Genomic DNA, 226870 nt, shown 5'->3' with positions numbered 1-226870 from the left:
CCGCGCGGGTTGCGGCCGACCCGTCCCTTATCAAAAAGGAACGGCGCAGGGTCAAGGGGCAGGTGCCAGAAGCTGGCGGGCCTGAAGCGCATCGAGCGCGATCTGGGCCTTGAGTTCATCCAGGCTGGCAAAGCGCATTTCGGGCCGCAGCAGGCGGTGCAGCGCCACGGAAAGCTGCTGGCCGTACAGATCGCCCTCGAAATCGAACAGATGCACTTCCAGCCGGCTTTCCTGCCCGTCATCGATTGTGGGACGGCGCCCGACATTGGCCACACCCATGCGCGTATGCCCGCCCGGCAGGCGGATGGTCACGGCATAAACGCCGCGCGCGGGCTCAAGATGCCGCCCCAGGGCAATATTGGCGGTGGGAAAGCCCAGCAGGCGACCACGCTTGTCGCCGTGCTGGACCTCGCCCCGGATAAACCACGGGCGGCCCAGTTCCTCGGCCGCGCGTTCGGGGTAGCCATCCTGCAACAGCCGCCTGATGCGGGTGGAGGAAAACGGCCCGCCCGCATCGGCCAGAGCCGGCACCTGTGTCAGCCCGATATCGAGCGCCTGCGTCCGTTCGGCCAGGAAATTGATATCGCCCCCGCGCCGGTGGCCGAAGGCGAAATCCGGCCCGCAGCCCACATGCAGCAGGCCCAGCGCGTCATGCAGCACGTCCTGGACGAACTGCTCCGCACTCAGGTTGGAAAAAGCCCGGTCGAACGGGATTTCGAACACATGCTCGACCCCCAGCGCCTCCAGTGCCGCAAGCCGTTCCTCGGACAGGGTCAGCCGGAACGGCGGGTCCTGCGGGCGGAACAATTCGCGCGGATGCGGCTCGAACGTCACCACCGCGCGGGGCAGGTCGGGCCGGGCGGCATGGACGGAACGGATCAGATGGGCATGACCCAGATGCACGCCATCGAAATTGCCAAGGGCTGCGGCACATCCCCGCGCAGAAGGGGGTATGGAATGCCAGTCCTTGTAGAGCCGGGCATGCGTCAGCACCTTATGCGCCCCTCTCCAACCCGCCCGGCTGCCCTGCCGGCAGGCCCGTTGGCAGCCCGAACAGGCGTGCGGCATCCGGCAGCGATACCGCGACAGGGTGGTGCGTGCCCGCCACCGTGCCGTCTTCTGGCCGGGCGATCTGGCAGACCTGCAACCCCGCCTGGGCCGCGGCATCAAGCTCGGCCACGACATCGGACAGGAACACGACGTCGGCGGCCTGCCAGCCGGTTTCATCAAGAATAGTGCGGTAGCTGGCCGCCTCTTTCTTGCCGCCCACACGCAGGTCGAAAAACGCGCTGAACAGATCGGTCACGTCGCCCTGGCGCGTATAGCCGTAAATCAGCTTCTGGGCAGGTTCGGAACCGGAGGAATAGACCGCCAGCACCAGCCCCGCCGCCTTGAGCGCGCGCAGGCAGGGCACGACATCGGGGTAGAGTTCCGCCACCAGATCGCCCTGCCTGTAGCCCTGTTCCCAGCACAGGCCCTGAAGGGATTTGAGCGGGGCCACCTTGGCGTCTTCCGCCATCCAGCGTTCAAGCTGTTCAAGCGGGTCTACACCCGGGGCCATCTGCCGCGTCTGGGCCAGGGCTTCCTTTACCGCCGGGTCGGTGGCGCGCTGTTGCAGCAGCGTGGGCAGGCATTGCCGCGCGTAGGGGAACAGAACCTTGTGGACAAAGGCCACAGGCAGGGTCGTGCCTTCGATATCGAGCAGGACGACTCGCGGCGTGTGGCTTGGAATTTCGCGCATCGATCCCTCGTTCACGCGGCGTAGGCGGGGAACTGCCCGGCAATGTCGCTGCCGGTATACTGCGCCACCCAGCCTTCCTTGTGGGTGAAGATCCGCAGGGCCACCACGTCGGGCGCGGGGCCCGCATCGAACCAGTGCCTCACCCCTTCGGGCACGGAAATCAGGTCGCCCTGGGTGCAGTGCACGTCATACACCTGCCCGTCCAGATGCAGGATGAAATGCCCGCCGCCATGGACGAAAAAGCGTACCTCGTCCTCGCTATGCGTGTGTTCGGACAGGAATTTCTCGCGCAGGGCGGGGTAGTTCGGGGTCTGCGCGCTTACGCGCAGCACATCGGCCGAGCCAGCTCCCGTCTCGCCCATCAGGCGGTCCAGCCAGGGGCGGTAGGTTTGCAGCACCACATCTTCGGGCGCGTCACGTTCGGGAATGGCCGGGCCTTCCCACCGTTCGAAACGCACGCCATGGGCCGCCAGCACATGTGCGATTTCCGCCACGTCCTGCGTGCGCAGGGTGGGGCTGTCGGGCTGGCCATCATTGTAAACGACCAAGGTGCTCATGCCCCCAGTGTCCTTCCTTCGAGTGTCCTTCTTTGCAGCAGGCAGGCCAGCAGGAATTCCAGCCCTTCGAGCCGGGCCAGGGCCTGGTCCATATCACGCCCCCAGACATACACGCCGTGCCCGCGAATGATATAGCCCGCGGGCATGGCGCCGAAATAGGGCTCCACCTCGCCGGCCAGCCGCGCGATATCCTGGTCGTTGGCAAAAAGCGGCACCGTAATGGCGGCGTCATGCGTGGTCTGCCCGTCAAAGACCTTCTGCACCTCGTAATCGCGCAGGGTCAGGGCGTTGGTCTTCTCGATCATGGACAGCACGGTGGAGGCGACGGAATGCCCGTGCAGCACCGCCCCCACGTCGGGCATGCGGCGATAGACCTGGCAATGCAGCAGGGTTTCCGCACTGGGGCGATGACCCGGGTCATGCGGGCGGCCTGCCCCATCGACCGTTATCACGTCCTGCTCGCGCAGAAAGCCCTTGTGGCAGCCCGAACGTGTGATGGCGATACGCCCGTCGGGCAGCCGGCAGCTGATATTGCCAGCCGTCGCGGGCACCCAGGCGCGCGCATCCATTCTCTGGCCTGCCCGCACGATATCGTGGGCAGCCTGTTCCAGCGGGCCAGACCGCCGGTCCAGCACCGGATTATCCATTGTCATGCCGTGCGTTTATCCGAAATCCGCTGACTTACTGCCTGCCCGCCTGGTCGGCAGGCGCGGTCGCGCGCTGTTCGGCAACCGGGGTCACGGGCGGGGCGATATGCCCGCCGCCGTTACGGCCGGCGGTATCTTCCATCGTCTCGTCATCGGCCATGTGTTTCTTGAAGGACTTGATGCCCTTGGCCACGTCCCCCATCAGCGTGCTGATCTTGCCGCCGCCGCCAAACACCACCAGCACGACCACAAGCACGATCAGCCAGTGCCAGATGCTCAAGCTACCCATTTCATACTTCCTTACCTGTGCCGCGAAACCGCGACCCGTCTTCCAACCTTGAAGCAGCCAGCAGTACATGAGGGCGAATGCCCGTTCATGCAAGTTTTTCCTTCATGCACGCCTGCGCGAGCAAACCCGCCCCCGCCCGACACCCCGCCACCGGGCCGACAGGCGCTGCAAAACCGCCCTGCCCCGCCGCCCGCATGGGTCACCCGGCCCCGAATACCCTCCCCCCGGATTACCGGGGGACCTGATTGACCAGCCGCAGTGAACGGCCCCGCGTGCCAGCCCGCCAGACAGCCTGCCGGGGAGAGGCGGAATGCAAGATGCCTGGCCCGTCCGGCAGGCTCTCCTGCCCCCCCATATATGCCGTCCACCGGCCACTCCCGGCTGTCGTACAAGGGGGTTTTCCTTCAACTCCCTTCAGGCGGGGCGGGTTCGATGAACCCGAAGGCGGGATATACCGTCTTGCCCATACCCTCCACCGGGGTCCACCACACCCGCACGCGTGTCCAGTCATTGGCGGGGGAGACATCCTCCACCGGGGCGCGGCGGGTGACACGCCCGGGTTCCCAGTTGGCGTGATCGACCAGCACCAGACGGGTGTTACGCACCTGCCGCACCACCGATACATGCCCCGAAGGCAGGCGCCGCGTGGGGCAGAAGACCAGCACATCCCCCGCCCGCGGCACGGATGAGCGCGCATATTGCCCCCGCGCCTGCGTCCACCAGCTTGCCGCACTGCCGCGCAGGTTGATCTGCGAATGCTCACGCGCATAGGGCGCGCACTGCACCGCCCCGTTCCAGCCCCCGCCAGCACAGGCGGGCAGCAGCAATAACAGGGCCAGCACAAGCCCACGCACCATGCCGCCATTGAGGCCGCCATGGGTGATGCGGGACCACGCTCCCCCGCCCAGGGGCTGGCCCCAATATAAAGCGGAACAGGGACCATGGCGGTCGCCCGTACCCCCGTCCGTGTGGCGCCCGGCGGCCCGGGCCTTGCCCGCAATGCTGCGGCTGCTGCCACAAGCCCCCCTGTTCCGGCCCACGCGCCACACGGTCATGCCCGGCACCTCATGGCTCTCCTTTCAGGCGTTCAAGCCAGTCCTGTGCTTCCTCTGGGTCCATATCCAGCACGCGCTCGGCCGTATCGCGCGCGAAGCCGGCCCGCGCCAGCACACCCAGCGCCTTGGCGCGGGCGTTGGCCCGTGGGGCATTGCCGCCGCCATCGGTATCGTCATCGAAGGGGTCTTGCGTATCTTCCCCCGCTGCCGGGTTGAAAGGGCCGAGCCTGCGCTTGCGGGCCAGCACCACGGCGGCGCACAGATCCCGTTCGGTGGCATTCAGCGGGGTATGACCAGGGATCGAGAGGGCGCTTTCGGGCGTGCTGTCCGCATCGCCTGAAAGGGCTTGGGCACTGACCTGTGCTTCCACCCCCCGGGCGGCCAGATGGGCGGCAATGGCCCGGCCCGAACGGCCCGAACGGGTCAGCCTGCGCACGCGCGAGCGGGCAAAGGCGGAGTCGTCCACCGCACCGGCGGCCACCATTTCGGCCACGACCTGGGCTACCGTGCCGCCAAGCTGGCGGGCCGTGGCGTCGGCCTGGTCGGGTTCGGCCCCGGCAGCCACGGCCTGGCGCTGCCAGCGGGCCACCCGGCGCAGCAACACCTGCCCCAGCCCGTGCCGCGTCGTGCCGAACCGGGCCAGATGCGCCAGAGCCGCCTGCCGCAGGGATGAGCGGTCGGGGGCCGCGGGCACCGAGGGGGGATGAGCCGCACTGTTCATGCACGCTACCTTAGCCTGCAAGGTCGGGGTCGAAAATACTTGATACGGCACACGATAGCGCGCCGCGCGCAAATATAAGCGGGTGCAACATGACACATATGCAAGTTTTTCGTGACAGAAGTTTGACTCCCACACGCACAAAGCGCCATGATACAGAACAGTAACGGATCGCCCGCTCCATTTTCAGGCAGCGGGCGCTTTTCGTTTTTGCGTCACACCCAACCAGGTTCACAACCGCCAAAGCAAAGACCAGAATCCATGATTTCTCCGATAATGCCGACCTACAAGCGCGCCGATCTCGCTTTCGAGCAGGGCGAAGGCGCATGGCTTCTGGCATCGGACGGACGACGATTCCTGGACTTTGCGGCGGGGATCGCCACCTGCTCGCTCGGGCATGCGCATCCGCATCTTGTGGCCGCCATTACCGAACAGGCCGGCCGGGTCATGCATGTCTCCAACCTGTTCCGCATTCCGCAGGGTGAAAAACTGGCCGAACGGCTGGTGGCCAATACCTTTGCCGACAGCGTGTTCTTCTGCAATTCCGGTGCGGAAGCCAATGAAGGCATGGTAAAAATGGCCCGCCGGGCGCAGATGCTGGCAGGCCACCCCGAACGTGTGGAGATCATCTGCATGGACGGCGCGTTCCATGGCCGCACGCTGGCCATGCTGGCCGCCACAGGCAACCCCAAATACCTTGAAGGCTATGGGGAACCGGTTGCCGGGTTCGTGCACGTGCCGTTCAATGATATCGAAGCCGTGCGCGCGGCCATAACCCCGCGCACCGCCGCCATCATGCTCGAACCCATCCAGGGAGAAAGCGGGATCAAGGCGGCCTCGCCCGAATTCCTGCGCGCCCTGCGTGCCCTGTGCAATGAAACCGGCGTGCTGCTGGCCCTGGATGAAGTGCAGACCGGCGTCGGCCGCACGGGGCGGCTGTTCGCGCATCAATGGGCCGGGATCACGCCCGATATCATGAGCACGGCCAAGGGTCTGGGCGGGGGGTTCCCCATCGGGGCCATCCTGGCCACCCAGACCGTGGCGCGCGGCATGACGCCGGGCACGCATGGCACCACCTTCGGGGGTAACCCGCTGGCCTGTGCCGCAGCCAATGCGGTGCTGGACGTGCTGCTGGCCCCCGGTTTCCTGGACCAGGTCTGCACCCGCGCGGCCCTTCTGGACGAACTGCTGGACGCGCTTGTGGCGGATGCGCCCGATGTCTTCACCCAGCGCCGGGGCCTTGGTCTGCTGATCGGCCTGCGTTGCGCCCCCCCGGTGGGCGAGGTGCAGGAAGCAGCACTGGAAGCCGGGCTTTTATGCGTGACGGCGGGCGATAACGTGCTGCGCCTTGTCCCGCCCCTGACCCTGAGCGAAGACGACTGCCGCGAAGCCGTCGCCCGTCTGGCGCGCGCCGTCACCACCATCAAGAACAGCACCTCGACAATTCTGGAGCCCGCACAGTGAGCGCAGTCGCCACAGCCTCTTCCTACACGGCCACGGCACCGCGCCATTTCCTGGACCTCAAGGACCTGGACGCGGCGACACTGCGCCAGATCCTGGACGTTGCCAGCAGCATGAAGCGCATGCAGCAGGGGCGGCGTTTTCCCCTGCATCCGCGCCAGCCGCTGGCCGGGCGGCAACTGGGGCTGATCCTGTCCAAGCCGTCCACCCGCACGCGCGTTTCCTTCGAGGTGGGCATTCGCCAGCTCGGGGGCGATGCCGTCGTGCTTTCCCCGCAGGAAATGCAGATCGGGCGGGGGGAAAGCATTGCCGATACGGCGCGCGTGCTCTCGCGCTTTGTGGATGCCATCGTGCTGCGCACGGGCAATACCGACACGCTGCACGAACTCGCGCGCTGGGCCGACGTGCCCGTGATCAACGGCCTGACCCCCACTTCGCACCCCGTGCAGATCCTGGCCGATATCATGACGTTCGAGGAACATCGCGGCCCCGTACGCGGGCGCACCTTCGCCTGGACGGGCGATGGCAACAATGTCCTTGTCTCGCTGATCGAAGGGGCGGTGCGTTTCGGCTTTTCGCTGCGCGCGGCGACACCGATGGACATGAAGCCCCCGCAGGCCGCCCTTGACTGGGCCCGCCGCGAAGGGGGCGACGTGCAGTGGACATCCGACCCGCATGCCGCCGTTGCCGGGGCGGACTGTATCGTGACCGATACCTGGGTCAGCATGTCCGACTCGCAGGAAGAAGCGGCCTCACGCATCGCAAGGCTCGAACCCTACCGTGTGAACGCCGAACTGATGGCCCGCGCGGCCCCCAATGCCCTGTTCATGCACTGCCTGCCTGCCCATATAGGGGAGGAAATGACCAAGGACGTGTTCGAAGGCCGCCATTCCGTCGTGTTCGACGAGGCGGAAAATCGCCTGCATGCCCAAAAGGGTATCCTGGCCTGGACGCTCGGCGGTTCGAACTGGACATCTTTCGGCAAGGAATAACCGATGAACGACGGCGTATCCCCCAACCTGTCCACGACGGAAGAAACGCCCAGCACCCCGGGGTGGGTGGAAAGCAGCCTGGATGCGATCCTGGCCACCCTGCCCTATGGCGGCACGAAGCTGGCCCCTTTCCGCGCCTCCTACCTGGACTGCCTGGCCCGGTGCGGGCGCGCGGGCGATCTGGACCGTGAACACGATGCCTGCCGCAAGGGGCTCTTGCGGGCATTGCAGGATGGGCTGGGGCTGGATACGACGGGCCAGCGCGCCCTGGAACAGAAGCTGGAAAAACTCGAACTCGATATTTCCGCCGATATCTGAAACACTCGGCTGGGCCGCCGTGTTTTGTCATTGACCCGCGCAGGATAGACTTTTTTCATGGAAAAACCGGCTTTTCTCGACCGCGACCGCCCCGATGTGCCTGATCTGGTGGTTCCGGGCGGTGTAACGCCTTTCTATCTGGCAGGCCGCCCCGTGCGTGGCCGCCTTGTGCGCCTTGGCGTGCTGGCCGATGCGCTGCTGACCCGCCACGACAACCCCGCCCCCGTAACCAGCCTGGCGGGCAAGGCGCTGGCCTTGGTGGCAAGCCTTGCCTCGGCCCTGAAATTCCAGGGCTCGTTTTCGCTCCAGATCAAGGGCAACGGCCCGGTCTCCATGCTGGTGGCCGACTGCACCGATACCGGGGCCCTGCGGTTTTACGTCCGCACGGATGAAGACGCGCTTGAAGCCCTGCTGGCCCAGACACCCCGCCCGCTGGACCGCGAACTGCTGGGGGACGGTTATCTGGCGCTGACGGTGGACCAGGGGCCGGATACGGATCGCCACCAGGGTATTGTGGATATCGCGGGCGACACGCTTGCGGCCATGGCCACGCATTACTTCACCACCAGCGAACAGCACGCCTGCTGGCTGATGCTGTCCTGCACCATGACCGATGCGGGATGGCGGGCGGGCGGGCTTGTGCTCGAACGGATCGCGGGGGAAGGCGGGGCCCATGTGGTGGACAATGCCGAGGCCGAAGCCAACTGGGAAACCGCGACCATCCTGGCTTCGACCCTTTCCACCGCCGAACTGCTGGATGACAGCCTGCCGCCCGCGCAACTGCTGCACCGCCTGTTCCATGAAGAAAACCTGCATGTCAGCCACCCGCGCGCCTTGGCATTCGGCTGCCGGTGTTCACGCGCGCGCCTGGCGGAGGTGCTCCAGACCTTCCCTGACGACGATCTGGACCATATGAGCGAGGAAAGCGGTACGATCGTGATGACGTGCGAATTCTGCAACAAGGATTTTCACTTTCCGCGCAAGGATATTGCCGCCGACCTGTAAAGACCTGCTAGAAACTGCATTTTCCGCCATTCAACCCGCTATTTCAGGTACACGCCATGATGCTGTTTTCCCGTCCGCGCCATTTCTGCCTGGCGGCGGTTCTCATGCTGCCCACCCTGCTCTGCGGATGCGCGGATGACGACCAGCCCAAGCAGTTCGCCCCGCTGCGCTACGATTATCTCAACCAGATCAACCTCAACGTCAGTTCGCTGAGCATCAGCGACAAGACCGTTGCCCAGCCGGTGGAAGGCGATATCGGCTACAAGGCCCCCACGCCGCCGGTCGTGGCCGTGCGGCAGATGGCCGAAGACAGGCTGGCCGCCAAGGGCACGGTAGGGGTTGCGACCAAGGCGCGCTTCGTGATCGAGCAGGCCTCCATCCTGCATGAACCGGGCGGCACGCTGGCGGGCAAGGTTGCGGTGCATCTCGACATCATCAATCCCGGCGGGCAGCGCATCGCCTTTGCGGGCGCGCAGGCCACGCAGACACTGCACCCTGACCCTTCGGGCAATGTCGAAAGTGCCGCCAACCTGTACGAACTCACCAAGGACATGATGCAAACGCTCAATGTCGAGTTCGAATATGAAATGCGCCATTCGCTGAGCAAGTGGCTGGTCGATGCAGGCGGTGCCCCGGTGGGCGACGCCATACAGGCCCAGCCGCTGGCAGGCCCCGGTGAGACCACGGACCAGCCCGGCAACGTGACGGGCGGGGCAGGCAATGTTCCCCCGGTCAATGGCCAGGCACCCGCACTCGCCCCCCCGCTGGACAATTCCCCCACCGTGCCCGCCAACGCACCGGACACGACGGTGAACAGCCCGGCTCCGGCAGTGGCACCGGCCCCGGCCAGCACGCCCGCACCCAGCGCGCAGGACAGTGAACCCAACCCCGTTTTCCCCGCGGGGGAGGATAGCTCAACCCCGGCAACGTCATCCAAACCCGTGACCAAGGGCGTATCCCCCAAGGCAGGGTTCCTCAAACTGCCGGGGCAGACCACGACCGGACAGTAAAGCAGCAGGCCCCGGGGCAAAGGCCGTCCTGTCCGTTCCATCCACCGGGGGCGGAGAGGGGCCAGCGGGCCTGTTATTGCCGGTGTGGCCATGGGCATGAAAGCACGGTTCCCGCGGCGTGCCAGACAAGCAGAGAGTGAACCAGACCCGTTTTTCCCACAGGCCAGGACAGTTCACCCCCGCGCTACCGCCGCAGGCCCGGACATTCCCGCCCCCGGTCCTGCCTGCCCGCACCTGCTTGAACGTGCTTGCGTCCATCGCGGGGATAGCGCGCCCTATGCCGGACGAAAATTCCGCCCCTTCCCGGCCCTGCCCCTGACCGGGCTCGGCCGTCCCAGACATGGACCATTTTCTGCGCATGCCTGAACCAGCCCCTTCCCTGCCCGACATGATCCGCATTGCCGACGGCCTGCCCGTGCGCGAAATCCTGCCTGCCTTGTGCGCACATCTGGCAGGGGCCGCCGGACAGACGGAAGGCGCGGGGAATGCGCATGCGCCCATCAACGCGATTGTGGTGGCCCCCCCCGGGGCGGGCAAGACCACATCCATTCCACCCGTATTGGCCGCCGCCCCCTGGCGCGCGCCGGATGAGCGGATCATCATGCTCGAACCCCGGCGGCTGGCCGCACGGGCGGCAGCGCAGCGCATTGCCTCGCTTATGGGGGAGGAGGCAGGCGGGTTTGTGGGCTATCGCACCCGTGTGGATTCCGCCATGTCGGGCCGCACGCGTATCGAGGTGCTGACCGAAGGCCTGTTCCTGCGCCGCCTGCTGGACGACCCCATGCTGGAAGGCGTGGCCTGCGTCATTATCGACGAAGTGCATGAACGCTCGCTCGATGCCGACCTGGCCCTGGCCTTCTGCCTGGACCTGCAACGCAGCCTGCGCCCGGACCTGCGGCTGGTGGCCATGTCCGCCACGGCGGAAACCGAAAAACTGGCCGCCTATATGAACGCGCCCGTCTTCACCAGTGCGGGGCGCATGTTCGAGTTGAGCATACACCACGCCAAAAAGGATATTCCCACCCTGCGCGACATCCCTGCCGCCACGGCCAGCGGAGTGCGGCAGGCTCTGGCGGAAACGCAGGGCGATATCCTGGTCTTTCTGCCCGGCACGGGCGAGATTCGGCGCACGACCCAACTGCTGGCCGATACGGGCGCGACGGTCCTGCCCTTGCATGGGGAACTGCACCCGGCCGAACAGGCTCGCGTGCTGCGCCCCGGCAATGAAGGGGAAAGACGGGTTATCCTGGCCACCTCCATTGCCGAGACATCGCTGACCGTACCGGGGGTACGCGCGGTGGTGGATTGCGGTTTCCGCCGCACACCCCGGTTCGATGCCGGGGCCGGGCTTTCGCGGCTGGATACGGTGCGCATTTCAAAGGCCGCCGCCCGCCAGCGCGCGGGCCGCGCGGGGCGCGAGGCCCCGGGTGTGGCCTACTGCCTGTGGACCCCCCATACCGAACGCGCCCTGCCCCAGCACGACAAGCCCGAAATTCTGGAAGCCGACCTGTCCGACTTCGTTCTGGCCACCACCTTATGGGCCGACACGGTAGGGACCGACACGCAGGAAGACGGCACGACTGGCCAGCCCGATACTGGTGTGCCCGATACTGGCCTGTCCCACGCTGGCCTGCCTTTGCTGGACACCCCACCCGGTGCCGCCGTGGCCGTGGCGCGCGACTTGCTGGTGCTGCTTGGGGCGCTGGACGACAACGGGGCCATAACCCCGCTGGGGCGGCGCATGGCGGGGCTTGGCACCCATCCGCGCCTGGCCGCCATGCTGCTGGCCGCCCGAACCCCGGCCGAGGCCGCACTGGCCGCCGATCTGGCCGCTTTGCTGGAAGAACGCGACCCGCTGCGCCCGCGCCAGAGCGGTGGCGGCGGCCCGCCCCCCGTGCCACCCGCCGATATCGGCCTGCGGCTGGACCTGATCGCAGGCGGCGACCACCCGCAGGCGGATCGCGCGGCGCTGGCCCGCATCCGTCAGGCGGCAGGCCGTTTCCGCACGCGGCTGGGCCTGCCCGCCCGGCTTGCGGCCCAGGGTGAGGCCGCCCCCCTGCTGGCCGCGGGCTTTCCCGACCGGATCGCGTTAAGCCGGGGGGAAATCGGCAGTTTCCGGCTGGCCAATGGCAGCAATGCCCGCCTGCGGCGCGATGACGGGCTGGGTACGGCGCGCCTGCTGGCCGTAGCGGGGCTGCACCTGCGCGCCGCTGCCGAAATCAGGCTTGCGGCGGCACTGGACGCCGACAACCTGCCCCCCGCCGTGCTGGCGCGCACGCGCGAACAGGTGGAAACCACGCTGGACCCGGTCAGCGGCAATATCATGGCCCGCAGGCGCATGCGCATCGGCTGCCTTGTGCTGCGCGACCGCACCGAAAAGGTCCGCCCCCAAGATGCCGGCCCCCTGCTGCTGGCCCATGTGCAGGCCAATATCGAAACCGCCCTGAACTGGACCGATACCGTGCGCCAGCTTCAGGCACGGGTTGAGATCGCGCGCAGCCTGGCCCCGCAGAATACGGACATGCCACAGGACTGGCCGGATTTTTCATCCCCCACCCTGGCGCAGGACGCACCGGACTGGTTCGCCCCTTTCATGGAAGGGCGCGCCACATTGGCCGCGCTGCGCGAGATCGACATCGCCACCGTGCTGCGCAACCATCTGGGCTATGCGCATGCCACCTGGCTGGACCGTGAACTGCCCACTGCCCTGGCTTTTCCCGGCGGCCGGGCGGAGGTCGATTACACCCAGCCCGTGCCCGTGGCTGCGGCCCGTGCGCAGGCTTTCTACGGCACCAGCGAAACACCCCGGCTGGCAGGCGGGCGGGTGCCCCTGCGGCTGGCCCTGCTTTCCCCCGCCGGGCGGCCCCAGGCCATTACGGCGGATCTGGCCGGGTTCTGGCAGGGTGGCTGGGCCGATATGCGCCGCGACATGCGCGGGCGCTACCCAAGGCATGACTGGCCCGAAAACCCTGCTTTGGCCCCGGCCCGCCCCCGCACGCGCCCGCAATAACGACGCCCAACGCCCGGGCCCGCAGTGCGGCCGCGCGGGCCAAGCGCAAAGCATTCGCCCCGGAACACGGCGGCGCTACCCCGCCCCCGAGCATCGAGCATCGAGCATCGAGCATCGAGCATCGAGCATCGAGCATCGAGCATCGAGCATCGAGCATCGAGCATCGAGCATCGAGCATATCCGAACGGCACCCGCCCCTGCCGCAAGACGGAATTAAGACAAAGCCGAGAAAATCGCGCCTGCCCCTTGGCATAACGGTTGCGCAAACCACGTAAACAGGGCCAGAAATCGATATGGCTTATGACGTGATATCCCTGCCGTGACCGCACCCTTGCGCAGACCACCTGCACCGCTACAGGCCGGACAGACCCTGACAGGCAAAGCCCCCGCGCGCGGGCAACGCATGGTCTTTGCGGCAAGAAAGACCCGCAATGCCCGCGGCTTTTCGCGCCCGCTCAGCGGGGGGCTTTGCGCTGGGCTGTCCGTCATTTTCCACGCCCGCGCCTGGGCTGCCCTGGCGGGAACGGGGCTTGCCTTTCTGCTGGCGGGGGAGGCCACGCCAGCGCGGGCGGATGGCACTGCGGCCCCTACGCCCCTTGTCAGCACCGGGCCGTTAAGCTTTGCCCCGCTGGTGCGCAAGGTGGTGCCCGCCGTGGTCAATATTGCCGTAACGCGCGATACGGATGCGCAGGCGCGGCGCAAGCTGCCATCATCTGTGCGGGATACGCCGCTTGAACACCGCTACCGCGAACGCATGCGCCGCCACCATGACGACCTGCTGGAAGCGGGCTCTGGCTTCCTGATCGACCCCAGCGGGGTTATCGTCACCAACGGCCATGTGGTGGAAGATGCCGACAAGATCACGGTCTCGCTCATGGGCGGGCAGGAATATACCGCGACCCTGACCGGGCTCGACCCGCTGACGGATATTGCCGTCATCAAGATCGAAAGCCCCCAGCCCCTGCCCTATGTAAGCTGGGGCGACAGCCGCCTTGTGCAGGTGGGGGACTGGATTCTGGCCGCAGGCAACCCGTTCGGCCTGGGTTCGTCCGTGACGGCGGGCATTGTCTCGGCCCGGGGGCGCGATATCGGAGCAAGCCCGTTCGACGATTTCCTGCAACTGGATGCGCCCATCAACCCCGGCAATTCGGGCGGGCCCACCTTCAACCTTGCCGGCCAGGTGGTGGCCCTGAACACGGCCATTGTCTCCCCCACCGGCGGGTCTGTCGGGCTTGGTTTTTCAATTCCCTCCGAACTGGTCATTCCCATTGTGGAGACGCTGCGCAAGACCGGGCATATCGACCGGGGCTGGCTGGGTGCGACGCTGGAAGACAGCGCCACCCATACCGGCGTGCAGGTCGCGGAAGTGGACCGCAACGGCCCAGCCTTTCGCGGCGGGCTGCGCCGGGGCGATATCATTACCAAGCTGAACGCCGAACGGGTCGAGACAGCCCGCTTCCTGATCCGTGCGGTAGCCGCCATCCAGCCCGACAGCGATGCACAGATCACCATCCTGCGCGCCAGGCAGCCCGTGGTGCTGGGCGTGCATATCGGCACCCGCCCGGATTCGGAGGATGGGGATTCCCATTAACCTCCGCCCCCACGGAGGGCACGGGGGTCATGGGGGGCACGGGGGTCAGATCATCTCCAGCGGTTCTTTTGCGCGCGGGGGCGGGAACGCGCTGTCCAGTTCCGCGAGATCCATTGCATCCAGCGCTATTTCGGGTGCCGCAAGGTTCAGGCGCATATGCTCGGGGCTGCCTGCCTTGGGTATGGCCAGCATGTTGGGCTGGCGCAGCACCCAGGCCAGCGCGACCTGCGCAGGTGTGGCGGGGCCGGTGGATGTGGCATGCCGCGCCGCCACCCGTGCGAGAGCGGGCTCGGCCAGTAGCGCACCCCCCTGCCCGATGGGCGAATACGCCATGGTCACGGCCCTGCGCGTGCTATCCGCCTTGAGCAGGTCGTATTCCACGCCGCGATGTTCCAGGCTGTACAGGATCTGGTTGGCGGCGCATTCTCCCGCCTTCGTGCAGCTATCCAGGTCACGCATGTCGCGGGTGTCGAAATTGGAGACACCCCAATGGCGGATCAGCCCTTCGCGCTGGAGGGTGCGAAAGGCTTCGACCGTTTCCGCCAGCGGCACGCTGCCGCGCCAGTGCAGCAGGTACAGGTCCAGCCGGTCGGTGCCCAGCCTGCGCAGGGACTGGCGGCAGCTTTGCGCCACCCCTTTGGCCGACGCATTGGACGGCAGGACCTTGCTGACCAGGAACACCTGGTCGCGCAGCGGGCCGATGGCTTCCCCCACCAGGCTTTCGGACCGGCCATTGCCATACATTTCCGCCGTGTCCACCACCTTCACCCCATGTTCGATGGCATAGCGCAGGCTTTCGATCTCATGCGCGCGGCGGGCGGGCGAATCCCCCATGTTCCAGGTGCCCACGCCCAGGGCGGGCAGGCTTTCGCCACCCGAAAATGTTACGGTTTCAGCCATGGTCTTTCTCCCGTCTTCCCCGCCTGCTGCTGCCCGTCGGGCAGGGTGCGGCACAAGAATGCCATCGTGCACTTGGGCGGGGCGTGAATGCTGCTAGAATAGCGAGTATGACACAGATCGGTTTCTATCACCTTACCCGCTCGGGTGTGGCGGACGCCCTGCCCCGCCTGCTGGCACGCACCGTGGCAAGCGGGCAGAAAGCCGTGGTGTGGTGCGCGGGCAAGCCGCTTCTGCAGGAACTGGACAAGGCGTTGTGGCAGGTTTCCACCCCCACATGGCTGCCGCATGGGAGCGAGGGCACGCCGTGCCCCAACCTGCAACCCATATGGCTGACAACGGGGGAAGACTGCCCGAACGACGCGCGCTTCCTATTCCTGCTCGAAAACAGGAGCAGTGCCGACCTCTCCCGCTTCGAACGGGTGTTCGACCTGTTCGACGGGCTGGACGATGCGGCGGTCGCCCAGGCGCGTGAACGCTGGAGCGCGGCCAAGGCAGATGGGCACGACCTGGCCTATTGGCGGCAGGAAGAACAGGGCTGGAAACGCGCCCGCTAGGCAAGGCGCGCTACCGGGCGGGCTAAAGCACCACACCGTAAGGTGCTACAGAAAGGGGCCTTGCATGGTGGCCCGCAAAGCCCCCGCACAACGCGCCCGCTCACCTTTCGATATATTTTTCTCAGGCGGCGGCCACCGTGCAGGAGCAGGGATGGTGACCGCCGTGCCGGGGGTTTCAGTCCGCTTCGAAAGCGGTGCGCACAAACCGGTCGAGCAGGCGCACGCCAAAGCCGGTGGCCCCTTTTGGCTGGCCGTTGCGGGCCTTGTCCGCCCAGGCCATGCCCGCAATGTCCAGATGCGCCCAGGGGGTCTTGTCCACGAAGCGTTGCAGGAACTGGGCGGCGGTGATCGAACCGGCCGCGCGGCCGCCGCTGATGTTCTTCATATCCGCGATGTCGGATTTCAGCAGCGCGTCATAATCCTTGTTCAGGGGCATGCGCCACAGTTTCTCACCCGTGAAGGCACCGGCATCCGCAAGGCCCGAGGCCAGCGCATCGTCATTGGAGAACAGGCCCGCATATTCATGCCCCAGCCCGATGATGATAGCGCCCGTCAGGGTGGCAAGGTCGACCATCAGCTTCGGGGCAAAGCGTTCACGCGCGTACCACAGCACATCGGCCAGGACCAGGCGGCCTTCGGCATCGGTATTGAGCACCTCGATCGTCTTGCCCGACGCGCTGCGCACCACGTCACCAGGCCGCTGGGCTGTGCCGGAGACCATGTTTTCCACCAGCCCGACCACGCCCACGGCATTCACCCGCGCCTTGCGCCCGGCCAGCGCCGCCATGAGCCCGGTCACCACACCGGCGCCGGCCATGTCCCACTTCATGTCTTCCATACCGGCGGCGGGCTTGATGGAAATACCGCCCGAATCGAACGTGACCCCCTTGCCGATAAAGGCCACGGGGGCTTCGCCCTCCGCCCCGCCATTCCAGCGCATGATCACAAGGCGCGGTTCGTTCGCACTGCCCTGGGCCACGCCCAGCAGCGCGCCAAAACCCAGCTTTTCCATGGCCGGGCGGTCCAGCACCTCGACCTCCAACCCCAAGCCCCGCAGGGTGGTGGCGCGTTCGGCGAATTCCACCGGGTGCAGGACATTGGCGGGCTCGCTCACCAGATCGCGCGTCAGCACCACGCCGCGCGCAACCGCCCGCAGGGACGGCCACAGCCCTTCGGCCTCCGTCGCATGGGGGGTCAGCACGCTCAGGGCCGTCAACTTGTGGTTTTTCAGCGCTTCGGGCGCGCCGTGATACAGGCTGAAGTGATAGGCGCCCAGCACCGCACCCAATGCGACATGGGCCGCCAGCGGGGCCGAAACTTCGCCCGTGATTAGGCTGGCCTGCTCGACCCGGGCCAGCAGGGATGCGGCAAGCCCCCCCGCCTTTTCGGCGGCGCAGGCATCGATCTCATCCGTCTTGCCCAGCCCCACCAGCACGATCCGCTCGAAAGCGGGGCTGGGGGCCAGAACGACACAGCTTGTGCCGTCCTTGCCGGTGAAGTCCTCTGCCGCCGCGGCACGGCCCAGCGCGCCGCCAACCAACGTGTCCAGCGCCGAAAAGGCGGGCCCGAAGGTCTTGTCCTGGGGCACCAGAACGGCCAGCGAGCCGCCAGCGGGCTGTGTTTCAGAAGAAAATGAAACCTGAAGCATGAGTTCTACCGATCATCCTGAAAACTGATACACCTTGGGTACGTCTCCCCCGCTGGCTTGGCAATAGGCCATGGGCAAGGGCTGGGCCCAGACCGGTCAGTCTCCAGCAGCAGTCTGGGACGGGGCGGGGACATGACTGAGGTATGAGTGGGGGCAGGTGCGCGCAACGGCAGGCGGGCCATTCCATTGCAGGCATGACGGATGGCGCAAGCTGGCGTATGATACGCGCATGACAACCCATACAGATACCGACCTGCTGGCCCTGGCCACCCGGCTGAGCGAAGAGGCCGCCGAAATTATCCGCGTCATTCGCGCCCGGGGCTTCAAGACCCTGACCAAGACCGACTCCTCCCCCGTGACGGAGGCCGACCACGCGGCGGAGGCACATATCCTGCGCGGCCTGCGCGCGGCCACACCGGATATTCCCGTAATCGCGGAAGAAGAAGTGGCAGCGGGCGCACGCACCGCCGTGGCCCCCGCCTACTGGCTGGTGGACCCGCTGGACGGCACGCGTGAATTCGCCGCCGGGCGCGATGACTTTACCGTCAATATCGGGCTGGTGCGCAACGGCCGGGCGGTGCTGGGGGCCATGGCCCTGCCCGCCTATTACCAGATTTACAGCGGCGGCGTAGGCCTTGGCGCGCACCGCAAGGACAAGACGGGGGTCACACCCATTCGCGTGCGCCGCGCCCCGGCCGAGGGGCTGAGCGTCCTGGCATCGCGCCACCATGCGGATGACACGCGCCTGGCCGAATACCTCAACGGCCGCAAGATCGCGACATTGGGCAATATCGGCTCGGCCGTGAAATTCGCCCGGGTGGCCGAAGGGCTGGTGGACCTCTACCCCCGCCTTGGCCCCACTATGGAATGGGACACCGCAGCCCCGCAGGCCATTGTGGAAGCCGCAGGCGGGCATGTGACGCTGCTGGACGGTTCGGAACTGCTGTACGGCAAAACGGACTGGAAAAATCCCTCATTTGTCTGTACCGGAACGCTGTAACCCCGCGCGCCAGCCATTGGGGTATCGTTGCACGCCGTCACACCGGGCCGGGCTTTCATGGCCCTGCCCGGTGTGACGGTGCATGCCGCGCCCCCGGTAGCGCGCGATATGGAAGACCCATGACCAGACGCCTGGAGAACACAGCATCCGGCCTTGCCACCGCCGCCAGTATCCTGCGCGCGGGCGGGCTGGTGGCGTTCGGCACGGAAACCGTTTACGGGCTGGGCGGGGATGCGACACAACCCCAGGCGGTGGCGCGTATTTTCGAAGCCAAGAACCGGCCGCGCTTCAACCCGCTTATCAGCCATTTTCCCACAGCCGCAGCGGCGTTCGAACAGGTTGTGCCCAATGCGCTGGCCCAACGCCTGGCCAAAGCCTTCTGGCCCGGCCCACTGACATTGGTGCTGCCCCGTGCGGCTGGCAGCACGGTCAGCGACCTGGCGGCGGACGGGCTGGCGACCCTTGCCGTGCGCGTGCCACGGGGCGACGCCGCGCAGACCCTGCTGCGCCTGACCGACCGGCCGGTTGCCGCACCATCAGCCAACCGGTCGGGGCGGATCAGCCCGTCTGATGCGGCGCATGTGCTGGAAGAGCTTGATGGCCGCATAGACGCGGTGCTGGATAGCGGACCCTGCGCCGTGGGGCTGGAAAGCACGGTGCTGGATATTTCCGACCCCGCGCGGCCCTGCCTGCTGCGCCCCGGCGGCGTGACGTTGGAGGCCCTGCAAGCCGTGTGCGGCCCCATAGCCCTGCCCGATACGCAAAGCGATGCGGCCCCGCTTTCACCCGGGCGGATGCTTTCGCATTACGCCCCGCACCTGCCCGTAAGGCTGGATGTTACCACCCCCCGGGCGGATGAAGCCCTGCTGGCCTTTGGCCCGCAACACGGCAGCCCTGCGGCACTGGTATGGAACCTGAGCGAGCACGCCAGCCTGGAAGAAGCCGCCGCCCGGCTGTTCACCGGCCTGCGCACGCTCGATGGGGAAGGTGCAAGGCGACACCTGCGCGGTATTGCCGTGCAGCCCATTCCCGAACAGGGGCTGGGGCTGGCCATTCGCGATCGGCTGACCCGTGCCGCCGCACCCCGCCCGGGCGCTTCTTCGGGCCACGCATATTCCATCCCCGCGACGCAGGAAGGCGACAGTCCTTTATGAGCGAGTTCGACCCCAAGGAAGTCAAGCTCCTGTCCGATATCCTGGCGCTGGTGCTGGAAGAACAGGCGGGGCAGTCAGCCGCCGCACTGGAAACGCTGCGCAGGCGCGCGCAACGCAACGCCACCACGGGCGGGGCGCTGAAAAACCTGTTCCAGACCTTGGCTGTTGACCCCAGCCGCGCCCAGGGTGCTGCGGCAGGCACCCGCGCACGCGCCGCCAATACCCGCGCCAAGCCCGACATGCCCGACACCTACCGCACCCAGCTGCGCGAAATGGCGGACAGCATCAACCGCCTGGACCGGGACCTGCGCACGATCAGGTCGCAGAACGAATCGCTCAAGGCCCAGCTTTACCTGACGCAGCAGTCCCGCGCGGAATTGCAGACCCATCTTGCGGCCATCCAGCTTTCCTCGCGCTATTCACGCAAGGTCACTATTGTGGCCACCGTCATGGCGGGGCTGCTGACCGGCATTGCCGGGACCGAATTCTTCCACGTCCTGTATTCCGCCACCGCGCGCCCCGCGATAAGCGATACGCGCAGCATAGGCTGACCTATGCGCGGCCCGTGCCTTCGTCGTGGTCCTTCGGATCAGTTCTCTTGCAGGAAACGCCATGTATGAAACCGCCCTTCCCGCCCCGCTACATGATGCGCTGCTGGCCCTGCTCGGCCCGGCGGGGTTCCTGACGCAGGCCACCGACACATCGCCCTACTGCACGGACTGGCGGGCCCTTTACCATGGCCGCTGTGCCGCAGTCCTGCGCCCGGCCACGACCGAGGAATGCGCGAAAGCCGTGGCCCTGTGCCATGCGCACGGCGTGCCCATGGTGCCCCAGGGGGGCAATACCAGCATGGTGGGCGGCGCAACACCCGATGGGTCCGGCCGGGCCGTGGTCGTGTCCACCACCCGCATGCGCCAGGTGATCGCGATCGAGCATGCGGACCTGACCATGACGGTGGAAGCGGGCGTGACCCTGAAAGCCGCACAGGACGCCGCCGCCGCCGAAGGGCTCTTGTTCCCGCTTTCCATTTCATCGGAAGGGTCGGCCGATATCGGCGGTATCCTGTCCACCAATGCGGGTGGCAACAACACCGTGCGCTACGGCAATGCGCGCGAACTGGCCCTGGGGTTGCAGGCCGTCCTGCCCGACGGCACCGTGCTGGACCTGATGCGCCGGCTGCGCAAGGACAATACGGGCTACGCCCTGCGCCAGTTGCTGATCGGGGCGGAGGGCACGCTGGGCATCATCACCCGCGCGATCATCCAGCTCCAGCCCGCCCCACGTTCGCGGGAGACGGCATTATGCGCGGTGGCCGACGCCAAAGCGGCACTGGACCTGTTCGCCGCTTTCCGCAGGGAAGACCCTTCGGCCATCCAGGCGTTCGAATTCATGTCGGGCGTGAGCATGGGCCTGGTGAACACCCTGATCGAAGGCGCCAGCCTGCCTTTGGCCCAGCCAGCGCCGGCCTATGCGCTGGTCGAACTGGCAAGCCCGCGCGCGGGCAACAGCCTGCGCGAGTTGATGGAAGACGTGCTGGGCCACGCGCTGGAAACCGGCCTGGTGTCGGATGCCGTGCTGGCCGAAAGCGAGGCACAACGCCTGGATCTGTGGAAACTGCGCGAAGAACATGCCGAAGCCCAGAAACGGGCCGGGGCCTCGGTCAAGAACGACGTGTCGGTGCCGCTGCCCGCCATACCCACCCTGATCGCGCAGGCCACCGCCGCGTGCGAGGCCCTTATTCCGGGCATAAGGGTGGCCCCGTTCGGCCATATCGGGGATGGCAACATCCACTTCAACCTCGTCCAGCCCGAAGGGGCGGACCCGGAAGCCTTCCTGGCCCAGGACCACGCCATCATGGATACGGTGGCCGCCATCGTGCGCAAGCTGGATGGCTCCTTTTCGGCCGAGCACGGGGTGGGCCAGCTCAAGACCTACCTGATGCCGTCCTGGCGGGGTGGTGCGGAGCTGACGACCATGCACCGGATCAAGAACGCCATCGACCCCGCCAACCTGATGAACCCGGGCAAGATTTTCCCGCCCGATCGCGGGACCAGCCCCAGAAAGCTGCCCCCGACCCACCCCTGAGCGATATGAACCACCACCTGCGGATTGCCTGAGGGCAACCCGCAGGTGGTGGGGCAGGAAGCAATACGGGAACACCAGGGCCCCCGGGCAACGGGCCGGGCACGCGGCGGCAGGATGAAGAAGCGGGAGAAGGCGGCCAGAATGGGTCGCCAATGACCGCCCCTTGCCGTGTTACCGGCATCAGTCGCACCCCGCACTGAACCTGGTCATGCTGCGACAAACCGTTTCGGGTCAGGATTGATCTTGCCAAGCCTGCGGCAATGCCCGATGATACTCCACGATTTTTGAATATTGTATGCAATCCTGAACGGTGGCCTGTCGCATGGCCCCCAAAAGGGCGAGGCAGGACACCAGACCCCCGTTCGGGACCGCAGCAGCAGCCTGTACGGATATGCCCGCCCGCCATGACGCAGTTTTCTCCCCCCCTTGCCGAACTTGTCGCCGAACGCATGCGCCCCGGCGCCGACCTGCTGGAGGAAGGGCGCGCCCTGGCCCGGGACTGGAAGGTGGGGGACAACGCCTTCCTGCGCCATAACGGCATAGGGTGCGAAGCCGAATACAAGAGCCTGCGCGCGGCCCAGGGCCGTATGATGCAGCATGCGCATATCGGCTTTCGCAGCGTCGAACGCACGATCGAATCCATTGCCGAGGTCCATGCCACCTGCGCGCGCCAGGGTGTTACGGTCGATCGGTTCGGCATTACGCTGGACTGGTCCATGGGCTACCCGCTGGCCCTGCGCGACAAGCGCCCGCGCGGCACCGGCATCGTGCTGAACGGGCCGGAGGATTTCGCCCGCATTACCAACGCCGCCCCCGCCGCCGCCCATTTCGGGGACTTCATGCTGGGCCTGCCCGGTGCTGTCGAAAACACCAAGGGGGCGATTGCCGCCGGGGCCACGGCCATTGGCAATCTGGGGCAGTATTTCACCTTCCGCCTGCCCTATTGGGACGATGATGTAGCCACGACCGAAGCCGCCGTGATCTCGCTGGGGCTGATCGCCGCCCAGCCGGTGGATGTGCTGGTGCATTCCAACCTCGATGACGGGTTTGCCGGCCTGTTCGCGGATATGAGTTCGGCCCTGGGCATGGTGCTGATCGAACGCTATATCGTCGAAGATCTTATCGGCGGGCGCATGTCGCACTGCTTTGGCCACCATTACACGTCCCCCCTGGTGCGCATGGCCTTCCACAAGGCGTTGTGGACGCTGACCGACGCACCCGGCACCATGCTGTTCGGCAATACGGTGGCCTATAAATCCACCCCCGCGGGCAATTACGCGAGCCTTGCCAGCTATTTGCAGGCCGATATCTGGGCGCTGCGCCGCCACCATACGGGCCATGCCATCAACCCCGTGCCGGTGACCGAAAACCAGCGCATTCCCGACACCGACGAGATCATAGACGCCCAGGTTTTCGCTGCCCGCATGGTCGAACATGCCAGCGCCAGCCTGGATATGATCGACTGCGCGAAGGTGGATGCCGCCGCCGACAGCCTGATCGAGGCCGGGCGGCGGTTCAGTGCCAGCGTGCTGGCGGGGCTGGAACGGACGGGGCTGGATATTCGCGACCCCGCGGCCCTTATGCTGGCCCTGCGGCGCATCGGCCCCAAGCGGCTTGAAGCGCTGTACGGCGCGGGTGCGACAGATACCGCCGCCTGGGGTGGCCGCCGCGCGGTCATGCAGGCGGAATGGGTGGAGGAACTGGAAGAAAACGCCCGCGACTGGGCAGAACGCATCACCCCGGCCCTGCGCCCGGCCGTGGCGGGTGCGGGGCTGCGCGCCTGCGTGGCGTCCTCCGACGTGCATGAACATGGCAAGAACCTGATCGAGCGTATCCTGGCGCTGAGCGGTGTCGAAGCGGTGGATGCCGGGGCTTCCGCCGACCCGGAAACGGTCGTGGCACGCGCTGTCGCGGATGGGGCCGATTTTATCGCCATCAGCACCTATAACGGCATTGCCCTGCGCTACGCGCGCGAGGTGCTGGCAGCCCTTGAGCGCGTGGGGGTGAGCATGCCGGTGCTGATCGGCGGCAGGCTGAACCAGATCCCCGAGGATTCCAATTCCGGCCTGCCGGTCGATGTGCAGGCCGAGATCGCAGCCCTTGGCGTGCTGCCCTGCACAGACCCTGAAACAATGACCCGCTTTATTGAAAAGCTTGTCGAAAAACCCCAGGAGATGGCCATATCATGACCCGTTGGACAGGTGTATTCCCCGCCGTTACGACCAAGCTTGCCGCAGATGGCAGCCTTGACCTGGACGCCACGGCAGCCTCGATCGACAGGCTGATCGGCAATGGTGTCTCGGGCGTGATCGTGCTGCCCATGCTGGGCGAAAACGCCTCCCTCAAGGTCGAGGAACGTGACCGGGTCATTGCTGCTGCGGTTGAAGCCGTGGCGGGGCGCGTGCCGCTTCTGTCAGGCCTTGCGCAGATCTCCAGCGCCGATGCGGCGGAAGCTGCCCGCCGGTATGAAAAGCTGGGCGCGCAGGGGCTGATGGCCTTCCCCTCCCTCGCCTACAAGACCGACATGCGTGAGACGGTGGCGTGGTACAAGTCGCTGGCTGCAAGTTCGGGCCTGCCGATCATGATCTACAACAACCCTATCGCCTACGGGGTGGATGTCACCCCCGCCATTCTCGAACAGCTTGCGGATACGCCCTCCATTGTCTGCATCAAGGAAGAATGCGGCGATATTCGCCGGGTGACGGATATCTACAATAGCTGCGGTGACCGGTTTTCGGTGTTCTGCGGGGTGGACGACCTGATCGTCGAAAGCCTGGCCCTTGGTGTCACGGGCTGGGTCTCGGGCATGACGAACGCCTGGCCCGCCGAATGCGTGCGGCTGTTCAACCTTGCGGCGGGGGGCGATTTCGCGGCTGCAAGAACGCTCTACCGGGTGCTGACCCCGGCCTTCCATCTCGATACCCATGTCAAGCTTGTGCAGTATATCAAGCTGGCCGAACATCTGGTCTACGGTGCGCCCGAATGGGTCCGCGCGCCGCGCCTGCCGCTGGTGGGCGAAGAACGCAGCCGGGTCGAAGCCATTATCAAAACAACCATCGCAACGCTGGCCACACTGTAAGCCACATGCGCGCCCGGCCCTGACGGGTGGCCCGATGGCAGGCCCCGATACGGGCTGGGAACACACTCAGCCGTCGCGGCGGGGCATTTCCATGCTAGGATGGCGCAGGGCAAAAACCTGCAAAACCAGTGCCGGCAGCACGACAAGCCCCGGGTCCCAGCCGACCAGCAGCATGGCCAGAACGGTAAATACCGGGGCCAGGGTGCGTTCCATGCGCGCACCATCGGGCACATTGCTGGCCAGGACCGAACACATCGCCGCCATGGCCAGCAGGCCCGCCGCCGCCAGGGCGCGGAACGGATGGTTGATGCTGTCGGGCAGAAACCCCGCATGCATGCTTTCAAGCGATGTCAGGTCCGCCGACCAGCCCGCCAGCCCCAGCAGGAAGGTGAACGGCAGCAGCAATACGCCGAACACATCGCGCAATATGGCTAAAAACCCCATGACGATCGGCGGCAGCAGCACGCAGGCCACACCCAAGGCCAGATCGACCACCAGCAGCACAAGGGCGGGTGCGACTTTACCTGCCTTCATGCGTGCCGTTTCCTGCCTGGGTTCATATGTCTTTCGCCCTCATTCCCATGGACCGGCCTGCGCCAAAATCCGTCGCTCATATCCGCAACCCGTCTTCGCCCGCCCGATCGGCTGGCGGGCACGCAGGCCCTGCGCCAGTCTGGCGGGTAAAAGCATGCGTGGATGCGTGTTTCAGTCTTTCCACCACTTGACCGGGCTGGGGCCTTCGCTTTCGGCTTCATCCTGGGCCAGGACATAGGTCCGGCGGCGGCGGGCTTTGGGCCGTGCGGGCGCGGCTTCGGCCTGTGGGGCGTTCGGGGCGGCATCCTGCGCGGCGTCCGGCACCGTCTGTGCGGCCTTCCGGGTGGCGGCGCGCGCCTTCTCCACCTGCTGGCTGAGCGTTGCAATCTCCGCCTCGCGCTCGGCCAGGGTCTGCTGCAAAACGCGCAGGTCCCGCCCCACCTGGGCAAGGGCTGCCTCACGCTCGGCCAGTTTCGCCTGCGCGTCACGCACCACGGTTTCGGCAACGCCCAGGCGGGTCACCAGGCCACGCTGGGTTGCCTGAAGCTCGTTCAACTGGCGTTCGGCTTCTTCCGCGCGGAGCTTTTCTTCCGCCAGGTTGCGGCGCACGCGGCTGAGTTCGGAATTGTCGTCTTCCGAAAAATGCACGGCCCGGGCAGAACCGCCAAGGCGGGGGCTTGCCGCCGTACGCGGGGCCGTGGCGCGGCCCAGAAGATGCTTTTCAACCGGCACTTCCCCATCGCGCACGAAACGGCGGCGCTTGGTCGTATCCGGCGTGGTGCGGGCGGAAGACCGCCCGCCCGACGAAGGCCCGATCCGTTCGAGCGCATTGCGCATGCTGGCTTCTTCAAGTCCTTCCTCATCCTGCCTGTCGGACAGGGAAGAAGACAGAAAAGACGATGTATTCATATTTTCAGATGTCACGTTTGAATATTTCGTACCTGGACCAGGGCCTGCCGGCCCGGCCCGTTGTTATTTGATGAGTTATCTGACCGACTATTTGGCGAATACCCCGGCGCGCATTTTCCACATGGAAATGGGAAACAGATGCGGCACCGCAGCCCGGCCATAACGCCATTCTCTGGGCGTAGCGAATGCGAGAAGCATTCATCTCGCCTACCCGATACCACGCTCTTTTCCATTCTCCAAGACCGAACCGTTAAAATCGTACCAAATTGCTCCTGCATCCCTGAAGGGCAGGCTTGAATGGCAGGCTTGCTTACCGCGGGGCAACCGGGGCCCATAACAGATCGGTCTGGCCATCGTGGTTGAAATAACGCGCAAGAACAAAAAAGTAATCAGATAATCTGTTCAGTATTTTCAGTATCGCAGGATTGACCTGTTCCTGCCGGGCCAGGGCCACGACCTGCCGTTCGGCGCGGCGCACCTGGGTGCGGGCCATATGCGCCCAGCAGGCCGCCATGCTGCCGCCGGGCAGCACAAAACCGCGCAAAGGCTGCTGGTGGGCGCGCATCTGCTCTATCCAGTCTTCCATCTCGTCAATCAGGCTTTCGTCAACACGCCTGGCCCGTTGGGTGCGGGGGCCTTCAGGCTGGCACAGATCGGCCCCGATATCGAACAGGAGATTCTGCAACGCCGCCAGTTCCGCAACGACCGAGCGGGCGGACGATCCATGTTCGGCATGTTGAGCATGCGCCCGAACGAGGCCTATCGTGGCGTTGACTTCATCCAAGGCCCCCAGCGCCTCGATCCGGGCACTGTCCTTGCCCACGCGTGCGCCATCGCCCAGGGATGTTTCCCCCTTGTCACCCCCACGGGTCACGACCTTGTCGATCCGAATACTCATGCTCCACCTTTCCCTGTCCGGCCCGTATCCCTGGCGGGCCTGCTTCCCTCTACACCACTTTCCTGCGGCGCGACCGGCCATGCCCGGTGGGCAGGATGCCTCCGCCTGCCGCAGGGGCCAAAACCTTCTTTGCCGCGCGGGACCAATCGGCCTATACACCAAAGCCATGCTGACATCGCATTCTCTTCCCCGTATCTGGCTTATCTGTGGCGCGCTGGCGGCGGGCACGGGCACCATCATGGGTGCGCTGGCGGCCCATCTGCCCGACACCGCCTTTGGCGCGGGCGGGCGCGCCATGGCCCATAGTGCGATGGACATGCAGATGTGGCACGGCATAGCCCTTGTCGCCCTGGGCCAGGGCACGGCCACACGCCGCAACCGCCTGGTGCTGGCGGGCGGCACCGGCCTGCTGGTGGGTATGCTGCTGTTTTGCGGCGGGGTGTACTATACGGCGTTCACGGGCCTGCGCATCAACCATCTGGCGCCCACAGGCGGCAGCCTGATCATCCTGTCCTGGCTGGCGCTTGCGGCGGGCTGGATACGCCGGGCGTGAGTATTGGCGGTGCGTGGCTGGCGGCCGAAGGGCTGGAAGATGTCCTGGCCGAAGACCTGGCGCGCCGGGGCGTGGTCATCGATCGCTGGCACGGGCGACTGGCGCTGTCCGCCCATGCACCACTTTATTCGCCCTGGGCGCTGGATATCTGGGCACAGCCCGAACAGGTGGAAATTACCTCCATCCGCCATGCGGCCGACACCCTGCGCGGCCGCCAGCGGAACTGGAGCCTGTACGCGGCCGAATGTTTCCGCCGTGCCGGACTGATCGAGGAGCGCCTGCCCCCGGTCAAGGCCGCCCCCATCGTCTTTCCCGCCCCTGTTCCCACCAGCCCGCTGGGGGCCTGGACCCTGCTGGATAGTGCGACCCTGCTGTTTTCGGCCAGCAAGAGCAGCCCGTTCATGAACGGCGCGCCACGCTTCGTGGAAAACCGCACCGACCCACCCTCGCGCGCCTATCTGAAACTGTGGGAAGCCTGCACCCGCCTGGGCCGCTGGCCCGAAGCCGGGGCCGTCTGCTATGACCTGGGCGCCACACCTGGCGGCTGGACCTGGGCGCTGGCCAGCCTGGGTGCACGGGTCAAGGCGTTCGACCGCGCGCCACTGGCCCCGTCCGTCGCGGCCATGCCCGGCGTCTCCTTCGAGCAGGCCAGCGCGTTCGGCCTGGACCCGATGCAACTGCCCCGCGCGGACTGGGTTTTTTCCGATATCATCGCTTATCCGCAGCGGCTTTTGCGCCTTGCGCGGCACTGGATCGATACCGGGCAGGCCAGGAACCTTGTCCTGACCGTCAAGTTCCAGGGCCAGACGGACCATGAAACCGTCGCGGCGTTCGAAGCCATTGCCGGTGGAGCGCTCGCCCATCTGGCCCATAACAAGCATGAGCTGACCTTTTTCTGGTCGCACGATGCCGCCCGCCATGGGGTCTCCCCCCTGCCGGGCCTGTTCCAGACCGGACAGGCCCAAGCGCAATCCTGAACGGACGAGCCTGCACGTGCCGAAGCTAAGGCGTCTTGCCCCGCATGGCGGCCTGATGCTTCTCGACCGACGCCTTCAGCCCCGGTACGTCGGGTGCGGCCAATGTATCCACATACGTATTATGCCGCCATATCCAGCGGTCCGATCCATCGACCAGGATATCGCGCATGCCTCCATGGGACGTGCCCAGCAGGCGGATCGGCCCGCTGACGGAATCCAGAACCTTTTTCCACCCGCCCCCCTGCTGGACATACACATCCGTCGAACACCCGGCGGAGCCGCACAGGCTGGCGGACTGGACCTGCACGAACAGCCCCATGGTCCTGGCGTTGGTGGACAGGGGGGCCGAACCGATCATGACCAGCGGTTTTTCGTGGTGCCTGCGGGCTGTGGCCAGATCATCCGCGTTCAGGTCGCGGGCCTGGCGGTCCAGCGCGCTGCCCGGCTGGCTGGACAAGGCCACCTCCACCGAACCATGGGCCGCAGGGGCTGCCGCGCGGACACGCGCCTGGGCCACGGGGGCGACCGCCACGCCCAGCAGAACCGCCAGCCCGGGAACAGCCAACCCAGAAGCAGCCAAGCCTAGAATAGCCAGGCCCGCTCCCGCACGGAAAATCCCTTTCCCCCGGCCCGAACCCTGCAATGCCGCGGCCAGTGCCGCCTGCCCCCATTCCTGCCCCATGCTCTGGCGCATAACACGACAATACATCACAAAAGGCTCCTTATCCCCACGATGCTGCCTGACCCACCAGCAAGGACCGATCATGACCAGAGCTGACGCCGCGCACAATCCCATCCCCCAGCCCGATCACCCGCGCCCGGGGCTTTATCGCCACTACAAGGGGGGATTCTATACCGTGCTGCACACCGCGCGCCATAGCGAGACGGAAGAATGGCTGGTGATTTATCGCTCAGAAGCCCGGCAGGACTACTGGGCAAGGCCCCTGGCCATGTGGGCCGAGCAGGTGAACGGCACCCCACGCTTTACGCTGATCGAGGCCACGCCCGAACCCTGAAAGGCCCAGGACCAAGCCGGGTGCCCTCCCCGCGCGCCCGATCGCGGACTCTGGCACAGCCCGCCCCGCCCAAGGCCCAGGAACGGTGCGGGAGAGGAACACGGCGCGGCATACAAAAAGGGCCAGCCATCGTGAGATGACTGGCCCTTTCGTGCAGTGCGCAACCGCGCCACCCAAGGGCACCTGCCCCGTTGGCGCGATCATGCCCTGGCTGTTAGAGGGACGACTTGGCCCGCGCCAGAACGGCCTTGCAGGTCTTCTGGCGGATGGGCAGCGTTGCCATGGCAACGGTGTAGATCTTGTCCTTGGCGCGGATCTGACCCGCCGAACCCACCGCGTAGAACATGTTGCCTTCAGCGCCATCGGGAACGGCGTTGGTCTTCTTGACGTATTCCTGCAAGGTGTGGAACGCGTCATCGTAGTCAACATATTCGTTCTGCACGCAGTAGTTCAGCAGCCCGGCATTTTCCGCCGGGTCGATGGTGGCTACCAGGTCAGACGGGTCCACCGTGGACAAGCCAGACGTGTCGCCCGCCCGTGCGCCCGTGATGGTGGCGTCTTCCTGCGCGTGGGCAAGCACCGGGGCGCCAGCCAGCAGGGTAGTGGTCAGAGCAAGCGCCGACAGGGCACGCACAGCAATCAGTTTCATTCAGAATCTCCCTCGCGGAATATGCGCCAAACTGACCTGTAACCCGCCCAAAGATCAAGCGGCTCCCTTGCGTGCCACGCACATGGCTGACCATTGCAGCACTGCAATTCCGCCCCGCACGCCCCGCCATGTCCGTAACGCCCGCCGCGGCGCAGGGGTGCCCGCGCACCGCATGCCCTGTCGGTGCCGAGCCGGCACCGACAGGGGCGACAAGCATGGCTGCCCAAAATATCGTGATTCCATCTCGGCTTTCTGGATCCAGATGGGCCGTGCTTCTGCCGTGCAGGTGGGTGGGGCAGCGCGTTAATGCCTTTGCCATCAAGGGCCTAGGGGCGATGTTATAGCAAGCCAAGGCAGCTATGCGCAGACGTTGCCTTGTTCGCTATCACGATATGGTGATAATGGCACGCCAAGGCAAAACCCGTCGTTTATGTCGCCGGATTGTTCCTGTGTCGGGTGTCCCTTGCCGGGCATGACCGCCCTGCTGGCATTGCGCCCAAGCGGCACCTATATCTTGTTATGACAAACCGTGGCAGGTTTTCAACCCTGTCCTTTGCAGTCGGCTTTATTTTTGATGTCTTCCGGAGAAAACATGACAACCCGAAAGGGACATGACGCGCGACTGGTTGTCGCCATCCTACTGGTCACCATGGCCATGGGGATGCTGGACGCCATATCGCTCCTCCATCTTAAAATGTTCGCAGGTTACCTGACGGCGAGCATCATTCTCATCGCCGCCAATATCGCAACGTCGCAGGCCATTGTGCTGTCGGGGTTCGAAGCGATCGGCTGCTTCTATCTGGGGGCGTTGATCGGCGGCCGGATCGTGCGGCGCGAACGGGCGACACGCCTTGTCATTGGTGACATCCTGCTGGGCGTGGGCTGCCTGATGGGGCTGACAGCCTGGATCTGGTCATGCGACCTGCCGGGCAACACCTATATTACGCTTGGCCTGCTTTCGCTTACCATGGGTTTGCAGACATCGGCCACACGGCACGCGCGCCTGCCGGACATGACCCTGCCTGCGGCAACCGTCGTGCTGCACGGGCTTGCCCATAACAGCGCCGCCGCAGGGGGCGACAATACCGGCCACTGGCGCAGGAAAGCAGCGATCGCGGCCCTTTTTTCAGGCGCGCTGATGGGCACGCTGATTTCCCGCCAGAGTGTGGCCGAAGGCATTGCCGGGGCCAGTCTCATTGTTCTGGCGGCAGGCGGGCTGCTGCATGCCCGCCCGGTCTCCGTGCTAACGCGGCTCGACCGCATGAGCATTACCTGACCCCAGGCCGGGGGTCGGGCGTGCCGGACGGGCGGGGGCTTTCGGCTTCGTCCAGCCATCGGGCCGGGCAAGGCGGGCTTCGCGCCGGCCGATAAAGAACGAGCCCAGCCCGTAGCACGCCAGCGATGTGGCGAGGGATGCCAGGGCGGTCATGCGCTGGTCGGGGTTGAGGAACATGGTCCCGAACACCAGCCCGGCCGCGGCCAGGGTCGCGTAATTGCACAGCGGGAAGAGCGGCAGCGTGTAAAGCCCGGCCTCGCGCCCGGTGCGGCGGGCCTTGTTGCGCGAGACGATATAGGCGGTCACGATCAGGGTGTAGATCACCAGGATCACGCCACCGCTACAGCTCAGCAGAAAAACGAAAATGGTATTGGGTGCCAGGATGGAGGAAAACGCCACCAGCGTGCCCGCAAGAGCGCTGAAGGCAATGGCCGCCCGCGGCGCACCCGATGCCGCGCGACGCGCGAGAATAGCCGGCGCGTCGCCCCGGGTCGCCAGTTCCGTCAGCACGCGTGAGGTAATGTAGAGGCACGAATTCAGGCACGACAGAATGGCGCTGAGCACGACAATGCGCATCATCAGCCCGGCCCCCGGCACGCCCATGACATCCATGGCCGCAACAAAGGGGGACTGCCCACCCACGATGCTGGTCCAGGGCACCACGATCAGGATCATGCTGATAGCCAGGACGTAGAACAGTGTGACACGCAGGCCCAGGCTGCGGGTGACACGGGCGATGCTTTTATGCGGCTCGGGCGATTCCGCCGCCGCCACGGTGGCGATTTCGGCCCCGATCATGCTGAACATGACGGTGGGGATAATGGAAATAACGGCGGCCGCACCGAAGGGAAAGACGCCGCCATGGCCCATGACGTTATGCGTGACCGCAACGCCGGGCCCGAAGACATGGCTGACATAAAGGGCCGACAGCAGGACAAAGGCCACGATACTGACCACCTTGATGGTGGACAGCCAGAATTCGCATTCGCCAAAAATACGCGGGGCCGCGAAATTGACGGCCTTGAGCACGCCGATAATCAGGATGGCAAGCAGCCAGACCGGCAGGTTTATCCAGTCGCGCAACAGGATGGCGCCAGCGATCGCCTCGCTCCCCAGTGCCACGATCCAGAAGAAACAATACAGCCAGCCGGCGGTAAAACCCATGCGGTCGCCATGGGCTGCGCGGATATATTCCACAAAGGAACCCCGGCCCGGATCGGCCACCACCATTTCGCCCAGCATGCGCATGACCAGCACCACCAGCCCGCCCACCAGCAGATAGGCCAGCACAACGGCCGGCCCAGTCGCCGCAATGGCCGCGCCGCTGCCCACGAACAGCCCGGCCCCGATGGTCCCCCCCAGGGAGATCATGGCGATATGCCGGTTCCGGAGTCCCGCCACCTGCTTGTCCACGGTAGCGCTACCTGGTTCAGCCATGGGATTTCCTATCGTTCGTGTTGTCCGTACCCGGAACATACCTCAAACGAAACGAACAGGGAAATCGCTCCCGGCCTGCCAAAAATAAAATGCAGGCCCCACCCATGCCCAACCGGCCATAACGGGCTGCCACGCCACGGCCCCAGCCCGACGATTGCCGTTATTTTCCAGCCGTCTATACGGCAGCACGAAAAAAAATCGGCCCATTGCCGGCGTAAGCAGGCGGGACAGGGCAGCAGGTTACAAAAAATGGGAAAGCGTTGGAGCGGATGAGGGGAATCGAACCCCCGTATGCAGCTTGGGAAGCTGCCGTTCTACCATTGAACTACATCCGCGTAGCCGAACGCGGCGGACTATAACGCCATGACGGCGCAGTTGCAATGCACCTGATGCGCTTTTCGTATCATTCCCCGGCTTGAGGCTGAAACGAACGCCAGCCTGTAAAATACCCGGTAAAGCCCTGGAGGTTTCTGGTCACGCCCCGGCAAACCGGGGAAAGACCCGTTCAGTCCGCTTCTGCTTCCGGGCTGATGAGGTCTGAAATATGGCCCAGTTCGCGTAGGCCCAGCCCTTCTGGCGGGCGGGTGCGGGCGTTGCCGCGCGCTATGCGGCGGGGCAGGACCGCCTGGGTAAAGCCCAGCTTGGCAGCTTCCTTCAGTCTGGCGTCGGCCTGGGCCACCTGACGGATTTCGCCAGACAGGCCGACCTCGCCAAAATAGACCTCGCCCGAATTGGTGGGCACGCCGGTGGCGGCGGATACCAGGGCCGCCGCCACCGCCAGGTCCGCCGCCGGTTCGGCCACCTTCAGCCCCCCCGCCACGTTGAGATAGACATCCATGCCCGAAAGCTTGAGCCCGCAGCGCGTTTCCAGTACGGCCAGCAGCATGGCCAGCCGCCCGGTATCCCACCCCACCACGGCCCGGCGGGGCGCGCCGTCACCGCCCTTGGGGGCCAGCAGGGCCTGCACTTCCAGCAGCACGGGGCGCGTGCCCTCCAGCCCCGCGAACACGGCGGACCCCGCGATATTGCCGCGCCGTTCGGCCAGGAACAGGGCAGAGGGGTTGCTGACTTCCTCCAACCCGCGATCGGTCATGGCAAAAACGCCGATCTCATCCGTGGCCCCGTAGCGATTCTTGGCCGCGCGCAGGATACGGAACTGGTGCCCGCGATCACCTTCGAAATACATGACAGCATCCACCATGTGTTCGAGCACGCGCGGGCCGGCAAGTGCGCCTTCCTTGGTTACGTGCCCGACCAGCACCAGGCTGAAACCCCGCCGCTTGGCTGCCCGGATCAGTTCGAACGCGCAGGCCCGCACCTGCGAGACCGTGCCCGGCGCACTTTCCACAGTTTCGAGCCACATGGTCTGGATGGAATCGATCACCACCGCGCGCACATCCGGTTCCGCGTCCAGGGTCGCGATGATATCGGCCACATTGATCGAGGCCGCCAGTTCCAGCCTGGCCTGGGCCACACCCAGCCTTTGGGCGCGCAGGCGAATCTGGTCCACCGCCTCTTCCCCCGAAATATAGAGTACGCGCTCGCCCTGCCCCGCCAGCTGGCTGGCCGCCTGCAACAGCAAGGTGGACTTGCCGATACCCGGATCGCCCCCCACCAGCACGACGGAGGCAGGCACGAAGCCCCCACCCAATACGCGGTCAAGCTCGGCAATGCCCGAGCGCACGCGTGGCGGCGGCTGCACCTGGCCTTGCAATTCCTCCAGCCGGACACGCCGCCCGCCCCCCACGCGGGAGGTGACGGAGGACGCCGCCAGCGGTTCAAGCGGCATTTCCTCCAGCGTGTTCCATTCCCCGCAGCCGTCGCACTGGCCAGCCCATTTGGCGTGAACAGCCCCACAGGCCCTGCAGACATATTGGCGGGTCGGTTTTTTGGCCAAGACTGCTTCCCCTTTTGCGCCCGCTGCCGCGACTGCCTTATTTTCTGGCGCGTTCTCTGGCACGGTCTTCCATGATGTGGAATAAAACGGGAACAAACTCAACCCTGCCCGTGCGCCTGGCGCGACAGGGGCGACACTCTTCGCGACGACATGCTTTGACGAACCCGACATGAGCGGTTACGGCTCGGTAACGCGTTCGGAGGTGCGGCCACCCCCAGCAGCAGGAGCAGACAGTTCAGCCCTATGGACATGGTGCTTGACCTCATAGCCGGCATAGGCCGCGCCACACTTTCCTTCATCCGTGGGGCGGGGGCTCTGGCGCTGTTCGCGCTGGAAGGGCTTTCGCATATCCTGCGCCCGCCTTTTCACGCCCGCGTCTTCCTGACCTGCTTTGTGGAAACAGGGTTTTTCTCCCTGCCCGTGGTGGCCCTTACGGCCATTTTCTCGGGCGGGGTCATTGCCCTGCAATCCTATACCGGGTTTGCGCAGTACCATGCCCAGAGTGCCATTGCCGGTATCGTGGTGCTGGCGGTCACGCGTGAACTGGGGCCGGTGCTGGCCGGTCTTATGGTGGCCGGGCGCGTGGGGGCGGCCATGGCCGCGCAGATCGGCACCATGCGCGTGACCGACCAGATCGACGCCCTGTCCACCCTGTCCACCAACCCGATGAAATACCTGGTGGCCCCCCGCCTGCTGGCGGGCATTGTCGCCCTGCCTTTGCTGGTGCTGGTAGCGGACGTGCTGGGCGTTGCGGGGGGCTTTATGGTCGCGGTGGTCAAGCTGGGCTTTTCGGCCCCGGCCTATATTACCGCCACCCTGAATGCGGTGAAGTTCGAAGATGTCAGCGTGGGCCTGGTCAAGGCCGCCCTGTTCGGCTTTCTGATCGCCCTTATGGGCTGTTACCATGGCTATAACAGCAAGGGTGGGGCGCAGGGCGTGGGTTCGGCCACGACAGCGGCCGTGGTTGCGGCCTCCATCCTGCTGCTGGCGTTCGACTACCTGATTACGGACCTGTTTTTCTCCCACTGATACGCCCGCATACGGATGGCCCACGCGACATGACTTCTGGCACGCTCCCCGGCACGCTTCCTGGCACAACACCCCCTGCCCCGCCCAAGATCCGCATCCGCGACCTGCACAAGGCCTTCGGTGACAAGAAAGTGCTTGATGGTGTGTCGCTCGACGTGGCGCAGGGCACGTCCTTTGTCATTATCGGGGGTTCGGGCAGCGGCAAGTCGGTGCTGCTGCGCTGTATCCTGGGGCTGATGACACCGGATGCAGGCAGTATCGAGATCGATGGCGAGGACGTGCTGAGTGCGCCCGCCCACCGGCGCGACGCCCTGCGCAGCGAAGTGGGCATGCTGTTCCAGAACGCCGCCCTGTTCGACAGCCTGCCGGTATGGGAGAACGTGACCTTCGGGCTGCTGGCGCGCAACAAGCTCAGCCGCAAGAACGCCCACACCCATGCGGGCTCCATCCTGGCCCAGGTGGGGCTGGACCCGTCTGTAGGCGATCTCTACCCGTCCGAGCTTTCGGGCGGCATGCAAAAGCGCGTGGGCCTGGCGCGCGCGATCGCCGCCCAGCCCGATATCCTGTTTTTCGATGAACCCACGACCGGGCTGGACCCGATCATGGGCGCTGTCATTGATGGGCTGATTGTCGATTGCGTGAAAAAACTGGGCTCGACCGCCATCGCCATTACCCACGACATGGCATCCGCCCAGCGGATCGGGGATGAGGCAGCCATGCTCTACCAGGGCAAGCTGATCTGGCAGGGGGCGGCAGGTTCGCTCATGCATAGCGGCAACCCCTATGTGGACCAGTTCACCCATGGCCGCCGCGAAGGGCCAATCGCCATGGAACTGCGGCGCTAGAATACGGCCGATGCGGGCCCGATACTCTTTGCTTGCCCGCAATGGCGGTGGATGAGATAGAAGCAATCGACTTGAAGTGGGGATGACATAAACAATGACACGTGCGGTTCTTCTGCTGGCATGCGCGCTTGGCCTTGGCGGTTGCGGCTTGTTCCACAAGACCCCGTCCCACCTGGGCAAGCCCGCGCAATGGGAACCGCTGGGCTACCACGACCACCTGCAATCCAACGGCACCTGACCCTGCCGGGTTGAGCCAAAACCGGGTGGGATAGAACCGGGTGCTCCCATGCCCCCGGCTGCCTCCATAATCGGCGCCCCCCAAGACCTGCGTCATTTTTCCCCGCATGGGCGGATTATCCTGTATGATGCCGGACAATACGGGCTGTATGGCCATGGCCGCCCGTATACCCGAACCCACGGCAGAGGGGTGTTATGGCCAGATATTCCTTCCCGCAACCCGCCGCCAGCGAGATTACGCCCAAGGCCGCCTATCTGGGCCGCCGGAGCCTGCTGGCAGGTGCCGGCGGCCTGATTGCGGCGGGCAGCGCGCAGGCCGCGGGGCTGCGCACCCAGCCCGGGCCGTTCAATGCGCCCGAGCCGCAGACCCCGCGCGATGCGGTCACGCATTACAATAATTTCTACGAATTCGGACTGGAGAAGGAAGACCCCGCGCGCCTTGCGGGCCAGTTCCATGCCCGGCCCTGGACCCTGCGCATAGACGGGGCCGTGGCAAAGCCGCTGACACTCGATATCGACACGCTGATCGCCAGACACACCGTGGAAAGCCGGGTCTACCGCATGCGGTGTGTGGAGGCCTGGTCCATGGTCATTCCGTGGGATGGTATTCCCCTGGCCCAGATCCTGCGCGAGGCGGAAATCCTGTCCTCGGCCAAGTATGTGGCGTTCCGCTCCGTCCTGCGGCCTGATGAAATGCCCGGCCAGTCCATGGGGGCGGGCACTATCGACTGGCCTTATGTGGAAGGGCTGCGGCTGGATGAAGCCATGCACCCGCTCACCCTGCTGGCCGTGGGGCTGTACGGCGACATACTGCCCAACCAGAACGGAGCCCCCATCCGCCTTGTGGTGCCGTGGAAATACGGGTTCAAGGGTATCAAGTCCATCACCACCATTACCCTGGTCGACACCATGCCGCCCACGTCGTGGAACCGGCTGGCGGCGGATGAATATGGTTTTTACGCCAATGTGAACCCGGAAGTGGACCACCCGCGCTGGAGCCAGACCAGCGAACGCGTGATCGGCAGCGGCGGCTTTTTCGGGGAACGGCGGCAACCCACCAGGCTGTTCAACGGCTACGCGGAACAGGTGGCCCCCCTTTACGCGGGCATGGACCTGCACCGCTTTTACTGACCGCCTATGGCCGCCACCCCCCGCAAAACGCAGGCCAACCCGCGCGCGAAATATCGCAAGCTGCTCAGCCCCGTACTCTATCTGGCGGGGCTGGCGCCGGCCGTCTGGTCCTTCTGGCTGGGGGCGCACAACCAGTTGGGGGCCGATCCGGTCCGCAGTTTCGAGCATGTGCTGGGCTTGTGGGCCTTTCGCTTTCTGCTGGCCTCCCTTGCCATAACCCCGATACGGACCGTGCTGGGGGTCAATCTTGTGCGCTACAGGCGCATGCTGGGCCTGCTGGCCTTCGCTTATGCCGCCATGCATGTGGCGACCTATGTCGCACTGGACCTGCGTTTCGATTTTGCCATCCTGTATGGTGACCTGACAAAACGACCGTTCCTGATTTTCGGCATGCTGGCGTTTATAGCCCTGCTACCCCTTGCCGCTACATCCAACACCCGTTCCATCCGTGCATTGGGGCGGAACTGGCAGCGCCTGCACCGCCTGGTTTACGTGGCCCTGATCGCGGCCTCCCTCCATTTCCTGATGGCGTTCAAGACCTGGCATATGGACGCACTGGTCTATGTGGGGTTGGGGGGCGTACTCCTGCTGCTAAGACTTGCCCGCGCCCCGTGGCGAAGGGCCCGGCGCGTGTAGGGAGTTACACGCCCCCACACACACCGTGCGCCAAACAATACGTCCCAGGGCCACGCCCCCGTGACAGCACACCCGAGCCACCCGGCTGCTGCCGTGTTCTGGAAACGCTCTTTTAAAACCCCGCTGCTATACTGCCTGCCCGGGACAGGCCGCCCAAAACCGTTCCGGGCTGGCGGGCTCCGTGCTAGTGCTGGCGCCAGCCCCCTGCGGTTGTGCAGCACGCAAGGCAATGGCGTGGTGCACAACGGCCCGGCATATCCATTTTGACTTGAGGTGTAAAAAGGCTTGAAACGTCCTTCCCCGACCCGTGTCCTTGTAGCGGCCTGCATCAGTGTGCTGGCCGGACTGACCCTGGCCACCCACCCCCTGCCCGGCCATGCGGCAGACACGACGCCACCTGTGCCGCCCCAGCAGGCGGCGGCCCCGATGGCGGCACCGGTGACCACACCCGCGCCCTTTATCACCCATGTCGCGGATAGTGTTTCGGACAAGACGCTGGACGATATGGAGGCGGAAATTCACGCCATCTACACCACCAGCCTCAAGGACCACGAAACGGGTGCGGGCTCGGCCGAACTGGCCAGCCTGTTGCGACGGGCGACCGCCCTGACCACCCAGGCCGATACGCTGATCGCCCGGATCAAGCCGTACCAGGCCATGTACCAGAATTTTCTCGATATTCTGGGCAAGCCCCCCGGCAAGGACGACCCGCCCGAAGCCCCCTCCCTGGCTGAACAGCGGACAAGCCTGCTGGCACGCCAGCGCGACCTGACCGCCCGGCTGACACGGCTCAGGCTTTACCAGGTCGAAGCGCGGCAACTGCTGGGCGAATTACGCCTGCATGGCAGCGCCATCCAGCAGGCCACGCTGTGGCAGCGTTTTCCATCTCCCCTTGGGGTCAATTTCTGGTCCGGGCTTGCGGGCACCTACGGGCCTGACAGCACGCGCCTGCGTAATCTGGGCCAGCAGGCAGGCACGGTGCTGAAGGTGGCGTTCACCGGCAAGCGCGCGTTGATGACACTGGGGAGCGGTGCCGGGGCCCTTCTGCTGCTGGGCGCGTGGCTGGCCTGCCACCGGCCGATCCGCCGCCTGGTCAGCCATTTTTTACCCGACGGGCCCATTCGCGCCATTGCCGCGACGGCGCTGTGCGTCAGTGCCGCCATTGCAGCCTGGAGCCTGTTTTTCCAGATTACGTGGAATATTCTGGCCTTCGACAACCCCGCGGCCGAGGGTGATCTGGCCCTGCTGGCAGGCATGATCGGCATGCAGGTGCCCTTATGCGCCTTTGTGCTGGAAATGGGCCGCTGCCTGCTGGCCCGCCAGGAGCAATGGCGGCCTGTCAGCATACCGGACGAACTGGCACGGGGGCTGCGCCTGTTCCCGCTCTGGCTGGCCATTGCCATGCTGGCCCGGGGTGCGCTGCGTTACATGGACACCCATAGCGGGCTTTCCCTGCTGGCGGTGCAGTTGCTGGACGGGCTTTACACGCTGTGCGTCAGCCCGCTGCTGTTTGCAGTACCCCACACCTTGCGCAAGGCCGCCGCCATCCCTGACGAGGGAACCGCCGCCCCCCTGACCGAGTTCGCCAAAAGTGCCGCCATGGCGGTGGCCTTTCTCTGCTGCGGGGCCGTGCTGGTGGGGTATGTGCCGCTGGGCTACATGCTTGTTTCGTGGCTGGGCATCATGAGCATAAGCCTGTGCGGGCTGTTCTTGCTCTCGGTTTTGATCGGCACGGTGGCCGGCACACTGTTTACGGCCAATGCGCCCCTGGGCCGACGCCTTGTGGAACTGGGCCTGCCCGCGCGGCTGGTCAACCAGGCCTGTGTCGTCATTCCCGGCATGGCCAATGTGCTGGCACTGGTCGTGGCCTATGCCATTGCCACAAGCGGCGCCAATTTCGACCCCGACCAGATCTGGAACCAGCTTTACCTGCTGTTCCATGGCACGGACAGCGCGGCCAGCAGCCATGTCTCGCTCGATGCCATACTGCTTTGCGCGGGCCTGTTCATTGCCGGGCACTACGGCATGAAAATTCTCAAATCCTGGTTCAGCCACAGGCTTTTTCCCACCACGCGGCTTGATATCGGGGCTCAGGCCTCCATCCTGAGTATTCTCAGCTACGCCGCGTGGATCCTGATCGGACTGGCGGCCCTGTCCATTCTGGGTGTGACCGTGCAAAGCCTGACCTGGGTGGTCAGCGCGCTGTCGGTGGGGATCGGCTTTGGCCTGCAATCCATCGTGCAGAATTTTGTCTCGGGCATTATTCTCATGGCCGAACGGCCGGTTTCCGTCGGCGATGTGGTGACCATTGCCGGGGTCACCGGCACGGTGGAGCGGATCAGCGTGCGCTCGACCGATATCCAGCTCGACGACAAATCCATCATGATCGTGCCGAATTCGCAGTTCATTACCTCGGCTGTCAAAAACGCGACACGGGCGCAGAAACCAGGCGTTTTCACAATCGTGCTGGACCTGCCCTTTGCCTCCGACCTGCAAAAGGCCATGGAGGTCATGACCGCGACACTGGGCGAATGCGATGCGGTGGATGCCAATACGGCCCCCACCGTCAGCATGACCGCCGTGGCCGATGGCTCGGCCAGTGTTACCGGCAGTGCGAAGGCGCGGGATGGGCTCGATCTCAAGGTGGCGCGCAGCACGGCCCTGTTCGCCATCTGGCAGGCGTTCCAGGACCATGACATTCCCGTCATGGTGCGGCAGATGCCCCGACCCTGAAAGGATTTCAAAAAACCCTGATAAAAAATAAAAGTTTTCGGGTGTCGCCTTTTTTCAAAAAGGCGACGAAAAAGCACCACCCAAAACTTTTGAAACAGGTTCTGGCAACGCCAAGACACACACCGGCCGGGCAAGGCGTCGTGCACGATCTGCCCCCATCATAGGCTTTCTTTTAAAAAGACATGGCAGAGGCAGTGTTTTTAACAACCATCGTGCAACAGGCCGCAGATCAGTGGTCGTGCATCGTATCCAAATCGGCAAAGCGCGTGTATTCGCCTTCGAAGAACAGGTTGATCGTTCCCGTAGGACCGTGACGCTGTTTTTCCAGGATCAGTTCCGCCTTGTTATGCACCAGGCTCATCTTGCGCTGCCAGTCATCCATGGCGGCGGAATATTTGTCGGTGGAATCGAACGCGGTTTCCTTGGGCATGCGCTGTTGCAGGTAATATTCGTCGCGGAAGACGAACATCACGGCATCGGCGTCCTGCTCGATGGAGCCGGATTCACGCAGGTCCGACAGCATGGGGCGCTTGTCCTCGCGGCTTTCCACCTGGCGCGAAAGCTGGGACAGCGCCATGACCGGCACTTCCAGTTCCTTGGCGATGGCCTTGAGCCCCTGCGTGATCATGGAAATTTCCAGCACGCGGCTTTCGGGGCGGGTGCCGACCGATGGCCGCATGAGCTGGAGATAATCCACCACCACAAGGCTAAGCCCCTGCGTGCGCTTGAGCCTGCGGCAGCGCGTACGCATGGCCGACAGGGAAATGGCGGGCGTGTCGTCTATCACCAAAGGCAGGCGGGCCAGCTCGTGGCTGACGCGCACGAAACGGTCGAACTCCTTTTGCCCGATATCACCGCGCCTGATCCGCTCGCCCGATACTTCCGCCTGTTCGGACAGGATACGGGTGGCCAACTGTTCGGCCGACATTTCGAGCGAGAAGATCGCAACCGATCCCTTGGGCTTGCCGCCGTTTTCCTCCGCCTCGGTCAACAGGGCGCGGGCGGCGGAAAAGGCGATCTTGGTGGCCAGGGCGGTCTTGCCCATGGCCGGACGCCCCGCCAGGATCAGCAGGTCGGAAGGGTGCAGCCCGCCGGTTTTCTTGTCCAGGTCACGCAGGCCCGAGGTCAGGCCCGTGACATGACCTTCGCTCTTGAAGGCCAGGGCCGCGACATCGATCGCGCCGGCCAGCGCGCGGTGGAAGGGCACAAAATCCCCTTCCTTGCCTTTTTCGGTCGCCAGCCTGAACAGGGCTTCTTCCCCCGCCTCGATCTGGTTGGGGCCCGACAGCCCGCCTTCCACCCCGAAGGCGTTGTTCACCACCGTCTCGCCAATGTCGATCAACTGGCGGCGGATCCACGCATCGTGGATGGCGCGGCCGTAATCCCCGGCGTTGATGATCCCGACCATGGAGGTCAGAAGCTTGGCCAGGTAGGCCAGCCCCCCCATGCTTTGCAGAATGCCCGAATGTTCGAATTCGGCGCGCATGGTCACGGGGTCCGCCAGTTGCCCGGCTTCTATGCGCCGGGCGATGGCATCGAAAATCTGGCCGTTGACCTTGTTGGCAAAATGCTCCCCCGCCAGAAAGTCGGAAACACGGTCATAGGCACGGTTATTGGTCAGCAATGCGCCTAAAAGGGCTTGCTCGGCCTCGATATTGGCGGGCGGCTGGCGCAGGCCAAGGGCCAGAAGCCCCTCCTGCGTCCGCTGGTCTGTTTCTGCTGTGCTCATGCTCCTGCCTCTAGCAGGTTTTGCCCCGTTCTCGAAAGAGAACGTATGCCCCAAAAGGTCTGCACAACGCTCAACACGCAAGCACAGCCCAAGATTACGCAACACCCGTTCCGCACCGACGCCGCAGGGGAAAAATCAGCCCCCGATGCCCCTTGCCGCTTGGTCCAGCGCATCGTACGCCGTTACGATATGGTAGAGCGAACTGGTGGGAATACGCTGGGCCGCGGGCCGGGCATTGACGTCAAGCTGGTCGATCCACGTGCCTTGGGGGCAGCCGCTTAGGTAGCGGTCCAGCAGATTGGTGGCCATGCTGGTGGCCAAAGGCAGGCTGTCCGCCGCCGCATGGGCCAGCACGCCGCGCAGCCCTTCGCCCTGCGCCCACAGCCGGGCCGAATGTCTGAGCACCACGCCCTTGCGGCTGACCCCGTCGCGCACAAGCCCGGTCCGGGGTTCCACCCCATGGGCGCTGGCGAAACGATACAGCCGCGCTGCCTGCTCATGCGTCTGCACGCCGGACTGCGCGCTGTAGGCCTGCAACAGCCACACCCATTCGAAATGATGGCCCGGCTCCGTCCATTCCCCCTGCTCCCCCGGTGCGGGGTGCCAGTCGGGGCCGAAATATTCGCCCAAAGCTCCCGTGGCAGGGTCCTGGAAACGGGTGAGAAAGAGCGCATACAGCCCGTGGGCCATCGCCAGGTCGCCCTCATCCCCCGTGGTCCCGTGCAGGGCCAGCACGGCTTCGAACAGGTGCATATGCGGGTTCTGCTGCCGGGGCTGGCCGTCATCGGGCAGGCAGTTCCGGAATCCGCCATCGGGCAGGGCCATGGTGCGGCACACCCAGCCCAGCGTGGCGCGCGCAAGGCTGGCCGCCTCGCCCGAGAACGGGCCCGGCAGGCGGGCGTACCAGGCAAGTGCGAACACCACAAAGGCCAGGTCGTACAGCTCGGCCGTTGCGTCCAGAACCGCCCCTTCGCGCGTGAGCAGGCGGGCCCAGCCGCCATCGGGCCGGTATGCGCGCAGCAGGAAACGGTACAGGCTGTCGGCCCGGGCCGCAGCCAGTGGCCAGCCCCGCAAGGCGGCCCATGAGAAAACGAACAACTGCCGCGCCTGCACGCGCACGCGCTTGAAAGCGGGCAAGGCGGGCACGCCCGCAAGTGTGAGGTATTCCTGCGCCCCCAGGCAGGCCGGTGAATCCGCCGTGCCGTCGCACCCCACATCGGCCCAGAACGGCAGGGCACGCTCGAACATCCACTCCGCAAAGCGATCGCGGACAGCGACAAGGGCGGCCGCATCCCTGCCCGAAACATCGCCCATGTCGGCACGCGTATCGGGCGCGGTATCGGGGCCGGTCTGTGGCCCACTCTCATGCACGGTATCGGGGCCTGCGCATGGCCCGGCGGCTGCCTCCGTCACGGGGGGGGTGTGGCGCACCAGGGGGGCGGGCCGGGCGCGTCATGTGCCGCGGGCTCGTCCGATAATGGCTGTGGTGGACTGGCCTTCCTGCAAATCCGCCAGAAGCAGCCGCCCGCCCGCCGCCAGCACCACATCCGCCCCCACCACGTTTTCAGGCGTGTAATCGGCCCCCTTGACCAGCACATCGGGCATGAGGGCGCGAATGAGCGCGAGCGGGGTATCTTCATCAAAAGCCACGACGGCGTCGACATAGCGGATGGCCGCCATGACGGCCGCCCGGGCCTGCAGGGAATTGACGGGGCGGCTTTCCCCCTTGAGACGACGGACCGAGGCATCGGTATTGAGGGCAACCACCAGCCGGTCGCAGTTCGCACGGGCCTGGGCCAGCAGGCTGACATGGCCGGGATGGATGATATCGAAACACCCGTTGGTGAACCCGACCTTGAACCCCTCTTCCTGCCAGCGCGCCACCTGCGCGCAGGCAGCTGGCAGGGAAAGCAGATGCGGGGCATCCTGCGCGCCGTCCTGCCCGGCCAGTTCGCGCAGCACTTCATGGATATCCGCCGTGGCCGTGCCCAACTTGCCCACCACGACCCCCGCCGCCGCATTGGCCACGCGCATGGCCTGTTCCAGCGCCAGCCCCGACCCCACGGCAAGCGCCATGGTGGCAATGACCGTATCCCCCGCCCCGGAGACATCGAACACCTCCCGCGCGCGCGCGGGCACAGACACCGCAGCCCCGTTGCGGCGCACCAGCATCATCCCTTTTTCGGACCGGGTGGCCAGAATGGCGTCGGCCTGCGCATGCGCCATGACAGCACGGGCCGCGGCCTCGACCTGGGCCTGGCTGTCCACCGGCATGTGCGACGCCGCAGCCAGTTCGCGCGCATTGGGCGTGATACAGGCCGCCCCGCGATACAGCGTGTAGTCGGTATGCTTGGGGTCCACAAAAACAGGAATACCGTGGGCGCGGGCCTGGGCGAATATGCAGTCCAGCACGGCGGGCGCGCACACGCCCTTGCCGTAATCGGACACCACGACGGCCTGCGCACCGCCGATATGGGCCGTAACGGCCTGGCACAAGGCATGGGCCTGTGCTTCGTTCAGCGGGCTGCTGCTTTCCTCATCCACGCGCACCACCTGCTGGTGGGCAGCGATAAAGCGGGTCTTGCAGATCGTGGGGCGGCTGGCATCGGGCACGGTCGCATCCACAAGGCCGCCCTGTTCGGCCAGGACGGCACGCAGGGTTGCGCCGGCTTCGTCCTCTCCCACCAGGCCGACCAGCACCGCACGCCCCCCGAGCGAGAGGATATTGCTGGCCACGTTCCCCGCGCCACCGGGCATTTCGCGCCGGGAATCCAGCAAAAGGACCGGCACGGGTGCTTCGGGCGAGATCCGTTCCATCCGGCCGTACAAGAACCGGTCCAGCATGACATCGCCCACGCACAGCACTGTAATGGCTGAAAAATCCACAGGCTTCAGCCTCCGAACGAGTCTGCGAACGAATCTGCGAAATCCGCCAGCCCCGTCTGACGGCGCACGGCGTGGCGCGCGCTGACCAGAACGGCGCGCGCCTCGGCTATGGCGCGGTCCAGTTCGGTGTTGACGATCACGTAGTCGAATTCCCGCCAGTGGGAAATTTCGTCCCGGGCAGCGGCCATGCGCCGGGCGATCTCGTCCGGGTGGTCGGAAGCACGGCCGTGCAGGCGGCGTTGTAGCTCCTCGAGCGAGGGGGGCAGCACGAACAGGCTGACCACATCGGCGGGCAGCGCGCGGCGGATCTGCGCATGGCCCTGCCAGTCGATGTCGAACACCATGTCGTGCCCGGCTGCCAGTGCGGCCTCGACCGGGGCGCGGGGGGTGCCGTAGCCGCGCCCGAACACAATGGCCCATTCCAGCAGTTCACCCGCCTCAGCCATGGCCTCGAACTCTTCCATGCTGCGGAAATGGTAGTGAACGCCCTCTTTCTCGCCCGGGCGGGGCTGGCGGGTGGTGACGGAAACCGAATGGCGCAGCTTGGTGTCGGACGCGCGCAGGGCATTGGCTATGGTCGATTTCCCCGCACCCGAAGGGGCTGATATGACAAGACACACCCCCCTGCGCGCTGCCGTGTTCGGATGCGTGTCTGCATTCTGCGCCATGCCGTTTCCCATATCCCGCACATTTCACGTTCCAATCTTGCCCCTTCATGCCAGAAGCGGCCATGCTACGCCACCGGGTGGCGCTACGAAGGTAAAGACCGAACTTTATGATGACACTCAATTCCGTTCTGATTACCGGCGCATCCTCGGGCATGGGGCGGGCTTTGGCCTGCGCGCTGGCCCGGCCGGGGCGCAGGCTGTGGCTGGGCGGGCGCGACCCGGCACGGCTGGACGCCACGGCCCGGTACTGCGCGGGCCAGGGGGCCGAGGTGCACGCAACCCTGGGTGACGTAACCGACAGCCATGCCATGAATACCTGGGTGCGCGGCACGAACGGGCTGGACCTTGTGCTGGCCTGTGCGGGTGTTACCGGCGGCACGCATGTCGCCCCCAGCCCCGATCTGGGCCCGTACGAGCCCGAAGCCCAGGTACGCCGCATTTTCGAGACGGACCTGACCGGCGTGCTCAACACCGTGCTGCCCGCACTGGAGGTCATGCGCGGCCAGCCCAGGGGGGATGATGGTGTGCGCGGGCGGATCTGCGCCATTTCCTCGGTCGCGGGGCTGGTCTCCTTCCCCGGCACGCCGTCCTATTCGGCGGCCAAGGCGGCGGTGGACCGCTTCATGGTGGCAAGCGGTGCCAATACGCGCAAGGCGGGCATATTGCTCAGCTCGGTGGTCTGCGGCTTCGTGGACACGCCCATGGTGGCGCGCAACGCCTTTCCCATGCCCGGGCTGACCGATGTGGACACGGCCTGCCGCCGTATTCTGCGCGGGCTGGCGCGCAACGAGCGCCGCATTGTCTTCCCGCGCTGGCTGGCCCTGGGCTCGCGCATGATGGACCTGCTGCCCATTCGCGTGGCAGAGGCCTATTACCTGCGCCAGCCTTCGGGTGCCCCCGGCACGATGCCTCAAACCGATCTGTCGTAACCCCTTGGGCCCCTTTGGATGATATTGAACCCGCAGGCAGGAGAGCACCGCATGACCGAGATCGTCCGGCAGACCGCTACACCCGACGGGCCGATGACAGAGGGGCTGCCTTCAGGGTTGGCTGGCGGGTTGCCTGACGGATTGCCTGACAGGCCGATGCCCGACGGGCTGATGGAAGACCTTTCCGCCGCATCCGTGCGCGAACCCGTGCCCCCGTCGCGCAAGACCATGAAGATGGACCGCGTGTTCTGGAGCCATTTTTCGCCCAATCTGGGCCCGGGCGGATGGGTGACCGGCGCGTTGCTGAGCCATATGGGGCTGGATTTCCGCGCAGGCGTTGCCGCCATCGTGCTGGGCAACGTGATCGGCGCGCTGCCCGTGGCCTGTGCGGCCGCCATCGGCCCGGCCACGGGGCTGACGCAGATGGAGGCATCGCGCCGGGCACTGGGGCGGCTTGGCGTGCGCCCGCCCGCTTTTCTGAACTGGATCTACTGCGTGGGGTGGGATGCGGTAAACAACGTGCCCGCCGCCACGGCCCTGGTGGCGCTGCTGGTCACGGTCGGGCTGCACGCCCCGTTCTGGCTTGCCCTTGCCGTGCTGGCCGGGGCGCAGATGGTGGCTTCCATCTACGGCCACCATGTGGTGCAGGCCTTGCAGAAATACCTTGGCGCGCTGCTGCTGGTGGTGTTCTGGATCATCGGGATCGTGTTCGCGCTCAGGGGCCAGGCCCCCCTTGCCGCCCAGCATTCGCTCAGCCTGAGCACCTTTGTGCTGGCAGTGGGGATACTGGTCAGCTTCAACCTGTCCTGGGCGTCCTATTCATCGGATTACACGCGCTACCTGCCTGCGGGGTCCAACCCCAGGCGGGTCGTGCTGCTGGCCCTGTTCGGGCTTTTAAGCTCGGCCATACCGTTCCAGATCCTGGGGCTGCTCTCGGCCGGGAGTGTCGCCGATGCATCGCCCACCGCTGTCATCGCATCGCTCCAGCAGGCCATGGGGCCGCTGGGGGCCGTCGCCCTTGGGGCCATCGCGCTGTCTTCCATCACCGGCAATGCGTTCAATGACAACACCGCCAGCTACAGCCTGATTTCGGCCGGGCTGCACGTGCCCCGCGTGGCGGCCGCCGTGCTGACGGCAAGCCTGGGCTACGGCCTGGCCGTGGCGGGGGCCGGGCGTTACGCCGCCCTGTATACGGACTACCTGCTGGTGACGATGTACTGGATCGCGCCATGGATCGGCATCGTGCTGGCCGACTGGTATTTCGGGGACCGAACGCTCCACCCCGTACCACCCGGCTGGACACGGGGTGCGACCATTTTCGTCCTGACATCCGTCGCCACCATTGCGCTGTTTTCCACCAGCGGGCTGTATACCGGCCCGGTGGCGCGCTGGCTGGGTGGCGCGGATATCGGTTATTACGTGGGCTTTTTCGTAGCCGGGGGCTGCTACGCGCTGGGCATGCCCCGGGGCATGCCGCGCCGCACCAGTTCGTAAAGCCCCACGGCCGCGGCTACCGATACGTTCAGGCTTTCCATCTCACCCGGCATGTAGAGCCCGGCTATCTCATCGCAGCTTTCGCGCGTCAGGCGGCGCAGGCCACGGCCTTCCGCCCCTAGCACCAGGGCCACGCGGCGGTTCGTAAAAGACCCGCCATCCAGCATGGTGCCCCCCGCATCCAGCCCCACGGTCCAGCACCCGGCCTTTTGCAGCATTTCGATCGCGCGCGAAAGATTGACCTCCCGCACGATGGGAACGCTCTCCAAAGCGCCCGAGGCCGCCTTGGCCAGCACGGCTGTCTCCTCCGGCGCGTTGCGGTCCTGCACCACAAGGCAGGCGGCACCGAAGGCCGCAGCCGACCGCAGGATAGCCCCCACATTGCGCGGATCGGTCACCTGGTCGAGCACCAGCACCGGGCCTGGGCGGGCCAAGGCCTCGTCCAGTGCCAGGGGGGCAAGCTGGCGGGCCAGCAGGGCCACGCCCTGATGCACGGCCTCCGCCCCCAGCAGGTCATCGAGCCGCGCCCGGGGCACCACTTCGGGGGCAATCCGCAGCCCGGCCTGGGCTTTCATGGCCTCTTCAAGTGCGGGGTGCTCGGCCTCCGTCACCAGAAGGCGTTCGAAAACACGGCGCGGATTGGCCAATGCCGCCGCCACCGCATGCGTGCCGAACAGCCAGCACCGGCCAGCGGGGGCAGCCCCGCCTTCACGCCCGGCACCGGCTTGTGCGGGGGAACGCGGGCGGCGCGCGGGGCGGGCATTACGGGGTGGTCGCATGGGCAGGGCTGTTCCGGCTTGAAAGGGTCGATCGTGCTTACTCCCCTAGCGCATGAGCGGGGGCTCCGCCTATCCCGCATCCGCACGGGAATGGACATTCATGCCCCACGGCTGTATCCGTCATGGCAGAAGGCCCACAGCACGACAGCCCGGCCAGCAGCAGACCAGGAGCGGGTCATGAGCACAGCCCCGGCCCCTTGCGAAGGGGCTATTTCCCTTCACCGCAACGACCTGCCCGATGGCCTTGCCTTTACCGGTTCGGTTGCGGTGGACACGGAAACCATGGGCCTGAACCCCCATCGCGACCGGTTGTGCCTTGTCCAGCTTTCCGCAGGCGACGGCACGGCCCATCTGGTCCAGATCATTCCCCACTCCATGGGTGGGACGGGGTATGACTGCCCCAATCTCAAGCGCGTGCTGGCCGACCCCGACGTGACCAAGATCATGCATTTCGCCCGCTTCGATGTCGCGATCCTGCAACATGCGCTGGGGATTACGGTCAGCCCTGTGGTCTGCACCAAGATCGCGGCCCGGCTTGTGCGCACCTTTACGGACCGGCACGGGCTGGCGGCCCTGTGCCGTGACATGCTGGGGGTGGAACTGAGCAAGCACCAGCAGACATCCGACTGGGGGGCGCTGGCGCTCAAGCCCGAGCAACTGACCTACGCCGCCTCGGACGTTTTGTATCTGCACGCGTTATGGGCAAAAATGGACGACCTGCTGGCGCGTGAGGGACGGCGCGAGCTTGCGCAGGCCTGTTTCGACTTCCTGCCCGCCCGCGCCCGCCTGGACCTTTTGGGATATGAAGACCCTGACATTTTCTCCCACCGGGGCTGAACACCGGCCGATGCCCGCCGCGCCAGCGATCATCGGCCTGCCCTTTGCGGGCCCGGCACCGCGCACCCTATCTGGCAATCCCGGACAGCCCCACGCATGAACACGCCCGCTTTTTCAAGTGCCAGCCCGCGTGACACCGGTATCGGTCCGCCTGCCCCCTGCCCGCAAGGCCCGGGGGCGGACGCAGCACATGTCGTACGCACCGAGCAGGCGGGGCTGGACGCCCTGGCCCGCGCGTTCGAAACGCCCCACACGCTGGGGAACGCCTTTGCCCAGGCGCTGGATATCCTGCTGGCGCTGCCCGGCCGGGTGGTGGTGACGGGTATCGGCAAGTCCGGCCATATCGCACGCAAGATCCAGGCCACGCTGGCTTCGACCGGCACGCCTTCGCTTTATGTCCACCCGGCCGAGGCATCGCACGGGGATCTGGGCATGATCCAGCGGGGGGATGCGATCCTGGCGTTTTCCAATTCGGGCGAAACCACCGAACTGGGCGATATCGCGGCCCATGCGCGCCAGACCGGCCTGCCTTTGCTGGCGGTGACCAGCCGGGCGGACTCCACCCTGGCCGTGAGTGCGACCGTAGCCCTGACCCTGCCCAGCACGCCCGAAGCCTGCCCCATGGGCCTGGCCCCCACCACCAGCACGGCGGTCCAGCTTGCCTTTGGCGATGCGCTGGCCGTGGCCCTGCTGCGCCTGCGCGGCTTTACCGCGACCGATTTCGGCACCTTCCACCCTGGCGGGCGGCTGGGTGCACGCCTGCGCACGGTGCGCGAGCTGATGCATACGGGGGCTGCCATACCCCTGGCACGGCCCGACACGCCCATGCGCGATATCATTGTGGAAATGACCCGCAAGGCGCTAGGGTGCGTGGGTATTGTGGGGCAGAATGGCACGCTGGCGGGGCTGATCACGGATGGCGACCTACGCCGCGCGCTGGACCACGACCTGACAACCACCCTGGCGGAAACCGTGATGAACCCAAGGCCGCTGACCATAGAGCCCGATGTCGTCGCATCCGAAGCGCTGCGGGCCATGAACGAACGGGCCCGGCCCGTCACGTCGCTTTTCGTGCTGGATGCGCAGCGCAGGCCCGTGGGCGTTGTCCATATCCATGACCTGATCAGAGCCGGGGTGGGATGAACACCACCCCCGACGACACCAACGAAAAACGCCCCGACACACGCCCCCGGCGCGACGATTTTGCCCGCCCGGCCAGCCTTGTGCGGACCCAGCGCGAACGCCTGGCCCCGTCCCCCGTGCGGCGCAAGCTGCCCGACGCCGCCAAGCTGGCCCGCCGCCGCACCCTGATGCGCTGGGCCAAATGGTTCCTGCCCGCAGCCGCCCTTGGCCTGCTGGCCACCATTGCCGTCTGGCCGGAGATCGACCGCCTGGTCCACGCCAACAAGACCACGCTCAAGGAACTGGCCCGCGTCAAGATCGAGAGCGGCAACCTGATCGGGGCGACCTATCGCGGCATGGACGAACATAACCGCCCGTTCATGATCACGGCGGACAGCGTGCACCAGGTCAACGACAACCGCATGGACCTGACCCAGCCGGCGGCGGATATTCTGTCCCAGGGGGGGAGCTGGCTTCTGGTCCGATCGGAAAAAGGCGTGTACATGCAGCACGGGCAGATTCTGGACCTGACCGGAGACGTAACGCTGTACCGCGACGATGGATTGATGATGCACAGCCCCGTGGCCGATATTGATGTCAAGCGCGGTATTATCGCCTCCGACAAATGGGTCCATGCCGAAGGCCCGTTCGGCGTGCTGGACGCGCGCGGCTATGTGCTGTCGCAGCATGACGGCATTGCCCAGTTCCGGGGGCCGGGGCGCATGCTGCTCAACGATGACCGCCACAGCCAGCCCACCCCTAGCTCGAAGGCGTCCTGACATGTGCGCGTTGTCCCTTTTGCCGCAGTTGACAGGGGCCCGTCCACAGGGGCGCAGCACCACCGGCAGGCGTGTGTACGGCAGGCTTGGCGGGCTTATGGGCGTGCTTGCCGGCCCCATGGCTGGCCCATCGGTAATCCCGCTGGCAGTTCCTGCGACAATCCGCATGGCCGTTCCACGGGCCGTCGCACTGGTGCTTTCCGTGGCCCTTGCCCCGCTCTGCCTTGCCCCCCATGCAGCCCATGCGCAGGCCATAGACCTCTCCCATGGCGGGCAGATTACCGTGACCGCCAAAGGCGGGTTCGACTGGGACCAGAACCAGAAGAAGGTCACGGCCTATGACCAGGCGCAGGCGGTCCGGGGCGACGTGACCGTAACCGCCGACAAGCTGATCGCCTATTACCGCAAGAAGGCCCCCCTGGCCCCCGATGCCGCCGGGGGCAGCACGGGCGGCAATGCGGCAGGCGACGCGGCAAACGCTACCGGAGGGGCCGCAACAGGCACGCCGGGGGCCGCACAACCCGCCGCCGCGCAGTCAGGCCCATCCGCACCGGGCACGGCCCCAGCCGCTCCGCCCGGCCCGGCCCCGGTCGGTGCGGCACCCCCTGCGCCCCCTGCCGCGCAGAACGGCGCACCGGCACCCGCCCCCGGGGGAGATGATCAGGATAGCGGCGCGAACGAGATTTTCCGGCTCGAAGCGATCGGGCATGTGCATATCTTCACCCAGACCGACCAGGCCTGGGGCGACAAGGCCATTTACGACATGGACCAGGCTGTCCTGGTCATGACCGGCAACGCCCTGAAACTGACGACGCCGCAGGATGTGCTGACCGCGCGCGATTCCATGGAATATTACTCGCAGACCCGTATTTCCATTGGCCGGGGCAACGCGACGGTCACCACCAACGACCACCGCCAGATCCGCGCGGATGTGCTGGTGGGCTACAGCGCCCCACCCGCGCCCGCCGGGCAGAACGGACAGGCCGAGCAGACCGCAAAGCCTGAGCAAAAGCAGGATGCATCGTCCGATCCGTTGACAAACGGTTCGGGAAAGCTGGAAAAAGTGAACGCCTTTGGCCATGTCTGGGTACGCACGCAGACCGAAGTGGTGACGGGCGAGCGCGGCGTATACGTGCCTGACACCGGTATCGCCCGTGTGGTGGGGAACGTGCATATCACGCGCGGGCCGAACCAGATCCAGGGGAATGCCGCCATTATCAACATGCATACGGGGCTCGCGACCATGACGGAACAGCCCGGCGGCCGTGTCAGCGGCGTGGTTGTTCCCAATAATGGCGATACGTCGGACAGGAAATAAGCATGACCCGCGAAGTACAATGGACGTCCGAGGAAAGCGTGACCGAGGAGGTCGTGGGCCTTCCGCCCGAACCCGCCGACCCCACCGCCCCCCACCAGCCGGGGCACGGCCTGTTCGCGCGCGGCATCGGCAAGTCCTACAAGAAGCGCGAAGTCGTCAAGGATGTATCCATCGAGGTGCACCGGGGCGAGGCCGTGGGCCTGCTGGGCCCCAACGGTGCGGGCAAGACCACCAGTTTTTACATGATCGTGGGGCTGGTCCAGCCCGATACCGGCGCCATAACGCTCGACGGCACGGATATCACCCACCTGCCCATGTACCGCCGCGCCCGGCTGGGCATTGGCTACCTGCCGCAGGAAGCCAGTATTTTCCGCGGGCTCAATGTGGAACAGAATATCCTGGCGGCACTTGAGGTGGTCGAACCCGACCCCGATCAGCGCCAGGTCATGCTGGACAGCCTGCTGAACGAATTCGGCATTTCCCACCTGCGCCGCTCACCCTCGCTCGCGCTGTCGGGTGGGGAAAGGCGACGTCTTGAAATTGCCCGCGCCCTGGCCAGCCAGCCCCATTACATCCTGCTGGACGAACCGCTGGCCGGGATCGACCCCATTGCCGTGGGCGAAATCCGTGACCTTGTCTCGCACCTCAAGGATCGTGGGATCGGGGTGCTGATTACCGACCACAACGTACGCGAAACGCTGGAGGTCATCGACCGCGCCTATATCATGCATAGCGGTCAGGTGCTGATGCAGGGCGTGCCCGAGGAAATTGTCGCCCATGAAGACGTGCGCCGCGTCTATCTGGGCGAAAGCTTTTCGCTCTAGGCCACCGCTTCAGGCCACAACGGCCCGAAGGCCATACTTGCCCGAAGACCTGCCTGCCCCAGGCCCGCAGCAGCGCAGGTTCCCGTGTTCAGCCCCGGCCGGCCCGCAGGTTGGGGACGGGAAAAGCCGGGGGCGCTGCGGGCTGCTGCATCTGGATCGGCGGGGCGGGTGGCGCCTTGGGTGGCGCCGGGCGGATGACCATTACGGGAATATGGATCAACTGCGGCGGAATTTTCTGGTGCGCCGTGTACCACACGAACCCGCCATAGACCGCCGCCAGCACCAGCACGCAGCCGATCTTGATACGCCACAGCGACCACCCTCCGGGCATTTTCGGCATGTTCTTGGGTGGGGCTGAGCGCAAAAGCATGGGCAACGGGTATCCACTCTGATGGGGCGGGTTGGATTGGTCCGCCATTCTATACGCATAGCAGGCAGGACGGGGCAAATCCTTGGCGGGTGTTCTGGCCCCAACGCAACCCGTGGCGGCCTACGGGTCTTATAACTGTCATAAAGACGTGGACAGATTTTGCAGCCCATGTCCAAATACGCATGAAGCGATGCACGCTTGAAGCGCATCGCAGGAGGCAAGCCGCCAGGGCCTGAATTCCGCTTGCGGAGTGGCACCGGTTTTCAGGCGCGACGGACCTGCTCAAGCAGCAAGGAACGATGTCCTATGCATATTCAGGTTTCCGGTAAACAGGTTGATCTTTCCGACGCCCTGAAACATCGGGTGAACGCGCATCTCGGCACGCTTGCGGAGCGATACTTCGACAAGGGGCTGGCAGCCCAGGTCACCTTCAGTCGGGCGCGCTCGTTCTTTACCTGCGATATCAACGTACGCGCGGGTGGCGGCCTTGTCCTGCGCGGGGAAGGCGAAGCCGCCGATGCCAACGCCGCCTTCGACGACGCGGCGGAACATATCGCCAAGCGCCTGCGCCGCTACCACAAGCGCGTCACCACCCACACCCGTGCCTCCCCCCGGCAGGAGCCCCAGCGTGCGCGCTCCTACGTGCTGCAACATGTGGAAGAAGACGGCGACACACCCCCCGCCGATGGGGAGGACATAGCCCCCGACGCCGCGTTCGCCACCATCATTGCCGAGCAGGCAACCGATATTCCCCTGCTGGCCGTGGGGGAAGCCGTGATGCGGCTGGACCTTTCGGGCCACCATTTCCTGCTTTTTCGCAATGCCGCCAACCGGCAGATCAGCCTGGTCTACCGGCGCGATGACAACCACATAGGCTGGGTGGATACTTCCCCCGTATGACCTGCTCGCGGGCATGAAAAAGGACCGGTCCAGCCGGTCCTTTTTCTTTAGCCGCGCAATGCGGGCCGCTGCACGGTCAAAGCGCTCCTTACTGGAGCGAGGCAGGCACCATGTCGTTCTGCATGATGGCCCCCCAAGCGGTTTCCATATCTTCCACCACGGCCAGCAGCGCACCGTCGGCGGCGTAAATGGCGCAGCCTTCCTCTCCGTCATCCATTTCGGTCGGACGCATGTAGGCGACCTTGCGCAGGCCGAGGGAGCGGAACTGCATATCCGAAAGCTGACGCACATCGACCGGGGTTTCGGCCCGCAATGGCGCAAGCGGGCTGAGATCGTTTTCGAGAGTACTTTTCATGGCGTCCTCCTTCGTTTCAGCTATCGCTCACATCCGTGACCGGACGCAACACGCGCGGGGCCGGACGGGGCTTGAATGTCGCAGCACCCCCCGTGGGCCGCTTCTGCCCGCCCTGCACGATCTCTATCTGCTTGACGCGAACCTCCGGCTGGGGGCGGAACAGGTCTATGTGCAGCAACCCGTTATCGAGCCAGGCCCCGCCGATTTCGATCCCTTCCGCCAGGACAAAGGCTTTCTGGAACTGGCGTGAAGCGATCCCGCGGTGCAGATAGACCCGTTCCTCCGCCTCTTCCATCTGCCGGCCGCGAATGACCAACTGGTTGTCCTCCTGCGTGATCTGCAGGTCGTCCATCCTGAACCCGGCCACCGCCAGGGTAATGCGCAGCCCGTTTGGCGCGATCTGTTCGATATTATAGGGCGGATACCCGTCGCCCGCACCTTTGCTGGCGCGTTCGAGCATCTGCTCCAGATGGTCAAATCCCAAAAACATGGGCGAGCCAAAAAGCCTGCCTGACATTCGGTTAAAGCCTCCTCCTCAGTCTTGAGCGAGACACACACCAGACCCGTTGTGGCGTCTGGTCTGCTCACGATATGGGATAGGCCGGATCGCACGCAAGCCCGCCGGGCGTGGTGGCGGGGCATGGGCCGGGCAGGCTGGGTCATTCCGCCGGGCCCTGTGGCGATATGGTAACAGATTTCGGTCACACAAGTGCCGAAGGGCTGCTTTTCCTCTGGCATCGAACAAAACGGAGCGCTAAATCGGGCGGTATGACACATGCAGCCATGACAGACACCGACTTTGCCGCAGCGTCGGCCGGGGCAATGCCGGTCGAGATCCTGACCCCGCCGCACCCCGTGCTGCGCAAGAAAGCGCGCCTGGTCACGCCGGAGGACATGCCCGCTATCCGCAAGGTCCTGCCGGGCATGTTCGCGGCCATGTACAAGGCCCCGGGCATCGGGCTTGCCGCCCCGCAGGTCGGGCTGAGCCAGCGTTTCGTGCTGGTGGACCTGGGCGAGAACGACGCGCGCGCGCCCATGATCATGATCAACCCCGAAATCGTGCATGAAGCAGATGAAATGGCCGTGCGGGAGGAAGGCTGCCTTTCCCTGCCCAACCAGTATGCCGACGTGGTGCGGCCCGAGGCCATCCGCGTCCGCTGGACCAGCATCACGGGCGAAAAGATGGAGCGCGAGGCCGATGGCCTGCTGGCCACCTGCATCCAGCATGAAATCGACCACCTGGAAGGCATCCTGTTCGTGGACCACCTGTCCACCCTGCGCCGCAACATGATCCTGCGCCGCCTGGCCAAGGACCTCAAACGCAACTGAACCAGGCCGCCCCGCTGCCCAAGGGCGGCATGCAGGCCCCACGGGGTACCGCGCAGTCGGGCCCACCCGTCGGGGCCTGCCTTTTCCAGCGCCGCGCGACCTGTGGACTGCCCGAGATCAGGAACCTTCCATCATGCGTCTTGTCTTCATGGGCACGCCCGATTTTGCCGTGCCGGCCCTGCGCGCACTCCACCGGGCCGGGCACGAGATCGTGGCTGTCTATTCCCAGCCCCCACGCCCCGCTGGCCGGGGCAAGGCCCTGCGCGCCTCCCCCGTGCAGCAGGCGGCCGAGACACTTGGCCTGCCGGTCAGGCACCCGCTCTCCCTCCGCCGCAACCAGGAAAAATGGGATGCCTTCGCAGCCCTTGGGGCCGATGCCGCGGTCGTTGCCGCCTACGGGCTGATCCTGCCCCAGCCCATGCTGGACGCTCCGCGCCGGGGCTGCCTAAACATCCATGCCAGCCTGTTGCCGCGCTGGCGCGGTGCCTCCCCCATCCAAAGCGCCATTCTGGCGGGGGATACGCAAAGCGGGGTCACCATCATGCAGATGGAAGCCGGGCTGGATACGGGGCCCATGCTGCTCTCGCATGCCGTGCCCATTACCCCCCACACTACCGCCAGCACCCTGCATGACGCGCTGGCCGAACTGGGGGCGGATCTGATCCTGCGCGTCCTGGCGGAAAACCCGCCCCCCCAGCCGCAGCCCGAAGCCGGGGTGACCTACGCCCCCCGCCTGACGCGCGATGACGGCCGCATAGACTGGGCTGAAGACGCCAGTGCCATCGACCGGCGCGTGCGCGCCCTGACACCCTGGCCCGGCACCTTCACCACGCTGGAAGACGGCACAGTGCTGAAAATCGGTGCTGCCGAACTGGTGAACGACCAGGCCACAGCCCCACCCGGCACGGTTCTGGACTCCCGGCTGAACATTGCCTGCGGGCATGGGGTTATCCGCCTGACACGGCTGCAACGCCCTGGCCGCGGCATGATGGATGCCAGCGATTTCCTGCGCGGCCAGCCCTTGCCACCCGGCACCCGGCTGGGGGCCAGCCACCCTGCCCCAGACCATGACTGACCCTGCCTTCCAGCGCTGGGCTGTCCGCATCGAATATGACGGTACCGGGCTGGTGGGCTGGCAACGCCAGGCTTCCGGCCTGTCGGTGCAGGCCCTGCTGGAGACTGCGGCAAGCCATCTGGCTGGGGGCGCGGCAGTGCCAAGCATTACCGCCGGGCGAACCGATGCCGGGGTGCACGCCCTGGCGCAGGTCGCACATCTGGATTTTCCGGCCCATGCCCGCCTGAACCGCCATGCCGTGCGCGAAGGCCTGAGCTTTCACCTGCGGCCCCACGCGGTGGTGGTGCTGGATGCGGCCCCCGTCGGCCCCGAATGGAGTGCGCGGTTTTCAGCCACATGGCGGTCCTATGAATACCGGATTTTCAACCGTCGCGCCCGGCCCGCACTGGCCGCAGGGCATGTCTGGCACGTCAAATCGCCGCTGGATATCGCCCGCATGCAGGAAGGAGCGAACCACCTTGTGGGCGCGCATGACTTCACATCCTTCCGCGCGGCCGCCTGCCAGGCCAACAGCCCCCTGCGCACGCTGGATGAGCTGAGCATCCGGCGCGAGGGCGATCATGTCCTCATCTTCGCCAAGGCGCGATCGTTCCTGCACCATCAGGTGCGTAACATGGTCGGCACCCTGAAGCTGGTAGGCATCGGCCAGTGGGAACCCCAACGCGTGGCCCAGGCCCTGCAAGCCCGCACCCGCGCCGCCGCCGGCCCCACCGCCCCGCCCGAAGGCCTTTACCTCAACGGCGTGGGCTACGACCCCGACCCGTTTGCCTGACGCAACCAGATAAGCGACTTAACAAGAATGAAAGAAAATATATGACCAAGTTCGCTGCGAATGCCGCAATGACAACGCGCCGCCCGATATAACATAGTCAAAGTGGGAGAAATGTATTGTGGGTTGAAAGACTAACTCCAACCCAAACAGCACTTTCGGCCTTCTTCAATATGACAAAATCGATTGCACTGCCTGCTAAATAGGGAAAATCCATCTGAAAGCCATTATTCCCGCTCCAGCTTACACCTGCTTTCAAATATCCCAAACTGACCGCGTTTGCTTGCCCACCCTAAAACTGGTTCCTCCGGAAACAGATGACGGCTATCCTTCAATATAGTAACAGGTTTAATAACCATGAGAGACGTCACTTCAAGCCGACAGACATCAATCCCCCTCGATTTTAAATATAGAGCAGAAAAACAAAAAACGTACTCCAACCAGGAAAAATAGAATGACACATTCCAGACCATTAAATATCGGACAAAACTTTGCCTTTATATACTCTGCAATTCAGAAAATTTCCGCAATTACATTATCCATACTTGGGTTTTTCGTAATATGCACGACCATATTTTGTATATATTATTTTGGATCGCCTCTTTTGATTGCTGATCAATGGGATAATCTATTTTATATAGGCTTCCTGCACGGAGACGTTCCATTCTTGGATCTGTTCAATCAACACAATGAACATCGAATATTTTTCCCGCGTCTCGTTTTTTTACTTGATGCCGCTTTAGATAGTGAAAAAAATCTCATTAACTTTACGTTCAACATATTAATCCAACTGGGGATAATATGGATATTGTTTATATTTTATCGACACCTCATGAAAAATCGCCTCTGGCTTACAGCGATGCTGGGCTTATCAGCCATTTTATTATTTTCTCTAGACCAAAGAGAGAATTTCCTGTGGGGCTTTCAAGTTCAGTTCCTCGGGGTTACGGCCGCCGCGATGGCAGCATTTATGTTTTATAGCATGGCCTCCCTGCGGCGGATTGGCAGCGCACCGGCCGTCATGTTGAATATCCTTGCCTTTAGTATGGCGGTCATTGCGTGTTTCAGCATGGCTAACGGCATTCTGGGGGCTGCATTGCTGCTTCCACTTTCGATAATACAACGGCGGCGCTGGTATGAAACTCTGATCGCTACATTCTGCTTTGCGGTTCTAGCTTTTTTGTATTTCCACAATTTTCATCCAATTAGTTATCATACCCCCTACAGCTACTCACTAAAACATCCTTTAAAATATATTGAATATTTATCTGAATACATCGGGAATATAACAGAATCCATAAATATCCACCCCTCTAAAATTCAAAACAAACATATCCTGCCCATCTCTGTGGGCATGATTGGGATATGCCTGAGCGTGGGCATGACCTATCACTGCCTCAGGTGGTTTTACGGAAATCCATGGCGCACCGCCTTGCTTGCTTCGGTGTGGTTTATCGTTGGAACGGCAGCCCTAACCACCATGGGACGAATGCTGTTCGGATTAGAGCAGGCAGCCTCCGGACGCTATCTCTCGCCAACATCTGCCTTCTGGTGCTGCCAAATATGCTACTGGAGCACATTATATCGGATGAATGGCCATGCTAGGTTCGCCAATCGCATCGCACTGATTATAGGACTGCCCCTTCTAGCCATCCTGCTCGCAGCAGCGCTTATCGGACATGTGCGAGGATGGCAAGAAAGCCGCACGAAGTTCGGAGACTATGATCTGGCCGAAGATGCTTTACTGAGTGATGTGAACACCCCTGAAGCCCTCCAATTTATTTATCCCTTCCCAAAACAGATTACGGAACGGGCTTTTCATCTCCGGCAGGCTCACCTCAACATATTCGCTGATGCAACAAACAGGCTTTTAGGCAAGTCACTTCCTGACGCACTCCCTCTCGCGCCTGCCTCGACTTGCACTGGTCATATAGACAGTATCCAAAAAGCATCCACAACGTTGCCAGATAACAACCTTGCCGTAGAAGGTTGGGCATGGGATAATGACGCTCGTCGTTCTCCCCGTCGCTTGTTCCTGACGGACGCGGACAATAAGGTCATTGGCTACGCTTCCGGCAACCGCTTCCGGCCGGACGTTCCCGAGGTCATTCACTTCAACGCCCGAACCAATACTGGATGGGCTGGTTATGTGCACGCCACTCTTGGACAACAAATCAAGGCATATGCATTATTAAAGAATGGTCACGTATGTCCTCTGAATCCTTCGTGACGTTGATTTAACTCATGGACTTCCACAGATTGAGTCCAAGAATATGTTATCTCAAGCTTATACAAAAATGAAAGTTATGGGAAAACATAAGGAATTAATATTCGGACGAATTCAAGTTCCGGATCGCAATTGTGGCGGTCCGGAACGCTGAGAACACAATCCAGACCTTGTACAATAAAATATCTCTGGCGCCTTCAGCCAACACAACTAAATGGTCAACAATAACCGCTCGGCAGAACAAATTCAGGAGAGTTTCCAATTATTTTTTGGTGACCTGGAATAACATAATTTCCTTCAATACTTCTCTATCGTTCTTGCAATATCCTGTGACATCCTTCGCCCAGAAGGATGTCGCGCTCCTACGACCTCGAACGCAGCCTTCCCTACAAATAATAAGCTTTTAGAAGGGGCTCAATTAGAAGATAGCTAGCAAGCTCTTTTACAAAACATACTACTAACATTTCCCCCTACGTCTCAAACCCCTCAGTTCGATTTCAGGGCGATCATGGGTTGGAGAAGGTCCTTGATCACCACGTAATGCGGGGGCAGGAGGGCGGCCAGTCCATAGAGCACAACGCTTGCCCCCAGGACCGAGGCATAAAGCAGGCTCGCGCGCAGGCCGCTGATGCCAAGCCCCGTGCGGGCTATGAACCATTGCAGCCACATTTCGTACGCCGCGGCCACGAAAACCAGGGCGGCCATGAAACCTGGCTGGCTGACCAGGACCGGAAACAGCAGCGAGGCCAGGATGGTACCGGCCAGGGACACCAGCACCACCACCCAGTTGCACCACGTTGCCGCGGTGATATAGCGCAGCCAGAGTGTCTCGCGCCCCCAGCGCTGCGCGTAGGCATGCGACACCACGGCGGGTATGAACAGCACGCACAGGGACAGCAGCAGCTTGGTCAGTTCCATGATCTTGTCGGGTTGCAAAAAGACCTGGATCGCGCCCACCAGCAGGAACGCAAGCTGGGGTGCCAGGGACGCGCCGAACGCATCCACCGTGCCTTCAAAACAGGCCAGGCCTTCGCGCCTGCCACTGGCCAGCAGCAGCATGCCCTGAAGAATGCGCTTGATGGCCGCCGGCCTGTCCGTATCGGGAATCACATCCCCACCCCTTTTAAAAAGGTTTCGTAAATTTCTGCCAGCTTGAGCAGATCCGCGACGGCGGTATGTTCATCCACCTTGTGAATGCTGGCCCCCACCAGACCGAATTCCGACACAGGGCAATAGCGCGCGATAAAGCGGGCATCCGACGTGCCGCCCCCTGTATCCAGTGCCGGGACCAGCCCTGTCACCTGCGTTATGGCGTTGACCAGTTGCTCGGTCTCGGGCCCGGGCTGGGTCAGGAAGGATTCGCCACTGATCCGCACATCCACCTTCGAACGGGGCGCCAGGCTGCGGCATGTCGTTTCCAGCCAACCCTTCAGGGCCGCGCCCGTATGCAGGTCGTTGAAGCGGATGTTCAGTCGCGCCTGCGCACGCGCGGGAATGACATTGGTCGCCATATTGCCCACGTCAAGACTGGTGACCTGCAAGCTTGAAGGTTCGAAATACGTCGTGCCATGGTCGAGCGGTGTCGCGCGCAGGGCGGCAAGCACATCCAGCAGCCGGTGTACGGGATTGTCTGCCCGATGCGGATAGGCGGCGTGGCCCTGCGTACCTTCCACGACGATATGGGCATTCAGGCTGCCCCGCCGCCCGATCTTGAGCATTTCGCCCAATGTCGCGGGGTTTGTGGGCTCACCCACCAGGCAATAGGTGGGAATCTGCCCGTTCTGTTCCATCCATTCCAGCACCTTGCAGGTGCCGTAGGTGGCTGGTCCTTCCTCATCCCCCGTTATCAGAAAACTGATGCTGCCCCGGGGCGCGCCTTTTGCGACAAGCCGGGCGACCGCCGCCACAAAGGCCGCGATGCCGCCTTTCATGTCGCACGCACCACGCCCGTAAAGCAGGCCGTCCACGACCTCACCCGCGTAAGGGGGTACGCGCCAGTCGGCCTCGTTCCCCGGCGGCACCACATCGGTATGGCCCGCGTAGCAGATATGGGGTCCGGCAGTACCCAGCCGGGCGAACAGGTTGGGTGTGCGGCCCTCACCCTCACCGAACGGCAGGGAAGTCACGGCAAACCCGAGTCGTTCCAGCATGGCCGCCAGAACCTGCTGCGCCCCGCCCGGGTCGGGTGTTACCGAAGGCTGACGGATAAGCGCCTGCGCCACGGCAAGCGGGTCACCCAGATCAGCCGGAAGATCAGCCGGGCTGGCCTGGGCGTCTCCCCCGAAGGGCTGGCCGCCGCCCGTGGGAAGGGCGGGAGTTTTCAGGGCCGTCTCCGTCATGGCGCAGCCTTTTACACCGCGCTCAGTCGCGCAGCAGTTCGTTGATGGAGGTCTTTGAACGCGTGCGCTCATCCACCCGCTTCACGATCACCGCACAGGCCAGGGCGGGGTTGGGGCGGCCATCCGCACCGACGGGGTTGGAAGAGGGCATGGTGCCGGGCACCACCACGGAATAGGCGGGAACGCGGCCCATATAGATCTCCCCCGTCGCGCGGTCGACGATCTTGGTGGACGCACCCAGGAAAACACCCATGGACAGCACGGAGCCACGTTCGACAATAACACCTTCGGCCACTTCGGAACGCGCGCCGATAAAGCAGTTATCCTCGATGATAACGGGGGCGGCCTGCAAGGGCTCCAGCACCCCGCCAATACCCGCACCGCCACTGATATGGCAGTTCCGGCCGATCTGTGCGCAACTGCCGATGGTGGCCCAGGTATCCACCATGGTGCCACTGGCCACATGCGCACCGACATTGACGAAACTGGGCATCAGCACCGCGCCGGGGGCGATATAGGCGGAGCGGCGCACGACGGCACCGGGCACCACGCGAAAACCCGCCGCATCGAACCGCGCCTGGTCCCAGCCCGCGAACTTCAGCGGCACCTTGTCATAGGCCGGGGCCCCCGCAGCACCTGCGGGCATGACAACACTGTCGTTGAGGCGGAAGGACAGCAGCACCGCCTTCTTGAGCCATTCATGCACCACCCAGCCGTCTTCCTGCGGGGCTGCCACGCGCAGGCGGCCGGAATCCAGCGCCTCCAGCGCCGTTTCAATGGCAAGGCGGTCCGCACCGGTGGTCGCGGAAGAGATACGGTCGCGGCCCTCCCACAGGGATTCGATCTGGGCGCGAAGAGTTTGGTCAGTCATGGATCACCGTTAGAGAAAATAAACATAACGCCAGAGCCCGGCATATGGCCTGGCAGCCGATCATGAAGGGACCATGCGGACAGGAGCCTGCCCTGTCAACGCATTGTCCCCCGTGTATGGTCCCCGCCCGCATGGGCGGGCCGAGAGGGAGGGCACGACGATGCCTGCCCCACAAACCGCCCCGATCCCGGTTTTACCCGCGTCGCCCGATCCTTCGCCTTACAGCGGTCAGCGCCTGCGCCGGGAATGGCCGCACGCCGGGGGCGGGGCTGTCCTGCATCAATCCGCGCGGATCAGCGTGCCCGAGCCGGATGTGGTGAACAGTTCCAGCAGGCAGGCATGCGGAATGCGCCCGTCGATAATGACAGCCGCATGCGCCCCACCCTGCACCGCTTCGATGCAGGTTTCCACCTTGGGGATCATACCCCCCGTAATCACGCCATCGGCAATGGCCTGGCGGGCCTGGGTCGCACTCAGTTCGGGGATCAGTTCGCCCTTGGCGTCCAGCACGCCTGCAACATCGGTCAGCATCAGCAGGCGCGTGGCATGCACCGCCCCTGCCACGGCACCGGCTGCGGTATCGGCATTGATATTATAGGTCGCGCCGTCTTCCCCCAGGCCCACGGGGGCGATCACCGGGATCAGCCCCGAACCGGAGAGCGCATAGATCACGCGCGGGTCGACCTTGGTGGGTTCGCCCACAAAGCCCAGGTCCAGCACCCGTTCGATCTGGCTGTCGGTATCGCGCACGGTGCGCTTGAGCTTGCGGGCGGTAATCATCTTGCCGTCCTTGCCCGAAATACCCACAGCCAGGGCCCCGGCCTGGCTTATCAGTTCCGCCACTTCCTTGTTGACCGAACCGGCCAGAACCATCTCGATCACGTCCACCATATTGGCGTCGGTCACGCGCAGGCCGTCGACAAAGGTGGAGGGAATATCGAGCCGCTTGAGCATCTGGTTGATCTGCGGGCCGCCGCCATGCACCACCACGGGGTTGATCCCCACCAGCTTGAGCAGGGCGATATCACGCCCGAAGGTCTTGGCCAGATCGGCATTGCCCATGGCGTGTCCGCCATACTTCACCACAATGGTGTCACCCGCGTAACGGCGCAGATACGGCAGGGCCCCCGCCAGCACCGCCGCTTCCTGCGCCGCGTCGAGGTGAAGGCCCGAAGGGGGCAGCCTTGGATCAGTCATGCTCGGAAAATCCTGTTTATCGTCTGTCGGTCACTCTGCCTTGGGCAGGGCAAATTCGGCAAGTTCGGCACGCAGGGCCTCGATCCCTTCCCCGGTCTGGCTGCTGGTCACGGACAGGAAAGGAAGCGCCGCGGGGTGGCTGCGGATTTCCGCCTCCATTTCCGCCCGCTTGGCGGCCAGTTGGGCGGGCTTGACGGTATCGCACTTGGTCAGCACCACCTGGAAGCTGACTGCGGCACGGTCGAGCAGGCTCATCACCTCGCGGTCATGGGACTTGATTTCGATCCGGGCATCGCACAGCACCACCACCCGGCGCAGCACCGGGCGGCCGCGCAGGTAATCGAACATCATGTCCTGCCAGTCTTCCTTGACCGACTTGGCGGCACGGGCATAGCCGTAGCCCGGCATGTCCACCAGCATGAGCCGGTGGGCGAGATCGAAGAAATTGAGCTGCTTGGTGCGCCCCGGCTCGGACGATGCCCGGGCCAGTGTCTTGCGCCCGGTCAGCGCGTTGACCAGGCTGGACTTGCCCACATTCGAACGCCCGGCAAAGGCGATTTCTGGCAGGGTCTGCGGCGGAAGCTGGCCGAGCTTCTGCGCGCCGAAAATAAAGTCGCACGGGCCGGCGAAAAGCCGCCGCCCTTCCTCAAGGGCGGCGGCAATGTCGGCTTCGTCCTTCAGTTCCCTGAAGGAAGGGGCAAGCCCGCTCATTTTTTGCTGACCAGTTGCGGCTTGGCATCCGCCGCCTTGAGCCGGCCGATGATCAGTACCTGCTGGATGGCGGTCAGGATATTGCTCCAGCAGTAATAGATCACAAGCCCGACCGGCTGGCGCGCCATGAAGAAGGTGAACAGAAGCGGGATGAACGCCATCATCTTCTGCTGCGCGGGGTCCATGTTGCTCGAACTCGCGCTGACCTTCTGCATCAGGAACAGGGTCGCGCCGTAAATGATCGGCCAGGCCCCCAGTGCGAGATAGGGCATGATCTGCGCGGGGTCGAAGGGGATCAGCCCGAACAGGTTGAACAGGTTGGTCGGATCGGGGGCCGAAAGGTCACGCACCCAGCCCACGAACGGGGCATGGCGCATCTCGATGGTGACGTACAGATCCTTGTACAGGCACCAGAACACGGGGGCCTGGATCAGCAGGGGCAGGAAGCCGCCGAACATGCTGACATTCTCGGCCCGGTACAGCGCCATGATATGCTGCTGCATGACCATGGGATCGTCCTTGTGGCGCGCGCGGATCACGTCCACCTGGGGCTTCAGCCGTGTCATCTTCCAGGTCATGCGCATCTGCTTGATGGTCAGCGGCAGGAACACCAGCTTGACGATAACCGTAAACGTCAGCAGGGCCAGGCCGAAGCTGCCCAGCTTTTCGTTCAGCAGGTCCAGCACGAAAAAGACCGGGCGCGTCAGGAAGGACAGCCACCCGAAATCCACCGCTTTCCAGAACATCGGCACATGCAGGGACTGTTCATACTGATCGAGCAGGCGGACTTCCTTGGCCCCGGCAAAAACATGCGCTTGGGTGGACGCGCTCTGCCCGGGGGCGACCTGCATGGGGGCGGCATTGGTAAAGCCGACCTGGTACACGCCCTGGGCGGCCTGCCAGTCATAGGTGGCCACGACATTGCTCGCCTGGTCGGGCAGCACGGCCATCAGCCAGTATTTGTCCGTAATGCCGGCCCAGCCGCCCACGCCCTGATGGCTCCAGGACACGTTTTCGGGCGGAACACCGCTGGTGCGCACGGATTTGTAGGACCCTTCGTTCAGCCGTCCGTCCACCACCGAGATCGGGCCTTCATGCACCAGCATGCCGCCCGTCTCCTCTGGCGTGTAGCCACGGTTGACACGATAGAACGGATAGAGTGTCACCGCCTGCGCCGTTGCGTTGTGCACCTGCTGGGTCAGGGTGAACATGTAGTTGGCGTCCACGGCCAGACGCACTTCAAAAGTCAGGCCCTGCCCGTTATCCCAGGTCAGGGTTACGGGGTGTTCGGCATCCAGAACATTGCCCGAGGCCGTCCACAATGTCTGGCTGTCGGGGAGCTTGACAGATGTATCCCCACTGGCTGCGCGCCAACCGAAATCGACATAATCCGCCCGGGCCGTGGTCATGGGGCTGAGCACGCGCACATCGGGGCTGTCGGGCTTGACGGTCTCGCGGTACTGCTTGAGCACCAGATCGTCCAGCCGGGCGCCACGCAGGTTCAGCGTGCCCTGTACAGCAGGCGCGTTGATGCTCAGCCGCACGGGCGTATTATCGGGCACAGCCGGCTGCGCGGGGGGCGCGGCAGGCGACGAAGCGGTCTGGGGAGATGCAGCGGGGGTCGCAGGGCCTGCCACCTGGGTGGCGGCCTGCTGCGCAGGCTGCTGGGCCTGGGGGTAGAAATAATCGAACCCGATCAGCACCAGTGCCGAAAGGATGGTGGCCAGTATCAGACGTCTTGTATCCATAAGCCCTGACCTGTCGGCCCCCTGCATCTTGGAAAATAAAGCACTCGACTGCGGCACCAGCCGCAGATCAGGCCAGAGGATGCGCGATGGCGGATCACCCCTGGGGTAAACATTTTTTCCGGGCGCGCGACGGGCTGGAACGTGGTCCGGGCCTGCCCTAGACGGCGGCGCCGGGTGGAGCGGTATTGGCCGGGCCGTCTTTCCCGCACAGCTTCAGCGCCTTGCGAAAATCGGCCACCAGGGCGTCGAACGGGCGTGTTCTGGTACCCGCGCGGCCTATCAGCACAAGATCCAGGCCGTTCAACGGCGTATCGGCTTCCACACTCCGCACCACTTCGCGCAACCTGCGCCGCACCCGGTTCCGCACCACGGAATTGCCGACCTTCTTGGTCACCGTGAAACCGACCCGTGCCGCGTTCGCATCCTGCCTGCGGACAAGCTGCAGAACAAGCCCGGGCACCGGTGCCTTGCGCCCCCTAGAGGCCATGAAGAGAAAATCCTTCCTCTTCTTCAGCCGCAGGGATCGTTCGGTCACACGCTCTGGGGCCACCTGTTCGGGGCCGCAAGGCGTTTCAGCCAAAACCGGACGACCTGACCGCCTCAGGCGGAAAGACGCTTGCGGCCCTTGGAACGACGGTTGCCGATAACGCGGCGCCCCCCGACAGTGGCCATACGGCTGCGGAAGCCGTGACGACGCTTGCGGACCAGCCGAGACGGTTGATAAGTGCGCTTCATGGCAGCACTCCCTTCTGTTTGAATATGCTTCGCCAGTGGCTGCATACGCGCCACTCTCTTGAAGAGGCGGCTTATAGAGTTCAGAACAGGGAACGTCAATGGATGGCGCAGAGTCGCAGCACCGTCCGGACGCAACTCTCACCCGGATGCTTTCTGCCATGCCCCCTGCCCCCACACCGCTTCGCACTGGCCTGACCGTTTTCTGCCCGCCTGTCCTGGGTGCGCTGCTGGCAGGCGCGATGGGGCTGGGCTTTCCGGCCATGGTGCTGCCCGTGATCGCGGGAACCGCCATCAGCGCCTGGGTGGCAATGCGGTCCCAGCCGGGGGAGACACCTGCACGCCCCACCCAGGCGGCACCTGCCGTGCCTACCCCACCCTTCGCCGATCCGGACCCGAAACTGCGCCATGACCTGCGCGGCCTGATGTCACCCGCCATGCTGGCGGCGGAGCAGCTTTCGCTCAACCCCGATCCGCAGATCCAGAAAGCCGCCGACACCATCAATGCCTCGCTCGACAGGCTGACAGCCCGCCTCAGGCAGAAACCACCCGTAAGCTGACGGCCGGCTGCCTGTGCCTGACGGATCGCATGCGGGTGATACCAGCATGGCCCGTTGCCTTCGTACGAAAGCCTGCATCCTGCGCGGGATGGGGGCAGCCTGCAGTCGGTGCCAAGGGCCGCGCCAGATGCCGCCGTTGCGTAACGCGGGCTTAGTCGGGGCGTTCGATCAGTTCGATCTTGTAGCCATCGGGGTCTTCGACAAAGGCGATGACCGTCGTGCCGAACTGTACGGGCCCTGCCTCACGCGTGACCTTGCCGCCCCCTTTGCGCACCCGTTCCACGGCAGCGGCGACATCCGGCACGCCCACGGCCAGATGCCCGAAGCCGGTGCCGATATCGTAACCATCGTCCTGGCCCCAGTTATAGGTCAGTTCCACTTCGGCCTGGCCCGCGTCATTATCGGCAAAGCCGATGAACACCAGCGTGTAACGCCCCGCCGGCACATCGCGGCGGCGCAGTTCATGCATGCCCAGCAGGCTGTAAAAGGCCAGGCTCTGCTCCAGATTCTTCACGCGCAGCATGGTGTGCAGAAAACTTGGCATAGTCTTTTTCCTTCCTGATCGGGTTAACGATTGCGCGCCAGGCGGCTAGCGAACACCCGCTGCCCTGTCGCCCCCAAGGAGATCCCCCGGACTGTCGGGCACGATGGCCGCCAGAAACACACCCAGCCTGTCTGCCGCCTCCACGCAGGCCTTGCGATCCGTCAGCAGCGTATTGCCTGCCTCGAACGCAATGCCCCGCAGCCCGGCTGCATGGGCGTTCACCACGGTGGCGGGGCCTATGGTGGGCATGTCGGCCCGTCTTTCCTGCCCGGGCTTGAGCAGCTTGACCAGAACCCCCCCCGCGCCGGGCTGGCGGCATTCCCCGGCACGGGCCAGCATGCGGTCTGTTCCCTCCATGGCTTCGACCGCCAGCACCACGCCGTTCTGGACCACGCAGCCCTGCCCGATATCCAGCGCCCCCAGGGCCTGCACCACTTCGACCCCGCGGCTTATGTCGTGCATGGCCTGCGGGTCTGGCGCCATGCGCCCCAGCACGCCCGGCCGGGCCACCGCCTGGTCCAGGAATTCATGCGCGCCGCGTACCTGAAACCCCTCATCCCCCAGGATACGCACAACCGCGCCCAGCAGCCCGTCATCCCCCGCGAACAGCGCGCGGCCCAGCCGGGCCAGAATACGCGCGCCTTCGGCATCCGGATACAGGCTGCGCATGGAAGGCCGCCGGATCGGGCCGATCAGGACAAGGTCGGTGCAGCCATGGGCACGCAGGAGGGCCAGCATGCGCCCCGCCGCCCCAAGACGCACGATTTCATGCGGCCACGGGGCAATGAGTTCGGGCTGGGCAAAGCCTTCGAACCCGATAATGAAAACCGGCCGACCTGTCGCGGCTACGGCCTGGGCAACCTGGGCGGGCAGCGGGCCGCCACCTGCCAGAATACCAACGCCTGCGGCGTTTTCGCTCACGCGCCTTCGGTATCCAGCCCTGAAGCATCCCCCCGGGCCGGACGGACAAGCCCGCGCCGACTGGGCGCATCGATAAAGGCCAGGATTTCCTGGATACGGGCATTATGGGCAAAACCCTGCCGCACGGCATCAAGACGAACCGCGAAGGGCGCGTCCCCGCCATTTTTGGGGTACAGGGTCAGGAAGGCACGGCGCATGTCGTGAATATCGTGGGACTGCACACCATTGCGGCGCAGCCAGATCCAGTGCAGGCCGATCAGCCGTGCGCGGTTGCCCAGGACGCTGCCATAGGGGATGACATCCGCCTCCACCCCGGCAACACCGCCAACCAGGGCCGCATGGCCGATCCGCACGAACTGGTGGATGGCCGCCGAACCCATGATGCGCGCATCGTCACCGATGCTGACATGCCCGCCCATGACGACATTATTGACGATAATGACCCGGTCACCCAGCACGCAGTCATGGGCGACATGGGCGTTGGCCATGATCAGCACATCCGAGCCGACACGGGTGACACCACTCCCGGTGGCCGTACCCCGATGGATGGTCACATGCTCGCGCACCACCGTGCGCGCGCCGATTTCGCAGCGTGTGGGCTCGCCCTTATATTTCAGGTCCTGCGGGGCCATGCCCACGGTGCAGAACGGAAAATAACGCGAACCGGCCCCCAGCCTTGTCTGCCCGTCGACCACGACATGGGAGATCAGTTCAACCCCGTCCTCGATCACGACATTGGGGCCGACCGAACACCAGGGGCCGATTTTCACCCCCACGCCAAGCCGCGCGCCAGAAGCAACAAGAGCAGTGGGATGAATAACCGTTGGCCGGGCTTCTTCTACAGCGTGCACCACCTCTGCTCCTTGCTCCACCAATTTCGCGCCGCATGCACAACAGGCCCGATCCGTCATGTGCCAACTGTCATAGAAAGCTGGCGGTTTAGAGGCAGATGCTGCCGTAACCCCAAGCCCGATCAGCCCATGATCATGGCGCTGAACGTGGCTTCGGCCACCACGACGCCATCGACCTTCGCTTCGCCCCGGAACTTCCATACGTTCGAACGGTGCCGTTCCTTGACGACATGAATACGCAGCTGATCACCCGGCTCTACCGGACGACGGAACTTCGCACCTTCGATCGTCATGAAATAGACCAGCTTGCCCTCGAACGCCTCGCCCAGCGTCAGCACGACCAGGGTCGCCGCCGTCTGGGCCATGGCTTCCACGATCAGCACACCCGGCATGACCGGCCGCCCCGGGAAATGCCCGGGAAAAAACGGTTCGTTGACCGAGACGTTCTTGACACCCGTGGCTTCTTTTCCAAGGGTGATGTCGTCCATCCGGTCGATCAGAAGAAACGGGTATCTGTGCGGAATCGCCTGCATGATACGGGTTACGTCAATCCGGTCGATCGTCTGAACGTCGCGCTGCGATTCTTGTTTCGTCTCCACGTCCCCTAAACCACCCCCTGCGGCGGAAGAAATCCGGCCTGTGTTCATACCTTGTCCGCGCCACCCTGGGGTGATCCGGACGCTTTTTTCGCCAGCTTGCGCAACACCGCGACGTTGCGGAAAAATTCCCGAAACGGCATGGCCGGGCTGCCGATCACGTCGGCGCCGCCTTCGATATCGGACATCACGCCGCATTGCGCGCCGATCCGCGCCTTCGCCCCAATGCGGATATGCCCGATCAGACCAGCCTGCGCTGCGATCGTCACATAGTCTTCCAGCACGGTGGAGCCGGAAATACCAGCCTGTGATACAACGATACAGCACCGCCCAAGCTGCGCATTATGGCCGATCTGCACCAGATTATCGAGCCGCGAACCCGCACCGATCAGCGTATCGTTCACCGACCCGCGATCAATGGTGCTGTTGGCCCCGATTTCCACGTCGTGTTCGATAACGACCCGGCCAAGCTGGGGAACCGTCTCGAAACCCTGCGGCCCCACGGCAAAGCCGAACCCGTCCTGCCCGATCCGGGCACCGGGCAGAATGCTCACCCGCTCGCCCAGCACCGCATGCGAAAGGGTCACATGGCTGCCTATACGGCAATCGCGCCCTAGTTGCACCCCCTCACCGATAACGGCGTGGGAACCCACGATGCAGCCAGCCCCGATCTCGGCCCTTGGCCCCACCACCACGAAGGGCCCGATCTCGGCCGAAGCGTCGATCCGGGCTGTGGGGTCTATGCAGGCCAGGGCATGCACGCCCGCCACCGCAGGCACTGCCGGATGGAACAGCCGCGCCACGCGCGACCACGCCAGATACGGGGCAGAGGTCACCAGTGCCGCACTATGGGCGGGCACCTTTCCCGCAAAGGCGGGGGCCACGATCACCAGCCCCGCCCCGGTCTGTTCAAGCAGGGGGGCGTAACGGCGATTATCCAGAAAGCTGACATCCGCAGGCCCCGCCCCCTGCAAGGGGGCAATGCCCGTATAACCGCCAGCGGGCATTGCCCCCGCGCGCGGGGGCGCCAGTTCGGCCCCTGCGGCTTCGGCCAATGCTGCCGCGTCAAACGGTCCGGCACGCTTGAAGAAACGAGGGTCCGCCGGGCCGGAAGTCTCCTTCCTGGATGTCATCCTTACTGATTTCCCGCCGCCGGATTGACAACCGGCGCAGGGCCGGTCGCCGGACCCTGCTGCGGGGCATCGGCCGTGGTGGGCATCTTGCCCGACTTGGCCAGTTCCTCGGGGTCTACATTGGCGTCGGGAATAAAGACCGAAGGCAGGATCTTGTTGAGCTGAACGGCGACTTCGTTGGTGATATCCTGACCATCGACATGCAGCGCGACCTGTTCGCTGTGCAGCACCAGGTTCATGCCATGCGCGGTCGAGACCTTCTGGATCACCTGCACCAGTTCGCGTTCGATCTGGTTCAGGGAGACCTGGGCCGCTTCCTGGATGATACGGTTGCGGTTACGGAAATCGCGCTGCGCCTTCATGACACGGGCCTGCAGGGCACGCTCACGCGCCTGGATCTGGTCAGAACCCATGGACTTGGCCTGCGATTGCAGGGTCTGCTGCTCGTCCCGCCAGGCGGCCTGTTCCTTTTGCAAGTCCTGGGCCAGGGCGTCACGGCGGCCACCAAGCACGCGTTCGATCTGGGCGGCGGCGGTGGACTGGCGCATGACGCCGCCCACACTGATCACGCCGATAATCGTGGTCGGGGGCGGCGCCTCCTTGGCGACGTCAGGGGCCGTGGGAATATTGGGCTGGGGCAGGACGGGCGGTGTCTGGTCGGCGGCTTCCTGGCTGTCGGCCGGGGCCGACGGCATGGCAACGGGGGCCGGCGCCGCATGCCGGCCGGCCTGGGCCGGGGCTGCGGGCTGCGCGGCCTTGGGCACGAACCAGCCGCCCCCGCTCTGGGCGTGGGCCGGAGAAACGACATTGACGGAAAGAGACAGACAAACCGCCCCAAGCAGGGCTGCTTTTGTGCATAAACGCATTATTACCTCAGAATTGCTGCCCGAAACCAAAGCGAAGAAGCTGTGTGCGGTCATTGTAGCTACGCATGATCGGCACGCCCAGATCGATATTGACCAGGCCGAACGGGCTTTTCCATGACACGCCCAGACCAGCACTCACACGTGGTTCCACCCTGTCACCGCTGATGGCCGTATAGCGGTCACCTGCCGTGGCTGGGTTGGTGTAAAGTGTTTTCACGCGCACGCCCGCGACGCTACCCGCATCGACGAAGGCGCGCCCGGCGATCCCCATATCGGCCAGGAAGGGGAGCGGAAAGTTAAGCTGGATGGAGGCGTTGTACATGAAACGCCCGCCCAGGAGATCTTCCGACGCCTTGCCGGTACGACTACCCACCGACCTGGGCCCCACGCCGCCATCAAGGAAGCCGCGCAGGTTGTTACCACCCAGGTAGAAGTTATCGATGATATCGTGGCGGCCATTGCCCCAGTCCGCCATGTAGCCAAGCCCGCCACGGAAGCTCAGCGTCCAGTCGTGGCTGTTGGTCAGGTCGTCGAGCGGGATGTAATAGCCCCCGCTCATCTTGCCGCGGACGTATTTTTCATCACCGCCCACACCCGCGAAATCACCCCCGATGGAGACATAATAGCCGCTATGGGGGGAGGAACGGTTGTCACGACGGTCGTACATCATGGTCGTGCTGATCTGCGACAGCAGCGACTTGGCCTGCTGGTCGAGCACGTACCACGACGATTCGCTCCAGGTATTGTCCAGCCAGCGGCGGATCAGGGAGTAGTTCCAGGACTGCGACAGGTAGCGGTTGTAGGAATACCCCATGCGCAGGGTGATACCGTAACGGCCTTCCGAGTAGTTCTGGTACGTCTGGTAGTTGTTCTCGACAAAGAAGATATCCGCACCCGCAACCAGGTTGCGGTCCATGAAGGACGGGTTGGTGATGGAGATATCGGCCTGCTGCTGCCACAGCGACAGCGTGCCCGAAATACCCGCATCCACACCCGTGCCCAGCAGATTGTGCTGCTTGAGCCCGACATTGCCGATCACGCCCACGTCGGTCGAATACCCGCCACCGAGCGAGAATTCACCGGTCGGCTTTTCCACCACGTTCACCGCCACGTTGGCGCGGTCAGGCGCGGAACCGGGCGAGTCCGCTATGTCCACGCTCTTGAAGAAGCCAAGGTCGTTGATCCCTTCCTTGGCGTATTTCTTGTAGCTTGGCGTATAGGGGTCGCCCTCGGCAAAGGGCAGTTGCCGCCGGATGACCTTGTCCTCGGTAATGGTGTTGCCGTTGATGTCGATGCGCTCGATATAGCGGCGCGGCCCTTCGCTGACATCGAACAGCAGGTTGACCGTGCCCTTTTCGGGGTTGCGCGCGATCGTCGGCCGCACCTGCGCGAAGGGATGCCCCTGCGACTGGAGGATTTCCTCCATGTCGGTCGCGTTGGTCTGGATGGCCTTGGCGTCGTACCACTGGTGCGAGAACAGCTCGATGTCCTTGCGCAGCGACTGTGCGGGCACATGCCGCAGGCTGGAACGGATATCGACCTTGGCAAGCCTGTAGCGGATACCTTCGTTGAGCGTGAAGGTCACGTAAAGCGACTTGCGGTCGGGCGAGAGTTCGCCTTTGACGTCCTTGATCTGGAAATCCACATAACCGTTGCGCAGGTAATAGCGGCGCAGCAATTCGCCGTCATATTTCAGGCGGTCGGGATTATATTCGTCGCTCGACCCCATGAAGCGGTACCACGCCGTCTCCTTGGAAGAGACGACCCCCGCCAGCGCGCCCTCGCTATAGGCCTTGTTGCCGACAAACGAGATTTTGCGAATCAGCGTCTGCGGCCCTTCGTTGATCTGGAACACCACATCCACGCGGTTATGGGCCAGGCGCACGATCTGTGGCGTTACCACAGCGGCGAAACGCGCCTTCTGGGCGTAGACTTCCAGGATACGCTGCCGGTCATCCCCCGTGGTTTCGGCCGAAAAGACGGCGCGCGGGCGGAGCGAGAGAACCTTGCGCAGGTCCTCGTCCTTGGCGGCGTGGTTGCCTTCGAACACGATACGGTTGACGATCGGGTTTTCCTGCAGGTGCACAAGCAGCGTGCCGCCTTCGCGCCGCAAGGTGATGTCGCGGAACAGGCCGGTGGCGTACAGCGTCTTGAGCGAACGGTCGAGATCGTCCTGGTTGAACGGATCCCCCGGGCGCACCACCATGTAGGACAGCACGGTGTTTGTCTCGATGCGTGTGTTCCCCGACACGCGGATATCTTCGATCACGCCATCTGCGTGCGAAGGCACCTGCGTGGCGGTCGAATATTGCCGTGCGGGTTCAGCACCCGGCTCGGCGGAAGAAACTGGTCTCTGTGCCTCCACGGACCGAACCGGGGCGGCGTGCGCCTTCCGTCCGTTGACCATGAAAAAAGGCAGCATGCAGACAGAAACGAACAGGGCCGAACGCTTACCCGTCAAGTCTGCCTCCCTCCATCGGGGTCGCTTTCAGCACGGAAGCCAATCCCCCGTCCCCTTCTCGCCCGCAAGGGACGTATCCGAAATTACCCTTGTCACGCAAGCTCTTCCCTTTCTGCCTTCGGCAACCCATCAACCAGCAAGCGATGCAACCCACCTGAACAGGCCAAAGCCCGACAGGTCGTTGAATGTCGAAAACAGGAACAGCCCGGCCAGAACCGCAAAACCAGCCTGGAAACTGATCTCCTGCACCCGCTTGGAAACCGGGCGTCCCCTTACTGCCTCTATGGCATAAAAAACCAGACGTCCACCATCAAGAAGCGGAACGGGAAAGAGATTGATAAGCCCCAGATTGACCGACAGCAACGCCATGAAGGAAAGCAGGCTGGCAAAACCATATTGCGCCACCTGTCCCGAAAGCTGCGCGATCTTGAGCGGCCCGCCCATCTCGCGCGCGGAATGCTGGCCGCTGATGATCTGCCACAGGCCATCAAGCGTCTGCACGGTGGTGTGCCACGTGGCCTTGGCCCCCGCCACGACCGCAGAACCCAGGGGCATTGGCTGCCCGCGCTCCACCGCGAACGTCACCCCCAGTTGCCCGTGCGAGGCTCCCCCCTTCGACTCCGTCACCGCGCCGATGGTAATGGGCAGTTCCATCTCCTGCCCGTGACGTGTCACACCCAGCGTCGTATGCGCCCCAGCCAGGGGGGTTACGGTGGCCAGAACGTCCTCAACACTTTTTATGTCACGCGTACCAATATGGTGAATGACATCGCCGGGCTGTACTCCGGCAACCGCTGCCGCACTACCCGGCAGGATGGCTGCGACCTCGTCACGCACACGGGGTTCGCCCGTGCTGGCGAACAGCACCGTAAAGAGCACGAAGGCGAGAATGAAGTTGAAGACGGGCCCCGCCAGAATGACCAGCGCGCGTGAACCCACGGGCTTGTCGTGGAATGTCCGGCCGGGAATCCAGGCGGCCTTCTGTTCCTCGGTCGCGTCATCGGGGTCTTCGAACCCGTGGGGGCGGACATAGCCCCCCAGCGGAATGGGGCAGATCCGCCATTCCGTGCCCGTGCGGTCGCGCCATTTGAACAGGGCCGGCCCGAAGCCGAGCGAAAACACCTCCACATGCACGCCACGCCACCGTGCGGCCAGGTAATGCCCCAGTTCGTGAAAGCTCACCAGAACACCCAGCACGAATGCAAAGGCCAGCGCTGTGCGCAGATAGTCGTGTATCATCGTCCCTCCGCCCCTAGCCGGGCCGTTGCACCGATATCGTCATCCGCCGGCTGGCGCTGCGTTCTCATGCGCGCAGCACAAGGTGGCCGACGCCGGGCCCATGGTGCCGCACGGCACCCGCCCGCGCCACCCCGGCACGGCTTTGCCGTTGCGACCGGTTGGGTGTGTATATCGGGTTGTGGGCAGCCGATCTCAAGCCACGCAGGCCGGAATGCGGCTGGCAGCCGCCCGCCGGGCCTGTGCATCCCAATGCAGCACCGCCTCCAGCGTATCGGCCGGGGGCGCGCCCAGCGCGTCCATGACCTCCTCCACCACCCGCGCGATGTCGAGAAAGCCGATCTGCTCGCGCAGGAACGCCTCGACCGCGACTTCATTGGCGGCGGACAGGATGGCTGGCACGGCGCGGCCAGCGCGCAGCGCCTGGCGCGCCAGGCGCAGGGCGGGAAAACGCACCTCGTCCGGGGTGGTGAATTCCAGCGTGCCGAACGCCGCCAGATCGAGGCGGGAGGACGTGGTGCCCATGCGCTTTGGCCAGGCCAGCGTATGGGCGATGGGAATGCGCATATCGGCCGAGCCCATCTGGGCGATCAGGCTGCCATCCGTATACTGGACCATGCCGTGCACGACGGATTGCGGATGCACCAGCACGCCAATGCGATCTTCCGTCAGGCCGAAAATGCGCGCGGCCTCGATGACTTCCAGCCCCTTGTTGAACATGGTGGCCGAATCAATGCTGATCTTGGCCCCCATGCTCCAGGTCGGGTGCTTGAGGGCCTGCGCCGGCGTGGCCGCGCGCATTTCCTCCAGCGTGGCCTTGCGGAACGGCCCGCCCGAAGCGGTAAGGATGATTTTCTCGACCTCGTCGGTCTGCCGGTCGGCCATGGCCTGGAAAACCGCGTTATGTTCGGAATCGACGGGCAGGAGCGTCGCCCCAGCCTCGCTCACCGCGCGCAGCATCACATCGCCCGCGCAGACCAGGGCCTCCTTGTTCGCCAGGGCGATCGAGCCGCCATTGCGCACCGCAGCCAGGGTTGGCTCCAGCCCCGCCGCCCCGGTAATGGCGGCCATGGTCCAGTCCACCGGAACCGCCGCCGCCTCGATCACCGCCTGGCGACCGCCCGCGACCTTGATGCCGCTGCCCGCCAGAAGCGCCTTCAGCTCGTCCACAGCGCTTTCATCCGCCAGGACGGCCAGTTCCGCCTTCAGGTTCAGGGCCTGTTCGGCCAGCCGGGCGGCGTTCTTGCCACCGACCAGTGCACGCACGCTGAACTGGTCGCGCGCCTGCTCGAGCAGATCCACTGTGGAGCAGCCGATGCTGCCGGTACTACCCAGAACGGTGACGGTTCTCATGCTCTACTTCCAAACTGCAAAAGGCGTGCGGCACCTTACCCGCGCTGCCGCGCGCCACCACGCTCAGCCGGGCAACCCCGCCAGAGCCCCCATGATATCCCCCGCACCCACCATCCAGAAAGGGGCGGGTGCCACGGCACATAACGAAACACTGGCGGCCACGGGGGCTGCGACCACCAGCCCGTCGAACCGGTCCAGCAGGCCCCCATGCCCTGGCAGCATGGTGCCCGAATCCTTCACGCCCAGGGCACGCTTGAGGGCACTTTCAGCCAGGTCGCCCAACTGGGCCGCAAGCCCGAGCACCCCGCCCCAGAACACCGCACCAGGCACGCCACCCAGGCCAGACAGCGCGGCAACCGCCGCCCCTGCCGCCATCGCCCCCAGCAGGCCGCCGACAGCGCCAGAACGCGTCTTGCCCGGAGAAATACGGGGGGCAAGCTTGGGCCCGCCCACCAGCCTGCCGACCAGATAGGCCGAACTGTCGCTGGCCACCACCACGGCCACCACGAACACGACTGGCCATAACGAGGCCTCACGCAGCCACAGCAAGGCGGTGCCCGCGGCGATAATGACGCACATGATGCCACAAAGCGGGGCACCAAAGACAAGGGAGGTCACGCAGAACAGCGCGAAATAGCGCCAATGCCCGGTCGCGGCCGACAGGCCCGCGCAGGTGGCCCACAGCACGTACAGCGCGCCCCGCCAGCTTTTGACCGCGAGCGAGAACAGGCGCGCCGCTTCCGCCGCCATGCCCGCCATGGCCGCCACCACCATGACAGCATAGGCAACCCCACCGGTCCCGATGCAGAAGGCGGCGACCGCAACCATGACAAGTGCTGAAAGCAGGCGCGGGCGCAGGTCGCGCCAGGCGGACGTATCGGCAGGCGTCATGCCGAGGCTGCCGGTCGCGCGCCAAAGCGCCGTTCGCGCCGGGCGTACTGGTCCAGCACCATGGCGAAATGCCCTTCGCTATAATCGGGCCAGTACACGTCCTGGAACACCAGTTCGGCATAGGCGCTCTGCCACAGCAGAAAATTGGACAGGCGGCATTCCCCGCTGGTGCGCACGATCACATCCGGGTCGGGCACGCCTGCCGTCCACAGATGGGAGGCAAACATGCTTTCGGTAATCTGTTCGGGGGCGATCCGCCCCTCGGCCGCGGCACGGGCCAGTTGCTGTGCCGCCTGCACGATATCGCCGCGCCCCCCGTAGGACAGGGCGAACAGCACGACCAGGCGGCTGTTATGGCGGGTCAGTTCCTCAGCCCGGGCAAGCTCGGCGCGCAGGGAGTCATCGAAACGGCTCAGATCGCCGATAAAACGCAGGCGCACGCCTTCGGCATGCAGCTCACGCGCCTTGTGGCGCAGGTAATAGCAGAGCAGGCCGGTCAGATCCGCCACTTCCTGCGGCCCGCGCGACCAGTTCTCGGACGAAAACGCATACAGGGTCAGGTAGGACACGCCACGCTGCATGGCCGCACGCAGGCAGCGCGCCACCGCCTCGGCCCCGGCACGGTGCCCGGCCAGGCGCGGCAGACCGCGCTCACGCGCCCAGCGCCCATTTCCATCCATGATAATGGCGACATGGGTGGGAATAGCCGCGTTTTTTTCCATACGATCAGGTGACATCAGGAGAAGAATCCATCAACCCGGCGCAAGAGCACGAAACCGGACATGCCTCAGCCATATCAGACCTGTTTGATTTCCTTGTCTTTTTCGGCAAGCATGTCATCAATTTTTTTCACGTGCTGGTCGGTCAGCTTCTGGATCGCATCGGACCAGGTCTTGACGTCGTCCTGGCTGATATCGCCTTTCTTCTCGAACCCCTTGGCTTTTTCCATGCCATCGCGTCGCACGCCACGCACGGCAATCTTGGCCCCTTCCGCATAGCGGGCGGCGGCCTTGGCCAGTTCGTTGCGGCGTTCCTCGGTCAACTGGGGAATGGGCACGCGAATGCTCTGCCCTTCCGATGCGGGGTTGAGCCCCAGCCCGGCATCGCGGATGGCGCGTTCCACGGCACCCGCCAGCGCGCGGTCCCAGACCTGCACGGTAATCATGCGCGCTTCGGGCACGGCAATGGAGCCAACCTGCGTCAGCGGCACCTCGCCCCCATAGGCTTCCACCCGGACCGGTTCGAGCAGGGCCGGGCTGGCGCGCCCCGAACGCAGGCCGGAAAAATCGCGGCGTAGGCTTTCCAGCGCGCCCTCCATGCGGCGTTTCAGGTCGTCGAGCAGGGCATTCAAGTCAGACACGGCGGTTTTCTCCCGTTCCTTCTGGGGCGGGGGTGGTGCGAACACCCCTGCCTGTCAGTGTAGCTCCGGCACCGCTTGCGCCACGGTGCGGGGTGTTCAGGCAGCTTCGATAATACGTGTGTAGGGCCCCTGCCCGCGCATGACGCGACCGAAGGAGCCTTCCTCACCGATATTGAAAACGATGATCGGCAGTCTGTTTTCGCGCGCCAGACTGATGGCGGCGGCATCCATCACGTTCAACTGGTTGGCCAGCACGTCCATATAGGTCAGTTCGTCGTAACGCGTGGCGGCCGGGTCGCGCTTGGGGTCGGCGGAATAGACGCCATCGACCTGCGTGCCCTTGAGCAGCAGGGTACATTCCATTTCCGCGGCCCGCAGGGCGGCAGCCGTATCGGTGGTGAAGAACGGATTGCCCGTGCCCGCCGCGAAAATGACGACGCGGCCCTTTTCCATGTGCCGGATGGCGCGACGGCGGATATACGGTTCGGCCACGGAAGACATATGAATGGCCGACATGACGCGGGAGGCCACCTGTTCGCGTTCCAGCGCATTTTGCAGCAGCAGCGCGTTGATGACGGTGGCCAGCATGCCGGCATAGTCGCCCTGCGCGCGGTCCATGCCTTTGGCGGCGGCGGCAAGGCCGCGAAAGATGTTGCCCCCCCCCACCACCAGGCAGACTTCGACCCCGTCGCGCACGACTTCGCCGATATCATGGGCGATGCGCTCGACTGTCTGCTGGTCGACCCCGAAGGCGCCATCCCCCATGAGCGCCTCGCCCGATACCTTGAGCAGCACGCGTTTCCGATTTGGCGTTTCGCCGACAGAAGCAGTCATAGGCCCTCAATCATGCAAGCAGTCCAGGACGGATCCTGTCCGCGCCCTGGGGCGCGGTACGTCAAGATCGCCCTCTCTTATCCTTCATGGCGCACGGCCACAAGCCGCCAGTGGCCTTATGGCACGTCATCCAGCCCGATCGCCCGCAGGCGCGCGCGTTCTTCATCCCAGCCCGAACGTTCCTTGACGTTGAGGAACAAATGGCACGGCCGTTCCAGCAGGGAAGCCAGCTGCTTGCGCGCGCGCTCACCGATCTGGCGGATTCTCTGCCCGCCTTCACCGATCAGGATCGCCTTGTGCCCCGCACGCGCGACATAGATCGTCACCTCGATCCGTACCGAGCCATCGGGGCGTTCGGTAAAGCTTTCGGTCTCGGCCGTGGCGCCGTAGGGCACTTCCTCATGCGTCTGCATGAAAATCTGCTCGCGCACCAGCTCGGCCGCCAGCAGGCGGTCGGGCAGGTCGGTCAGGTCGTCCTCCGGGTAAAGGTAGGGGCCTTCGGGCAGGCTTTCGGCCAGGCGGTCGAGCAGGTCATCCACCCCGTTGCCCGTGCGCGCGCTGAGCATGAACACGTGTTCGACGGGCAGTTTCTCGGTAATGGCCGCCGTCAGCGGCAGCAGTGCCCCGGGGGAGACAAGGTCCGTCTTGTTCAGCACCAGCCACACGCGCCGACGGGTCTGGGCAAGGCGGGTGATGATTTCCTCTACCGCCTCGGTCAGGCCCGAGCGGGCATCGACCAGCAGCAGGGTGATGTCGGCATCCTCCGCCCCGGTCCAGGCGGCCGCCACCATCGCGCGGTCCAGCTTGCGGCGCGGGCGGAAAATGCCGGGCGTGTCGACCAGAAGGATCTGCGACGCTCCGCGCATGAGAATGCCCAGCACGCGAAACCGCGTGGTCTGCGCCTTGGGCGAGACGATGGAAAGCTTGGCCCCGGCCATACGGTTGAGCAGGGTGGACTTGCCCGCATTCGGGGCCCCCACAAGGGCTGCGAAACCGCAACGTGTTGTATCTGCCATACGTTGTTTCAGCCTTGCGGGCCGTCCTCCAGTTTTTCCAGCAGGGCAGCGGCGGCGGCACTTTCAGCCGCCCGCTTGCTGCCCGCATGTCCTTCGCCCCATTGGCCCGCGGCACTGACCCGCACCACGAAAAGCGGGGCATGGGAAGGGCCTTCCGCCCCGATCGTCTCGTATGTCGGCAAGCCCAGCCCCCGGCCCAGCACCCATTCCTGCAAGGCTGTCTTGGGGTCCTTGGGCGGGCGGGCCTGCGCTTCGAGCACGGGCTTCCAGCACTGGCGCACGATACGGCGCGCAGGCTCCAGCCCGCCATCAAGGAACACGGCCCCCAGCACGGCTTCCAGCGCGTCGGCCACCACATTGGCCGCTGTCTGCACCCCGGCCCGGGCCTCATGCGCTGCCACGGCGAGGGCTGCGGGCAGGTCGAGCTTGTCGGCAATGTCAGCCAGGGCGACGCGTGAGACCAGGTGGGCCAGCCGCGACCCCAGGGCCCCTTCCTGTTCGCCGGGATAGCGTTCGAGCAGCCATTCGGCCATCAGCAGGCCCAGCACCCGGTCCCCGATAAATTCCAGCCGTTCGTTCGAACCGGCACCCTTGACCTGCTGGCGGCGGCGCCCGCCCGCCTTGAGATTGGCGGCGGAGCGATGGGTCAGCGCCTCACGCAGCAGGGCCTGGCGCGTGAACTGGTACCCCAGCCGGTCCTGCAACGCCTGCGCGCCGGCATAGTGGTCATCTGTGCTCACTGGATGCCCCGCATCAGCCTGTTCCAGCGGATTTCGGCAGGCCAGTACCAGACCTGCCAGAGCGGATGCTCCGCCGTGACCGAGAAAAAGACCCGCTGCGCCTTGCCCACAAGGTTTTCCATGGGCACGAAGCCCAGGTCCTTGGGGCCGTCGCCCATGAAACGGCTATCGGCGCTGTCGTCACGGTTGTCGCCCATGGCGAAAAAATAACCCGGGGGCACGACATAATCGGGCGTGCCGTTCTGCGGGCCGTCATCGGTCAGTTTCAGGATCCCGTGGCTGACCGTGGCCGCCCCGGCACTGCCCGGCACCTGCTCGGTGCAGGCCTCGCCCTCAAGGGCCGTACCCGTTTCATCCCGCGCGACATAGGGGTGTGGCTCCGTGCAGGGCACCATCTGCCCGTTGAGGTACAGATGGCCGTCGGTCACCTGCACATGATCGCCCGGCAGCCCGATGATGCGCTTGACGTAGTCGACCGAGGTATCCTTGGTGAAGCGGAACACCACCACATCGCCCCGATGCGGTTCAGCCCCCCAGATCCGCCCCGCGAACAGGTCGGGCGAGAAGGGCAGCGAAAATCTGGAATAGCCGTAAGTATATTTGGAAACCCAGATATAGTCGCCCACCTGCAGGGTGGGGATCATGGAGCCCGAGGGAATGACAAAGGATTCGAACAGGAACGTCCGCACGACCAGAACGACCACCACCACGGACACCAGCGTGCGCAGATACTCCAGCACCGTCTGGGTGGCGGAAGCGGGCGCGTCTTCCGTTACTGGAGAGTGATCCGGTCTGCTCATCTGCACTGCCTCGCCCGCTACTTGTTCTGAAAAAAGTTATGGCGGATCAAGCCGTGCGGGCTGTGCAATGTCAACCCAAGGCCCCTATGCCCATTCAACGCCCAGAAGGCAGATCCCTGCCCGACTGACTGTTCCAATCGGCCCATTTCCACCAGCCCGTCTGGACCATTCCTTGCGGGCACCCCATGCGCCACCCGCCCGAGCGCCCTTTGACCCAGCGCCCCGATCCCGACCAGCGTCGCGAGCCAAGCCAATAGCTGCCCCGTCGACCGACCCTGTCTGCCCGGCCTTCGTCCCGGCGGCTTTCGTCACCACCGGCCTGCAACCTCAACCCGGCACGGCCGATATGAACACCTGCGCGAACGCATAGGGCGGCTCGTCCGTCATGCTCAGCACCATCACTGGCACGCAGCCGGCGGGGGTGATCTGCGCAAGCCTTGCGGCCGCAGCCCCCGTCAGGCGCAGCGACGGCTGGCCCGAAGGCAGGTTTTCCACCCCGATCTGGCTATGCGCCACACCCTGGGCAAAGCCTGTGCCCAGGGCCTTGGCGCAGGCTTCCTTGGCGGCCCAGCGCTTGGCGAAGGTGCCGATACGCGCCTGCCCCGAACGCGCCTGCGCCCGGGCGCGTTCCTCGGGCGTGAACACCCGGTCGACAAAGCGCGGGCCGAAGCGTTCCAGCACCCGCTCTATGCGGCGCATGTCGCACAGATCGATCCCTACCGCAAGCACGCTCATGACCGGGCCCTGTCAGCCTGGGTAATGCCCGAGACCGCGCGCAACCCGGCAATGGCGGCGGACAGGTGTCGCAGGTCCCTCACTTCGACATCCACCAGGATTTCCATGAAATCGAGCTGGCGGTTGACGATCTTGAGGTTCACGATAGCCGCGTCGCTGCGCGAAATGGCATTGGTGATGGACGCCAGGACCGACGCATCGTTCTCGGCTACGATGCTGATCCGCCCCACGCGCATCGGCCCCATATCGCCCGAACGGGCCATGGCGTCGTAATCCCAGTCCACGTCCAGGAAACGCTCGGGGGTGGCGGCAAAGCTTTCCAGCGTCTGGCAGGTGCGGGTGTGAATGGTCACGCCCTTGCCCGTGGCCACCACGCCCACGATCCGATCGCCCGGCAGGGGGTGGCAGCAGGCGGCGTAATGCACGGCAATGCCCGAACCCAGCCCTACAAGCGGGATCGCCCCGCCCGAGGGCCTGCGACCGGGGGCCGCCCCTGCGCCACGCGGCCTTGGCCCCGCCGTGCCCAGCACGCCGGGCAGGCCAGCCAGCATGCGCGGCCCGCGCGGCCCGCGCCGCAGTTCGGGGTAGGCGGCATGCACCACGTCGCGCGCACCCAGGCTGCCGGTGCCCACGGCCACATACAGATCCGTCAGGCTGCTTTGCTTGAGCGCCTTGAGCGTGGGTTCGATGATTTTTTCCGACCCGTCCACGCCTTCCTGGCGGAAGGCCTTGGCAAGGGCCGCGCGCCCGTTATCGAGCGAGGCCTGGCGCTGCTGTTGGGCCACATAGCGCCGAATACGCGCGCGCGCCTTGCCGGTAACGACAAACCGTTCCCACGAGGGTGAGGGCGCGCCCCCGCGCGCGGTCATGATCTCGACCTGGTCGCCGTTTTCAAGCTCGTGCCGCAGGGGCATCAGCCGGCCGTTGATCTTGGCCCCGACACAGGTATCGCCGATCTGGCTGTGCACGGCATAGGCGAAATCGACCGGGGTCGCGCCACGCGGCAGCGAAATAAGCTGCCCCTTGGGGCTGAAGCAGAACACCTGGTCCTGATAGAGTTCGAGCTTGGTGTTTTCGAGGAATTCATCCGGCGCCGCCGAATCCTCAAGAATTTCAAGCAGGTCCTGCACCCAGCGCGGGCGACGCAGGCCACCATACCCGCCTTCCTGCGTGTCCGTGCTTTCCTTGTAGGCCCAGTGGGCAGCAACACCGTTCTCGGCCACGTCGTGCATGGCCTGGGTGCGGATCTGTACCTCGATCTTCTGGTTGCGCGGCGAACGCAGGGTCACACCCGTATGCAGGCTCTGGTACCCGTTGGCCTTGGGGGTGGAGATGTAGTCCTTGAAGCGCCCCGCGATCATGGGATAGGCGGCATGCACCGCCCCCAGCGCCATGTAGCATTCCTCCCGCGTACCGACCGTCACACGGAAGGCCATGATGTCCGAAAGCTGTTCGAACGCCACGTTGCGGCGCTGCATTTTCTCCCAGATCGAATAGGGCGATTTTTCGCGCCCCGTCACCTGCACATCCTTCAGCCCGGCGTCGTGGCACAGGCGCAGCAATTCGCGCCGCACTTCCTCGATCACGTCGGCACCCTGGCCGCGCAGGTAGTTCAGGCGCGTGCGGATGGTGGCGTCGGCTTCGGGTTCGAGCTGCGCGAAGGACAGGTTCTGCAACTCGGTCTTGACCCGGTCCATACCGATGCGCTCGGCCAGAGGGGCGTAGATATCGAGCGTTTCGCGTGCAATGCGCTGCCGCCGGTCCTGGCGTTCCACGAAATGGAGGGTGCGCATGTTGTGCAGGCGGTCGGCCAGCTTGACCAGCAGGACACGAATGTCCTTGGACATGGCCAGCACCAGCTTGCGGAAGTTTTCCGCCTGCTTGGTACGGTCGGACTGGAGTTCGAGCCGTGTGAGCTTGGTCACGCCATCGACAAGATCGGCCACGGTCTGGCCGAATTCGAGCTTGAGCGTGTCGTAGGTAACGCCCGTATCCTCGATCGTGTCGTGCAGCAGTGCGGTGCAGACGGACTGCACATCCAGCCCGAAGCGCGCCATGATCATGGCCACGGCCAGGGGGTGGGTTATGTAGGGGTCGCCGTTATCGCGCTCCTGGCCTTCATGCGCCTTGCTGGCGACGTCGAAAGCGCGGCGGATCATCGCCCCGTCCGCGCCCGGAGCGTAGCTCAGAACACGGTTGACGAGTTTTTCGCAGGTAATCGGCCCGCGTTCGCTTTCACCGATACCAGATGGGCTGGCCGATGCGTCCACCACGCCGCCATTCCCCCGCCCGGGCGGGAGACTGGCAGCAGGGATATCGCCTTCGGCCTGGCTCACACCGGCACCTACCGTCTGGCGCGGCCGGTCAGGGCGGCTTCGATGGCGCGGGCTTCATCCACGGCCTCTTCCTCGGCCGAGACTTCCTGCAGGCCAAAGATGTTCTGCTCGGTCGGCACCAGATCCTGCACGTCTTCCTCGACCGGCTCGGGCTCGGGCTCACGCGCCTGCGAACGGATAAGGTCGCTGCGCAGCGCGCCAAGCACCACGGTCTCGGCCGCGATTTCACGGAGGGAGACAACGGGGTTCTTGTCGTTGTCGCGGTCGACGGTCAGCTCTTCACCGCGCGAGATATTTCTTGCGCGCTGCGCGGCATACACCACCAGTTCAAAGCGGTTGGGAACTTTTTCTACGCAATCTTCGACGGTGACGCGGGCCATTACGAAGAGCCTCCAGACAATACACTTACGGATACAACAAAAAGATTGAACTGCCTTATTACCGCATCCACCTCCCGCAGAAAAGGATTATTCCCCAATCCGGCGGATTTGCTGCCCCTGCACGCCTGCGAGCATCTGCGCCAGAGCTGCGCCCGAGCGCGGATGCACCCAGTCCGGCATGACATCGTGCAAGGGGCGCAGCACAAAGGCGCGCTCATGCGCGCGGGGGTGGGGCAGGACCAGCCTGTCGGTGTCCAGGCACTGCGCGTCATAGGCGACAAGATCGAGATCCAGCGTGCGGGCGGCATTTGGCACGGAACGCTCGCGCCCGTTATGCGTTTCTATGTGCTGGAGAACATCAAGCAACGCAAAAGGGTCCAAAGTGGTCGCGCACAGCACCATCCCGTTGACGTAAGGCGGTTGGCCCGAAGGGGGCTGGGGCGCGCTTTCATACCAGTGGGACACCGCCTTGAGCGCCACGCCCGGCACGGCGCGCAGAAGGTCCACGGCATGCTGGCATGTTTGCAGCGCAGTTCGGCCATCGCGGGGGAGGTTGGCGCCTATTGCGATCAGGGCCAATGGGGTATTTATGGGCGCGTCAGACATTCCTCACCTGGATAACACAGCGGACATGTCGTGTTATAATGAAATGGTTTTTATGAAAGCAATTGGTTTTGCGGACCATTTTTCGTTTTTCTCAGTCGGATAACCACAAAAAGACCATGATCTTTAAGTTTGCTGCACTCAAAACTTTGTCGATTTCATGAACGTTAGTCTGAAAACGTCGCCCGGTCATTCGAGGACATAAAAAGATGAATGTAAAAAAAGATGAAAAAACCTGCCTTTTTATTGACGGGTCGAGCCTTTATTCCACATCCCGCAGCCTGGGGTTCGATGTCGATTACAAGAAGCTGCTGGATTTTTTCGCCGCCAGAACCCATGTGATCCGCGCCTATTATTACGCCGCCATTCTGGACACGGAAGACTACTCTCCCCTCAAGCCATTGACCGACTGGCTGTCCTATAACGGCTATTTTCTCGTGACCAAGCCTGCGCGCGAATTTACCGATTCCACCGGCAAGCGCCGCGTGAAGGGCAACATGGATATCGAGATCGCGGTGGACATGATGGAAATGGCCCCGCATATCGACCACGCGATCCTGTTCAGCGGCGATTCCGATTTCCGCCGGGTTGTCGAGGCCGTGCAGCGCCAGGGCACGCGGGTTTCGGTGGTTTCTTCCATGAAGTCCACCCCGCCGCTGATCGGCGATGACCTGCGCCGCCAGGCGGACCAGTTCCTGGAACTGGCGGCACTGGGTGCCAACTTTACCCGCCGCCAGATGGAACCGCCGCGCACGCGCACGCACCAGGCCCCCGTACGCCACCCGGCCGACCAGCTTAGCGAACCCGAGGACGATCCGCTAAGCTGAAATCGCCCGCACGCCGAAACCTCGGCCCAACCCGGGCGTTACGTGTCTGAGCGCCCTGCGTTCCCGGCACGATGCCCCGGCCACACCGCCCGCACGCCAGTTCCGTGCCCCGCCAACCTTGTGCCCTCTGCGGCAATCCACCAATTCGGGAGTGACCATGCCCACGTGTTCCGAAGCAAGAAGCAACCTGCTCAGCCTTTTGCAGGGCGCTGAACATTTCAACACGGAAATCTTCCCCGCAAAGGAAGCCCTGTTTGCAAGCCTGGCTACAGGCCAGGCCCCCAAGGCGCTGTTCATCGCCTGCGCGGATAGTCGTATCAACCCCAACCTGATTACGCAGACCGAACCCGGTGACCTGTTCATTCTGCGCAATATCGGCAACCTGGTGCCCGCCTACGGCGAAATGCTGGGGGGTGTGTCCTCCGCCGTGGAATACGCCATTATGGGGCTTGGGGTTTCCACCATCATCGTCTGTGGCCATTCCGATTGCGGGGCCATGAAAGCGCTGATGGACCCCGAAAAGAACGGGCTGGATAAAATGCCCACCGTGCGCACCTGGCTGCGCAACGCGGAAGCCGCGCGGGCGACGGTCATGCAGAACCTGCGCGCCGAAGATGCGGGCCCCGCCACCGTGCGCAGCCTGGCCGAACAGAATGTGCTGCTCCAGCTTTCGCATCTGCGCACGCATCCGGCGGTGGCGGCCGGTCTTGCGGGCGGCACGCTGTTCCTGCAAGGCTGGTTCTATGACATCGGCACCGGCGAGATCAGCATTCTGGACGAACAGACCCGCAAAAGCGTGCCGATTGCCGATGTCATTGGCCAGTTCGAAGCCGCCGCGGCCTGACGGCAGCACCCTAAGGCCAAACGCCCCCGCACCAGCGGGGGCAACCCCGGAGCCCCTGCCGGGAACAGCTTTGCCACCATCGGGGCCCATGGCCCGCAGTGGCCCACCCTCCGGGGATACCAGGGCAACACACCTTCCCCGCCCCATCACAACACGAACTGGTCCGGCAACCTGCCTCCCCTTCCGGGCGGACAGGCTTGCGGGGATGGTCTTTTTGGGGTTCGCACTCCTTGGCCTGCCCGCTCAGATAGGCCGGGCCGCGACACCACCGACATCTTCCTCAGCACAGGCGATCAGGCTCAGTACGTGGAACCTGGAATGGCTGCTGGACGAGCAGGCCCCCAAGACCCGCACGGCCCCCGCTGACAGGCCGCGGCGCACAAAAGCCGACTATGCCCGGCTTGCGGCCATTGCCCGGCGCCTGAACAGCGACGTGACAGGCTTGCAGGAAACGGACAGCGCGGCCAGCATCGCCCGCCTGTTTCCCGCCAATACGTACCGGATCGTGGTTTCGGACGACGATATCTTGCAAAAAACCGCCCTGGTCGTGCGGGCCGATCTGTCCGTGCAGCGCAACCCGGACCTGACGGCGCTGGATACGACCGGCCCTGCTGCCGCCCACCACCTGCGCAGCGGGCTGGACATGACGCTGCGCCTGCGATCGGCGCAACTGCGCGTGCTGGTCGTGCATCTCAAGACCGGTTGCTGGGACGATCCGATAACCCAGACCCATCATGCCTGCCCGGTTCTGTTCCGGCAGTTTGCCGTTCTGGCGGGCTGGGTGGCCGATCGCGCGCGGGACGGCAGCGCCTTCGCCATTATAGGCGATTTCAACCGCCGACTGGGCCCGCATGACCCGCTTCTTGCCACCCTTGCCCGCGCCACACCGCTTGACCTGGTGACGGCGGACAAGGCCAGCCCCTGCCAGGGCGGGGGGTATTTTATCGATCACATCATTCTCGGCGGCCCGGCCATTGGCTGGGCGGACCCGCATTCCCTGCGGGTGCTGACTATTCCGCAAGGCCCCGGGTTGACGTTAAGCGATCATTGCCCGGTTTCCATAACCCTGCACCCGCCCGCCAATTCGGATGCCCATTCCTGACTGGCCTTCCGGGTCACTGACAACAGGATCTGCACCCTGACAGCAAAAAGCCGTTGTGTTTCCACAACGGCTTTCGCATTGGCAGGCCTGAAAAAAGCAGACCCAGAAAGGATCAGGCGGTTACCGCCGCGCGGTGCCCCTGGCGGCCACCGCCACCCTGACGGCGCGGTCCACCACCCTGGCGCTGACCGCCACGGCCCCGGCCGCCACCGCCGCCACCCAGAACGGGCGGGCGCATGGTCGAGAACTCGGCCTCGTCCGAATGCCACGGATGGTCGCGCACCACGGGAATGGACTTGCTGATCGTGCGCTCGATGTCCTTGAGCCAGGCGCGCTGTTCGGCATCGCACAGGGAAACGGCCCAGCCATCACGCCCCGCACGCGCCGTGCGGCCGATACGGTGCACGTAGCTTTCGGGCACGTTGGGCAGGTCGTAGTTGAAGACGTGGCTGACATCGTCAACGTCGATCCCGCGGGCGGCGATATCCGTGGCGACCAGCACCTTGACGTCACCCGCGCGGAAACCGCGCATCGCCCGCTCACGCGCACCCTGGGACTTGTTGCCGTGAATGGCCTCGGCCACCACGTTGTTGCGGTTGAGGAATTCCGCCACCTTGTTGGCTTCATGCTTCATGAGCGTGAACACCACCGCACGCACCACCTTGGGGGAGGCCACCATGGTCAGCAGCGCATCGCGCTTGGCGTCCGTGCCATTCACGAACATGACGGCCTGCTGGATACGGTCCACCGTGCTGGACGGCGGGGCCACTTCCACGCGGGCGGGATTGTTCAACAAGGACGCAGCCAGGTCTTCGATGCTGCGCGGCATGGTGGCCGAGAACAGCAGCGTCTGGCGCTTTTCGGGCACGAAGGACATGATCCGGCGGATATCGCGCACAAAGCCCATGTCCAGCATGCGGTCCGCTTCGTCCAGCACCAGCACTTCCAAGCGGGAAAGGTCGATATGGCCCTGCCCGATCAGGTCAAGCAGGCGGCCGGGGGCTGCCACCAGCACATCCACGCCGCGGCGCATGGTTTCGACCTGGCGCCCCTGGCCCACGCCACCGAACACCACGGCCTGCGAAAAGCGCATGTGGCGGGCATAGGCCTTGAAGCTGTCGCTGATCTGGGCAACCAGTTCACGCGTGGGGGCCAGAACCAGCACACGCGCCTGCTTGGGGCCCGCAGCACCCGGGTTCTTGAGCAGGTGATCGAGGATCGGCAGCGCGAAGGATGCCGTCTTGCCCGTGCCCGTCTGGGCCAGGCCAAGCAGGTCACGCCCTTCGAGAAGATAGGGAATGGAACCGGCCTGAATGGGAGTAGGAGTCTCGTAACCCTGATCCGCAAGAGCCTGTAGCAAAGGTGCTGCAAGCTTCAGATCCGAAAAAGTAGTCATGTAAGGCAACCTCTTCGTGCAGTCTGAAAGCGAGCCACGGCCACTTTTTTCAGCAATGCACCTTGGATGATCATAACGACCCGGTTCCGAACCTTCATGTCCCGGACAGGCAGGCGTTACGAATTTTATTACATTTGCGACAAAACGCGCTTTAACGGACGCTGGGACATCCCGGTTTCTGTCGGCTGATCTGTATATAGGGACAGGCGAGCACGCCCGACAACCCTTCAGGACCAATTTAGTCCACAAATAAGAACGTTATAACGCATTTTGCGGACGGGAATTATCGGGCAAAACGCATGTGGTAAAATGCCTGAATATTTGCTTCTTTTTTAAATATAAAAGCATTTTCCATAATTACAAAAATCTTTGAATAAGAGACATAGCCCAAACGATGGCGGCCGAATCTAACCAATTTTTTAAGTAATCCATGCGCCCGGCGGTTCCCTGCCACACGCAAATGTCATTGTCAGGCGATTCTCTGTGCCCCGCCGCCTGCCGCGCCATGGGGCAGCGACCTTCGAAAATCCGACCTGCTACGCCCCCCGGCGGCGCAGCAGGAACAGGGCCTGTTCGCCAAACAGGTTCGCCAGGCGGATGGACCGGCGCCAGGGCGCCCTTTCGCCTTCTTCATCCACGGCCATCCATTGTTCAACAATATATCCGTCCTGCCGACAGAGTTCGAGGAAGTCGCGGATGGTGCAGGGGTGGATATTCGGCGTTTCGTACCAGGGCGTGTGCCACACCGCCGTCATGGGCATGCGCCCGCTGAACAGCAGCTTGAGCCTGAGCTGCCAGTGACCGAAATTGGGGAAGGATACAATGGCGTGCCGCCCGATACGCAGCATCTGCCGCAACACCTCGCGCGGGTTTTCGACCGCCTGCAAGGTGCGTTGCAACACCACGTAATCGAACGCATGGTCGGGGTAATGGGCCAGGTCGTGATCGGCATCGCCATGCATGACGGGCAGCCCGTGGGCCACCGAGCGCGTGACAAGCTGCATGTTCAGCTCGATCCCCCGCGCGTCGCACCCGCGGGAGCGGAACAGATGGTCGATCAACGACCCGTCCCCACTGCCGATATCCAGGACCCGTGTGCGGGGTTCGATCATCTGGGCGATCAAACGCTGGTCAAGACGCATCAGTTCAGCCCCGCATGTTCGGCAACACCGCACAGAAAGCCGCGCACTGTCCGGTCAAAGCCCGGTTCCTCCAGCAGGAAGGCGTCGTGCCCCTTGTCGGTCTCGATCTCGACGAAGGAGACATTGGCCGCCGCCTGATTGAGCGCGCGCAGCAGAACCCGCGCCGAGGAGGTCGGGAACAGCCAGTCCGAGGAAAAGGACACGACACAGAAGCGCACGGGCGTGCCGATAAAGGCCGCGCGCATTTCCCCATCATGATCGGCCGCGATATCGAACCAGTCCATCGCGCGGGTGATGGTCAGGTAGGAATTGGCGTCGAAACGCCGCACGAAGCTTGAGCCCTGATAGCGCAGATAGGATTCGACCTCGAAAATATCGCCAAACAGCGATACCGGCCCTTCCGGTGCGGAACCCTGGTTGGGCCCGCGCCTGACACGGCGGCCGAATTTGCGGGTCAGCGCTTCTTCGGACAAATAGGTGATATGCGCCATCATGCGCGCCACGGCCAGCCCGCGCGCGGGCACCACGCCGGCCTGCCAGTACCGGCCCGCAAGCCAGTCCGGATCGGCGATGATCGCCTGGCGCCCCACCTCGTTGAAGGCGATGTTCTGGGCGGAATGGAACGGGGCTGTGGCTATGGGCATGGCCGCCAGCATCATATGCGGGTAGGTCACGGTCCATTCCAGCACCTGCATGCCGCCCATGGACCCGCCGATGACCGCGAAAAGCCGGTCTATGCCCAAGGCCCGCACCAGCTTGTACTGTGCGCGCACCATGTCGCGAATGGTAATGGGTGGGAACGCCGTGCCCCAAAGTTCCTGCCCGTCGCCGTCCGAATCCGTGCGGACCGAGCGCGGGCCGGTGGTGCCCATGCACCCGCCCAGCACGTTGGAGCAGATCACGAAGAACCGGTCCGTATCGATCGGCTTGCCCGGACCGACCATGGAACTCCACCAGCCGGGCTTGCCCGTCAGCGGATGCTGCTCCGCCACGTACTGGTCGCCCGTGAAGGCATGGCAGATCAGGATGGCGTTGTCGCGCCGGGCGGAAAGCGTGCCGTAGGTGCAATAGGCCACATCGATGGGCGCCAGGTGGACGCCGCAGTCCAGATCAAGTCCTTCATCGATGCGGATATGCGGGTGGTCCCCAACGGCAAGAGGCGTCGTGCTGTTCATAAGGGCGCTGCTTTCTCCAACCAGACCGTGCTGGCACCCAGGGGCCCCTGGGCGCCCCGTCCCCCTGCCCTTTCCGCATGGGCAGGAAAACGCCTGGCCGGACTTAGTGTTCCATCTTGAGAGCAGCCAGAAAGGCGCTCTGCGGAATTTCGACCTTGCCGAACTGCCGCATTCGCTTCTTGCCTTCCTTCTGCTTTTCCAGCAGCTTGCGCTTGCGCGAAATATCCCCCCCGTAGCACTTGGCCGTCACGTCCTTGGACATCGCCCCGATGGTCTCACGCGCGATCACGCGGCTGCCGATGGCGGCCTGGATGGCGATCTTGAACAACTGCCGCGGGATCAGTTCCTTGAGCCGCGCGCAGATCGAGCGGCCCCGTGTTTCCGCCGCCGAACGGTGGGCGATGAAGGACAGAGCATCCACCGGTTCCTGATTGACCAGAATGGAAATACGCACCAGATCGCTCTCCTGGTAGCCGTCCATCTGGTAATCGAAGCTGGCATAGCCGCGTGTCAGCGATTTCAGCCGGTCGTAGAAATCGAACACGACCTCGTTCAGCGGCAGGCGATACACCGCCATGGCCCGGTTGCCGATATAGGTCAGGTCGACCTGCACGCCGCGCCGTTCCGTGCACAGGGTCAGCACCGCACCCAGATATTCGTCGGGCACCATGATGGTGGCCTTGATCCATGGTTCCTCGATCGTCTCGATCAGGGACGGGTCGGGCATGTCGGCGGGGTTGTGCAGGTCTTCCATCTCGCCATTGGTGCGGCGGATCTTGTACACGACCGAAGGGGCGGTTGCGATCAGGTCCAGGTCGAATTCGCGCGAGAGGCGTTCCTGGATGATCTCCAGGTGCAGAAGCCCCAGGAACCCGCAGCGGAACCCGAAGCCAAGCGCTGCGGAGGTTTCCGCCTCGTAATGGAAGGACGCATCGTTCAGCCGCAGCTTGGCCAGACTGTCGCGCAGTTTTTCGAAATCGTCGGCCACGACCGGATACAGCCCGCACCACACCACGGGAATGGAGGGCTTGAAGCCGGGCAGCGGCGTTTGTGCCGGCCGGCGGTCATCGGTAATGGTGTCGCCCACGTTGCAGTCGGCCACGGTCTTGATGGCGGCGTTGATATACCCCATCTCGCCCGGGCCGAGGCTTTCGACCGGGGTCATGCGCGGGGCGAACACGCCCACCTGATCGACCTGATGCACCGCACCCGATGACATCATGCGGATCTTCATGCCCTTCTTCAGCCGCCCTTCCTTGATGCGGACCAGCACGATCACGCCCAGATAAGGGTCGTACCAGCTATCCACCAGCATGGCACGCAGCGGTTTTTCCGCATCCCCCACGGGCGGGGGCAGGCGGGTGACGATGGCTTCGAGCACGCCTTCGATATTCAGCCCGGTCTTGGCGGAAATTTCCACCGCGTCATCGGCGGGAATGCCGATCACTTCCTCGATCTGCGCCTTCACGCGCTCGGGCTCCGCCGCGGGCAGGTCCACCTTGTTGAGCACGGGCACGATTTCGTGGTTGGCCTCGATCGCCTGGTAGACATTGGCCAGGGTCTGCGCTTCCACGCCCTGTGAGGCATCAACCACCAGAAGCGAGCCTTCGCACGCGGCCAGCGAGCGGCTGACTTCGTAGGCGAAGTCGACATGGCCGGGCGTGTCCATCAGGTTGAGCACGTAGGTCTGGCCATCCTTGGCGGGATAGGTCAGCCGGACGGTCTGCGCCTTGATGGTGATCCCGCGCTCGCGCTCCAGGTCCATGTTGTCGAGAACCTGGTTGGTCATTTCACGCGCGGTCAGCGCGCCGCACGCCTGGATGAGGCGATCCGCCAAAGTGGATTTTCCATGATCGATATGCGCGATGATGGAAAAATTACGGATGAGCGAAAGGGGTGTATCGGTCATGCTGCACCCTTTACGGGAAATGATTGGAAAAGTCAGCCGGTTGCTTTGGCTCCAGCCCCCTTTGGCGCATTATTTTTTCCGCCATGCGCCCAGCGCGGGACGGGACGGAACCGACATGCCCCCGCCAGGGAACGGGCAAAGGGCCAGCAGCGGCCCATTCAGGGCGGGCAAGCGCCAAAACCCGGTGCGACAGGCAGGCCGGGCTACAGCGTGACCATGACGATCCGGTGCAGCCAGACATCCCGCCCGGGCGCGAGGGAGATGACCCGCCAGGGGGCGGCAAAGGGTTCGATCGACAGGGACTCGCCCCCGCGCACGAAGCCGGCACATGGCTCGTCCCCCGCGCGCAACAGCACCGCACGGTCCTGCGCGCGGGGGGCCAGCCCCGGCACCACCACGGCGGATGCCCCTTCGCGCAGGACCGGCTCCATATGGGCTGTGTCGATACGCACCATATAGGCCGGTGCGGCGATATTGAAAGGACAGTCCTGCTCGTCCCATGCCGGGCCCGTGGGGTGGCCCTGCCGGTCGAACAGGCCGGACTGCCCAAGCTGGGAAAAAGGCAGGCTACGCACTGGCCGCCCCATCTGCGCCGCGCCTTGTGGATGACCCGACCCTATCCCGGATGGCGTGTTCAGGGTCGCCCCCATGGGCATCCCCTTGGGCATCCCCGGTAGCACTCCCGGCGCTATCCCTCCGGCCCCCTCGCCCCCTTCCAGATAGGCGGCGAAAACAGCCAGCGGAACATTCAGCACCTCCAGCGCCCGCAAAAGCGAATTGACGGACGGCCAGCGAAAGGCCCCGCCCGCCCCCACACGGCGCGACGGGTTGAAGGTCGTGGCGTCCAGCCCCGCCGCACGGGCCAGGGCGGAAGGTGTGAACCCGCGCTCAAGCGCCAGCCGGTCCAGCGTGGCCCATACGCCTTCGGGCGCGATCATGGCGTGTGCCCCATGGCGGGCTTTTGTTTCAGCACCTCTGTAGCGTGGCGGGCGATACCTTCATCCGTCACGACAAACCGCCCGGAGCCGGAGGCCGCGACAAACCCCATCTGGCGCATGCGCTCAAGGCACGGGTCATCCTGCAGGCCGGTGGGGCGACCATGCGCCCCCGCCAGGCAAAGCCGGTGCAAAGCGGCCCGGCAACAGGTTTCAAGATAGGGTTCGTTCCACATGACACGCAGGATCGTCCATCCCGCTCCCGCGGGCAAGCATCACCTTGCTCGCGGTCCTGAAGGAAGGAGCGCCCGAGGGCATCAGGCCGGGCGCGGTCGGGCGCGAGCCTTACTGGCCCGCGCTGCTTCCCTGACCTTCGGGCAGGGCGTAGGCCACCACGTAGTCGCCCAGCCTGGTGCCGAACGAGCCGTGACCGCCATCGGCCGTCACCACATACTGGCGGCCGTTCTGCTCATAGGTCATGGGGGTGGACTGCCCGCCCGCCGGCAGGCGGTCCTGCCAGATCTGCCGCCCTGTCGTGACATCGTAGGCGCGGATGTAATAATCCGCCGTGGAGGTCAGGAACGCCACACCGCCCGCCGTGACGATCGGCCCGCCCAGTGAGGGAATGCCCAGCTTGAAGCCGAACGGCAGGGGAGAACTGTCACGCGTGGTGCCGTTGCGGTGCATCCAGATGATCCGGTTGGTCTTCAGGTCGATCCCCGCAACATAGCCCCAGCCCGGCTTCTTGCACGGAATACCCAAAGGCGACAGGAACGGGTGCAGGTCCACCCCGAACGGCGTGCCATATTGCGGCTGCACGCCCGTTTCCGTGCCAGACGGCGCGCCACCTTCGGGCGGGTGCACCGGATTGCCCGGCCCGCGCGGCACCAGCTTGGACACGAAGGGAATGGCGATGGGGTTGGCAAAGGCCACCTGCCGCACGGGATCGACCGCAAGCCCGCCCCATTCGAACATGCCCAGATTACCCGGGAACACCAGCGTTCCCTGTTCGGACGGCGGGGTGAACGGCCCTTCGTAGCGCATCTGCTTGAACATGATGCGGCAGGCCAACTGGTCCAGCATGGTGCCGCCCCACATATCGGCATCGCTCAGCTTTTCCCTGGGGCGGAACGACAGGGCCGAATAAGGCTGGGTGGGGGACAGGTGGTCACCCGGTGCGGCGCCCTGGGGCACCGGCGTTTCGGGGGCGGGCACCAGCAGGTGGCCGTCGCGGCGGTCGAGCACGAAGATATTGCCGGTCTTGGCGGGGGCGTAAAGGGCTGGCACCACCGTGCCGTCGGGCTGGGTCACGTCCACCAGGCTGGGCTGGGCGGGCACGTCCATGTCCCACAGATCATGATGGACGGTCTGGTAGAACCATACCTTGTGCCCCGTATCCGCATCCAGGGCGAGAATGCCAGACGCATAGCGTTCCTGATCGGGGGTGCGCTTGCCGCCCCAGATATCGGGCGTTGTCACCCCGGTGGGAATGTAGATGACGTTCAGCTTCGCATCATACGCCGAGGTAATCCACGAATTGGGAGAGTTAGGCGTGTACTGGTGCGTGGCCGAAGGCAGTTCGTTCGGGTCGGGGTTGCCGGGGTCGAACGCCCAGACAAGCTGCCCGCTATACAGGTCGTACCCGCGCGTAACCCCGGAAGGTTCGTGGGTGGAGAAATTATCCGTCACCGCACCCGAGATAATCACCATCTTGCCGGTCACGACGGGGGGTGAGGTGGGTTCGTAAAAGCCGGGGGTGCGCATGGGCATGCCCTCGGTCAGGTCCAGTTCACCCTGCTTGCCGAAGGCGGAACACCGGGCGCCGGTCTGCGCATCCAGCGCGAACAGGCGGCCGTCATTGGTGGGCAGCAGAATACGCTGCGCGCAGCTATCGGGCGTTGTCACCCCATGGGCCGCCGCCTGGTCCAGCGGGGTTTGCACATAGGACACGCCACGGCATGTCAGGTGCTGGAAGGTCGGGTTATACGTAATTTTCGGGTCGAAACGCCACCGCTCCTGCCCGGTCGCGGCATCCAGCGCGAACAGGATCTGGTGGGGGGAACACAGATACAGCGTATTACCCGCCTTGATGGGCGTGACCTCATCCGTGATCTCACCCGGGTCATCGGGACGCTTGAGATCGTGCGTGCGGAACGTCCATGCCACTTTCAGCCCCCGCACATTGGCGGGTGTGATCTGGGTCAGGGGCGAATAACGATCCCCTGCCTGGGTGCGGCCATAGGCGGGCCAGTCACCTGCAGCAACGGGCGTTGCATCTCCGGGCAGGGCAATGCCCGCCGTGGCCGGGGCGCTGGGCAGAACGCCCGCCACATCCTGCGGGTCCTGGGTAAGGGCGTAGCCATACACAGCCAGCGCCGCCACAATGCCCAGCGCCAGGGGCGCACGGTTCCAGCCCGATGCCGGGACAAGGCCACGCGTTACAAAGGGCAGCAACAGCCACACGCCCAGCGGCAGCAGAATATCGCCACGCGGGGCCAGCGCCCAGAAATCGAACCCGGCTTCATGAACCGACCAGGCCAGCACCGCAAAAACCAGTGCGGCGTAAAGCCACAGCGCCTCGCGCCGACGCCGCCACAGCAGACCGGCCACCACAAGCAGGACCAGACCGCATCCCACATAAAATCCCGACCCGCCGAGCCAGGCCAGCCACAGGCCGCCGCCCCCCAGCACGAGCCCGAGAATAGCCAGGATGATGGCCGTTGCCTTGAGTAGAAATCCGGTCCGCTCAGATATCATTACGCCTTAACCACTTATTTATGTCATAACAAAAAGGAATCACTCTCTTCTTATACAGCAAATGAATGTATTGTGCAGTCAATACATCGTTGCAGCCCCGTCCAACGCCCGAAAACGCATAACGATGCGCCTTCGGGCGCTGAAATTCCGCCCAACAAAAAACGCGGCCCGCATAAGCGGCACCGCGTTTTCTGCCACCCGAAGGTGGGGCAGGACTGCCCGGGGGCCAAGCCCCAGGCACGGACTTTCCCCAGGGAAAGCCCGCAGGCCCGGTCCGTCCTTAGACGGAGTAGTACATCTCGAACTCGATGGGGTGCGGCGTGTGTTCGAAGCGATACACGTCGTCCCATTTCAGGGTGATGTAGCTTTCGATCTGGTCCTTGGTGAACACACCGCCAGCCAGCAGGAACTCATGATCGGCGGCCAGGGCTTCCAGCGCTTCACGCAGGGAGCCGCAGACGGTCGGGATCTGCTTGAGTTCTTCGGGCGGCAGGTCGTACAGATCCTTGTCCATGGCATCGCCCGGGTGGATCTTGTTCTTGATCCCGTCCAGGCCGGCCATGAGCATGGCGGCAAAAGCCAGGTAGGGGTTGGCCGTCGGGTCGGGGAAACGCACTTCCACGCGCTTGGCCTTGGGGCTGGTGGCGTAGGGAATACGGCACGACGCGGAACGGTTGCGGGCGGAATAGGCCAGCAGCACCGGCGCTTCAAAACCCGGGATCAGCCGCTTGTAGGAATTGGTGGACGGGTTGGTAAACGCGTTCAGCGCCTTGGCGTGCTTGATGATACCGCCAATGTAATACAGCGCCGTATCGGACAGGTCGGCATAGCCGTTGCCTGCGAAGGTGGGCTTGCCGTCCTTCCAGATGGACTGGTGGACATGCATGCCCGAACCGTTGTCGCCATAGATCGGCTTGGGCATGAAGGTTGCCGTCTTGCCGTAGGAATGGGCGACATTGTGCACGCAGTATTTGTAGATCTGCATGAAGTCGGCCGAACGCACCAGCGTTTCGAACTTGGTGCCCAGTTCGTGCTGGGACTGCGCCACTTCGTGGTGGTGCTTTTCGATGGCCAGGCCCATTTCACCCATGGTGGCCAGCATTTCGGCGCGCAGGTCGCTTTCGCTGTCCACGGGGGCGACGGGGAAATACCCACCCTTCACACCCGGACGATGGCCCATGTTCCCTTCGGGGAAGTCCTTGAGCGAGGCGTCGGGGCCTTCGATGCTGTCGAGCTGGAACTTGCCGTAGTTGGGGCCGGTACCGAACTGGACATTGTCGAAAATGAAGAACTCGGCTTCAGGACCGAAGAAGGCCGTGTCACCCAGGCCGGAGGACTTCAGGTACTGCTCGGCCAGCTTGGCGGTGGAGCGCGGGTCGCGGTTATAGGGCTGCCCGGTGGACGGTTCGATGATGTCGCAGAACAGGATCAGCTGCGGACGGGCCGAGAACGGGTCCATCACGGCCGATGTCGGGTCGGGCAGCAGCACCATGTCGCTTTCATTGATGGCCTTCCAGCCGCCGATGGAAGACCCATCGAACATGAAGCCATCGGTGAAGCTGTCTTCCTCAACAGTGCTCACGTGCTGGCACGTGTGATGCCACTTGCCGCGGGGGTCCGTAAAGCGCAGGTCCACCAGTTCGACCGAATGTTCCTGAATCAGGTCAAAAACCTTGGCGATCGCGGCAGCCTTGCTGTCCCCCGCCGAAGCTGTTTTCTTTACCATAATCTCTTCACCTACAAGCCAATCCACGCGCCGCACCCTGCGAAACGCGCTGTGTCGTCATACTTACAAGTCCGCGCCTAGGCCCCCCGGGCGGCCGGAGGGGATCAGATCGCGTCTTCCCCCCGTTCTCCCGTGCGGATTCGGATCACGTCATCCACCGGAATCACGAAAATCTTGCCATCCCCGATCCGCCCGGTCCGCGCCGCGGCGGAAATCGCCTCGACAGCACGTTCCACCATGGGTGTCGGGCAGACTACCTCAATTTTCATTTTGGGCAAAAAATCAACGATGTATTCCGCGCCACGATAAAGCTCCGTATGGCCCTTCTGCCGACCGAAACCCTTGGCCTCGATGACGGTAATGCCCTGGAGCCCGAGTTCATGCAGCGCTTCCTTCACTTCATCGAGCTTGAAGGGCTTGATAATGGCCTCGATTTTCTTCATCTCGCGTCGTCAATACACCATTGCTGCGCCCGCCATGCGGGCCTGTCCCTTTTCCCCGCCTGGCACCCTGTCAGGGGCGCGCGGCCGGAATAGCCGCACACTTGCACGCCTTGCCTTTATGGGCAATCGGATAGACACGAATTTGTATCGAACCCGCGCACGGATACCCCCAGGAACCCAGCCCGCGACAACCCCTTGCAAAATGGCCATTCCAGCCCCCGCGATTTCGCTGCATTGTGCTTTCCCCCGACCAGTCAGCACATAGGGCGAGTAAGGAAATTTTATTGTGACGAAACCCCTTAACCCCACTTTCGCAAACCTGCCCGTCACCATTTTCACCACCATGTCCGACCTTGCGCGCCAGCATGACGCCATCAATCTCGGCCAGGGCTTTCCCGATACGCAGGGCCCGCAGGACATGGTCCAGCTTGCAGCAGACGCGCTGCTGGACGGGCGCAACCAGTACGCGCCGCTGACCGGCCTGCCCGAACTGCGCCAGGCGGTGGCCGATGCCAGCAAGCGCTTCCAGGGCCTGATGGTGTGCGCCGATTCGGAAGTCGTGGTGACATCGGGGGCGACGGAAGCGCTGGCAGCAGCCTTCTGCGCCCTGATCGAACCGGGGGACGAGGTTGTCCTGATCGAACCCCTTTATGATACGTACCTGCCCGTCATCCGCCAGCTTGGTGGCATACCCCGCCTTGTCCGGCTGGAAGCGCCTGACTGGGCCCTCCCCCGCGCGGCCCTGGAGCAGGCGTTTTCGGATCGGACCAAAGCCATTGTGCTGAACACGCCCATGAACCCCACGGGCAAGGTGTTCACCCCCGATGAACTGGCGTTTATCGCCGATCTCATGCGCCGCCACGACAGCTACGCCATCTGCGACGAGGTGTACGAACATCTGGTGTTCGACAACGCCGCCCATGTTTCCCTGATGACGCTGCCCGACATGCGCGAGCGCTGCCTGCGCATTGGCAGCGCGGGCAAGAGCTTTTCGCTGACGGGGTGGAAGGTGGGCTACGTCGTGGCGGCCGCGCCACTGGCCGGCGTGGTGGCCAAGGCACACCAGAACCTGGTGTTCGCGACCCCGCCCAACCTGCAACGCGCCGTGGCCTTCGGGCTGAACAAGGATACGGACTACTTTACCGAACTGGCGCGCGACATGGGCCGCAAGCGCCAGATCCTGTCCGCCGGGTTGGCGGAGGCAGGCTTTGGCGTCCTGCCCAGCCAGGGCAGCTACTTTGTCATGGCGGACATCACCCCCGTGGCCGGCGGGATGGATGACGTGGCGTTCTCGCGCATGCTCAGCGAGCAGGCCCGCGTGACCACCATTCCGGCCTCGGCCTTTTATGACGCGCAAAGCGGCGAGCCACCGCGCAACCTGATCCGTTTTGCCTTTTGCAAACGCGAGGAAATCCTGATCGAGGCCGTGCTGCGGATCAAGGCGTGGAAAAACGCGCGGACATGATTTTTCTGCATGAAAAATCCATCTGCCGATTGACGGCCCAGGCTCTTTTCTCTAAACGTCCGCTTGCTGTGCGGCGGACGTAGCTCAGCTGGTAGAGCGCCGGTTTGTGGTACCGGTGGTCGCGGGTTCGAGCCCCGTCGTTCGCCCCAGCATATATTTCCTTTGAAAATCCATTTTTATAAAGCCCTTTGCGCCAGCCGGCGCCCCAGGGCCATTGCCCTGTGCCCTGTGCCCTGTGCCCTGTGCCCTGTGCCCTGTGCCCTGTGCCCTAACAAAGCTGACCACTTTGTGATAACAAGAAAAATACATTTTAAATCAATGATTTAATTTATTTTCTCACGCACATTCCTGCCCTTACACCCCTCCCTGTCCTGATTGTGAGGAGCCTGGTCGGCCATGCTGGTCTATGGTCCCCAACCCCACAGGTGCATGGGCGCAGGCATGTCCCTGCACCGAAGGAATAATAAAACTCGTCGGAGACGGATACAGTATCATGGCTAAAATCAAGGTCAAAAACCCGGTTGTGGAAATGGACGGGGATGAAATGACCCGTATCATCTGGCACTTTATCCGTGAGCGTCTTATCCTTCCCTACCTGGATATTGACCTGAAGTATTTTGACCTGGGCATCGAACATCGTGATGCCACGAACGACCAGGTTACCATTGACGCGGCGGAAGCCACCAAGCGCTATGGCGTGGGCGTGAAATGCGCCACCATCACCCCGGACGAAGCCCGCGTGAGCGAATTCGGGCTGAAGAAGATGTGGCGTTCGCCCAACGGCACCATCCGCAACATCCTCGATGGCACCATTTTCCGTGAGCCCATCATCTGCTCGAACGTGCCGCGCCTTGTGCCGCACTGGACCAAGCCCATCGTGATCGGCCGCCATGCGTACGGCGACATCTACCGCGCGGCGGAAACCAAGATCCCCGGTCCGGGCAAGGTGACGCTGAACTTCGTGCCCGAAGGCGGCGGCGAACCCATGGTGCTGGACGTGCATGACTTCAAAGGCCCCGGCGTGGCCCTTGGCATGCACAATACCCGCGCCTCGATCGAAGGCTTTGCCCGGGCGTCCCTCTCCTACGGGCGGGATCGCAAGCTGCCGGTCTATCTGTCCACCAAGAACACGATCCTCAAGGCCTATGACGGCATGTTCAAGGACGTGTTCCAGGAAGTGTACGACAAGGAATTCAAGGCCGAGTTCGAAAAACTGGGCCTGACCTACGAACACCGCCTGATCGATGACATGGTGGCCTGCGCGCTCAAGTGGCAGGGCGGCTATGTCTGGGCCTGCAAGAACTACGATGGCGACGTGCAGAGCGATATCGTGGCCCAGGGCTTCGGCAGCCTGGGGCTGATGACATCGGTCCTGCTCAACCCCACGGGCGACGTGGTGGAGGCGGAAGCCGCCCACGGCACGGTGACACGCCATTACCGCGAACACCAGAAGGGCAAGCCGACCAGCACCAACCCCATCGCCTCCATTTTCGCATGGACGCGTGGCCTGGCCTATCGTGGCCGCTTCGATGACACGCCCGATGTCGTGCATTTTGCGGAAACACTGGAAAAAGTCTGCATCGAAACCGTCGAAGGCGGGCAGATGACCAAGGACCTGGCCATTCTGGTGGGCAAGGACGCCAAATGGCTCGACACCCAGCCGTTCCTGGACGTGCTGGATGCGGGGCTGAAAAAGGCGCTCGCCCAGGGCTGAACCGGGGCCCATCCCGCCTGATCCAGCGCTGAACGACAAATTCGCCTGCGGCCCGGTACTGTTACCAGTACCATGGCCGCAGGCGTTTTTGCTTTAATAACACCACCACCCGACCCCGGTTGCGCCTGCCTGCCCACTTTTTTAAGTGGCTGTTTCAAAAGCTGGCGGCGGAGGGCCGGGTGGGGCTCCTCGCGCTCGGCTTTGCGCGCCCTTGCCTTGCGGTCTTTCCATGGGCTGGAGCATGCCGCCCCTGCGTGGGGCCTTGCGTTGGGGCGTGACTTCGCTTTAATCCCCGCAGCAGAGCAAGACAGCAGGATACCGCGCATGACCACCACGCCTACCGAAACCGATGTGGCCATTATCGGCGCTGGCCCGACAGGGCTGTTCGCCGCGTTCCAATGCGCGATGCTGCGCCTGCGCTGCGTGCTGATCGACGTGCTGCCCGAAACAGGGGGGCAATGCACCGCGCTGTATCCCGAAAAGCCGATCTACGATATTCCTGCCTGCCCGGCGGTGGAAGGCGCGCAGCTTATTGCCAACCTGGAAGCGCAGATCGCCCCCTTTCATGTGCCCCGCCTGCTCAAGCACCGGGTGGACAGCCTGAGCGGCCAACGCGGCGCCTTCACCCTTGGCATGACGCATGGTGCCGCGGCCCAGGTGAGCCTGCAGGCCAAGGCCGTCATTATCGCCGCGGGGGCCGGTGCGTTCGGCCCCAACCGCCCGCCGCTGGACGGGCTGGGCGCTTATGAGGATAGCGGTGCGGTCCAGTATTACGTGCGACGCAAGGCGGAGTTCGAAAACCGCCGGATCGTGATCGCCGGGGGGGGCGATTCCGCGCTCGACTGGGCGCTTGCCCTCAAGGATATGGCGGCCAGGCTGTACCTGGTGCATCGGCGCGACCGTTTCCGCGGCGCACCGGAAAGCCTGCGCCAGTTGGAAGAAGCGGTAAGCCAGGGACTGATCGAAAAGATCGTCCCCTATCAGCTTCATGGCCTGCATGGGACCGGCGGTGCGCTTGAGGGGGTAGAAGTCATCGACATGGACGGCAACACCCGCGTTCTGGAAGCCGACGTGCTGCTGCCGTTCTTCGGGCTGGCAACGGATCTGGGGCCGGTGGCGCGCTGGGGCATGGATACGGCGCGCGCGACCATTCCCGTAACCCCTTCCACCTGCGAGACCAGCCTGCCCGGCGTGTTCGCCATTGGTGACGTGGCCAGCTACCCCGGCAAGCTCAAGCTCATCCTGCAAGGGTTCAGCGAAGCGGCCGTTGCAGCGCACGCCCTGTATCCGATCGTACACCCCGAGCAGGCGCTGCATTTCGAATACTCGACCAGCAAGGGCGTTCCCGCAGCCTGACAGGCAGGCGCAATGGATATGGGCTTATCGCAAGCGTGTTACAGCCCCTACCCGCATGCCCCCGCTGTGATCGGCTCCCTGCTTGAACCGTCATGCCTTCTCCGCTGCCCCTGTAAAGCCCCGTTCATCACCAGCCTAGAATCTCGCGTGGCTGCCGGGCGTGTTGGACTGGCGTGATCCGGTATGGGCTGTGGGGTCTGCGCGCACCCCTGGCGGCCTGTTGGGCTCGGTGGCTCGGTGGCTCGGTGGCTCGGTGGCTCGGTGGCTCGGTGGCTCGCCTTGGAACCCGCGCGGGGCGGTTGGGCAATGCGGCCTGTGCAACCCAGGCGGCAACAGGGTTTGAGAGCAGGGGCACAGCGCGCTAGGATCGCAACAGAGTTTGTCCATCCTCTCTTAAGGATGAAACCGTGCAAGTCATCGTTCTTGGGGCCGGGGTCATCGGGGTGACGTCCGCGTGGTATCTGGCCAGGCTGGGGCACGAGGTCACCGTGATCGACCGCCAGCCCGCCCCCGCCATGGAAACCTCACGCGCGCCGGGGGGGCAGATTTTCGCCAGTATCGGCGCGTGGGGTGGTGTGGGCGGGCCGCCGCGCCAGCCGCTGGACTGGCTGCTGCACCCCGCTCGTACTGCCCTTGCCATGGGCAGGGGCATGGACCCCGCCCTGCTGCGCTGGTCGCTTATGGCGATGAAGGGCCGGAGCGCCCACGCCCATGCGGTGACACTGGCACGGCTGGCGCGGCTGGGGGCGTATAATCGCCACTGTCTCGATACGCTGCGCGACGAGACGGGCATAACCTATGACGACCGCCAAAGCGGGCATATCCAGCTTTTCCGTACCGAACGGCAGATGGCGCGGGTCCAGCCCATGCTGCGCAAGCTGGCCGATAACGGCACGGCCGTACGCCTGCTGGACATGGACGAAGTTCTGGAACACGAGCCGGGTCTGGCCCATGCCGCCGCCTTGCTGAAAGGGGGCGTTTTCCTGCCCGATGACCAGTCGGGGGATGCGTCCGTCTTTACCGCACGGCTTGCGCGCATGGCCCAGGCCAGTGGGGTGCGTTTCATGTTCGACACCGCAGTGGAAGGGCTGGACGCCGCGACAGACCGGATCATGTCCGTGCGCACCGATGCCGGGCATATGCGGGCAGACGCCTACGTGGTGGCCATGGGCAGCTACAGCCCGCTTCTGCTGCGGCCCCTGGGCCTTCGCCTGCCGGTCTACCCGGTCAAGGGCTATTCGCTCACCCTGCCTTTGACGGATGAAAGCCACGCCCCGCTGGCCACCGTGACCGATAGCGCCAATGGCGTTTCCATCACCCGGCTGGGCGGGCGCATTCGCGTGGCGGGTGGGGTCGAGATGGCCGGCTATAACCTCAGGCTGAACCCCAGGCGGCGCACAGTGCTTGAATTGTCTTTTTCGGAACTGTTCGGCGGGGGCGACCTGGCTGCCGCCACCTATTGGAGCGGGCTACGCCCCTGCACGCCCGATGGCGCACCGGTCATTGGCCCGGCGGGGGGATTTGGCAATCTGTGGCTCAATACCGGGCATGGGGGCTTCGGCTGGAGCACGGCCTGTGCCTCGGGCCAGCTGATTGCCGACCTGATCGCAGGCAGGAAGCCCGATATCCCGGCCCTGGACCTGCCGCTGAGCCGCTACGCCTGACAAAACCCGCCTGCCCGCTACCCGGGCCCCACCGCTATGCCCCCCCTGCTACCGGCCCCGAAGGCTGGCCTTCCTGCCCGTAGTCGAGCAGTCAGGGCCGCGCCCCTTCCAACAAAAAAGGGCCAGACGAAATCGCCCGGCCCCTTTGTAGTACACACTTATCCGACACATGATGCGTCACCCCGATGCGGGGTGAAGCCGCTGGCCGATTACTGGCCAGAGCCAGTCGCAGGCGCTGCCTCTTCCGTGCTTTTCTTGGTGTGCTTGCTATGCTTGGTGTGATGCTTGGCGGCTGCCTTTTCGCTTGAAGCGCTGGGCGCCTGCGGTGCGGTGGGGGCAGCAGGTGCGCTCGGCGCGGTGGGGGCGGCCGGCGCCGCCGTTTCCTGCGCGAAGGACGGGACAGCAGCGCCCAGCAGGGCAACAGTGGACAGAGCGGCAAGCAGGTGACGAGAATTCATATCCATATCTCCAATAAAACCGGTGCCGAACACCTGTCTCTATCCGCTACATGCGGCAGCAAATGGTTTCCGCCGGTTATGAATAGTCTTTACCATGGCCCTAACATGCCGTCTTGACTTAAAATTTTATCTATAGAGCACCCTTTCTCACCTACGGCCCAGACTCGCCCTATTGTGGCCACAAAGCTCTGGGCGCAAAACAAAACCGCCCCGTGGCAGGGGCGGTTTTGCTGGTATCGGGCTGTGCCAAGGGGGCGATCCGCGTTGCGTGCGCCCTGAAAAAAACAGGGGCCGCAGCCACAATGCGGACACAACCCACCCCCGATATGAAACCGGGGATGGGCCGGGAAGGCTTTAGCCTTCGGTCTTGGAGCGCTTCTTGCGTTCGTGGGGGTCCAGGTAACGCTTGCGCAGGCGAATGGCGGAGGGGGTGACTTCCACCAGTTCATCGTCCTCGATATAGGCAATGGCCTGTTCGAGCGACATACGGCGCGGCGGGGTCAGCAGCAGGGCTTCGTCCTTGCCGGAAGCGCGCATGTTCGTGAGCTTCTTTTCACGAATCGGGTTCACTTCCAGGTCGTTCTCACGCGAATGCTCGCCAATGATCATGCCCTGGTACACCGTTTCACCCGCATCCACGAACAGCGTGCCGCGATCCTGCAACGAGAACAGGGAATACTGGGTGGTGGTGCCGTCTTCGGCCGAAATCAGCGACCCGTTGCGGCGCCCTTCCACCGGACCCGCATAAGGCCCGTAATGGGAGAACAGGCGGTTCATGATACCGGTGCCGCGCGTATCGGTCAGGAATTCGCCGTGATAGCCGATCAACCCGCGTGAGGGGATGGTGAACATCAGGCGCACCTTGTCCCCGCCGGAGGGACGCATATCCTGCATCTGCCCCTTGCGCATGGACATTTTCTCGACCACGACGCCCGAATAGGGCTCATCCACGTCGATCGTGACTTCTTCGTACGGTTCCTCGCGCTCGCCCGTTTCCTCGTTATTGCGGAACAGGACGCGCGGACGGCCGATGGTCAGTTCGAAGCCTTCGCGCCGCATGGTCTCGATCAGCACGCCAAGCTGGAGTTCGCCGCGCCCCGCCACCTCGAACGCCTCGCTTTCAGGGCTGTCGGTCACGCGGATGGCGATGTTGCTTTCCGTTTCCTTGAACAGGCGGTCACGGATCTGGCGCGATGTCACCTTCTTGCCTTCGCGGCCACCCAGCGGGCCATCGTTCAGGCGGAAGGTCATGGACAGGGTCGGCGGGTCAACCGGAATGGCGACCAGGGGCGCGTCCTGCTCGGGGGCGGCAATGGTGTCGGGAATGGTGGCCTGGGACAGACCGGCCACGGCCACGATATCGCCTGCTTCCACTTCCTCGACCGCCACGCGGTCAAGCCCGCGGAAGGACAGAAGCTTGGTCAGGCGCCCGGTTTCCACCACGGAACCATCGGCGCGCAGCACCTTGACCGGCATGTTCACGCGCGCGCGGCCCTGTTCCACACGACCGGTCAGCACGCGACCCAGAAAGTTGTCGCTTTCCAGGATGGTGGCCGTCATGGCGAACGGCTTTTCCTTGTCCAGCACCGGGGCGGGCACATGGCGCAGGATCAGGTCGAACATCGGGCTCAGGTCCTTGCGGGCCCCGTCCAGCGTTTCATCCGCCCAGCCCTGGCGGCCTGATGCGAACAGCATGGGAAAGTCGAGCTGTTCGTCATTGGCGCCAAGGGCTGCGAACAGGTCGAAGATTTCGTTATGCACTTCGTCGGGGCGGGCATCGCCACGATCGATCTTGTTCACCACCACAATCGGCTTGAGACCGCGTGCAAGGGCCTTGCCGACCACGAACTTGGTCTGCGGCAGAGCACCTTCGGCCGAGTCCACCAGCACGATCGCGCCGTCCACCATGCTCAGGATACGTTCGACCTCACCGCCGAAATCGGCGTGTCCGGGCGTGTCGATGATGTTGATACGCGTATTCTGCCATACAACGGAGGTACATTTGGCGAGAATGGTAATGCCACGCTCGCGTTCCAGATCGTTGCTGTCCATCGCACGTTCGGCAACGGCCTGGTTTTCTCGGAAGGAGCCGGACTGCTTGAGCAGTTCATCAACCAGTGTCGTCTTGCCGTGGTCAACGTGGGCGATGATGGCTATATTGCGGATATCCATGAATAGACCTGATTTTTCGTGCGCGCCGGGCCACCGTCTTCTGCCAGGAAGGAGCGGCAAGGGGTCGCTGTGGTGTTTGCGTGGCGCACAGATAGCCGCCCCGGCGGGAGAATGCACGTAAAATTCTCATCTCCCCCGGCATGGGAGGCTCCAGCCCCGCCGGGTGGCAGCCTGCGGCACGGCGCGCGTGACGCATAAACGCCTACCACCCCCGAGCATCGCGCAATGGACAAATCCTGAAATCGGAATTAAGGATCATTCTCAAGTAAGGCAGTCAGGGTCGTGCTGTCCGGCCAGCCCGCTGCCCGAGCGCAGGATACAGGAAGCATGCTCCTTACCAACCTTCCCCTTCTGCACAGCGGTGTGATCGACCATGTCCAGGCCCGTTCGGCGCAGGACATGGTGGCGCGCAGGCTCAGCGAACTGGGCTTTGTGCCGGGTGAGCCCGTGCGTGTGGTGGCCCTTGGCCCCGTAGGGCACGACCCCATGGCTGTGGAAATCGGCTTCACCCGTTTCGCCCTGCGCCGGGCGGAAGCCGAACGGATCGTGCTGCGCCAGGCAGGCGCGACACCTGCCCCCTCCACCCCGCCGCTAGAGGTGGCTGCCTAGGCATGACGGTCATGCCCGCCACTCCCCCCGCGGGCGTTACCACCTTGCACGGCGTACACAATGACGCGACCGGGCAGGCGGGCGCACCCTTACGCGTGGCCCTGGTGGGCAACCCGAACTGCGGCAAGACGGCACTTTTCAACCAGTTGACCGGCAGCCGCCAGAAAGTGGCCAACTACGCAGGGGTGACGGTCGAACGCAAGGCGGGCCGCCTTGTCACCCCGGCTGGGCGCAAGGTGCAGGTGCTCGACCTGCCGGGCACCTACAGCCTGACTGCCACAAGCCCGGACGAAGCCGTAACCCGTGACGTATGCATGGGCCGCTACAAGGGCGAGCCCGCCCCCGACCTGCTGATATGCGTGATCGCGGCGACAAACCTGCGCCTGCACCTGCGCTTCGTGCTTGAACTCAAGCAACTGGGCCGCCCCATGCTGGTGGTCCTGAACATGGTGGACACGCTGGAACGCCAGGGGCTGTCGGTGGATGTGCCGCGCCTGGGGGCCGAACTTGGCCTGCCGATCGTGACCGCCGTGGGCACCCGGCGTGGGGGGGCCGCCGAACTGCTGGCAGCCCTCGACCAGCCGCTGCCCACCCCGCCCGCCCCCCTGCCCCCGACGACAGACCTGCACGCCGAAGTGCACCGCCTGCTGAATAGCTGCGTCACCCGCACACGCACCGGTCGCAAGAAGCTGGAAGACGTGCTTGACCGCTGGGTCCTGCACCCTGTGTGGGGCATGGCGATCCTGTTCGTGCTGCTGTTCATCATGTTCCAGGCCGTGTTTTCCTGGGCGCAACCGTTCATGGACGGGTTGCAAAGCCTGATGGACGGGTTTGGCGCGTTCGTGGGTTCCATCCTGCCCGAGGGCGTGCTGCGCGGCCTTGCGGTGGACGGTATTATTGCCGGGGCGGGAACGGTGATCGTGTTCCTGCCGCAGATCCTTATCCTGTTCCTGTGGATCCTGGCGCTGGAGGAATCGGGCTACCTGCCGCGTGCCGCCTTCATGCTGGACCGCCTTATGGCCTCGGCCGGGCTGAGCGGGCGTTCGTTCATTCCGCTGCTGTCCAGCTTTGCCTGCGCGGTGCCGGGCATCATGTCCACGCGCACGATCCAGAACCCGCGTGACAGGATGGTGACCATCCTGATCGCCCCGCTCATGACGTGTTCGGCCCGGCTGCCTGTCTATGCGCTGCTGATCGGCGCGTTCATTCCCCACCGGCAGGTGCTGGGCGTGTTCAACCTGCAGGGGCTGGTCCTGTTCGCCCTTTACGCGCTGGGTATTCTCAGCGCGCTGGTGGTGGCGCGTGTGCTGAAAACGGGCGAACGGGAAGAACACCCCCTGCTGCTGGAACTGCCCGACTACCGCATGCCCAGCCTGCGCAACCTGGCGCAGGAACTGTGGCAGCGCGCGCGGATTTTCCTCTCCCGCGTGGGGGGGATCATCGTCACGCTCAGCGTCATCATGTGGGCGCTATCCTCCTACCCGGCACCACCGCCGGGGGCCACTGGCCCCGCCATAGACTGGAGCCTGGCCGGGCGTATCGGGCATTTCATGCTGCCTTTGTTCCAGCCGATCGGCTTCAACTGGCAGATCTGCGTGGCGCTTATTCCCGGCCTTGCGGCGCGTGAGGTGGCAGTCAGCGCCTTGGGCACGGTGTATTCGGTGGGTGCGGCCGATACGGATACCGCCGCCAGCCTGATGCCGCTCCTGTCCTCCCAATGGAGCCTGGCGACCGCGTTGTCGCTGCTGGTGTGGTATGTCTACGCGCCGCAATGCTTTTCCACCCTGGCCGTGATCCGGCGCGAAACCGCGTCGTGGCGGATGGTGTGGGTAACGGCCCTGTATCTTTTCGCCATGGCCTATGGAGCGGCGTTCATCACCTACCATATAACAAGAATGCTGGCTGGCTGAGTAAAGCCGGTCTGAAAGGACCGTGTCATGGTTCAGGTAAGTGTCGTCTGTCTTGTTCTGGCTTTCTGCCTGCTGTACTGGCTCCAGCGGCTGGCCCCTGCCCTGACCGCACCATTATGGCGCGGGGGCGCACGCCTGCTGCCCGCCGGCGCATGGCGTGAGCAGTGCGAACAGCGCGGGCGCCTGCCGGTCAAGAGCGGCTGCGGGCAGTGCAATGGCTGCGATCGCACGGGTGGCGGCTGCCACTGACCCTGTGGGGATGTGCCTATTATAAGGCAAGAGAGCCCGTAGCTGCAGGGTGGGGGACGCATCGCATCCCCTTCTACAGGCCCGACTGATCCGACAGGATATGCGCGTGATATTGCGTCTACCACGGCGCCTCCGTGAAGCCTTGCGGCACTCGCATTATGCCGGGGCGGCACCCTGCGTGTTTACCTGAAGGCGATAGAGCGACTGCCCCGCGCACATGAACAGCCAGTCGCGCTTGGGGCCGCCAAAGGTCACGTTGGAGACACCCTGGGGCAGGCGGATACGCCCGATCAACTGGCCTTCGGGGTTGAAGACGAACACGCCGCACAGCCCCAGCGGGCCGCTGACACCGCACCAGATATTGCCGTAGACATCCGCCCGCAGCCCGTCCGGGCCCATCTGCACCCCTTCGAAGCGCATGTTGGTGAACAGCCTGGGGTTGGACAAAGGCAGTTCTTCCTTGTGCAGGTCGAAGACATGCACGGCCAGGTCGCCATCGTGACCGTAAGCCCCTTCCTGCCGCCCGGTGGAGACCACATAAAGCCGCGAAAAATCGGGCGAAAAGCAAAGCCCGTTGGGGTTGGGCAGTTGTTCCTGTGTCAGCACCACGTCGATCCGGCCCGTGGGGTCGATACGGAACGTATGGTCGGACTGGCGGCGCACCCCACCCACGGCCCCCACCAGTTCCTGCCCGACCTGCCAGCGCAGCCGCCCGCGTGGATTGGCCTCGCCCCCGGGGATGTCGGTATGGCCTTCGGCAAGGCCGGTGCCGTATCCCGGATCGGTGAACCAGATGCTGCCATCGGGATGGGCGATCACGTCGTTGGGGGAATTCAGCGGGTGGCCGTCATAATGTTCGGCCACGACCCGGGCCGAGCCGTCATGTTCCCAGCGAATGACCCGGCGCAGAAAATGCTCGCATGAAATCTGGCGGCCCTGATAATCGAACGTGTTGCCGTTGGCGTTGTAGGATTCCGGCCGGAAGAGCGTGACCTCCCCCGTTTCCCACAGGTAACGGTATTGGCGGCTTGCCACGATATCGCTGAACAGAAGGTAGCGCCCCTGCGCCGACCAGGCCGGGCCTTCCAGCCACAGGCCCTTGTCCCACACACGCTGGATGACCGCCCCGCCGTAAAGCAGGTCGCGGAAGGAACGATCCACCGCGATCACATCCGGGTCGGGCGTGTAGGATGGCGGGGCATCCGGCCCCCACTGGCGGGGGGGCAGGGTGGTGACATCGGGCGGGCGGGCGGTTTGGGGGTCGGTGGGCGCGCGCGCGGCACCGCCAAGAACCAGACCGGCGGACGCTCCCGACAACACCTTGAGCACACTCCGTCTGTCCAGCCCCTTGTGCCGAGCCTGTGCCATTGTGCCTCCTGTCCTGCATCTTGCGTATCAAAGCCGTTTCGGCCGGTTCGTGCGTCTCTCTACTCTCATAACCTGAAAAGCGCGCCCCCTGGCTACCCTTCCTCAGTTGAGTGTGACCACCCTGAGCAGATTGGTCGAGCCGCTGACGCCAAAAGGCATGCCCGCCGCGACCACGACCGAATCGCCCACAGCCCCCATGCCCGCGCGGGCCACCACGTCGCGCGCAGCCTCCACAATGCTTTCGACCGTGGTGTGGGCCGTGTGCGGCGGGCTGAGACAGGCCTGCACGCCCCAGACAAGGGCAAGGCGGCGGGCCGCCTGCAACATGGGGGTCACGCCCAGAACCGGGCAACCCGGCCGTTCGCGTGCAATGCGCAGGGCCGTGGCCCCCCGGTGCGTGTAGGCGACGATGGCGCAGGCATGCAGCGTATCGGCCACCTGCTGGACAGCGCTGGCAATGGCGTCGGCCACGTAATCCTCCGGCGCAAGGCGGGCGGCGGCCATCTGCGCGCGCCAGCCCCCGTCCTGTTCCACCCGCCACAGGATACGGTTCATGATCCGCACCGCCTCACGCGGGTATTGCCCCACAGCGGATTCGGCGGACAGCATCACCGCATCGGCCCCGTCGAACACGGCCGTCGCCACGTCCGATGCCTCCGCCCTTGTGGGGGTGGGAGCGTTGATCATGCTCTCGAGCATCTGGGTGGCCACCACCACGGGCTTGCCCAGGCGCCGGGCTTCGCGGATGATGCGTTTCTGGATCAGCGGCACACTCTCGGGCGGGAGTTCCACGCCCAGATCGCCGCGCGCGACCATCACCGCATCGGCCAGTTCCAGGATGGGGGCCAGGTTTTCGACCGCCTGGGGTTTTTCCAGCTTGGCCAGCAGCGACGCGCGTTCGCCAATCAATGCACGCGCCTCGATCAGGTCCTGCGGCCTCTGCACGAAGGACAGGGCGATATAGTCCACCCCCAGTTCCAGCGCGAAGGCAAGGTCCGCCTTGTCCTTTGCCGTCAGGGCGGGAATGGGCAGGGTGACATCGGGCACGTTCACGCCCTTGTGGTCCGATAGCGGGCCGCCGACCTCCACCCGCGTGCGCAGCCAGCCGGGGCCGGTTTCCTCCACCACCACAGCCAGCTTGCCGTCATCCATCAAAAGGCGGCTGCCCGGCACTGCAACGGCAATGATCTCGGGGTGCGGCAGGCAGACGCGCGTGGCATCCCCCGGGCTGTCCGACAGGTCGAGACGGAAGGACGCACCGGGCACAAGCACGACCCGGCCACCGGCAAAATTACCCACCCGCAGCTTGGGGCCCTGCATGTCGGCCAGAATACCGATCGGGCGGCCCAGTTCGGCCTCTATGCGCCGCACCAGCGCATGGCGGGCGGCATGGTCCTGATGCGTCCCGTGCGAGAAATTGAAGCGAAACACATCCGCCCCGGCAAGGGCAAGGTCACGGATGGTGTCGTAATCCGACGAAGCGGGGCCCAGGGTCGCGACGATCTTGGTGCGGCAACTGGCCCCCTGCGCAATGGCGGGGTCCGGGGCGGTGGAGGCCTGAACTTGCGGTGGCGGCCCGGCAGGGGGCCGGGCCTGCGGCGTGGGGGCGACCGGTGGCGGGATGGTTGGCATGATCCTGTCCTTTCTCCACATGCGGGCCGGGAGGGAGGCCGGGAATGCCGACCCGCTATGACGGGCCGATCGTCTCCTGCGCGTCCACACCCCAGATTGCCTGGCGGGGTACCCAGCCGCCATATTGTCGCACCGACACGCGGCACCAGCCCGCCCCGGCCGGGCATTCCTTGATGGAGCCGACCGTACCGGGCTTGAGCACGGCGACAATTGCACTGTCATTGCTCGCGCTGGCCCGCAGCATGACGGCCCCGCTGACCCTGGCTGCTTCTTCAGGTGTTGCGACGGTTCCTTCCTCGCGGCTGTCCATATGCCCCGCCCCGCCGATCCTGTCCCCGTTCTGGTCGGACTTGACGGGTATGGGCGCGTCACTTCCCGGTGGTTCGCCCGGCACCAGGAAATCGCGCCCGCCCGCCAGTGTCGCCTGCTGCACCCAGCCTTTCTGCCCGCTCTGGTCTTCCACCAGGCGCCAGACATCGAACTCACGCTCGACCTGCACGGGCAGGCCACGCCGATGATAGACCCACAATATGGGAAAACGCCGCCCGGGGCCCGCGCGCATATTCACCTCATCCGCCCGCAGGGAAGCATAGCGCGGCAAGGGCAGGCCCGTGACCGTGCCCTTGGACAGGTCGGGCTGGGCTACCGGCGGCTGGGCCGCATCGGGTGCGGGGGCGGCAGCGGCAGCGGCCGCACCTGCTGCGGCAACCCCCGCCGCCGCAGCCCCTGTCGCAACCGGCGCATGGTGGTGGGCCGTGGCCACGCCATGGGCATGTTTTTTATGCGCACCGTTATGGGCACCCGCCTTGTGGGCCGCGCCTGTCGCGGGATGGGTCTTGGCCTTGCGCGCCGCAGCCGCCTTGGCATGGGCCGACGTACCGGCCGCCGGCTTGGCCCCCGCGGATGTAGCCGCCGCATGCGCGTGGTGATGGTGCTTGTGCTTGGCGGTGGTAGCCGATGTTGTGGTGGCCGTCGTCGTGGTTGCGGCCAGGGCCGGGGCCCCGGACAACAGCACCCCCACACCTGCCGCACAGGCAGGTACCCGAAGCGGCGATGAGGCAATGCGCCCGAGCAGGGAAAAGCGAATGATCGTCATGCCTGCATCCCTGCCAAGAGAGCGCGCGCGGAGCAAGAGGCTCTGCCACGCTGTATAAAGGAAAACGCACGCCCCCTGGCATCGTGCGTGCCGGGACCGCGCAAAAACCCGCACAAAATCCGTGCTCGGGCGCGCAATAGGCCCCTAGAACACCAACTGGCGGGCATGGGCGGCGCGGTCCATAAAACTGGGCAGGCCCACGCAGGCGACCCCGTCCAGCAGGCTTGCGGGGTGCAGACGGGCTGCCTTCATGCCGGAGTCGCACACCATCAGGCAGGCCCCCATTTCCACCACCGCGTCACGCAGTTCGGCCAGCCCCGCCACACCAGCGCGGGCCCGCTGGGCCTCCCCTTCCCCAAAGCCCGCAACGCCGCCCCAGTCCCGGCTGAAGGCGGCCACACCCGCGCCCATGCCAAACACAATGACATCCTGCCCCAGGGCGGCAGCGGTTGCCGCCAGCATGAAGGCTGCATGCAGGCGTTCGTACCCGTTTTCGACCACCACAAGGGCCAGGCCGCGGGGGGGCAGATCAGCCTGCATCGTCGCATTCCCGCGCAAGGGACCCGCAGACGGGACATGACGGATCGCGCGCCAGGGCAATTTCGGAAAAACGCATTTGCAGGGCGTCCCACATCAGCAGCCTGCCCTGCATGGACCGGCCGATACCCGTGATTTCCTTGATCGCCTCGGTAGCCTGCAAGGTGCCCATGACACCCGTCACCGCCCCCAGCACGCCCGTATTGCCGCAGCTTTGGGCGTCTATTTCGCCCTGATCGGGGTAGAGGCAATGGTAACACGGCCCGCCCAGCCAGGGACGGAAGGTGGAAAGCTGTCCGCCGAAACGCTGCACCGCCGCTGAAACCAGCGGCCTGGCCGCCCGCGCGCAGGCGGCATTCACAACATAGCGGGTGGTGAAATTATCGCTGCCGTCGCAGACCAGATCGTAACGGGCGACAAGGTCCGGGGCCGTGCTGTCGTCTAGGCGCGTATCCCACGCCTCCACCACGATTTCGGGATTGAGGGCGGCCAGCCGCGCCTGGGCAGACGCGACCTTCTTCTGCCCGACGGAGGCCGTGGCATGCACCACCTGGCGTTGCAGGTTGGACAGTTCCACCACGTCGTCATCCACAAGGCCGATTCGGCCCACGCCGGCTGCGGCCAGGTACAGGGCGACGGGAGAGCCCAGCCCCCCGGCCCCGACAACCAGCACCGATGCGCCCTTGAGCGCCATCTGCCCTGTCCCGCCGACTTCACCCAGCAGGATATGGCGCGAATAACGCTGAATTTCGTCTTCGGACAGATCAATATCCATACGCCGTGTCCTTGCTGCCGGGCTCTTGCCCTGGGGGAGCCTGCCATGGGCACCGCAACAGGTCAGCACCCGCGCGGCCAGGGCCGATCGCCTTGGGGTAGCCCCGCACGCCTGCAAGGTGAAGATAAAATTCCACGCGCCCCGCCCCTGGCAGGAAACCGGCAGGCTCTCTCGACGTCATAATTTTGTAATAACACAATCGAGATCGGATGTTACTATGCATAGCTCATCTGCGTTTGCTATAGGAAGTATCGCTCTCTTCGCATAGGAGGAATGCTCTCATGGCAAGCATTGCCGAATCCGGGGCCATGAACAGCCCCGCCGATCTGACACCACGCCGGACCAGCCAGGCCACGGCTGGCCAGACCGCGCGCCGCCTGTGCATTCTTTCAGCAACCCTGGCGTGCGGGCTTTATCTGGCATCCCCTTTCATGACACTGCTTTCGGTCGCATCCGATCTGCGCAGCCATGACATGGTCTCCCTGGGCCATGTCATCAACTGGGGGAGCCTGGACGCCTCGATCAAGAAACAGGCGTTGAACGGGCTGCATATGCTCTCCGAACCGCCAGCGGACGAACTGCCGGAATTCGGGTCTTCCTTCGCGGGGGCGGCTGTCTCCAACGCGGTGGATACGTCTGTCAACCAGGCCAACCTTGGCACGCTGGTGGATCAGGCGCTGCTTGAAACCGCCGGGCCCACCCGCCCTTCGCTCCTGTCGGTCGCGGCCGTGGCGTCGCGCACGACCGTGCGTTTCACCCGGCCGGACGAATTCGTGGCCGCAGTTCCTTTGCCCGGCCATGAACATGACACGCCGCTGCGCATCCAGATGCGGATCGAAGGATGGCACTGGAAAATAACCGCGGTGGAATTCCCCGTCTCACGCGGGACAGTGGTGCAGGCCGCAACCGCGCCACATAATGCCTGAAAAGCGATAACCTTGCCGCCCGAGCCCACGCCCCATTGCACGGCGTGCGGCATTCTGGCGCAGGGTGCCTGCAGGACGGCAGGCCAGATCAGGCGAGCGCTGAATATTTTCACATATCAAACAGGCCGATTGCGGCCACGCTCAAGGGCATAAGGCGCAGGGGTCGCGCACCTGGCTTTTGGTGCATTCCCCATTTTGCACGGCAGGTCATTGCGGCCACGCCCCTTTGGGTGGCAGGCGTGCCCATGCCTGCGGCAAGGGCAGCAGCCCCGCACGCCGTAGCGCTTATTTGGCGGGGGGGAGATCTTCTTCCAGAACGACCATGTTGACGGCGTAGGAAACATCACCGTCCTCATCGTCACGGTGGATCGTGCCGATGACCTCGCCATTGACTGCCAGTTCGACCGACATGCCCGAACGCGGCGCGGGGTTGACGGTCAGGTCCTTGGCACCCAGCAGGCGGCGCAATGCGGTCTGCAGGCGGGCAATTTCCGAGGTCGAAAGAGTAGCGCTCATAAAATCCATTCCTTACGGAGCCAAAAACGGTGTCCGACACAGGCCTGCGCACAGGCAGGCCCCCGCGTGCAGGGGCCGGGCAAGTCAGGGTGTGTCGGCCATTTTCCAATCTGTCCCGCACGCTATAGGCCAACTCCCGCAACTGCCGCAACCTTTCCGCAGCGCCGCCCTTTCGCCGCCACTTTCCCCCTGTCCAGTGGCCTGGAGGGTGCATTGGAAATCAACGCTGGAGGGCCGGGAAGGATTGCAGGGACCGAACAGGCGGATTGAAGGCCTTCCGGGTCTGGGCATTGGAGCAACGCCCACGCCGCAAGCCCTGGATGAAAATCCGTCCTGCCCCCTGCGTCCGACGTTTCGCGTGCTCCCATACATTGGAAGAGAGACCGGCCTTGCCAAGCGCGCGTATTTTTTTAATTGCCGGATTGTTCAGCGTGGCGGGCGGGTCATGCCTGCTGGCGACACAGGGCCCCCATCCTGTAGCGCCGCCCCACAAGACCGGCACAACGCAGGTGCTGGGCATGATCGCCCATGACGGTGCGACGCGGACCGCGCAAACCCTGTCACGCCGCCGCCAGTGGAAGGAGATCGTGCTGGGGCTTTCCACCGGCCAGCGCGATGCGGAACGGGCCCTCTCCCTCCTGCTGCCCAAGGCCGACGCGCCAACGGCAGCCCTGCTGCGCCTGAGCATGAAGGCGGCCCTGCCCTATCAGGCGCAGACGGTGCTGAGCACCTTGCGCGATTCGGCTTCGTCCCTCGGCGATACGCGCGCCATCTGTTCGACCCGGGGCATGGATACCGCATGGCGGATCAGCGCCCGCAAGGCCGTGGCGTCTGTCCATGACTGGGGGCTGCGCATGCGGGTAAAAACGTGCCTGAACAGCCTGGCAGAAAGTTAATGCGCGGCTAAGCGCAATATTTCTCCGATCCCGTTCATCTTTTTGTAATTATTGAAAATCAATACACGTTTGTGTAAACACTTAGTGATGTCCTACACGCAAATGCGATATGACATTTGACCATTTTACACCATTATACGGATATAAGTCATTCATATTTTGAATGGCATATAAACCAAAAAAAATAACAAGAAGAGACTCAGGCCCATGTCTACAAATTGCGGCTTTTCCTCTCCTGACGGGAATTCATCCACCACCCCCAGCCCCCCTGTCCGGTCCAGTCCTGTCGCCCCCTTTTCATGGACATTCCGCCCCTGCGGGATTTCGCGCCACGGGGTGGCTCCTTACCGGCGCAGCCTGGTTGCCCTGCTGGCGGGCAGCTCGGCCCTTTTGTGCCTGAACGCCATGCCAGCCTGGGCGGAAACGGCGCCCCAGGCGGGCCATCTGCAATATTCCCACACCACGCCCGCGCCAAAGTCCCAGCCCGCGCAGGCCACGGTCACCACCTCGACCACGACGCAGACCACACCGCAGACCCCTGGCGCGAATGGCACCGCCACGCCCAATGGCACCGCACCGGCACAGGGCACGAACGGGACCACGCCCCCGCGCGGGTCGTGGAACAACCCCAGCCTGCTGCCGCCCCTGACCAGCCGCCCCGAAGCCTATGGCCAGCCCCAGGCGCTGGAACTGCGCCCCCTGCCTTCATCCCTGCTGCACCAGGGGCCCTGGGGGGTGTTCAACGCCAATACGGGGGCTGCGGCCGGGTTCGGCACGGTGGGGTATTACGCCGTCTCCCGCTGGGCGGAGGACTGGTCGAACCTGCGCGACAAGCGCAACCGCATCGATTTCATGGACCCGCTCAAATACATCGCCCTGAATGACGAGGGGGATATTTACCTCACCTTCAGCGGCAACTTCCGCCAGCATAATTTCTACGACCAGCGCGCGGGTTTCGGGGCGACGAAAACCACCCCGGCCTATCGTAACAACTACCGCTCCAACCTGGGGGCCGACCTGCATCTGGGCGAACATGTACGGCTGTATGGCGAGCTGATGAGCGGGCAGGCAGCCGGTATCAATTACTACGGCTATGCCGGGGGCCGGTGGCGCAGCAATCTCGATGCTCAGCAGGCCTTTATCGAAGTGCGCGGCAATATCCTGGGGGCGACGGTGGGCGGCATGGCCGGACGCATGACCTTCCTGGACGCGCCACCCTATTTTACGGCAGGCAGCGTGTACCCTTCCATTCCCTATTCGTGGAACGGCCTGCGCGGCTATGCCTTCTGGAAGAATTTTCGTCTCGACGTCTTTGACCTGCTGATGACCAACAACGCGCCACCCGGCATTTTCCACGACCAGGTGAACTGGAAGACCCGGCTTTACGGTGCGTACACATCCTATGCGCTGCCCAAGTTCCGGTTCATGAGCCGCAACAGCCAGATTTTTGTCGATACGTTCTTCCTGGGCTTCGACATCGCCAATGTGTCCATACCGACCGCAACCAGTTCCATTGCCGGGGCGACGCATCGCTACACGCCGGGTTCGCGCATCTGGGGGAATGCCGGGCCGATCGAATTCTCGGTGGGTGGCATGTGGCAGGGCGGTGGTTTCCAGGCCACCACAACCGGCCTGAACCGCTCCGTTTCGGCCTACGCGATCGACGCCACGCTGTCGTGGCGGTTTTCGCACTGGCCGGGCAACCCCGTCGTGGGCGTGCAGGTGGACGACGTGTCGGGCGGGAACATGAACAAGAGCCAGACCAGTTCATGGGGCAACTTCATGTCGCCCTTCGTGCCCAGCGCCTACTATCTGGATATCAGCACCTATATCGGCCAGTCCAACATCATCACCGCCGGGCCGATCGCGACCGTATCCCCCACGACCAATACGACCCTGCTCATGAAAGTGCCCGCCATCTGGCGTAACAGCGTGGATGACGCGATCTATGCGTCGGGCACGGCCTTCTACAAATACCGCCCGCACGGGGCTTATGTCGCCACCATGCCCCAGGCCAGCTTTACCTGGCGCGCCACCCGCCACATCACGCTCAGTATCGATGGAGAGTATATTTTCGCCTCGAAAACCCTGATCCGCGATGGCGGTTCCTCCGGCGCGTTCGTGCAGAGCAACCTGGAACTGACATTCTGACCCTTTGCAGTACAGACAAAACCCCCGTTCCATCCTAATGCGGAAGACGACATGAGATGGAACGGGAGCCACCTGCGCGCTCCCCGATTGTTTTGAGCGACAGGGGCCATAGGCATGAGCGTATCGACACCCCGACGGGAAATTACCCTGCGCGGCCTTGTCCTGGGTGCGATCATCACCGTCATCTTCACCGCCTCCAACGTGTATCTGGGGCTGCGGATCGGGCTGACCTTTGCTTCTTCCATTCCTGCTGCGGTCATTTCCATGGCGGTGCTGCGCATGCTGGGCGGGGGCACCATTCTCGAAAACAACATGGTGCAGAGCCAGGCTTCGGCGGCGGGCACGCTCTCTTGCGTGTTCGCGACATTTCCCGGCCTGATCATGACCGGGCTGTGGCAGGATTTTCCCTACTGGCAGACGGCGGGCATTTCGCTTGCGGGGGGCGTTCTGGGCGTTGTGTTCACCATTCCGCTGCGCCATGCGCTGGTCACGCACAGCCCCCTGCCCTACCCCGAAGGCGTTGCCGCCGCCGAAATCCTGCGCGTGGGGGCCAGGGCGGGGCACAGCAAGGGCCTGCGGGCCCTGATAGGCGGGGGCGTGGTTTCGGCCGCATTTTCGTTCTGTAGCGGGGCGCTGCGCCTGTTTTCGGATACGCTTTCCCTGACGGCCACGGCGGGAGCGACGGTTTTTCAGCTTTCGGCCGGTTTTTCTCTTGCCCTGATCGGGGCTGGCTACCTTGTGGGGCTGGCGGGCGGGCTGGCCATGCTGCTTGGCGGCATACTGGCCTGGGGGATTGCGGTACCGTGGCTGAGTGCGCACCTGCCCAACCCCGAGCACCTGCCCGCCGCCGCCTTCGCGCATGATATCTGGCTGCACAAGGTCCGCTTCATCGGGGCGGGGGCCATTGCCATTGCCGCACTCTGGACGCTGGTGGAGCTTCTGCCCCCCGTGCTGCGTGGCCTGCGCTCCATGGTGCTGAGCCATGCGGGCCATGTGGATGACGCGCAAAAAGACCTTTCGCCGCGCAGCATGGGCGTGCTGCTGCTGTTATGCGTGGTGCTGCTGGCGGGGCTGTTCGCGGCCTTCCTGGCGCCGCTGACCCAAGGGTTCTGGCCGCTGGTGGGGGCGGCCGTGCTGTTCTGCGTGGTGTTCGGCTTCATGATGGCGGCGGCCTGCGGCTATATGGCGGGCATTGTGGGGTCTTCCTCCTCCCCCATTTCGGGCATTGTCATTGTGGGGGCGGTCATCTGCACGCTGATGATCCTGGCCATGGAAGTGCTGGGCCTGACCCCGCCCGCCCTGCTGATGGACGGGCAGAAACTGGCCACCGCCTTCACCATTCTGGTCCTGTCCGCCATGACGGCGACAGTGGCCATTTCCAACGACAATCTTCAGGACCTCAAGACCGGGCAACTGGTCGGTGCCTCTCCCTGGAAGCAGGAAGCCGTGCTGATTGTCGGCTGCGTCGCGGGGGCGGCCATTATTCCGCCCGTGCTGAACCTGCTTTACCAGGCCTACGGCTTTGTCGGCGCCATGCCGCGCCCCGGCATGGACCCCACCCACGCGCTGGCCGCCCCCCAGCCCGCGCTGATTGCCATGATTACGCAGGGCATTTTCACCCATACGCTGGATTCGAGCATGCTGTGCATGGGCCTTGCCCTGGGCTGCGGGCTGATCGGGCTGGATATCGTGCTGCGCCGCCGTGGCCTGTCGCTTCCGCCATTGGGAGTGGCCGTTGGGCTTTACCTGCCGGCCTCCGTCAGCATGACGCTGGCGGTGGGGGCCGTTCTGGGCTGGGGGATCCACCGCGCCATAAAGCACCGCAGGCCCAAGGACGCGCCACCGCCGAGCCATGCCGACACGCTGGGCACCATGCTGGCCTCGGGCTTTATCGTGGGCGAAAGCCTGACCGGGGTTGCCCTGGCCGTGCTGTCCGGCGCATTGGGGCGCGACAACGCCCTGTCCATCGCGGGCTGGCTGCCATCGGGCCTGCCGACCCTTCTGGCGGCGGGGGCGTTCTGCGCCATCTGCTGGTGGTTCGCCCGCCAGACCATCCGCTCCGCCACGGATGGCGCCTAGGGCCTGCCTGCGAAGGGCGGCTTTCAGTGCTGGAGCAGCACCGGCAGATCGGGTTGGGAGAGGATTTCGTCCGTAACACTGCCCATCAGCCGGTTATAGAGCGCGCCATGTTCATACCCGCCCATGACCAGCATATCCGCCTGGTCGGCATGGGCCATGTCCAGAATGGTCCGCCCTGCCTGGGTGGCGCTGTCCGTGGGGGGCAGTTCGCGAATGACAGGGCTCACCCCGGGCAGGACGTCGAGCGGTAGCGTGCCCCCCACGGGCACGAGAACGGTCACGCTCTTGGCAAAGCGCAGGAAGGATCGCGCGGCGGTAAAGGCAAGGCGGCAGCCGGGCGTGTCTTTCCAGGCCAGGAAGATACGGTCCCCGCTCGGGCGTTCCCAGAAAGGTGGCACGAACAGGACGGGGCGGCCGGTCTCGAAAATGGCTGCACGGGTGGCGGCCCGTTTCTGCCCGGAATCGCGCGGGTCGGGAAAGCCCAGGATCAGCAGGTCCGCATCCTTGCCGTAGCCGCCTATGATACGGTCCACGGTAATTTCGGGGTCCAGCCAGTTGACCTCGACCTGGTCGGGCCGCCATGTGCCCGCCCCGTAGGCCCGCTCTTTCCATTGGCGGAACACCGCGTGCAGGTTGTCGGCCCATTGGCGCTGGTCCTCATGCGGGGCCTGGTCGGGCTGGCCCCCTGCGGGTTCGCGCGCGGCCAGCACGTCCATGCGCGTGCCCCCCACACGGGCCATGACCTGGGCCGCCATGTCCAGAAGTCCGTGGGCCTGTTCGACCTGGCCGAGTATGACAAGACACCGCTGCATGGCTTTTCCGCCTTTTCCCTGATAGAGCGCAGCCCCAACACTACGCCAGGATCCCGCCCGAGTTCCAGAGCCCCGCCCCACGGCACCCGGCACCGTGCTGCATGGCTGCCACCGCAAGGCGGGAAGAACCGCCCCAGGGCGCGAGCAACGGCGGGTGCGGCCGCCCCCTCTCTCCGGAAGGTGATGAAAAACGCTGTGCCACCCCCTCGCCTTCGGGCGTCAGGCAGGGCACAAACGCCCACACAGGCCCGTGTGCAGGAACCACGCACCCTGGAGGGCCTGCCTGACAGGCCCCGGCCCGACCGGGATGCCGCCATTCATGCTCGAAAGGCCATAGGACGTGCTGCTCAACGTGATTGAACGAGGCCCGCAAACACCCCCCAACACGCCGCCCGTCGTGCTGTTGCACGGGCTTTTGGGACGGGCGCGCAATCTGGGATTTGTGCAGCGCCGTCTGGCCACCACCCGGCGCACCCTGGCCATGGACCTGCGCAACCATGGCGCAAGCCCGCACGGCCCGCTGACCTACCCCGCCATGGCGGGCGACGTGCTGGAAACCATGCGCCACGAACACGCCGTGCCCGCCGTTATTCTGGGCCACTCCATGGGCGGCAAGACCGCGATGATGCTGGCGCTGACACAGCCCGACACCGTGCGCGCCCTGGTGGTGGCCGATATCGCCCCCGGGCAGGGCGGCTTTTCGCAACTGGGCCTGCCGCCCGGGCTGGCGGACCTGGCATTCCCCCCTCATCTCGACGTGCGGGGGGCCAACCACCTGCTGGCCCCGCTGATTGCCGATGAAGCCGTGCGCCAGTTGATGGTGCAGAACATGCGCCTGGGCGACAACCCGGGCTGGGCCGTTGGCATGCACGAGATCGAGGCCGGCCTGTCCAATGCCATGGGCTGGCCCGACCTGCCCGAAGGGGCCTGCTACACCGGGCCCACCCTGTTCATACGCGGCGAAAAATCGCGCTACATCCAGCCCGACAATTATGCGGCCATGCACCGCCTGTTCCCCAACCACACGCTGGAAACCATAGCCGGGGCAGGCCACTGGGTGCATGTGGACGCGCCGCAGCGTTTTTCCGAACTGGTGGAAAACTTCCTGGACACAACGCCGCAGGCCAACTGAACGGAACACCCCGGAACCGGCACGCTGCTGCCCCGGCGGGAACTTGTGTGCTTTTCGACGCGCCCGCTGGCGGCCCCGGCTTCAGCGGCCCTGCCCGATCGCGCGTATTTTGCCCCGTGATGCGGCGTGCCACCCCATTTCCCCTGTCGGGCCAGTGCCGCCCCTTGCGCTGCCGGCAGGTTTGTCGGACTGAACGACAAACAGAAGTTCAGCCCGGCTTGCCGCTTGCCCACCTTGTACCGCATGCGTAATGAGGCAGGGCGGCAATCGCCTTTTTCGTGACCGGAGGACAGGACATGTCGAACACCAGATGGCGACAGATGGCCGCGGGGCTGATCTGTATGGCCTCCATTTCCTCACCCCAATATGTGTGGACGCTTTTCACCCCTGCCCTCCGGCATGATTTTGGAACCACGGCCCCCGCGCTGCAGGTCACGTTTTCAATCCTTATCGTGCTGCAAACGCTGTTTTCGCCTATCCAGGGCTGGATCGCGCGGTATGTCCACCCGCGCCTGCTGATCATGGCCGGGGTAATGGTGACGGGGCTGAGCTGGGTGCTTTCCGCCCAGGTCCACAGCCTTGCCATGCTGTACCTGACCTATGGCGGGCTGGGGGGGATCGGCACGGGCATCGTCTATGTTGGCGTGGTGGTGTTGCTGATGCAGTGGTTCCCCGAAAACCGGGGCATGGCGGCCGGTGCGGGGGCTGCGGGATACGGCATGGGGGCGATGCTGACCACATTCCCCATCGCCCATCTTCTGGCGGCGTCGGACTGGCGGCACACGCTTGAGGTGTTCGGCCTTGCCATGGCGGCGGTCGGCATGCTGGCGGCCAGCCAGTTGAAGCTGCCCACCGCCACCGTTCATGGCGATACGGCGCAGACCGGCCTGCCGACATCGCAGGTTGTCAGAACCCCCCTGTTCTGGCTGATGTTTTTCATGATGGCGACAATGGCGACCTCGGGCCTGATGGTCACCTCGCAACTGGCCCAGATCGCGGCCGATTTCGGGGTGGCGCAACTGACCGTGGCCGGTATGGCCGCCCTGCCCCTGGCCATGACCCTGGACCGGATTGCAAACGGCCTGACACGCCCGCTCTTTGGCTGGATTTCAGACCGGATCGGGCGCGAGACCACCATGGCCTTTGCCTTCACGCTTGAAGCCATCGCTCTGGGATGCTGGCTCTCGCTGGTGCATTATCCGGTGGCGTTCGTGCTGCTGTCAGGCGTGATCTTTCTGGGATGGGGGGAAATTTTCTCTCTCTTTCCCGCCACGCTGACAGATACGTTCGGCACGCGCGATGCGTCGCGCAATTATGGCCTGCTGTATATTGCCCAGGGTGTGGGGGCAGTTTTCGGCGGGCCCCTTGCCGCATGGATGCACCAGGCCAGCGGCGGGTGGTATCCGGTCTTTGCCTGCGCCATTGCAGGGGACCTGCTGACCGCCATACTGGCATTTGCGGTGCTGCGCCCGATGCGTGCACGCTTTATTCAGCAACGCGGCTGAAAACACCACGCCCCATGGCACGGGCCGCGTGCCGATCTTCCAGCCAGCCTTCCGGTCGCCCATCTGGCCCGCACGAAAACGCCGCCCCGCAGCCGAACGCGGCAACCTAGCCGGGCAGTTGGGGCAGCCCGGCCATATCGCAGGCCACGGCCTCGGCCATGCGGATCCCGTCCATCCCGGCGGAGAGAATCCCCCCCGCATAACCCGCCCCTTCGCCCGCCGGGTATAGCCCCGGCGTGTTCAGGGACTGCCCATCCGCCCCGCGCGGAATACGCAGCGGCGATGACGTGCGGGTTTCAACCCCGGTCATGACCGCGTCTTCCATGGCGTAGCCCTTGAGCTTGCGGTCAAAACGCGGCAGGGCCTCACGCAGGGCCTCCACCACGAAATCGGGCAGGCAGGTGGCCAGATCGGTGGGCGTCACACCCGGCTTGTAGGACGGCACCACCGCCCCAAGGCTGACAGAGGCCCGCCCGGCCAGGAAATCCCCCACGCGCTGGGCGGGGGCGCGGTAATCCCCCCCACCGGCGACAAAGGCCTGGCGTTCCCAGTGCCGCTGGAAGGCGATCCCGGCCAACGGGTCGGCCGGATAATCCTCGCCCGGGCGCAGTTCCACGACAATGCCCGAATTGGCGTTGCGTTCGGCGCGGGAATACTGGCTCATCCCATTGGTGACCACGCGCCCTTCTTCCGACGTTGCGGCCACCACGGTGCCGCCGGGGCACATGCAGAAGGAATACACCCCCCGGCCATTGGCCGCATGATGGACCAGCCGGTATTCGGCAGCCCCCAGCAGGCTGTTGCCCGCACATGCGCCAAATTGCGCGAGATCGATCACCGATTGCGGGTGTTCGATCCGCACGCCCATGGAGAACGGCTTGGCCTGCATTTCCACCCCCTGGGCGTGGAGCATGGCAAACGTATCGCGCGCGCTGTGGCCTACCGCCAGAATGACGTGATCGGCTTCCACCACATCACCGCCGGCCAGCCGCACGCCCTGCATGCGGCGGGTGACGGGGTCCAGCACCAAGTCGTCCACCCGGGCGCCGAAACGGTATTCCCCGCCCGCCTGTTCGATCTCGTGGCGGATATGCTCGACCATGGAGACAAGGCGGAACGTGCCGATATGCGGGTGGGCGAGATAGAGAATATCCTCGGGGGCTCCGGCCTTTACGAATTCCTCCAGCACCTTGCGACCCAGAAAACGGGGGTCGCGCACCTGGCTGTAGAGCTTGCCGTCAGAAAACGTGCCCGCACCCCCTTCACCGAACTGCACGTTGCTTTCCGGGCTCAGCACCGAACGACGCCACAGGGCGAAGGTATCCACCGTGCGTTCGCGCACGATCTTGCCGCGTTCGAGCAGGATGGGCCGCAACCCCATGCGGGCCAGGATAAGGGCTGCCATGAACCCGCACGGCCCCGCCCCCACCACCACGGGCCGCCTGTAACCCGGCCGTGCGGCCAAAGCCGCGCCATTGGTTACGGGCGGTGTCCAGCGCATGTCGGGCGTGGGCTGGACATGGCTGTCGCGCGGGTGCTCGCCCCTGTAGCGCGCCAGCACGGCGGCTTCGTCCTTTACGGCGCAGTCCACGGCATAGACCAGGCAGATGGCGTTGCGGCGGCGCGCGTCATGCCCGCGCCGGAACACGCTGAAATGCTCAAGCTCCGCCGGGCTTATGGCCAGGCGCGCGCAAATGGCCTGTTCCAGCGCCTGGGGCGCATGATCGAGTGGCAGGCGCAGTTCGGTCAGACGAAGCATGAGACGGTCTTATCACCCATTCCACAAAGGATACCCAAAAGCCCGGTTTCTCCCTAGGCCGGAAAACCGCCCGCGCGCAACGCCCGACCTGCCCCTGGGCCCGGACAGCGCGTGTGCCGCGAAGTTTGTACTTCTTTTCAGGGCGGTGCGCGCGCCATACATTACGTTCAGGACTTAGCACAAGGCCAGCCGCCCCCATGCCCCAGCCAGACAGCGCGACACCCGACACCGCCATGCCCCCCGCGGCGCACGACCACGACCACGACCACGACCACGACCACGACCACGACCACGACCACGACCACGACCACGACCACGACCACGACCACGACCACGACCACGACCACGACCACGACCACGACCACGACCACGACCAGATGGGCCATGCCGCGGGTGGCGCTGGCAAGCCCGATTTCCACGATCATGCGCACGACCCTGATCACGGGCACGACCATGGGCACGATCACGGCGGGTGCGATCATCATCACGGGTTCGGGCACCATCACGCGCATGTTCCCGCATCCTTCGGGAGCGCGTTTGCCATCGGCATCGGGGTGAACACGCTCTACCTTGCGGCCGAGGCGTTCTGGGGCGTGACCTCCCATTCCCTCGCCCTGCTGGCCGATGCCGGGCATAACCTGTCCGATGTCATGGCGCTGGCGGCCGCCTGGCTGGCCGATCATCTTTCCCGCCGCAGCCCTTCGGGCCGGTTTACCTACGGGCTGCGCCGGTCTTCCATCCTGGTGGCCCTGGCCAACGCGCTGGTGCTGATGCTGGTGACAGGCGGTGTGGCGTGGGAAGCGCTGGGCCGCCTTGTCCACCCCACGAACCTGCCCCTGGCGGGAAAGACGATGATGATCGTCTCGGCCATCGGCATTGCGGTAAACGGCTGTTCCGCCCTGCTGTTCGCCGCCGGGCGCAAGGATGACCTGAACATTCGCGGGGCGTTCCTGCACCTGATGGCCGACGCCCTGACATCGCTGGCCGTTGTCGTGGCCGGAGCACTGGTACTGCTGACAGGACAGGGCTGGATAGATCCCGCCATAAGCCTGGGCATTGCCGTTCTTGTAGTGCTGGGCACGTGGTCGCTGCTGCGCGATTCACTGGACATGGCGCTGGACGCCGTGCCCCGCCAGGTCAGCGCCGACGCGGTAGAGGCCTATCTGCGTAGCCTGCCCGGCATTGGCGATCTTCATGACCTGCATATCTGGCCGCTCAGCACGACGGAGGTGGCGCTGACCGTGCATCTGGTCCGCAGCACCGCCGCAAGCCAGGATGGGGCACAAAGTGATACCGTGGTGCTACAAAACGTGGTAACCGCCTTGCGTCAGCGTTTTGGCATCGTGCATCCCACCGTACAGATCGAAGCCGCGGATTACGCCCCTTTGTGCCATCTCTCTTCCGCGCATACGGTCTGAACGCGCGGCCAGCTTCGGTCGTGTCCACCCTAGCTCCGACTGTTCCATGCCCGATCTTCCCCTGCCCAAGAACAACAAGGGCATTGCCATTCTTGGCCTGCTTGTCAGCTTTCTTGCCCTTGGGCTCAAATACGCGGCCTATGCGGCAAGCGGCAGCGTGGCCCTGTATGCCGATGCGGTGGAAACCATCATCAACGTGGTGGCGGCCGCAGGCGGGCTGTGGGCGCTGAGCATTGCCGAACGCCCGGCCGATCACAACCATACATACGGGCATTACAAGGCGGAATATCTCTCCGCCGTGGCAGAGGGCACGCTGGTGGTGGTGACCGCCTTCATCATCGGGCGCGAGGCGGTGGAAGGCTGGCTGCACCCCATGCCGCTGCTGCCCCCGTGGCGCGGGCTGGCGCTGAATGCCGCGGCCACCGTCCTGAACCTTGGCTGGGGCATGGTCATGCTGCGGGCAGGCCGGGCGCGCCGGTCCCCCGCACTGGTCGCGGGCGGGCAGCATGTGCTTTCCGATGTATGGACAGGTGTCGCCCTGGTGGCGGGTGTGGCCCTTATTCCCGTAACCGGCTGGGCGCGGCTGGATTCGGTCATGGCCGGGCTTGTGGCCGTGAACGTGCTGCGCGTGGGCTGGGAGGTCATGCGCGAGTCCATAGCCGGGCTGATGGACCAGGCCCCCGGGCGTGAAACGCTGGAACAGATCCAGGATATCATCGCCGCCAACGGCGAAGGTGCCATCGAAGCACACGATATCCGCACCCGGATCGTGGGGGCGATGACCTTTCTGGATTTTCATCTGGTCGTGCCCGGCAGCATGAGCGTGAACCAGGCCCATGATATCTGCGACCGGATCGAAGCCGCCCTGCGTGCGCATATGGGCAGCACGCTGGTGCATATTCACGTCGAACCCGACAACCTGGCCAAGCATGAGGGCATTGTGTTCTGGCCCCGCCCGACCCCACCTGCCGTGGCAAATTCGAAACATTCGGCGTAAAACTGTGGCAAATATATCATGCGGGCGGCACAGCGCCTTTTATCTGCCCCATATGGTGCTAACATAAATCGTATCCTTCTCTGTTGCCGATACGGATACGTCCCATGTCCATCAGCGTGCTGCCCACGCCTGAGTCCCTGCGTCACCTGCGCGAACACGCCAAGATGGGGACCGTGAACTGGCGCCGCAAGTTCATTTACTGGACGGGTGCGGTCCTGGTGGGGCTGGTTGCGATCACCTTCGCTTCCATGGCCGACACGGCGGCCCATATCCGCAACCACATCATGCATGTCAGCCCGTGGCTGATGCTTGTCGTCACCCCCTGCGGCCTGGCGCTGTCGAGCTGGCTGACACGCACATGGTTCCGTGGCACGCAGGGCAGCGGCATTCCCCAGGCCATTGCCTGCATGCACCTGCATGACATGGGGGTGGTGGACCGGGTGCTGTCGGTGCGCATAGCGCTGGCCAAGATCTGCCTGACCTGCTTCGGCCTGCTGGCCGGGGCCTCCATCGGACGCGAAGGTCCTACCGTGCAGGTGGGGGCAGCCATCATGCATACGGTCGGCCGTTTTGCGGGCATTACCAACACCACCAGCGTGCGCGCGCTGATCAAGGCGGGGGGGGCCGCAGGTGTGGCCGCCGCGTTCAACACCCCGCTGGCGGGGATCGTGTTCGGGATCGAGGAACTGGCCCATTCGTTCGAGCAGCGCAGCAGCGGCACCATGCTGACCTGCGTTGTCATTTCGGGTGTGACGGCCATCGCCATGGTGGGCAACTACACCTATTTCGGCCATACCTATTCGGCCGTGCCGGTGGGAACGAGCTGGCTGGCGGTGCTGGTCTGCGGGGTCATGGGCGGGCTGAGCGGGGGCATGTTCTCATCCCTGCTGGTGCGCATGTCACGCGGGGTGCCGGGCGCACTGGGGGCGTTCATTACCCGCCGCCCCATCCTGTTCGCGGCGTTGTGCGGGCTGGTCCTGGCCATTATCGGCCTGCTGTCGGGCGGGATGACCTATGGCACCGGCTACACGCAGGCGCGCGATATCATCATGGGATCGGGGCAGTATCCGGCGTCGTATTTCGTGCTCAAGCTGCTGGCCACGTTCGTATCGTATTGTTCGGGCATACCGGGCGGGCTGTTCGCGCCATCCCTTTCGGTGGGTGCGGGCATGGGCGGGTGGATCGCGCAGTTCCTGCCGCACACCACACCCGGGGCCGTGGTGCTTTTGGGAACGGTGGCCTATTTCGCGGCCGTGACGCAGGCCCCGCTGACAGCGACCGTCATCGTCATGGAAATGTGCGACAACCAGCAGATCACCCTGGCTTTGCTGGCCAGCGCCTTCCTGGCCTTTGGCGTCTCACGCGCGCTATGCAGCCACGCCCTGTACGGCGCGCTGGCCGTGCGGTTCCTGCGCTCGACCGAACCGCGCCAGAAATCCACCACCATCACCACCGCGACCGACACCGCCCGCTAGGCAGGGCGTATCCCCAACAGGACCGGGCATAGGGGCGGGACATGAAACCCTGCCCATGATCGGCAGCGGGCCGGTGGCAGCGACACTCTCTTGCAAGCGTGCGCATGCCCGCCCGCTCCCGTGCCTGCGCGCGCCTGCAGGCCCCCGCACGCCCATGCTGCGTGGCGTGTCTGGTTTATCGCGCCCCGCCGTCCTATATGACATAGAATTGTGGAGTGAAACGGAGAGTATCCCCCCATGTCTGATGCATCCCCCGCGCCCGCCCAGGCCGAGCCCGACAACCGCGTGCCGGTCACGGTCCTGACCGGCTTTCTGGGTGCTGGCAAGACCACCTTGCTCAACCATATCCTGACCGCCGAGCACGGGCGCAAATATGCTGTCGTCATCAACGAATTCGGCGAACTGGGCGTGGATAACGACCTGGTGGTGGACGCGGATGAAGAAGTGTTCGAAATGAACAATGGCTGCATCTGCTGCACGGTGCGCGGCGACCTGATCCGTATCCTGAACGGGCTGATGAAGCGGCGCACCAGGTTCGACGGCGTGATCGTGGAAACCACGGGCCTGGCCGATCCCGCCCCCGTGGCGCAGACCTTTTTCGCCGATGAGGACGTGCGCGAGAAAGCCCGGCTGGATGCCGTCGTGACCGTGGTGGATGCGTATAATGTCATCGCGACCTTGGCCGAAAGTTCCGAAGCCCGTGAACAGATCGCCTTTGCCGATGTCATTATCCTCAACAAGACCGACCTTGTGGATGAAGCCGGGCTGGAGGCGGTGGAAGCGGCCATTCGCAAGCTGAACAATGCCGCCCCCATTCACCGCGCGCGCAAGGGCAACGTCAAGCTGACGGATGTGCTCGACCGTGGCGGGTTCGATCTGGCCCGCGTGCTCGAACAGTCCCCCGCCTTCCTCGAAAACCCCGAACACCACCATGAGGAAGATATTTCCAGCGTGTCCCTGGCCATCAAGCAGCCGCTGGATGCCGGGCGCTTCCAGATGTGGATCAGCGCGCTGTTGCAGGAAAAAGGCGCGGACATGCTGCGCACCAAGGGTATTCTGGACTTTGCAGGCCAGGACGACCGCTTTGCCTTCCAGGCCGTTCACATGATGGCCGATGGCGACGCCATAGGCCCCTGGAAGGAAGGCGAGCCGCGCGAAAGCCGGCTTGTGTTCATTGGCCGCAACCTCAACCGGCCCCAGCTCCGCCGTGGGCTTGAAAGCTGTATTGCGGCATGAGCACCGTAACCGCCCCGCGCGGACTGATCGAGAAACGCGGCGCGCATCGCCGCGTGGAAGGCGAGATCACGGCCTGCGCCGCCTCGCGCGATTCCAGCCGCTTCGCCTTCACCACCGCCGAGGGCGATGTGATCGTTGCCCACCGCGAGGACCTGCACACACCCCAGAGCTGGAGCAGCGTTGCCGTGCATGACGGCCCGGCCCTGGCCCTGTGCGCGGATACACTGGCCGACAGTTTCCTGACCGGCGGGGATGACGGCCGCCTGTGCCGCCTGGACCCTACGGGCGAGATCGAGGAACTGGGCAAAAGCCGCCGCTGGGTGGAGCATATCTGCACCCATGTGGACGCCAAGAGTGCGATGATCGCCGCATCGTCTGGCAAGGAGGTCGAACTGCGCGACGCCACGGGCCGCACCATTATCCGCACGCTCGAACATCCCTCCACCGTGGGCGGAATGGTATTCGACCCCAAGGGCAAGCGCATTGCGGTTTCGCACTATAATGGTGTCTCGCTGTGGTTTACCCAGTCCAAGGATGGCAGCCCCCGCCTGCTGGAATGGAAGGGCAGCCATCTGGGCATTGTCATGCATCCGGGGGCCGAGGCGGTCGTGACCGCCATGCAGGACAATGACCTGCATGGCTGGCGGCTGGCGGACGGCCACAACATGCGCATGAGCGGCTACCCCACCAAGGTCCGCTCCATGGCGTTTTCGCATAACGGCAAATGGCTGGCCACCGGTGGGGCCGATGTCGTGGTGCTGTGGTCCTTCGTGGGGAACGGCCCCATGGGCAAGCCCCCCACGGAACTGCCCGGCGCGGGCGGCGCACTGTGCACGCGTGTTGCCACCCACCCCACGCAGGACGTGCTGGCCGCAGGCTTTGCCGACGGCACTGTGCTGATGCTCGAACCCGCCAGCCAGCGCGTGCTGCCCATCTGCCTGGCCCAGAACGGGGCCGTTACCGCCCTGGCCTACAGCCCCGATGGCTGCATGCTGGGCTTTGGCACCGAAGACGGCACGATCGGCCTGGTGGACCTGGCCTCCGCCGGGTAAGGCCACCCGCGCGCGCCTGGCCCGCACGGGCTGGGGGTGCGCGGTGAAAGCCCGGCACGGCGCGATTGCCCTGCTGTGACGGGGCATATCGTCGCAGGTCAGCGGTGTTGCAGGAACTCGTTCACCGCCTGGGCGACCTCTGTCGCGCGTTCAAGCTGGGGCAGGTGCCCGGTGCGGGGCAGGATAATACAGGGGGCCTCGGCGGCAAGATCGCCCGGTGGCGGGGGTGGCAACACGGCATCGTCCTGCCCCCAGACCAGCCTGACGGGTATGGGGGCCCGGCGGATGAGGGCGCGAAAATCCTCGGCCTGCCGACCATGCGGGAAACAGGCTTGTGCTATCTGCCGCAGGGCGTCGCGGCGGCCCGGTTCTTCCAGCCCGTGCAGCAGCAGCCTTGCCGCCTGCCGCCCGATCAGCCCGGGTGTTGCCACTGCAATATCCATGGTGTTGCGGATGTCGTCCACCGTATGGGCATTCACGTAACCCTGCACGAACGCCATATTCACGCTGCTGCCCAGGCCTGCCGGTGCGATCAGCGAAAGGCTGCGCAGTTTTTGCGGACAGGCCCGCAAAAGGGCCAGTGCGATGCCCCCGCCCAGCGAATGGCCCAGCACATGGGCCGATGCCACGCCCAGGACATCCATCAGCCCGCCCACGACATCCGCGAAGCAGGACAGCGTGCCCGCCCCCACATGGGTGGAGGACGCGCCGTGCCCGGGCAGGTCGAAGGCGATCACGCGGCGGTGGCGGGCCCATGCGGGCTGGACCATCAGCCAGCCTGCCTGGCTGCCGCCAAAACCATGCACGAGTATCAACGGCGCCTGTGCGGCGTCCTGGCCGTCATCACCCGCCGGGCCCGTGACATGCACATGGATACTATGCGGCCCCACCTGCACGTTGCGCTGTTCCAGCACCGCCATTGCGGAGGTTCAGTACCCGCGTTCGGGGTCGTAGCGCAGGGGCACGTCCTCCCCGCGTTCGAGGGCGGCTATAGTCGCCACCACCTTGGCCGCCCTGGCCGCGCGCGACGCTTCGGAAGCGATATGCGGGGTTATGAGCGTGCGCGGCGCATGCCACAGGGGCGATGTTTCGGGCAGGGGTTCGCGGTCGAACACATCCAGCACGGCACCGCGCAGCGTGCCATCCTCCAGCGCGCGCAGCAGGTCGGCCTCCACCACCAGGGGGCCGCGCGCGACATTCACCAGCCCCGAAGGCTGGCGCAGCCTGCTGAACACGTCGTAGGTCAGCAGGCCACGCGTCTGCGGTGTTTCGGGCAGCAGACAGACCAGAATATGGTTCTGCGCCACAAAGGTGGAAAACTGGTCGGACCCGCAATAGCAGGCAACACCATCAAGCGTATGGGGCGTGCGGGTCCAGCCCGAAACCACGAACCCCCAGCCCGCCAGCTTTTGCGCCACATATGCGCCCACGCTGCCCAGCCCCATGACCCCCACATGCACCTGCGCTGACAGGAGCGGAAATTCCGCGCGCCTGGCCCATTGCGCCTGGGCCTGGGCCTGCTGCCAGCGCGCGGCATCGCGCGTGAGCGACGTGACCGCCCAGATGACGTAATCGGCCATGTGGAGACGGATTTCATCATCCCCCATGCGGATCAGCGGAATGGCGCGCGACCATGTGGGGTCGCACGTCACATGGTCGACCCCCGCCGCGACACTGAGAATGGCCTTGAGATTGGGCATGGCCGCCAGCCGCCCGCGTTCGGGCTGCCAGACAAGGGCGTAATCGATCCGCGCGGAGTCCAGCGTGGGGTCGTCCCATTCGCGCACGTCCAGATCGGGGGCGATGCGGGCAAAAGCCTCTTTCCAACGCCCGAACACCTTGGCACCCCCCGCCTTGACAACCAGACACACCATGGCCCGCCCCCTGTCCTTTCGCGTCTCTCTGGCCCAGCCCGACCATACCGGTTCTGGCCCTGCCCGTTCCGATCATTCCGGCCCTGCCGTGCCTGACCGTTGCGCCTGTCGTTGCGGCCCGCCCGTTCGTTCGTTCGGGGTCGATCGTACCGGCTTCAAACCGAGCACGTCCACCCTACCAGCAATCGGGCCGGCCCGACAGGTGCCGCCCGCCTGCCCTGCCACCCAAAGGATCGTGACCGCGCGTGAAGTTTCTTTTAGCATCGCCCCTGCCCCCCACGGGGTAGGCGCGCGCCGACAAGCCCGTTAATGTACGAGCAGGAACACCATGCCCGCATGGACAGCCCGGCGGAACGCGCGCAAAGACCATCCGCCACCCAAGACCGGAGACCGCCCAGTGCCCGATGTTGCCGTCCGCCTTTCCACCCGCCTGTGCCTGCTTGTATCCGCAGCCCTCGGCCTGGCCCTGACCAGCGCCCAGGCGGCCGAGCCCGCAGCGACCCAGCCCCAGGCCGTTGCAACGCAGGAAGAGCCGGCAAGCTTTGGCCCCTGGGGGGTCAACCTGTCGGGGCGGGACATGGGGGCCAAGCCCGGCAACGATTTTTTCCGCTACGCGAACGGCACCTATCTGGACCACCTGAAAATTCCCGCCGACATGACGAGCTACGGCCCCTTCAACGCGCTGGCCGAACTTTCGCGCACGCGGGTGCAGTCGATCCTGAACGACCTGTCCACCCACCCGGTGGCGAACCCCCGCACCATCGAGGAAAAGCTGGGCACGTTCTATGCCTCCTACATGGATACGGCGCAGGTGGAACGCCTTGGCGCGCAACCGCTCGCCCCGGACCTGGACGCCATACGCGCACTCAAGGACATGGCAGGTTTTGCGGCACTGACGGGCTCGGGTGTGGGGAACTTCCAGTTCTCGCCCTTCTCTCTCAGCATCAATCCCGACGCCAAGGACCCCACGCGCTATGCGCTCAACCTCGACCAGGCGGGGCTGGGCCTGCCTGACCGGGACTACTACCTCAAGCCCGAATTCGCTGCCAAGAAAAAGGCCTACCAGGCCTATATCGAAAAAGCCCTGACCCTGGCCGACTGGCCGGGTGCGGCCAGTGCGGCGCAGGCGATCGTCGCGTTCGAGACACGGCTGGCGCAGGTGCACTGGACACGTGCGGCCCTGCGCGACCCGCAAAAGACCTACAACCCCATGACCCTGGCCGAACTGGGGGCCAAGGCCCCGGGGTTCGACTGGGCCACATGGCTGCGGGCGGCGGGCCTGAATGCGCAGGGGCTGGAAGCCCGCACGCTGATCGTGGGTGAACCCGACGCCATGACGGGGGAGGCCCGCATTGTCTCCACCACCGACATGGACACGCTGCGGGCCTGGCTGGCCTTCCACCTTGTGGACAACACGGCCACCTACCTGCCCGATCGCTTCGAACAGGCCCGGTTCGAATTCACCAAGGCGCTGAGCGGACAGCCCACCCTGGCCGCGCGCTGGAAGCGGGGCGTGCAGGCCACCAGTGCGGCCATGGGCATGGCGCTGGGCAAGGTTTACGTGCAGCGCTATTTCCCGCCTGAAAGCCGGGCTTCCATGCAGAAACTGACCGCGGACCTGAAAAACGCGTTCCGTGAGCGACTGCGCACCAACACATGGATGAGCCCCACCACCCGCGACGCCGCCCTGCACAAGCTGGAAAGCTTTGAAATCCAGGTCGGCTACCCCAACACCTGGCGCGACTACAAAAGCCTTGGGGTGCGCCAGGGCGATGTCTACGGCAACGCGCGCAACGGTGTCGCGTATGAATGGCGCTACTGGCTGGAACGGCTGGACAGGCCGGTCGATCGCAACGAATGGGACATGACGCCCCAGACCGTGAACGCCTATAACAACCCGCTTTTTGTCGAGGTCGTGTTCCCCGCCGCCATCCTGCAACCGCCCTTCTTCAACCCCAAGGCGGATGCGGCTGTGAATTACGGCGCCATTGGCGGGGTGATCGGCCATGAAATGACCCATTCCTTCGACGATGAAGGCCGCCAGTTCGACGAGCATGGCCGCCTGAAGGACTGGTGGACGAAAGAGGACGCCGAACGGTTCCAGAAGCTGGCCGACCGCCTTGGCGCGCAATACGACGCGTTCGAGGTGCTGCCCGGCGTGCATGTGAACGGCAAGCTGACGATGGGTGAGAACATTGCCGATCTGGGTGGGCTGACACTGGCACTGGACGCGTATCACGCATCGCTGGGTGGCAAGCCCGCCCCGGTCATTGACGGGCTGAGCGGGGACCAGCGCGTTTTTCTTGGCTGGGCACAGGTCTGGCGTGAAAAGCTGCGTGACGACACGGTGCGCCGCCTTGCGGTGACCGACCCGCATTCCCCCCCGCAGGCGCGCGTGAACATACCCATGCACAATATCGATGCCTGGTACGATGCATGGGATGTAAAACCCGGCGATACGCTGTATCTGGCACCCCAACAACGTGTCAAAATCTGGTAAATCCAGCCCATGACCCCGGGCGCGCGCTTATCAGGCGGGAATTTATGCACGATATCTGGCAGTACGGAACACTGAGCGCCTGCCGCACAAGGACCACGCCCGGACCCTGCCCCCTTCGCTGTGGCGAAGGCATGCGGGCGGTGGCAGAGTGCCATGGCCGGGCCGGACCCCGGCATGGACTTGTCCTGCGCGATCACGGGAGAACACCGGCGGTTCATGGTTAACGCGATTCGCCTTCCCGCCGCGTCCCGGCGGGAACCCCGCCTGATACCCACCCCCGACCCGTTCGGGGCCGATCCGTCGCGCGCGGGCGGCCCCCTGCGCGATGCACCCGAGGGTGCGGAAAACGGCGGCCGGAACCGGCTGTTCCCGTCCCTGCCCGTGCCCAAGGTGCCAGGGCGTTCGGTGCGCGGCACCGCAACCCCGCTTATCCGCAAGGAACTTTACGCCGATTCCACGCTGGGCCCCGTCATTACCGCGTCGCTGCTGGCCCACGCGCTGCTGCTGGGGGCGCTGATCTACAAGGCATCGACCCACGCCAAGGCGGGCACACCCAGCACCAACCAGAACGCGCCGGTGGAAATGGTCTTCGCCCAGCCCGACGCATCCAGCGGCATGGTGGGCCAGCCCTCCCCCGATGCTGGTGGCGGCAACGAGGCCAAGCAACCGTCCGAGGCCAGCAACACCCCGCCCGCCCCGGCAGAGGCCCAGCAGGGCCCCACCCAGTCGACCGAAACACCGCCCGCGGCCCCGCCCTTGCCGCAATCCGACGACGGTATTCCCAAGCCCGAGCAGAACGAGCAGCGTATCAGCCCTTCCCGCCCGGTGACCGGCCACAGGACAACGCCCGAACACCCCGCGCGGCCAGCACCGCACCCCAGGCCCACACCCAGCCCCAGCCATCACGCGCCTTCGCCCTTCGACAACCCGATGGACCTGTCCTTCGATGAAGCGCCGGCCCCCCGCCGCCAGCGCCGGGGCCGGGCCGGCGGGTCGCGCGCGCCGCTTGACCTGTCCATTGGCCCGCTGGTGGAAAACGGAGCGCTGAACGCGCATTATTCTTCCCGCACGACGGTGCATGGCGTCAGCAGCGATTACGCGGCCGATATCGATTCCTGGATCCAGCGCCACCTGTTCTACCCGCCCGACGCCGCCCAGCGGGGTGAGGAAGGCGCGTCTTCGGTGCATGTCATCCTCGACCGCGACGGGCATGTGTTCAAGGTGTTCGAAACCAATTCTTCCGGTTCGGTCGAACTCGACGCATCGACCATGGGCATGTTCCAGGGCGCGCAGCTGCCCCCCGTGCCGCCGGACATGAAGGACCAGTTCATCAATTTCGATGTCACGATCAATTACATCCTGGTCCGCAACTGATCGCGCCCCTGCGCGTTAACGAAGGCTTGGGCGCTCGGCCCCGCTGGCACCTGGGGCACCCCCTTCGCGCGGTCTGTCGATTCCGCCGCCCCTGCTCTTCACAAAAAACTGAGGCTACGGAAAAGCGCAATGCGGTCTATTGTACGCTGGGATAGTTCTAAGTGATCTGAACGCAACAGATCCAAGCCATGAGGGCCCGCCGTAATGTCGCATACCAAGCACTCCTCGCCACCGCTGGGGGTTCCCACCATCCGCGTCGTGGCCATGCCCACCGATACCAACCCGGCGGGAGACGTGTTCGGCGGATGGATCATGTCACAGATGGACCTTGCAGCCGGAACCACGGCCGCATTCCGCGCCAATGGCCGGTGCGTGACCGTTGCCATCAACAGCCTGGTCTTTCTCGAACCCGTGGTGGTGGGGGACGAGGTCAGCATCTACACCAATATCGTGCGTTCGGGCCGCACGTCGCTGACCATCCATGTCGAAACCTGGCGGCGGGCGCGGCATACGCATATCACCTCCAAGGTGACGGAAGGCGAGTTCATTTTTGTCGCCCTGGATGAAGAACGCCGCCCGCGTGAACTGCCGCCGCCGCAGCCCGGCGACAGCCTGCCCGCGCCTGTAAGCGAAAAGACCCTGTAACCAGCCCGTACCCTGCCCCTGCTCGCGCATACTCCCGGCCCCCCTGTTCTGGCTCACCTGCCCAGGGGACGATGCGACAGCCCCAATCGCCTGTCAGCCCTGCAGTATGGAGGCAGAGGCAGGCTTTAAGCACCTGCGGGGCCACGTGCTGCCTTGCCCCGCCCCCGTGCCAGCCACGGCTATGGGCCGCGCCCATACGCCCTATCCGTCGCGCCGGGGCAGCACCCTGCAGGATGGGTTTGGGGTGCGGCAGAAAGGGGGGCAACACCCTTCCCCGCCCCCCTCTGCCTTCCCACATATCTGACATGCCATGGTGCCCGTTCGCGCCTGTTGCGCCTGGGACGGGCGGTTTTGAGAACAGGCGGGGGAACATCGTGCTTGACTCCCATGTTTTTTTGCAGCCCATCATTCCGCCAGCGGAGCAGATGGTCTAAAACGCGCCAGCGTGATCTGGCGTAACGTGCCAGCGGGGGTGTCGCCCGCAGGGTTGGACGGTGGTGGATTATGACACGGACAAGCTGGACAATACGCGCGTAACAGGAGGTCCGGTCTATGAAACACTGGCAGATCGATCAGCTTGCATGGGACCAGTTCGACCCCTCCAAGGTCGATCCCGAACTGGTGCCCGCCATCAAGGCGGCGTCGGTCGTGGAACGCAACGCCGTGGATTACGCGCGCTACCTGAACAACGTGTTCAGCGACGACCCGGATTTTCGCCAGGCGGCGGATCTGTGGGCGGAGGAGGAAGTCCAGCATGGTGATGCGCTGGGCCGCTGGGCCATGCTGGCCGACCCGAAATGGGATTATCACGCTGCTTTCGAACGCTACCGGGACTTCTACCATATCCCGCTGGAGGTCAGCCAATCCGTGCGGGGCTCGCGCACGGGGGAACTGATCGCACGCTGCATGGTCGAGACCGGCACGTCATCCTTTTACTCCGCCCTGGGCGACGCCACGGAAGAGCCCGTGCTCAAGGCGCTGTGCAAGCAGATCGCGGCCGATGAGTTCCGGCATTTCAAGCTGTTCTATGACCATATGCAGCGCTATCTGGGGCGCGAAAACATTGGCGTGTTCCAGCGCCTGCGCATTGCCCTGGGCCGCGTGACCGAAAGCGAGGACGACGAACTGGCCTCCGCCTACCATACCACCAACGAACCGCCCGACCTGCCCTACGACCACAAGCGCTGCATTGCCGCCTACATGGCGCGCGCCATGCGCAACTACCAGCCGCACCATCTGCGCCGGGTTACGGGCATGGTGTTCAAGACCGTGGGGCTCAAGCCGCATACCAGGGTGCAGGATGCGGTATTCTGGCTGTCCAGCAAGCTGTTTTTCAGCCGCCAGCGCCGTTTCGCGCGCATGGCGGGTATCGGCGCGGACAGGGCTTGTCAGCCGCAGGCAACCCGGTAGTCTGCTTTTCTGTCGCAAAAGCAGAAGGACCGACACGCCATGTTCACGCATATCATGGTGGGCAGCAACGACATTGCGCGCTCCCAGAAATTCTACAACGCCATTTTCGAAGCGCTGGATATCGCCCCCTCGGAGGTTCATGCCAATGGTCGGCTGGTCTATGCCCAGCACGGCTCACGCTTTATGGTCGGCAAGCCCATCGACGGCAAGCCCGCGACAGGGGCCAATGGCGGCACGATCGGTTTCGAGGCAAAAAGCCCGGCCATGGCCGATGCCTGGTACAAGGCGGGCGTGGCAAATGGCGGCACCGGCATTGAAAACCCGCCCGGCGTGCGCGAGACCGCGAACGGCCCGCTCTATCTCGCCTATCTGCGCGACCCGGACGGCAACAAGCTGTGCGTGATGTATAAAGAACCCAAATAACTCTTGCACGACGACCGGACAGGGGATGCACCACCCCTGTCCCCACCCATCCTGTTCCCACCACCCTCTCATGCAACGGCCTGTTGCGGGGGCTGGGCGGTTCCCCCGGACGTTGTCAGGCAGGGGGGCAGCAAGCCGCCTGGGTGCGGGTTTTCAGACTTCCTCTTCCACGTCCGCCTGGGCAATCAGGATCGTGTGGTGGTTCAGGCGCGATGCGGCGACATGGCCCAGCGCCACGGCACTGACCGACAGCACGACCGAGAGCACCACCGTCAGCAGGGCGCGGCCCCACGCCCCGATGCGCAGCAGGTCGAGCGTTTGCAGGCTGAAGGACGAAAACGTGGTGTAGCCGCCGCACACCCCCAGCATGACGAACAGGCGCGTGGCTTCCGAAACCGGATACCGGCCGGAGGCGAGCGTCAATGTCCCGAAAAAACCGATCACGAACGAGCCCAGCATGTTCACGCCCACGATCGTGCCCCAGGGCATGTAGCGGCTGAAAGGTGCGGTCGCCACGGACATGGCGTAGCGGCCCAGCGTGCCCAGGGCACCCCCCAGCATGACGATAAGACAGGTATAAAACGACATGGATGACAGCCTTGCAGTGGCACTTGGTGGGTCAGGCACACCACAGGCCTGGCGCGCTGTCCAGCCATAATGACGTGGGTGGCAAGCCCGATTGCCCCGCCACCGGGGCGGTGGATCTGGCACATGGATCATCAGCACACTGCCCTTTATGGAACAAATGCAGAAAGCCGCAAAAAACTGTGAGAGCTTCTACCTTCCACAAAACTATCCACAGGGTTTTCCCGCAATCCGCCCCCGATCCCTGTGGATAATCCTGCCTGAGTAATGGGTGTACAAATAGTAAAAACCCGCAGTATTCCGGGGTTTCTGCCTTTTTTGCCCGCGACGTGCCGAGAATCTTCTTGACCTGGCTGTCCAGCAACGAGTCGGAAGTGCTGCAATTCATCCACAGCCTTCGTGCACGGTTGTGATTTGCCCCAAACCGGGTCACCACAACGGCTATGGGGTATAATAACGCTCACTATAAGAGCACTCGAAAACGCTGGCCGGACTGTATTCGCAGCGGTCGCGACGCTGTTTTACTCGTTGCGATTTTTCGCATCTTCGGGCGCGTCGTCACCCCATTGCCGCCAGCCCCACACCGCCAGCAGCACAAAACCGGCATAAAGGGTGGCGGTGACATATAGGGCGCGTTCGACAAAAAGGGCCGTATAAAGCGCGTCCACCCCGATCCAGAGCAGCCAGCAGGCCCGAAACCGCCGGGCGGTCCAGACCTGGCCCAGAATGCTGTAGGCGCTCAGCATCGCATCGGCCAGGGGCACGGCGTCATCGCTCCACTGGCGCAGGGCCCAGGCCAGCAGCAGCCCGCAAGCCCCGGCCACGGCACCGTCGCGCCACAGCACGAAGGGGGCGGGCCGCACCACCGGCAGGCGCCGGGCAGAGGCATGCCGTCCGCCGCGCCACCAGCACCACAGGCCGTACAGTGCTGTCAGGGCGAACACCACCTGAAGTGCTGTATCGGCATAAAGCCGCGCACGGGCGAACACCACGCCATACAGGCCCGAAGCCACCACGGTCACGACCCAGCCGCTGAGCATGCGCCGGCCCGCCAGCCAGACCCCCAGGGCGCTGGCGATGGCCGCCACCCATTCTGTCAACGACATGGCGGCGTGCCCTGCACCCCGTCTGAGCCGCCCTCCACAGGCTTTTCCTGCGGCGTATTGTGGTTTTCGTTCAAGGGGGCATCAGCCGTGCGGGCCTGCGGCGGAACTGTGCCGGGCTTGTCGGGAAGCCCGTCTGGCCCATGATCTGGAGCTTGTGCCGCCATGTCCGCGGGCCGGGCCAGAATGGTGCCCAGGCGTTCGAGAAGCTGCACGCCATCTGGCCCTGCGAACCACCGCGCATGGCCCAGCAGGTAGTCTGTATAGGCGACCTCGGCCGAGCCCTCGTCCTGCACGAGGGTGCGGAAATAACTGACTTCCGAAAAAGCGAATTCGACATGCACGAGCGGCAGGAAAGCCACGACCTGCGCGCGCTCCACCGGATCGAGCGGCCGCACGGCCTGGTAGCCGGCCATAAAGGCCTCCAACTGCTCCCATGCCACAACGTCGGGGGCAGGCAGGGCCAGCCAGTCCACCATGGCGCGCTCGATCGCCACCGCCAGGTCGAAGGCCGCGCAGCTTCTGTCCGCCATGCCGAAATCCAGCACGCTGCATACGTCTGGCAGAGCACCTGCCGGGGCGTGCCAGAGCAGGTTCGAACCATGCCAGTCCCCATGCCCCCAGGCGGGCCTGACATGGGGCAGAAGGGGGCGCAGGCGAGCGTGCAAAGGGGCCAGGACGGCGTGTGCATCCGCCATCCAGTCATACCCGTTCAGAGCCTGCAGCAGATCGGGCTGGTGGCCCACCCATTGCGCAAGGGCCGCCCCGAAATCCGCCTGCCCTATCACCCGCATGCCCGATACAAGCGGGGCGCCGGCATTGCCGCCGCGCGGGGGTGCCGCATAATCCTGCGCTGCCTTGTGCAGCCGGCCCAGCATGTCCCCCGCAGCCCGGGCCTGCCGGGGGCACAGATAGGGCTTCCAGGACATGACATCGCGGTACAGATCGGCCCCCGGGGCCTTGCTGAAGACCTCATACGTCCAGGGGCCCAGTGCGAGCGCCGTATGGCCGTCGGGCAGGCTCCGGGGCAGGCAGGCCGGAATACCCCGTTCCGCCAGATGCCGCATGAAGGCGTGTTCGGCCTCCAGCACCTCAACATTCCGCAGGCTGGCATGGTGGCGCTTGATGACAAGCCCCTGCCCCGATGCACCACCCCGCGCACCGCCCGATAGGCTGCCTGATACGCTGCCAGATACACTGCCGGGCCCAGCCCCCTGCCCTGCGGCTGCTTCCGGTCCTTCGGGCACCACCATGCAGGCGGCGGAAAACGGGCGCATGCTGTGCCAGGTAATGCTGCCCATGGCCTGGCCCGGCGCATACCGGGCCAGCACGCGGGTGACTTCATCCCGTGTCAGGCAGGGCCAGTCACGCCGGTCCTGCACGCCGTGCACGCCGAACTGGGGCGTCTGCCCGGCTGGCATGTCCGCCGCCGCCGTGCCGTTCGTGGTCTTCGCGTGGCCCGAAGCCGCCCCGCTCACCGCTCAGAACCCGGTGGAGGCTGTAAACATGGTGGCAAAGCCCCCGCCGATATAATAATCGGGGCTTTCCCCCGCGATGATCGTGCCGTTGCGGCCCTGCGTGTCGCGCGCATTCAGGGTGGGGTCCGCCACGCCCGACAGGTAATGCTGGTTGCTGATATTGATGAAATTCAGCCGGAATTCGGGCCGGTGCAGGACCGAGACATCGCCCAGCCGGTAGCCCAGCGCCAGGTTGGCGGTCACGTGGCCGGGTATGCGTTCGTCGTTCATGAAGGTGGCGTATTGGTGGCCGGTATAATGGGCGGTAATCACCCCGAACAGGTGTCCGTCATCGTAGGTCAGCCCGCCGGCCGCCTGCAAGGTGGGGCTGCGCACGGCCCTGCGGCCGCGTGTGGGCAGCCAGTCCCCGCCCGAATACAGGTCATTGTCGATGGTGGCGTGCAGGTATTCGCCCGACAGGTAGGGGCTGAAATGGTGCCACGGCCGCAGCCCCACCTCCACATCCACCCCGCGCGATGTCTGCCCCCCGGCATTGAGTGTGGACTGCACCGGCGCACCGTTGACCATGGCCAGTGTTGCGATCTGGCGGTTGGTGAAATTGTAGTTGAACAGGGTGAGAGTGCCCACCACACGGTCATCCGCGTAGCGATAGCCCAGTTCCTCGGCAATGGAATATTCGTTCTTCAGGCTGGTGGTGCCTTTCTGGATCAAGGCACCGCTGGTGGGGTCGTAGCCATCGTACATAGCGGTTTCGGCGGGGGTGCGGAAATTTGTCGTGGCGTCGAAAAACACCTGATGGTGCGACGTGATCTGAAAGCGTGCGCCAAGGCGCGGCAGGGGCACTGCGGTATTCGTGCTCGTGCGCCATACCGCCCCCGGCACGCCATTGGTGCCCGTGCGCGAGGCCATGACTTCCTTGAAGCCCGCAGTCAGCAGCAGCCGGTCATGCAGGAGCGAAAGCCGGTCCCCCACGAACAGGGCATTGGTCTGGGCTATGGTGTGGTTATCCGCCCCCACAAGCGGCTGGCCGGGGGCCGCGAGAATGGGTGTGCCCCCCCATATGCTGCCCGCCTGGCCGTTCGCCCCGACGGGGGTGAATGTTTCGCGCTCGGCATCGTCGCCGTAATCGTACCAGTAGCCCAGGCTCAGCGTATTGTGGCCGCGCGTCCAGTCCAGTGCCGTGGTAAAGCCCGAACGATAGCTGCGCTGGGTGTAATCAGCCCGGACGGTGGCGTAGTCATCCACAACGACTGGCGCGCTCAGCGTATCCTGCGCGGGAACGGCCCCGTTGAAAAGCCCGCTTACGGGCAGTTGCGTGCCGCCCGGCGCATTGCCGAAAGCGCCCTGCGCGTATGGCGTGGCCCGGAATGTCAGCCCGTGGTCGAAGTGAATCGTGACCGGGGCCCCCATATACAGGGTGCGCTCGGGCTGGCGGGCAAGCCGCCAGTAATCCGTGCCTGCCGCGTCGTTGGTCGGGTCGAACCGGGCGGCCAGGTTGTTGGCGCCATGAATGCCGTCCTGCTGCCAGCTTTCCAGCGTGGCCTGGGGGTAGTAGCTGTCTATGGCCTGGTTCCATGACCCCAGAAGGGCAGCGCTATTGCCCTGCCCCCAGGTTTTTTCCAGCTTGAAGTCCACATGCTGGCGTTCATCCCGCCCGGGGCCGCGCCAGTTATCCGTCTGCGCATGGGAATAGGAGACAAACCCCCGCAGGCCGGTGCGCCCGATCTCCCCGCTTTCAAGCCGCAGGAACTGCCTGTTGGTGTTGTACGACCCGTAGGAGGCATTCACGAAGCCACCCGCCTTGTCCGACGGCGTGCGAAAGCGCAGCTTCATCAACCCGCCAGCAGCATTCAGCACGGGGCTGTCCAGGTCCGGTGCCCCCTGCTGCACGGCTACACTTTCATAATTCTCGCTATCGGCGAACTGGCTGGGATAGCCGGTGTAATAGGCAATGTCGTTCAGCGGCATGCCTTCTAGCACGTAGCCTATGGCATCCCCATTCATGCCACGGATGGAAATATTGGTCTGCGGCGAAAACCCGAACGGATCCGACCCGCTGACATTGGCGCCGGGCATCTGGGCCGCCAGTTCGTACGCGGTGGCGGTGGGGGCCTGCCGGGCAATGAAATCCTGCCCGACGATACTGCTGGCCTGCGGTTCGGAATCGGGCTGGATCATGCCCCCGCCGGGACGGACCTGCACGGAATCACCGTGCACGATCAGCGTCTGCACGCCCGTGGCGCGCACGGGGCCCCCTGCGGAATGGCTCCGTGATTGGCCCTGTAACTGGCCCTTTGACTGGCCCGGCATGGGCGTGGCGTGGGGCACGGCATGCCCGGTTACCGATGCCGCGCCAGATGGCCCCGCCCCCTGCCCGGTCGCAACCCGGGCAGTAGCAGGGCGTGCGGTGGGTGCCGGCATGGCCCCGGGCGTGTGGCTGGCTGGCCCGTCCTGTGCCGCCAGTGCCGCGTGGCCCAGGGTTGTCAGCGATGTGGTGATCAGCGCGATGGCCGACAGCCTGGAACGTGCGGAATTCATGGGCATGTCCTTATAGTGTCAAAACTCCGAACATGACCCGGAGCGGCACGGCTACGCAGGATCGGCGTCGTGCTGGGACGAACCGCCAAGGTTCACGAAGGTCTGGTCCGAGATGGAAACATCCGTCACCAGGGGACGTTGCAAAGCCTCGGTCGTATAGCGCGTAAGCCCGGTGGTCCTGAGCTTGATATCGGCCAGTTCCTCCTTCACGTCGGCCAGGATTTCCAGCAGCGCCTGATGGTCCTGTTCCGCGCGTTCGTTCGCGCCCTTGTTCAGCACCGCACTGCCCACCATCAGCGCGGGCAGGGCCACAAGCTGGATGCAGTTGCTGACATAAAGCAGCGTATCCTGCCACTGGGGGGCCACAAGGGGTGTGAGCGAGAACAGTAAAAAGGCATATACGCACCAGATGCTGCCGAATATCACTGTCATTCTCACAGCGACGCTGTCATTGCACTTGTTGATGATCGACAGCAGGGCAGCCTTGGGGGGATGCTTGATCATGGTCGCTTGTTTCCTCCTCCGCTCCGCGCGTAACATTGGGCCGCATGTAACACAGCGGGCACCATTCACCCATATGTTACACGCCCCACCCCCATCCGCCCAAGTCCGGTCCGTCGCCGCGGCCGGGCGGATGTTCCGCCACCATTCCTGACAGACCCGACAGACCAGCAAGGACCACGCCGTGACCGCAAGCCCCGCCGCCACACCCGTAGCACAGCAGGATCCTGCTGGCCTGCCTGTCTGTGTGGCCGCACTGTACCGTTTCACGCCCTTTGAAAATCCGCAGGCGTTACGCGCCCCCCTGCTGGCCCTGTGCACGGCCCATGGGGTGAAAGGCATCCTGCTGCTGGCCGATGAAGGGCTGAACGGCACCATAGCGGGCGATGACGCGGGTATTCAGGCCGTGCTGGCCCATATTCGCACCCTGCCCGGCTGCACCCGGACAGAGGTCAAATTCTCCCGCGCCGCCACGATCCCGTTCCTGCGCATGAAGGTGCGGCTGAAAAAGGAAATCGTGAGCATGGGGGTGGACGGCATAGACCCCAACCGCAGCGTGGGCACCTATGTGCCGCCGGAAGACTGGAACGCCCTGCTGCGCGACCCCGATACGATCCTGATCGACACCCGCAACGATTATGAAGTGGCGGTCGGCACGTTCGAAGGGGCGCTGGACCCGCGCACAAAAACCTTTCGCGAATTTCCGCAATGGTTCCGCGACAACCGCGAAAAACTGCTGGCCCGGGGGAGCAAGCCCCGCATAGCCATGTTCTGCACCGGCGGCATACGCTGCGAAAAGGCGACTGCTTTCGTCAAGGCGGAAGGGCTGGAGGATGTCTACCACCTGCAAGGCGGAATCCTGAAATACCTTGAAACCGTCGCGCCCGAACAAAGCCTGTGGCGTGGTGAATGTTTCGTGTTCGACCAGCGCGTGACGGTCCGCCACGGTCTGGAACCCGGCACGCTCGAACTGTGCCATGCCTGCCGTGCGCCAGTCAGCGCGCAGGACAAGGCATCACCCCTTTATGAACCGGGTATAAGCTGCCCCGCCTGCCACGACCAGTGGGACGGAACAGGCCGCACCCGCCATGCCGAACGCGAACGCCAGGCCCAACTGGCCGCCCGACGCGGCGAACCCCATCTGGGCGCGGACATGGCAGCGGCGCGGGCACGCAAGCGCCGGCAGCGCGAGGACGAAATCCGCCGCCAGCACGCGCTCAAGCACCACACGAACGCACCGGACGGGCATGCGGAACAGGGCGGGCGCGAGGATGGGCCGCAGGGCTGATTGAGCGCGTGCTACGCAAAAATGGCAGGACCGCAACACCCTCAAAAAACTATAAAAATAGAGTAATATTCAATGATTTATTTACGATATGGGTGCATAATCGGCAGTATTCCGGAACGCTATGAAGGCCGATGATGACTCTCTAAGGCCTGCGGGAGCGTAACACCCGAAAACATGGCATCGTCACAAGACCCGGACCGGACAGAGGAGGCCACCATGCAGCCAGATTTTTCCCTGCGTCAGCCCCCCTTGTCCGCCACTCCGCACGTCTAGTCCGCCCATGCCGGACAGATACAAATCAGACTGCTGCCTGGTCCTGTCAGAGCCGTTTTACGACGACCTGCTGTCCCTTACGGGCAGCTACAGGCAGAATTTCCGCCGCCTGCTCTGCAACATGACCGACAAGGAACTGATGACCATAACCGTGCTGTGCATTACCACCTCACAGCTCCGCGTGCCGGCCGTGCTGCATTTTGCCTCACGCCTGTTCCATCTTGGCAATGCAGCCCTGCCGTTCGATACGGCGTCACGCCTGTGCAAGGATTTTCTTGAAGCATCGGAACACGACCTGGGGTTTACGACCCGGATCACGTTTTCAGAATACCTGCACTATTCCATCCATTACGCACGCGGGGGCGAAAGCTGGCGGGTGGCCTCCATCATTCCCGATATCTATGCCCCCACCACTCCGCTCGGCCGGGTTCTGGGGGCGCATATGGCGCTGGACATCGTGCTGATGAGCCTGTGCCAGGTCAACGCCAAGCGCCTGAACCAGCCTGACTGGCAACGCAAGAAAGTGAACCTGCCCGCTTTGGCGACCGTCATGCGGACCCTGTTCCACAACCAGCTTCTGGTCATGGCCGACGTGTGGGAGGAATTCGAGCGGATCATGGTGATCGCCACCGGTCACGCGCTGGAAAGTATCCGAAAAACCTCACACCCCTGAGACTGCATACGCATGGGCCGAACAGCGGCCCGGTCCATGCGCGTTGCCCGCAGCTTACAACCGTTCGCCCGATTGCTGGGCACCCGGCGATGGGGCTTCGGGGTGGGGGGCACCCTGCCCCTGATTACCCGGGCCACCCGATGGCTGCATGACACCCGGGGACGTGGAATGTTCCACGTCATAGGCTGTGGCCTTCTGTTCGTAGGAGCCCTTGGAGCCGGGATGTTCCTGATCGTACAGCTTGGCCTTGGCACGGGCTTCCTTGCGGTATTCATGCCGCCTGTACATCCCCACCACGCAGCCTGTGGCCGCACCCAGAACAGCGTGGTGGTTGGCCACATGGCCGCCCACGGCCCCTGCGGCGCCGTATTTCAGGCACCCGCCGGGTTCCGCCTGGGCGGTGGCGCCAAGCTGGGCCGCCAGCACGCCCGCCGCACCCATGATTACCAAACGACGTATCATCATCGTGATCTCTTTAAAATTAAGGTGTTTCATACCGTCATGCCCGTTTGGGGCTGGAATGATCCTGCGCCGCGGGTCATGGCTAATTTATGTCAGCACGGGGCGGGGCCGCAATCCATCACTCACCCCTGCCGGGGTCCATGATGCGGGTTTGCAGCCAAGTGCATGGGCTGCCTCAGCCATGCGCCTTGGCCGCCTTTTCGCGCTCGGCCTTGAGAAGGTCCGGCCCCGTCAGCGCCGTGCGGGCACAAACGGCCGCGCGCTGGTCGCGGTTGAGGGTTTTCATGTCGAACAGCCGTTTCCGGCTGATCCGCAGCATGCCCTGCCCGCCCCAGGCATAATCGGCAGCCCGGCGAATATCGCTGCGCTCCGCCAGTTCGCGGCCCAGCGTGCGCACGGTGGTGTCCGTTACCAGCTTGTTATGGTCGCAGTAATACATCAGCCCCGCCACATTGGCCGGGGTTGCATAGTCCACGGTGGGAATGCCGTCATAATCCAGAATGCCGGGGGGCGCGTTGGCCACCGTCATGAAAGGTGGCTCGGCCGGCACCTTGAGAATGTGCCGCCCCGCGGCATGCCCGGCTGCGGGTGCTGGCCCCAACGCGCCTGCGGGTGCGCCCATAGGGCCGCCCATGGGTGCGCCTGCGGGTGCGGCGGTCGGGGCCGCAACGGCTGCGGGTGCGACAGCCAGTACCACGACGGCGCACAAGCCAAGCGCCGCAAAGACAGGACGAAATCCCTGCATAAAACTCTCTTCCCTGCTCAGTTCACAAAGCAGGATACGGACAAACCTCCTTGTCCAGCAAGGGCGCTCTGGTGCAAGGCAGGGCGACCAGACCATGACAGCGCCACCAAAGAGTTATAAAGCAGGGCCAGCAATGCCCCAGCCATACCACCAGCCCCGTCGCCCACCGGAGGGAGAATGACATACCGCATCGCCAGGACGCGCCAGTTCCAGCCACCCCGCCGGCCGGGATGCGGGCCCATGGCCGCAAGCCTGCTGCTGCTGGTCCTGGGCGGCTGCGGGTATAACGAATCCCGCACCGCCCATAAGGGCCAGCTTGCCGTGATCGGCATGAACAGCGAAGATCTTCAGGCCTGTGCCGGAATTCCCGACAAGCGGGAGAAGATCAACGACCGGGTGCAGATCTTCCAGTACACGCGCACCATCAACACGCCATCTTCGAACGATTCCACGCTCTTTCCGCTGCAAACGCTGGTGAACCTGTCCCAGACGACGCTGGGCGGGGCGGGCAAGACATGTGTGGCCTCCATCCGGCTGGTGGACGACCATGTGACCGACATGCATTACAGCGGCGACGATGACCGCATGGTGGGAACGGACGGCGTTTGCGCCACGGTGGTGAAAGGCTGCCTGAACACCCCCGTCAAATCGGCCCACAGGATCGACAGCAACGCCATAGCCGTGTTCGGCCCGGTTTCGGCCTTTTACGCGCCGACCCTCCCCAACACGACGCAACAGCCAGCGGCACCCGTGCCAGTAATCGTGCCCGCCAACACCATGCCGGACACGGCCGACTCCACCCTGCCCGCCCCCACGCCGTTCGGCCAGTCCGGTCCCGCCACTCCCGCAGCCCCGCAGGGTGCAACCGCGCAAGGCGTGGCCGGGGCGCAGAACCCCAGCCAAAATGCGGTCTATGCCGGCCCGAACCTTGCGGATCACACATCGGGTACCAGTTCGCAGGCCGCACCCGCCACACAGCCCGCAGCGGTCGAGACCCCGGCCGTGCCGGCTGCCCCCGCCCAGGCGACAACACCTGCCCCGCAACTGCCTGCCGCGCCGTCCACGCCCGCAGCCTCAGGCGGAACCACCCCGGATGACGGCAATGCCGGCACGGTGCTGACAGAAAACAGCCCCACCGCTGTTCCTTCAGGCATTGTGCGCCAGGCCTCTGCCCAACCGGCCAACCCGGCCCAGGCCACGCCCGGCCCGCAAAACAACGCCGCGGCACAGGCCCAGCCCACGCAGCCCGCAACGACCGTCACGCCCGGCAGCGCTGCGACCACCTGCCAGAATGGCACGGGCCAGGCGGAGCATACGGGCGACGTCATGGGTTCAGCGCTTCAGGCTGCCCTGGCCCAACCGGGGGCATCGCCCAAAAAAGCCGATGTGCCATGCACCAGGTAACTTGACCCCAAAGACCAGAAGAGTAGTGTGATTCTGTCTGATTTGTGATGAAATCCGGTGGAACCTTGCGGGTCATGCATTCGGGACCGGTCCCGAACGATACCGCATGATCAGGGTATCTACCTGCGAGAATACAAAAGGGGTTTTAGGGATGGGTATGTTTCTGTGTATCGCGCTGCTGGGTCTGGACCTGATCGCTTTCTTCCTGGGTGGGCTGACGACTCTGGGCCCGGTGGTTGTGTCCTTCCTGGTGCCGGTTATCGTCATGTCCGGGTATACTCTGGTGCATATCGAAAAAGATCACGGCCCCAGCGTCGCACATCACTGACGCCAGCACGCGTTGGAAATGCAAAAACGCCGGGCTCGATAACGCCCGGCGTTTTTTTATGCCCGATCCGGATAAAAACCCGCTTACCCGCCGTTGGCGATCGCTGCCATGAACATGGACCGCAGCACGGGTTCAAGCACGTAGCGAATGCCGAGCAGCACCACCATGGGGCTGAAATCCATCCCGCCCATGGAGGGCAGAATCTGGCGAACCGGGGCCAGCACCGGTTCGGTCAGGCGTTCGAGGAAAACCCCTATTTTCCACACAAGCTGGTTACGCCCATCCAGAATGCCAAAGGCGTACAGGTTCACAAAAATGCAGGATATCAGGAGAATCCAGCAGTAGATCTCCAGCAGCCGCATCAACACCACAAAAATCAAGAACACGACAAAAACCCTGATCTATCCGGCATGCCACGGCACGCCTGTTTTTAACAACACCCCACTACAATACAGCTTGACAGAAAATTGGTAAGCCCTATACACACCCCACCAAGACAGGCGGGGCTGTAGCTCAGTTGGGAGAGCGCCTCGTTCGCAATGAGGAGGTCAGGGGTTCGATTCCCCTCAGCTCCACCAGCCGCCTGTCTTAAGCTCTTGAAATTCCTGTATTTTTTGACTTCAAGCGCTTTCTTGCCCCCCTTAAAACCCCTCTTAATATTTATGTGTCAGACGGCATTTCTCCCGCCTTTGACACTTGGCCCGCACCCATCAGCCGTGCCCTCATCGCTTCGAAGCGGGCAATACGGGCTGGAGTTGGTTTGCGGGGGTACCGTTTCTGGAAACGGGGCTGAGGCTTGCGTGACGATTCCTGACGATCCGGCCGCTCATCCGTGGCTTTGCATTGTCTGTCCGTCATAGCGGCCACACCTGAATGACGATCTGGCTGACCGGGCCAAAGCGGCGGGACAGGCGGGCATCCACGATCTGGGCATCATCTTTCCAGACAATGCCGTTCAGGGCGTCGGCTGCCGTCTTCATCTGGTTGTCGATATCAGGCCGCCCCGTAGGCAGAATGCGCCCCGCCACCGCATCGGCAGCCTTCTTCCGGCTCCATGACCGGGGCGGCTGAATAGTGATGGTCAGCGTGACGGACAGGGGGCCTTCTAGGCAGGGGCTACCGATCTGCGCGATGGCGTGCTGCTGGATACAGGCCTCGGCCTGCACGGTCCGGGCGTCCGTGAATGTCCGGCCGTTGCCGAATCGCGGCCGCCCCTTGCCGCGCAGCAGCCCGGGGATTGTGACGGTGTAGACGATGGCACCCGTCATAGCGCCGCTATCCGAAATTCCGGGGCGCTTTGATCCCCAGACGCAAAGCCAGATCGGACGATGCCGCTACACGCTGCCTGCGCTGGCTTACAAAGCCCTCGAAAATGGACCGGGCGGCATCATCCGTGACCTGCGCGGCATCCTGCCCCAACGCGGCCAAGCCCAGACGGTACGCGTCCGCCGCACTGTCGCAGGCCATCACATCGGCACCGGTCGCCCGCATGACGCGGGCTTTGGCATACTGCTCGGCACGCATTACGCATTTCACACGCAATGCTGCATCCTGGGCCACGGCGTTCCCCTGATCGTCCGTTCCGAAGATGATCTTGCGAACACGGTTCACCTCGTCTTCGGGCAGGCGTTCGTCCAGAAAGTTCAGCAGATCCACCGTACGCATGGCCACTTCGGTGTCGTCGGGTCCGGCACCATCGGAGACTTCCAGCAAATATTCCAGCATGTCGTGAAAGTCGGTGTAAGCTTCGGGTGGCAAACGCTCCTGCAGAAACCCGGTCAGCCGGTCGGCCTGAGACTGGTTCATATCAACGCCCTCCCAACATTTTTCGCAGGCCGCCCTTACCCGAAGCAGTGGCCGTGGCACCGCTGGGCAGAGAGGTTTGTGCATCGGCATCCAGTGCCGTCAGCGCTGCATGCCATTCAGGGTTGTCCCGACGCCCTTCTTTTTCCAGCAAGAACGCCCAGGCCTGACTTGAGGTGGGGTTCGGTATCAGAGCATTGCCAAGGGGGCGCAATGCAAAGGGATCATAAACCGCCGAATACAACACGCCCGCGCCAACCAGATAGGCGATCTGGGCCATGCGTTCGATGAGCTGTGCTTCCAGAGCCTTGGCTTCCTCCAGAAGCCGCGTGACCTCCGGGCTACCCTGCACCACTCCATGCAAAGCCGACCGGACCTCACTTTTCGCCCAGGACAGCTTGCTTTCAACCGCCTTCTGCCGCTCGGTCAGCACTGCCTGTGCGTCTCTGGCAGCGGCAAGCTCATCTTCGGCGGTAGCCAGGTCAGAACGCATCTGCCGCAGGGATGGCCGCGCCTCAGTAACCTGGCCCAGAGCCTCGTCCACCAGACAGGTCACACTCGTCTGGCGTGCCTGCTCAAAGGCGGCTTCCGCTGCCTGGAGTTTGGTCCGCAGTTCAAAAATGGTGCTCTGGGTCCGGGCCAGTGCGTCCTGAATGCCACCAAACTCGCGCCGGAGCGCATCACGCTTCTCGATGGCAAGAGCAAGGGCCTGGCGTGGATCATTGGGGGGTGTATCCATAGATATGGCCTCCTTAAAGCTTGCGGGGCGCAGGCACGCCATAGGTTGCGGCAATGCTGGCCTCATCCGTCGCAATCGCAGACGAAGGCGTACTGACTACGACGCTGCCATTACCGTTCAGCAGCATGCGAACCATGGTCTGCAGGGCGGCCGTATCGGCTCCACCCGGTGCGATACCGTGCTGCCTGAGTGCGTGACTGTAGATTTCGGCAGCGCTGTCCATGCCCAGCGCATCACCCACCAGCGGGGCGACCATGCGCCGGGCAGTCTCGGCCTCCTGCCGCCTTTTGCGTTCCCGGCCTATGGCGCGGTCAATGACCTGTTCTACACGGCCCATGTTGCGTATCCTTTCGTGCCCTGATTGGCGATTTTCCGAACGACTTCGGGTGTGAATTTTAGCATCCGCCGCGCAGGACGCATGAGCAGCGCGCCCGCCACGGCATTGGCGACGTCATCATGGCCGCCCGGTGCGTGGTCGATGCTGTCCCGACCGCCGCGGCCGGTGCGACGTTCCAACCCGCAGAGCTGGCGGGCCAGCACAGGCAGGTCGAGCAGTTCCGCCTTGCCGGAGTTCAGCAGCGGCAGCAGGTCGCGGTACAGGTCGGAGCGGGGTTTGTCGGACAGGTTGTAGGCAATGCCGTGCTTGCGGAACTGCTCACGGGGCCATTCGCCGCCGTAACGGTCGCCCGTGACACTGGCCAGGCCATAGGTTTTCAGAACTTCGGCAAATTCGATCACGGTGGCTTCCGGGCTGAACGGGGCCTTGCGCTCGCGCACCAGATCGAGGATGGCACTGTCCCCTTCGAAATGCGCGATGGCCAGAGTCATGCTGTCGGACGACCCGCCCGAGGGATCGACAAAGGCCACATACCGAAGCCGGCTGTTGCGTGGCAGTTCGTGCCGCCCCGGCACCGTGCAGGTCTCCACCACCTCGGGGGCCACGAAAGAGGCAATGTCGCTACGGAACTCGGCCCCGTATTCCGCAGCCGCGGCGGCGGGGTCTTCCTCGTAGGCATCCCGCTCTTCCTGCACGTCAAATTCCGGGTTCATGTCCCGGGTGGCGGCTCTCCAGACGAGGGTATTGGCCCCTTCCTGCCCGTAATAGCGCTTGAAAGTCTTCCACAGCACGCCCCGGCGGGCATATGGGCTGGAGGCGAGCAGCAACATGGATCCGGGAATGGTCGCAAGACCCGGGCGCAGGGCGCGCAGGATTTCCTCATCCGGGTTCGCACTGCTGTCGTCACGCCAGAAGGCGATCTCGTCACACAGGACGGCGGCATAGGTGTAACCACGGGTCGCACGGAAACTGGCTGTACCGATCTCGATCACCACGCGGCGGCCCGCCATCTCTATGATCTCGTCCGTCTCGCGCGTGACCTCGGCTTCCATCTCTGGCACCAGAGCAATAAGGCCGCGCACGTAACGGAAGATGGTGCGGGCCTGCTTGCGGTCGGCGGCGATGATCCCCACCGTCGCGACCTCGCCCGCGGACAGGTAGGGGCGGTAATCCTTCAGGGTCGCGAGGGAGGTGCCCAGTAGCGCCAGAACGCGGCTCTTACCCGCGCGCCGTCCACAGACCAGTGCTGCCCGGCGGAATGCCTGGGCTGGCAGGTCGGCCCGGCCCGTATGCGTCTGGCAGATCAGCTTCTGCTCATCTGTCATGCCCTCGCCAAGGAGTGCTGCCAGGAAGGCTTCCCATGCGGTCCAGGTGGGATTGTCGAACTCGGCCCCGAACAGGGCTGGATCGTGCATGGCCTGCAGAACGGTCATGCTCATGCCCGCGCCCTCCGCTCCGCCAGAAGGGCGTCAAGCCCACGGGCAACGGTCGGGGACTTGTCGAGACCGAGCGAGCGCATGGTACGCGTCAGCGTGTTGGCCCAGGCCAGATACTGGCGGGAGTTCCGCTCAGCCGGGGCGCCACCTTGCAGCATGTGGTCGTCCATCAGCCCCATATGCAGAGTGAGCCAGGCCGCCCGATCGATCAGGACAAGCTGGGTAATGGAAGGATCACCACCCAGATGGTCAACCAGTGCAGAACGCACAGCTTTGAGCAGCCGCGCTTCCTTGCTTCTTCCGTCGAGTTTCCTGAGCGTATCGGGCCGCGAAAAGGGGCCTATCTTTTTCATACCCCTTTTATAACAGGGGTATTTTCACGACATCAAAGACTAAATTGGAAACCCCCTTGATAGGAAAGGGATATTCCCGTTTGCTTGCGTCACACAGACACAGTGGGAGACACAGGGAGACAGTCCCAAAAAGACATTACAAATTTGTTATAATCGAGTTTGCGAAATGCTCAGCCCTCATCCTGCCCGCCAAGGGCGCGATAAACACCCGATCTGGCAATGCCCAACTGCTTGGCAATGGCGGTCGCTGACAGGCCTTTTTGTCTCATTTTGCGGATGGTCTGGGCCTTGGACAGGACCGTGCGAGGGCGGCCCATAGGGCGGCCTTCCGCCTTGGCCTTGGCAATCCCCTCCCTCTGGCGTTCCAGCATCAGGTCACGCTCGAACTCTGCCACGGCCGCGAGCATGGTCAGCATCAGCTTGGAGGTAGGGCTGGTCGTGTCCAGGGTCGTGCCATTCATGGACAGGACGATCAGACCGCAGCCCCTGTCCTGCACGCTCTGCACATAGCCTAGAAGGTCAGCAGTAGAGCGGGCCAGGCGGTCAGGCTTGGTCACTACCAACACGTCCCCAGCGCGCAGATAGGCCAGCGCCTCCAGCAGTTCCGGGCGCTTGGTGGTCGTGCCGCTGATCTTCTCGGCAAAGATTTTCTCGCACCCCGCCGCTTCCAGGTCGCGCAACTGAGCTTGCAGCCCCGCATCCTGATCGACGGTAGAGACGCGGGCATATCCGATCTTCATGGCTGGCCTCATGTCCTAAATCTCCTTAGAGGTTATCCCGCGACCGTCCTGAAAGTCAAATGTAAAATTTTAGGACTAGGACTTTCCGTCATTCTGTCCCACGTTTTTCCTGTCCCGAAAGGCTTGCTTTTTGAGACAAACACACGGACCTGATGCACCAGCGCAGCGGCGGAGGGAGGCTGACCATCGAGGAAAATTTTTCCGGGCATACCCTCACACCCCCTAAAACACCCCTCGATCACGTCTTTGGAGCTTCCCGGTTTCGACATTTAGGCGTGGCTGCGCCTTTGACACCATCCATTTTTTTTACAAGATCGACCTGCTGTTCCGCACGGACGAGAGCAAATCGCAAGTTTGCGCGTTGCCTTGGAGTTTGGCCCCCTGCCTCAATAGCCCTCTCAAGTTGATTGGCGGTTGCCAATATCGAGTTCTTGATCGACCGGACAAATCGCGGTGCGCTCTCGCGTAACTCGACGACAAGACAATGGGCTTTATCAATATCGCTCATGATCCACTCATCACTGTAAATTTTGGTTTCTCTCCGGTGGGGGCAGGGTGGGGCAGGGTCCCGTCCTAGTTTTCATACGCGCGCACATGGGCACCAAGGATCGGACCCTGCCCCACCCTGCCCCCCGTTTAATCCATCCATCGTTTTTGCTCTGAAGAAGGCGGCTTGAGGCCAATACCGCGCACAGCCCGAACGCCGCGTGTCTTGATATAACGAACGCCGTTCGTCCGCTCCAGCATCCCCCGCATGCGTTTGTTGTCGCTCTCGGGCTCCCCGTTGCTGCGGCACCATTCCTGAAAGTCCTTGAGCAGCATGTTGGGTTTCGTCTCAAGGCTGGGGTCGAGAATGCAGCGCTCCGTCAACCACTGGCCGAATGTGTCCTGTGCCTCGAAATACTCGGCCGTTGCCTCCTGCACCACGGTCGGGCGGGGCATTCCTTCGCGCTGCCATTCAAGGCACCCCTGGATCATCCAGTGCAGGATGCCGGGCCATTCCTCCTGGAGCCTGTCTTCCAGTTCCCTGTCGGGGTTGCGAGGCTTATGGATGAAGGGCACGATGTTGAACCGGCGGCGGGCGGCATCGTCCACGTTCTTGAGCACGGGCTTGTGGTTGCCCACGATGGTCAGCTTGAACTGGGGCTGGAAGGTGAAGAAGTCCTGGCGCATGAAACGGGCCGTGATGGCGTCACCCCCAGTCATCTGCTTGATACGGCTTTCGGCCCATGCCCTGCCCTCCTCCGTTTCCGACGCCGTGACCAGGCGCGCGCCACGCAACATGGCAAGGTCCGTTGGGTGACGATCACCCTGGCTGGCTGTGAACGTGTCCATTGCCGCGACCGTGGCGTAATTGCCCATGATGCGCGATACGGTGTTGAGAAATACGCTTTTGCCGTTCCCACCCGGGCCATAGCCGAACAGCAGGGCGTGTTCGCGCGTGTCCCCTGTCAGGCAATAACCGCACCAGCGCTTGAGAAAACCGATCAGCTCGGCATCCCCGTTCGTGGTCTCATGCAGGAACTGTTCCCAGCGCGGGCATGGCGCCCGTTCCGGTGCAACGGCAGTCAGGCGTGTCATCATGGCTGCCGGGTCTGCGGGCAGCAGGTCCCCCGTACGCAGGTTGACCGTCCCACCCGGCGTTGCCAGCAGATACGGGTCCCTGTCCCAGTCCTCCGGCATGACCGCATGCGCCGGATCCGCACGGGCAAACCGCTCCACCCCGCCACAGAAAGATGCCTTGCCGGTAATGGCCTGTTCCTTGAATTCGCTGTTCCGGTTGGCCTCGGCCACCAGTTCGCGGGCGTAGCTGAAGGCGCGGCTTTTGCTGTCTTCCTCCCAATGCGTGCCAGTCCACAGGAACCAGCGCCCCACCTTGTGATCGTAGCGGAGGGCATCCCGGTACCGTTCGGTAAAGGCCGCAGCCATGCCGTGTTCGGTCAGCAGGGCATAGTTGTTGCTGCCGGGCACGTTCTGGGCCTGCCTCAGCCCCTGGCGGACGGCGGTTTCAATATCGACATTGTCCGTCATCCGCCCATCCTTGCCCGCAGGGCGGACGCAATAGTCTTCTCGATTTCGCGCTGGTTGAGCCCAGCCTGCAGCCCGGCGGCGGCCATGGCCTCGGCAATCTGTGCCGTGCTCAGATGCCCACCCGGGATGAAGCGGGCCAGGCCATAGGTCTCGGCGTTCAGGGTGTCGTTGCGCCTGCCTTGTGGGGCGCTGACAATCGCACGCACGGCATCGCGCACAGCGCCCTGCACGTAGCGATCAGCGTCCCTCAGACCGCCTTCCACACGCTCCAGATCCGCCTTGGGCGGCAAAGGGGGCTGGGACAGTTCCACCAGCCAGGCAGGCCATTGCTGGGCGGGGCTGCGATCGACAATCTCCAACCCCTCGGCGGGCCACCAGATGACGTACCCACCATCTGCGCGCACATCCACGCCGGGCGCGATCCGGCTGGCGCTGTTGCGCATGCCTTCACGGTGCTTGAACAGCAAGTGCAGCCCGCCGGAGCGGGTCCGATGCGTGCGGGTGCCGGTCAGGCGGGTGCAATGCTCCTGGTAGAAGTCATCGCCCCCCTTGCCCCAGTCCAGATCCAGCACATCGAAGCCCGATGCCGCCCCGGTCACCACGCCAATGAGCGGGCCTGGGTAGGTGCGCCAGAGCATGGGAACGCTTTGGGGGCAGTTGGTAGCCAGTTCCCCCCACTTGCAGGTAGGGCGCTTGTCCTGCTGGCAGGGAAAGACCTTGAGCCCATGACGGGTCAGCTTCTGCGCACAGGCCGCCACCGGATTCCCAGGTGACGGAACGTGGGTCTGATCGAGGGCCGCGCTCATAGCTCTGCAACCTGGCTGAAGAAATACAGAAGACGCGCGTGCCCGGCCTCGATTGCCCGCCTGGCATAAGCCTGCCGCCCAGCAAAAACCGAACCGTCCGTGTTCAGTATGTCGCCGTACAGGTACGTGAAGTGCTGGGTCAGATGTTCATACGCATCCGCGAAGGTAATGCCGCCCTTGCGGATGTCATCCACAAAGCTGCGGGCCATATCCTCGGGTGTCTCGACCTCGGCATCATCGACGGCCTGAAGTTCGGTCGCCCAGAACACGGCGGCCTCCCGTGCCTTTGCAAGATAAGCCCTTGCCAAATGGGGTTGGACGACACCACTGGACCGAAAAGTGCCGGAGACCTCCCGTAAACTGGCATCAATCTGCGCAATACGCGCATCCAGAGACCACCCTCCAGCGCTATTGGCCAGATCGACACCAAGCTTGATAAGGTCAAGCCGGAAGCGCCTCTCGGTTTCGTTAAAGACCCACGGATCGCCCGGCAACGTGCCTGGCAACTCGGCAGGCATGATATCAACCACACTTCCTTCATGCGCGATCGGCAGGGGAACAGGCGACCGCGTCTGGTCACGAACAGCCCTATCATGCAGGGCCGACCAGCGGTAGCAAAGCTGGCGGGCAGCATCGAGCGTCCCGACCGGGCCGATCATCACCCAGGTATCGTCTAGAAACACGACACAGGGAGCATAGACCCTGCCGGTATCGCTGCTCATGGGCTGCACCCACATATGCAGAACAAAGTCCCAGTCAATAATACCGTCCGAAACAATGCCCTCCGGCGCGTTCTTGCCGGACGTGACCACCGGTTCTGGCAGCAAGACGGCAAGCCGGGAGCGTTCACGCTTTTGCGTGCTCATGAAAACTTCTCCATTACTTGCCTGAGATAACAGTTGTACCTGACGAATACCCGTGGTATCAAAAACCCCCTTGGGTGAGGGGTTTCAGGAGCCGTCAGTCTGTTCTCAGGCTGGCGGTTTCTTTTTAGGGATTGCTCGGGGTCATCGGCTGCAAGCTCTCGATATAAGCCAACATGGTCTCTGTCACGACCATGGTCCTGCTGCCCATTTTCTTCAGCGTGACATCTCCATTTTTTCCAATACGGTAGATGTGCGACTTCGATATGCCAAAAACGCCCGGAGCACGGTTGATACAAACCAGCAGGGGTAAAGCCGCACGTGTCTCCTGAGAAAAAACTGGGCTTTCAGAAACATCCGTCATTGAGGTCTCCATGCAGACGCGCGAAAGCGCGCGTGATCCTGAGCGGGTCACACGGTTCCGAGGGCGTCATTCTTGTTTTCTGGATACAAAAAAAGCGCGGCTGCCCTAGGGCAGAACCGCGCTGAACACAAATCGTGAGATTGTAGTGGTTTTTATACTGAAACTGCGCCCGATGCGCAAGCCCTTGGTGCTTCCAGATGCACACAGAGCCCGGCTGATCTTTCGACCATCCGTTGCCGGCAAAACCTGAGATTTCGGGAAACAAAAAAACGCAGCCCGAATAACCGGCGCTGTGCTGAACACACATCTTGCGATGATGGTGTTTTTTATACCGGAAAGGGGTCCAAGCGACAAGCCCAAAAGAACCTAGCGGCACCCAGACACGCATCTCGCGAGGATGACAAAAACCTACCCGAAAAGGGTACCGGCTGTCAAATGCACCGTTTTTCAATGAGTTGTGCGACTTCGTTCTTTTTATGTTCCAAAAAATCACGACAACACCTCATCAATCAGCGCGCACCGGCGCTCGATCTCAGCAGCAAGCCATTCCACTGCGTTCCCGGTCGAATCAGGCAAGCGTCGTCCAGCCTCCGGCGCGTGAATAAGCTCACGCCCCATGGCTGATAGGCAGGTGGAAATGGCGCTCAATTCCCAGCTTGCGGTCTGCACAACGGCCAGCCGGTCAGGTGTCGCCACGGGACTTTTGCGCTGATGTGGCGCAAAAGTCTGCTTCTGGCTCATGGTCGCCCTCCCGTGAACGCCAGCACATCGCGGGCCAAGCTGGCCTCCATGCTGTCCGGCACATCTGTGGTCAGCAGGATTAGCCGGGCCTTGCATTGCAGGTCCTTGAGCGTGCGTGCGCGTGTCCGGGCGATTTTGCGGAAAGCCCTGGTAAAACGGCGGCTATGCGGCAGGCCCGCGTCGAGCGTCGGTTCCTTCCAGCAGCATCGGTCAGAACTGAGGGCAGCAATGGTTGCAGCTTGAATGGGGCTGGTCATGCCGCACCTCCCCGCTGGAGTGTCGTGCCGTCAGCATGTGCAGCGTCTTCTGCGGCCACATCTGCCCCGTGCCGGATATAGGCAGCTAGAAACAGCACCACCCCACCGCAAATATCGGCGTCCCGTTCGTCCGGCCCTCCGGTCTTGTTAGCCAGGTAATCGGTCACGGCATCACAGACCACAGCCACGCGGCGCTGATGGTCAACCTGCCATTTAAAAGCGTGGGCTGCGCGTTCAAGCGGGCTCATCGCACGACCTCCAGCGCCAATGCAGCATGACCGGACGCAACAGGGTCAGGCGTTGCCAGCCAGATAATGGCGAGGACGACGAGGATTGGAACAAGGAGAGAGGGCAGATTGCCCCAGATGGGAGAATAAATGAATGTACAGGTGCGAGCCCGTACGCTATGGGCGTGTTTAGCCATTGGCTTGTGTCCTCAAGTCTGTGGTTAGGCCTGCTCTGGAAATCTCACCTTCCAAAGCGGGCCGCTTGGCGTTTCAGCCGAAGTCAGTTATAAAGACTGATATTGAATGAAGTCAAGCGTGAGAACTAATGTCAGATATAACATCTGAACAATGCCTCGGGGCTCGGGCCATGCTCCGTATGACGCGCAACGAATTGGCCGAGGCATCACAAGTAGCCGTCGCTACGCTGGCTGATTTTGAATCTGGAAAGCGATCACCTCACCCCCGCACCCTCTCCGCCATCCGCAGCGCCCTGGAGGCCGCAGGCGTTGAATTCATCGCTGAAAATGGCGGCGGTGCTGGTGTGCGACTAAGGAAGGAATACAGGCAGATGAGTGAAGAACGACGCAGGCCTGACTTTGGTCCAGTAGAAGTAATTGTGAGTAGTCGTCCGCTGACTCAGCCTATAAAGACACCTAAAAGCATAGGACATATTAAACGACTTGAATTTCCAGACATAAAATCTGCACTTGAATGGGTGAAAACGAACCTAGACGTCGGTGATGTCAAATACGCTCGCATTCAATTACCCAACGCAGACAGCATTTATGAGGACAACGAACTTCGTCTCGTGTTTGGGCTCCCGCAGCATTGAACTCACCTCTCAATCCGCACAGCCCTAGAGGCCGCAGGGGTCGAGTTCATCGCTGAGAATGGTGGTGGGGCTGGGGTTAGGTTGAGGAAAGGGAAAAAGTAAAATGTGGTCTAAATACAGGGTAGTATGCAGAAGTATAAAAGATTTTGATAAAATCGTTTCATCTCTAAATGAAGGAAAAAGAATTTGTTGGAGATTTTCTTCTCCTGCACGCAATTCGGACGGGGATTGTTTTATTGAATTGAGCCCAGATTCAGACATGAATTATCATCTATTAAGTGCACAACCTCCTGTCTGGTTAAAAGGAAAAATATTCCCAATCCCATAATAAATTCCGGCTATGGGGATACCAGACCAACCCCGAAAACCGTGTCACATTCAAACTTTTGATTAGTTTTTCAAACAATGGCTGTTTTCTGGTGGTTCCAGCGGAGGGAAATCAAAGCGAGCGGGTCAAGCCCGCCACCGCCTCAGCGCCTTCACTGTGTTTGCCCAGGGCAACTCCAGAAACGACCCGCGATCCGCCTCCATTGAGCAATGCAGGATCGTAGACCACCACCAGACCATCATCCGTGCGCGCTCTACTATATCACTCTGCTGGTTCCATGCCTTTGTGCCCAGCACGACCACAGCACCAGTCTCACGGATTGCCGCTATCTCATGCTGGCGGCGTGACATGGCCTTATCTGTGGTAATCAGAATTGTCTTGGTGTCAGGATCGGCGAGCATCTGGAACAAGTCCACGTCCTTGGTGCTCTCCAGGCCAAGTTGACGGACAGAGGTGACAACATGTCCATCCATATCCGCCAAGGGAGCTAGAACCCGCGCCATGATGGGCGGATGGTTTTCATCAAAGATGAACCTCAAGCCGCCATCCGGCGGTTAATCCACAGTTCAAACTCTGCTGCCTGCTCAACCGCATCTGTGGGCACCTCCCACAGTTTCGCTACCCGTGCAACGTCACCGCCCTCCGCGCGCAAGGCGTCAGCCAAGACCTCGGTGGGTATCCCTGTGCCGCCATCAATCGGCCTGCCAAATCGTCGGGCAGGATCAAGAATAACACGCGGCTGATCGGCACTAGGCCGCCACTGGCTTGCCGTGCCCGTAAGCTGATCGAAAGAGACAGACTTGCGGAAGCTTCTCTCCAGCACCTCAAGCATGGCCCCATTGCCGTCCGTAAGGTCGACAAGGCGGCGGTCCCCAGTGTCCTCAGCCGTTTCTATCCAGATTGCTTTCCCATCGGTGTGGAATTGCCGGATAGCAAACGGATGCTCCGTGCCCATCAGTTTCCGGGCTTTTTCAATCATGGCGCGAATGGATTGCAGGCTTATGCCGTACCCCCGCAACTCAGATAGGAACAGCACCTCGATAAGATTGATGAAGCTGAGGGCGTCCTGCCCGTCTTCAGGGGGAAGATCGGATATAAGCACCGGAGAAGAGCCATTGCCATATACCCATGACCGAATACGTGCGGAGGGCATACGCAGCAGCTTAGCCGCCGTAGCCACCGGGTAAACGCCCCGGCCTATGATATTACTGCCATCCGGCATACGCACCTCCTTGTGGCAAAAGCGGCCTAAAGACACGCCACCACAACGCACCCTGACACGTCCCGTTCTAAAGCCGGGCAGGTCGCAGCGTATATCACACGGTTCTCTCTCTACAAGATAAACCGCAAACGCGCGCGTTGGGCATGTCCGACCGAAAAACAGGCGCCCCTCCGCCCACACCAAAACCATGCTGGAACACCCGGAACACCGGCCATTTTCCAAGGTGTTCCACCCTGCCACTCTGGAAAACCGCAGTTTCTCTAGGCTTCTAGCGTAGTGGAACACCGGAACACCTGGAACACCGCAAAAACAGCTACCCAGCGTTAAGCCGCGACTAGGCGCGTCACTCGTATCTCGTCCTCATGCGCGCGGGCCTGTGCCATCTCATAGGCGGACTGCATCCGCATCAGCGTATCTGCCTTCACGCCAAATGCCTTCTCGAACCGGATAGCCATATCGGCAGACGCGCTGCCGGGCGCCTTTACCTTCCCGTTCGCCCATAAAAAAAGACCGGCGAACCGATCTTTTTTCTTGTCCGGGCGGGACGCAATCCCCGATCTCTTGGGTCAGATTTAGCCCCGCGCGACAGGCTGTTTCTGACTTAATTACCCGCCTGCCGAAACAGACTGGTGCGTGAGGTAGCCGTTCTCACCTCACCGGACACAGCAAGATATGGGTCCAGAGTAGAGTCCCGTCAAGTTACAAGCCATTCAGAAGCAGCCCCTCCTTCCTGACCTCACCCCATCAGCATGAGTAATTACCAGATGTACCCCTCAGACTTCGAGATCGGCAAATCCTTCTGGACCGCTTCAGATGAATGGCGTTGCACCGATATCGGCAGGCGCACGATCACCGCGATCCACATCGAGCCAGACCGAGACCCGTCCTGGTATAGTGGACCGCCCTATGCCGTCGCTGAAATTGTCTTTGATGAATACGATCTGGAAGGCTGTTACCCGACCGAAGCTGCAAGGCATGCAGGCGATCCAGACTGAAAACCAGATACGGTGCCGTAACCCCGTTACCTCCTAACAATGCAACGTTCTGCCCTAAATTGAGCAACGCGCGTATCTAACTATGCAAGGCAGGCAACGAGCGAGTGGCAGATACCCGAAAGTGAGACGCTCAATGAGCAACGTGATGGAAATTGGCGGCCATCGTGCCGTCATTCAGTTCGACCGTAGAAGCGGGGATGTTCTGGTGCGAGTTTCTAGGGCTCAATGGCGGGGCGGATTTCTATGCTGACAGTGAGGCCGCCAAGCATCACCCCGCCGATTATACCATGTGCATGACTGCTTGCCGGCGCGTTAGACATTCGGCCCATCACTTCCGACAAAAAAAGAAACGATTTCCGGAATTTGGAAACGCCCTCTTTTTGGGAGTGGCTGCTGGTGTGTATTACGTGGGAAGAGCAGATTTTTGAGTTGTTGGACACGATATCGAGACCAAGGAGTCAGATAACTTTTGCCGATTTTTTCGCTCTGAAGAGCGAGGTTAAGCAGCGTTAAGAGATATTTGAGAAAAATATTTTAAAACCTTTTAGAATCGTTTTAATGTTTTTTTTCAGATAGTTAGGTTGACGGCGAAAGTTTTTTTTAAAAAGTGTCTTGACCGTGATCTCTTAAAGCTCTTGAACCCAACCGCCAGATAACTCTTATATTAAACCCTGGATCTTTCCGGGGGCAGGAGGCGTTATGCTCTCGTGCCTACATCTTGCATCTAAGGAGATTTCTTATGCAGAAGGTCAATCACGAAGGCTGGTTTGGTAAGCCAAATCGTGAAGGTTGGTTTGGCTAACTGTCGGCTTAATGTTATTAGACAGGCTAATTCCGTTAATAGGTTTTTAGCATGTCTAATTCATCATCCGGAGACCTTAGATGTGAGCTTCATTCAATTGGAGCTCACATTTCTGATTCTGATACATTACAACTCGTTTGCCACGGGTTTCACGCAGGATATTCTTTATTAAGCTACCTTCCATTTATAGGGGCCGCCGCCGCAGCTCTTGTAGCTTGGTGGAATGTAAATAGGACGTTCAAAGCAAATCGAGTCATAGCCAAGAAGAAGGCAACGATGGATCTTATTCTTCTTGAGCAGACGAATGATTATATTTTGCAGAAAAGAACTGAATTTCTTAAATTGAAAAAAGAGGGCGACCTTGTAAAGTGGGCGGATCCACAGCGCTCAGGAGATACAGAGGCGTCATCTATAGCAACTGTAATAAATAAATATGAAATGATTGCAATTGGAATCAAAAATGATTCGATTTGTGCTGATATTTATTATGACTGGCTTGGATCTACATTAATAAGTGATTGGGAAGAGCTTTGTACGTTTATAGGAGAACTTAGAAGGATGAGTAAAAATTATAATCTTTATATAAATTTTGAAAAGTTAGCACTTGAATGGCGAAATAAAAAGAAATTCTGAAATTATATATTTGTGTTTTTATGCCATGCTTCCATCATCTCCCGCCGCTTATCGAACAGATCGCCCCTGCGGTAAGCCGCTTCCACTTTGTCACTGATGGCATGGGCCAGGGCCATTTCGGCCACTTCCCGTGGGTAATCCGTTTCCTCGGCCGCCCAGTCGCGGAAGGTGGATCTCAGGCCGTGCACGGTTACGTCCTTGGTGCCGGCCGCCAGGTGCAGGGCCTTGGACAGCGCCACGTCTGACAGCGGGCGACCTCGCTTCGCACCCGGAAAAACCAGATCTCCAGCCCGCTGGTCGCGCAGCGGCAGGACTTCATGCAGAACGGTCATCGCACCTTCCGAAAGCGGGACGCGGTGTTCCTTGCCGGTTTTCATCCGCTCGGCCGGGATCGTCCATATCTGGGCTGCCATGTCGATTTCCAGCCAGGTCGCGTGCCTGACCTCGCCGGAGCGCACGGCCGTCAGGCAGGTGAAGCGTACGGCCTTGGCCGCCATCCCTTCCGATTCGGCCAGGCGAGCCATGACGCGGGCTATGTCCTTCCGGGGCACGGCGGCATGGTGTCGCACCTTTGTGACAGCGGACGGCTTGGGTAGGATATTGGCCAGATGCCCCCGCCAGCGGGCCGGGTTCTCCCCGTCGCGCCAGCCATGCGTGCGTGCATAATCGAGGATCCGCTCGATACGGCCCCGCAGCCGGTCGGCCGTCTCTGTCGTGGTCTGCCAGATCGGGCGGAGGATGGACAACACGTCCTCCGTTTCCACCTCCGCGACCGACTTGGCACCGATAATGGGGAAGGCCAGGCGCTTGAGGGAACTTGTCCATATGGTAGCGGCCCGTGGATCACGCCAACCGGGTGTCATCTCCTTGATGTAGCGCTGGGCCACCTCGGCAAAGGTGATGCCGGTTTCCTTGCGGTCCTGCGCCTTCTGCCTGCGCCGTTCGTCTATGGGGTCCAACCCATCCGCCATCTGATGCCGGGCCTCGGTCGCGCGCCTGCGGGCATCCGCCAGCGTGATGTTGGCCACCGAGCCGATTCCCATTTCCCGGCGCTTGCCCGTCACGGGGCTAGTGAAGCGGAAATACCAGGACTTGGCCTCCCCCTGGGCGACCAGCCACAGGCCGCCTCCATCCGCCAATGATCCGTCTTTCAGGGCGCTGACCTGCCGGGCTGTAAGCTGGTGTGGTGAAACCCGACTCATAACCTGGAGTCCCCCTCTTAAAACCCCCCTTAAAGACTGCGCCACGCAGAGTCGCACAGACACACAGGGAGACGGACTGTCTTGCAAAGTATTGATATCATAGCACGAATTTGCGTCAGACAGAACCGCCCGGAGACGCCAGATCGGTGGACCTCAGCTCCACCAGCCGCCTGCTCCAAGTATTTGCTTTTTCATGCAAAATTCGACTTATGGCAAAGTTTACACATCCCCTTTAAATTTCATGTTCCTGCGGCCGCCCGAGGCGCTTGGTCCGCTCTGCGGCACTATATATCGCTCCCCCATAAGCAACCGATCGTCGGTTATGCGGCCATTCCTGCCCCGGCCCTGCGCCGCGCCGCAACTTTGAAGCGCCCGGCCCGGATCTGGTCTGGTGGCTGAAATGACCGCTTGCTGACTGGTCTGGCAGTGTCAGGGCGGGTAAGCTTGCCGTGACTCCGCGCTGTCCCGGTCGGGACCGAACCCCATATGGTGGGGGAAGGAGCGGTGAAGATCGTGGCTGCACTTGACCTGTTCCGTGTCACTGGTGCCGCCCTGAAGCCTCTGGAGAAGGAAAAAACGATGCGTTACTCACACGGCATTTTCGCCTGTCTGACAGCGATCGGTGTTCTGACGTCATCAGCGCATGCACAATCCATGCCCGGCATGGGCAGCGCGGAAAACGCGATGGGCGGTATGAGCAGTGGTGGCATGGGCAGCGGGATGGGCAGTGGCATGATGAGCGGAATGCTGCCCAACGTCTCATCCGCCAGCAGTGGAAACATAGCGGGCGTTCTGAGCTACTGCGTGCAGAACAATTACCTGAGCGGCAGCGGCGCGACTTCCGCATTAAGTGGGCTGACCTCCAAGGCGGGCCTTACCTCGTCGAGCGATTATACATCCGGCCAGAAAGGACAGCTGCTGACGGGTGAGAGCAACCCGTTCTCCCTTTCCACACTCAAAAGCGGGCTGAAGCAGAAAGTCTGCAATATGGTCCTGAGCCGCGCGCAGAACCTTCTCTGACCTGTTTTCAATGCCTTGCCCCACGCGCCGCATGACAGGCGTTGGGGTGGGGCACCAAGGGCGGCAAAGCAGCAATGATCGCCGGGTGTTACAGGCCCGATCGTGAATTGCGCAGGGGCGACTCCGGAATCCTGAAAGCCGACGGGATCCGCGCGGGTGCAGGCATTCGGGGAATGATGCGGATTTCTACGATAACGATGGCTGTCCTGTGCACAGCAGGAACGGTTGCGCCCGATCCCGACCCGGCCGGCATTCTGTCGGTGGCGGGCGTAAGACATATTTGAAGGCTGTTTCAAAAATTCCGCTGCTGATGGACCGGCACCAAGCGGCCCCATCCGATGCCTAGGACCCGTGGCCGTGCCTATTGCGGCCGGCGTTCTTTTTCATCCAGCATAGAAGCTTTAGAAACAGTCTCTTACGCGTCTTTCTGGATCAGGCTGGTGCTGCGGCTATCGCGCGCATCAATCATGATGGTCGCTTTCTGATAGGTCGTATCCGTATATTCACGGGTTCGCGGATCGGGGGCGCCTGGGTCGCTATTCATGAGCTGAATGGCCAACCTTTCTATAAGGCCCAATTTTGTCAGGGGTCCGATGGTCATGCGTGCTGTTCCTCTGGACAAGCATAGTTAGAATTTCATGAAATGGATCGAACGCGTGGCTTGCAATCACTTCATATTATGCCCGAAGCGGATATTAAATTCCAACTTATAACGCTACCCCAACGGCGGAAACGCCGTTTTGTGATATCTCCGCACCACCTATACGCGACACCGACCGGTCATCGGCATTTGGTTCCGCCATCGGCCCAGAGCGGGTGAGCATTCACACCGATTTTGGCCCGGTTCCGGACCGGTCTGGCGTCATGTTTTCGTCAAACCCCTGCATTTCGCGCGCGCTATCCGGATAACAACAGCGTGCCGGGCAAAACCTTGCGTATCATCCCCCGGTCTTATCAGCGGGATGCCTATCCGCTGTAGCCAGCAGCCCGTGCTGGTTGCTAGCATTCCCCGCGGCGTGGACCGACACTGCAACCATGGGGATGACATAGCGGCGCATGGCTTCGCGACCTATCAAAACGGCATCGCTGTTCACTGCCGCGGGCAAGCGCGCTCTTATGGAAATATCGCAGCCCCAGCCTGGGTCTTTCGCCTGCGATGGCCTTTTTCCCGATGGCGCGCAAAGCCTGTTTCGCGCATGGCGCACCGCAGCAACGCCCCTTTACCGTTACACATTCGGACCCGCCGCGTTCGACCCCGCCCTGACCCTGTTCGGGTGGAACAACCTGCCGCTGCATGACACGCTCTATACCCAGCCCCAGACGGTTCTTGAACAGTTCGTGACGCAGGGAAAGGACCGTGTAGAGCATTGTCGTCGCACGGCATGGGCTGGTTTCGATCACTGGAGCGGGAATTACTATCATTGGGTGGCCCATACCCTGCCCGCATTACGCTATTTTCTGGATCATGCAGGGCGGGACGATGTTTTTCTTCTTCCACCCCTGACACGCTGGCAGGAGGACAGCCTGGATCTTGTGGGCCTGGAGCCCCATCGCCGCATGATGACCCGCCCCGGCACGCGCTATGAGTTCGAACGCGTGATCTATACGGATTTCATCCGGGGCAGGGCGGATTTTACCAGTTCGGGCATTGCGCGGCACGCTTATGCCAGCTTGCGTTCGGCCGTAAGTCCCCCTGCACCTGCAAAGCGCTTTCTTTTCATAGACCGGGGCGATGCGCCAAACCGCCATGTGCCCAACGGGGCCGAACTGACGGCGGCCTTCATGCAGCTTGGGTTTGAACGGGTGCACCCCGAACGGCTGAGCCTGCGCGAACAGATAGACCTGTTTGCCCAGGCAAGAATGGTCGCGGGCTTTCTGGGGGCGGGGCTTGCCAATATCGCGTGGTGCCAGGCCGGGGCCCTGGTTTACGAACTGGTGCCCAGCCACCACCAGAACCCGTGCTTTCTGGCCATGAGCATACAGGGCGGCCTGCAATACTGGGGTGAACTGGTGCAAACCGGCGTGCAGGGCCACGATCATACCAGCGCGGCCATGCTGGCGGCGGATACGGGCCGGATCATCGGCCATGCCCGCGTCCTTATGCACCGTGCCGGAACCGGCGGATGATACGCCCCGCAAACGGGCAGAGCGCTCTCGAACCGCCGTGGATTTTCGCTGCCGCCGCCGGGTTTACCGCAGACCTGCCTGCGCGAGCCTGAACTGCCTGACACTGCGGGCCAGGGCGCGCGCTTCCTGCCGTAGGTTCTGGGTGGCGGCACTTGATTCCTCGACCATGGCGGCATTCTGCTGGGTGCTGCGGTCGATACTGGCAATGGCCGTGTTGACATCGCCCAGGCTTTTCGCCTGGCTTTGGGACAGGGTTTTGATTTCCGTCACGAAATCCGCGATCGTATCGACCTGTCTGGAAATCTTGTCCAGCGTGACCCGTGTCCGGCCCACAAGGCGGACGCCATCGCTCACCTGCTGGCACGATACGGCAATCAGCTTTCTGATCTCCCTGGCGGATACGGCCGATCGTTGGGCGAGGTTACGGATCTCGGTCGCGACAACGCCAAAGCCGCGCCCGCTCTCCCCCGCCCGGGCCGCTTCCACCCCGGCATTGAGCGAAAGCAGGTTCGTGCGCAACGCGACTTCGTCCAGCAGGTCGACAATGGCGGACATCTGGGCCGATGATGTCTCGATCGCCTGCATGGCGCAGACCGCGTCCTGCACCGCCGTATCGGACTCACGCGTGGCCTGGCAGACCTGGGTGGCCGTGTCATGGGCGTTCAGCGTGATCCGGGCCGTCTGCTCGACCTCGGCTGTAACGGTGCTGAGCGCGGTGGCCGTGTGACCGATATCGGCCGCCTGGCGTTCCGTCCGCTGGGCAAGGTCATCCACCGCATGGGCAATTTCATCCGCGCCGGTTTCAATCCCTGATGCGGCGTTCGAAACCTGCCGGAAGGCCGTGGACAGCGCTTCGGCCGCGTCGTTGAAATTGGTGCGCAGGATTTCGAATTCCGGGTCGAACGGCGTGGTGAACCTGAAACCCAGATCCCCTTCGGACAGGGCTTTCAGCCCCGCGCGCAGGCTCTTGATAAGGGCTGTCTGGCTCTGCTCGCGCGCACGGGCTTCGGCCAGGGCTTTTTCACGGGCTTTTTCCGCCTCCTCCAGATAAACGGAAATAGCCAGATCGATATCGAGCAGCACGGCCTTGCACAGGCTGCCCAGCGCCTGCGGCAGTTCGGCTGCGCCGTCCCTGCCCCGAGCGGAGAAAAACGACGTGCGCGCAGGCATGGTTTGCAGTGCCGATTGCACAAGATGGTCGAGCACGATGGCGTAGCCGCCGATATACCAGCGCGGTTCCAGGCCGATATGGGCATGCACGGTGCCTATGGCGCGCACCTGCTTTGCGTAACTATCGCCGAAATTGGCGCTGGAAATGGTTTTCCAGTGATTGACCTGGGCCCCTTTGGCCCGCCCCATATGCTCGGGCGAGGAAAAGAAACGCAGCGTCTGCGGCGTTTTCCTGACCTGTTCGTAAAACTTGTCGAGTGCCTGTGGCAGTTCGCGATCGACCAGCCCCTTGAGCGAGCGCATGGCCCGGCACTGGTCCTGCTGCAAAAGCAGGAAATCGAGCCTGTCGCCCAGTTCGAGCAATGCGGCATCGGACAGGTGATTTTTCGGGTCGAATTTGACGACTGCCATGGAAGACATGCCCTTGCAGTGCGTGCGCGCATGCACGCGATCAGGAACGCTGTCTGTCCGTTATAGAGACGACAATCCTAAGATTTCCGAAAAATTGGCGCGGCCATGGTAATAATTGCGACACTGCAAAAAGCCCGCACCGCACCCACCGTCCGGCCGCCCTGCCCGACCGTATGGAAAAGAGGCATCCTTAACGCAGCGCGAGCGTTCTGCCTTCAAGAGCACGTGATGGGCGTGGTCATAAACATCATCCAAAGGCCACGAACATGGGGCGCGTAAGCAACAAGGTTGCGTTCGTCAGCGGGGCTGCCTCGGGAATAGGCAAGGCGGCCGCCTGTCTTCTGGCGCGGGAGGGGGCTGCCGTCGTCATTGGCGATGTCGACGAAAAGGACGGGCAGGAGGTTATTGCCGAAATCGAAGGACGGGGTGGGAAAGCCCTTTTCGTCACGCTGGACGTGCAGAAGGAAGAGGACTGGCAGGTCGCGATAGAGACAACGCTGCGTCATTTCGGTCGGCTCGACATCGCGGTGAACAATGCGGGGATCGTGTATGACGGCACGGTCGAGAGCACGAGCCTGGAAGACTGGCAGCGTGTGCAGTCCATCAATCTCGATGGCGTGTTTCTTGGAACGAAATACGCCATCGCCGCCATTTGCAGGCATGGGGATGGCGGGTCCATCATCAACCTTTCCTCCATCGGGGGGCTGGTCGGCATTGCCACGCGCGCCGCCTACAATGCCAGCAAGGGCGGGATCAGGCTGCTGACGAAATCATGCGCCCTGCACTGTGCGCAGGCGGGTTATAAAATCCGCGTCAATTCGCTCCATCCGGGCTATATCTGGACACAGATGGTCGAGGACCTGACCAGGGACGACGACCCTGCCCGCCAGAAAGTGATTGACCAGCACCCGCTGGGGCATCTGGGCTCGGTCGATGATGCAGCCTACGGAATTCTCTATCTGGCCAGCGACGAATCGAAATTCATGACCGGGAGCGAACTGGTGATCGATGGCGGCTACACGGCCCAGTAAGCCTTGCCCGATGCCTGTTTCGTCATGGAGCGGGATCATTTTTCCCGGTCCCGCCAGCGCGCTGCCTTGGGTGACGAGCCGCCTGACTTTCGTTTCAGTTTTTCAACCTTGTCATCCCCGTCAGGAACAGGGCACGGAGCGGCCCTGCATTCACGGCAATGCTAATCACTTGCATTACGGCGCAGCCGCCACCAGATGTGAGTGCGAGACGGGGGTTGCCAAACCTCACTATTGCGAATAATTATCATTTGTGATTAAAGACTCCACAGCTCCACGACGATCGAGGCCTTGTCCATGGTTGTATGTTCCTGCAATCGCCTGACGCATACCGATATCGAAAACGCCGTAGCCGATGGGGCAACCCGCCCGAAAGATATTTACGCCAAACGGGGCTGCAAGGCCCAGTGCGGCAACTGCGTGCAAGGTGTCGTGTGCCTGCTGCGTGAGGCCCGCAAGAAACACCTCCAGACGGCTGGCATCCTCGCCCAGCAGGTCACTGCCGCACCGCAGCCCGTCGCGCTGACCGCCTGACAGCGCGGGCCATTCGGCCTGCCTTTTGGGCTTGGAGCCTGTCGGAGTCGCCCTGCCTGTATGGATATCGCCACAGGGCCGATGCTTTTCTTCCCTGTATCGGCAAAAGGGTTCCGAGCGCCGGAATTGCACGGGGCGCGCGTTCCCTACAGGCCTGAACAGGCGGGAACAAACCCCGTAAAAAAGATCATCTTGCGCGAAAGATGCGGGTCTGGCACGGCTTGGGCATGAGCGGACATATTCTTGTACTCGGCGCAGGAGCGTGGGGCACGGCCCTGGCATTGCACGCGGCCCGCACGGGTGCGCGGGTGCAGGTCTGGGCGCGCACGGCATGCCCCCTGCCCTCCGGCGCGATGCCGAAACTGCCGGACTTTCCCCTTCCCGCTTCGGTCCATGTCAGTTCCACCCCACCTGTCGGGTCCTTTGACTGCGCGCTGGTGGCCATACCCACCCAGCATCTGGCCACGGTCCTCCCCCTTGTGCCGCAGGGCGTTCCGACAATTCTGTGCTGCAAGGGGATAGAGCGCGGCACCCTGGCCTTTCCGCTCGACATTCTGGCACGCATACGCCCCGATCTGGCGGGGGCGGTCCTGTCGGGGCCCAATTTCGCCAGTGAAGTGGCACGCGGCCTGCCGGCGGCGGCTGTTATCGCGGCTGGCGATCGCGCGCGCGCGGCCATGCTGGCGGACAGGCTCGCCACCCCCACGTTCAGGCTGTATGCCAGCCATGACTGTGCGGGCGTGCAGCTTGGGGGTGCCGCCAAGAACGTCATGGCCGTGGCTGCGGGCATTACCATAGGCGCGGGGCTGGGCGAGAACGCGCGCGCCGCCCTGATTACCCGCGGCCTTGCGGAAATGACACGGCTGGCCCTGGCACTGGGCGCGCAGGCCGCCACACTGGCCGGCCTTTCGGGGCTTGGCGACCTGCTGCTGACCTGCACGGGCAATGCGTCGCGCAATTATCAGATGGGGCTGGCCCTGGGCCGGGGCACCGCCACGCAGGACGCCATGGCGGCCCTGCCCGGCGTTGCGGAAGGTGTAACCACCGCCGAGGCCTTGCTGACACTGGCGCGCCAGCACGGGGTGGATGCCCCGATTACCGAATGTATCGCAGCTTTTCTGGAAGGGCGGCTGACACTGGCACAGGCCCAGGCGCGCCTGCTCGCCCGCCCGCTGAAAAGCGAGATCGACCCCGCCAAGGTGCCCTGACACGCGGCCCGACGTTTTTTCACCCCGGCTGTTTTTGCCCCCCGCTATCCCGGCAGGGCCACCCGCATGGGCGGGATGGTGGCATCCTTATCGCCGCAGGAATGCTCCCGCCCCCCTTGCATGCTTTCGGCCAGCCACCATTTTTAAAAGAAGGCGGGCATAGGGAACCCCGCCACCATAAAACCAATCAAGGAAGGCCGGGACCCATGACCAAAGCAAACGCCGCTGAAATTCATGTCAAGGAATATCTGGGCACGCCCACGGATTTGAACGCCGACAAAGTCAAGGCCGTCGCCACCGGGCTGACGCAGGTGCTGGCCGATGTTTTCGCACTTTATATCAAGACCAAGAATTTCCACTGGCATATGAGCGGACGCCATTTCCGCGACTACCACCTGCTGCTGGATGAGCAGAGCCAGCAGATTTTCGCCATGACCGACCCCATGGCCGAACGTGCCCGCAAAATTGGCGGCACGACGCTGCATTCGGTGGGGGAAATCTCCCGCATGACGAAAATCCTCGATAATGACGCGCTTTACGTCACACCTGAGGACATGCTGGCCGAATTGCGGGATGACAACCAGACACTGGTGCAACGCCTGCGCGCCGTGCATGCCCTGTGTGAAGACGCAAACGACGTGGCCACGGCAAGCCTGATCGAAGTGTGGATCGATGAAGGCGAACGCCGCACGTGGTTCCTGTTCGAAAGCACAAGACCCGTCTTCGGCCGTAACGACTGAACATTACCCCGGCCCTGCACGGGCCCTGTTCAGCAGGCGGGCGTTCCAGCGCCCGCCTGTTTTTTATTATGGCCCCCAATGCAGGCTGACCAGCCCCGCCCGATGGCAGTCCGTCCGGGCTACGCGGCAGCAGGCAGGCCGGGCTGCACGCACCGCGTGGCAATTCCCCGCCTGCCGCACAGGACTTTCAGGACGTGATGCTGACCTGCAAGCTTGGCAGGCCGTCAATGGCTGCGACAAGCTTGTCACCCGGCCCGACCTTGCCCACCGCGCGGGGCGTGCCGGTATAGATCAGATCCCCGGCGGCGACCTCGAACGCTGTGGACAGATGGGCGATGATTTCGGCCGGGCTCCAGATCATGTCGTTCAACTGCCCGTCCGATGCGGTAACGCCGTTGACCTCCAGATGGATCCGCCCGGTTGGCGGGTGGCCGAGCGTGGCTGCAGGCACGATGGTGCCGCAGGGTGCGGCATGGTCGAACGACTTTCCCGCCTCCCATGGCTGGCGTTTTTCCTGCGCCTGATTCTGCAAATCGCGGCGCGTCATGTCCAGGCCCACGGCATAGCCGTAAACATGATCGAGCGCCTGGGACGCGGGAATGTTCATGCCACCCGATTTCATGGCCAGCACAAGTTCGATCTCGTGCTCGTAATCATGGGTCAGGGTGGGGTACGGAATGGTGGCCCCGTTCTGGACCAGCATGTCGCGCGCTTTCTGGAAGAAAAACGGCGGCTCACGCGTGTCGTGGTTCAGTTCCTTGATATGGGCAAGGTAATTACGCCCCACGCAATAGATCCTGCGCACCGGGAACACACCATGTTCCCCCGCCACCGGCAGGGTGGGAACAGGAAGGGGCGGAATGACCAGCTCCGGCGTGGGCGCACATGCGGCGGAGCGGGGGGCGGCTGACGCACCGATCCGGGTGGACGCCATGGCCAGACCGGCAAGGCCCGCCACGCGCAGGCCGGAGGAAAGAAAGAGACGACGTGCAGGCATGACACGATCCTTCAGGCTGCCTGCGCCGTGCTGGACCTTCGCCACCCCGGAACAAGCGCCTGTTTATTGTTGCTTATTCCAAAAACACTACGCAGCAGCCAGCCGTTTTATCAATTAAATCCCGCGCCCGGCCGTCCGCAATTATTTGTGATAACAACAGGCATGGGCAGAGGCACCCGCCCGGACAAGCCCCGGCACATGGGCCCTGGCGGTGCGGGCTGCCTCCCGCCCCATGGCCTCTCAGGGCAGCCCGTCAGATCTTTTCGTTCCGCCCGAGTGGCGCTGAAAGATGCTTGGCCACCGCCAGCAGCACCGCTGTCAGGGGGGATGCGAACACAAACCCCCATATGCCCAGGAACGCGCCAAAAATGGTCTGGGACAGAATGGTGAGTGCGGGCGGCATGCTGACCGCGCGTTTCTGGATGAAGGGGGAAAGCACGTAACCTTCGAACGCCTGGACGGCGGCGTAGAACCCACCCACCATAAGGGCTTCACGCGGGCTGATGGACAACGCCACCAGCAAGGCCGGGGTCGCCCCTATGAACGTGCCCAGATACGGCACGAAATTGGCGGTGCCCGCCAGAAAACCCAGCGGCATGGCCAGCGGCATGCCCAGAAGGGACAGCCCGCCCCATGTCAGCAGGCCGATCAGGGTCATGTCCAGCATCTGCCCCGCCACCCAGGCAGAAAGCGTATGGGCCGCGGTCAGCAGCACCGTATGCATGACGGAGCGATAGGCCACCGGCGTGACCCGCAAGACGCCATTGGCATAGAGATGGGGCGACAGCGCGAAATACACCCCGGCGATGATAATCACCACCACCGTGCCGACGGACCCGAAGGTAGAGGTCAGCACATTGGTCATGGACCCGGCAAAATCCATGCTGCTGGACCCGCTATTGCCACTGCCCGCCGCGCCGTCCGGCCCCTGGTTGCCACCCAGCACCTTGGGCAGGTGGTCGAGAATGGCATGGCCGAGCGGTTCTGTGTTCAGGGTTGCGTGCAGGGCGTCACGCTCGGTCTTGAGGGCGACATGCAGGTGCGCCACCTGGCCCATCAGTTCCGGGCCGGACACATGGACCACCAGCACCGCCCCCACCACAAGCCCCATGACGAGCATGAGCACCGACGCCCATTGCGGCCCCCGCGTCACGCGCGAGATGATACGCGCCGCCCCGTGCAGGCAGACCGCCACCAGGATGGAGGCGAACACCACCATGACCACCCCGCCCCCCGAACTGATGAACAGCACGGAGGCCACCACGGTCACGATCAGCACCGTGAGCCGGTAAAAGCGCTTCGCCAGCGCCTCGATATCCCGCATGGTGGCTGCCAGATCGCCGATCTGTGCGGTATCGGGCCCCGGCACACCCCCAGGGGTGGCCCCAAAGGGGGCTCCCGCTGCACTTGGCGGGGCGTCGCCGTCCTCCGCACTGGCAGCTTGGGCGGGGTCGTCCCCTACGTCGTAGCCCCGGGAAACGTCACGCATGGAATGTCCTTCTTTCTGCCCGTTACGCGTGCCGGTTCCGCACTTTTGCCGATGCGCGGCGCACAAGCCCGTGGTACAATGCCGTTCTATTCCGTTGTGGGGGAAAACGCGGGGCCCGGCATCCCTTATTCACGCAACACATACCTGCACCCTGGTCTTGCAACACATTCTTGCACCTGACTAAAACACCACGATATAGCATAGGTCCGATCAGGCCCGGCGGCCCCGCTCGCGGGGATGTGTTCGCCCGGCACACACAGCAAGATGGAAGATCGTTGTCTGAACCGCTTTCCAGTCGCCGCCCAGCGCTGCGTATGACGCGTCCCGACAAATCCGCCCGACCGCTGGATATGGCCAATCCGTGCCTGCATGGCCGCAAGCGCCGGTGTGGCCGACCGACATCCCACGATACGGAAGAACTGGACCAGTACCTGCTGGAAATCGCGGCCGGGCTGTTCGTACAGCACGGCTATGCCGGGACCTCCATCGACCAGATCGCGCGCAAGGCCTCGGCCAGCAAGCAGACACTCTACCGCCGCTACCCCTCCAAGGAAGCGCTGTTCGTCGCGGTTATCATGGACCTGACCAGTTCGCTGCTCCAGGCCATGGCGGATATATCGCTCAAGGACCCGCTGGAGGAACTGCGCCAGATCAGCTTCCTGAAGCTGGAATTCAGCCTGCGCCCCGAAGCGCTGGGCATCTACCGCATCCTGATCTCGGACGGGCACCGCCATCCGTCCCTGCTGCGCCAGGTGGTGGAAGCCATAGGCGAGCCGTTTCACAATGCGTTTATCCGCCTTTTGCGCGCGGCCGAGGAACAGGGACAGATCGAACCCGGCCATGCGGATGACACGACCGCCCGCCTGCTGACCGGCATGATCACCGGCTGGCCGAAGGATAACAGCCTGTTCGGGGAAGAAACGCTGGAAACATGCGCTGACCGGGTGGCCTATTTCGACCGCGCTTGGAGTTTTTTCCTACGCGCGGTAGGCGGCAAGCCCCGCACTGCGGACACGCCGCCAGGCTGACCCTGCCACGCCCGGGCATATGGCCTTTCGGCCCCCGAGCAAGGGGCTTGGGCTTGGGCTTTCAGGCAGCGCCCTCCGCCGGCCGGAAATCCAGTGCCAGGCCGTTGATACAATAGCGCTCACCCGTGGGGGGCGGGCCGTCGGGGAAGACATGCCCCAGATGGCCGCCGCAGGCCGCGCAATGGGCTTCCGTGCGCACCATGCCGTGGCGTGTGTCACGCGCTGTGGCCACCGCCCCCGGTTCCGCCGCCCAGAAAGACGGCCAGCCGCTGCCGCTGTCATATTTGGTGGCAGAGCGGAACAGCAATGCGCCGCATCCCGCACAATGATACGCACCTTCGCGTTTTTCGTGGTTCAGCGGGCTGGAGCCAGGATATTCCGTGCCGTGTTCACGCAATATCCGTTCCTGCTCGGGGGTAAGTGGTGCGCGCGGCCCGCATCCGGCGGGGGAGCAACTGGTGTTCATGGGTTTCTGCCTCATGCTGGTGGCCATGGCCCGCCACCGGCCCATGGCACAGCAGGCTGGGCCGACCCTTGCTTTGCTACAAACAGCATTAAGCCCGTTCCGGTTCCGTTTGAACAGGCCTATCATGCCCGCCATGCCCCTGCCCCGTGTCGTCCCCACCCAATGCGCCGCCCCCTGCCCCGACCTGTGCCCGAAACCGTGCCCTGACCCGTGTCCGGCTGGGGCAATGCGGGCATGACGCTGGTCGACCTTGTGGTCATGGCCGCCTACCTGGCTGGCATGCCCGCCCTCTCGCTTGTTCTGGCCGGTCGTTCGCCTTCGGCCCATGCCTACCTGGAAGGGCACAAAGACCTGCCATGGTGGGCGCTATGCCTTTCCCTGGTCGCGACCGAGACATCGACCCTGACCCTGATCAGCGTGCCCGGTGTGGCCTATGGCAGCGGCATGGTGTTCAGCGGGCTGGCCCTGGGCTACCTGCTGGGCCGCGCCATTGTGGCATGGCGGTTCCTGCCCCTGTACCAGCAGGGGCGGATGCTCAGCGCCTATGACTGGCTTGGCCAGCGTTTCGGCCCCGGGCTGCAACGCGCGGCGTCGGGCACGTTCCTGATCACACGGCTGCTGGCCGAAGCGGTGCGGCTGTTCGCGGGCATGCTGCCGCTGGCCGCCATTCTGGACGCCATGCACGTGAATGTGCCCAAAGCCGCAGTGCTGTGCACCATCATGGGGGTGACGCTGCTTTACACATTGCGTGGCGGGCTGCGCGCGGTTGTCTGGTCGGACAGTATCCAGTTCGTGCTGTACCTGCTGGGTGCGGGCATTTGCGCGGCCCTGCTGTGGCACGCCGCCCCCGCCAACACGCTGGCCCTGCTGGGGGCGGCGGGAAAATTCCAGCTTTTCACCCACCACACCCCGCCCTTTACCAGCGCCTTCACGCCCCTTGCGGCCATAGGGGGCGGGGCCGTGCTGTCCCTGGCGTCACACGGGACCGACCAGCTTATGGTCCAGCGCGTTCTGGCCGCGCGCAGCCTGCGCGATGCCCGGCTGGCCCTGATGGGCAGCGCCGTGGGGGCGGGCCTATTGTTCACGCTGCTCTCGGGCGTTGGGGTGCTGCTCTGGGTGCATCATGGCGGGGTATCCGCGCAGGCCGCGGGGTTCAGCACGCCGGATGCGATTTTCCCCGCCTATATCGCGCAGGACCTGCCCGCCGGGCTGCGCGGGTTGCTGGTGGCGGGTATTCTCGCCGCCACCATGGGCTCGCTCTCCTCCACCCTGTCGGCCATGACGGCCGCCACGGTGGGTGATTTCGCGGCCCCCTGCCGGGCTTTTGCTGCGCGGTTGAATATCTCCGCGCTGCGCTTTGCGCAGCTTGTCACTGTTGTCTGGGCCGCAGGACTATGCGTGTGTGCCGGGCTGTTTGCGCAGGGCAGCCAGTCCGTGATCATGCTCGGGCTTTCCATTGCCGCCTGCGGCTATGGGCCCATACTGGGCAGCTTTGTCGCGGGCATGCTCATACCCCGCCTGAATCAGGCCGATCTGCTGCCCGCCTTCTGCCTGAGCGTGCCGCTGATGCTGCTGGCCATGCAGATGTTGCACCCGTACGGAAAACCGCTGGCCTTCGCCTGGCTGATCGTGCTGGGCATGGCAACCCTGTTCGCGCTGGCCCTGACAGGTTATGCCATAAGGCAGACACGCCATGCCCCCCGCTGACGGAGCCCCCGCTTTATCGATGACGCAGCCCCCCGCCCGAACTGAAACGCTGGACCCCCGCTACGACAGCCTGGACCTGTGGCCGACCGGCACTGTGCTGTCCGCCCTGCTGGAAAGCCAGTTAGATGCCGCAGCCAGCGTCAAGGCAGCCCTGCCGCAGCTTGAAGCCGCCATTGCCGCAGCCCTGCCCCGCCTGGAACGGGGCGGGCGTCTGTTCTATGTGGGCGCGGGCACGTCCGGACGGATCGGGTTGCAGGACGGGGTGGAGCTTATCCCCACCTATGGCTGGCCGCGCGCGCGCCTTGTCCTGATGCTGGCCGGTGGCGATGCCGCCCTGTTCAGCCCCGTGGAAGGGGCGGAGGATGACGAGGCCGAAGCCACGCGCGCCATGGCCGCCCACACCCCCACGCCCAACGACGTGGTCATCGGCGTGGCGGCCAGCGGGGGCACGCCTTATACCTGCGCGGCCCTTGCCTGCGCCCGCGCGCAGGGCAGCCTTGTGATCGGCCTGTCATGCAGCCCCGACACCCGCCTGTTGGCTGAAAGCGACTGCCCGGTCCTGACCCTGACGGGGGCGGAGGTCGTGGCGGGCTCCACCCGCATGAAGGCGGGCACGGCCCAGAAAATTGCGCTCAACCTGCTCTCCACCACGTTGATGATCCGGCTTGGCCATACGTGGCGGGGCCAGATGGTGGACATGCGCATTGTCAACGCCAAGCTGGTGGCGCGGGCCCAGCGCATGGTGCGCCACCTGAGCGGATGCACCCAGGACCAGGCCGTGGCCGCATTGCGGGATGCGAGCGGCAGCATCAAGCTGGCGATCCTGCTGCGCCACGGGCTGGATGCGCCACAGGCCCGCGCGCTGCTGGAACTGTGCGGCGGCCACCTGCGCGCGGCCCTGGACAGGCTGGCAGCGCGGAATACCGTGCCCACCGCCCCAAAGCCTGAAGCATGACCGCCAGCCCCACCGACCCCACTGGCCCGGGCCACGCATCGGGCACCGGTAGCGCCATTAACGCCGGCCCGGGCGTGGACATGGGCACCAAAGCCAGTTCCAGCACGGGTGCGGCGACCAGCACCCCGAATGGCGCCCCCAGTGACGTCACCAGTGGCACCCCCGATAGCACCGTTCCCGACACCATTCTGGCCATCGATGGCGGGGGCACCCATACGCGCGCCGTGCTGCTGACGCGCGATGCCGGCGTGCTGGCCCATGCCAGCGGGCCGGGCTGCAACCCGTTCGACCGACCGGAATGGGCGCAGAACCTGCACGACCTGCTGCACCGCATGCGCCACCCTGCCCTGCAAGCCGCGACACTGGGCATGGCTGGCTATGACGCGGCACGCCCATCCTCCGCCGAGCAGGAACAGGTCGCCCGCGCGGGTCTTGCAGCACCCGTGGGCGGGGCTATCCGGTTGTGGCTGGAAAACGATGTGGAAACCGCGCATCGCGCCGCGTTCGGTGGCGGGGCGGGGGTTTTCGTGCTGGCGGGCACGGGGTCTGTGGCCATGGCGCGCGGGGCCGGGGGGCAGATTGCCCGTGTCGGCGGGTGGGGCTGGCTGCTGGGCGATGAAGGGGGCGGATACTGGATCGGCCGCAAGGCCCTTGGGCATGTCACGCGTTTTCTCGACGGGGCCGCACGCCGCGAAGCTGCGTTCGCCACCGCCCTTTTGCACCGGCTGGGCCTGCCTGCAACGGGCGATAACGCGGCTGACGCGCTGCGCGAATGGGTGCGGACCCGTGCGCACCCCCGTTCGGCCATGGCGGCACTGGCCCATGTGGTGGACGATCTGGCCCATGCGGGCGACATGCAGGCCACCGCCCTGCTGCAACGCGCGGGCACCCACCTGGCCCGGCAGGCCCGGCTGGCGGCAAGCCGTGTCACCCCCACCACCGGACATATGCCGGAACATACACCCGTTGTGTGGAGTTATGGGGGCAGCGTGATGAACAGCCTGACCGTGCGCCACACCGTAGCCGAGCATTTGGGTGCGGCCCCCCTTCCCCCCGCCCTGCCCCCGCTGGGAGGGGCCGCCCTGCGTTCGGCCGAACTGGCAGGCTGGGCATGGGACGAAACCTGCCGGGCCCGGCTTGGCAACGCGCTGGCGCGTATTTTCCCCGCAGATGGACAAACCAACGCATGACCCGATCCCCTGCCCCACCGCATGCCGCCTGCACGCCCTTGCCGCCCCCCGGGCCCGCATCCCGCGCGCGGGGGCAGCACCGTTCGGGGCAAGCCCGGCGGGATTTGCCCTGCCCCACGCGACCGGGGCTGCGGGGCTGCTGGCGGGCGCTGCTCATGACGGCGTTGCTTGTGGCGGGGGCTGGCACACAGGCACACGCCCAGAGCACGGCCCCTACGCCCGAAAATACGGACGCGCCCAAAACTGCTTTCCTTATCAATTCTTTTACGCAACCATCCCCCCTGCCCGCCCCCGCTGTCCTGCATGCGGATGGCGCGTCCTTCACCTTGGCCGACAACATCGCCATCGACTGGCTCAGCCCGCAGACCCCTGCACTGGCCCAGGCGGTTGCGCGGTTTGAACACAGGCTGGAGACACTGGCCGGCCGCCCGCTGACATTCACCCAGGCCGCCAGGGATACACCCGGCTTTACGCTGCATATCGGTTACGAAAAAAACGCGCCCTTCCCCAGCCCCGCCATGCGCGAAGGCTACAAACTGCGCGTAGCACCCGATGGTATTACGCTGAATGCGCAGGAACCCGTAGGCGTTCTGCGGGGGCTTGTAACCGTCTTGCAGCTTGTCCGGCAGGGAAGTGACGGGCCGATCATGGCACAGGCCAGCGTCGAGGACGCACCCCGCTTTGCATGGCGCGGGCTGATGCTCGATGTCAGCCGCCATTTCATGAGCATGCCCGCCCTCCTGCGCCAGCTCGACGCCATGGAACTGGTCAAGCTTGATGTTCTGCACATTCATTTTTCAGATGGCGCGGCCTTTCGCGTGCAAAGCAGGCGCTACCCGCTGTTGCAGGATATCGGCAGCCACGGCCAATTCTATACCCAGGACCAGATCCGCGACCTTGTAGCGCAGGCCGCTTTACGGGGTATTCGCATCGTGCCGGAATTCGACACGCCGGGCCATACATTCGCGCTTTTGCAGGCCTATCCGCGCTACGCCGCCATCCTGCCCCTGAACACGACCGACCGGGCGGAGATCAACCGCGCGGCACTGGACCCCACCAAGCCCGAGACACTGGCTTTCGTGAACGCGCTTTATACGGAAATGGCCGCCCTGTTCCCCGACCCGGTCTTTCATATCGGGGGGGATGAGGTCGTGGCCCGCCAGTGGCTGCAGGCCCCTGCCATCGTGGCCTATATGAAAAGCCACGCCTTGGCGACACCCGCCGACCTGCAAGCCGCCTTTACCCGCCAGGTGGCCCGCTTCCTGCACGCCCACGGCAAGACCGTGATGGGGTGGGATGAAGTACTGGCGGCCGACACCCCGCCCGACACCATTATAGAAAGCTGGCGCGGCCCCGCCCATACCGCCCAGGCCACGCAGCAGGGCCACCCCACCGTGGTGTCGGGCCCGTATTACCTGGACCGGCTTCTGCCCGCGCAAGCCTATTACGACACCGATCCGTTCGACACCCGCAAGGACGCATCCGAAGCCCAGGCCGCCGCCCAGACCACGGGGCCGGGTGGCACCATCGCCGCCCCGCCGCCGGACAAGGCAGACGATGCCCCCGTGTCCCCCCTGTCGGACGAGCAGAAAAGCCATGTCCTGGGGGCCGAAACCGCCCTGTGGGCCGAAGTGGTGTCCGAAGACATGCTTGATGCGCGGCTGTGGCCCCGTGCCGCCGCCCTGGCCGAACGGTTCTGGTCGGCCCCCGCGCGGTGCGAGAGTGCGACACTCGCCCCCCGGCTTGCCATCCTGCGCGACGAACTGGACGTGCTGGGCCTGCACGCGGCATCGGGCCCGGCGCGCATGCTGGCCCGCCTGGCCCCCGGCCAGACGGAGGCCGCCGCCGTACTGTTCGATGTGGTTTCCCCCGTCAGGAACTATGCGCATAACCACGAGTTCCTGCAGATCCGGCACAAGCAGCAGGCGATGCTCCAGGCATTGGGAACACCGGCCGATATCGCCAGCCCCGACAGCTTCACCGCCGATGCGTTCAATGCGGAGGCCGCCGCCTATACCCAGGGCATGATGGAACTCAAGCCCGACCTGGAACGCTCCCTGACCCTGTGGGCCAATAACGATGCCGCCTTCATGCGCGATGCCGCCCATAACCCCGCCCTGGCCGAAGCCATACCCGCCTCCGCCGAACTGGCGGCACTGGCGCGCGCGGGGCTTGCCGCACTGGGTGTGGAGCGCACGCCCGGCTGGCGCGAAAATGCGCGCGAAACGCTGGACCATGCGCGGGCCGAAATCGCGGCCTCGGCCAGCATCCATGTCGTGACCAACGCGACGCAACCACCCGGCGACCTGATCCAGCGCATCGTCCCCGGCGTGGCCCAGCTTGTCGAACAGGCCGAACGCTAGAAGCCGGTTCCTGGTCCTATCACGCCGGCTCCCTGGCCGGTCTTTCGGGTGAGCAAAGGTTGCCATGACAGATTTGGGACGTGAAAGTTTCAGTTGCGATGTGGCCAACCGAATTTGGGACTGGTCCACCCGAAATGATCATTTGCAACACACCGTCGGTACCAGACCGTTCAAGGAGTACGTGGCCTGGAAAATTCCCCTCGGATTACCCGGGCTTGACTGCACATACGCCAATCGCGCAGCACTGTATTTTTGCGCGGAACGCATGGTTTCAAAAATGATGACTATATCAAGAATTTTTCATAAATATAATTCCTTGAATCGCGTTTACAGCCTCATGACTTATCCTAATATGCTGGGGTCGGAAGTTGGAATTTGCTTTTCGGACTGCACATGGCAAAAATTGCTTTACAGAAATATAAACACTGAAAATTATATCGAAAAGACGGAGCGACAGGAACGATCTCTTCACACAGATTTCGGCCTATCCGCTCCTGATTTTTTCTCCACATTGTCTTTCCGCCACTGGATCGAGGACCGGGACGAGCATATCTCGTTCCAGGGCGGATTCCATATAATATGGAAAGACATTTAAAAATAAATCAATTTTCCAAATAGAAAAATCCGCGGCTTTTACCGGGTCTGGTCTGACGGATCGGTCGTACACAGATCCCACGGGACGAAGGCGCCGTCCACCCGGCGGGAGGTCACGCCGTAGGTTTGCCGCACCATGGCATCCGTCAGGTGGGCGGGGGCAAGCTGGTGCAGGATATGGCCGTCCTTCATCATGATCAGCGTGTCGCAAAAGCGGGTGGCCAGCAGCAGGTCATGCAGCACGACCACCACGCAGCGCCCGCTGGCCGCAAGCCCCGCGAACACCCCCATGACAGCCAGGGCATGGGCCGGGTCCAGTGCCGCCACCGGTTCGTCTGCCAGCAGGATGGGGGTTTGCATGGCCAGGGCACGCGCCAGCATCAGCCGCGCGCGCTCCCCGCCTGAAAGCTGGTTGGCCAGGCGGTGGGCCAGCCCGGTCAGGCCGACCTTGTCCAGCGCCTGGGTCACCGCCAGGTGGTGCAGGGCTTGGGCCGGGCTTTCGCCGTAGGGCAGCCTGCCCAATGACGCCACCTCGCGCACGGGCATAGGGGGCAGGGTCGGCATGTCCTGGGGCATATAGGCCAGGTGCCGCGCGCGCCGCGCCAGCGTCATGCCGGCAAGCCCTTCCCCCATGCACGATACCTGACCGGCACCCGGTGCAAGCAGGCCTGCCGCAATACGCAGCAACGTGCTTTTGCCTGCGCCATTGGGCCCGATAATGCCCGTGACCCGGCTTGCGGGAAAAGCCGCACTTACATGCGAGAGCAGGGGCGTGCCACCGACCGCGTAGGAAATATCGTCCGCCATCAGCATCAGAGCATGTTCCGTTTTCTGAACAGGATAACCCGGTGGAAAAATACCGGGGCACCCACCAGCGCCGTGACAACGCCCAGATGCAGTTCCGCCTGGCTGGCCAGCAGCCGCACGCCCAGATCGGCCGCCAGCAACAAGGCAGCCCCCCCAAGGCAGGCGGGCAGCAACAGGCGCGATGGCCGGTGCCCAGCCAGCGGCCGCAGCAGATGGGGCACCACCAGCCCCACAAACCCGATCGCCCCGGAAACCGCAACACACGACCCCACGGCAATGGAGGTGCCAAGGACCACGCGCATCTGCACGCCCGAAGCCCCGCCCAGCCTGAAGCCGAGGCTGGTTGCAACGTCTTCCCCCATGGTCAGCGCGTCCAGCGCGCGGCCGGTGCCGAACATGAGCGCCATGCCCACCCCCACGCCGGGCAGGGCCAGGGCGGCATCGGTCATGGTGCGATCGGTCAGCGAGCCCATCAGCCAGTGCGAAATTTCAAAAATCGCATAGGGGCTGGGCACCAGGTTGAGCACCAGTGCGGTCAGCGCCGCGGCAAAACTGCTTAACGCCGCCCCGGCCAGCAGCAGCACAAGCGGGCCGCCGCGCCCCACCAGCACGACAAGGACAAGGGCCGCCACCAGCGCGCCCACCAACCCGCCAAGGGGCAGCAGCGGGGCCGCAAGCTGGAACAGTCCCGTATAGAACACGCAGACAGCACCCAGGGCGGCACCGCCGGATACGCCCAGCAGGCCGGGATCGGCCAGGGGGTTGCGCAGGTAACCTTGCAGCACGGCGCCGCAAAGCCCCAGCGTGCCGCCCACCATAAGGGCCAGCACCGTGCGCGGCAGGCGAAGCTGGCCCAGCACGATAGCCCCGACACTCGGCTTGCCACCCAGCCAGTCGGCCAGGGCCGCGGGAATATCGAGCGTGCTTTCCCCCCATAGCAGCGACGCCACCGCCAGCAGCGCCACCACCACGGCCAGGCCGCCATTGAGCAATGCGGGTGGCACGGGTTTGAAAGATGCGCGCGTCATGGTGCGGTGATCTCCCGGGTCGGAGCGGTGGGGGGCGCGATGGGAGGCGCGATGGGAGGCGCAGTGAGGGAAGCAATGGGGGGCTGGGCGCTGGCGGTCAGTGCATCGCGGGCATGGCGCAGGATGGCCAGCGCGTCCAGCGTCTGTGGCAGGGCGCACAGCCAGAGCTTTTGCGGCACGTCCACCACATGCGGCGGGGGGAAGGCGGCCAGCAGAACGGGGTTTTCCAGCATGCCCTGCGCCAGCGAATAACCCGGCCCCGACGGGTTGCGCACCAGCAGCTCCGGCCGGTGGTTCAGCAGCACTTCCAGCGGCACACGCCCGCTGGCGGATGGCAGGGCCATGACTGTTGCGAAATTGCGCAGCCCTGCGCGCATGAGCACGTCATCCAGCAGGCTGCCCCTATGCACGACAAGCCCATTGGCTTCGTAAATGACGGCAACCGGGTCCGATGGCGTGGGCGCCCGCGCCAGTTCCGCCAGACGCGCGGCAAAGGCCGCAGCCAGGGCCTGGCCCCGTTCGGGGTGGCCCACAGCCCGCGCCACCAGCATGATCTGGCGCCCGACATCCGCCAGGGAGGATGCGGGCGGCAAGGTCGTCACGTTCGCACCGACCTGCCTTGCCGCACTGACCGCAAGCCTGGCCGTGAAATCGCCCGCAAGTACCACGCCCGGCCGGGCGGCTAGAACGCTCTCGGCGGTGGTGGGTAACACCGGCACCGCGCGGGCCCGTTCGCACAGGACAGACAATGTGCAGTCCCGCGCCAGCGCGCTCAGCCCGACAATATCGGCCCGATCGGCCAGCATCAGGACCAGTTGATCGGTACACAGGTTAAGGGAGGCAACACGGCGGCGGCCCGCACCCTGCCCCGCCCCGCCGGAACCGGGCACCACCTGAACCGAAGGGGGCTGAACAGGCGCGACACCGGGTCCGGACACCGCCCCGACCATGGGGGCCGGAACAGGCAGGCCTTGCGCATTGGCCCGCGCATGGCCTGCCACGCCCAGGGCCAATGGCAGGGCCAGCAGCAACCCGCCCCCCACGGCACAAAGCCCGCCCAGAACGCCCCGCCCCGATGGCCCAAGCCCTGGCGCGACCGGTGCCCGAACAGCGCGAGCACAAACGGATGGGGGCGAAAGGAGGGCTCGGGCAGAACCGGGCCGGGCCTGCCCACTTGCCGCGTCTGGCCTGGACGCGTCTGGCCCGGAAAGGCTGCGGCCTGTCGCCCTTATCGCGGCGCGAGGTGACAGGCCGCACACCATCAGTAGCTGAGCGTTACGCCGCCATAGCCCGCGCGGCCTGGCTGCAGGTAGCCCACCGGGTTTTCATACTGGCGGTTGAGCAGGTTGTCCGCCCGGGCGTACACGCTCACATAGCGGTTGATCTTGTAATTGGCGGCAAGGTCGATCGTCATGTAGCCATGGCCCTTGGCGCAGGTGCTGCAATACCCGCTTGCCCCGGCAATGACGGGTGTGTCGCGCCAGCCACTGACATACAGGATATTGCCCGAAAGCGTGAAATCCTGAACCGGGGACCACGTGGTGTTGAAGTTGAACTTGTGCTGGGGAATACGCTGCAACATCTGCCCCGTGCTGGCGTCGCGCGCATGGGTCCAGGTGTAGTTGAGGTTGAAATCCAGCGTCTTGAGCGCCTTCCAGTCTAGGAACGCCTCCACCCCGTACATGCGCGCGCGGGCCACGTTGGCGTAGGAATAGGTGGAGTAATAATAGCCGCTGCTGGACACGTCATAGGCGGTGGTGGACTGGATCAGGTTGCGTTCATGGCTTTCATACCATGTTGCGCCAAAATGCAGGCGGTCCGCAGCCAGTTTCTGCTCGATCCCGACGTCATAGCCGATCAGGCGTTCGGCCCGCAGGGCCCTGTTGCCCAGTTCGGCATAGCTGGGGCCGATCTGGTTGCCGAACAACTGGTACAGCGACGGGCCATGGAACCCCGTGCCGCCACTGGCCTTGATTACCGTGCCCGTGCCCGGCACATGGATGGAAGGAGCCACGCGCCATGTCAGGTAATTGCCGTAGCGGGAATTGGCGTCGTAGCGGATATTGGCAGCTCCATACAGGATATGGTTCCAGTTGCCCTGGTACTGCCCGTACCCCGCCGTTGTATCCATGCCCACACTGGTGCTGAACGGGGTTGCGGTGCCCGACGTATCGCCCTGGTTGGAACTGAACCATTCATGAAAATGCTCGGCCCCCACAAGAAGCGTTCCGTAGGTCTTGAGATCCACCGTGCCGTGCCAGTCCACCTTGATCCGGCTTGAACGGTAATAGGTGGGGTCCCATGCCAGGGGACCGCCATCCACGTCGGTCCCGGCTTCGGTCCAGCTACGCCGCGTGGTCATGTAGCCCAGGCCAAGAACCTGGTCGAACCTGCCCCCGAACGAGGAAAGATGCGCCGTGCCGCGCACAATGGCTTCGTTCTGCGTGGTTTTTTCGCTTTCCGTCCCGGCCATGCCGTATACCTCGTCCATGAGGTCATAGGCATTGTAGGTATGGTAATTGCTCTGGACCAGCCGGGTTGTCAGGCCAAGGTCGAAATGATCGGTCACGTCGTAGCCCAGGCGGATATTGGCCGAGCGGTTGTCGTTGCGATCGCCCTGGCGGCGCTGCGCGCGGGTCGCGCCGAAATAGCGGTCGATATAGGCCGGAACGCCATGGAAACCATCCAGCCGGTAATGCGAGAGTTCGACATTGTAGTGGAACCGCCCCGCACTGCCGCGCGCCCCGATAACCTGGTTGAACGTGCCGTAAGATCCCCCTTCGATCCGCACGAAAGGCGTGAACCGCCCCTGCCCCCGTGCTGTGGTGATGTCGATCACGCCCGCCATCGCATCCGCCCCGTACAGCCCGCTTTGGGGGCCGCGCAGGATTTCCATCCGCCCGACGCCATCGGTCACGAACTGGGCGGCGTCGAACATGCCGTTGGGCTGGCTGCCGTCATTGATGTCCATGCCGTCAAGGCGGACCTTGATTTCGTTCGAATTGTTGCCGCGCATGAAAATGGAGGTCGTGCCCCCGAAACCACCGGTCTGCACGACATTCAGCCCCGGCTGGCGTGCCAGGATATCGGCAAAGCTGCGCCGCTGCTGTGTCTGGATCTGTTCTTCGGTGATGACGGTTATGGCCGTGCCGATTTCATCCACGCCGATCGGCCTGCGCGCGGCACTTACGGTCATGCTCTCGGGTGACACATCGGTATTGCGCGACAGCACGGGCAGCGCCGCCGCGGCACCGGACGGCGGCACGGCGGGGGCATGCGCTGCAAGTGTGGATGGCGTGGGCGCTGTGGGCCGGGTGTTGGCAACACCCGGCCGCGCGGGGGTGGCTGGCCCCGCCGGCGCGGCTTTCGGGGCCGCGATGGTGCGGGCATTCTGTCCGGCGGATGAAGTAGCGGAAGCAGCGTGGGCCACGCCGCAATCCAGTGCGAGAACGGAACCGGTCAACAGAAACAAACGAAACGTCATGATAGGGCAGCCGCAAGACAGAGCGTCGCCACGAGACCTGGCGGGCGATCCTGCGCGCGCCATCGCACCTGCACGCGCTACGCGATCCCTGACCCGACCTGCCGACACCCCCCGACCGACATGCCCCGTTTGCAACTCCATATGATGGCAGGTCTCCTGGCTTGCGGTTTGGCGTTCCACCACCCCTTCCCGGAAAGTGCCTTCCAGTGGGTCCGCTGCGTTGAACAGCGGAGAAACGTGGAACATGCCGCTTACAGTTGCGGGGACAGCCCGGGCATGGGGCGAAAGCCGCCCGCACCCGGTTCCCTTTTCATTCCCTGACGGGAAACCATCATGCGATGGTGCTTTATAGGCTGGCGCCAGCCTGTGCAAGGGTCAAAGCCGGGATGCAGCCCCCTTCGGCCATTGCCGGAACGCCACGGCAAAGCTAACGCTGGATAGGCTGCCCGCACCGCAAGACCGGTCCTGCCACACACCCCGACACCAGCCCGACACAGGCGAGGAGAGACATCCTTCATGGCTTCCAACCGCTATTATTCCGGGCCCCCGAGCGATCATTTCGACGGCCAGCGTTTTTTCAACCCCGGCCAGGACCGCAAGGGGCATTCCCTGCGCGATATCTGGCAGTGGAAGCGTACCGCCAAACCCGCGAAATGGCCGCAGCACGTCCCCCTGGCCCCCGCAGTGCCCGAAAAGCGGGTGGAGGGCATACGGATCACCATGGTGGGCCATGCTTCCCTGCTGGTTCAGGTCGCAGGGCTGAATATCCTGACCGACCCTGTCTGGTCCAAGCGCGCGAGCCCGTTCACCTTCATCGGCCCCAGGCGGGTCACGCCACCGGGCATTGCCTTTCACACCCTGCCGCCGATCGATGCGGTACTGGTAAGCCATAACCATTACGACCATCTCGACACCGCTACGCTCAAGCGGCTGCATGCGGAGCACGCGCCCCTGATCGTCACGCCGCTGGGCAACGATACGATTATCCGCAAGGCCGTGCCGGGCGCGCGGGTCCAGACCCGCGACTGGGGCGAAAGCCTGGACGTGGGCAATGCCACCATAACGCTGACCCCCGCCAACCACTGGTCCGCCCGGGGCCTGCGGGACCGGCGCATGGCGCTATGGTCCGGGTTCTGGCTGCAAACGCCCAAGGGCCAAATCGGCTTTGCGGGTGATACGGGGTATGGCGAGGGCGCGATTTTCCGCGACCTGCACGCACGCTACGGCGCGCCGGATGTCGCCCTTATTCCCATCGGGGCTTACGAACCCCGCTCGTTCATGGCGACCCAGCACGTAAACCCCGTGGAGGCCGTGCGTATTTTCCGCGATATCGGGGCCCGGCAGGCGCTGGGAATCCATTGGGGAACATTCCAGTTGACCGACGAAGCCCGCACCGCCCCCTGTGCAGACCTGCATGCGGCCCTGCTGGCGGCAGACATTGCCCCCGACCGCTTCGTGCCCGCCGAACCGGGTGGTGTGTATGACTTTCCCTGACCCCTGCCAATCCTGCCACCGGCGCAGGGGTGGGGGAACTAGGACGCATGCTCATGCGGCAGGCGCAGGGACTGGAAGTGGATCACCTGCTCCTCGTAATCGAGTTCCTGCTGAAGCTTCCATTCCGTCTGGTCGTTGATCTCGCGCCGGGCCACCATGGCGCGCATGAGCTGGCGTTCGGCCCGCAGGACCTGCAGGCGCAGGGCCAGTTCCTCACGCGCGTGGCGCACGGCGTTGGCGCGATCGGCATCGTTCATGTGCAGATCGGCACTTTCTTCATCCAGCCGGCTTTCGTAAAGCTGGATCATCCGCTCCGCCACGTCGCGCCGCACCGCGTCGTCTACGGCAAGGGGTTGCGCCTGCGTGCCCGCTTCAGGCTCGGCCGTGGTGTCGTGGATCTTGCGCAGCACCGCCAGGGCCGTACCGATCAGCTTCTGGCGGGCCATGTTTTCCTCCTGCGCTGCGGTATCCACCAGTTCGGGCGGGATGAAGCGCAGGCACAGGGGAATGGCGATACTTGCCCCCAAAAGCGAGAACACGATCACCCCCGCGGCAATGACCACCACCGCCTCACGCGCGGGGAAGACATCCGTCCCGTCCAGCCCCGATGGCAGGGACAGCACGGCCGCCAGCGTCACCGCACCGCGCACCCCGGCAAAGGTCAGCAGCAGGCTGGCGGCAATGCCGGTCTGCTGGTAGGGCCTGTGGCCGACATGGGCCGCCACCCACCGGCCGGACATGCACAACCACACGCCCACCATGCGCATGGCCAGCATGATGCCGTAGATTTCGGCCACCAGCACACCGTACTGCCACAGGGCGGCATGGCGCATCTGCATGACGGTGGTGGCGCTGGACAAGAGTGCGGGCAGTTGCAGGCCCAGGAAAAGAAAGATCAGCGCGTTGAACACGTAGCTGATCATGATCCAGACCGTATTGGCCTGCAGGCGGGTGGTGGTCGCGGCTTCCTCGATCGCGCCGGACAGCTTGAACACCATGCAGCCCGCGACAGCCGCCAGAATGCCCGAGCACTCCACCGCCTCCGCCGCCGCATAGGTCAGGAACGGCAGGAGCAGGATGAAGACAATTTGCGAACGCCCGTCTTCCAGCCCGCGGCGCAGCAGTTCACGGTTGATGCGGGCCGCAGCCCACGCCATTGCCCCGCCGATGACAAGCCCCCCGAGCGAGACAAGCAGGAACGAACCGAACGCCTGGCGGTATGAAAATTCCCCCGTCAGCGCGTCGGCCATCGCAAAGCGGAAGCACACAAGGCCCGATGCGTCGTTGAACAGGGCCTCCCCCGACAGAAGCTGCAAAAGCCTGACCGGCACATGCCTGCCCTGGATCAGGCTGGAGACCGCGACCGTATCGGTGGGCGAAAGGGCGGCCGCCAGCGTGAAGCAGACCGGCAGGGCCAGGAACGGCACGATCCAGTGAATGACATAGCCGCAGACCAGCGTGTTCAGCACCACAAGCCCGAAGGCCAGGAACAGGATAGGCCCGCGCAGGGCATTGAATTCGCGCAGGGGCATGCGAAACGCATCGGCGAACAGCAGGGGGGGCAGGAACACGAACATGAACAGTTCGGAATGCAGCCCCACATGCACGCCGCACAGGGCCGCCCCCACCCCCAGCACGATCAGGATCAGCGGCTGGGGCACCTTGCGGCGGAACAGCGTGACCAGCAGGCTGCTGACAGCCGCCAGCCAGAGCAGGAGCAAAATGACTTCAACCGTCAGCATCGTGCCCGTTTCCTGCAAGGGTGTTCTATCGGCTACACACCGCTATCAGAATGGAGGACCGGCGTCACCTCGGGCGGGTGCAGCACCTCGCGGGCGACAAGCCGTTGCAGCCAGTCCGCGAAAACCCGCACCCTTGCGGACAGATGCCGCCGGTGCGGATAAAGCAGGGCCATGGGCAGCGGGGCCGCGCGCCAGGCAGGCAACACTTCGACCATCTGCCCTGTCTTCAGATAGGGCCGTACATCGTAATACGGGATCTGGACCAGCCCCAGACCCGCCAGGCAGCAGGCGATCTGGGCTTCGGCACTGTCCACCGTGACACGGCCCGGCAGGTCCAGCGTGCGGGTCTGGCCTGCGTCCTCCCATTCCCATTTTTCCACCCGCCCCGTGCTGGCCGATGCGTAATGGACGATCTGGTGCCCTTCTGCCAGCAAGTCGGTCGGGCTGTGCGGCACGCCGTGGCGCGCCAGATAGGCGGGTGCGGCCACGTTCACCAGCGTCAGTTGCCCCAAAGGCCGGGCCACCATGCCCGATATGCGCAATTCCCCCACGCGCAGGGCACAGTCCACCCCATCTTCCACCAGGTTGACGGGCCGGTCCGTCACCCCCAGGTCCAGCGCGATGCCGGGATAGGTGGTCAGAAAATCCCCAAGGGCGGGGGCGACCACCAGCCGCCCGATCCTGACCGGCAGGCTGACGCGCAACCGGCCGCGTATGCGTTCATGCCCCCGGCGGAACAGGCTTTCGGCTTCTTCCATATCAGCCACCAGGCGCAGGGCGTGCTCGTAAAAGGCAGTGCCATCGGGGGTGGGGGCCACGCTGCGTGTGGTGCGTGTCAGCAACCGCACGCCCAGCCGGGATTCAAGTTCCTGCACGGCGGTGGAGACACTCGAACGCGGGAGGCCAAGCGTTTCGGCCGCGCGGGTGAAGCTTGTGGTCTCAACCACGCGGGCGAAAATGCGTAAAAGGTCGATCCGGTCCATGCCCTGGCTCCTGTTGCCGCCTTATGGCCCCGCCATTGTTCGTGTTTTATGACATATCTTATCATGATTAAGAGATTTATCTGGAAATTTCGACTGATATAGTCCTAGCAGACTGATCGGACGGGTGCCCGAAACCAAAGCCCCGCAGCCAGTCAGGCACGGAACACCAGGAACAGGAATACGAACATGGTCGATCACAGCCTTGCAGGCAAAACCGTCCTGATCGCCGGGGGTGCGAAGAACCTTGGTGGCCTTATCGCCCGGGACCTGGCCACCCATGGGGCCGGCACGATTGTCATCCACTATCGCAGCACCCACAATGCGGAGGACGCCCAGGCCACCCTGCGCGCGATCGAGGCAGCAGGCGCGCGCGGCATCGCCCTGCAAGCGGACCTGACGGCAAAAGGGGCCGTGGCAAAGCTGTTCGCGGATGCAACAGCCGCCGCCGGGCCGCTGGATATTGCCATCAACACCGTGGGCAAGGTGCTGAAAAAGCCGATCACCGAAACGACGGATGACGAATACGACGAAATGTTCGCCGTCAACACCAAGGTCGCCTATCAGTTCATACGCGAGGCAGGCCAGCACCTGCGCGATAACGGCAAGCTGCTGACGCTGGTGACTTCGCTGCTGGGTGCCTATACGCCGTTCTATTCCACCTATGCGGGGTCCAAGGCGGCGGTGGAGCATTTTACCCGTGCGGCATCCAAGGAATTTGGCGCACGCGGAATTTCGGTCAACGCCATCGGCCCCGGCCCGATGGACACACCCTTCTTCTACGGCCAGGAAGCGCCCGAGGCCGTGGCCTATCACAAGACCGCCGCTGCCCTTTCGCCTTTCAGCAAGACAGGTCTTACGGATATCACCGATATCGCCCCCTACGTGCGCTTTATCGTATCCGAAGGCTGGTGGATGACCGGGCAGACCATTCTGGTCAATGGCGGCTACACCACCAAATAAGCCCAATGCCGCGTATTCCGCCCCCTGGAGGGGGGAGAGAAACCGCTCCCCCGGAATGGGGAATGCGCGGCCGTTACCCGCATTCCCACCGCCCTGCTGCTCCGCCCCCTGCCGCTGTTGCGTCGAGGCAACAGCCGCGGGGTGGGGCTGCATTTTTCATCGGAAAGGGATTGTTATGATATAATATAACATATACACGGACGGCTAGTTCCACTTCTGACAAGGCCGCCTGCCCCATGATACGCCGCGCTCCCGGTCTTTTTTTCTATTCGTCCATCCTGGGCGGCCTGTGCCTTGCAGGCGGCTCGGGTGTTGCGCAAACACCTGATACCCTGCTCAAACCCGGCCACGCCAAGCAGACGCAGGGCCAGACAGGCAGCCAGACGGCGGCCCAAGCGGGACGCCGGACAACCGGCCAGATACAGGGCCAGGCGCAGGTTACGCACGTCACCACCCCCGCGGCAAAGGGGCGCCCCCAGACCACGACCGTTACGACCGACAAGGCGCATGATGCGCAACAGGTGATCGTGACGGCCCATCTCGATCATATGCGTGCAACCCTGTCGCCCACCACGGGGGCAACGGTGTACAGTTTCAGCCGCAAGGCGCTGGAGACCATTCCGGGCGGGGACAACGCACCGCTGAACCAGGTACTGCTGCAGGCCCCCGGCGTCGCCCAGGACAGCTATGGCCAGATCCATGTGCGCGGGGACCATAACGAGGTGCAGTTCCGCCTTGATGGCGTGCAGTTGCCCGAAGGGCTGAGCGTGTTCGGCCAGGCGCTGATGACCCGCTTTGCCGACAACATGTCCCTGACCACAGGGGCCCTGCCCAGCCAGTTCGGCTTTTTGCAGGCAGCCGTGGTGGATATCACCACCAAGACCGGTACCACCAATGGAGGCGGCAACCTTTCCATTTACGGGGGTGCGCGGGATTATTTCTTCCCGTCCCTGCAATACGGTTTTCATAAAGGGAAGTGGGACTTCTTTGCCACGGCCGACTTCGTGCATGACCGTGTGGGTATTGAAAACACCATGCCCACCTTCAATGCCCTGCATGATTTGAGCAACCAGTACCATTTCCTGGGCCATGCCCGCTACACGGCGGATGACGACACGCGGATCAGCTTTATCGCGGGCGTGTCCAACGCGGAATATCAGCTTCCCAACAATCCGGGCCAGCAAACGCAGTTTTCAATGCCGTCCTATTCCGGCAGCGCACTGGCCCAGCAGTTGGCCGGCAGCGGCGACAGTGCATCGCTCAGCGAACATCAAAAACAGATCACGGATTTTGCCATTCTCGCCCTGCAGAAGGAAATAGGCCCGTTCAGCCTGCAAAGCTCCGTGTTCACCCGCTACAGCAGCCTGCGCTATTCCCCCGACCCGCTGGGGGATCTGGTCTATAACGGCATTGCCCAGAATGCCGCGCGTTCGGTTTTTTCCACCGGCACGCAGCATGACGTGACATGGCGGGCGGCACCGGAGCATACGGTGCGTTTCGGCTTCCAGGTTTTTGTCGAACGCACCATTTCCAAGACCATCTCCTCCGTTTTCGCCCAGGACGGGGTGGATGGTGACGGCAACCCCGTATTCGGCACGCAGCCCGAGACCATTCGTGACAGCAGCGGCAAGACCGGCATGGTATACGGCGTGTACGGCCAGGACGAATGGCAGCTTACCCGCAACCTGACCCTGAATTATGGCCTGCGCTTTGACGGGGTCAGCGAATATACGTCCGAAACGCAGTTCAGCCCACGTGTGAACCTGGTCTGGAAGCCGTGGAAAGGTGGCGTTCTGCACGCGGGTTATTCGCGCTATTTCACGCCCCCGCCGTTCGAGATAGTTTCAAGCTCGTCACTGTACAAATTCGCGCAAACCAGCGCCGCACCCGCCAATTATCGCAACAACACGGTGCGCGCCGAACGCGACCATTATTTTGATGCCGGCTTCGAACAGACCTTGCTGCCCGGCTGGCGGATCTCGTTCGATGCGTATTACAAGCTCGCCCACAACCTGATCGATGAAGGGCAGTTTGGCGCACCAATTGTCCTGAGCGGGTTCAATTACCGGCGCGGGCAGGTGAACGGCTACGAATTCAGCACGTCTTACGAACGCGGACCGTTGTCCCTTTACGGAAATTTTGCGTGGTCGCGCGCCATCGGCAAGGATATTACCAGCGCGCAGTTCAATTTCGACCCCGACGACCTGGCCTATATCCAGAACCGCTGGATCCATCTCGACCACGACCAGCGCTGGACCGCCTCGGCCGGTGCTGCGTATACGCTGTTCCACCAGACGCGCTTTCCGCTACGCCTGTCCGCCACCATGGTCTATGGCAGCGGCCTGCGGGCAGATGGTGCCGTGCCCAATGGCGTGGCACTGACACCTTACGCCACGGTCAATTTTTCCGTCGTGCAGACCATTCACGACACATTCGGTCATCGCTGGCCGGGTGATACGCAGTTGCGGCTGGATGTCACCAACCTGGCAGACCACACCTACCTGCTGCGTGACGGCTCGGGCATTGGCGTGGGCGCACCGCAATACGGCCTGCGCCGGACCATTCTGTGCGGTGTGTCGCAGGGGTTCTAAACATCACCGCCCGGCATCGCGCCGGGCGGTTTAACGTAGCGTTAAAGCCGACCCACATTACCCTTACCGGAGCAGGTCCAGCAGCACCGGCCATACCGGATGGTCCCACCCATCCGGCACGGCCAGCGCGGGCAGATTTCAGGCCGCAGCGACGTCGCCCAGCGCGGCCTTGAGCTTGGCTTCCGCCTCGGGCGAGAGCGAAGTGCGGATGATCCGGGCATGGCCCTTGAACTGCGACAGATCGGCCAGCACCTTTTCAGGCTGCGACTTGCGGACCAGAATGAACAGGGCCGAACTATTGGCCGGAATGGTCTCGCTCAGCGATTTGATAAACCCGTCATCGATCCCGTAATCGGACATCTTGCCTGCCAGCGCGCCCGAACCCGCGCCAACCGCGCTGCCGATCACGAAGCCCGCCAGCGGGTTGAGGCACAGCATCCCCACCAGGACACCCCAGAACCCACCGGAGACAAGCCCCCAGGACGCCCCGGCCTTTTCGAGATTCAGGCTCTGGTTCAGATGCACCTTGCCCGCCCCGTCACGCGTGACGACAACCGCGTCTTCCAGGTCGAGCAGATATTCCTTTTCCAGCGCACGACATTCATTCAGCACTTTTGCTGCGTCATCGATATGGTCGAACCCCAGAACTATCAGATCAGACATGCTGCCTCCTTGAACCCCGGTTTCATCCCCTTGATAAAACACCCGCAGGTTGATGGCTCTTTTCGATATGGTGATCAATGGGTGCTTGTCCATACCCATGTCCCGCAAAGTCACGCCCGTATAACTGGCACTGCTTCAAGACTATTTTATAAATAGAATATTTATTTTTCAGATATACAGATCGGGAATGAACGGGACAAAGAACGGACTTTACCCTTGTCCTCACATTCATATGGCAGAATTGGTCCATATGGGCCACGCATAACAGACCGGCACGCAGGGCCCTTGCCGTGAGCCCTGCCGGGCCGAATACTTTAAAAATATCACTTGAGTTCAAGGAGGTTTACCTATGAACACGATTTACAAGGCCGCATTGGCCGTAACGCTGGGTTTCGGCCTGGTCGCAGCAGCCCCCGCCATGGCCGCCGATGTCGCACCGGGTTCCGTGGCGCAGGCTCCTGTCGGCCCGGGCCCGACGGTGGATAACGCGTCCGTCGGCAATATCGCAGGGCTGATGTATTACTGTTACGCCCACGATATCGATGACGACACGACCGTGCGCTCCCTGGGCCGCTCGCTCGCCAAGCGCAGCGACGTCACGTCCGACCCGACCTATGGCATGGGTGGCGCTGGCCTGCTGAGCGTGGGAACGGACCAGACCGTGGACCTGAACAAGGCCGATAGCGATATCCGCACCGCCACATGCGCGCATGCGGCCCAGCGCGGCATTACGCTTGATGACGGGTCTTTCCTGGTCCCGTAAGAGCAGGCCGCACAGGCTCTTTACCCCCATGGCCCGGCCCTTCGAATGGGCACCGCGCCATGGGGCACGGCAACAGGGTTACCGGCACTTTACCTGCACGGGCCCGGGCTGACGCCCCCTTCCGAATTTTTCCTGATTTCCGCCGGTCTGCGGCCTGTGCCTGCGCGAGTCTTTTATTCGCGCCAGAGCGGAAACTTCCTCCCCATGACAGTCGTTGAAGGCTTACCCCTTCTCAACAACGGGAGGCTTCCATGACATTTCTGCAAACGGTTACAACCGCCATCAGCCAGGTTGGGGATTTTGTAACGGCTGCCGCCTTCGACAAGTCAGGTCTGCTGACAGCCCTGAACGAAGTGCTTGGCCCCATTCCCCGGCCGGACAGGCCCAGCAAGCTGGAACAGCGTGCGCAGGCCGCTGGCATGATCGGGACCATACGCCGCTGGCAGGCTTCCCCCAAAAGCCCGCCCGCCACGGAACGGGAAGTGCGGACATTCTTCCTGCCCGAGGAACTGGACCGGTTTTCCGACCAGACGGGGCTGACGGATACCGCAACGATAAGAATGGTGCGCAAGCTTCTGCCGCTATGCGTGCGGCTGCGGGCTATTCATGACCCGTCGCTCAAGCCCCCGGCCGACCCGGACGAGCAGTTGCCTGCGGCATGACGCGCCCATGCGAAGGGTCGGGGGGTGCTGGAACGGCTGCTGTTCCGGCAGGCAAATGGACGAAGCTGGAGGCAGGCTGCCGGGCGCAGGTGGGGAATACACTTCCCGCCTGCGACCTTGGCATATGGGCAGGCCGCGGCCCGCGGATAATCCCGCGGATAGTCAGGGCAACTGGCGCAGGGACCACGCACCGTCGGGTTCGGGGGCGGCACTGAGCGGAATGGCGTTGGGCAGGCGGACATTGGCGGGCAAGGCCATGGCCGAGCGCAGGGCCCGGAACAGCGCGCCATGGGCGACGATCAGCGGCTGGCCGGGCTCCTGGGTTGCGCGGTTGACCGCCCCCACGGCGCGTGCGCGCAGCACGTCGAACGATTCTGCCCCCGCTGGTGTGTAATGACCCGCGATCCAGTCATCGTACCAGGTGCCTATGGGCTGGCCTTCCTGTTCGCCAAAACAGACTTCCGCCAGATCGTCTTCGATCGTCAGGGGCATGACCGGCAGACCGCGGGCAGCCAGTTCGTCCCGCACCACGTTGGCGGTGCGCAATGCGCGTTCCAGCGGGGAGGATACGATGCGCGCAATCCCCAACCCGCCATCGGCCCGGCTGGCGCGCAGGGCCTGTTCGATCAGTTGCCCCGCCGTTGCCGCCTGTTCCAGCCCGGTTTCGTTCAGCGGCACATCCGTGCGGCCCTGCGACAGGCCCGCGCGGTTCCAGTCGGTCTGTCCGTGACGCAGGTACCAGTACGGGCGGGGGGAAAGCTGGCTCATGACACCTCAGTCAAACAGGGAGGAAACGGAACTCTCATCCGCCACGGCGCGCATGGCGCGGGCCAGCAGGCCGGAAATGGTGACCTGGCGGATATTGCGCGCCGCGCGCACGGCGTCGGTCGCCTTGATGCTGTCTGTCAGCGTCAGCATTTCGATCGGGGAATCGGCCACCCGTTCGACCGACTGGCCCGTCAGCACGCCATGGGTCACGTAAGCACCGACCGAGGCAGCGCCCTGTGCGGCAATGGCGCGCGCCGCATTGCACAGCGACCCACCGCTGTCGATGATGTCGTCCACCAGCAGGCAGTGGCGGCCACGCACGTCGCCAATGACATTCATGACCTCGGACACGCCAGCGCGTTCGCGCCGCTTATCGATAATGGCCAGGTCCGTGTTCAGCCGCTGGGCCAACTGGCGGGCACGCACCACGCCCCCCACATCGGGCGAGACGATCATGAGATCGCGATCGCCGTACTGGGCGCGGATATCGCGCACGAACAGCGGGGCCGCGTAAAGATTGTCGACCGGGATATCGAAAAAACCCTGGATCTGCATGGCGTGCAGGTCCAGCGTCAGCACGCGGCTGGCACCGGCTTCCACCAGCAGGTTGGCCACCAGCTTGGCGCTGATCGGCGTGCGCGGGCCGGACTTGCGGTCCTGCCGGGCATAGCCGAAATACGGCATGACCGCGGTAATCCGCTTGGCCGAGCCGCGCCGCAGCGCGTCAAGCATGATCAGCAGTTCCATCAGGTTGTCATTGGTGGGGGTGCAGGTGCTCTGCACGACAAAGACATCCTCGCCACGCACGTTTTCGTGGATTTCGACGAAAACCTCCATATCCGCAAACCGCCGGACGGTCGTATTGCACAAAGGCAGGCCAAGCTCGGCAGCGACGGCCTCGGCCAATGGCAGGTTGCTGTTACAGGCGACAATTTTCATGACAAGGAGGGTTCCCGGCCTCAGATGTTACACAAGGTACAGACTTAGGACACTGCAAACCGGGCGGGTTTAGCAACCAAGCCACCTCTTGTCATCCTTGCTTCTGGACAGGGCTGTCTTCTGCCACGCCAACGTGGCACAAATGCCGCGCGCGCCGGCAGGCCGGACATCCGTCGGCTGTCGCCCTGCCCTTGCGCCACCGCACGCAGTTCTTTACTCTGGCCAGCCTGACATGAACGACACGCCCGCCCTGCCGCAAACGCCATCAGCCCCCGACACGATACAACCCGTTCTGCGGCTGGTGCCCCAAGGCGGGCTGTCCTATTTCTGGCGCGCGCTGAACGATATCGCCCAGGGCTTCCATTACCGCATGCTTGCCCTGACGCTGGCGTGGCTGGATATCCGGCTGCGTTACCGGGGCTCCATTCTCGGGCCGTTCTGGCTGACGGGCACCACCACCATCATGGTCGCGGCCATGGGGGTGCTGTATTCCTACCTGCTGGAAGTGAACGTACACCAGTACCTGCCCTTCCTGACCTTTTCCATCGTGCTGTGGTCGCTGGTAGCGGGCGTGCTGCGTGAAGGCTGCACGGCCTTTACATCGGCCACCCGCCTTATCCATTCCGCGCGCATGCCCTATACGCTGCATGTCATCCGGGTGCTGGTGCGCAATATCCTGGTTTTCGCACATAGCGTCCCGGTCGTGCTGGGCGTGTTCCTGTGGTTCCACGTAAGACCCCACCACCTGGCCGCATTGCTGCCCGCGACCGCCCTGTGGCTGGTGGACTGCTTTTTCGCCATCATGCTGCTGGGCGTACTGGGCGCGCGCTTTCGCGATACATCGCCGATCGTCGCCAGCCTGACGCAGATCGCCTTTTTCGTAACCCCTGTCATCTGGGCACCCCAACTCATGGCCACCGGGCAGAACTGGCTGCTGCTTGACCCGTTCTTTCCCCTGATCGAAATCCTGCGCGCCCCCTTTACGGGCGATATCGTGCAGGTGGCGGTCTGGCCCGCGGCGCTGGGGTGGTCGGCCCTGCTTGGCCTTGTCACCTTCTGCCTGTTCGCCCGCATGCGTACGCGTCTGGCCTACTGGGTATAAGGCGATGGCAGGCATAGATGTCCGTGACCTGGAGATCACGTTCCCGCTTTACCATGGCGATGCACGCCACCTGCGCGCCATGGGCGAACTGGGGGCGGGCACGCGTTTTGCCCATGACGCGCGCAACCGCGTGGTGGTGCAGGCTTTGCGCGATGTCAGCTTCAGCCTCAAACCCGGGGACAGGCTGGGCCTGATCGGTGGTAACGGTGCGGGCAAGACCACGCTGCTGCGTGCGCTTGCCGGCATTTACGAACCCGTGGGCGGCAGCGTGACCATACGCGGCACCATAGGCTGCCTGCTGGACCCGCAACTGGGCATGGACATGGAACTGACCGGGCGCGAGAACATTCGCCTGCGCGGGATGTTCGCGGGGCTGACGCGCCAGCAGATCGCCGATGTAGAAGACAATGTGGAGGAGTTCGCGGCCCTGGGCTCCTTCATGGACTTGCCCATGCAGACCTACAGTTCGGGCATGACGGTGCGCCTGTCCTTTGCGCTGGCCACCGCCATCATGCCCGACGTGCTGCTGATGGACGAATGGTTCATGGCCGGGGATGCCGCCTTCCGCGCCCGGGCGCGCGCCCGGCTTGAAAGCCTTGTCTCGGGTGCGGATATCCTGGTCCTGTCCAGCCACATGTCGGACATCATGGCCGAATGGTGCAACCGGCTGATCTGGCTGGACGGCGGGGAAATCCGCATGGATGGTCCGACACAGGCCGTGCTCCACGCTTATGAAAACCGCTCCTGACCAACATTCGGGAAAGAGCGCGCCACCCCACCGACAGGTCCGTTTGCTACAAGCCTCTCATGCCTGTCTTTCAGTGCTTGGGTTATTCGCATTATGCGACAGACGTGACATAGTACAGCCCGTCCTTCACCTTTTGTGAAGGATTGTCAGACGGAGCCCGCATGACCCGGCCTACCCCGCCCGGCAGCCGTAACAAGGCCTGTTTCACGACCGGCAGCATCATGCGGCATGTGCTTGTCATGGCGGGTACGGGGGCCATAGGGCTGATGGCCGTGTTCGCGGTCGACATGCTGAACATGGTCTATATCAGCCATCTGGGAAATACCGCGCTCAGTGCGGCCATCGGCTTTGCAAGTGCCATCATCGGCTTGCAGATCGCGGTCTCGATCGGCATCACCATCGGGCTGAGCGCTTCCACCGCGCGCGAAATCGGGGCCGGTCGCTGCGCGGAAGCCCGGCGTATCGCGTCATCCGCCATGGCGGTCATGCTGGTGCTGACAGCCCTGCTGGGCGTGGGCACCATGGTATGGGCCCACCCCATCCTGGCCCTGTTCGGGGCGCGGGGTGAAGCGCTCGATGCCGCCAGCGCCTATCTGCGCGTAGTCAGCCCCGCCCTGCCCCTGATCTGCGTGGGCATGGGCACCTCCGCCCTGATGCGGGTGGTGGGCGATGCCAGGGGTTCCATGAACATTACGCTGATGGGGGCTGTGGTTGCCGCCATACTCGACCCGCTGCTTATTTTCGGCCTGCATGAAGGGCTGATGGGGGCGGCCATCAGCACCGTCCTGTCCCGCCTTGTGGTGGGTCTGGCGGGGCTGCGCGGCGCATTGGCGCATAATATGCTGACCCTGCCGCGCCTGCACCGTATCGGGCCCGACACGCGCCGCGTGGCCAAGGTGGCGCTGCCCGCGGTCCTGACCAACCTGGCCACACCGGCAGGGGGCGTTTATGTCACGCGCGCCATGTCGGGCTTCGGGCTGGAAGCGGTGGCGGGCCAGGCCTCCATCGAACGCATGATCCCTGTCCTGTTCGCACTGGTCTTTTCCCTGACGGGCTCGGTCGGGCCCATCATGGGGCAGAACCTTGGGGCGGGGCGGCATGAACGGGTCACGCAGACATTGACGGCGGCCCTCAAGCTCGTGGTGCTGAGCGTTGGCGTCACCTGGCTGGTCCTGGCCTGCGCGCAGGGTATCGTGGTGCAGCTTTTCCAGGCCCATGGCAACGCCGCCGCCCTTATTCACCTGTTCTGTTCATGGACCATGGGCAGCTATTTGTTCGTAGGCATGCTGTTCGTGGCGAATTCCGCCTTCAACAATCTGGGCTTTCCGCTTTATTCCACCGCCTTCAACTGGGGCCGCGCCACGTTGGGGACCGTGCCCTTCGTGATGATGGGTGCGCGTTTCGGCCCCCTTGGCGTGCAGGCGGGTCAGGCGCTGGGTGCGATCATTTTTGGCACCCTGGCGGTCTTGACGGCTTTTCGCGTAACACGGAACCTGAAGGTGGTGCGGGCCGGTACGCCCACGACACCTGATACTGTCCCTGTTTCCGATATTCCCACCACCAGTGCGGAAGCGGCCATGGCCGAACTGGACGACGTGGAGGGAACCCCTACCTTCTACTCTGACGACAGGAAGAACCACTATGTCCAGGCTGACGACTGAAGAACGCAATGCCCTGCCCGATGACGCCTTTGCCCTGCCCGGGCGGCGCTACCCGATCCCCGATGCGGCGCATGCGCGCGACGCACTGGCCCGGGCGAGCGAAATGCTGCACCGGGGCGAACTGACACAGGACGAATACGACACGATCCACCGCCGCGCCGAAGACGTGCTGCGCCGCGAGAGGATGTAACGCCCACTCCATGCTGAACCGGCTTTACGCCCGCGTCATGCGGCATGCCGCCAGCCCCCATGCTGCATGGTGGCTGGCGGCACTTGCTTTTTCGGAAGCGAGCTTCTTTCCCTTGCCCCCCGAAACACTGCTTGTGCCCATGGTGCTGGCGAACCGTGAAAAAGCCTGGCGCTACGCCACCCTTTGCACCCTGGCCAGCGTCGCAGGCGGGCTGCTGGGCTGGCTGATCGGCGCGGTGCTGCTCGATACGGTGGCACGCCCGATTGTCCATCTGTACCACGCAGAAGCCACGCTTGCGACATTGCAGGAAAAATTCCGCCAGTGGGGGGTGTGGATCATCCTTGTCAAAGGGCTGACCCCCATCCCCTACAAATTCGTCACCATCGCCAGCGGCATGGCACATTTCGCCATTGCGCCGTTCATGCTGGCCAGCCTGGTCACGCGCGGAGTGCGGTTCTTTCTGGTGGCAACACTGCTCTGGCGCTTCGGGGCCCCGATCGAGCGCTTTCTCGAACGCCGCCTGCCGCTGATTACCGGCGCGTTCGCGGTCCTTCTCATCGGGGGATTCCTGGCCCTGCGTTACCTGTAGCCCCCCGGGCCGGTTCGAAAATCCGGGCAGGTCGCAACCCGTGGGTTGGCTTTTGCCCGGTTCGCCCGGGCCGCCCACGCCCAAAGCCTTTGCCCCGGGCCATTGGGCCGCCCACTTTGCGTGTTGGCCCTATGCACGGTCCTGATACCTGCGCGCATGCGGCGCGGGACAGGGCCGAGCGGTCACCGCTTGCGTGCGGGAAGGTTCTCGGGGCAGTTAGAAAACACTTTGCATGTCTCCAGAGCGAATATGGGAGAAAAAACGGACATGGCTTCACAGATTGCTGTCATTACCGGGGCTGGTTCGGGCATCGGGCGGGCCGCGGCGCTGGCGCTGGGGCGCGCGGGGTTTGACATAGCCCTTCTGGGCCGCAACAAGGCCCGGCTGGACGAGACCGCACGCGATCTGACCCGGCACGGCATACGCTCCCTGGCGATAGAGCAGGACGTGGCAGATCCCCAGGGCGTGCAGGACGCGGCCGAGCGGATCGAGCATGAGCTGGGCCCGATTGCCGTATGGGCGAACTGTGCGGGGGCCACCGTTATCGGCCAGACCGCCGTACTGGCCCCGCAGGACATACGCCGCGCCACCGAAGTCACCTATCTGGGAAGCGTGTATGGCACGCTGGCGGCCCTGAACGTCATGCGCCGCCGGGGGCAGGGCACAATCATCAATCTCGACCTAGCCCCCGCCCTGCGTGGGCTGCCGCTCCAGGCGGCGGAAAGTGGCGCGCGCGCCGCCCTGCGCGGGTTCTGTGCCAGCCTGCGCCCCGAACTGCGCCATGACGGAGACCGTATTCGCGTGGTCATGATCGACCTGCCCGCCATCAACACCCCGCGTTACGGCCTGACCCGCAACAGGACAGGCAAGCGGCTGAAGCCTTATGGCGCGGTGTACGAGCCCGAAGTGGCGGCCGAGGCCATCTGCCGCGCGGCCTTCGGGTCGTCCCATTCGATCTCCATCGGGTTGGGCGCCCTGCTGGACCCGCTGCGCGCCCTGGTGGCCCCGTTCTACCGCGAGGCACGCCTGGCCGATCACGGCTACAAGGCGCAGATGAGCTATGACTGGACGGAAGGCACCCAGCCCGACGGCCTGTACGAACCTGTTGCAGGGGCGTTCGGGGCGCATGGCCCGTTCGATGAAAAATCCCGCAGGCTGGACAGCCCGCTGAGCATTTTCGTGCCATCCAACCTGCGGGCAGGCCTGTTCGGGGCGCTGGCTGCCATGGCGCTGGCAAGCCTTGCAGGACATATGAAAAAATCCCGCAAGGACTGAACGGCCACGATCCATTCGGCCCCACATTCCGCCCTTTGGAGTCCGCCATAACAAGGATGATTACAAAGGCGACGTGCGGGGCTGCGGATACCCTGGGGACACAGGGCTACCTTCGAAAAGAGCCATTCTGCCCCGGGCCTTCTGACGCGGGGCAGTATCAGGGGTGGTGGAACAACCCCCCGCCCCATACCCACCATGCATTATGGGCATCGGCCAGGCGGTCCGCCGCCTGGCTTGCGGCTTCCGCACTGGGGAACAGGCCGAAGCAGGTCGCCCCCGAACCGCTCATGCGTGCGATCAGGCAATCGGGCTGCCCCGCAATATCCGCCAAGGCGGTGCTGATCAGCGGGCAAAGTGCGCGGGCCGGTGCTTCCAGGCTGTTTTCCAGGGCTTGCAGCGTTTCGGCCATGGCCTGTGCATTGGCCCAGGATTCGGGAAGGTCGGCACGCGGCACAAACCCGCCCTCGCGCCGGCGGAACACATCGGGGGTGGAGACCCCCTGCCCGCAATTGACCAGCACCATGCCGCAATCGGGCAAAGCGGGGGCCGGGCTCAGTGTTTCGCCAATGCCTTCCATGCGGATTGTCTGGCTCAACAGGCAGACCGGCACATCCGCCCCCAGTTTTTCAGCTTCGGCCAGCAGCGCGGCCTGCGGGGCATCGATCCGCCATGCACGGTCGAGCAGGCGCAGGGCTGCGGCGGCATCGGCCGAGCCACCCCCGATCCCCGACGCCACGGGCAGGTTTTTCTCCAGCACCAGACGGCCGCCGCGCACATCCGCCCCCGGCCCCGCCAGCCCGCGCAGGGCCGCCGCCGCTTTCATGACCAGGTTGTCAGGCCCCGCCGCCGCATGCCCCAGCACCTGGCCAAAGCGCCCCTTCAGTTCCAGATGCAGCGGCTCGGGCCCGGGTTCGTAGCGCAGCACGTCCCCCGCCTGGGCAAACACCACCAGGCTGTCGAGCAGGTGGTAGCCGTCCGGCCTGCGGCCTGTCACATGCAGGTACAGATTGATCTTGGCCGGAGCGGCCTCTGTCAGCAGGGCGGCGGTCACAGCGTGTGATTTCCTTTTTCAGACTCGGGTTGTGTCTTGTCATCGTTCTGGGCAACGCCGGCGCGGCGCAGCGCGGCGCGAATCCGCTCTTCATCCGCGGCATTCGGGTGCAGGCCCAAAGCCATGTTCCACTGGTCCACGGCTTCGGTCCGGCGGCCGACCCGCCAGTAGGCCTCACCCAGATGGTAATTGATCTCCGCATCCTCGGGCGTCAGTTCAGCGGCTTTTTCAAGCAGGGGCATGCCGCCCGCAAGGTCGCCCTGTTCCAGCAGCGCCCAGCCCAGGCTGTCGGTAATGGCGGCGTCCTGCGGGGCAAGCTGGTGCGCCTTGCTGAGCAGCCTGCTGGCCTCGGGCAGGTTTTCACGCCGCTCCGCCATGGAATAGCCCAGGAAATTCAACAGCATGGGCTCGTCCGGCGCGTAAGCCAGCGCGGCACGCCCGTCATCACGCGCATGGGGCCAGTCGCCCGCCTCGTAATAGGCGCTCGCACGCAGGAACAGCAGGGTCCAGTCCGTGTTTTTCTGTGCGGTGCCAATGTCCAGGGCGCGGGTATAGGCGGCGATCGCGCCCTTCCAGTCCTTTTTCTGCGCAAGGGCGTTGCCCAGGGCACGCTGCACCACGACCTGCCCCTGGGCCTGCCGTGCAAGGGCGGAGAGCAGGGTCACGGCCTCGTCCACCTGGTCGGATGAGGTATCCATCACCGCCAGGCGCAGATTCGCCACCGGGGCCAGCGGATCGTCCGGGGCGATATGCTGCAAGGTGCGGCGGGCGGCGGCGGTATAGCCTTCCTCATCCTGGATTTCGGCCAGCATCAGCCGGGCGTCGGCCTGCGCGGGGTCCATGCCGAGCGCAAAACCCAGCATCAGCCGCGTGGCTTCATCGATCTGGTAGCGATTGGCGGCCCCTTTCATCGGGTCCGTGCCGTCACGCCGTATCTGGTCATGCGCCTGTTCCCGCAGCAGGAACGCCGTCAGCACATAGGCACGCGCGATTCCCGCCCGTGCGGTGGAGACGGGAAAACGCGCAATGGCCGCCTGCAACCCGGGTCCGGCCAGGGCCAGCACCGCATCCGAACCGATCTGCGCGCGCAGCAGGTCGCGCGCCTGGCTGTGCTTGCCCTGCGACCACAGCCACGCCGCGTAAGACCGCGCCAGCAGCAGGTCACCCGCAGGCATCATCTTATGGGCCTGTTCGAACAGGATGCCGGCCTGGGGCTGCAAGCCGCCTGCATGCGCTATAAGGCCCGCATGCGTCGTATAGAACGGCACCAGCACGGACCCCTGAATGGAGACAAGCCGCGCAATGGCTTTATCCGCATGGCCCTGGGCCTGTTCGCACCACGCCATGAGCAGGGGCATGATCAGATGGGCAAGCGGGTCTATCTCCGCCTGCCTGTAGTACCGCACGGCATCCGCCCACGCCCCGCGGGAGAGCGCATCATTTCCCAGCACAAGGGCTGCGATAACGCTTTCGCGGCCTGCGGCATCGCCCGATTTGCGTGCAAGCTGCACGGCCTGCGGATCCCCCGCCATGACACTGCGCACAAACGCCTGCTTGAGCAGGTTGTCATTTCCCGGATCTGTGCGCAGCGCGTCGCGGAAAGCCTGGGCGGCTTCGGGGTCATCCCCCAGGCGGGCGGCCACGATCGCGCGTAAAAACGCCCCCGAATCGACCGTGCCGTCTGTGTTCGCGCTTTTCTTGGCTGATTTCAGCCCCGGTTCGGCATGGGGCAGAGCCGTTGTCGCAACTCTCAAGCCCGCCCTGCTCACCATAGCCGGAATAGCCGTGCCTGACGCCAGGGCACGCGGGCCGGCCGGTGCCAACGCGGCCCCGAATGCTGCGGACAATGCGAAAACCATAGGCAAAAGGCGACAAGACAGCATAAGAACCCTTTAATGCTCGAACAGCGGCAACGGACCGCCCTGTGGCCGCCCCTGCCCCCGTGTGGCCACAAGCCAGCCGCCCCCGAACGCGATCCGGCCCCGGCGCGAGGGAACGCGATGAACGGCTCCCTTTTCTCTACCGCGCTGGAGCCAAACCGCCAAATACTGTGGCCCGCCGGCCGTCCTGTGATAGGGTCGCACTGATGGAAGCCGAACTGTCCCTGCTGCGCCTTTATACGGAATGGGGGGTGGATACCGCCGTGGCGGACACCTCGGCCGACCACCGCCGCGCCGTGAGCCACCCCCTTCCCCCCGTGGGGGGGCGCGCTACCTCGGCGCCACCCGGCGAGCGCGCGCGTCTGGCGGACGGGGCGGCGGCCTATGCCCCCGACAGCGCGGACCACGCCCCCCGCCCTGCGGGAATGCCGCATGGTCTACCCCTCGGGATGCCGACCGCATTACGCGGAGAGAACGCGCCATCCGCCACGCCCCAGGCCGGGGCCAGTGTTGCGGATGCCATTACCCTGGCCCGTCAGGTCGCGGCCCGGGCCGACAGTCCGCAGGCCCTGGCCACGGCCATGGACCGGTTCGAGACATGCCCCCTGCGCGCAACAGCCATGCATACGCTGATTCCGCAGGGACCGATGCAGGCCCCGCTGATGCTGATCGGTGAAGCCCCGGATGCTGATGAGGACCGTAGCGGGCAGGTTTTTGCAGGTTTGTGCGGCACGCTGCTGGATGAAATGCTGGCCCCCCTGCCCCTGGCGCGCGCCGACCTGCTGCTGGCCACTGCCCTGCCCTGGCGGCCACCGGGCGGGCGCCCCCCTTCGGATCTGGAACAGCGCGTGTGCCTGCCGTTTCTCGAACGCGCCATAACCCTGTTCGCGCCCCAGCGCCTGGTGCTGTGTGGGCGCATGCCCGCCACCATGCTGCTGGACCGCGACACCCCGGCACGCCGGCAATGGCAGGCTCTGGACCTGCCGGGCCTGCCCCCCTTGCCCGTGCTGTGCATGCGCCACCCGTTGCAATTACGCGCCAGCAGCACGGCCCGCCGCGAGATATGGCAAAGCCTGCTCATAATCATGCAGAGCCTGCGCCAGGGTGGCTGAAAACAGCGGTTTTCCAATTTGTAATAAGATGCGCACTGTAACAAACAAATACTGCATTCTTGCCCAGGAAATACCGAGGAAAAACAAAGAACTCCCACAAAGATGGCAAAATTGTTGCACAATGCGGCGTAACATTTTTTGAAACGCCGTCCCGGATGCTTGATAACAGGAAACTTGCTTTTTCGGCGTGAAGCGCCTAGACCCCGCCAGCCATGCGAGCGATAGGTCAAATTCCTCACCAGATCGCGGCAAGGGCCTTTATGGCCGGTGCCGCCCTGTTGGCCAGCGCTTCCGTCAGCGTGACGAGAGCCCATGCCAAGCCCCCGGAGAACGGGCACGAACCGCACAGCGAAGAGCTGGCCATGGTTCTGCCACGTCCGGCTTTTCCCGAAGGGGATGATCTGGCCCTGCCCAAACCCCTGCCACCCGATGTGGCAGCGCAGATCCGCGCCATTTTCCAGATGCAGCGCCAGGGCGCTTTCGCCCAGGCCATCAACAGCACCACGCATCTGACCGATTCCACCCTGCTGGGCGAACTGGAAGCGGATCGCTACATGAACCCGGCCTACCACCCCAACGCGACGGAACTGCGCAACTGGCTGAAGCAGTACGTGGGCTATGCGGATGCCCCGGCCATCTGGGCCCGCCTGGCCGCCTTGGCAGACCGGGGTGGCCCGATGCCGCCTGCCCCCTCCCCCGAACGGCTTGCCCCCCAGCACGCCGCATTGGCGGTGGACCCGCAGGCCCATGACTTCACCCGCAACCCCCTGCTGGACCGCACCCTGCGCGAACGGGCCACCTGGGGGCAGAAAGGGGCCAAGAGCGCGCTGCACCTGATCAGCACCACCCCGGGCATGACACCGGCCTATGCCGCCCAGTTGCAGGCCGAAACCGCCCAGGCCATGCTGGCCTTGGGGGAGACGGAACTGGCGCTGGATATCAGCCGCACCGCCCTGGACAGTTCGCACGGGCAGAACGCCCTGGCCGGGTTCCTGGCCGGGCTCGCCCTGTGGCAGAGAGAGGAATATGGCGCGGCCATTCCCTTCTTCGAAACGGCAGCCCACGCACAGCATGCCAGTGCGGACACGCGCGCGGCCTGTGCCTACTGGGCGGCCCGCGCGCATGACAAGGTCGGCAACGCCCACAGCCATCATATCTGGCTGCAGCATGCCGCCGTATTTTCCCGGACATTCTACGGGCTGCTGGCCGCCAACACGCTGGGCACGGAAGCGGCCAGCCGCAAGGCGGCCGAAGCCCGGGCCAGCGCCAGCCACACCCCGCGCGGCAGCCGCCTGGCCGGGTTCGCCCCGCTGGAAAATGCTGCAACGGACAGCACCACCAATACGCCCTCAAGCCCGGTCCTGACCGAAATCGATATCGAAGCCGTGGGGGCCACGGATGCCGGGCGCCGCATTTTCGCGCTGTTGCAGATCGGTGAACGCGGCATGGCCGAAGACGCCATGCGCCGCATCTGGCCCACCCTGCATGACGTGACCCTGGCCCGCGCCTTCCAGCTTGTCGCCCAGGCCGGGGGCCTGCACGATCTTGCCAGCGAAATGGCCGAGGCCCAGCGCACGCACGCCGCAAACGCACAGGGCCAGGACGACGCCCCCCTGCCGCAGCTCCAGCCGCGCCATGGCTTTACGATGGACCCGGCCCTTGTCTATGCGCTGGCCCGGGTGGAATCCAATTTCGACGCCCATGCCGTTTCGGGGGCCGGCGCGCACGGGCTGATGCAGATCCGCCCCATTACGGCGGATTTCGTCACCAGCCCGTCACCTTCGGCCATGACGCACCGCTTCGAACAATCCGCCTCCGCCCTGCACGACCCGAGCCTGAACCTTGAAATCGGGCAGCGCTACGTGCAGTACCTGGCGGAACTGACCCGCCAGGCAAGCCACACGGATGCGCGCGGCGGCGATATCATCCGCCTGCTGGCCAGCTACAATGCCGGTCCCTCCGCCCTTGCGCATTGGGAAAGTGCGGGCCCCACGGCCGCCGACCCGCTGCTGTTCATCGAGCTTCTGCCCAATACGGAAACGCGGGATTACGTCCACCGTACCCTGACCTATCTGTGGCGCTATGCCGCCAAGATGAAGCTGCCTGCCCCGTCCCTGACCGCACTGGCCCACGGCACCTGGCCCGATTTCGCGGATGAAAAGGCCCTGGCCCAGACCGTGCATTAAGCCCGCCGGGCAAAGCTGCTTTGACAAACAGGTAGCCTCTGCCATTGGGCTGGGGACTCAGCCCCCTACCGTCACCAGTTTTTACGGAATAGCCCTACCGGAGCCTGTAGCGAGGGACGCCGGTCGATATTATCGCCCGAAGAAGCCAACTCGCGGCGCATCCGGGCCGGGTGACTTCATGCCGCCCATGGAGGCCATGAGCCTGCGAACTCCGTCGGCAATCCCCTTGAAAACGCCCTGAAGAGCTCCTGACGCCAGAGCGGAGCACAATGGACCAGCCTGCGCGTGGCGGCCCATTGCAGTGCCTGCAAACAGTCTTCCTCAGTTTTCCGCCAGGGCTTGCCTGCTGGCGCGCACGCGCGATACGCGGCGGCCTTCCACCTCCAGCACCTCGAACAGCCAGCCTTCATAGGCCACCTTGTCCCCCACTGCGGGCACACGGCGCAGCAGGGCCAGCAGCAGGCCACCCAGCGTATGGTAGCTGCCTTCCTCGGGCAGCATCCGCAGGCCAAGGCGGTCTTTTACCTCATCGGCGGATTCAGCGCCGTCGAGCACCATGATCGCGGGGGGGACCGGCGTTGTGGTGGTCTTGTGCGTGATATGCTGCAATTCGTGCAGGGTCTCGCCCACGATGGCATCGAACAGGTCCGAGGCCGTCACAATGCCTTCGAATGCGCCGTATTCGTCAAACACGAAGGCCATGCCAAGCGAAATACCGCGCATGCGCTCGAGCATGTCCAGGGCCGAGATACTGTCGGGCACCACCACCATGGGCCGCAGCCCGGCCTCTATGGAAGCGGGCATGCCGTCCAGCACACGGTCGAGCATGTCCTTGGCCAGGACGACGCCCACGGGATTGTCCACCCCGCCTTCGCACACCACGATCCGGGCATAGGTGCTCTGCTTGAGGGCACGCACCAGGGCTTCGCGCCCGGCATGGCGGTCTATCCAGTACAGTTCGTTGCGCGGGGTCATGATCGCGCGAACGGGCCGGTCGGCCAGGCGCAGCAGGCGCTCGATCATCGTGCGTTCCTCCTGCTCCAGCACCCCCGAGCGCGCTCCTTCGGCGATATAGGCTCGCAGTTCCTCTTCCGTAAGCGATTCATTGACGGCGTCACTCGCGCCCATCAGCCGCAGCACGAGGTTGGAGGACTGGCGCAACGCCCAGACGACCGGTCGTGCGACGGTGGCCAGGACTTCAAGCAGCATGGCCAGGCGCGATGCCAGGACCTCGGGCTCGCGCAGGGCAAGCTGCTTGGGCACCAGTTCCCCCACCACCAGCATCAGCGCCGTGATGGCGACAACCACGATCACGATCGAAAGCTGCGGGGCCACCGGGCCGATAACGGGAAGTTCCTGCAACAGGGGGGTCAGGTGTTCCTCGATCCGCACCCCACCAAACGTTCCTTCAAGGATGGAGACCAGCGTCATGCCCACCTGCACGGTCGGCAGGAAGCTTTGCGGGTCTTCGGCCAGGCGCAGGGCACGGTCCGCCCCGCGCACGCCCTGTTCGTGCAACCGGACCAGGCGCGGCTTGCGAACGGAGATGAGTGCCAGTTCCCCCATGGCGAAGACCGCGTTCAGGAGGGCGAGAAAGATGATGATAAAAATGGAGGAAATCATGAATGCAACAATATGGCCTGCAACGGGATGGGCTTTGCCCTGCCCCGGATGGAGCCGACAAAGATCGATACCGGGCAGAATACGGGATGAACCGGCCGGAAGCCAGAAGCGAAAGGTTGGCCTGCGCACCGGTCAGCCTCCCGTTTCGGCGGGGACACTTCATGCGGGAGCCGTATGCCTGCCCCACCCAGAAAGCGGACCAAAACGGTATGTTTTATCACGCAGCACATGAAAAAGGCGGCCCCCGAAGGAGCCGCCTTGCATAACCCGGCGCGATTCGCCCGATTCATAACCCCGCCTCACACCCGCTCAGCAACCCCGCAGGGCACCCGAATGGGGAAGCGGGAGGGCCGAAAGCCGCGCGCTATCCCCGCCGGGCGGGTGTGCGGCGCAGGGTTCAGTCAGCCGCCGTCGATTCCGCCGGCGTGCTGGCCGCAGGCGCTTCGTCATTGGCACTTTCGGTGCGAATGATCTTCACGCGCGGGGCCTTGGCAGGCTTGCTGGCCGCGATCGCTTCCATCTGTTCTTCAACCTGCTTGGAGAACACGTACTGGGCGGGACGCTGGTGGGCGAGCGAGATTTCCGGCGCCATGGGCTTTTCGGTTTCGGGGCCGAACAGGGCGACCTTGGCGATATGCCAGGGCCTGCGCACGGCATCCATCACGGCGGTGGATTCATAGCCCGAATGCACCATGCAGTCGGCGCATTTTTCGTAATTGCCGGTGCCGTAGTCGTCCCACTTGGTGTCGTCCATCAGCTCCTGGAAGGTTTTGGCATAGCCTTCACCCAGCAGGTAGCAAGGACGCTGCCAGCCGAACACGTTGCGCAGCGGCTTGCCCCAGGGGGTGCAATGGTACTGCTCGTTCCCGGCCAGGAAGTTCAGGAACAGCGGCGACTGCGTGAAGCGCCATTTCTTGCCCTTGCCCAGGCGGAACACGTCGCGGAAAAGCTGCTTGGTCTTCTGCCGATTCAGGAAGTGTTCCTGATCGGGTGCCCGTTCATAGGCATAGCCCGGTGCGGTCATGATCCCGTCCACGCCCATGGCCATCACTTCATCGAAGAAGGCGGCCACGCGCTTGGGGTCAGCCCCGTCGAACACGGTGCAGTTGATGGACAGGCGGAACCCGCGTTCCTTGGCCTTCTTGATGGCAGCCACGGCACGGTCGTACACCCCGTCCTGGCAGACGGAGGCGTCGTGCATGGTCTTGTCACCATCGAGATGCACATCCCACGAGAAGAACGGCGAGGGTTCGTACTCGTCCATCTTCTTTTCGAGCAGCAGCGCATTGGTGCACAGATACACGTATTTCTTGCGCGCGATCAGGCCGCGCACGATCTGCGGCATTTCCTTGTGCAGCAGCGGCTCGCCACCGGCCACGGCGATAACGGGCGCGCCCGCTTCGGCATCGGCATCGAGGCATTCCTGCACGGTCATGCGCTGGTTGAGAATTGCCGCCGGGTAATCGATCTTGCCGCAGCCCGCGCAGGCCAGATTACACCGGAAAAGTGGTTCAAGCATAAGCACCAGCGGATAACGCTTGCGTCCCGTGATATGCTGTTTGACAACGTAACTGCCAACCCTGACGGCCTGCATTATCGGTACAGCCATAAACCCCCGCTTTGGCGCCTTGCTTACGCCCTGTCGTGACTGAAGAAGATTATTCAGTATGCCAAAACAGCGCGGCCATGCCACTGCCGTGATCAGTCTCCTTTCGGCTCGGCCCGTTCAGGCTGGCCAGACAGACCCGGCAGTTCCAGTGCCACGCATATGTAGTCCTTGGCGTGCATATAGGTGGCCCGTTTTGTCAAGCTCAAGTCTTTTCCCACAACCGTTGCAAAAATGACACATTCGTAAGTCAGTTTTGTTTCAAAGCTTGCGTTCTTGTCGGATTCATTAAACCACAGCTCCAAGAGTTCGCGGTGTCTAGCGGCAAGGTGACGCGACGTAAGACACGTTGGCACGCGCGATACGCCAGCCCGGAACGCGGCAAGCCGGGTATGACGGTGTTTCGCCTGCCGCCTAACAAGAAGATGGAAACGATCGCATGGACAGGTCCCTCGATAAGAACGCCCCATCCCCGATTCCGACCCTTGGTCGTTTTCCAGCGCTGGACCGGGTCAGTTGCCCGCTGGATCTGCGGAACCTGTCGGTCGAGCAGCTCAAGCAGGTGGCGGATGAATTGCGGGCGGAAACGATTGACGCGGTTTCGACCACGGGCGGGCATCTTGGCGCCTCC

Annotated in this window: 215 protein-coding genes, 3 tRNA genes, 2 pseudogenes and 1 riboswitch; of the genes and pseudogenes, 100 read left to right on the top strand and 120 right to left on the bottom strand. The window is 64.0% G+C overall.

Features of this window, described 5'->3' with window-relative positions; translation table 11 throughout:
- Positions 1-51 precede the first annotated feature (51 nt).
- From J2D77_RS01075 to J2D77_RS01045, 7 genes are all read right to left on the bottom strand, one after another.
- Complete coding sequence (locus tag J2D77_RS01075; protein WP_207844973.1) at positions 52-990, bottom strand: bifunctional riboflavin kinase/FAD synthetase; 939 nt, start codon at positions 988-990, stop codon at positions 52-54.
- Positions 991-994: 4 nt separating this feature from the next.
- On the bottom strand, positions 995-1741 hold the full coding sequence (mtnC, locus tag J2D77_RS01070; RefSeq protein WP_207844250.1) for an acireductone synthase: 747 nt from the start codon (positions 1739-1741) through the stop codon (positions 995-997).
- A gap of 11 nt (positions 1742-1752) precedes the next feature.
- Positions 1753-2298 carry a 1,2-dihydroxy-3-keto-5-methylthiopentene dioxygenase gene (locus tag J2D77_RS01065; RefSeq protein ID WP_207844248.1) on the bottom strand — a complete coding sequence of 182 codons (546 nt, stop codon included), beginning with the start codon at positions 2296-2298 and terminating at the stop codon, positions 1753-1755.
- A complete protein-coding gene (locus J2D77_RS01060) occupies positions 2295-2945 on the bottom strand; it encodes a methylthioribulose 1-phosphate dehydratase (protein WP_207844972.1) in 651 nt (216 codons plus the stop codon). The genes J2D77_RS01065 and J2D77_RS01060 overlap by 4 nt, the downstream gene beginning before the upstream one ends.
- Before the next feature lie 34 nt (positions 2946-2979).
- Positions 2980-3234 (bottom strand): twin-arginine translocase TatA/TatE family subunit, encoded by a 255-nt coding sequence (locus J2D77_RS01055; protein WP_207844246.1) that lies wholly within the window; start codon positions 3232-3234, stop codon positions 2980-2982.
- A 404-nt stretch (positions 3235-3638) separates the two neighbouring features.
- A complete protein-coding gene (locus J2D77_RS01050; RefSeq protein ID WP_207844971.1) occupies positions 3639-4091 on the bottom strand; it encodes a CHAP domain-containing protein in 453 nt (150 codons plus the stop codon).
- Positions 4092-4299: 208 nt separating this feature from the next.
- Positions 4300-5010 (bottom strand): regulatory protein RecX, encoded by a 711-nt coding sequence (locus J2D77_RS01045; protein WP_207844244.1) that lies wholly within the window; start codon positions 5008-5010, stop codon positions 4300-4302.
- A gap of 258 nt (positions 5011-5268) precedes the next feature.
- Between J2D77_RS01045 and J2D77_RS01040 the strand changes: the two genes are divergently transcribed.
- The 7 genes from J2D77_RS01040 (at position 5269) to J2D77_RS01010 (ending at position 14394) form a co-directional block, all read left to right on the top strand.
- Positions 5269-6471 carry an aspartate aminotransferase family protein gene (locus J2D77_RS01040; RefSeq protein ID WP_207844242.1) on the top strand — a complete coding sequence of 401 codons (1203 nt, stop codon included), beginning with the start codon at positions 5269-5271 and terminating at the stop codon, positions 6469-6471.
- A complete protein-coding gene (gene argF / locus J2D77_RS01035) occupies positions 6468-7460 on the top strand; it encodes an ornithine carbamoyltransferase (RefSeq protein WP_207844240.1) in 993 nt (330 codons plus the stop codon). The genes J2D77_RS01040 and argF overlap by 4 nt, the downstream gene beginning before the upstream one ends.
- A gap of 3 nt (positions 7461-7463) precedes the next feature.
- Positions 7464-7778: a hypothetical protein gene (locus J2D77_RS01030; protein WP_207844238.1), complete on the top strand. Its 315-nt coding sequence runs from the start codon at positions 7464-7466 to the stop codon at positions 7776-7778.
- A gap of 57 nt (positions 7779-7835) precedes the next feature.
- The gene (gene hslO, locus J2D77_RS01025; protein ID WP_207844236.1) at positions 7836-8783 is read left to right on the top strand and encodes an Hsp33 family molecular chaperone HslO; all 948 of its coding nucleotides are present in this window, start codon (positions 7836-7838) and stop codon (positions 8781-8783) included.
- Positions 8784-8839: 56 nt separating this feature from the next.
- Entirely contained in the window at positions 8840-9793 is a 954-nt protein-coding gene (locus tag J2D77_RS01020; RefSeq protein WP_207844234.1) for a hypothetical protein, read from the top strand.
- Between the two features lie 358 nt (positions 9794-10151).
- Entirely contained in the window at positions 10152-12803 is a 2652-nt protein-coding gene (locus J2D77_RS01015; RefSeq protein WP_207844232.1) for an ATP-dependent RNA helicase, read from the top strand.
- Positions 12804-13134: 331 nt separating this feature from the next.
- Positions 13135-14394 (top strand): S1C family serine protease, encoded by a 1260-nt coding sequence (locus tag J2D77_RS01010; protein ID WP_230975386.1) that lies wholly within the window; start codon positions 13135-13137, stop codon positions 14392-14394.
- 45 nt (positions 14395-14439) lie between these two features.
- On the opposite strand, the gene J2D77_RS01005 is transcribed toward J2D77_RS01010, so the two are convergent.
- Complete coding sequence (locus tag J2D77_RS01005; RefSeq protein WP_207844230.1) at positions 14440-15294, bottom strand: aldo/keto reductase; 855 nt, start codon at positions 15292-15294, stop codon at positions 14440-14442.
- Between the two features lie 107 nt (positions 15295-15401).
- Here J2D77_RS01005 and J2D77_RS01000 point away from each other — a divergent pair, with 107 nt between their 5' ends.
- The gene (locus J2D77_RS01000) at positions 15402-15848 is read left to right on the top strand and encodes a DNA polymerase III subunit chi (RefSeq protein WP_207844228.1); all 447 of its coding nucleotides are present in this window, start codon (positions 15402-15404) and stop codon (positions 15846-15848) included.
- Between the two features lie 175 nt (positions 15849-16023).
- Here J2D77_RS01000 and J2D77_RS00995 read toward each other — a convergent pair whose 3' ends face one another.
- Positions 16024-17496 (bottom strand): leucyl aminopeptidase, encoded by a 1473-nt coding sequence (locus tag J2D77_RS00995; protein WP_207844226.1) that lies wholly within the window; start codon positions 17494-17496, stop codon positions 16024-16026.
- A gap of 229 nt (positions 17497-17725) precedes the next feature.
- Here J2D77_RS00995 and cysQ point away from each other — a divergent pair, with 229 nt between their 5' ends.
- The 6 genes from cysQ (at position 17726) to J2D77_RS00965 (ending at position 24814) form a co-directional block, all read left to right on the top strand.
- Positions 17726-18496: a 3'(2'),5'-bisphosphate nucleotidase CysQ gene (gene cysQ, locus J2D77_RS00990; RefSeq protein ID WP_207844224.1), complete on the top strand. Its 771-nt coding sequence runs from the start codon at positions 17726-17728 to the stop codon at positions 18494-18496.
- 119 nt (positions 18497-18615) lie between these two features.
- Complete coding sequence (locus J2D77_RS00985) at positions 18616-19650, top strand: L-threonylcarbamoyladenylate synthase (RefSeq protein WP_207844222.1); 1035 nt, start codon at positions 18616-18618, stop codon at positions 19648-19650.
- Positions 19647-20201, top strand: a complete 555-nt coding sequence (locus J2D77_RS00980; protein ID WP_207844220.1) for a hypothetical protein — start codon at positions 19647-19649, stop codon at positions 20199-20201. Before J2D77_RS00985 ends, J2D77_RS00980 begins: the two co-directional genes overlap by 4 nt.
- Positions 20202-20262: 61 nt before the next feature.
- Positions 20263-21735: an FAD-binding oxidoreductase gene (locus J2D77_RS00975; protein ID WP_207844218.1), complete on the top strand. Its 1473-nt coding sequence runs from the start codon at positions 20263-20265 to the stop codon at positions 21733-21735.
- Positions 21736-22139: 404 nt separating this feature from the next.
- A complete protein-coding gene (locus tag J2D77_RS00970) occupies positions 22140-23924 on the top strand; it encodes a cobalamin-dependent protein (protein ID WP_207844216.1) in 1785 nt (594 codons plus the stop codon).
- Positions 23921-24814 (top strand): dihydrodipicolinate synthase family protein, encoded by an 894-nt coding sequence (locus J2D77_RS00965; protein WP_230975385.1) that lies wholly within the window; start codon positions 23921-23923, stop codon positions 24812-24814. The genes J2D77_RS00970 and J2D77_RS00965 overlap by 4 nt, the downstream gene beginning before the upstream one ends.
- Positions 24815-24880: 66 nt before the next feature.
- Here the strand turns inward: J2D77_RS00965 and J2D77_RS00960 are convergent, their stop codons facing one another.
- The 3 genes from J2D77_RS00960 to J2D77_RS00950 all read right to left on the bottom strand — a co-directional run bounded on the left by J2D77_RS00960 (position 24881) and on the right by J2D77_RS00950 (position 27155).
- The gene (locus J2D77_RS00960; RefSeq protein ID WP_207844214.1) at positions 24881-25348 is read right to left on the bottom strand and encodes a hypothetical protein; all 468 of its coding nucleotides are present in this window, start codon (positions 25346-25348) and stop codon (positions 24881-24883) included.
- 171 nt (positions 25349-25519) lie between these two features.
- Positions 25520-26257 carry a hypothetical protein gene (locus J2D77_RS00955; protein WP_207844212.1) on the bottom strand — a complete coding sequence of 246 codons (738 nt, stop codon included), beginning with the start codon at positions 26255-26257 and terminating at the stop codon, positions 25520-25522.
- Between the two features lie 310 nt (positions 26258-26567).
- Positions 26568-27155, bottom strand: coding sequence for a cob(I)yrinic acid a,c-diamide adenosyltransferase (locus tag J2D77_RS00950; protein ID WP_207844210.1), 588 nt, complete (start codon positions 27153-27155; stop codon positions 26568-26570).
- A gap of 166 nt (positions 27156-27321) precedes the next feature.
- Here J2D77_RS00950 and J2D77_RS00945 point away from each other — a divergent pair, with 166 nt between their 5' ends.
- Positions 27322-27708 carry a DUF423 domain-containing protein gene (locus J2D77_RS00945; RefSeq protein ID WP_230975384.1) on the top strand — a complete coding sequence of 129 codons (387 nt, stop codon included), beginning with the start codon at positions 27322-27324 and terminating at the stop codon, positions 27706-27708.
- Positions 27705-28685, top strand: a complete 981-nt coding sequence (locus J2D77_RS00940) for an SAM-dependent methyltransferase (protein ID WP_331000037.1) — start codon at positions 27705-27707, stop codon at positions 28683-28685. Before J2D77_RS00945 ends, J2D77_RS00940 begins: the two co-directional genes overlap by 4 nt.
- A 25-nt stretch (positions 28686-28710) precedes the next feature.
- Here J2D77_RS00940 and J2D77_RS17155 read toward each other — a convergent pair whose 3' ends face one another.
- Entirely contained in the window at positions 28711-29394 is a 684-nt protein-coding gene (locus J2D77_RS17155; protein ID WP_230975383.1) for a hypothetical protein, read from the bottom strand.
- Positions 29395-29449: 55 nt separating this feature from the next.
- On the opposite strand from J2D77_RS17155, the gene J2D77_RS00930 reads away from it, so the two are divergent.
- Complete coding sequence (locus tag J2D77_RS00930; RefSeq protein WP_207844206.1) at positions 29450-29701, top strand: DUF1653 domain-containing protein; 252 nt, start codon at positions 29450-29452, stop codon at positions 29699-29701.
- 214 nt (positions 29702-29915) lie between these two features.
- Here J2D77_RS00930 and J2D77_RS00925 read toward each other — a convergent pair whose 3' ends face one another.
- Positions 29916-30350: a DUF2501 domain-containing protein gene (locus J2D77_RS00925; RefSeq protein ID WP_207844204.1), complete on the bottom strand. Its 435-nt coding sequence runs from the start codon at positions 30348-30350 to the stop codon at positions 29916-29918.
- Between the two features lie 592 nt (positions 30351-30942).
- Here J2D77_RS00925 and J2D77_RS00920 point away from each other — a divergent pair.
- Positions 30943-31626 (top strand): YoaK family protein, encoded by a 684-nt coding sequence (locus J2D77_RS00920; RefSeq protein WP_207844202.1) that lies wholly within the window; start codon positions 30943-30945, stop codon positions 31624-31626.
- Here J2D77_RS00920 and J2D77_RS00915 read toward each other — a convergent pair.
- From J2D77_RS00915 to radA, 3 genes are all read right to left on the bottom strand, one after another.
- On the bottom strand, positions 31594-33063 hold the full coding sequence (locus J2D77_RS00915; protein WP_207844200.1) for an amino acid permease: 1470 nt from the start codon (positions 33061-33063) through the stop codon (positions 31594-31596). The two genes, J2D77_RS00920 and J2D77_RS00915, sit on opposite strands and share 33 nt — an antisense overlap.
- Before the next feature lie 261 nt (positions 33064-33324).
- Positions 33325-33398, bottom strand: a tRNA-Gly gene (locus tag J2D77_RS00910).
- 170 nt (positions 33399-33568) lie between these two features.
- The gene (radA, locus tag J2D77_RS00905; protein ID WP_207844198.1) at positions 33569-34960 is read right to left on the bottom strand and encodes a DNA repair protein RadA; all 1392 of its coding nucleotides are present in this window, start codon (positions 34958-34960) and stop codon (positions 33569-33571) included.
- 243 nt (positions 34961-35203) lie between these two features.
- Between radA and J2D77_RS00900 the strand changes: the two genes are divergently transcribed.
- The 6 genes from J2D77_RS00900 to J2D77_RS00875 all read left to right on the top strand — a co-directional run bounded on the left by J2D77_RS00900 (position 35204) and on the right by J2D77_RS00875 (position 41571).
- The gene (locus J2D77_RS00900) at positions 35204-35989 is read left to right on the top strand and encodes an MlaE family ABC transporter permease (protein WP_207844196.1); all 786 of its coding nucleotides are present in this window, start codon (positions 35204-35206) and stop codon (positions 35987-35989) included.
- A gap of 29 nt (positions 35990-36018) precedes the next feature.
- Positions 36019-36834, top strand: coding sequence for an ABC transporter ATP-binding protein (locus J2D77_RS00895; protein WP_207844194.1), 816 nt, complete (start codon positions 36019-36021; stop codon positions 36832-36834).
- Between the two features lie 94 nt (positions 36835-36928).
- Positions 36929-37072: a hypothetical protein gene (locus J2D77_RS00890; protein WP_207844192.1), complete on the top strand. Its 144-nt coding sequence runs from the start codon at positions 36929-36931 to the stop codon at positions 37070-37072.
- A 194-nt stretch (positions 37073-37266) separates the two neighbouring features.
- Positions 37267-38202, top strand: coding sequence for a protein-methionine-sulfoxide reductase catalytic subunit MsrP (gene msrP, locus J2D77_RS00885; protein ID WP_207844190.1), 936 nt, complete (start codon positions 37267-37269; stop codon positions 38200-38202).
- A 6-nt stretch (positions 38203-38208) separates the two neighbouring features.
- The gene (msrQ, locus tag J2D77_RS00880; RefSeq protein ID WP_207844188.1) at positions 38209-38838 is read left to right on the top strand and encodes a protein-methionine-sulfoxide reductase heme-binding subunit MsrQ; all 630 of its coding nucleotides are present in this window, start codon (positions 38209-38211) and stop codon (positions 38836-38838) included.
- 285 nt (positions 38839-39123) lie between these two features.
- Positions 39124-41571 carry a mechanosensitive ion channel domain-containing protein gene (locus tag J2D77_RS00875; protein ID WP_230975382.1) on the top strand — a complete coding sequence of 816 codons (2448 nt, stop codon included), beginning with the start codon at positions 39124-39126 and terminating at the stop codon, positions 41569-41571.
- 229 nt (positions 41572-41800) lie between these two features.
- On the opposite strand, the gene J2D77_RS00870 is transcribed toward J2D77_RS00875, so the two are convergent.
- From J2D77_RS00870 to gmk, 4 genes are all read right to left on the bottom strand, one after another.
- Positions 41801-43300, bottom strand: a complete 1500-nt coding sequence (locus J2D77_RS00870) for a replicative DNA helicase (protein ID WP_207844186.1) — start codon at positions 43298-43300, stop codon at positions 41801-41803.
- Between the two features lie 135 nt (positions 43301-43435).
- Positions 43436-44614: an AGE family epimerase/isomerase gene (locus J2D77_RS00865; protein WP_207844966.1), complete on the bottom strand. Its 1179-nt coding sequence runs from the start codon at positions 44612-44614 to the stop codon at positions 43436-43438.
- Positions 44615-44752: 138 nt separating this feature from the next.
- Positions 44753-46186, bottom strand: coding sequence for a D-glycero-beta-D-manno-heptose-7-phosphate kinase (gene rfaE1 / locus J2D77_RS00860; RefSeq protein WP_207844184.1), 1434 nt, complete (start codon positions 46184-46186; stop codon positions 44753-44755).
- Positions 46187-46191: 5 nt separating this feature from the next.
- On the bottom strand, positions 46192-46854 hold the full coding sequence (gmk, locus tag J2D77_RS00855; protein ID WP_207844182.1) for a guanylate kinase: 663 nt from the start codon (positions 46852-46854) through the stop codon (positions 46192-46194).
- A 110-nt stretch (positions 46855-46964) separates the two neighbouring features.
- Between gmk and J2D77_RS00850 the strand changes: the two genes are divergently transcribed.
- On the top strand, positions 46965-47783 hold the full coding sequence (locus tag J2D77_RS00850) for an SDR family NAD(P)-dependent oxidoreductase (protein ID WP_207844965.1): 819 nt from the start codon (positions 46965-46967) through the stop codon (positions 47781-47783).
- 156 nt (positions 47784-47939) lie between these two features.
- The gene (locus tag J2D77_RS00845; RefSeq protein WP_230975448.1) at positions 47940-49277 is read left to right on the top strand and encodes a purine-cytosine permease family protein; all 1338 of its coding nucleotides are present in this window, start codon (positions 47940-47942) and stop codon (positions 49275-49277) included.
- Here J2D77_RS00845 and rlmB read toward each other — a convergent pair.
- Positions 49229-50056 (bottom strand): 23S rRNA (guanosine(2251)-2'-O)-methyltransferase RlmB, encoded by an 828-nt coding sequence (gene rlmB, locus J2D77_RS00840; protein WP_207844180.1) that lies wholly within the window; start codon positions 50054-50056, stop codon positions 49229-49231. The genes J2D77_RS00845 and rlmB overlap by 49 nt on opposite strands.
- 177 nt (positions 50057-50233) lie before the next feature.
- Between rlmB and J2D77_RS00835 the strand changes: the two genes are divergently transcribed.
- The 5 genes from J2D77_RS00835 to lptB all read left to right on the top strand — a co-directional run bounded on the left by J2D77_RS00835 (position 50234) and on the right by lptB (position 54936).
- Positions 50234-50893 carry a ribonuclease D gene (locus J2D77_RS00835; protein WP_207844178.1) on the top strand — a complete coding sequence of 220 codons (660 nt, stop codon included), beginning with the start codon at positions 50234-50236 and terminating at the stop codon, positions 50891-50893.
- A 96-nt stretch (positions 50894-50989) separates the two neighbouring features.
- A complete protein-coding gene (locus tag J2D77_RS00830) occupies positions 50990-52036 on the top strand; it encodes a KpsF/GutQ family sugar-phosphate isomerase (RefSeq protein WP_207844176.1) in 1047 nt (348 codons plus the stop codon).
- Complete coding sequence (gene lptC / locus J2D77_RS00825; RefSeq protein WP_207844174.1) at positions 52033-52794, top strand: LPS export ABC transporter periplasmic protein LptC; 762 nt, start codon at positions 52033-52035, stop codon at positions 52792-52794. Before J2D77_RS00830 ends, lptC begins: the two co-directional genes overlap by 4 nt.
- A 166-nt stretch (positions 52795-52960) precedes the next feature.
- A complete protein-coding gene (locus J2D77_RS00820; RefSeq protein ID WP_407927070.1) occupies positions 52961-54112 on the top strand; it encodes an LptA/OstA family protein in 1152 nt (383 codons plus the stop codon).
- Positions 54113-54114: 2 nt separating this feature from the next.
- Positions 54115-54936: an LPS export ABC transporter ATP-binding protein gene (lptB, locus tag J2D77_RS00815; protein ID WP_207844172.1), complete on the top strand. Its 822-nt coding sequence runs from the start codon at positions 54115-54117 to the stop codon at positions 54934-54936.
- An 88-nt stretch (positions 54937-55024) separates the two neighbouring features.
- Here the strand turns inward: lptB and J2D77_RS00810 are convergent, their stop codons facing one another.
- Positions 55025-55306 (bottom strand): hypothetical protein, encoded by a 282-nt coding sequence (locus J2D77_RS00810; protein ID WP_207844169.1) that lies wholly within the window; start codon positions 55304-55306, stop codon positions 55025-55027.
- A gap of 306 nt (positions 55307-55612) precedes the next feature.
- Here J2D77_RS00810 and hpf point away from each other — a divergent pair, with 306 nt between their 5' ends.
- The gene (gene hpf / locus J2D77_RS00805; RefSeq protein WP_207844167.1) at positions 55613-56206 is read left to right on the top strand and encodes a ribosome hibernation-promoting factor, HPF/YfiA family; all 594 of its coding nucleotides are present in this window, start codon (positions 55613-55615) and stop codon (positions 56204-56206) included.
- Positions 56207-56294: 88 nt separating this feature from the next.
- On the opposite strand, the gene J2D77_RS00800 is transcribed toward hpf, so the two are convergent.
- Both J2D77_RS00800 and J2D77_RS00795 read right to left on the bottom strand, forming a co-directional pair.
- A complete protein-coding gene (locus tag J2D77_RS00800) occupies positions 56295-56561 on the bottom strand; it encodes a DUF1150 family protein (protein WP_207844165.1) in 267 nt (88 codons plus the stop codon).
- Positions 56562-56577: 16 nt separating this feature from the next.
- Positions 56578-57078, bottom strand: a complete 501-nt coding sequence (locus J2D77_RS00795; protein ID WP_207844163.1) for an Hsp20 family protein — start codon at positions 57076-57078, stop codon at positions 56578-56580.
- Positions 57079-57329: 251 nt separating this feature from the next.
- On the opposite strand from J2D77_RS00795, the gene def reads away from it, so the two are divergent.
- The 4 genes from def to J2D77_RS00775 all read left to right on the top strand — a co-directional run bounded on the left by def (position 57330) and on the right by J2D77_RS00775 (position 61964).
- Complete coding sequence (gene def, locus J2D77_RS00790) at positions 57330-57890, top strand: peptide deformylase (protein ID WP_207844161.1); 561 nt, start codon at positions 57330-57332, stop codon at positions 57888-57890.
- A 133-nt stretch (positions 57891-58023) separates the two neighbouring features.
- Positions 58024-58965 carry a methionyl-tRNA formyltransferase gene (gene fmt, locus J2D77_RS00785; protein ID WP_207844159.1) on the top strand — a complete coding sequence of 314 codons (942 nt, stop codon included), beginning with the start codon at positions 58024-58026 and terminating at the stop codon, positions 58963-58965.
- Positions 58958-59737 (top strand): tRNA pseudouridine(38-40) synthase TruA, encoded by a 780-nt coding sequence (gene truA / locus J2D77_RS00780; RefSeq protein WP_207844157.1) that lies wholly within the window; start codon positions 58958-58960, stop codon positions 59735-59737. Before fmt ends, truA begins: the two co-directional genes overlap by 8 nt.
- 451 nt (positions 59738-60188) lie before the next feature.
- Positions 60189-61964 carry a hypothetical protein gene (locus tag J2D77_RS00775; protein WP_207844155.1) on the top strand — a complete coding sequence of 592 codons (1776 nt, stop codon included), beginning with the start codon at positions 60189-60191 and terminating at the stop codon, positions 61962-61964.
- Between the two features lie 483 nt (positions 61965-62447).
- On the opposite strand, the gene J2D77_RS00770 is transcribed toward J2D77_RS00775, so the two are convergent.
- From J2D77_RS00770 to rpmH, 8 genes are all read right to left on the bottom strand, one after another.
- On the bottom strand, positions 62448-63071 hold the full coding sequence (locus J2D77_RS00770) for a hypothetical protein (RefSeq protein ID WP_207844153.1): 624 nt from the start codon (positions 63069-63071) through the stop codon (positions 62448-62450).
- A complete protein-coding gene (dapE, locus tag J2D77_RS00765; RefSeq protein ID WP_207844151.1) occupies positions 63068-64300 on the bottom strand; it encodes a succinyl-diaminopimelate desuccinylase in 1233 nt (410 codons plus the stop codon). Before dapE ends, J2D77_RS00770 begins: the two co-directional genes overlap by 4 nt.
- Before the next feature lie 22 nt (positions 64301-64322).
- Positions 64323-65171 (bottom strand): 2,3,4,5-tetrahydropyridine-2,6-dicarboxylate N-succinyltransferase, encoded by an 849-nt coding sequence (gene dapD, locus J2D77_RS00760; protein ID WP_207844149.1) that lies wholly within the window; start codon positions 65169-65171, stop codon positions 64323-64325.
- A gap of 279 nt (positions 65172-65450) precedes the next feature.
- A complete protein-coding gene (gene argB, locus J2D77_RS00755) occupies positions 65451-66368 on the bottom strand; it encodes an acetylglutamate kinase (protein ID WP_207844147.1) in 918 nt (305 codons plus the stop codon).
- Positions 66369-66398: 30 nt separating this feature from the next.
- Positions 66399-67079, bottom strand: coding sequence for a ribosome biogenesis GTP-binding protein YihA/YsxC (yihA, locus tag J2D77_RS00750; RefSeq protein WP_207844145.1), 681 nt, complete (start codon positions 67077-67079; stop codon positions 66399-66401).
- On the bottom strand, positions 67076-68827 hold the full coding sequence (gene yidC / locus J2D77_RS00745) for a membrane protein insertase YidC (RefSeq protein ID WP_207844143.1): 1752 nt from the start codon (positions 68825-68827) through the stop codon (positions 67076-67078). Before yidC ends, yihA begins: the two co-directional genes overlap by 4 nt.
- Positions 68828-68984: 157 nt before the next feature.
- The gene (gene rnpA, locus J2D77_RS00740; RefSeq protein WP_207844141.1) at positions 68985-69362 is read right to left on the bottom strand and encodes a ribonuclease P protein component; all 378 of its coding nucleotides are present in this window, start codon (positions 69360-69362) and stop codon (positions 68985-68987) included.
- A gap of 65 nt (positions 69363-69427) precedes the next feature.
- Positions 69428-69562: a 50S ribosomal protein L34 gene (rpmH, locus tag J2D77_RS00735; RefSeq protein WP_207844138.1), complete on the bottom strand. Its 135-nt coding sequence runs from the start codon at positions 69560-69562 to the stop codon at positions 69428-69430.
- Positions 69563-69720: 158 nt separating this feature from the next.
- On the opposite strand from rpmH, the gene J2D77_RS00730 reads away from it, so the two are divergent.
- Positions 69721-70119: a hypothetical protein gene (locus tag J2D77_RS00730; RefSeq protein ID WP_230975381.1), complete on the top strand. Its 399-nt coding sequence runs from the start codon at positions 69721-69723 to the stop codon at positions 70117-70119.
- Between the two features lie 151 nt (positions 70120-70270).
- Here the strand turns inward: J2D77_RS00730 and gloA are convergent, their stop codons facing one another.
- From gloA to folK, 20 genes are all read right to left on the bottom strand, one after another.
- Positions 70271-70663 carry a lactoylglutathione lyase gene (gene gloA / locus J2D77_RS00725; protein WP_207844136.1) on the bottom strand — a complete coding sequence of 131 codons (393 nt, stop codon included), beginning with the start codon at positions 70661-70663 and terminating at the stop codon, positions 70271-70273.
- A 45-nt stretch (positions 70664-70708) separates the two neighbouring features.
- On the bottom strand, positions 70709-71584 hold the full coding sequence (locus J2D77_RS00720; protein ID WP_207844133.1) for an LpxI family protein: 876 nt from the start codon (positions 71582-71584) through the stop codon (positions 70709-70711).
- Positions 71581-72435: an acyl-ACP--UDP-N-acetylglucosamine O-acyltransferase gene (lpxA, locus tag J2D77_RS00715; RefSeq protein WP_207844961.1), complete on the bottom strand. Its 855-nt coding sequence runs from the start codon at positions 72433-72435 to the stop codon at positions 71581-71583. Before lpxA ends, J2D77_RS00720 begins: the two co-directional genes overlap by 4 nt.
- Positions 72436-72557: 122 nt before the next feature.
- On the bottom strand, positions 72558-73082 hold the full coding sequence (fabZ, locus tag J2D77_RS00710) for a 3-hydroxyacyl-ACP dehydratase FabZ (protein WP_207844131.1): 525 nt from the start codon (positions 73080-73082) through the stop codon (positions 72558-72560).
- Positions 73079-74164, bottom strand: a complete 1086-nt coding sequence (gene lpxD / locus J2D77_RS00705; protein ID WP_207844129.1) for a UDP-3-O-(3-hydroxymyristoyl)glucosamine N-acyltransferase — start codon at positions 74162-74164, stop codon at positions 73079-73081. Before lpxD ends, fabZ begins: the two co-directional genes overlap by 4 nt.
- A gap of 2 nt (positions 74165-74166) precedes the next feature.
- The gene (locus J2D77_RS00700) at positions 74167-75033 is read right to left on the bottom strand and encodes an OmpH family outer membrane protein (protein ID WP_207844960.1); all 867 of its coding nucleotides are present in this window, start codon (positions 75031-75033) and stop codon (positions 74167-74169) included.
- Positions 75034-75037: 4 nt separating this feature from the next.
- A complete protein-coding gene (gene bamA / locus J2D77_RS00695; RefSeq protein WP_207844127.1) occupies positions 75038-77491 on the bottom strand; it encodes an outer membrane protein assembly factor BamA in 2454 nt (817 codons plus the stop codon).
- A 129-nt stretch (positions 77492-77620) separates the two neighbouring features.
- On the bottom strand, positions 77621-78730 hold the full coding sequence (gene rseP / locus J2D77_RS00690; protein ID WP_207844125.1) for an RIP metalloprotease RseP: 1110 nt from the start codon (positions 78728-78730) through the stop codon (positions 77621-77623).
- A gap of 192 nt (positions 78731-78922) precedes the next feature.
- Complete coding sequence (gene dxr / locus J2D77_RS00685; RefSeq protein WP_207844122.1) at positions 78923-80080, bottom strand: 1-deoxy-D-xylulose-5-phosphate reductoisomerase; 1158 nt, start codon at positions 80078-80080, stop codon at positions 78923-78925.
- A gap of 63 nt (positions 80081-80143) precedes the next feature.
- Positions 80144-80971, bottom strand: a complete 828-nt coding sequence (locus tag J2D77_RS00680) for a phosphatidate cytidylyltransferase (protein ID WP_207844120.1) — start codon at positions 80969-80971, stop codon at positions 80144-80146.
- Positions 80968-81708 carry a polyprenyl diphosphate synthase gene (gene uppS, locus J2D77_RS00675; protein ID WP_207844118.1) on the bottom strand — a complete coding sequence of 247 codons (741 nt, stop codon included), beginning with the start codon at positions 81706-81708 and terminating at the stop codon, positions 80968-80970. The genes J2D77_RS00680 and uppS overlap by 4 nt, the downstream gene beginning before the upstream one ends.
- Positions 81709-81767: 59 nt before the next feature.
- Entirely contained in the window at positions 81768-82289 is a 522-nt protein-coding gene (gene frr, locus J2D77_RS00670) for a ribosome recycling factor (protein ID WP_220556011.1), read from the bottom strand.
- Positions 82290-82427: 138 nt separating this feature from the next.
- Positions 82428-83165 (bottom strand): UMP kinase, encoded by a 738-nt coding sequence (gene pyrH, locus J2D77_RS00665; RefSeq protein ID WP_207844114.1) that lies wholly within the window; start codon positions 83163-83165, stop codon positions 82428-82430.
- Between the two features lie 116 nt (positions 83166-83281).
- Complete coding sequence (gene era / locus J2D77_RS00660; RefSeq protein WP_207844112.1) at positions 83282-84181, bottom strand: GTPase Era; 900 nt, start codon at positions 84179-84181, stop codon at positions 83282-83284.
- 8 nt (positions 84182-84189) lie between these two features.
- Positions 84190-84921 carry a ribonuclease III gene (gene rnc / locus J2D77_RS00655; protein ID WP_207844110.1) on the bottom strand — a complete coding sequence of 244 codons (732 nt, stop codon included), beginning with the start codon at positions 84919-84921 and terminating at the stop codon, positions 84190-84192.
- Positions 84918-85721 (bottom strand): signal peptidase I, encoded by an 804-nt coding sequence (lepB, locus tag J2D77_RS00650; protein WP_207844108.1) that lies wholly within the window; start codon positions 85719-85721, stop codon positions 84918-84920. Before lepB ends, rnc begins: the two co-directional genes overlap by 4 nt.
- 327 nt (positions 85722-86048) lie before the next feature.
- On the bottom strand, positions 86049-86456 hold the full coding sequence (gene acpS / locus J2D77_RS00645; RefSeq protein WP_207844106.1) for a holo-ACP synthase: 408 nt from the start codon (positions 86454-86456) through the stop codon (positions 86049-86051).
- The gene (locus J2D77_RS00640; RefSeq protein WP_331000055.1) at positions 86453-88729 is read right to left on the bottom strand and encodes a RelA/SpoT family protein; all 2277 of its coding nucleotides are present in this window, start codon (positions 88727-88729) and stop codon (positions 86453-86455) included. Before J2D77_RS00640 ends, acpS begins: the two co-directional genes overlap by 4 nt.
- A 71-nt stretch (positions 88730-88800) precedes the next feature.
- The gene (gene rpoZ / locus J2D77_RS00635; RefSeq protein ID WP_207844102.1) at positions 88801-89172 is read right to left on the bottom strand and encodes a DNA-directed RNA polymerase subunit omega; all 372 of its coding nucleotides are present in this window, start codon (positions 89170-89172) and stop codon (positions 88801-88803) included.
- Between the two features lie 87 nt (positions 89173-89259).
- Positions 89260-89778 (bottom strand): 2-amino-4-hydroxy-6-hydroxymethyldihydropteridine diphosphokinase, encoded by a 519-nt coding sequence (gene folK / locus J2D77_RS00630; protein WP_207844100.1) that lies wholly within the window; start codon positions 89776-89778, stop codon positions 89260-89262.
- A gap of 206 nt (positions 89779-89984) precedes the next feature.
- Between folK and J2D77_RS00625 the strand changes: the two genes are divergently transcribed.
- The 3 genes from J2D77_RS00625 (at position 89985) to J2D77_RS00615 (ending at position 92548) form a co-directional block, all read left to right on the top strand.
- On the top strand, positions 89985-90602 hold the full coding sequence (locus tag J2D77_RS00625) for a LabA-like NYN domain-containing protein (RefSeq protein ID WP_207844098.1): 618 nt from the start codon (positions 89985-89987) through the stop codon (positions 90600-90602).
- A 157-nt stretch (positions 90603-90759) separates the two neighbouring features.
- Positions 90760-91446, top strand: coding sequence for a carbonic anhydrase (locus tag J2D77_RS00620; protein WP_207844094.1), 687 nt, complete (start codon positions 90760-90762; stop codon positions 91444-91446).
- Between the two features lie 214 nt (positions 91447-91660).
- Positions 91661-92548 (top strand): endonuclease/exonuclease/phosphatase family protein, encoded by an 888-nt coding sequence (locus tag J2D77_RS00615; RefSeq protein ID WP_230975378.1) that lies wholly within the window; start codon positions 91661-91663, stop codon positions 92546-92548.
- Positions 92549-92660: 112 nt separating this feature from the next.
- Here J2D77_RS00615 and J2D77_RS00610 read toward each other — a convergent pair whose 3' ends face one another.
- From J2D77_RS00610 to J2D77_RS00570, 9 genes are all read right to left on the bottom strand, one after another.
- The gene (locus tag J2D77_RS00610; protein WP_207844090.1) at positions 92661-93944 is read right to left on the bottom strand and encodes a DEAD/DEAH box helicase; all 1284 of its coding nucleotides are present in this window, start codon (positions 93942-93944) and stop codon (positions 92661-92663) included.
- A 536-nt stretch (positions 93945-94480) separates the two neighbouring features.
- Positions 94481-95086, bottom strand: a complete 606-nt coding sequence (metW, locus tag J2D77_RS00605) for a methionine biosynthesis protein MetW (protein ID WP_207844088.1) — start codon at positions 95084-95086, stop codon at positions 94481-94483.
- Positions 95086-96261, bottom strand: coding sequence for a homoserine O-acetyltransferase MetX (metX, locus tag J2D77_RS00600; protein WP_207844086.1), 1176 nt, complete (start codon positions 96259-96261; stop codon positions 95086-95088). The genes metW and metX overlap by 1 nt, the downstream gene beginning before the upstream one ends.
- 103 nt (positions 96262-96364) lie before the next feature.
- Entirely contained in the window at positions 96365-98170 is a 1806-nt protein-coding gene (lepA, locus tag J2D77_RS00595; protein ID WP_207844084.1) for a translation elongation factor 4, read from the bottom strand.
- 203 nt (positions 98171-98373) lie between these two features.
- Positions 98374-99108 carry a helix-turn-helix transcriptional regulator gene (locus tag J2D77_RS00590; RefSeq protein ID WP_207844082.1) on the bottom strand — a complete coding sequence of 245 codons (735 nt, stop codon included), beginning with the start codon at positions 99106-99108 and terminating at the stop codon, positions 98374-98376.
- Positions 99105-99341 (bottom strand): hypothetical protein, encoded by a 237-nt coding sequence (locus J2D77_RS00585; protein WP_207844959.1) that lies wholly within the window; start codon positions 99339-99341, stop codon positions 99105-99107. The genes J2D77_RS00590 and J2D77_RS00585 overlap by 4 nt, the downstream gene beginning before the upstream one ends.
- A 109-nt stretch (positions 99342-99450) precedes the next feature.
- Positions 99451-101862, bottom strand: a complete 2412-nt coding sequence (locus J2D77_RS00580) for a glucose/quinate/shikimate family membrane-bound PQQ-dependent dehydrogenase (RefSeq protein ID WP_207844080.1) — start codon at positions 101860-101862, stop codon at positions 99451-99453.
- Between the two features lie 280 nt (positions 101863-102142).
- On the bottom strand, positions 102143-103588 hold the full coding sequence (glnA, locus tag J2D77_RS00575; RefSeq protein WP_207844078.1) for a type I glutamate--ammonia ligase: 1446 nt from the start codon (positions 103586-103588) through the stop codon (positions 102143-102145).
- Between the two features lie 104 nt (positions 103589-103692).
- Positions 103693-104031, bottom strand: a complete 339-nt coding sequence (locus J2D77_RS00570) for a P-II family nitrogen regulator (RefSeq protein WP_207844076.1) — start codon at positions 104029-104031, stop codon at positions 103693-103695.
- Positions 104032-104317: 286 nt separating this feature from the next.
- Here J2D77_RS00570 and J2D77_RS00565 point away from each other — a divergent pair, with 286 nt between their 5' ends.
- From J2D77_RS00565 to J2D77_RS00545, 5 genes are all read left to right on the top strand, one after another.
- Complete coding sequence (locus tag J2D77_RS00565; RefSeq protein WP_207844074.1) at positions 104318-105496, top strand: aminotransferase; 1179 nt, start codon at positions 104318-104320, stop codon at positions 105494-105496.
- A gap of 73 nt (positions 105497-105569) precedes the next feature.
- Positions 105570-105645, top strand: a tRNA-His gene (locus tag J2D77_RS00560).
- A 344-nt stretch (positions 105646-105989) separates the two neighbouring features.
- Positions 105990-107210: an NADP-dependent isocitrate dehydrogenase gene (locus J2D77_RS00555; RefSeq protein WP_207844072.1), complete on the top strand. Its 1221-nt coding sequence runs from the start codon at positions 105990-105992 to the stop codon at positions 107208-107210.
- A 324-nt stretch (positions 107211-107534) separates the two neighbouring features.
- Entirely contained in the window at positions 107535-108566 is a 1032-nt protein-coding gene (locus J2D77_RS00550) for an NAD(P)/FAD-dependent oxidoreductase (RefSeq protein WP_207844070.1), read from the top strand.
- A 407-nt stretch (positions 108567-108973) separates the two neighbouring features.
- Entirely contained in the window at positions 108974-110230 is a 1257-nt protein-coding gene (locus J2D77_RS00545; RefSeq protein WP_207844069.1) for a D-amino acid dehydrogenase, read from the top strand.
- Between the two features lie 209 nt (positions 110231-110439).
- On the opposite strand, the gene J2D77_RS00540 is transcribed toward J2D77_RS00545, so the two are convergent.
- Positions 110440-110688: a hypothetical protein gene (locus tag J2D77_RS00540; RefSeq protein WP_207845030.1), complete on the bottom strand. Its 249-nt coding sequence runs from the start codon at positions 110686-110688 to the stop codon at positions 110440-110442.
- Between the two features lie 354 nt (positions 110689-111042).
- Positions 111043-112860: a translational GTPase TypA gene (gene typA / locus J2D77_RS00535; protein ID WP_207844067.1), complete on the bottom strand. Its 1818-nt coding sequence runs from the start codon at positions 112858-112860 to the stop codon at positions 111043-111045.
- 327 nt (positions 112861-113187) lie between these two features.
- On the opposite strand from typA, the gene J2D77_RS00530 reads away from it, so the two are divergent.
- The 3 genes from J2D77_RS00530 to J2D77_RS00520 are packed head-to-tail and all read left to right on the top strand — an operon-like array spanning position 113188 to position 115628.
- Positions 113188-113469: a FeoA family protein gene (locus J2D77_RS00530; protein ID WP_207844065.1), complete on the top strand. Its 282-nt coding sequence runs from the start codon at positions 113188-113190 to the stop codon at positions 113467-113469.
- 11 nt (positions 113470-113480) lie between these two features.
- On the top strand, positions 113481-115379 hold the full coding sequence (gene feoB / locus J2D77_RS00525; RefSeq protein ID WP_207844063.1) for a ferrous iron transporter B: 1899 nt from the start codon (positions 113481-113483) through the stop codon (positions 115377-115379).
- Between the two features lie 27 nt (positions 115380-115406).
- Positions 115407-115628, top strand: coding sequence for a hypothetical protein (locus J2D77_RS00520; RefSeq protein WP_207844061.1), 222 nt, complete (start codon positions 115407-115409; stop codon positions 115626-115628).
- A 156-nt stretch (positions 115629-115784) separates the two neighbouring features.
- Here the strand turns inward: J2D77_RS00520 and J2D77_RS00515 are convergent, their stop codons facing one another.
- From J2D77_RS00515 to J2D77_RS00495, 5 genes are all read right to left on the bottom strand, one after another.
- Positions 115785-116996: an SMP-30/gluconolactonase/LRE family protein gene (locus tag J2D77_RS00515; protein ID WP_207844059.1), complete on the bottom strand. Its 1212-nt coding sequence runs from the start codon at positions 116994-116996 to the stop codon at positions 115785-115787.
- A 102-nt stretch (positions 116997-117098) separates the two neighbouring features.
- Complete coding sequence (gene pyk, locus J2D77_RS00510; RefSeq protein ID WP_207844057.1) at positions 117099-118628, bottom strand: pyruvate kinase; 1530 nt, start codon at positions 118626-118628, stop codon at positions 117099-117101.
- A 55-nt stretch (positions 118629-118683) separates the two neighbouring features.
- The gene (locus J2D77_RS00505; protein WP_207844054.1) at positions 118684-119724 is read right to left on the bottom strand and encodes an SH3 domain-containing protein; all 1041 of its coding nucleotides are present in this window, start codon (positions 119722-119724) and stop codon (positions 118684-118686) included.
- Positions 119725-119868: 144 nt separating this feature from the next.
- Positions 119869-120264: a DsrE family protein gene (locus tag J2D77_RS00500; RefSeq protein WP_207844052.1), complete on the bottom strand. Its 396-nt coding sequence runs from the start codon at positions 120262-120264 to the stop codon at positions 119869-119871.
- Positions 120254-121036: a HesA/MoeB/ThiF family protein gene (locus J2D77_RS00495; RefSeq protein WP_207844050.1), complete on the bottom strand. Its 783-nt coding sequence runs from the start codon at positions 121034-121036 to the stop codon at positions 120254-120256. The genes J2D77_RS00500 and J2D77_RS00495 overlap by 11 nt, the downstream gene beginning before the upstream one ends.
- Before the next feature lie 281 nt (positions 121037-121317).
- Here J2D77_RS00495 and J2D77_RS00490 point away from each other — a divergent pair, with 281 nt between their 5' ends.
- Positions 121318-121962: a DUF2939 domain-containing protein gene (locus J2D77_RS00490; protein ID WP_230975377.1), complete on the top strand. Its 645-nt coding sequence runs from the start codon at positions 121318-121320 to the stop codon at positions 121960-121962.
- Positions 121963-122247: 285 nt separating this feature from the next.
- Here the strand turns inward: J2D77_RS00490 and J2D77_RS00485 are convergent, their stop codons facing one another.
- Complete coding sequence (locus J2D77_RS00485; protein ID WP_207844048.1) at positions 122248-122478, bottom strand: DUF3126 family protein; 231 nt, start codon at positions 122476-122478, stop codon at positions 122248-122250.
- Positions 122479-122867: 389 nt separating this feature from the next.
- On the opposite strand from J2D77_RS00485, the gene J2D77_RS00480 reads away from it, so the two are divergent.
- The 3 genes from J2D77_RS00480 (at position 122868) to J2D77_RS00470 (ending at position 127604) form a co-directional block, all read left to right on the top strand.
- Positions 122868-123374, top strand: coding sequence for a hypothetical protein (locus tag J2D77_RS00480; protein WP_207844046.1), 507 nt, complete (start codon positions 122868-122870; stop codon positions 123372-123374).
- Between the two features lie 207 nt (positions 123375-123581).
- On the top strand, positions 123582-125525 hold the full coding sequence (locus tag J2D77_RS00475; protein ID WP_207844044.1) for an alginate export family protein: 1944 nt from the start codon (positions 123582-123584) through the stop codon (positions 125523-125525).
- A gap of 114 nt (positions 125526-125639) precedes the next feature.
- A complete protein-coding gene (locus tag J2D77_RS00470; protein WP_207844042.1) occupies positions 125640-127604 on the top strand; it encodes an OPT family oligopeptide transporter in 1965 nt (654 codons plus the stop codon).
- Positions 127605-127627: 23 nt separating this feature from the next.
- On the opposite strand, the gene J2D77_RS00465 is transcribed toward J2D77_RS00470, so the two are convergent.
- Entirely contained in the window at positions 127628-128416 is a 789-nt protein-coding gene (locus J2D77_RS00465) for a universal stress protein (protein ID WP_207844040.1), read from the bottom strand.
- 340 nt (positions 128417-128756) lie between these two features.
- Here J2D77_RS00465 and J2D77_RS00460 point away from each other — a divergent pair, with 340 nt between their 5' ends.
- On the top strand, positions 128757-129548 hold the full coding sequence (locus J2D77_RS00460) for an alpha/beta fold hydrolase (RefSeq protein WP_207844038.1): 792 nt from the start codon (positions 128757-128759) through the stop codon (positions 129546-129548).
- Between the two features lie 296 nt (positions 129549-129844).
- Positions 129845-131053: an oxalate/formate MFS antiporter gene (oxlT, locus tag J2D77_RS00455; RefSeq protein ID WP_207844035.1), complete on the top strand. Its 1209-nt coding sequence runs from the start codon at positions 129845-129847 to the stop codon at positions 131051-131053.
- Positions 131054-131159: 106 nt separating this feature from the next.
- Here oxlT and J2D77_RS00450 read toward each other — a convergent pair whose 3' ends face one another.
- A complete protein-coding gene (locus tag J2D77_RS00450) occupies positions 131160-132812 on the bottom strand; it encodes an NAD(P)/FAD-dependent oxidoreductase (protein ID WP_207844033.1) in 1653 nt (550 codons plus the stop codon).
- 233 nt (positions 132813-133045) lie between these two features.
- Between J2D77_RS00450 and J2D77_RS00445 the strand changes: the two genes are divergently transcribed.
- The 5 genes from J2D77_RS00445 (at position 133046) to J2D77_RS00425 (ending at position 138990) form a co-directional block, all read left to right on the top strand.
- On the top strand, positions 133046-134230 hold the full coding sequence (locus tag J2D77_RS00445; protein ID WP_207844957.1) for a cation diffusion facilitator family transporter: 1185 nt from the start codon (positions 133046-133048) through the stop codon (positions 134228-134230).
- A 46-nt stretch (positions 134231-134276) separates the two neighbouring features.
- Complete coding sequence (locus tag J2D77_RS00440) at positions 134277-135227, top strand: cation diffusion facilitator family transporter (protein ID WP_207844031.1); 951 nt, start codon at positions 134277-134279, stop codon at positions 135225-135227.
- A 104-nt stretch (positions 135228-135331) separates the two neighbouring features.
- Positions 135332-136702, top strand: a complete 1371-nt coding sequence (locus J2D77_RS00435; protein ID WP_207844029.1) for a chloride channel protein — start codon at positions 135332-135334, stop codon at positions 136700-136702.
- A gap of 237 nt (positions 136703-136939) precedes the next feature.
- A complete protein-coding gene (locus tag J2D77_RS00430; RefSeq protein ID WP_207844027.1) occupies positions 136940-137938 on the top strand; it encodes a CobW family GTP-binding protein in 999 nt (332 codons plus the stop codon).
- Positions 137935-138990, top strand: a complete 1056-nt coding sequence (locus tag J2D77_RS00425) for a WD40 repeat domain-containing protein (protein ID WP_207844025.1) — start codon at positions 137935-137937, stop codon at positions 138988-138990. Before J2D77_RS00430 ends, J2D77_RS00425 begins: the two co-directional genes overlap by 4 nt.
- A gap of 98 nt (positions 138991-139088) precedes the next feature.
- Here the strand turns inward: J2D77_RS00425 and J2D77_RS00420 are convergent, their stop codons facing one another.
- On the bottom strand, positions 139089-139910 hold the full coding sequence (locus tag J2D77_RS00420) for an alpha/beta fold hydrolase (RefSeq protein WP_207844024.1): 822 nt from the start codon (positions 139908-139910) through the stop codon (positions 139089-139091).
- A gap of 9 nt (positions 139911-139919) precedes the next feature.
- Positions 139920-140864 carry a 2-hydroxyacid dehydrogenase gene (locus J2D77_RS00415; protein WP_207844022.1) on the bottom strand — a complete coding sequence of 315 codons (945 nt, stop codon included), beginning with the start codon at positions 140862-140864 and terminating at the stop codon, positions 139920-139922.
- 397 nt (positions 140865-141261) lie between these two features.
- Here J2D77_RS00415 and J2D77_RS00410 point away from each other — a divergent pair, with 397 nt between their 5' ends.
- From J2D77_RS00410 to J2D77_RS00390, 5 genes are all read left to right on the top strand, one after another.
- A complete protein-coding gene (locus tag J2D77_RS00410; protein WP_331000034.1) occupies positions 141262-143364 on the top strand; it encodes a M13 family metallopeptidase in 2103 nt (700 codons plus the stop codon).
- A 216-nt stretch (positions 143365-143580) separates the two neighbouring features.
- Complete coding sequence (locus J2D77_RS00405; protein WP_230975376.1) at positions 143581-144738, top strand: energy transducer TonB; 1158 nt, start codon at positions 143581-143583, stop codon at positions 144736-144738.
- Between the two features lie 204 nt (positions 144739-144942).
- On the top strand, positions 144943-145383 hold the full coding sequence (locus J2D77_RS00400) for an acyl-CoA thioesterase (protein WP_207844016.1): 441 nt from the start codon (positions 144943-144945) through the stop codon (positions 145381-145383).
- Between the two features lie 552 nt (positions 145384-145935).
- Positions 145936-146793 carry a ferritin-like domain-containing protein gene (locus J2D77_RS00395; protein ID WP_207844014.1) on the top strand — a complete coding sequence of 286 codons (858 nt, stop codon included), beginning with the start codon at positions 145936-145938 and terminating at the stop codon, positions 146791-146793.
- A gap of 39 nt (positions 146794-146832) precedes the next feature.
- A complete protein-coding gene (locus J2D77_RS00390; RefSeq protein ID WP_207844012.1) occupies positions 146833-147216 on the top strand; it encodes a VOC family protein in 384 nt (127 codons plus the stop codon).
- A 153-nt stretch (positions 147217-147369) separates the two neighbouring features.
- On the opposite strand, the gene crcB is transcribed toward J2D77_RS00390, so the two are convergent.
- The 5 genes from crcB to J2D77_RS00365 form a co-directional block, all read right to left on the bottom strand.
- Complete coding sequence (gene crcB / locus J2D77_RS00385; protein ID WP_207844010.1) at positions 147370-147804, bottom strand: fluoride efflux transporter CrcB; 435 nt, start codon at positions 147802-147804, stop codon at positions 147370-147372.
- A 518-nt stretch (positions 147805-148322) separates the two neighbouring features.
- Positions 148323-148907: a nicotinamide riboside transporter PnuC gene (pnuC, locus tag J2D77_RS00380; RefSeq protein ID WP_207844007.1), complete on the bottom strand. Its 585-nt coding sequence runs from the start codon at positions 148905-148907 to the stop codon at positions 148323-148325.
- The gene (locus tag J2D77_RS00375) at positions 148898-150325 is read right to left on the bottom strand and encodes a phosphotransferase enzyme family protein (RefSeq protein ID WP_207844956.1); all 1428 of its coding nucleotides are present in this window, start codon (positions 150323-150325) and stop codon (positions 148898-148900) included. The genes pnuC and J2D77_RS00375 overlap by 10 nt, the downstream gene beginning before the upstream one ends.
- Before the next feature lie 60 nt (positions 150326-150385).
- Positions 150386-152803, bottom strand: coding sequence for a TonB-dependent receptor (locus J2D77_RS00370; RefSeq protein WP_207844955.1), 2418 nt, complete (start codon positions 152801-152803; stop codon positions 150386-150388).
- Positions 152804-152971: 168 nt separating this feature from the next.
- Positions 152972-153424 carry a hypothetical protein gene (locus tag J2D77_RS00365; protein WP_207844005.1) on the bottom strand — a complete coding sequence of 151 codons (453 nt, stop codon included), beginning with the start codon at positions 153422-153424 and terminating at the stop codon, positions 152972-152974.
- A 181-nt stretch (positions 153425-153605) separates the two neighbouring features.
- Here J2D77_RS00365 and trhO point away from each other — a divergent pair, with 181 nt between their 5' ends.
- Positions 153606-154709, top strand: a complete 1104-nt coding sequence (trhO, locus tag J2D77_RS00360; protein WP_207844003.1) for an oxygen-dependent tRNA uridine(34) hydroxylase TrhO — start codon at positions 153606-153608, stop codon at positions 154707-154709.
- Between the two features lie 280 nt (positions 154710-154989).
- The gene (locus tag J2D77_RS00355; protein WP_207844002.1) at positions 154990-155655 is read left to right on the top strand and encodes a hypothetical protein; all 666 of its coding nucleotides are present in this window, start codon (positions 154990-154992) and stop codon (positions 155653-155655) included.
- Between the two features lie 54 nt (positions 155656-155709).
- On the opposite strand, the gene J2D77_RS00350 is transcribed toward J2D77_RS00355, so the two are convergent.
- Both J2D77_RS00350 and J2D77_RS00345 read right to left on the bottom strand, forming a co-directional pair.
- On the bottom strand, positions 155710-156177 hold the full coding sequence (locus J2D77_RS00350) for a hypothetical protein (protein WP_407927069.1): 468 nt from the start codon (positions 156175-156177) through the stop codon (positions 155710-155712).
- A gap of 115 nt (positions 156178-156292) precedes the next feature.
- Entirely contained in the window at positions 156293-156862 is a 570-nt protein-coding gene (locus tag J2D77_RS00345; RefSeq protein WP_207844000.1) for a hypothetical protein, read from the bottom strand.
- A gap of 177 nt (positions 156863-157039) precedes the next feature.
- On the opposite strand from J2D77_RS00345, the gene J2D77_RS00340 reads away from it, so the two are divergent.
- Positions 157040-158266, top strand: coding sequence for a hypothetical protein (locus tag J2D77_RS00340; RefSeq protein ID WP_207843998.1), 1227 nt, complete (start codon positions 157040-157042; stop codon positions 158264-158266).
- Positions 158267-158417: 151 nt separating this feature from the next.
- Positions 158418-158594 carry a hypothetical protein gene (locus J2D77_RS00335; RefSeq protein ID WP_207843995.1) on the top strand — a complete coding sequence of 59 codons (177 nt, stop codon included), beginning with the start codon at positions 158418-158420 and terminating at the stop codon, positions 158592-158594.
- Positions 158595-158677: 83 nt separating this feature from the next.
- Here J2D77_RS00335 and J2D77_RS00330 read toward each other — a convergent pair whose 3' ends face one another.
- Positions 158678-158980: a YggT family protein gene (locus J2D77_RS00330; RefSeq protein WP_331000032.1), complete on the bottom strand. Its 303-nt coding sequence runs from the start codon at positions 158978-158980 to the stop codon at positions 158678-158680.
- A 116-nt stretch (positions 158981-159096) separates the two neighbouring features.
- Between J2D77_RS00330 and J2D77_RS00325 the strand changes: the two genes are divergently transcribed.
- Positions 159097-159172, top strand: a tRNA-Ala gene (locus J2D77_RS00325).
- Between the two features lie 276 nt (positions 159173-159448).
- Here J2D77_RS00325 and J2D77_RS00320 read toward each other — a convergent pair.
- The 15 genes from J2D77_RS00320 to J2D77_RS00250 form a co-directional block, all read right to left on the bottom strand.
- Complete coding sequence (locus J2D77_RS00320) at positions 159449-159862, bottom strand: RusA family crossover junction endodeoxyribonuclease (protein ID WP_207843993.1); 414 nt, start codon at positions 159860-159862, stop codon at positions 159449-159451.
- A 7-nt stretch (positions 159863-159869) separates the two neighbouring features.
- Positions 159870-160400, bottom strand: a complete 531-nt coding sequence (locus J2D77_RS00315) for a hypothetical protein (RefSeq protein ID WP_207843991.1) — start codon at positions 160398-160400, stop codon at positions 159870-159872.
- 1 nt (position 160401) lies between these two features.
- The gene (locus tag J2D77_RS00310) at positions 160402-161136 is read right to left on the bottom strand and encodes a hypothetical protein (RefSeq protein ID WP_207843989.1); all 735 of its coding nucleotides are present in this window, start codon (positions 161134-161136) and stop codon (positions 160402-160404) included.
- 13 nt (positions 161137-161149) lie between these two features.
- Positions 161150-161473, bottom strand: a complete 324-nt coding sequence (locus J2D77_RS00305) for a hypothetical protein (RefSeq protein ID WP_207843987.1) — start codon at positions 161471-161473, stop codon at positions 161150-161152.
- The gene (locus tag J2D77_RS00300) at positions 161461-162912 is read right to left on the bottom strand and encodes a terminase large subunit domain-containing protein (protein ID WP_230975374.1); all 1452 of its coding nucleotides are present in this window, start codon (positions 162910-162912) and stop codon (positions 161461-161463) included. Before J2D77_RS00300 ends, J2D77_RS00305 begins: the two co-directional genes overlap by 13 nt.
- On the bottom strand, positions 162909-163262 hold the full coding sequence (locus tag J2D77_RS00295; protein ID WP_207843986.1) for a hypothetical protein: 354 nt from the start codon (positions 163260-163262) through the stop codon (positions 162909-162911). The genes J2D77_RS00300 and J2D77_RS00295 overlap by 4 nt, the downstream gene beginning before the upstream one ends.
- A gap of 170 nt (positions 163263-163432) precedes the next feature.
- Positions 163433-164002, bottom strand: coding sequence for a recombinase family protein (locus J2D77_RS00290; RefSeq protein WP_207844952.1), 570 nt, complete (start codon positions 164000-164002; stop codon positions 163433-163435).
- 238 nt (positions 164003-164240) lie between these two features.
- Positions 164241-164510 carry a hypothetical protein gene (locus J2D77_RS00285; RefSeq protein WP_207843984.1) on the bottom strand — a complete coding sequence of 90 codons (270 nt, stop codon included), beginning with the start codon at positions 164508-164510 and terminating at the stop codon, positions 164241-164243.
- Positions 164511-164638: 128 nt separating this feature from the next.
- Positions 164639-166033: a phage/plasmid primase, P4 family gene (locus J2D77_RS00280; protein WP_207843982.1), complete on the bottom strand. Its 1395-nt coding sequence runs from the start codon at positions 166031-166033 to the stop codon at positions 164639-164641.
- Positions 166030-166839, bottom strand: coding sequence for a bifunctional DNA primase/polymerase (locus tag J2D77_RS00275; RefSeq protein WP_207843980.1), 810 nt, complete (start codon positions 166837-166839; stop codon positions 166030-166032). The genes J2D77_RS00280 and J2D77_RS00275 overlap by 4 nt, the downstream gene beginning before the upstream one ends.
- Positions 166836-167705: a hypothetical protein gene (locus tag J2D77_RS00270; protein ID WP_207843978.1), complete on the bottom strand. Its 870-nt coding sequence runs from the start codon at positions 167703-167705 to the stop codon at positions 166836-166838. The genes J2D77_RS00275 and J2D77_RS00270 overlap by 4 nt, the downstream gene beginning before the upstream one ends.
- A 124-nt stretch (positions 167706-167829) precedes the next feature.
- A complete protein-coding gene (locus J2D77_RS00265) occupies positions 167830-168066 on the bottom strand; it encodes a hypothetical protein (protein ID WP_207843976.1) in 237 nt (78 codons plus the stop codon).
- 489 nt (positions 168067-168555) lie between these two features.
- A complete protein-coding gene (locus J2D77_RS00260) occupies positions 168556-168807 on the bottom strand; it encodes a hypothetical protein (RefSeq protein WP_207843974.1) in 252 nt (83 codons plus the stop codon).
- Entirely contained in the window at positions 168804-169064 is a 261-nt protein-coding gene (locus tag J2D77_RS00255; protein WP_207843972.1) for a hypothetical protein, read from the bottom strand. Before J2D77_RS00255 ends, J2D77_RS00260 begins: the two co-directional genes overlap by 4 nt.
- Positions 169061-169312 (bottom strand): hypothetical protein, encoded by a 252-nt coding sequence (locus J2D77_RS00250; RefSeq protein WP_207843971.1) that lies wholly within the window; start codon positions 169310-169312, stop codon positions 169061-169063. Before J2D77_RS00250 ends, J2D77_RS00255 begins: the two co-directional genes overlap by 4 nt.
- Before the next feature lie 304 nt (positions 169313-169616).
- On the opposite strand from J2D77_RS00250, the gene J2D77_RS00245 reads away from it, so the two are divergent.
- Both J2D77_RS00245 and J2D77_RS17150 read left to right on the top strand, forming a co-directional pair.
- Positions 169617-170123, top strand: a complete 507-nt coding sequence (locus J2D77_RS00245; protein WP_331000031.1) for a helix-turn-helix domain-containing protein — start codon at positions 169617-169619, stop codon at positions 170121-170123.
- 9 nt (positions 170124-170132) lie between these two features.
- Positions 170133-170225 (top strand): annotated as a pseudogene (locus J2D77_RS17150) (XRE family transcriptional regulator); the annotation flags it as partial.
- A gap of 351 nt (positions 170226-170576) precedes the next feature.
- Here J2D77_RS17150 and J2D77_RS00240 read toward each other — a convergent pair.
- The 3 genes from J2D77_RS00240 to J2D77_RS17590 all read right to left on the bottom strand — a co-directional run bounded on the left by J2D77_RS00240 (position 170577) and on the right by J2D77_RS17590 (position 172224).
- Positions 170577-170990, bottom strand: coding sequence for a PIN-like domain-containing protein (locus J2D77_RS00240; protein ID WP_207843967.1), 414 nt, complete (start codon positions 170988-170990; stop codon positions 170577-170579).
- Positions 170987-171673, bottom strand: coding sequence for a DUF433 domain-containing protein (locus J2D77_RS00235; RefSeq protein WP_207843965.1), 687 nt, complete (start codon positions 171671-171673; stop codon positions 170987-170989). Before J2D77_RS00235 ends, J2D77_RS00240 begins: the two co-directional genes overlap by 4 nt.
- Before the next feature lie 323 nt (positions 171674-171996).
- Entirely contained in the window at positions 171997-172224 is a 228-nt protein-coding gene (locus J2D77_RS17590; RefSeq protein WP_407927068.1) for a helix-turn-helix transcriptional regulator, read from the bottom strand.
- Positions 172225-172422: 198 nt separating this feature from the next.
- On the opposite strand from J2D77_RS17590, the gene J2D77_RS00230 reads away from it, so the two are divergent.
- The 3 genes and pseudogenes from J2D77_RS00230 (at position 172423) to J2D77_RS00225 (ending at position 174103) form a co-directional block, all read left to right on the top strand.
- The gene (locus J2D77_RS00230) at positions 172423-172668 is read left to right on the top strand and encodes a hypothetical protein (RefSeq protein ID WP_207843963.1); all 246 of its coding nucleotides are present in this window, start codon (positions 172423-172425) and stop codon (positions 172666-172668) included.
- A gap of 133 nt (positions 172669-172801) precedes the next feature.
- Positions 172802-172929 (top strand): annotated as a pseudogene (locus J2D77_RS17475) (toxin-antitoxin system HicB family antitoxin); the annotation flags it as partial.
- Positions 172930-173521: 592 nt separating this feature from the next.
- Positions 173522-174103, top strand: a complete 582-nt coding sequence (locus tag J2D77_RS00225; RefSeq protein WP_207843961.1) for a DUF4760 domain-containing protein — start codon at positions 173522-173524, stop codon at positions 174101-174103.
- Positions 174104-174105: 2 nt separating this feature from the next.
- On the opposite strand, the gene J2D77_RS00220 is transcribed toward J2D77_RS00225, so the two are convergent.
- Positions 174106-175305 (bottom strand): tyrosine-type recombinase/integrase, encoded by a 1200-nt coding sequence (locus J2D77_RS00220; protein WP_207843959.1) that lies wholly within the window; start codon positions 175303-175305, stop codon positions 174106-174108.
- A gap of 504 nt (positions 175306-175809) precedes the next feature.
- Here J2D77_RS00220 and J2D77_RS00215 point away from each other — a divergent pair.
- Positions 175810-176325: a YjjA family protein gene (locus tag J2D77_RS00215; RefSeq protein WP_331000159.1), complete on the top strand. Its 516-nt coding sequence runs from the start codon at positions 175810-175812 to the stop codon at positions 176323-176325.
- 415 nt (positions 176326-176740) lie between these two features.
- Here J2D77_RS00215 and J2D77_RS17415 read toward each other — a convergent pair whose 3' ends face one another.
- Positions 176741-176869, bottom strand: a complete 129-nt coding sequence (locus J2D77_RS17415) for a hypothetical protein (RefSeq protein WP_269142503.1) — start codon at positions 176867-176869, stop codon at positions 176741-176743.
- 512 nt (positions 176870-177381) lie between these two features.
- Here J2D77_RS17415 and J2D77_RS00210 point away from each other — a divergent pair.
- On the top strand, positions 177382-178452 hold the full coding sequence (locus tag J2D77_RS00210) for a glycosyltransferase family 61 protein (protein WP_207843957.1): 1071 nt from the start codon (positions 177382-177384) through the stop codon (positions 178450-178452).
- A 63-nt stretch (positions 178453-178515) separates the two neighbouring features.
- On the opposite strand, the gene J2D77_RS00205 is transcribed toward J2D77_RS00210, so the two are convergent.
- Positions 178516-180033 (bottom strand): globin-coupled sensor protein, encoded by a 1518-nt coding sequence (locus tag J2D77_RS00205; RefSeq protein ID WP_207843955.1) that lies wholly within the window; start codon positions 180031-180033, stop codon positions 178516-178518.
- 266 nt (positions 180034-180299) lie between these two features.
- On the opposite strand from J2D77_RS00205, the gene J2D77_RS00200 reads away from it, so the two are divergent.
- The 4 genes from J2D77_RS00200 (at position 180300) to J2D77_RS00185 (ending at position 183543) form a co-directional block, all read left to right on the top strand.
- Positions 180300-181064 carry a glucose 1-dehydrogenase gene (locus J2D77_RS00200; RefSeq protein ID WP_207843953.1) on the top strand — a complete coding sequence of 255 codons (765 nt, stop codon included), beginning with the start codon at positions 180300-180302 and terminating at the stop codon, positions 181062-181064.
- Between the two features lie 294 nt (positions 181065-181358).
- Positions 181359-181595, top strand: coding sequence for a (2Fe-2S)-binding protein (locus J2D77_RS00195; protein ID WP_207843951.1), 237 nt, complete (start codon positions 181359-181361; stop codon positions 181593-181595).
- Positions 181596-181822: 227 nt separating this feature from the next.
- The gene (locus J2D77_RS00190) at positions 181823-182803 is read left to right on the top strand and encodes an NAD(P)H-dependent glycerol-3-phosphate dehydrogenase (RefSeq protein WP_207843948.1); all 981 of its coding nucleotides are present in this window, start codon (positions 181823-181825) and stop codon (positions 182801-182803) included.
- Between the two features lie 206 nt (positions 182804-183009).
- On the top strand, positions 183010-183543 hold the full coding sequence (locus J2D77_RS00185; RefSeq protein WP_207843946.1) for a Dps family protein: 534 nt from the start codon (positions 183010-183012) through the stop codon (positions 183541-183543).
- 187 nt (positions 183544-183730) lie between these two features.
- On the opposite strand, the gene J2D77_RS00180 is transcribed toward J2D77_RS00185, so the two are convergent.
- Both J2D77_RS00180 and J2D77_RS00175 read right to left on the bottom strand, forming a co-directional pair.
- Entirely contained in the window at positions 183731-184540 is an 810-nt protein-coding gene (locus J2D77_RS00180; RefSeq protein ID WP_230975372.1) for a fumarylacetoacetate hydrolase family protein, read from the bottom strand.
- A gap of 253 nt (positions 184541-184793) precedes the next feature.
- Positions 184794-186029: an AI-2E family transporter gene (locus J2D77_RS00175; protein WP_207843944.1), complete on the bottom strand. Its 1236-nt coding sequence runs from the start codon at positions 186027-186029 to the stop codon at positions 184794-184796.
- A gap of 314 nt (positions 186030-186343) precedes the next feature.
- Between J2D77_RS00175 and J2D77_RS00170 the strand changes: the two genes are divergently transcribed.
- Positions 186344-187057: a TetR/AcrR family transcriptional regulator gene (locus tag J2D77_RS00170; protein WP_207843943.1), complete on the top strand. Its 714-nt coding sequence runs from the start codon at positions 186344-186346 to the stop codon at positions 187055-187057.
- A 61-nt stretch (positions 187058-187118) separates the two neighbouring features.
- On the opposite strand, the gene msrB is transcribed toward J2D77_RS00170, so the two are convergent.
- Positions 187119-187538 carry a peptide-methionine (R)-S-oxide reductase MsrB gene (gene msrB, locus J2D77_RS00165; RefSeq protein ID WP_230975371.1) on the bottom strand — a complete coding sequence of 140 codons (420 nt, stop codon included), beginning with the start codon at positions 187536-187538 and terminating at the stop codon, positions 187119-187121.
- Positions 187539-187757: 219 nt separating this feature from the next.
- Here msrB and J2D77_RS00160 point away from each other — a divergent pair, with 219 nt between their 5' ends.
- The 5 genes from J2D77_RS00160 to J2D77_RS17585 all read left to right on the top strand — a co-directional run bounded on the left by J2D77_RS00160 (position 187758) and on the right by J2D77_RS17585 (position 194333).
- Complete coding sequence (locus tag J2D77_RS00160; RefSeq protein ID WP_207843941.1) at positions 187758-189230, top strand: sodium:solute symporter; 1473 nt, start codon at positions 187758-187760, stop codon at positions 189228-189230.
- 19 nt (positions 189231-189249) lie between these two features.
- Complete coding sequence (locus J2D77_RS00155; protein WP_207843939.1) at positions 189250-190185, top strand: N-acetylmuramic acid 6-phosphate etherase; 936 nt, start codon at positions 189250-189252, stop codon at positions 190183-190185.
- Positions 190182-191375 (top strand): BadF/BadG/BcrA/BcrD ATPase family protein, encoded by a 1194-nt coding sequence (locus tag J2D77_RS00150; protein WP_230975370.1) that lies wholly within the window; start codon positions 190182-190184, stop codon positions 191373-191375. Before J2D77_RS00155 ends, J2D77_RS00150 begins: the two co-directional genes overlap by 4 nt.
- The gene (locus tag J2D77_RS00145) at positions 191372-193738 is read left to right on the top strand and encodes a beta-N-acetylhexosaminidase (protein ID WP_230975369.1); all 2367 of its coding nucleotides are present in this window, start codon (positions 191372-191374) and stop codon (positions 193736-193738) included. The genes J2D77_RS00150 and J2D77_RS00145 overlap by 4 nt, the downstream gene beginning before the upstream one ends.
- Positions 193739-193802: 64 nt before the next feature.
- Positions 193803-194333: a DUF3916 domain-containing protein gene (locus tag J2D77_RS17585; RefSeq protein ID WP_207843937.1), complete on the top strand. Its 531-nt coding sequence runs from the start codon at positions 193803-193805 to the stop codon at positions 194331-194333.
- Between the two features lie 38 nt (positions 194334-194371).
- Here the strand turns inward: J2D77_RS17585 and J2D77_RS00135 are convergent, their stop codons facing one another.
- The 4 genes from J2D77_RS00135 to J2D77_RS00120 form a co-directional block, all read right to left on the bottom strand.
- Positions 194372-195145: an ABC transporter ATP-binding protein gene (locus tag J2D77_RS00135; protein WP_207843935.1), complete on the bottom strand. Its 774-nt coding sequence runs from the start codon at positions 195143-195145 to the stop codon at positions 194372-194374.
- Positions 195145-196167 (bottom strand): FecCD family ABC transporter permease, encoded by a 1023-nt coding sequence (locus tag J2D77_RS00130; protein WP_207843933.1) that lies wholly within the window; start codon positions 196165-196167, stop codon positions 195145-195147. Before J2D77_RS00130 ends, J2D77_RS00135 begins: the two co-directional genes overlap by 1 nt.
- Entirely contained in the window at positions 196164-197210 is a 1047-nt protein-coding gene (locus tag J2D77_RS00125) for an ABC transporter substrate-binding protein (protein ID WP_331000030.1), read from the bottom strand. The genes J2D77_RS00130 and J2D77_RS00125 overlap by 4 nt, the downstream gene beginning before the upstream one ends.
- Before the next feature lie 218 nt (positions 197211-197428).
- Positions 197429-199651 (bottom strand): TonB-dependent receptor plug domain-containing protein, encoded by a 2223-nt coding sequence (locus J2D77_RS00120; protein ID WP_207843931.1) that lies wholly within the window; start codon positions 199649-199651, stop codon positions 197429-197431.
- A gap of 129 nt (positions 199652-199780) precedes the next feature.
- Positions 199781-199999, bottom strand: a riboswitch (cobalamin riboswitch).
- A 168-nt stretch (positions 200000-200167) separates the two neighbouring features.
- Here J2D77_RS00120 and J2D77_RS00115 point away from each other — a divergent pair.
- On the top strand, positions 200168-201145 hold the full coding sequence (locus tag J2D77_RS00115) for an MBL fold metallo-hydrolase (protein WP_207843929.1): 978 nt from the start codon (positions 200168-200170) through the stop codon (positions 201143-201145).
- Between the two features lie 38 nt (positions 201146-201183).
- Here the strand turns inward: J2D77_RS00115 and J2D77_RS00110 are convergent, their stop codons facing one another.
- Both J2D77_RS00110 and J2D77_RS00105 read right to left on the bottom strand, forming a co-directional pair.
- The gene (locus J2D77_RS00110; protein ID WP_207843927.1) at positions 201184-202887 is read right to left on the bottom strand and encodes a Na+/H+ antiporter; all 1704 of its coding nucleotides are present in this window, start codon (positions 202885-202887) and stop codon (positions 201184-201186) included.
- A gap of 32 nt (positions 202888-202919) precedes the next feature.
- Positions 202920-203870, bottom strand: a complete 951-nt coding sequence (locus J2D77_RS00105; RefSeq protein ID WP_207843925.1) for a LysR family transcriptional regulator — start codon at positions 203868-203870, stop codon at positions 202920-202922.
- A 186-nt stretch (positions 203871-204056) separates the two neighbouring features.
- Here J2D77_RS00105 and J2D77_RS00100 point away from each other — a divergent pair, with 186 nt between their 5' ends.
- Complete coding sequence (locus J2D77_RS00100) at positions 204057-204830, top strand: SDR family oxidoreductase (protein WP_207843923.1); 774 nt, start codon at positions 204057-204059, stop codon at positions 204828-204830.
- 236 nt (positions 204831-205066) lie between these two features.
- The gene (locus tag J2D77_RS00095; protein WP_230975368.1) at positions 205067-207421 is read left to right on the top strand and encodes a TonB-dependent receptor; all 2355 of its coding nucleotides are present in this window, start codon (positions 205067-205069) and stop codon (positions 207419-207421) included.
- Positions 207422-207559: 138 nt separating this feature from the next.
- Here the strand turns inward: J2D77_RS00095 and J2D77_RS00090 are convergent, their stop codons facing one another.
- On the bottom strand, positions 207560-208084 hold the full coding sequence (locus J2D77_RS00090) for a DUF1269 domain-containing protein (RefSeq protein WP_207843921.1): 525 nt from the start codon (positions 208082-208084) through the stop codon (positions 207560-207562).
- A gap of 349 nt (positions 208085-208433) precedes the next feature.
- Between J2D77_RS00090 and J2D77_RS00085 the strand changes: the two genes are divergently transcribed.
- On the top strand, positions 208434-208847 hold the full coding sequence (locus J2D77_RS00085) for a hypothetical protein (protein WP_207843919.1): 414 nt from the start codon (positions 208434-208436) through the stop codon (positions 208845-208847).
- 251 nt (positions 208848-209098) lie between these two features.
- Positions 209099-209509, top strand: coding sequence for a hypothetical protein (locus tag J2D77_RS00080; protein WP_207843917.1), 411 nt, complete (start codon positions 209099-209101; stop codon positions 209507-209509).
- Positions 209510-209671: 162 nt separating this feature from the next.
- Here the strand turns inward: J2D77_RS00080 and J2D77_RS00075 are convergent, their stop codons facing one another.
- Positions 209672-210277 (bottom strand): histidine phosphatase family protein, encoded by a 606-nt coding sequence (locus J2D77_RS00075; protein ID WP_207843915.1) that lies wholly within the window; start codon positions 210275-210277, stop codon positions 209672-209674.
- Positions 210278-210283: 6 nt separating this feature from the next.
- A complete protein-coding gene (locus tag J2D77_RS00070) occupies positions 210284-211216 on the bottom strand; it encodes a ribose-phosphate pyrophosphokinase (protein WP_207843914.1) in 933 nt (310 codons plus the stop codon).
- A gap of 232 nt (positions 211217-211448) precedes the next feature.
- Here J2D77_RS00070 and J2D77_RS00065 point away from each other — a divergent pair, with 232 nt between their 5' ends.
- The 6 genes from J2D77_RS00065 to J2D77_RS00040 all read left to right on the top strand — a co-directional run bounded on the left by J2D77_RS00065 (position 211449) and on the right by J2D77_RS00040 (position 216781).
- Complete coding sequence (locus J2D77_RS00065) at positions 211449-212318, top strand: ABC transporter permease (RefSeq protein ID WP_207843912.1); 870 nt, start codon at positions 211449-211451, stop codon at positions 212316-212318.
- Positions 212319-212322: 4 nt separating this feature from the next.
- Positions 212323-213066 carry an ABC transporter ATP-binding protein gene (locus J2D77_RS00060; RefSeq protein WP_207843910.1) on the top strand — a complete coding sequence of 248 codons (744 nt, stop codon included), beginning with the start codon at positions 212323-212325 and terminating at the stop codon, positions 213064-213066.
- A gap of 161 nt (positions 213067-213227) precedes the next feature.
- Positions 213228-214727 carry an MATE family efflux transporter gene (locus J2D77_RS00055; protein WP_207843908.1) on the top strand — a complete coding sequence of 500 codons (1500 nt, stop codon included), beginning with the start codon at positions 213228-213230 and terminating at the stop codon, positions 214725-214727.
- Entirely contained in the window at positions 214708-214917 is a 210-nt protein-coding gene (locus J2D77_RS00050; protein WP_207843906.1) for a hypothetical protein, read from the top strand. Before J2D77_RS00055 ends, J2D77_RS00050 begins: the two co-directional genes overlap by 20 nt.
- Before the next feature lie 10 nt (positions 214918-214927).
- Complete coding sequence (locus J2D77_RS00045) at positions 214928-215506, top strand: YqaA family protein (protein WP_207843904.1); 579 nt, start codon at positions 214928-214930, stop codon at positions 215504-215506.
- Between the two features lie 267 nt (positions 215507-215773).
- Entirely contained in the window at positions 215774-216781 is a 1008-nt protein-coding gene (locus J2D77_RS00040; RefSeq protein ID WP_207843902.1) for an SDR family oxidoreductase, read from the top strand.
- 157 nt (positions 216782-216938) lie between these two features.
- Here the strand turns inward: J2D77_RS00040 and J2D77_RS00035 are convergent, their stop codons facing one another.
- Both J2D77_RS00035 and J2D77_RS00030 read right to left on the bottom strand, forming a co-directional pair.
- Entirely contained in the window at positions 216939-217832 is an 894-nt protein-coding gene (locus J2D77_RS00035; protein WP_207843900.1) for a 4-(cytidine 5'-diphospho)-2-C-methyl-D-erythritol kinase, read from the bottom strand.
- Positions 217829-219586 carry a tetratricopeptide repeat protein gene (locus J2D77_RS00030; protein WP_230975367.1) on the bottom strand — a complete coding sequence of 586 codons (1758 nt, stop codon included), beginning with the start codon at positions 219584-219586 and terminating at the stop codon, positions 217829-217831. Before J2D77_RS00030 ends, J2D77_RS00035 begins: the two co-directional genes overlap by 4 nt.
- Before the next feature lie 332 nt (positions 219587-219918).
- Here J2D77_RS00030 and J2D77_RS00025 point away from each other — a divergent pair, with 332 nt between their 5' ends.
- Complete coding sequence (locus J2D77_RS00025; protein WP_230975366.1) at positions 219919-220824, top strand: uracil-DNA glycosylase; 906 nt, start codon at positions 219919-219921, stop codon at positions 220822-220824.
- Between the two features lie 235 nt (positions 220825-221059).
- On the opposite strand, the gene J2D77_RS17410 is transcribed toward J2D77_RS00025, so the two are convergent.
- The gene (locus J2D77_RS17410; RefSeq protein WP_269142502.1) at positions 221060-221188 is read right to left on the bottom strand and encodes a hypothetical protein; all 129 of its coding nucleotides are present in this window, start codon (positions 221186-221188) and stop codon (positions 221060-221062) included.
- Between J2D77_RS17410 and J2D77_RS00020 the strand changes: the two genes are divergently transcribed.
- Positions 221187-223010 (top strand): lytic transglycosylase domain-containing protein, encoded by a 1824-nt coding sequence (locus J2D77_RS00020; RefSeq protein ID WP_230975365.1) that lies wholly within the window; start codon positions 221187-221189, stop codon positions 223008-223010. The genes J2D77_RS17410 and J2D77_RS00020 overlap by 2 nt on opposite strands.
- Positions 223011-223331: 321 nt before the next feature.
- Here J2D77_RS00020 and J2D77_RS00015 read toward each other — a convergent pair whose 3' ends face one another.
- Together J2D77_RS00015 and hpnH are read right to left on the bottom strand one after the other, a co-directional pair.
- Complete coding sequence (locus J2D77_RS00015; protein WP_207843894.1) at positions 223332-224633, bottom strand: hemolysin family protein; 1302 nt, start codon at positions 224631-224633, stop codon at positions 223332-223334.
- Positions 224634-225030: 397 nt separating this feature from the next.
- A complete protein-coding gene (gene hpnH, locus J2D77_RS00010) occupies positions 225031-226242 on the bottom strand; it encodes an adenosyl-hopene transferase HpnH (RefSeq protein WP_207843892.1) in 1212 nt (403 codons plus the stop codon).
- Positions 226243-226678: 436 nt separating this feature from the next.
- On the opposite strand from hpnH, the gene J2D77_RS00005 reads away from it, so the two are divergent.
- Positions 226679-226870 (top strand): 1-deoxy-D-xylulose-5-phosphate synthase N-terminal domain-containing protein (locus J2D77_RS00005; RefSeq protein ID WP_207843890.1); only part of this gene is annotated, 192 nt, incomplete at its 3' end.

Source organism: Acetobacter garciniae, assembly GCF_017377735.1.
Classification (GTDB): Bacteria; Pseudomonadota; Alphaproteobacteria; order Acetobacterales; family Acetobacteraceae; genus Acetobacter; species Acetobacter garciniae.
This window is presented reverse-complemented; position numbering and strand designations above follow the sequence as displayed.

Excerpts from the sequence above, each read along its gene's own strand:
- mtnC (WP_207844250.1), bottom strand. The coding sequence starts at position 1,741 with ATGCGCGAAATTCCAAGCCACACGCCGCGAGTCGTCCTGCTCGATATC.
- J2D77_RS01065 (WP_207844248.1), bottom strand. The coding sequence starts at position 2,298 with ATGAGCACCTTGGTCGTTTACAATGATGGCCAGCCCGACAGCCCCACC.
- J2D77_RS01060 (WP_207844972.1), bottom strand. The coding sequence starts at position 2,945 with ATGGATAATCCGGTGCTGGACCGGCGGTCTGGCCCGCTGGAACAGGCT.
- J2D77_RS01055 (WP_207844246.1), bottom strand. The coding sequence starts at position 3,234 with ATGGGTAGCTTGAGCATCTGGCACTGGCTGATCGTGCTTGTGGTCGTG.
- J2D77_RS01050 (WP_207844971.1), bottom strand. The coding sequence starts at position 4,091 with ATGGTGCGTGGGCTTGTGCTGGCCCTGTTATTGCTGCTGCCCGCCTGT.
- J2D77_RS01045 (WP_207844244.1), bottom strand. The coding sequence starts at position 5,010 with ATGAACAGTGCGGCTCATCCCCCCTCGGTGCCCGCGGCCCCCGACCGC.
- J2D77_RS01040 (WP_207844242.1), top strand. The coding sequence starts at position 5,269 with ATGATTTCTCCGATAATGCCGACCTACAAGCGCGCCGATCTCGCTTTC.
- J2D77_RS01030 (WP_207844238.1), top strand. The coding sequence starts at position 7,464 with ATGAACGACGGCGTATCCCCCAACCTGTCCACGACGGAAGAAACGCCC.
- hslO (WP_207844236.1), top strand. The coding sequence starts at position 7,836 with ATGGAAAAACCGGCTTTTCTCGACCGCGACCGCCCCGATGTGCCTGAT.
- J2D77_RS01020 (WP_207844234.1), top strand. The coding sequence starts at position 8,840 with ATGATGCTGTTTTCCCGTCCGCGCCATTTCTGCCTGGCGGCGGTTCTC.
- J2D77_RS01015 (WP_207844232.1), top strand. The coding sequence starts at position 10,152 with ATGCCTGAACCAGCCCCTTCCCTGCCCGACATGATCCGCATTGCCGAC.
- J2D77_RS01005 (WP_207844230.1), bottom strand. The coding sequence starts at position 15,294 with ATGGCTGAAACCGTAACATTTTCGGGTGGCGAAAGCCTGCCCGCCCTG.
- J2D77_RS01000 (WP_207844228.1), top strand. The coding sequence starts at position 15,402 with ATGACACAGATCGGTTTCTATCACCTTACCCGCTCGGGTGTGGCGGAC.
- J2D77_RS00995 (WP_207844226.1), bottom strand. The coding sequence starts at position 17,496 with ATGCTTCAGGTTTCATTTTCTTCTGAAACACAGCCCGCTGGCGGCTCG.
- cysQ (WP_207844224.1), top strand. The coding sequence starts at position 17,726 with ATGACAACCCATACAGATACCGACCTGCTGGCCCTGGCCACCCGGCTG.
- J2D77_RS00985 (WP_207844222.1), top strand. The coding sequence starts at position 18,616 with ATGACCAGACGCCTGGAGAACACAGCATCCGGCCTTGCCACCGCCGCC.
- J2D77_RS00980 (WP_207844220.1), top strand. The coding sequence starts at position 19,647 with ATGAGCGAGTTCGACCCCAAGGAAGTCAAGCTCCTGTCCGATATCCTG.
- J2D77_RS00975 (WP_207844218.1), top strand. The coding sequence starts at position 20,263 with ATGTATGAAACCGCCCTTCCCGCCCCGCTACATGATGCGCTGCTGGCC.
- J2D77_RS00970 (WP_207844216.1), top strand. The coding sequence starts at position 22,140 with ATGACGCAGTTTTCTCCCCCCCTTGCCGAACTTGTCGCCGAACGCATG.
- J2D77_RS00965 (WP_230975385.1), top strand. The coding sequence starts at position 23,921 with ATGACCCGTTGGACAGGTGTATTCCCCGCCGTTACGACCAAGCTTGCC.
- J2D77_RS00960 (WP_207844214.1), bottom strand. The coding sequence starts at position 25,348 with ATGAAGGCAGGTAAAGTCGCACCCGCCCTTGTGCTGCTGGTGGTCGAT.
- J2D77_RS00955 (WP_207844212.1), bottom strand. The coding sequence starts at position 26,257 with ATGAATACATCGTCTTTTCTGTCTTCTTCCCTGTCCGACAGGCAGGAT.
- J2D77_RS00950 (WP_207844210.1), bottom strand. The coding sequence starts at position 27,155 with ATGAGTATTCGGATCGACAAGGTCGTGACCCGTGGGGGTGACAAGGGG.
- J2D77_RS00945 (WP_230975384.1), top strand. The coding sequence starts at position 27,322 with ATGCTGACATCGCATTCTCTTCCCCGTATCTGGCTTATCTGTGGCGCG.
- J2D77_RS17155 (WP_230975383.1), bottom strand. The coding sequence starts at position 29,394 with ATGTATTGTCGTGTTATGCGCCAGAGCATGGGGCAGGAATGGGGGCAG.
- J2D77_RS00930 (WP_207844206.1), top strand. The coding sequence starts at position 29,450 with ATGACCAGAGCTGACGCCGCGCACAATCCCATCCCCCAGCCCGATCAC.
- J2D77_RS00925 (WP_207844204.1), bottom strand. The coding sequence starts at position 30,350 with ATGAAACTGATTGCTGTGCGTGCCCTGTCGGCGCTTGCTCTGACCACT.
- J2D77_RS00920 (WP_207844202.1), top strand. The coding sequence starts at position 30,943 with ATGACAACCCGAAAGGGACATGACGCGCGACTGGTTGTCGCCATCCTA.
- J2D77_RS00915 (WP_207844200.1), bottom strand. The coding sequence starts at position 33,063 with ATGGCTGAACCAGGTAGCGCTACCGTGGACAAGCAGGTGGCGGGACTC.
- J2D77_RS00900 (WP_207844196.1), top strand. The coding sequence starts at position 35,204 with ATGGACATGGTGCTTGACCTCATAGCCGGCATAGGCCGCGCCACACTT.
- J2D77_RS00895 (WP_207844194.1), top strand. The coding sequence starts at position 36,019 with ATGACTTCTGGCACGCTCCCCGGCACGCTTCCTGGCACAACACCCCCT.
- J2D77_RS00890 (WP_207844192.1), top strand. The coding sequence starts at position 36,929 with ATGACACGTGCGGTTCTTCTGCTGGCATGCGCGCTTGGCCTTGGCGGT.
- msrP (WP_207844190.1), top strand. The coding sequence starts at position 37,267 with ATGGCCAGATATTCCTTCCCGCAACCCGCCGCCAGCGAGATTACGCCC.
- msrQ (WP_207844188.1), top strand. The coding sequence starts at position 38,209 with ATGGCCGCCACCCCCCGCAAAACGCAGGCCAACCCGCGCGCGAAATAT.
- J2D77_RS00870 (WP_207844186.1), bottom strand. The coding sequence starts at position 43,300 with ATGAGCACAGCAGAAACAGACCAGCGGACGCAGGAGGGGCTTCTGGCC.
- J2D77_RS00865 (WP_207844966.1), bottom strand. The coding sequence starts at position 44,614 with ATGGGCGATGTTTCGGGCAGGGATGCGGCCGCCCTTGTCGCTGTCCGC.
- gmk (WP_207844182.1), bottom strand. The coding sequence starts at position 46,854 with ATGGCGCAGAATGCAGACACGCATCCGAACACGGCAGCGCGCAGGGGG.
- J2D77_RS00850 (WP_207844965.1), top strand. The coding sequence starts at position 46,965 with ATGACACTCAATTCCGTTCTGATTACCGGCGCATCCTCGGGCATGGGG.
- J2D77_RS00845 (WP_230975448.1), top strand. The coding sequence starts at position 47,940 with ATGCCCGACGGGCTGATGGAAGACCTTTCCGCCGCATCCGTGCGCGAA.
- rlmB (WP_207844180.1), bottom strand. The coding sequence starts at position 50,056 with ATGCGACCACCCCGTAATGCCCGCCCCGCGCGCCGCCCGCGTTCCCCC.
- J2D77_RS00835 (WP_207844178.1), top strand. The coding sequence starts at position 50,234 with ATGAGCACAGCCCCGGCCCCTTGCGAAGGGGCTATTTCCCTTCACCGC.
- J2D77_RS00830 (WP_207844176.1), top strand. The coding sequence starts at position 50,990 with ATGAACACGCCCGCTTTTTCAAGTGCCAGCCCGCGTGACACCGGTATC.
- lptC (WP_207844174.1), top strand. The coding sequence starts at position 52,033 with ATGAACACCACCCCCGACGACACCAACGAAAAACGCCCCGACACACGC.
- J2D77_RS00820 (WP_407927070.1), top strand. The coding sequence starts at position 52,961 with ATGGCCGTTCCACGGGCCGTCGCACTGGTGCTTTCCGTGGCCCTTGCC.
- lptB (WP_207844172.1), top strand. The coding sequence starts at position 54,115 with ATGACCCGCGAAGTACAATGGACGTCCGAGGAAAGCGTGACCGAGGAG.
- J2D77_RS00810 (WP_207844169.1), bottom strand. The coding sequence starts at position 55,306 with ATGCTTTTGCGCTCAGCCCCACCCAAGAACATGCCGAAAATGCCCGGA.
- hpf (WP_207844167.1), top strand. The coding sequence starts at position 55,613 with ATGCATATTCAGGTTTCCGGTAAACAGGTTGATCTTTCCGACGCCCTG.
- J2D77_RS00800 (WP_207844165.1), bottom strand. The coding sequence starts at position 56,561 with ATGAAAAGTACTCTCGAAAACGATCTCAGCCCGCTTGCGCCATTGCGG.
- J2D77_RS00795 (WP_207844163.1), bottom strand. The coding sequence starts at position 57,078 with ATGTCAGGCAGGCTTTTTGGCTCGCCCATGTTTTTGGGATTTGACCAT.
- def (WP_207844161.1), top strand. The coding sequence starts at position 57,330 with ATGACACATGCAGCCATGACAGACACCGACTTTGCCGCAGCGTCGGCC.
- fmt (WP_207844159.1), top strand. The coding sequence starts at position 58,024 with ATGCGTCTTGTCTTCATGGGCACGCCCGATTTTGCCGTGCCGGCCCTG.
- truA (WP_207844157.1), top strand. The coding sequence starts at position 58,958 with ATGACTGACCCTGCCTTCCAGCGCTGGGCTGTCCGCATCGAATATGAC.
- J2D77_RS00775 (WP_207844155.1), top strand. The coding sequence starts at position 60,189 with ATGACACATTCCAGACCATTAAATATCGGACAAAACTTTGCCTTTATA.
- dapE (WP_207844151.1), bottom strand. The coding sequence starts at position 64,300 with ATGACGGAGACGGCCCTGAAAACTCCCGCCCTTCCCACGGGCGGCGGC.
- dapD (WP_207844149.1), bottom strand. The coding sequence starts at position 65,171 with ATGACTGACCAAACTCTTCGCGCCCAGATCGAATCCCTGTGGGAGGGC.
- argB (WP_207844147.1), bottom strand. The coding sequence starts at position 66,368 with ATGACTGATCCAAGGCTGCCCCCTTCGGGCCTTCACCTCGACGCGGCG.
- yihA (WP_207844145.1), bottom strand. The coding sequence starts at position 67,079 with ATGAGCGGGCTTGCCCCTTCCTTCAGGGAACTGAAGGACGAAGCCGAC.
- yidC (WP_207844143.1), bottom strand. The coding sequence starts at position 68,827 with ATGGATACAAGACGTCTGATACTGGCCACCATCCTTTCGGCACTGGTG.
- rpmH (WP_207844138.1), bottom strand. The coding sequence starts at position 69,562 with ATGAAGCGCACTTATCAACCGTCTCGGCTGGTCCGCAAGCGTCGTCAC.
- J2D77_RS00730 (WP_230975381.1), top strand. The coding sequence starts at position 69,721 with ATGCCCCCTGCCCCCACACCGCTTCGCACTGGCCTGACCGTTTTCTGC.
- gloA (WP_207844136.1), bottom strand. The coding sequence starts at position 70,663 with ATGCCAAGTTTTCTGCACACCATGCTGCGCGTGAAGAATCTGGAGCAG.
- fabZ (WP_207844131.1), bottom strand. The coding sequence starts at position 73,082 with ATGAACACAGGCCGGATTTCTTCCGCCGCAGGGGGTGGTTTAGGGGAC.
- lpxD (WP_207844129.1), bottom strand. The coding sequence starts at position 74,164 with ATGACATCCAGGAAGGAGACTTCCGGCCCGGCGGACCCTCGTTTCTTC.
- rseP (WP_207844125.1), bottom strand. The coding sequence starts at position 78,730 with ATGATACACGACTATCTGCGCACAGCGCTGGCCTTTGCATTCGTGCTG.
- dxr (WP_207844122.1), bottom strand. The coding sequence starts at position 80,080 with ATGAGAACCGTCACCGTTCTGGGTAGTACCGGCAGCATCGGCTGCTCC.
- J2D77_RS00680 (WP_207844120.1), bottom strand. The coding sequence starts at position 80,971 with ATGACGCCTGCCGATACGTCCGCCTGGCGCGACCTGCGCCCGCGCCTG.
- uppS (WP_207844118.1), bottom strand. The coding sequence starts at position 81,708 with ATGTCACCTGATCGTATGGAAAAAAACGCGGCTATTCCCACCCATGTC.
- frr (WP_220556011.1), bottom strand. The coding sequence starts at position 82,289 with ATGGAGGGCGCGCTGGAAAGCCTACGCCGCGATTTTTCCGGCCTGCGT.
- pyrH (WP_207844114.1), bottom strand. The coding sequence starts at position 83,165 with ATGACTGCTTCTGTCGGCGAAACGCCAAATCGGAAACGCGTGCTGCTC.
- era (WP_207844112.1), bottom strand. The coding sequence starts at position 84,181 with ATGGCAGATACAACACGTTGCGGTTTCGCAGCCCTTGTGGGGGCCCCG.
- lepB (WP_207844108.1), bottom strand. The coding sequence starts at position 85,721 with ATGAGCAGACCGGATCACTCTCCAGTAACGGAAGACGCGCCCGCTTCC.
- acpS (WP_207844106.1), bottom strand. The coding sequence starts at position 86,456 with ATGAGCGTGCTTGCGGTAGGGATCGATCTGTGCGACATGCGCCGCATA.
- rpoZ (WP_207844102.1), bottom strand. The coding sequence starts at position 89,172 with ATGGCCCGCGTCACCGTCGAAGATTGCGTAGAAAAAGTTCCCAACCGC.
- folK (WP_207844100.1), bottom strand. The coding sequence starts at position 89,778 with ATGTCTGACGCGCCCATAAATACCCCATTGGCCCTGATCGCAATAGGC.
- J2D77_RS00625 (WP_207844098.1), top strand. The coding sequence starts at position 89,985 with ATGAATGTAAAAAAAGATGAAAAAACCTGCCTTTTTATTGACGGGTCG.
- J2D77_RS00620 (WP_207844094.1), top strand. The coding sequence starts at position 90,760 with ATGCCCACGTGTTCCGAAGCAAGAAGCAACCTGCTCAGCCTTTTGCAG.
- J2D77_RS00610 (WP_207844090.1), bottom strand. The coding sequence starts at position 93,944 with ATGACTACTTTTTCGGATCTGAAGCTTGCAGCACCTTTGCTACAGGCT.
- metW (WP_207844088.1), bottom strand. The coding sequence starts at position 95,086 with ATGCGTCTTGACCAGCGTTTGATCGCCCAGATGATCGAACCCCGCACA.
- metX (WP_207844086.1), bottom strand. The coding sequence starts at position 96,261 with ATGAACAGCACGACGCCTCTTGCCGTTGGGGACCACCCGCATATCCGC.
- lepA (WP_207844084.1), bottom strand. The coding sequence starts at position 98,170 with ATGACCGATACACCCCTTTCGCTCATCCGTAATTTTTCCATCATCGCG.
- J2D77_RS00590 (WP_207844082.1), bottom strand. The coding sequence starts at position 99,108 with ATGATCGCGCCCGAAGGCGTATGGGCCACGCTGGACCGGCTGGCGCTT.
- J2D77_RS00585 (WP_207844959.1), bottom strand. The coding sequence starts at position 99,341 with ATGTGGAACGAACCCTATCTTGAAACCTGTTGCCGGGCCGCTTTGCAC.
- J2D77_RS00580 (WP_207844080.1), bottom strand. The coding sequence starts at position 101,862 with ATGATATCTGAGCGGACCGGATTTCTACTCAAGGCAACGGCCATCATC.
- glnA (WP_207844078.1), bottom strand. The coding sequence starts at position 103,588 with ATGGTAAAGAAAACAGCTTCGGCGGGGGACAGCAAGGCTGCCGCGATC.
- J2D77_RS00570 (WP_207844076.1), bottom strand. The coding sequence starts at position 104,031 with ATGAAGAAAATCGAGGCCATTATCAAGCCCTTCAAGCTCGATGAAGTG.
- J2D77_RS00555 (WP_207844072.1), top strand. The coding sequence starts at position 105,990 with ATGGCTAAAATCAAGGTCAAAAACCCGGTTGTGGAAATGGACGGGGAT.
- J2D77_RS00550 (WP_207844070.1), top strand. The coding sequence starts at position 107,535 with ATGACCACCACGCCTACCGAAACCGATGTGGCCATTATCGGCGCTGGC.
- J2D77_RS00540 (WP_207845030.1), bottom strand. The coding sequence starts at position 110,688 with ATGAATTCTCGTCACCTGCTTGCCGCTCTGTCCACTGTTGCCCTGCTG.
- typA (WP_207844067.1), bottom strand. The coding sequence starts at position 112,860 with ATGGATATCCGCAATATAGCCATCATCGCCCACGTTGACCACGGCAAG.
- J2D77_RS00530 (WP_207844065.1), top strand. The coding sequence starts at position 113,188 with ATGCTCCTTACCAACCTTCCCCTTCTGCACAGCGGTGTGATCGACCAT.
- feoB (WP_207844063.1), top strand. The coding sequence starts at position 113,481 with ATGCCCGCCACTCCCCCCGCGGGCGTTACCACCTTGCACGGCGTACAC.
- J2D77_RS00520 (WP_207844061.1), top strand. The coding sequence starts at position 115,407 with ATGGTTCAGGTAAGTGTCGTCTGTCTTGTTCTGGCTTTCTGCCTGCTG.
- J2D77_RS00515 (WP_207844059.1), bottom strand. The coding sequence starts at position 116,996 with ATGGCACAGGCTCGGCACAAGGGGCTGGACAGACGGAGTGTGCTCAAG.
- pyk (WP_207844057.1), bottom strand. The coding sequence starts at position 118,628 with ATGCCAACCATCCCGCCACCGGTCGCCCCCACGCCGCAGGCCCGGCCC.
- J2D77_RS00505 (WP_207844054.1), bottom strand. The coding sequence starts at position 119,724 with ATGACGATCATTCGCTTTTCCCTGCTCGGGCGCATTGCCTCATCGCCG.
- J2D77_RS00500 (WP_207844052.1), bottom strand. The coding sequence starts at position 120,264 with ATGCAGGCTGATCTGCCCCCCCGCGGCCTGGCCCTTGTGGTGGTCGAA.
- J2D77_RS00495 (WP_207844050.1), bottom strand. The coding sequence starts at position 121,036 with ATGGATATTGATCTGTCCGAAGACGAAATTCAGCGTTATTCGCGCCAT.
- J2D77_RS00490 (WP_230975377.1), top strand. The coding sequence starts at position 121,318 with ATGGCAAGCATTGCCGAATCCGGGGCCATGAACAGCCCCGCCGATCTG.
- J2D77_RS00485 (WP_207844048.1), bottom strand. The coding sequence starts at position 122,478 with ATGAGCGCTACTCTTTCGACCTCGGAAATTGCCCGCCTGCAGACCGCA.
- J2D77_RS00475 (WP_207844044.1), top strand. The coding sequence starts at position 123,582 with ATGTCTACAAATTGCGGCTTTTCCTCTCCTGACGGGAATTCATCCACC.
- J2D77_RS00470 (WP_207844042.1), top strand. The coding sequence starts at position 125,640 with ATGAGCGTATCGACACCCCGACGGGAAATTACCCTGCGCGGCCTTGTC.
- J2D77_RS00465 (WP_207844040.1), bottom strand. The coding sequence starts at position 128,416 with ATGCAGCGGTGTCTTGTCATACTCGGCCAGGTCGAACAGGCCCACGGA.
- oxlT (WP_207844035.1), top strand. The coding sequence starts at position 129,845 with ATGTCGAACACCAGATGGCGACAGATGGCCGCGGGGCTGATCTGTATG.
- J2D77_RS00450 (WP_207844033.1), bottom strand. The coding sequence starts at position 132,812 with ATGCTTCGTCTGACCGAACTGCGCCTGCCACTCGATCATGCGCCCCAG.
- J2D77_RS00445 (WP_207844957.1), top strand. The coding sequence starts at position 133,046 with ATGCCCCCCGCGGCGCACGACCACGACCACGACCACGACCACGACCAC.
- J2D77_RS00440 (WP_207844031.1), top strand. The coding sequence starts at position 134,277 with ATGCCCGATCTTCCCCTGCCCAAGAACAACAAGGGCATTGCCATTCTT.
- J2D77_RS00435 (WP_207844029.1), top strand. The coding sequence starts at position 135,332 with ATGTCCATCAGCGTGCTGCCCACGCCTGAGTCCCTGCGTCACCTGCGC.
- J2D77_RS00430 (WP_207844027.1), top strand. The coding sequence starts at position 136,940 with ATGTCTGATGCATCCCCCGCGCCCGCCCAGGCCGAGCCCGACAACCGC.
- J2D77_RS00425 (WP_207844025.1), top strand. The coding sequence starts at position 137,935 with ATGAGCACCGTAACCGCCCCGCGCGGACTGATCGAGAAACGCGGCGCG.
- J2D77_RS00420 (WP_207844024.1), bottom strand. The coding sequence starts at position 139,910 with ATGGCGGTGCTGGAACAGCGCAACGTGCAGGTGGGGCCGCATAGTATC.
- J2D77_RS00415 (WP_207844022.1), bottom strand. The coding sequence starts at position 140,864 with ATGGTGTGTCTGGTTGTCAAGGCGGGGGGTGCCAAGGTGTTCGGGCGT.
- J2D77_RS00405 (WP_230975376.1), top strand. The coding sequence starts at position 143,581 with ATGGTTAACGCGATTCGCCTTCCCGCCGCGTCCCGGCGGGAACCCCGC.
- J2D77_RS00400 (WP_207844016.1), top strand. The coding sequence starts at position 144,943 with ATGTCGCATACCAAGCACTCCTCGCCACCGCTGGGGGTTCCCACCATC.
- J2D77_RS00395 (WP_207844014.1), top strand. The coding sequence starts at position 145,936 with ATGAAACACTGGCAGATCGATCAGCTTGCATGGGACCAGTTCGACCCC.
- J2D77_RS00390 (WP_207844012.1), top strand. The coding sequence starts at position 146,833 with ATGTTCACGCATATCATGGTGGGCAGCAACGACATTGCGCGCTCCCAG.
- crcB (WP_207844010.1), bottom strand. The coding sequence starts at position 147,804 with ATGTCGTTTTATACCTGTCTTATCGTCATGCTGGGGGGTGCCCTGGGC.
- pnuC (WP_207844007.1), bottom strand. The coding sequence starts at position 148,907 with ATGTCGTTGACAGAATGGGTGGCGGCCATCGCCAGCGCCCTGGGGGTC.
- J2D77_RS00375 (WP_207844956.1), bottom strand. The coding sequence starts at position 150,325 with ATGCCAGCCGGGCAGACGCCCCAGTTCGGCGTGCACGGCGTGCAGGAC.
- J2D77_RS00370 (WP_207844955.1), bottom strand. The coding sequence starts at position 152,803 with ATGCCGGCACCCACCGCACGCCCTGCTACTGCCCGGGTTGCGACCGGG.
- J2D77_RS00365 (WP_207844005.1), bottom strand. The coding sequence starts at position 153,424 with ATGATCAAGCATCCCCCCAAGGCTGCCCTGCTGTCGATCATCAACAAG.
- J2D77_RS00355 (WP_207844002.1), top strand. The coding sequence starts at position 154,990 with ATGCCGGACAGATACAAATCAGACTGCTGCCTGGTCCTGTCAGAGCCG.
- J2D77_RS00345 (WP_207844000.1), bottom strand. The coding sequence starts at position 156,862 with ATGCAGGGATTTCGTCCTGTCTTTGCGGCGCTTGGCTTGTGCGCCGTC.
- J2D77_RS00340 (WP_207843998.1), top strand. The coding sequence starts at position 157,040 with ATGACATACCGCATCGCCAGGACGCGCCAGTTCCAGCCACCCCGCCGG.
- J2D77_RS00335 (WP_207843995.1), top strand. The coding sequence starts at position 158,418 with ATGGGTATGTTTCTGTGTATCGCGCTGCTGGGTCTGGACCTGATCGCT.
- J2D77_RS00320 (WP_207843993.1), bottom strand. The coding sequence starts at position 159,862 with ATGACGGGTGCCATCGTCTACACCGTCACAATCCCCGGGCTGCTGCGC.
- J2D77_RS00315 (WP_207843991.1), bottom strand. The coding sequence starts at position 160,400 with ATGAACCAGTCTCAGGCCGACCGGCTGACCGGGTTTCTGCAGGAGCGT.
- J2D77_RS00310 (WP_207843989.1), bottom strand. The coding sequence starts at position 161,136 with ATGGATACACCCCCCAATGATCCACGCCAGGCCCTTGCTCTTGCCATC.
- J2D77_RS00305 (WP_207843987.1), bottom strand. The coding sequence starts at position 161,473 with ATGGGCCGTGTAGAACAGGTCATTGACCGCGCCATAGGCCGGGAACGC.
- J2D77_RS00300 (WP_230975374.1), bottom strand. The coding sequence starts at position 162,912 with ATGAGCATGACCGTTCTGCAGGCCATGCACGATCCAGCCCTGTTCGGG.
- J2D77_RS00295 (WP_207843986.1), bottom strand. The coding sequence starts at position 163,262 with ATGAAAAAGATAGGCCCCTTTTCGCGGCCCGATACGCTCAGGAAACTC.
- J2D77_RS00290 (WP_207844952.1), bottom strand. The coding sequence starts at position 164,002 with ATGAAGATCGGATATGCCCGCGTCTCTACCGTCGATCAGGATGCGGGG.
- J2D77_RS00285 (WP_207843984.1), bottom strand. The coding sequence starts at position 164,510 with ATGAGCGATATTGATAAAGCCCATTGTCTTGTCGTCGAGTTACGCGAG.
- J2D77_RS00280 (WP_207843982.1), bottom strand. The coding sequence starts at position 166,033 with ATGACGGACAATGTCGATATTGAAACCGCCGTCCGCCAGGGGCTGAGG.
- J2D77_RS00275 (WP_207843980.1), bottom strand. The coding sequence starts at position 166,839 with ATGAGCGCGGCCCTCGATCAGACCCACGTTCCGTCACCTGGGAATCCG.
- J2D77_RS00270 (WP_207843978.1), bottom strand. The coding sequence starts at position 167,705 with ATGAGCACGCAAAAGCGTGAACGCTCCCGGCTTGCCGTCTTGCTGCCA.
- J2D77_RS00265 (WP_207843976.1), bottom strand. The coding sequence starts at position 168,066 with ATGACGGATGTTTCTGAAAGCCCAGTTTTTTCTCAGGAGACACGTGCG.
- J2D77_RS00260 (WP_207843974.1), bottom strand. The coding sequence starts at position 168,807 with ATGAGCCAGAAGCAGACTTTTGCGCCACATCAGCGCAAAAGTCCCGTG.
- J2D77_RS00255 (WP_207843972.1), bottom strand. The coding sequence starts at position 169,064 with ATGACCAGCCCCATTCAAGCTGCAACCATTGCTGCCCTCAGTTCTGAC.
- J2D77_RS00250 (WP_207843971.1), bottom strand. The coding sequence starts at position 169,312 with ATGAGCCCGCTTGAACGCGCAGCCCACGCTTTTAAATGGCAGGTTGAC.
- J2D77_RS00245 (WP_331000031.1), top strand. The coding sequence starts at position 169,617 with ATGTCAGATATAACATCTGAACAATGCCTCGGGGCTCGGGCCATGCTC.
- J2D77_RS00235 (WP_207843965.1), bottom strand. The coding sequence starts at position 171,673 with ATGCCGGATGGCAGTAATATCATAGGCCGGGGCGTTTACCCGGTGGCT.
- J2D77_RS00230 (WP_207843963.1), top strand. The coding sequence starts at position 172,423 with ATGAGTAATTACCAGATGTACCCCTCAGACTTCGAGATCGGCAAATCC.
- J2D77_RS00225 (WP_207843961.1), top strand. The coding sequence starts at position 173,522 with ATGTCTAATTCATCATCCGGAGACCTTAGATGTGAGCTTCATTCAATT.
- J2D77_RS00220 (WP_207843959.1), bottom strand. The coding sequence starts at position 175,305 with ATGAGTCGGGTTTCACCACACCAGCTTACAGCCCGGCAGGTCAGCGCC.
- J2D77_RS17415 (WP_269142503.1), bottom strand. The coding sequence starts at position 176,869 with ATGAATAGCGACCCAGGCGCCCCCGATCCGCGAACCCGTGAATATACG.
- J2D77_RS00210 (WP_207843957.1), top strand. The coding sequence starts at position 177,382 with ATGGCTTCGCGACCTATCAAAACGGCATCGCTGTTCACTGCCGCGGGC.
- J2D77_RS00205 (WP_207843955.1), bottom strand. The coding sequence starts at position 180,033 with ATGGCAGTCGTCAAATTCGACCCGAAAAATCACCTGTCCGATGCCGCA.
- J2D77_RS00200 (WP_207843953.1), top strand. The coding sequence starts at position 180,300 with ATGGGGCGCGTAAGCAACAAGGTTGCGTTCGTCAGCGGGGCTGCCTCG.
- J2D77_RS00195 (WP_207843951.1), top strand. The coding sequence starts at position 181,359 with ATGGTTGTATGTTCCTGCAATCGCCTGACGCATACCGATATCGAAAAC.
- J2D77_RS00190 (WP_207843948.1), top strand. The coding sequence starts at position 181,823 with ATGAGCGGACATATTCTTGTACTCGGCGCAGGAGCGTGGGGCACGGCC.
- J2D77_RS00185 (WP_207843946.1), top strand. The coding sequence starts at position 183,010 with ATGACCAAAGCAAACGCCGCTGAAATTCATGTCAAGGAATATCTGGGC.
- J2D77_RS00180 (WP_230975372.1), bottom strand. The coding sequence starts at position 184,540 with ATGCCTGCACGTCGTCTCTTTCTTTCCTCCGGCCTGCGCGTGGCGGGC.
- J2D77_RS00175 (WP_207843944.1), bottom strand. The coding sequence starts at position 186,029 with ATGCGTGACGTTTCCCGGGGCTACGACGTAGGGGACGACCCCGCCCAA.
- J2D77_RS00170 (WP_207843943.1), top strand. The coding sequence starts at position 186,344 with ATGACGCGTCCCGACAAATCCGCCCGACCGCTGGATATGGCCAATCCG.
- msrB (WP_230975371.1), bottom strand. The coding sequence starts at position 187,538 with ATGAGGCAGAAACCCATGAACACCAGTTGCTCCCCCGCCGGATGCGGG.
- J2D77_RS00160 (WP_207843941.1), top strand. The coding sequence starts at position 187,758 with ATGACGCTGGTCGACCTTGTGGTCATGGCCGCCTACCTGGCTGGCATG.
- J2D77_RS00155 (WP_207843939.1), top strand. The coding sequence starts at position 189,250 with ATGACGCAGCCCCCCGCCCGAACTGAAACGCTGGACCCCCGCTACGAC.
- J2D77_RS00150 (WP_230975370.1), top strand. The coding sequence starts at position 190,182 with ATGACCGCCAGCCCCACCGACCCCACTGGCCCGGGCCACGCATCGGGC.
- J2D77_RS00145 (WP_230975369.1), top strand. The coding sequence starts at position 191,372 with ATGACCCGATCCCCTGCCCCACCGCATGCCGCCTGCACGCCCTTGCCG.
- J2D77_RS17585 (WP_207843937.1), top strand. The coding sequence starts at position 193,803 with ATGACAGATTTGGGACGTGAAAGTTTCAGTTGCGATGTGGCCAACCGA.
- J2D77_RS00135 (WP_207843935.1), bottom strand. The coding sequence starts at position 195,145 with ATGCTGATGGCGGACGATATTTCCTACGCGGTCGGTGGCACGCCCCTG.
- J2D77_RS00130 (WP_207843933.1), bottom strand. The coding sequence starts at position 196,167 with ATGACGCGCGCATCTTTCAAACCCGTGCCACCCGCATTGCTCAATGGC.
- J2D77_RS00120 (WP_207843931.1), bottom strand. The coding sequence starts at position 199,651 with ATGACGTTTCGTTTGTTTCTGTTGACCGGTTCCGTTCTCGCACTGGAT.
- J2D77_RS00115 (WP_207843929.1), top strand. The coding sequence starts at position 200,168 with ATGGCTTCCAACCGCTATTATTCCGGGCCCCCGAGCGATCATTTCGAC.
- J2D77_RS00110 (WP_207843927.1), bottom strand. The coding sequence starts at position 202,887 with ATGCTGACGGTTGAAGTCATTTTGCTCCTGCTCTGGCTGGCGGCTGTC.
- J2D77_RS00105 (WP_207843925.1), bottom strand. The coding sequence starts at position 203,870 with ATGGACCGGATCGACCTTTTACGCATTTTCGCCCGCGTGGTTGAGACC.
- J2D77_RS00100 (WP_207843923.1), top strand. The coding sequence starts at position 204,057 with ATGGTCGATCACAGCCTTGCAGGCAAAACCGTCCTGATCGCCGGGGGT.
- J2D77_RS00095 (WP_230975368.1), top strand. The coding sequence starts at position 205,067 with ATGATACGCCGCGCTCCCGGTCTTTTTTTCTATTCGTCCATCCTGGGC.
- J2D77_RS00090 (WP_207843921.1), bottom strand. The coding sequence starts at position 208,084 with ATGTCTGATCTGATAGTTCTGGGGTTCGACCATATCGATGACGCAGCA.
- J2D77_RS00085 (WP_207843919.1), top strand. The coding sequence starts at position 208,434 with ATGAACACGATTTACAAGGCCGCATTGGCCGTAACGCTGGGTTTCGGC.
- J2D77_RS00080 (WP_207843917.1), top strand. The coding sequence starts at position 209,099 with ATGACATTTCTGCAAACGGTTACAACCGCCATCAGCCAGGTTGGGGAT.
- J2D77_RS00075 (WP_207843915.1), bottom strand. The coding sequence starts at position 210,277 with ATGAGCCAGCTTTCCCCCCGCCCGTACTGGTACCTGCGTCACGGACAG.
- J2D77_RS00070 (WP_207843914.1), bottom strand. The coding sequence starts at position 211,216 with ATGAAAATTGTCGCCTGTAACAGCAACCTGCCATTGGCCGAGGCCGTC.
- J2D77_RS00065 (WP_207843912.1), top strand. The coding sequence starts at position 211,449 with ATGAACGACACGCCCGCCCTGCCGCAAACGCCATCAGCCCCCGACACG.
- J2D77_RS00060 (WP_207843910.1), top strand. The coding sequence starts at position 212,323 with ATGGCAGGCATAGATGTCCGTGACCTGGAGATCACGTTCCCGCTTTAC.
- J2D77_RS00055 (WP_207843908.1), top strand. The coding sequence starts at position 213,228 with ATGACCCGGCCTACCCCGCCCGGCAGCCGTAACAAGGCCTGTTTCACG.
- J2D77_RS00050 (WP_207843906.1), top strand. The coding sequence starts at position 214,708 with ATGTCCAGGCTGACGACTGAAGAACGCAATGCCCTGCCCGATGACGCC.
- J2D77_RS00045 (WP_207843904.1), top strand. The coding sequence starts at position 214,928 with ATGCTGAACCGGCTTTACGCCCGCGTCATGCGGCATGCCGCCAGCCCC.
- J2D77_RS00040 (WP_207843902.1), top strand. The coding sequence starts at position 215,774 with ATGGCTTCACAGATTGCTGTCATTACCGGGGCTGGTTCGGGCATCGGG.
- J2D77_RS00025 (WP_230975366.1), top strand. The coding sequence starts at position 219,919 with ATGGAAGCCGAACTGTCCCTGCTGCGCCTTTATACGGAATGGGGGGTG.
- J2D77_RS00020 (WP_230975365.1), top strand. The coding sequence starts at position 221,187 with ATGGTTCTGCCACGTCCGGCTTTTCCCGAAGGGGATGATCTGGCCCTG.
- J2D77_RS17410 (WP_269142502.1), bottom strand. The coding sequence starts at position 221,188 with ATGGCCAGCTCTTCGCTGTGCGGTTCGTGCCCGTTCTCCGGGGGCTTG.
- J2D77_RS00015 (WP_207843894.1), bottom strand. The coding sequence starts at position 224,633 with ATGATTTCCTCCATTTTTATCATCATCTTTCTCGCCCTCCTGAACGCG.
- hpnH (WP_207843892.1), bottom strand. The coding sequence starts at position 226,242 with ATGGCTGTACCGATAATGCAGGCCGTCAGGGTTGGCAGTTACGTTGTC.